This window comes from Rahnella sp. WP5 (genome assembly GCF_000745615.1).
Taxonomy (GTDB): Bacteria; Pseudomonadota; Gammaproteobacteria; order Enterobacterales; family Enterobacteriaceae; genus Rahnella; species Rahnella aceris.
In genome coordinates, this window is record NZ_KN050721.1 from 171274 (window position 1) to 401959 (window position 230686).

Sequence of the window (230686 nt, forward strand, 5' to 3'; positions counted from 1 at the left end):
GTGCCATCGTGAACCTGGTTTACGGCGGCAAACGCATTAAAAAGCTGTCTATCTGAGGAGTGCGTTGTGGCACAGCAACAACCATATACTGTTGAACAACTGAACTACGGCCGTAAAGTCATCGACTTTATGCGCTGGGACAACGTGGCCTTCTGTATTTCAGGCCTGTTGTTTATCGCATCCGTTGCGATTATGGGTGTTCGCGGGTTCAACTGGGGTCTGGATTTCACCGGCGGTACCGTCATTGAAATCAGCCTTAGCCAGCCCGCTAACCTGGACGTAATGCGTGCCGATCTGGAAAAAGCAGGATTCAAGGATCCTGTGGTTCAGAACTTCGGTAGCAGCCGTGATGTGATGGTTCGTCTTCCACCTGTATCGGGTAATGCCGGTCAGGAACTGGGAAATAAAGTCCTTAGTCTGGTGAACGCGGATATCGATAAAGACGCGACCGTGAAACGTGTCGAGTTTGTCGGCCCGAGCGTGGGGAGTGATCTGGCGCAGGCTGGTGGCATGGCCCTGCTGATGGCGTTGATCTGTATCCTGATTTACGTCGGTTTCCGTTTTGAATGGCGACTGGCGCTGGGGGCGGTAATCGCACTGGCGCACGACGTGATCATCACCATGGGCGTATTGTCACTGTTCAGGATCGAAATTGATCTGACCATCATCGCGTCCCTGATGTCAGTTATCGGCTACTCGCTGAATGACTCCATCGTGGTATCGGACCGTATTCGTGAAAACTTCCGCAAAATTCGTCGCGGGAACTCTTACGAAATCATGAACGTGTCCCTGACCCAGACGTTAAGCCGTACCATTATGACTTCAGCGACCACGCTGATGGTGGTACTGATGCTCTATATCTTTGGCGGTGCGTTGCTGGAAGGCTTCTCACTGACCATGCTGATTGGTGTGTCGATTGGTACGGTTTCGTCCATCTACGTGGCGTCCGCGCTGGCTCTGAAACTGGGCATGAAGCGTGAACACATGCTGCAGCAGAAAGTGGAAAAAGAGGGCGCTGATCAGCCTTCCATTCTTCCGTAAGTTGCCGATGGTTGTCCCGTTCGGAAAAGAAAACAAAAACCCCGCAATGCGGGGTTTTTTTTCATCTGCAACTCGTTGTCTTTATCTGGTAACGACGGGCTGTGCCTGCGGTGTCGCCACAATATTATGCAGGTGAACAAATCCCAGAGTTTCGACAGTGACCTGATTAAACTTCACATCGACCGTTTTCACCGGGCCTGGCAAGAGGTCTGGCTCGACGCTAATGGTCTGGGTTTGCATATCAACAGTCAGCGGTTTGCCCGTGACCGGGTCGAGCTGCCCCCAGCTCAGGGAAGCCGTAAACGGCGGCAATGGCTGGCCCGCATTGTTTTTGATTTCCAGCACGGCCTCTACGCCGCTGGCATCCGGGGCGACGCGGATCAACTGAACACTTAATTCACCAATATTACTTTTCAGCAAGGCGGCACTTTTGGCTGCAGGTAACAAATAGACACCATTATTTGACTGGCGGTTGAGCGTGGTTTGCTGCTCCAGCGCGATGGCCAGATCCGTCAGGCGTTGCAGTTTTTGATTGAGCTGACCGACTTCTGTTTTCAGCTCCGGGATTTGTGAATTTTGCGTCGCGCAACCCGTCAGGCTGAACAATGCGGCGCAGATCAGCAAAAGGCGTGGGTGTTTTGTCATATCAGAGACTTCCTTTCATCTGCCCGTTGAAACATTCCGTCCGGGCACCAATATTGATAGTTAAGTTTAACCCGATGTGGATGAAAGTAGCGACAGCCTTTGTTGTCGGCAAACTTCGGGTTAAACTAATGTCCAATTGAGTTCGCGATCAGGAAGTGCTATGCATTGCCCATTTTGTGCCGCTGTTGATACTAAAGTCATCGATTCCCGTCTGGTAGGCGATGGATCGCAGGTTCGCCGTCGCCGTCAGTGTCTGGTGTGCCATGAACGTTTCACCACGTTTGAAGTGGCGGAACTGGTGATGCCTCGCGTCATTAAAAGCAATGAAGTTCGTGAACCGTTCAACGAAGACAAACTTCGCAGTGGCTTTCTGAAAGCACTGGAAAAACGCCCGGTCAGTTCCGATGACGTCGAAACGGCCATCAGCCACATTAAGTCGCAGTTGCGTGCGACCGGTGAACGTGAAATTCCGGCCAAAATGATCGGCAATCTGGTAATGGACGCCCTGAAAGGGCTGGATAAAGTCGCCTATATCCGCTTTGCATCGGTGTATCGCAGTTTCGAAGATATTCGTGAATTTGGTGAAGAAATCGCCCGTCTTCAGGATTAAGGAAAGCTGATGTCGCCTGACCAACAAGTTGCCGAAAACCCTACCGATGAACACTACATGGCGCGGGCTTTCGAGCTGGCGCGTCGCGGGCGTTTCACCACGACACCTAATCCCAACGTCGGTTGTGTCATTGTCTTAAATGGCGAAATCGTCGGTGAGGGCTATCATTTGCGTGCCGGCGAACCACATGCTGAAGTCCACGCATTACGCATGGCAGGTGAGAAAGCGAAAGGGGCGACAGCCTATGTGACGCTGGAGCCGTGCAGTCATCATGGTCGCACGCCGCCGTGTGCCGATGCATTACTGGCAGCAGGTGTTGCCCGTGTTGTCGCCGCGATGCAGGATCCTAACCCGGAAGTCGCGGGGCGTGGTTTATACCGCCTCAAACAAAACGGCGTTGATGTCAGCCACGGGCTGATGCATCCGCAGGCTGAAGCCGTGAATCTGGGGTTCCTGAAACGAATGCGGACCGGTTTCCCTTATGTTCAGCTCAAAATGGGCGCGTCTTTAGATGGCAGAACTGCGATGGCCTCGGGCGAAAGCCAGTGGATCACCTCGGCTGCCGCCCGTGCTGATGTTCAGCGTTTTCGCGCTGAAAGCTCGGCGATTCTGAGCACCAGTGCCACTGTTCTCGCGGACAATCCTTCGCTGAATGTACGCTGGAGCGAACTGGGCAGTGAGGTGCAGGCGATTTATCCCGAGGAAAATCTGCGTCAACCGCTGCGGGTTATTCTCGACAGTCAGAATCGCGTGACGCCACAGCATCAGTTGGTGAATTTACCCGGTGAAGTCTGGCTGGCGCGGCTGGAAGCTGACACGCAAGTCTGGCCGGGATCCGTCGAGCAATGGCGTGTGGCCGGGCGCGACAACCGTATTGATCTGGTTCTGCTGATGATGCAACTGGCGAAACGGCAGATAAATTCCATCTGGGTGGAAGCCGGTGCACAACTGGCCGGTGCCTTATTACAAGCCGGTCTGGTTGATGAATTAATCGTTTATATGGCGCCTAAGTTATTGGGCGATAATGGCCGCGCACTGTGTGAACTGCCAGGATTGCAGCATTTGGCGGATGCCCCTGAATTTGTTTTCAATGATATCCGTCAGGTCGGCTCTGACTTACGTTTGCGCCTGAAACCGGTGTATTGAGAATTTTACTCCTCCCTGCGGAATGACGTTAAAAGCGCATGTCCAGACAGGGTAATTTTATGATAGAATCCGCCCCCCTGCGGCTGGGGTTGAGAAACTCCTGAACCCACTTTAAGGAAAACTATGAACGTTATCGAAGGTGTTGTAGCCACGCCTAACGCGCGCGTAGCGATCGCGATTGCTCGTTTTAACAATTTTATCAACGACAGCCTGCTCTCTGGCGCTGTTGATGCGTTGAAACGTATTGGTCAGGTCAGCGATGACAACATCACCGTAGTCTGGGTCCCGGGCGCATACGAATTGCCTCTGGCAACCCGCGCACTGGCTGAAAGCGGTAAGTATGATGCGGTTGTTGCACTTGGCACCGTGATCCGCGGGGGCACTGCCCACTTTGAATTTGTAGCGGGCGAATGCAGCTCTGGCCTGTCCAGCGTTGCCATGAACAGCGAAATCCCGGTGGCCTTTGGTGTGCTGACGACAGAAAGCATTGAACAAGCCATCGAACGCGCAGGGACAAAAGCCGGTAACAAGGGTGCAGAAGCTGCACTGACCGCGCTTGAAATGATTAATGTTATCAAGGCTATTAAGGCCTGAATCTAGTTAAGGGGAAATCCGTGAAACCTGCTGCTCGTCGCCGCGCCCGTGAATGTGCCGTTCAGGCGCTTTACTCCTGGCAGTTGTCGAAAAATGACATCGCCGATGTTGAATTAGAATTCCTGACCGAGCAGGATGTCAAAGACGTAGACATTGCCTATTTCCGCGAACTGCTGGCTGGTGTAGCAAACAGTGCTGAGAAACTCGATGCACTGATGGCGCCATACCTGTCCCGCCAGTTGGATGAACTGGGCCAGGTGGAAAGAGCTATTTTGCGTCTGGCTCTGTTTGAGCTGAGCAAACGCCAGGACGTTCCTTATAAAGTGGCGATCAACGAAGCTATCGAACTGGCCAAAACTTTTGGGGCTGAAGACAGTCATAAGTTCGTCAATGGTGTGCTGGATAAAGCAGGCCCACATATTCGTAAAAAGTGATCGTCAAAAAGGGTCAGCCTCGTTCACAAATGGCGACAGTCATTTTCGGTTGATTTCTGGCTCTGTTGATAATCTGGTGATGTCACTGCGTTTATCCTTTGTGTGACACCCTTCTTAAGGCCGGATTTCCGGCCTTAAGTCATTCTAACGATTTGGAAATGTACTATGGCATGCGGCGAATTTGATGTCATCACTCGCTACTTTAACCGGTTCAGAACTGCCCGGCAGGATGTGCATTTAGGCATTGGTGATGATTGTGCCTTACTGACGGTTGGCGAGAAGCAGCTATTAGCAGTCAGTACCGATACGCTGGTCGAAGGTATCCATTTTCTAAAAACTATTTCACCTTCCGACCTGGGCTATAAAGCGCTGGCGGTCAACCTGAGCGATCTGGCCGCGATGGGCGCCGATCCTGCCTGGGTTTCGCTGGCCCTGACGCTGCCGGAAGTGAACACCGACTGGTTGCAGGCATTCAGCGACAGTCTGTTTGAACAACTCAATTATTACGGCATGCAGTTGATTGGCGGTGACACTACGCGTGGCCCGCTGAGCATGACGTTAACCATTCAGGGGCTGGTGCCTGTGGGGCGTGCATTAACCCGTTCCGGTGCAGGCATTGGTGACTGGATCTTCGTCACCGGTACCCTCGGTGACAGTGCTGCGGGGCTCGCTATTCTGCTGGAACAGCTGAATGTTACTGATACCGATAACCGCGAATTTCTGCTCAAACGCCATCTGCGGCCTTCGCCACGCGTTCTGCAAGGGCAGGCGCTGCGCGATTTAGCAACATCTGCTATCGATCTTTCTGACGGGTTGATGTCGGATCTTAAACATATACTGACTGCCAGTGAATGTGGCGCGCGGCTCGATCTTGATGCGATCCCATTATCGGCTGCATTGAATAAAGTTGCCGATCCTGAGCAGGCGCTGAAATGGGCGCTGACCGGAGGCGAAGATTATGAACTTTGCTTCACTGTGCCGGAAATTAACCGCGGTGCGCTGGATGTGGCACTGAGCCATCTGGGTGTCAACTTTACCTGTGTTGGCCAGATTGCGCCGCTTTCAGAAGGTATTAAGTTTATGCGTTCTGGCGTACCGGTAGAACTTGAATGGCAAGGTTTTGACCACTTTGCCGGAGAGGAATTGTTGTGAATATTGGCCGTAAAAAACGCCCGGCGGGGTACAAGGGAAAAACCGGTGATCCGGTTCAGGACATGGCTGCGGCTAAAAAGCGTCTTGATCTGCGTAATCCGTGGCATTTACTGGCGACCGGTTTTGGCAGCGGTTTATTCCCTGTTGGTCCGGGCACTGCGGGCTCCATCGCTGCGATCCCGTTCTGGATTGTCATGACCTACCTGCCGTGGCAGGTGTATTCCATGATTGTCATGTTCAGTATTTGTATCGGGGTTTATCTTTGCCGACAGACCGCGCGCGACATGCGGGTTCATGACCACGGCAGTATTGTATGGGATGAATTTGTTGGCATGTGGATCACCCTGATGGCGATCCCGGTCAACGACTGGCGCTGGGTATTGATTGGCTTTATCGTTTTCCGCGTGCTGGATATCTGGAAGCCGTGGCCGATCCGCTGGTTTGACCGCAACGTGCAGGGCGGAATGGGTATCATGATCGATGATGTGGTCGCCGGTGTGCTTGGCGCGGCCATTATCTATCTGGTGGGGCATCACTGGCCGCTGGGCCTGTTTTGATCCGTTTCAGATAGTAATAAAAAAGCGTTGCCGGGTTTTCCCTGACAACGCTTTTTTTACGCGTTTATATTACTGAAAGCCGGTCGCCTGATGCGGCACATAAGCCATTTCCAGCTCGGCGATCTCTTCAATCGAAAGTTTCACCTCCAGCGCGGCAATGGCATCTTCCAGATGAGCGGGGCGCGAAGCGCCGATAATTGGCGCGGTCACGACGTGTTTACTCAGGATCCACGCCAGTGCGATCTGTGCGCGTGGCACGCCGTGATCTTCCGCTACTTTCCCGACACGTTCAGCAATTTTACCATCAGCTTCATCGGTGGCGTCATACAGCGTTTTGGCAAAATTATCGGAAACTGAACGTACGGTGGTTTCTCCCCACGGACGGGTCAGTTTGCCGCGCGCCAGCGGACTCCACGGCAATACTGCAATGTTCTTTTCCAGACACAGCGGGTACATCTCGTTTTCTTCTTCACGCTGGATCAGATTGTACTGATCCTGCATCGACACAAAACTCGCCCAGCCGTTTTGCGCAGAGACATCCAGCGCGTGTTTGAATTGATGCGCATGCATCGATGACGCGCCGATAAATCGCGCCTTACCGGCTTTGACGACGTCATTCAGTGCTTCAAGTGTTTCTTCAATGGGTGTTTCGTAATCCCAGCGATGGATTTGCAGCAGGTCGACATACTCCATGCCGAGACGGCGCAGGCTGTCATCGATGGATTGCATAATCGAGGCGCGTGAAAGCCCCGGTTTTAATCCGGTGACGGCGTTGTAAACTTTGGTCGCCACGACAATCTCATCGCGTCTGGCGAAATCCTTCAGGGCGCGGCCAACGATTTCCTCGCTGCTACCGTCGGAATAGCTGTTGGCGGTGTCAAAGAAGTTAATGCCGGCATCCAGGGCCTGCTGGATGATCGGGCGACTGCTCTCTTCCGGTAACGTCCACGCATGAGTGCCGCGATCTGGTTCGCCAAAAGTCATACAACCGAGACACAGTTTCGATACTTTTAGTCCGGTTTTTCCTAATGTGGTGTATTGCATGACATCTCCTGGTAATCATGAAGTGATAACAGAAAATCATTGAAAATGATTAGCACGCTATAACTGTAGCTTAAAGCAGGGGGAGCTCGTGTGACTGAAGGGGAAAATGGAGAGGGAAATCCCCTCTTTCAGGTAGAAAGAGGGGAGGGGAATCAGGCCAGCCAGTCGGTTATCTGACGGTCAATGCCTTCGGCATCCAGTCCTAAATCGTGACGAATTTCGTCCTGCGTGCCTTGTGGCACAAAACTGTCCGCCAGACCGATATTCAGCACCGGCACCAGAATACGTCTGGACATCAGCAGTTCATTCACGCCACTGCCCGCCCCCCCCATGATGGCGTTTTCTTCCAGTGTGACCAGCACTTCATGGCTTGACGCCAGTTCCTGAATCAGTGCTTCATCGAGTGGTTTCACAAAGCGCATATCCACGACGGTCGCGTTGCGTTTTTCCGCTGCGGCCAGCGCTTCAGGCAACAATGTGCCGAAGTTAAGAATCGCAACTTTCTCGCCTTCACGACGCACGACGCCTTTACCGATTGGCAGTGAAGCCAGCGGTTCACTGGTGGCGCCGGTACCATTACCACGTGGATAACGCACGGCAACCGGCCCGCTGTTATGGTGATAACCGGTGTGCAGCATCTGCCGACATTCGTTTTCGTCGCTCGGCGTCATGATGGTCATGTTTGGGATGCAGCGCAGGAAGGAGAGATCGAACGCGCCCTGATGTGTCTGACCATCCGCTCCGACGATACCACCGCGGTCGATAGCAAACAGTACCGGAAGATTCTGGATCGCCACATCGTGGATCACCTGATCATAGGCGCGTTGCAGAAACGTCGAGTAGATCGCCACAATCGGCTTGTATCCGCCAATCGCAAGGCCTGCCGCAAAGGTGACCGCATGCTGTTCGGCAATGGCCACGTCGAAATACTGCTGCGGGTATTCACGCGAGAAACGCACCATACCGGATCCTTCACGCATCGCTGGCGTGACAGCCATCAGCTTGCTGTCTTTGGCTGCGGTTTCGCACAACCAGTCGCCGAAAATCTTCGAATAGGTTGGCAGACCTTCTTTGCTTTTCGGCAACGTGCCGGAAGCCGGATCGAATTTAGGCACGGCATGGAAGCTGATCGGATCTTTTTCGGCTGGGGCGTAGCCTTTGCCTTTTTTCGTCATGATATGCAGTAGCTGCGGGCCTTTCAGGTCACGCATGTTTTTCAGCGTTTGCGCCAGCGCCACCACGTCGTGACCATCGACCGGCCCGATATAGTTAAAGCCCAGCTCTTCAAACAGCGTGCCCGGCACCATCATGCCTTTCAGATGTTCTTCGGTACGGCGCACCAGTTCTTTAATCGGTGGCAGGCCAGACAGGACTTTCTTGCCGCCTTCACGCAGACGCGAATACAGCTTGCCGGAGAGCAACTGTGCCAGATGATTATTCAGCGCGCCGACGTTTTCGGAAATCGACATCTCATTGTCGTTGAGGATAACCAGCATGTCAGGTTTGATGTCGCCTGCGTGGTTCATCGCTTCAAACGCCATACCTGCGGTGATCGCGCCATCGCCAATTACACAAACGGTACGACGACCTTTACCTTCACGTTCAGCAGCCACCGCCATGCCAAGGCCTGCGCTGATGGAGGTCGATGAGTGACCAACGGATAAGGTGTCGTATTCGCTTTCACCACGCCAGGGGAACGGGTGCAGACCGCCTTTCTGACGAATGGTGGAAATACGATCACGGCGACCGGTCAGAATTTTGTGCGGATAGGCCTGATGGCCGACATCCCAGACAACGTGGTCGAACGGCGTGTTATAGACATAATGCATCGCCACGGTCAGTTCAACCGTCCCCAGACCGGACGCAAAGTGTCCGCTGGACTGACTGACGCTGGCCAATAAATATTGGCGCAGCTCATCGCAGAGCTTAGGCAAGCTCTCTTTAGGAAGTGAACGGAGATCTTCAGGATTCTCCGCCAGCGCCAGTGTCGGGTATTTGGCTAATTCAAGGCTCATCAGTTGCTCATAGTAAGTTTAATTATCGCGTTCAATGATAAAGCTGGCTAACGCGAGAAGTGGCGCTGTGTTGTAAGAAAGTGCCGCCAACTGATCCAGTGCGGAAACGGCTTCCTGATACAGGTCCATGGCCTTAGCCTTTGCGCCGTCCAGCCCCAACAGGGCAGGATAGGTACTTTTTCCGAGTTGCTGGTCAGCGCCCTGGCGTTTGCCGAGCGTAGCGGTATCGCCAACCACGTCCAGGATATCGTCCTGAACCTGAAATGCTAAACCAATAGCCTGCGCGTAGTTATCCAGTATCGGTAAAACAGCACGTCCGGTTTCACCGGCAGCCAGCGCGCCCATGCGTACGGCGGCGCGGATCAGCGCACCGGTTTTATGGCGATGAATTTGTTCCAGTGCGTCGAGGTCAACCTGCTGACCTTCAGCGGCTAAATCCAGGGCCTGACCGCCACACATCCCGCTGGATCCGCTGGCGAGGGCCAGTTCGGAAATCATCGCCAGACGATCTTTTACCGCAACATCCGGCATTTCACTGTCAGCCAGAATCGAAAATGCCAGTGTTTGCAGAGCATCGCCCGCCAGAATCGCATTGGCTTCGCCAAATTTAATGTGGCAGGTCGGCTGACCACGGCGCAAATCGTCGTCGTCCATGGCCGGTAAATCATCGTGTATCAGCGAATACGCATGGATGCATTCCACGGCAGCCGCAGGCGCATCGAGATTTTTCAGATCCAGACTGAACAACTGGCCGCTGGCGTAAACCAGATACGGACGCAGACGTTTACCGCCCAGCAACGCACCGTAACGCATGGCTTCAACCAGCGGTAAGTCGGCCAGCGGCAGTGCGCTGATATAGGCTGTTAATACCTGATCGACACGCTGTTGCATTGCGCGCAGTTCATGCGTAAATCCGTCAGCGCTGGAAAGGGAGATCGCTTCAGACATGACAGTTACTCGGCTTCCGGGGTGAACGGGGTCAGCGGAGCGTCGTTGTCGCTGTCGAGCAGGATTTGAACGCGCTGTTCTGCCTGTTGCAGCTTTTGCTGCCCCTGACGCGCCAGCTGGACGCCTTGCTCAAATTCGTTGAGTGCGTCTTCTAAAGGCAACTCGCCTGATTCGAGGCGGGAAACGATCTGTTCCAGTTCGGCCAGAGCCGTTTCAAAATTGGCAGGTGGTGCAGATTTTTTTGGCATAATTCTCTTTTAATATCGTTGATCAGAATGGATGATCGAAGTACTGAGGCGGCAGAGTCAGCGCTCAGCCTCAAGAGACATTCCTGTCCAGCATGACATCTGCTGCAGGGTTTTGTGCACAGAGTACCCATTTTAAGTGATATACTCTGCGCCGCAGATATTATTGCTAAGCCCAATGTGACACAAAATGAACATTTGGCTTAGCAATAATAGGATCCTAGATCCTTATTCAGCGACTTACTACCCCGTTTTTTCACCTGCTAACAAAAGACTGCCATGAAGTTTATCATTAAATTGTTCCCTGAAATCACCATCAAGAGCCAATCTGTGCGTTTGCGCTTCATTAAGATCCTCTCTAGCAGCATTCGCAATATCGTGCGACCGCATGATGAGACGCTGGCGGTGGTCCGCCACTGGGATCATATCGAAGTTCGCAGTAAAGACGAAAGCAAACACGACCTGATTCAGGAATTGCTCTGCCGCATTCCAGGTATCCGTTATGTTGAAGAAGTTGAAGACCGTCCTTACACCGATGTCCACAACATCTTCGAGCAAGCGCTGGAAGCTTACCGTGATGAAGTGGCAGGCAAAACGTTCTGTGTGCGTGTTAAACGTCGTGGTAAACATGATTTTACGTCTACCGAGGTAGAACGCTATGTCGGCGGTGGCCTGAATCAGCACATTGAATCAGCGAAGGTCAGCCTGAAAGATCCGCAAGTCACGGTGAAACTGGAAATTAACGACGATAAGCTGGTGCTGGTGAAAAGCCGCCTTGAGGGTCAGGGCGGTTACCCGATTGGCACGCAGGAAGATGTGCTGTCACTGATTTCTGGTGGTTTCGACTCCGGTGTATCCAGTTATATGCTGATGCGTCGCGGCTGTCGTGTGCATTATTGCTTCTTTAATCTCGGCGGCGCAGCGCATGAAATCGGTGTGAAACAGGTGGCGCATTATCTGTGGAACCGTTTCGGCAGCTCGCACCGGGTGCGTTTTATCGCGGTTGATTTCGAACCGGTCGTCGGTGAAATCCTCGAAAAAGTTGAAGACGGTCAGATGGGCGTTGTCCTGAAACGTATGATGGTGCGTGCGGCGTCTTCCATTGCTGAGCGCTATGGCGTGCAGGCACTGGTCACCGGTGAAGCGCTGGGGCAGGTTTCCAGCCAGACGCTGACCAATTTGCGTTTAATCGACAATGTTTCTGACACGCTTATTTTGCGTCCGCTGATTTCTCACGATAAAGAGCACATCATCAAGATTGCCCGTGAAATCGGTACGGAAGATTTTGCGAAAACCATGCCGGAATACTGCGGTGTGATTTCGAAAAGCCCGACGGTGAAAGCGGTGAAAGCAAAAATCGAAGCCGAAGAAGCGATGTTCGATTTTGAGGTGCTGGATAAAGTGGTCAGCGAAGCGCGGAATGTCGATATTCGCGAAATTGCTACACAGGCGGCGGAAGTGGTACCGGAAGTGGAAACTGTGGCTGAGTTCGTGTCAACAGACGTCGTTCTGGATGTCCGGGCACCGGATGAAGTGGAAGCGCAGCCGCTGGCACTGGAAAACGTTGAAGTGAAGCCGCTGGCGTTCTACAAACTGGCCACTCAATTTGGCGATCTGGATCAGAACAAAACCTATCTGTTGTATTGCGACCGTGGCGTGATGAGCCGTTTACAGGCGCTGTATCTGAAAGAACAGGGCTTTAACAACGTGAAAGTCTATCGTCCGTAAACGATATTCCGGATGTAAAAAAGGGGTTCAGCATCGCTGAGCCCCTTTTTACTGGCGGTAATCGGATCACGACTCCCGGGCACCTTCATCGGTGTAGTTATAAATGCCCGGTGCCAGAACCAGTTGCGCGGCAATTTCCGCTGCTTTGGCTTTGCCCAGCAACAGATCGATAATTTTCAGGGCAAATTCCATTGACGTGCCCGGCCCCTGACTGGTCAGAAGATTAACGCGGGGATCGAAAATCACCCGACGATCGGACCATTTATTCGGGTCGATCTTATCCTTTAGGCCCGGAAAACCAGTCATATTCCCGACCGGGAATAAATCGTGATACTCCAGCACCAGCGCAGGTGCGGCGCAGATAGCCGCAACAATTTTACCGCTGACATGCATCTGGCGCACTTTCTCTACCAGCAGCGGGCTTTCGCTGAAACAGGTTGCGCCACCGAGGCCACCGGGCAGAACGATCACGTCATGCTCATCATCTGCAACATCTACCAGTGCGACATCGGCCAGAATACGCACGCCGCGCGAGCAGCGGATTTCCAGGTTGCCATCGCCTGCGACACTGGCTGTCGTGACGTTAATGCCCGCCCGTACCAGCAAGTCAATTGCGGTAACGGCTTCTATTTCTTCGCTACCAGGTGCCAGGCAGACCAGAACTGACGCGCTCATAATCGTTTTCCTTTCTCTTAATCTGTTCAAATAAGCGGTTATTAACCGGCAGGGTCAGGCCGAACTTACGCCCGCGGCGCAGGACATAGCCGGTGATATAATCAATTTCGGTATGACGTTGATTGCGAATATCCTGCAGCATCGACGAATGGTTAGCGGAGGTGGATTCAATCACCTGATAGACGAAGCTGAGCAAAGATTCTCTGTGAATTTCGACGCCTTCAATCGCCATCACCTGCGCGACCTCCTGACTGATTTGCTCAATCTGATCGGCATACGCCAGCAGGTCGCCGTTGGTGCAATCATACAAAGCTGTCAGCGGATTAATCACGCAGTTCACCGCCAGCTTATTCCACAGCGACGGCTTGATGTTGTCATGCCAGGCCACGTCCGGTAAGGCATTATGCAGCGTATCCGCCAGTGAACTCAGCGCCGCACCGCGCGGAGTCACCGGGCCGATATGCGTCGCTCCGGCAGCCACATGGACAATTGCGTTGCCTTCATGACGCGCCGCATGGGTCGTTGCGCCCTGCAAAATCGCCAGACGGTTAGGGGGTAATTCATCAACAGTGCCCATGCCATTATGCAGCAGTAATATCGCGCAATTATCATTAAGCATCGGCATCAGCGTGCTTATTGCGCCGGAAACCTGCCACGCTTTCAGCGTGACCAGCAGTAATTCACTTTGTGCCAGATGTTCCGGGTCGTTAGTAGGCATATTGCGATTAAAAGCAATGCCTTCCGGCGAAATAACGTTAACGGCACAAAATGGCTGCGCAATGCGGATCCAGCCCTGAACGTCGTGACCTTGCTGATAAAGGGCCGAAAGCCAAAGTTGTCCCAGCGCACCGCAACCCAATACTGTTATTTTCATTGTGCCTCCCGGGAATTGTGGCGAAACAGGGCCATGAAATAGTTTGTTGAAAGAATATTCTGCTGTCCGGTTATCTTATTAGTATAGACATTTGTGCTGTAGATCACATTTTCACCTGCACTTTTTGACCCTCTGAGCATTTTATGTCCGGTACTTTGCTGTCGTTTGGCATCGGGGGTTGAAGGCGGTATTATGCACGCCATATAACGTGCAACACAAAAACTACAGGGAGAAGCGATTATGCCGTCTTTTGACATTGTTTCCGAAATCGACATGCAGGAAGTGCGCAATGCCGTGGAAAATGCCAGCCGTGAACTGCAAACCCGCTGGGATTTCCGCAACATTCCTGCCAGCTTCGATCTCAATGAAAAAAACGAGAGTATCAAAGTGGCCAGCGAATCAGATTTTCAGGTAAATCAGCTGGTCGATATTCTGCGTGAGAAGTTAGCCAAACGTGGCATTGAAGGCGGGGCGCTGGAAATTCCTGAGCAGATGGAGCACAGCGGTAAAACCTACAGCGTTGATGCCAAACTGCATTCCGGCATTGAATCCGCGCTGGCGAAGAAAATCGTCAAGCTGATCAAAGACAGTAAAATTAAAGTGCAGGCACAGGTTCAGGGCGACGAAGTCCGTGTTACCGGCAAAGCGCGTGATGATTTGCAGGCCGTAATGGCATTGATCCGCAACGGTGATCTGGGACAGCCGTTCCAGTTTAAGAATTTCCGCGACTGATAGCCTTCGTACTACGGTTATTTTAAAGGGACGCATTGCGTCCCTTTTTTTATGGCGATTACTTCCGCTGGCACAGTCTTTTCACCAGTTCGAAGTCTTTAAAGTAAATCGGTTTGTCGTACTGCATCGAGAGATTTCCGGCAATTCCTGTCAGGATCGACATCGCGCCGGCGCGGTGATCGGCGGCGCGTTTTAACGGGTCGTCTTTGCGCTCGCCGAACAGGTCTTCCAGCATGGCATTATCACCGCCGCCATGGCCGCCTTCTCCCATCTGGAACTCCGCCTTCCAGGGTTCGGCAAATAACGGATAAACAGTAATTTCTGCTTTCTCAATGCTGCCTTCGTTTTCGCGTTTTCCGCCTGCGTTGACGTACGACATCTCGACGATTTTCATTTCAATGCGGCCTTTGGTGCCGTTGAACACCACGTTCAAACCCTCCCACGGCAGATACGCATTGAGCGAATAGGTTAGCTGTACTTTGTTTTGATATTTCACCAGCACCGACAACGTATCTTCAATGCTGATGCCGTCACTGAAGACACTCTGGTCACGGAAATAGTTATCTTCATGTTCCGCATCCAGATACAGCGCTTTGAGCTGGGTGTTATCGCCCATATGCAGTGCAAACGGATCATTCTGTGCCTGCGGATAGCCATGTGTACGCGGATAAAACTCTGTCACGCCACGCTTTTCTGCATTCTCTTTACCGTAAAAACGCAGGTCGCCCTGCGCATAAACTTTCTCCGGCGTGCTGTTGAGCCAGAAGTTCATCAGGTCAAAATGGTGGGTCGATTTGTGCACCAGCAGGCCGCCGGAATTGCGTTTTTCACGGTGCCAGCGACGAAAATAATCTGCCCCGTGTTCGGTATTCAGCAGCCATTCAAAGTGCACCGAAAGTACTTCGCCAATGGTTTCCTGCATCAGCAGTTCACGCATTTTGCTGTGATGTGGCGCGTAGCGGTAATTGAACGCCACACGCACCTGATAGCCAGTTGCATCGACGGCATCCAGAATGCGCAGCGCGCGTTGTTCATCAATGGTCATCGGCTTTTCAGTAATGACGTCACAACCGGCATGCAGGGCGCGGACGATATAATCGTCATGTGTGCGATCCATGCTGGTGACAATCACGATATCCGGTTTGGTTTCGTCGAGCATCGTATTGAAATCAGCAGATTTCCAGGTAGATACCCGTGCGATGCCGCTCTGCTCAAGCTGGCGGTTCGCATAATCCATTCGCGTCTGATTTGTATCACAGAAGGCCACAAATTTTGCGTTGTGGCGGTATTTACCGGTGATCGCTTCAATGTATAAACCTGAGCGTCCGCCGGTGCCAACGAGAGCATATGTTTTCATGAGATCCTCAAAAGGCCCGAGAGCCGTCATCACTGACAAAATTTTGTTAAGGAATTCTTGAGGATAACGATTGAGGGAATTTTTTAAGTGAAGGGTGTCACGCAGTGGGGATAAAAATGAAACGCTGTGCCAGTTTCCAGACACAGCTGATTACTTATGTCAGAAGGCGTCAGGCAGCGCTGACCAGTTGTTCGAGCGCTTTACGGTTGGTCTGTTTGGTGTCGACTTTTACGTAGGCGCTGAATTCTTCCGGAACGACAACGGCTTCGGCCACGCCCGGTTGTGCGAGGATCCGTGCCTGCAGGGCGGAATCTTTCACCGCCAGTTCAGACAGCGTAATACGCAGGCTGCTGACATACGGGGGTTCGGTCATGGTAGAACTGACCAGCAACCAGACGACGGCAATGGCCGCACAAACCAGGAATACGGCACCGGCCCCGACGTGTCCGTAAACATAACCGCCTAAGCTGCCGCCAATCGCCACACCGATGAACTGGCTGGTGGAATAAAGCCCCATCGCCGTGCCTTTGTAGCCCGCGGGTGATTCTTTACTGATAAGCGAAGGCAGAATCGCTTCCATCACGTTGAAAGCCAGGAAGAACAGTTGGATACCGGCGATGACCGCCCATAAATGTAGCCCCGCGGCCCACAGTACGATTTCAGCCAGCAGCAACACAACCACGCAACCCATGAACACCTGTTTCATGTGGCGTTTTTTCTCAGCGTAGACAATCACCGGAATGACAGCGACGAAAGACGTCAGCATGGTGATCAGATACACCCGCCAGTGTTCACTCGGCGGGAAGCCCGCATGTTCCATCACTTGCGGCAACACCACGAAGCTCGACATCAGTAACACGTGAAGACACAGAATACCGAAGTTCAGTTTCAGCAGTTTGGCGTTGCCCATCACTTTGCCGAAGCTGCCTTTTACCATGCTCGATTCGCGATTAAGAATGTGCGTAGCAGGGGAGGGCACCACGGCCACGGTAATGATGATGCCGAGAACGGTCAATACTGCGATCGCCCAGAACAGGGCGTGTAAACCCCAGGCGTGGGTGATGATCGGGCCGAGCACCATAGCAATTGCAAAGGTAATACCAAAACTGATGCCGATAAACGCCATCGCTTTAGTGCGGTTTTGCTCACGGGTCAGGTCAGACAGCAGGGCCATCACGGCGGCAGCAATCGCGCCAGAGCCTTGCAGGGCACGACCAATGATCACGCCCCAGATAGATTCGGTGGAAGCAGCCACAATGCTGCCGATGCAGAAGATGACCAGACCAAAGACGATCAGTGGCTTGCGGCCAACGCGGTCAGAAAGCAGTCCGAATGGGATCTGGAAAACAGCCTGTGCCAGGCCGTAAATGCCGATGGCGATGCCGATCAGTGTTTCGCTGGCGCCGGATAATTTCATGCCGTAGGTGGTCAGCACCGGCAGAACCATGAACATGCCGAGCATGCGCAAAGAAAATACTGTCCCTAGTCCCCATGTAGCCCGACTTTCCTGCGGGGTCATCTGGTTATCGTTCACATTACTACCTCAAAATAACAATCCGACATTTTAATGATTAAGCCGGCCTGGGTAAAACGATGGATCTTTAGCAGATATTACGGTGTTTGCCTGTCAGACTGAGAAAAAGAAAAGGCCAGTATTGCTACTGGCCTTTAGCTGTGATTTCAGCGGGTTACACTGAAGGTGCGTGTTACCAAACGTAGGTCAGCAAGGATGTCGGTGCAGAATTAAAATCCACGGACATCATGAAGCTCAGCGACATGATGGTGATGATGGAGAAACCAAACAGTTTTCTCGCCCACACCACGTCATTTTCCGTTTTATACCCCTTCAGTGCCATGCCCAGCCACCAGATACTGACAGCGGCGGCGACAATCAGGTATTTATAACCTGCATAACCGCTCAGGGTCAGCATCAGCGTCGCAATCATAAACGCCAGAATGTAGACGATAATATGATGCTTGGCGACGGAGATGCCTTTCACTACTGGCAGAACCGGGATACCTGCTGCCTGATAATCTTTGAAGCGGAAGATGGCAATCGCGTACGAATGCGGCATCTGCCACAGGCTGAAAATCAGAAGCAAGATCAGTGCACCGGTATCAAACTGGCCAGAAACGGCACAGTAACCGATAACCGGTGGCGCTGCGCCAGACAAGCTGCCGATCAGCGTGCCGTATACCGAGTTGCGTTTCATGTACAGGCTGTAAACGCCGACATAAACCACAAAGCCCATCACTGCCAGCCACATGGCCAGCGGATTTGCTCCGATATACAACAACGCAAAGCCCGCAATACCCAGAATGGTCGCGTAAACCAGGCTTGTTTTCGGCGGAATAAGCCCTTTCACCAGGACCCGGTTCTTCGTTCTTTCCATGATCCGGTCGATGTCGCGGTCGATAAAGTTGTTAAAGACACAACCCGATGCGACAACCAGCGAAACACCCACCAGTGTGGCGAGAAAGAGTGGGAAGTCGATGCTGCCTTTGGCAGCAAGGAGAAATCCCCCGATGACAGAAATTAAGTTGCCGAAAATAATTCCTGGTTTCGTTACTTGCAGGTATTGCTTAATCATCACGTGCAGCTCGGCTCTTTAACTGACCATCATATTGAGGTTGAGGTTATACATAATCCACAATGAGCCCACAACGACGATAAAGATAATCACAGCGGTGAACAGAAGTGCCACCAGGTTCCAGCGCTCTTCCGACGACGTATTCATGTGCAGGAAGAACACCAGATGGACAACAATCTGGATGATTGCAGAAGCAACCACGGTACCCAGAATCAGTGAATGTGACGCCGTGTCGGTCATGACCATGGCAAACGGGATCACCGTCAGGATAACCGACAAGATGAAGCCAATAGCGTATGACTTCAGGCTGCCGTGGCTTGCGCCACCATGGGAAGTAGCAGAATGACTCATTACATTGCTCCCATCAGATAAACAACGGTAAACACGCAGATCCACACCACGTCCAGGAAGTGCCAGAACAGGCTCAGACACATCAGACGGGTTTTGTTGACTTCAGTCAGACCGCGACGTGAAACCTGAACCATCATGGTCAGGATCCAAATCAGACCACAGGTCACGTGCAGACCGTGGGTGGCGACCAGCGCAAAGAAGCCAGACAGGAAACCACTGCGCTGCGGACCATAGCCTTCAGCAATCAGGTGATGGAATTCATAGAGTTCCATCCCGATGAAGCCTAAACCGAACAGGAAAGTCAGGAACAACCAGCCGTTAACCGCTGCTTTGTTACCTTTGTTCATGCCCAGCATCGCAAAGCCGTAAGTGATACTACTGAACAACAGGCAGAAGGTTTCTACCAGTACGAACGGCAGTTCAAAAATGTCTTTACCAGAGGGACCGCCAGCGGTCCCGTTTACCAGTACTGCATAAGTTGCGAACAGGCTCGCAAACAATATGCAGTCACTCATCAGGTAGATCCAGAAGCCGAAGACTTTGGTTGCACCTGCATCGTGGTGCCCATGCTCAGCATGGGCCTCATCGTGGTGAGTCAGAGTATCAGTTGCCATGTTTCACACCTGCTTTACGGATTTGTTCATAATGTTGGTTTTCAATACGTTCCACTTCTTCAACTGGCACGTAGTAATCAACATCTTCGTCGAAGCTTTTCGCAATCCAGGTCGCAGCCAGTGCAATGAAGCTCACCGCGGCCAGCCACCAGATATCCCAGATTAACGCGAAACCACAAACCAGACTCAGCATAGCGATGATGAAACCGGCGCCGCTGTTACGTGGCATATGAATCGGTTCATATTTAGCAGGCTGCTTGTAAGCGGTGCCTTTCTCTTTCATGTCCCAGAACTCATCACGGTCGTGAATTTGCGGCACGATAGCGAAGTTGTAGAACGGAGGAGGAGAAGAGGTTGACCACTCCAGAGTACGTGCGCCCCATGGATCACCGGTCAGATCACGGTTCTGGTCGCGGTCGCGAACGGAAACGAAGATCATGATCAGCTGGCAGAGGATACCGCAGGCAATCAGTGCAGCACCGCACGCTGCAACAACCAGCAGCGGGTGGAACTCAGGATCGATGTTCTGGCTGACACGACGGGTCATACCCATGAAGCCAAGGACGTACAGTGGCATGAACGCAACGAAGAAGCCGATGATCCAGAACCAGAATGAACGCACACCCCATTTTTCGTTCAGCGTGAAGCCGAAGGATTTAGGGAACCAGTAAGTCAGACCTGCGAAGCAACCGAAGACCACACCACCGATAATAACGTTATGGAAGTGGGCAATCAGGAACAGGCTGTTGTGCAGCACGAAGTCAGCACCCGGAACCGCCAGCAGAACACCGGTCATACCACCCACAGAGAAGGTGATGATGAAGCCAACAGTCCACAGCATCGCGGCGTTGAGCGTGATACGGCCCTGATACATGGTGAACAGCCAGTTGAAGATTTTTACCCCGGTCGGGATAGAAATGATCATCGTCATGATGCCGAAGAAGGCATTGACGTTGGCGCCAGAACCCATGGTGAAGAAGTGGTGCAACCAAACGATGAACGACAGCACCGTGATGGCGATGGTTGCCCATACCAGCGAGGTGTAACCGAACAGACGTTTTTTGGAGAAGGTTGCGGTAACTTCTGAGAACACACCGAATACTGGCAGAACCAAAATGTACACTTCCGGATGGCCCCAGGCCCAAATCAGGTTGATGTACATCATCATGTTGCCGCCCATATCATTCGTGAAGAAATGGGTGCCCAGATAACGGTCTAAAGTCAGCAGTGCAACAGTCACGGTCAGAATCGGGAAGGACACGATAATCAACACGTTGGTGCACAGTGCGGCCCAGGTAAATACCGGCATTTTCATCAGCGGCATACCGGGTGCGCGCATCTTCAGGATGGTCGCAAAGAAGTTAACACCGGTCAGCAAGGTCCCGACACCGGATATCTGGAGACTCCAGATCCAGTAATCTACCCCGACCCCCGGACTGTATTCCTTACCTGACAGTGGCGGATAAGCTAACCAGCCGGTCTGTGCGAACTCACCCACACCCAAAGAGATGTTGATCAGCACAACAGCCGCGGCGGTAAACCAGAAGCTCACGTTGTTCAGGAACGGGAACGCAACGTCGCGCGCACCGATTTGCAAAGGAACAACCACGTTCATCAGACCGATTACGAAAGGCATCGCCATGAAGAAGATCATGATCACGCCGTGCGCGGTAAAGATTTGGTCGTAGTGATGAGGAGGAAGGAAGCCCGGCTCGCCCGCAGAGGCAAGCACCTGCTGGCTACGCATCATGATGGCATCGGCAAAGCCACGCAGAAGCATGACGAAGGCCAGAATGATATACATGATACCTAATTTTTTGTGGTCGACGGAGGTCAGCCACTCGGTCCACAGATATTTCCACTTACCGAAATAGGTGATGCCGGCAACTACTGCCAGGCCACCGATAATAATCGCGGCAACTGTGACCATGATAATCGGTTCATGATACGGAACCGAATCAAGCGTTAATTTTCCGAACATCGTTTATTCCTCGGCTCCGGCTGCGTGAGACTGTCCACCCATATCCATGCCTTTCATGTCAGCGCCTGCCGGCATTGGCATGGTGTGACCTTCTGGCGCTGCCTTCATGTCATGCATGGAGTATTTGCCAATGATTTCTTTAAACAAACCAGGTTTTGCAACAGAGAAGTATTCGACCGGGTTGTCGATGCTCTGTGCAGCCAGTTTGTTGAAGTCATCAGTGGTAGCCAGCTGGTTCGGTGCACTTTTCACTTTTGCTACCCAGGTGTCGAAATCGGCACGGGTTGGAGTCGCAATTGTGTTGAACTTCATACCTGAGAAGCCGCGGCCGCTGAAGCTTGCTGAAATGCCTTTATACGTACCCGCTTCATTTGCAATCAAATGCAGCTGAGTTTGCATACCGGCCATCGCATAAATCTGCCCGCCTAACTGAGGAATGAAGAACGAGTTCATGACAGAGTCTGAAGTGACTTTGAACTGAACAGGTACATCTTTAGGAATAACCAGTTCGTTAACGGTCGCGATGCCTTGTTCTGGATAAATGAACAACCATTTCCAGTCCAGAGAAACGACTTCAACCGTCATCGGTTTTTGGTCAGTCACGATTGGCTTGAACGGATCAAGCGAGTGGGTGGTTTTCCAGGTAATCGTTGCCAGGATGGCAATGATAATAATTGGAACTGTCCAGACGACGGCTTCAATTTTGTTGGAGTGGGACCAATCAGGACTGTATTTTGCTTTTGTATTGGAAGCGCGATACTTCCAGGCAAAGGCAAACGCCATGATAATAACTGGTATAACAACGATCAGCATTAAACCGATAGCGGTTAAAATCAGCGTTCTCTGCTCAAGTCCAATTGCTCCCTTGGGATCCATCAATGCCGTATTGCAACCGCTCAACATTACCGCGGAGGCAAATAAGGACAACATCCCAATACTTTTATTGTATTTCTTAAGTCTCATCTAACGACCTCAATAACTAGGGCTCTATTGTCGCTTCAGGTGTGCGGGCATTTTACGGGAAGGTTGCAGGACTGTAAACACGCTTAAACAAGTGTCAAAGCGCTGTTGACACTTTATGTTAACGCAGTCACACATGTCACGGATCGTGACAATTTACAGTGGGCAACAATATGTTGCGTATGGATTTTTTTCTATAGTGATGAAAAACAAGGGGTGACAGATTTTGACATTATAATTGTCGTGCGATATCTCATCGATACGTTTAATTAATGTTAAATTAATGTATAAAGCAGGTGAAATAAAATGCATGAAAAGCCCGAAAGAAAAACTATCCCGGAAAATATTATTTTTTCTGAATTTAATTTATTGCGTCCTATTTATAGATCATTTGTTAAATGAAACGCGCCATTCATTTCGAATGAATGGCGGTAAATCAGGAACGTGCAGTACGGCGCAGAGATAAAAAATCGAGCAGACTGCCTAAAATAACGCCAGTCAGGCAAATAACTGCTCCCGTTTCTAACAAGGTTGTCGCCAGCCTTTGCCAGGATGCCCAGCCCATACTGTCGACAATCAGCGTGATCAGCCAGAGTATCAATAACAAGCTTCCCGTCAGCATGCAACGTAATGCCCAGCGATACGGGGCGGCAAAGTGAATGCGCGGCAGGAAACTGTCTGTATTTTGGGTGTATTCGAGGGTCTGCCGGCAAACTGCCAGCAGCAGTAAACCGGGCACCGCTGCCACAATCGAGAAAAGATAAAACCACGGCCAGCCATAAGCTTCAACGAACCATCCGGCAATTGGCCCGACATACACGCGGCCCACGGCAGACAATGCTGAAAGCAGCGCAAACTGGGTGGCAGAGAATGAGCGATTACACAGCGTCATCAGGAGTGCCACGAACGCTGCCGTCCCCATACCGCCACACAGGTTTTCAAAGAAAATCGCCGCGCCCATAGTGGTTAAATCTTTATCGGTGATGGCGAGGATCCAGTAACCGGCGTTAGAAACAGCCTGCAAAATCCCGAATAACATCAGGGCGCGGAACAAGCTCAGACGCTGCATTAACATTCCGCCAAACAATGCACCGATGATGGTTGCCATCAGCCCGAGCGTTTTATTTACCAGCCCGACCTCCCCCGCATCAAAACCGACGCCACGGATCAAAAATGTTGTACTCAGGCTTCCCGCAAACGCATCGCCCATCTTGTACATCACGATGAGCAGCAAAATCAGCCAGGCATTGTTGCGGCCAAAAAAGTCTTTCAGCGGTGCGACGACGGCCATCTCCATGGTACGCGGCGCTGGTTGGGTATTTTCAGGCTCCGGCGACAACAGGGTGGCGAGAACGCCGATGAGCATCATACCTGCCATCAGCCAGTACATATGCTGCCAGCCGAGATACCGATCAGCCAGCCATAATGCCAGTCCGCCGGAGACCAGCATTGCCAGGCGGTAACCCAGAACTGACACGGCGGCACCATTTCCGCGTTCTTCCGGTGGCAGTAAATCGGTTTTATACGCGTCGAAAACGATGTCCTGCGACGCCGAGGCGAATGCAATCAGTACGGCCAGCGCGGCGAGCCAGAATAAATCTTTTGAAGGGTCCATAAAACCCATCGCGAAAATCGCCACGACCAGCAACAACTGCGTCAGGATCAGCCATCCGCGTCTGCGCCCGAGAAAAGAAGGCGTGTAACGGTCCATCATCGGTGACCATAAGAACTTGAACACGTAGGCCTGACCTACCAGCGAAAAAATGCCGATGGTTTTCAGGTCAACATTTTCGACCGTCATCCACGCCTGCAACGTGCCGGACGTCAGCGCCAGGGGTAAACCGGAAGCGAAGCCCAGAAGCAGTAAAATGACCGTATTGCGTTGCGTGAAAATTTTAAAGTACTGACTGATCATGAAAATTGTGTTCCTGCGAACCGTTGAGAGAGTGGCGCATACGCATAATAAAGGAGGGGATGCATTTCAGGAAAGATAATCACTGGCCTTAAAAAGCATTCTGCCCGGACGAGCCGGGCAGAATTCATCACGCAAACTTCAGCTGAACTTAACGGGCATTCGCTTTGATGAAGTCACTGATGCTGGTGTCTGACGCCATGTCACTGATGACATCGCCCAGTGTGGTGTTAACTGCGTTGGTAATTTTTGCGTTAGTCGCAGACAGTGCACCCTGAACGTTATACGTCGAGCGGTAGTTTTTCACCTGCTTGCTGCCGTTCTTCGCCGTTGCGATGATGGAGATGTCGGCTTTAGTGGTGATGTTATAACGCAGGTTACCTTCCTGAACATCTGCATACAGGTTGTTCACTACAATTTGCAAATCAACCGCGCCGTCAGCCCCTACCATGTAACCTCTGGCGGTCATTTGTTTCTCCAGTGATTCCTGCAACAGGAAACGCAGATCGCGTGACGGTGTCAGGGAAATCAACTGCCCATCGCGGTTCACTTTTGCCAGTGCCTGATCCTGACGCTGGTCAGCACCGTTGATGCTGATAGTAATGCCCTGAAGCGTTGGATCTTGTGAAGGCAGAACAATTTTCGGTGAAACGTCCAGGGTGTTAGTGCTGGTGGCGCAACCGGCCAGCATGAACAGTGCCAGAACAGGGAAAATAATTTTCTTTAGCATGTGTATTTTCTCAATATTAATAAGGGAATAGTGCTCAAAAATTTGCCGACATCATAACATTGCCATTTGCCGGGGGAAGTCCCAACAATCCGGAAAAGCGTGTTTTTCGCGTTTTTTTTCAGCAAAGTCGCAGTAAAGCTGCGGGCTGCTGACGCCATCCGTAGCGAAGCGGCAGTTTCTTTGACAGACTGAGCGCCATTTTTATCAATCTGCAGCAGAAATTTATTGTTCTGGCGTGCATAGAATCTGGAAAGCCGCCTATCATTATAAAGAGATAGGTGTACCAGACAGGCGCAGTTCTCTGCTGATGCGGTGTAAGGAGATTGCTATGATTCGTGAGCAAATAGAAGCAAAATTAGTTGAAGCATTTGAACCTGCGTTTCTGGAAGTGACTGACGAAAGCTATCGTCATAATGTCCCGGCAGGCTCCGAGAGCCATTTTAAAGTGGTCATGGTGTCGGATAAGTTTATCGGGGAGCGTTTCCTGGCGCGTCATCGTGCCATCTATGGCAGATTAACGGAGGAGCTGGCAGGCAGCGTGCATGCGCTGGCTTTGCACACGTATACCCTGAAAGAATGGGAAGGCTTACAAGATACGGTGCCAGCTTCACCGCCGTGTCGCGGCGCGGGCACCATGGCCTGACAGTCGCGATCTGATTCACAAAAGGCATAAATATCGGCATTTGACGCGGTAACACTGGAACTTTCCTTGCCAGATGCGGTATTAGTAGATGCGAATTTCAAGAAACGGCCTGCGGGCCGTTTTTGTTTTTCTTCTGACGGACTGACGGCACGAGGTTTATACCTCTGAATGGCCGCATTTTTCGAAGGATCGAGTCCCGTGTGAGTTTCCTCCCGCGCAACAGAGACCGTCCTCGACTCAATGCGTATGCGCCGCTATAATGTCGCGTCTAATTTTTCCGGAATGGTTTCGGACGCTCTCGAATACAGGGCTACGTTCTGATACAGAACTGTCCCGGTTCTTAGAAGTCGTTTTCAAGGTAAGTTTGCGCTCATCTTGAGAACGACTTCTGGAGTTGACCGAGCACTGTGATTTTTTTTTGAGGTAACAAGATGCAAGTTTCTGTTGAAACCACTCAAGGCCTTGGGCGCCGCGTAACGATTACTGTTCCTGCTGAAAGCATTGAAAAAGCAGTGAGCAGTGAACTGATCAACGTCTCTAAAAAAGTACGTATTGACGGCTTCCGTAAAGGCAAAGTACCAAGCCACATCATTGAACAGCGTTACGGCGCGTCAGTACGTCAGGACGTACTGGGTGATCTGATGCAACGCAATTTCGTTGATGCGATCATCAAAGAAAAAATCAATCCAGCTGGCGCACCTAACTACATCCCGGGTGAGTACAAGCAGGGTGAAGACTTTAACTTCTCCGTAGAATTTGAAGTGTACCCGGAAGTTGAGCTGAAAGATCTGGAAAACATCGAAGTTGAAAAACCGGTTGTTGAAGTTAACGACGCTGATGTTGATACCATGCTGGAAACTCTGCGTAAGCAACAAGCGGACTGGAAAGAAACTGATGCTGCGGCCACTGCTGAAGACCGTGTGACTGTTGATTTCTCCGGTTCCATCGACGGTGAAGAATTCGAAGGCGGCAAAGCTTCTGATTTCGTACTGGCTATGGGCCAGGGCCGCATGATTCCAGGCTTCGAAGACGGTCTGGTGGGTCACAAAGCCGGTGAAGAATTCACAATCGACGTGAACTTCCCGGAAGATTACCATGCTGAAAACCTGAAAGGTAAAGCGGCTAAGTTCGCGATTACTTTGAAGAAAGTCGAAGAGCGTGAGTTGCCAGAACTGACCCCTGAATTCATCAAACGTTTCGGCGTGGCTGATGGTTCTGTTGAAGGTCTGCGTGCTGAAGTGCGTAAAAACATGGAACGCGAGCTGAAAGGTGCTGTTCGTAACCGCATCAAAACTCAGGCAATCGACGGTCTGGTCAGCGCTAACGAAATCGACGTGCCATCTGCACTGATCGACGGCGAAGTGGATGTTCTGCGTCGTCAGGCTGCACAACGTTTTGGCGGCAACGAAAAACAAGCGCTGGAACTGCCACGCGAATTGTTTGAAGAGCAAGCTAAACGTCGCGTCGTTGTTGGTTTGTTGCTGGGCGAGGTCATCAGCCAGCACGAACTGAAAGCTGATGAAGATCGCGTTAAAGCACTGATCGAAGAAATGGCTTCTGCGTACGAAGATCCACAGGAAGTTGTTGAGTTCTACAGCAAAAACAAAGAGCTGATGAACAACATGCGTAACGTCGCACTGGAAGAACAAGCGGTCGAAACTCTGTTGTCTAAAGCGAAAGTGACTGAAAAAGCCACTACCTTTACTGAACTGATGAACCAGACTCAACCTGCATAATTGTAATGCACGTTGCTGAACCTGTTTACAGGTTTGCTTCCAAAGCCCGCGGTTTTTACTGCGGGCTTTTTATTTCCTGAAAATCAGGTATTTTTGTTTTGGCTGTTGTTTTTGCACTATATTTATCAATATAAAGCACAGCCCACGTAGAAACTGTTGACTGACACCCTCAGGATGGCTTTTTACTGGCTCAGGGGGCACGCCAAAAAAGAAATATCACTGCAGGCTTGAAAAAGGGGGCAATTCCCCCAATTGATAAGAGCTAACCCAGGTAAATTTGTAGTTAAAATCTGACTGATAAACACCGTCAGGCGTGTAAATGGCGACTTGGCCGCTTGAGCATAGTCATGTGTGCCTATCTCAAGTAGAATCGATTTTAAATAGCGCCAAACAGAATCTATTAGGAGACGGTTATGTCATACAGTGGTGAAAGAGAGCAATTTGCACCAAACATGGCGTTGGTACCCATGGTGGTTGAGCAAACTTCACGGGGCGAGCGTTCATACGATATTTTCTCCCGTCTGCTTAAGGAACGTATCATCTTCCTGACCGGTCAGGTTGAAGACCATATGGCTAACCTGATTGTTGCCCAGATGCTGTTCCTGGAAGCAGAAAGTCCGGAAAAAGACATTTATTTGTATATCAACTCACCGGGCGGCGTGATCACTGCCGGTATGTCGATTTATGACACCATGCAGTTCATCAAACCGGATGTCAGCACGATTTGTATGGGACAAGCCTGTTCAATGGGCGCATTCCTGTTAACAGCCGGTGCCGAAGGCAAACGCTTCTGCCTGCCAAATTCCCGTGTGATGATCCACCAGCCACTGGGCGGTTTCCAGGGTCAGGCAACGGATATTGAGATCCACGCTAAAGAAATTCTGAAAGTGAAATCTCGTATGAATGAGCTGATGGCGAAACATACGGGCAAATCTCTTGAAGAAATAGAGCGTGACACTGAGCGTGACCGTTTCCTGTCCGCTGATGAGGCTGTACAGTACGGGTTAGTAGACTCCGTATTTACCCATCGCGCCTGACGGCTTATTTCTGCCGGGCTGATGGTCTATAGTTATACTCATACGGACGTCTCAAAGGCAGGACTTGAGTTACTGAAGTCCTGCAAGCAATGAGTCATAACAGGAATGAACAGACATCAGCCAATCATGCGGCTGTTGTGTAATATAGTCGTGTCGTGGTGTTATTGTTACGCTGCGGGACTGATACCAGAGAAGAGGTTTACTGATGACAGATAAGCGCAAAGACGGTTCAGGAAAGCTGCTGTACTGCTCTTTTTGCGGCAAAAGCCAGCATGAAGTTCGTAAGCTGATTGCCGGGCCGTCAGTGTATATCTGCGATGAATGTGTCGATTTATGTAATGACATTATTCGCGAAGAGATCAAAGAAGTCGCGCCACACCGTGAACGCAGTGCATTACCGACGCCGCATGAAATCCGTCAGCACCTTGACGATTATGTTATCGGCCAGGAACCTGCAAAAAAAGTGCTGGCAGTGGCGGTCTACAACCACTATAAGCGCCTGCGTAATGGCGATACCAGCAACGGTATCGAATTAGGCAAGAGTAACATCCTGCTGATCGGGCCGACCGGTAGCGGCAAAACGCTGCTGGCTGAAACCCTGGCGCGTTTCCTGGATGTGCCATTTACCATGGCCGATGCCACCACGCTGACCGAAGCCGGTTATGTGGGTGAGGACGTCGAAAATATCATTCAGAAACTGCTGCAAAAATGTGACTACGACGTACAGAAAGCGCAACGCGGCATTGTTTACATTGATGAAATTGACAAGATTTCCCGCAAGTCTGACAACCCATCGATCACGCGTGATGTGTCCGGTGAAGGTGTACAGCAGGCACTGCTGAAACTTATTGAAGGCACCGTGGCTGCTGTTCCACCGCAAGGCGGACGTAAGCATCCGCAGCAGGAATTTTTGCAGGTTGATACTTCGAAAATCCTGTTTATCTGTGGCGGTGCTTTTGCCGGCCTGGATAAAGTGATTGGACAGCGTATCAATACGAATACCGGTATCGGTTTCGGCGCTGAAGTGAAAGGCAAAGAGCAGAAAGCGACTGAAGGTCAGTTACTGGCTCAGGCTGAACCCGAAGATTTGATTAAATTTGGTCTGATCCCTGAGTTCATAGGTCGTCTGCCAGTGGTGGCGACTCTGAGTGAGCTCAATGAAGAAGCCCTGATTCAAATCCTGAAAGAGCCGAAAAATGCCCTGACTAAGCAATATCAGGCATTGTTTAATCTCGAAGGCGTTGAACTGGAATTCCGGGATGAAGCGCTGACGGCCATTGCCAAAAAAGCCATGATCCGTAAAACCGGTGCGCGTGGCCTGCGTTCCATTGTGGAAGCGGCATTGCTGGATACCATGTATGATCTGCCGTCTCTCGAAGATGTCGAGAAAGTGGTTATTGATGAATCCGTGATTGCGGGTCAGTCAGAGCCTCTGATGATTTATGGCAAGCCGGAAGCACAACAAGCATCTGGCGAATAATTAGCCAATCTATCCAGAGAGTTAGCCACGAAATGGGGGATTTTGTCCCCCATTTTTTTTTCGCACATTCTTATCGTTGAATGTCGGACATTCATCCCCATATACTCAGTTAACGACTTGCTGAAACCCGTCTGACTCGTGTTTCACGAGATTTCCTTAACCTGGCGGAAGCTAAACTAAGAGAGAGCTCTATGAACCCTGAGCGTTCTGAACGCATAGAAATCCCCGTATTGCCTCTGCGCGATGTGGTGGTTTATCCGCACATGGTGATCCCGTTGTTTGTTGGCAGGGAAAAATCGATTCGATGCCTCGAAGCTGCGATGGATCACGACAAAAAAATCATGCTGGTGGCGCAGAAAGAAGCCTCAACAGATGAGCCGGGCGTTAATGATCTCTTCTCCGTGGGTACGGTTGCCTCAATATTACAAATGCTGAAGCTCCCGGATGGCACGGTAAAAGTGCTGGTGGAAGGGTTACAACGCGCGCGTATTACGACACTTTCTGACAGTGGCGAGCATTTTGCTGCCCAGGCGGAGTACCTGGAATCTCCGGCCGTGGATGAACGCGAGCAGGAAGTTCTGGTGCGTACTGCGATTAATCAGTTTGAAGGCTACATCAAGCTGAACAAAAAGATCCCGCCGGAAGTGCTGACTTCGCTGAACAGCATTGAAGATGCTGCACGTCTGGCTGACACCATCGCGGCACATATGCCACTGAAACTCGCTGACAAACAATCTGTACTGGAAATGTTTGATATCACCGAGCGTCTGGAATATTTGATGGCGATGATGGAATCGGAAATTGACCTGTTGCAGGTTGAGAAACGCATTCGCAATCGTGTCAAAAAACAGATGGAGAAAAGCCAGCGCGAGTACTATCTGAATGAGCAAATGAAAGCGATTCAGAAAGAACTGGGCGAAATGGATGACACGCCTGACGAGCACGAGGCGCTGAAACGCAAAATCGAAGCGGCCAAAATGCCGAAAGATGCGCGTGAGAAAACCGAAGCTGAGCTGCAAAAACTGAAAATGATGTCGCCGATGTCCGCCGAAGCTACGGTTGTCCGTGGATATATCGACTGGATGCTTCAGGTGCCATGGAATGCCCGCAGCAAAGTGAAAAAAGACCTGATCAAAGCACAGGAAGTTCTGGATACTGACCATTATGGTCTGGAGCGTGTCAAAGACCGCATTCTGGAATACCTCGCCGTGCAGAGTCGCGTCAGCAAAATCAAAGGCCCAATCCTGTGTCTGGTCGGGCCTCCGGGTGTGGGTAAAACCTCACTGGGTCAGTCAATCGCACGCGCGACTGGCCGTCAGTATGTTCGTATGGCGTTGGGTGGCGTACGTGATGAAGCGGAAATCCGTGGTCACCGTCGTACCTATATCGGTTCCATGCCGGGCAAACTGATCCAGAAAATGGCGAAAGTGGGGGTTAAAAACCCGCTGTTCCTGCTTGATGAAATCGACAAGATGTCATCGGATATGCGTGGCGATCCGGCTTCTGCCTTGCTGGAAGTATTGGATCCGGAACAGAACGTGGCGTTCAACGATCACTATCTGGAAGTCGATTACGACCTGTCAGATGTGATGTTTGTGGCGACCTCGAACTCGATGAACATCCCGGCTCCGCTGCTGGACCGTATGGAAGTGATCCGTCTTTCCGGTTATACCGAAGACGAAAAACTGAACATCGCCAAACAGCACCTGTTGCCGAAACAGCTTGAACGTAATGCGCTTAAGAAGAACGAACTGACTGTGGATGACAGCGCAATAACTGGCATCATCCGTTTCTATACCCGTGAAGCGGGTGTACGTAGTCTGGAACGTGAGTTGTCGAAACTGTGCCGTAAAGCGGTTAAGCAATTGCTGATGGATAAAGACATCAAGCACATTGAAATTAACGGCGACAACCTGAAAGATTTCCTCGGCGTGCAGAAGGTCGATTATGGCCGTGCTGATACCGAAAACCGGGTAGGCCAGGTTACTGGTCTGGCGTGGACCGAAGTGGGCGGTGAATTGCTGACCATCGAAACGGCCTGCGTACCGGGCAAAGGTAAGCTGACTTACACCGGTTCTCTCGGGGAAGTCATGCAGGAATCCATTCAGGCTGCACTGACGGTTGTCCGTTCACGCGCAGACAAACTGGGTATCAACCCTGACTTCTACGAAAAACGTGATATTCACGTTCACGTACCCGAAGGGGCAACGCCGAAAGATGGCCCGAGTGCCGGTATTGCCATGTGTACCGCGCTGGTGTCTTGTCTGACGGGTAACCCGGTTCGTGCGGATGTTGCGATGACCGGTGAGATCACACTGCGTGGTCTGGTTCTGCCAATCGGTGGTCTGAAAGAAAAGCTGCTGGCGGCCCACCGTGGTGGCATCAAAGTGGTTCTGATCCCGGACGACAACAAACGTGATCTGGAAGAAATTCCGGCGAACGTGCTGGCAGATCTTGAGATCCATCCGGTAAAACGCATTGATGATGTTCTCAACATCGCACTGCAAAATCCGGCTTACGGTGCATTGCCGGTGGCAGCAAAATAGTGACCTCAGCTTACACAGTTGAATAAAACTCAGGCTGGCAGGTGAAATCTCACTTGCCAGCTTTTTTTTGTGCCGTTAACTTAGTGAACGGTCAAAGGGTTTCAGGCTGCTTTCAGTCGCTTGCATCACTCTGACAAGATTGATATAACAGCAGCGCGGTCACGTCTGCAGGGAAAATGCGCCGTGATGAACGAATTTTAAGAGGGGATGATAAGAGTGAATAAGTCACAATTGATCGACAAAATTGCTGCCGGTGCTGATATTTCTAAAGCCGCAGCGGGACGTGTTTTAGATGCTGTTCTTGCATCTGTCACTGACACCCTGAAAGCTGGGGATGAAGTAGCTCTGGTTGGTTTTGGTACTTTCTCCGTTCGCGAGCGTTCAGCACGTACTGGTCGTAACCCACAGACCGGTAAAGAAATCAGCATTGCAGCCGCTAAAGTGCCGGGCTTCCGTGCAGGTAAAGCGCTGAAAGATGCCGTTAACGGTTAATTACCCGCAGACTGACGTCGAAACTGTGTGAGGCGCATCACTGATGCTTTTCATTCAGGTCTGGTTGTTAAACAATAACCTGACGTCATCGGGCTGGTAAGGTAAGATACAAGGCGCATCGAAAACGGTGCGCTTTTTTTATTACAGCGGAGTGTTGCCACACTATGATGGACAATTTACGCGCGGCCGCCAATCACGTCGTGCTCAAAATCATTCTGGCCCTGATTATTCTGTCCTTTATTTTGACAGGGGTAGGCAACTACCTGATCGGCGGTTCAGGCGACTATGCAGCGAAAGTGAATGGTCAGGAAATAGGACGTGCTCAGCTGGAACAGGCAGTTCAAAACCAGCGTAGCCGCTTGCAACAGCAGCTTGGAGATCAATTCTCTGCGCTTGCGGGCAGCGACGGTTATATGCAGCAATTACGCCAGGAATCCCTGAGCAACCTGATTGACGTCACGTTGCTGGATCAGTATTCCAAAAAATTAGGCATTACCGTCAGCGATCAGCAAATCAAAGACGCGATTTTTGCGACTCCGCAATTCCAGACTGATGGCCGTTTCGACAATGCTAAATATCTGCAAAGCATCCAGGGTATGGGATACACCGCGGATAACTTTGCGCAGTTGATGAAACAACAGTTAATCAGTCAGCAACTTGAGCAAGCCTACGGTCAGTCCGATTTCGTTTTGCCAGTGGAAAGTAAATCTCTAGGTGGGTTGATTCTGCAAAGTCGTGATGTGCAGACTGCCACATTGGATACCGATGCGCTGGCAGCTAAACAGCAGGTCACTGACGCTGAATTGCAGGCATTCTACGACCAGAATAAAAACAGTTTCCTCTCGCCTGAACAGGTGAAAGTCAGCTACATCGAAATGGATGCAGCGGCCATGCAGGGGAAAACTAACGTGACGGATGCGGATATCAGCGCCTATTACGACCAGCATAAAAGCGAATTTGGTCAGCCTGAACGCCGTCGCTACAGTGTCATTGTTCTGAAATCTCAGGCCGATGCTGACGCAGTGGCTGCCGAGCTGAAAAAAGGCACCGATTTCGCGGAACTGGCTAAGACCAAATCGACCGATGCGCTGAGTGCCAGACAAGGTGGTGACCTCGGCTGGATGGAGCCTGAAACGACGTTGCCAGAATTTAAAAATGCCAATCTGACCACCAAAGGTCAGGTGTCTGGTGTGATTAAATCGGACAGCGGTTTCTTCATTTTGCGCCTTGATGACGTGACGCCTGAGCAGGTCAAACCGTTAGCTGACGTTCGCAACACGATTGCCGACAAGCTCAAACAAGAGAAATCATTGGATGCCTACTACGCGCTGCAACAGAAAGTCAGCGAAGCGGCAACCAATGACAACGAATCTCTGGCTTCTGCTGAAGATGTTGCCGGTACGAAAGCGGTTCATACAGATTGGTTCACTCAGAATCAAATCCCGGCAGGTATCAATTTCAAACCTGTCGTACAGGCGATTTTCGACGGCGGCCTGATTGGTCAGGACGGTTCTCCGGGCAGTAACTCAGACATTATTACCGTTGATGGTGACCGCGCCTTTGTAGTTCGCGTGGATGCACACAAAGCTGAAGGGGTTAAACCTTTCGCTGACGTGAAAGATCAGGTGACGACGCTGGTGAAACGGCAGAAAGCACAGGATCAGGCGCGTATGGAAGGTGAGAAACTGCTGACCGCGTTGAAAGAAGGCAAAGGCGATGACGCCATGAAAGCTGCCGGCCTGACATTTGGTGCCGTCCAGAAAGTACAGCGTAGCCAGCAGCCTTCTGCATTCGAAGAAAACGTTTACGCACTGCCTCATCCTCAGAAAGACCAACCGGTTTATGGGCTGACTCAGGACGATAAAGGCAACAGTGTACTGGTCAAACTGAATGCGGTGACGCCGGGTACCATTCCTGCCGCTGATACAGCACGTTTCAATCAGGAAATGCAACAGACGTCCTCGAATGTGGCCTTTGATTCGCTGCTGACCAACCTGCGTCAGGAAGCGAAAATCAAATACGGTTCTGCTGCACAAAACCAGTAAACGCCGCAAAGTTTTGCAACGCGTTGCAACAAACAAAAGGCCGCTTCCGCGGCCTTTTCCACATTTGAATGTTGCCCATTGTCCGCTTTCTCTGCCTGATGCATTCTCTCCGTGCTGTCAAACACATGGAGGATACAGCATGAAAAAATTAGGCATCACCTCACTTTCGTTAGCTCTCGCTCTGGGACTTTCCACACTACCGGTCATGTTGCAGGCCGCTCCCAATGCGGCCAGCAGCGTGGCGACCACGACGGCGGCGCCAGCGACGGCAGCCAGCAAAGTCACTGGCCCGCAAGTGAAAAAGGAACAAGTGGCAGTGACCGATGAAAGTACCGTAAGCATCAACACGGCGACTGCGGAAGAATTTGCCAATGTGATGAACGGAGTAGGGATGAAAAAAGCGCAAGCCATCGTCAGTTACCGCGAAGATCTTGGGCAATTTACGGATATCGAACAATTGCGTGAAGTTCCGGGAATTGGTGCTGCATTGTTTGAACGTAACAAGGACCGTCTGAAATTGTGACGGATGTCGCGGCGGTGATCCCTTAACGGTTGCCGCCGTTTTCTTCTGCTAATCTCTAGAGACATCTGACCAGTTTGGTTGTAAGCCTCAGACGACTATCAGGAGTTTCTTAACGATTATGCATACGTTCATTAAAGTTCGCGGTTTCCACATTGACGTTTATCAGCACGTAAACAACGCGCGTTATCTGGAATTTCTTGAAACAGCGCGCTGGGAATGGCTCGACAATCAGTCAGGTTTCCAGTGGATGAGCCAGAACAAGATTGCCTTCATCGTGGTGAATATCAACATCAATTACCGCAAGCCTGCGGTATTGGGGGATGTCTTGCGCATTGACAGCAGTTTGCAACAACTGAACGGGCGCAGTGGTGTTCTCGAGCAGGTTGTCACATGTGAAGGTGATGTGGTTGCGGATGCGACGCTGACGTTCGTGTGTATCGATTTGCGTACGCAAAAAGCGCTGCCGCTGGAAGGGGAATTGCTCGAGCGGTTACGTGAACTGGAACTGGAAAACGATTAATCGTTTCCCCTTACGCAAGATCACTTTCCCGTCAAAAGAATACGCCAACGGGCGGTTGAAAGCCGCCCGTTACCGGCAAAACATTAAAACTGAAAAATTAACGCAGTCCGGTTTTCTTCTTCAGGCTGGTCATCACGCCCGTTTTATCCTGCTGGTATTGCTGCAAACCATTAGCGCGTAAATGACAGGCTGCACATTCACCACAACCATCACCAGCAATGCCGTTGTAGCAGGTCAGCGTTTTATGGCGAACCAGATCCAACTGCTGGTAATAATCGGCCAGCGCCCAGGTTTCGGCTTTATTGAGCCACATCAGCGGTGTTTCGAAACGCACATCGCGCGCCAGACCCAGCGACACAGCCGTGTTCAGCGCCTTGACGAATTCATCACGGCAATCCGGATAACCGGAGAAGTCAGTTTCACACACGCCGGTGATGACGGCTTCTGCCTGGATCTGATAGGCATAAATGGCCGCCAGCGTCAGGAACAGAATATTACGACCGGGAACGAACGTACTCGGCAAGCCCCCGTTGTTTTCATCACCAAAATTAGGCACCGGAATGTTATCGCGGGTCAGGCTGCTGACAGCCAGTTCGTTTAATAACCCGACATCCAGCACTTTATGGGCACGTGCGCCCAGTTCCACAGACAGTTTTTGTGCAATCTCGATTTCTGCACGATGACGCTGACCATAATCGAAAGTAACGCAGTGGACTTCGTCATATTGCTTCAGAGCCTGAATCAGACAGGTTGTTGAATCTTGTCCGCCGCTAAAAACTACCACTGCTCTTTTCATTCTGATTACCTGTTGTTTGAAACCATTATCTGAAATTCACTGCGCATCGGGCAGTAAAAGTGCCCTAATGTTACTTTCCTTTACCCCGGGAGTGTAGTGAAACAGCTCCTTCAGGCACTTTCCGTTGGCAGCGGCGGCGGAACCCATGCCTGACAGAAATCGAACCAGCCCCATGCGGTGAGTTGCACACCGCTGATGCGTGGTGGTGCGCTGACCTGATACTGATAATTAAACAACGGTGTGACGATGGCCGACTTCATCCACTGAAATAAATGATCGCGCAGTTCGTCCGAGCGATGGTTCTCCAGCGGGATTTGCTGAATAGCGGCCAGGCGCTGTTGCTGGCAAACATAATCTTTTTCGCGCAGGATCCCCGGCCAGAGCGGATCTTGCTGTAACCAGTTCTCCAGTGAGGCATCGGGAGATTCGCCAATCAGACGATCACCGAGAAGCAGATCGGCCCAGCCCAGCAGTGCATCATCTTCCCAAAGTCGCCCGGCATGATATTTAACCTCCAGTGCACAATCTTCTTCCGCCAGCTTTTCCTTTAGTGCCTGCGCCACCAGCTCAAATTCAACCGGCGGGTGAAACAGCAATGTCAGCTTTTCAGGCAATGGAACATCAGCATCGTCATGCAAAGGTATTGGCCAGCCAGGCAGCATTTCTTTGCTGGCTTTCACCAGATCATGATCGATAGGCAAATTATCCAGCATGCCGCTGCGCTGGATCAGACGGACGATTTTACGCGCCTGAGCCTCATTCAATACGCCACGTTTCAGATTGGCGGCGATGTAGCAAAATCCCAGGCTGGTGCTGCGTCTGACCGGTTTCACGCGCGATAATTCATCCTGTTCACCCAAAATGATCCTGACCGGATGCTGGCAGCTGACATTGCTTTTTTGTGCAAAGAGTTGCGGTGTGATCCAAAATTCAATAGCCGCCAGATAAGGATGCTGTAAGGCGTACAACGTATGTTGTTCAAGCCTGATCAGTTCAGGTGAAAAGGTAGTCAGACGAAAAGGACCCGCGCCGATATGTGGATTATCGGGATGGGATAACAGGCAGTTAAGGTCGGCAAACCGGTGCGCCAGCCAGTAATCGGGTTTATCGAGATCAAACTGCAGACAAAGTGCGTGCGGCTGAGACAATCTGCTCACGCAAGCCAGATTATGTTTACTGCGCGGCGAGTTTTGCAGTTGTTCAAAGCGCGTCATTAATTGCGCGGTCTTCAGTGGTTCTCCGTTATGCCAGAACAACTGACTACGCAGGAAAAATTGCCAGGTTTTGCCGTTATTACTGATTTGCCAGTGATGGGCCAGATCGGGCTGGGGGGCTGAATTTCCCGGAATAAAACGCGTCAGTCCTGCATGAATAGTATGGGCAAGATGTTGCTCGGCACGGCCGGTCAACGTCAGCGGATCTAAAGGCTGGAGAGGGCGATAATAGGGTATACGCAGCGTGGGCGCATCTTCCTGCCATTGCCCGCCCAAATGCGGCGCCAGCAGTGCATTGAGATGGCTCGGATCCAGCTGGCTTAGCTGCAACGCGGCCGAATGTTCGCCATTTTTCAGCAACTCCTGCAAACAGGCTCCCCGCAATTCTTCGGAGGTTTTCAGGCAGCAAAGTGACGCACGCTTCCCGCGACCTGCTTGGGATTGCCAGTCAATCCAGCCCGCATCCTGAAAGTGTTTCAGCAACGTTCGGGTATGACGTTCACTGCAACAGAAAATCTCAGCCAGTTCGGCCACGGTAAACTGAACCGGAACTTGTCCGGTCTTCAGGTATAAACGCTGAAATTGATTAAGCCGGTTTTGCAGGCGCACGGTAAATACGGAACCTTATTTTTGCTGTGAATTAACCTGTTCATCATATCGTGCGTATGGCGCGCTGGCTTGCAGCGAAGAGCCAGAGTGTGAGCTAAAACCGGAACAGTATTCACAAACTGTTCACTATTAGTTCCGCAAATCGCAGTCCATACTTTGAGGGTGAAAATCATTCCTTTTCTGAGAGAAAATATGTTCCGTTTAGCTGCATTTGATATGGATGGCACTCTGCTTTTACCCGATCACACGCTGGGCGAAAAAACACTGGCAACATTGCGTCAGCTGGCTGAAAAGCCGGTAAAACTGACGTTTGCCACCGGCCGTCATTATCTCGAAATGAAAGATATTCTGGCGAACATCGGACTGGACGGTTTTCTGATCACCGGAAACGGCACGCGAATTCATGACTTGTCCGGGCACCGGTTGCATGCCAGTGACTTGTCCGAAGATTGTGCACACGAGCTTTTGCACACGCAATGGGATACACCTGCCAGCCAGCATGTATTCCGTGATGATGGCTGGTTTACGTCTCTGGACGATCCGGATTTGCTGATCCCGCATCAGTTCAGCGGCTTCCGCTATCAGTTACAGGATCTGGGTTTATTGCCTGATTCTGGTAACAGCAAAGTGTGTTTCTGCGCACCGCATGAAACCTTGCTGGCGCTGGTACCCCAACTGGAAGCGCATTTCGGCCCGCGTCTTGACCTGTGTTTTTCAGCGGCAGATTGTCTGGATGTGCAGCCCGCAGGCAGTAATAAAGGCAGTGCTCTGGCGCTTCTCACTGCAGGTCTGGGGATCGATATGTCTGAATGCATGGCATTCGGCGATGCCATGAACGACAAGGAAATGCTGGAAAGTGTCGGGATGGGGCTGATTATGGGCAACGCTTTGCCGGTGCTGAAAGAACAGGCCTCTCATTTACAAATCATCGGACATTGCCGTAATCAGGCTGTGTCTCACTTTTTGCAACACTGGCTGCACACTCCACACCTCACCTATTCCCCCGAATATTAAGGTATTGCAGCAAGCCGGGTTCACTTTAACTGTCCCGGCTTTTTTCCTCTTCATCCTTCGAACTGCAACTGCGTTAGCTGCATTCTTTCACCCGAATCACTTACTCTTGTAAGCTCATCGGGATTCATTCATTTGCTACCTTGTTGTAGTTCGAATGATTTCGAGGATATTCAGTTGAGACCTTCCAGTTGTGCAGCGTAAACGGAAATATCCCCGATATTCTTCGCTACCCAGTTGTCATCAAAGTAGGTATTCAGATAACGTTCACCGCTGTCGCAAAGCAGGGTAACGATCGAGCCGGTTTCACCTTTCTCGCGCATTTGTTTTGCCAGTTGCAATGCCCCCCACATATTGGTTCCCGTCGAGCCGCCGACTTTTCTCCCCAGTACCTGTTCAAGCCAGCGAACGGTAGCAATGCTTGCAGCGTCAGGTACTTGCATCATGCTGTCAATGACGTCGGGGATAAATGAGGGTTCGGCGCGCGGGCGGCCAATGCCTTCAATGCGGCTGCTGCATTGAGCGGTAACGCTGGCATCACGTTGCTGAAAGTAATCGTAAAATACAGAGTTTTCCGGATCCACCACGACCAGTTCGGTATCGTGCCCCTGATAGCGGATGTAGCGGCCTAGCGTTGCGGACGTTCCGCCGGTACCCGCACTCATCACCAGATAACGCGGCACCGGATACGGTTCGCGGGACATCTGACGGAAAATACTGTCTGCAATGTTGTTGTTTCCGCGCCAGTCGGTGGCCCGTTCTGCATAGGTGAACTGATCCATATAATGGCCGTTCAGCTCTTTAGCGAGCTGCTCTGAGGCAGCATAAATCTGACCTGAGTTTTCGACAAAGTGGCAGCGACCACCATAAAACTCAATTTGCTGAATTTTGCGCGGGGCTGTACAGGCAGGCATTACGGCAATAAAGGGCAGGCCCAGCAGACGCGCGAAATAGGCTTCGGAGACAGCGGTACTGCCCGAAGACGCCTCAATAATCGGCGTATTTTCGCGGATCCAGCCATTGCACAGGCCATATAAAAACAATGAGCGTGCCAGACGATGTTTCAGGCTTCCGGAAGGATGCGTGCTTTCATCTTTGAGGTACAACGAAATTCCAGGAAAGTCGTTCAGCGTGAGACGAATTAAATGTGTGTCGGCTGAACGTTGATAATCGGCGTCGATTTCTTTAATGGCGTGAGTGACCCAGGAATTGCGCATGTTGCAGGCTCATTTAAGTGTTTTGATGAGATAAAGAATAACGTAATCACCAGAGAAATAAGTTACTCTTTGACCCATAGATCATCTTATTTGGAGAAATGTTTTCTCCGGGAGTGCGATATGGTAGATAAAATTGACCTCACGCTTTTATCGCTGCTACAGCGGGATTGCACCCTTTCTCTGAACGAGCTGGCTGAGGCCGTCAACCTCACCACCACCCCCTGCTGGAAAAGAATAAAGCGCCTTGAAGATGACGGGATTATTTGCGGAAAAGTGGCGTTACTTGACGCTGAGAAACTGGGACTTAGCCTGACAGCATTTGTGCTGATTAAGACCCAGCATCACAACAGCGAGTGGTATCAGCGATTTGTTCAGCAAGTCGAAGCGTTTCCAGATGTGCTGGGTTTTTACCGGATGGCGGGCGAGTACGATTATTTGCTGCAAGTTCAGGTCTCCGATATGAAAAGCTACGATAACTTTTACAAGCGACTTGTGAATGGCATTCCGGGACTGAACGACGTGACCTCAAGTTTTGCGATGGAGCGCATAAAATCGACCACAGCATTGCCGATTTAATGCAAAAGTTGCAGTAAAAAGTTTCATCAGAAACCCCTGTTAACTCTGGTATCCTTGTCGGCCTGAAGAGTAAATTGGTCTTTCTGTCGCCGGTTTAACTCAATAAAATTATTATTATTTGTATGGAAAACACTGCGTGAGATTGTTTGCACAATTAGGCTGGTACTTCCGACGTGAATGGCGCCGGTATTTGGGTGCCGTCGCCTTACTGGTCATTATCGCCGTTCTGCAATTACTGCCGCCAAAACTGGTGGGCGTAATTATCGATGGTGTTACGTCAAAACAAATGTCTTACGGCGTGCTTTTTGCGTGGCTTGGCCTGATGCTCGGCACGGCTGTTGTGGTGTATCTGCTGCGTTATGTCTGGCGCGTGCTGCTGTTCGGCGCGTCTTATCAGCTTGCTGTTGAACTACGACAGGATTTTTTCCGTCAGCTGAGCCGTCAGCATCCCGCTTTTTATCTGCGCCATCGCACCGGTGATTTGATTGCCCGTGCGACTAATGACGTCGACCGGGTGGTGTTCGCTGCGGGAGAGGGCGTGCTGACGCTGGTCGATTCGCTGGTCATGGGGCTGGCGGTACTTATCGTTATGGCAACGCAGATCAGCTGGGAACTGACGTTATTGTCGCTGGTGCCGATGCCGGTAATGGCGATCATTATCAAGCGATATGGTGATCAACTTCATTCCCGTTTCAAAACCGCACAGGCGGCGTTTTCCTCGCTTAACGATCAGGCGCAGGAAAGCCTGACCAGTATCCGTATGATCAAAGCTTTTGGCCTGGAGAATCATCAGTCATCGCAGTTTGCTGATGTGGCTGCGGATACCGGTGCAAAAAATATGCGTGTCGCGCGTGTTGATGCCCGCTTTGATCCGACCATCTATGTCTCTATCGGCATGGCGAACCTGCTGGCCATCGGCGGCGGTAGCTGGATGGTAGTCAATGGCCACCTGACGCTGGGTGAGCTCACCAGCTTTGTGATGTACCTTGGCCTGATGATCTGGCCGATGCTCGCGCTCGCCTGGATGTTTAACATTGTCGAACGTGGCAGCGCGGCTTACAGCCGTATCCGTAGCCTGTTACAGGAAGCCCCGGCTGTTGTTGATGGCACAACACCGTTACCGGCAGGCCGCGCGACGCTTGAGGCTCACATCAACGATTTCCATTATCCGGAAAATAGCCACGCTGCTTTAACGACCGTTACTTTTTCCCTGCAACCAGGGCAAATGCTGGGGTTATGCGGTCCGACAGGTTCCGGCAAAAGTACGCTGCTTTCACTCCTTCAGCGCCAGTTCGATGTCACTGACGGTGACGTGTGCTATCACGGGTTATCCCTTAAAGAAATCCAGCTTGATGACTGGCGTGCCCGGCTGGCAGTTGTCAGTCAGACGCCTTTCTTGTTCTCAGACACTGTCGCGCAGAACATTGCGCTCGGAAGGCCTGATGCCACGCAGGAAGAGATTGAAGAAGCCGCGCGTCTCGCCAGCGTTCATGATGACATTCTGCGATTGCCTCAGGGATATGAAACTGAAGTCGGCGAGCGCGGCGTCATGTTATCGGGTGGTCAGAAGCAGCGTATTTCGATTGCGCGTGCATTGCTCCTCAAAGCCGAAATTCTGATCCTGGATGATGCTTTATCCGCCGTTGATGGCCGGACGGAGCACCAGATTCTGCACAATCTGCGTCAGTGGGGAAGTGACCGTACGGTGATCATCAGCGCACATCGTCTCTCTGCACTGACCGAAGCCAGTGAGATTCTGGTCTTCAGCCAGGGGAGTATTTCGCAGCGTGGCAATCATGACCAGCTTGCTGCCGAAGCCGGCTGGTACCGCGATATGTTCCGTTATCAGCAATTAGAAGCTGCGCTGGATGATGTGTCACAGGAAAAGGAGCCGGAACACCGTGGCTGAACCCAAAAAAATTAAAATTCAGAAGCTTTGGCCAACGCTAAAGCGCCTGTTGAAATACGGGAAACCTTACCGCAAGCCGTTGTCTTATGCGGTTCTGATGCTGTGGATTGCAGCGGCAGCGGAAGTGACCGGCCCTATATTAATCAGCTTCTTTATCGATCACTACGTGGCTAAAGGTGAAATGCCGTGGGGGAAAGTCAGTTTGCTCGCGCTGAGTTTTATCTTCCTGCAATTCCTGGCAGCAAGCCTGCACTATTTTCAGGCACTGTTGTTCAACCGTGCTGCGGTGGGGGTCGTTCAATGCCTGCGCACCGAAGTCATGGATGCGGCATTACGGCAACCGTTGAGCGCATTTGATACACAGCCTGTAGGTCAGCTGATTTCCCGCGTGACTAATGACACGGAAGTTATCCGTGATCTGTATGTGACCGTGGTGTCGACAGTCTTACGCAGCATCGCCCTGATTGGTGCGATGCTGGTGGCGATGTTCAGCCTCGACTGGCGACTGGCATCGGTGGCAATTTGTATCTTCCCGGCCGTATTTGTCGTGATGGGGCTGTACCAGATTTACAGTACGCCGGTGGTGCGCAAAGTACGCGCTTATCTGGCGGATATTAATGATGGCTTCAATGAAGTCATCAACGGTATGAATGTGATTCAGCAATTCCGTCAGCAGAAAAGGTTTGGCGAACGGCTTGCCCGCGCCAGCCAGTCGCACTACCTGGCCCGCATGCAAACGCTGCGACTGGAAGGATTTCTGTTGCGTCCTTTGCTCAGCTTATTCTCGTCGTTGATTTTATGCGGTCTGCTCATTCTCTTTGGATTCAGTGCCGAAGGTTCTGTGGGCGTTGGGGTTCTGTACGCCTTCATCAATTATCTCGGACGGCTCAACGAGCCTCTGATTGAACTGACCTCACAACAATCGATTATGCAGCAGGCAGTCGTTGCCGGTGAACGTATCTTTGATTTGATGGACAGGACGCAACAGCAATACGGGCCAGACGAAAAGTTGCTCACCAGCGGCGAGATTGACATCAAAGACGTCAGCTTTGCTTACCTCCCGGATAAATGGGTGCTGGAAAACATTTCCCTGCACGTGCCTTCGCGCGGTTTTGTGGCGTTGGTTGGACATACCGGCAGTGGTAAAAGTACGCTGGCAAATCTGCTGATGGGTTATTACCCGTTAAACAAAGGTGAGGTCAGGGTTGACGGACGTAACCTCGCCGACTTATCGCACACCAGCCTGCGCAAAGGTATTGCAATGGTTCAGCAGGATCCGGTGGTTCTGGCAGAATCCGTGTTCGCTAATGTCACGTTAGGCCGTGATATTGATGAAGCGCAGGTGTGGCACGCGCTGGACATTGTGCAGCTCTCACCGCTGGTACGCGAAATGCCCGAAGGTTTGAATACGCGTCTGGGAGAGCAGGGCAATAATCTTTCTGTCGGGCAGAAACAATTACTGGCGATGGCGCGCGTTTTGGTGCAGGCACCGGAAATTCTGATCCTTGACGAGGCAACGGCCAATATTGATTCCGGCACCGAGCAGGCTATTCAGCGTGCATTACGGGCTATCCGGCAGCAGACTACGCTTGTGGTTATCGCACATCGGCTTTCGACGATTGTGGATGCCGATAATATTTTGGTATTGCACCGTGGCCAGGCTGTTGAGCAGGGTAATCACTTGCAACTGCTGGCAGAAAAAGGCCGGTATTATCAGATGTATCAGTTGCAACTTGCCGGACAGCAATTGTCTTCTGCCGGACAGATTATGCCTGCAACAGAAAACGCATAATCTTTGCATCGGTGCCGTATCCCTGCGGCACCGGCTTTCTTCTTTCTCCGTTTTTCATTTCCTGTTTTTCTTTTCCCCGCACTGTATTCATGCAGGCAGAACCCTTTTTCAATTCGGGTGCACTAAAAAGCAGCGGTGAGCACTTAAATGGTGCGTGTGCTGCTGTGCTGCATATGGCATGACAACTGTGCGCCTGGTCACGATTATTCTGAAAATGCCGTATTACGCGGGAATTGCATGAATCTGCGCCCGATTTCAACTCTGGCACATCCTTTGCTTTATCCAATCCGTATCGGGCGCGAATCCTCTCGCGGCAAGCCCTTAATTCGAGGAGTGGCACAATGAAGCTGGTTACTGTGGTGATCAAACCTTTTAAGCTGGAAGACGTGCGTGAAGCGCTGTCTGCTGTTGGAATTCAGGGGCTGACCGTAACGGAAGTTAAAGGTTTTGGCCGTCAGAAAGGTCATGCCGAACTTTACCGTGGCGCGGAATACAGCGTGAACTTTCTGCCAAAAGTAAAAATCGACATTGCTATTGCAGACGATCAGCTTGATGAAGTGATCGATGTGATCAGCAAAGCGGCCTATACCGGTAAGATCGGTGATGGCAAAATTTTCGTTGCTGAATTGCAACGTGTTATCCGTATTCGTACTGGTGAAACCGACGAAGCAGCACTGTAATTTCAGGCTTTTATCTCTCATACCAATCGGTTTGAGATAAATCAGATTAGAAAAAACAGTTTTGAGAAACAGGGGTGGGTTAATAATGAAAAAACTTTTATCCATGATGGGGCTTGGTGCCGTGGCTTTGCTGCCTTCGCTTGCCATGGCAGCAGCGCCAGCAGCGGCAAACGGTGCTGATAACGCCTTTATGATGATTTGTACCGCGCTGGTATTGTTCATGACCGTACCGGGCGTGGCGTTGTTCTACGGTGGCTTACTGCGTTCTAAAAACGTTTTGTCCATGCTGACTCAGGTTATTGTCACCTTTGCTCTGGTCTGCGTGTTGTGGATCCTCTACGGCTACAGTCTGGCCTTCAGCGAAGGTAACGCGTTCTTCGGTGGTTTCAGTAACGTCATGATGAAAGGCATCGGCCTGGACTCCGTGACAGGCACCTTCTCCCAGATGATCCACGTTGCCTTCCAGTGCTCATTTGCCTGTATCACTGTGGCGCTGATCGTGGGCGGTATCGCTGAACGTGTACGTTTCTCAGCGGTTCTGATTTTCACTGTGATCTGGCTGACTTTCTCTTACATCCCGATGGCTCACATGGTGTGGGCAGGCGGTTTCCTGGCTGCTGATGGTGCGCTGGACTTTGCCGGTGGTACCGTTGTTCACATTAACGCCGCTATCGCTGGTCTGGTGGGTGCTTATCTGCTGGGTAAACGTGCCGGTTTCGGTAAAGAAGCTTTCAAACCACACAACCTGCCAATGGTCTTCACTGGTGCATCAATCCTGTATGTGGGTTGGTTCGGCTTCAACGCAGGTTCTGCAAGTGCAGCAAGCCCTGTTGCCGCGTTGGCTTTCCTGAACACGGTGATTGCAACGGCTGGTGCAATCCTGTCCTGGACACTGGTTGAATGGATGGTGCGCGGTAAACCTTCACTGCTGGGCGCAAGCTCCGGTGCTATCGCAGGTCTGGTCGCTATCACACCTGCATGTGGTACGGTCGGCGTGGGTGGTGCTCTCATCATCGGTCTCGTAGGCGGTATCACTGGCCTGTGGGGTGTGGTTACCCTGAAAAAATGGCTGCGTGTTGATGACACCTGTGACGTGTTCGGTGTTCATGGTGTGTGTGGTATCGTAGGTTGTCTGCTGACTGGCGTATTCACTTCCAGCTCACTCGGCGGCGTAGGTTATGCAGAAGGTGTGACCATGGGCCATCAGGTTTGGGTTCAGTTCTTCAGCGTGTGCGTGACATTGGTCTGGTCTGGTGTTGTTGCTTTCATCGGTTACAAAGTGGCGGACATGATCGTAGGTCTGCGTGTTCCTGAAGAACAAGAACGCGAAGGGCTGGATGTTAATAGCCACGGCGAAAACGCTTACAACCAATAATGAGATTTCAGAGAAAGTAGTGCGCTAACTCTCTCATTAATGAGTTAAAAATAATAAAATAATGATGATATGCAAAAGGGGCGATAATGATATCGCCCCTTTTTAATGCGCCATTTTTACAGGGCGCTCTTTAATGATGATTATTCAGGCTTTCGCTGACGAATAACCCCTTCCTGCACCGTGGAGGCGACCAGCACGCCATCGCGGGTATAAAACTGTCCACGCACAAAACCACGCGCACCGGATGCAGAGGTACTTTCGACGGCATACAGCAACCAGTCATCCATGCGGAACGGGCGGTGGAACCACATCGAATGGTCGATGGTCGCGACCTGCATTCCCGGTTCAAGGAAGCCAATGCCATGGGGTTGCAGCGCCGTAGGCAGGAAATTGAAGTCAGACGCATAGCCCAGTAAATACTGATGAATTCGCAAATCATCTGGCATTTCACCGTTGGCCCTGAACCACACTGCACGGTTAGGCTCTTCGACACTCCCTTTCAGCGGGTTATGAAACTTCCCCGGACGCATTTCAATAGGCTTATGACCAATAAATTTTTCGCGGAATTTTTCCGGTATCAGATGCGCCAGATTTTTAGCAATATCTGATTCTGATACCAGCGTTTCCGGCGGCGGCACATCCGGCATGGTGTTCTGATGCTCAAAACCACTTTCCTGGCTCTGGAACGACGCCGTCATATAGAAAATCGGCTTGCCATGCTGCACCGCTTTTACGCGGCGGGCGCTGAAACTGTTACCATCGCGCAGGATTTCCACGTCATAGATAATCGGCTTGCTGCTGTCACCCGGGCGCAAAAAGTAGCTGTGGAACGAATGGATACCACGTTCCGCCGGGACGGTCTGTTTGGCGGCATATAATGCCTGGCCTACGACCTGACCGCCAAAGACCTGACGTAAACCCAGATCTTCACTTTGACCACGAAACAGCCCTTCTTCAATTTTTTCCAGATCAAGCAGATCCAGCAGATTTTTTAATGCCTGACTCATAGTGGCCTCATGAAAGTTACCGGAGAAATCGACCTAAGTTGTTCGGGGTAATGCAGGCAGGAATTTTCTGAAATACGCCTTAACCGACAGGTCTAACCTGTTAATCATAGTGGATCTTACGTTTTGTCAGAAGATCTGTTTGGCCGCTGACAGGAAAACCTCAGACTTTTGTGCCATGATTAGTAGGTAAGCTGGTTAAAGTCACTAAATTCATCGTCGGCGTTTATTACAGCTTGTCGACAAGCGACTAATAAAAAAGGGAGTACGATCAATGAAACTTTGGCAGATAGTAGGTGGAACCGCGCTGTCTCTGACTCTTGCCGGGTGCGCACAGCATCATGAGGCACCAGCGCAGCAACCTCCTGTGAATACGGCGGCTAGCCCGGACACCGGACCTGCGATCACCGGCCCGAATGTATCGGGTAGCGTGTTTATCAATCAGCGTGTAGCCTTGCCACCGGATGCTGTCCTGACGGTGACATTGTCTGATGCTTCGGTGGCAGATGCGCCATCCCGCGTGATTTCGCAAAAAGTGGCGAGAACTCAGGGTAAACAGGCACCGTTTACCTTCATCCTGCCGTATAACCCGCAGGAAATTGCTCCTAACGCGCGTATTCTGCTGAGTGCGGCGGTAACCATCAATGGTCAGATGACCTTCATCACTGACTCCATTAAAGAAGTGATTAATCACGGTCAGGGTACACGTGCCGATCTGCAACTTGTCCCGGTTGTCGCCGTCCCTGTAGCGACCAAACCCAGTGCCCTGGGACCAATGACTAACCCGTCAAATCCAGGACTGGGCACTTCGCCTGCACCGGTTAGTATGGTACCTGCACAACCAACGACCTATTAATTCATCACTTATGATGGCTAAGCACCGCTCTCGCGGTGCTTTTTATGGGCTTTTTGAAGGCAGGCACTCACCATTTCCAGCCGTATTTCTCCAAATCGATTTTGCCTTTCTTAAACGTGATGCCCTCGGCCAGCAGTGCCTGACGCTGACGTTTAAAGTCTTCGCCCTGCAAAGAGATTTCACCGTGCCGGTTTATCACCCGGTGCCAGGGAAGAGTGCTGCCTTCCGGCAATTTCTTGAGTACGCCACCGACCTGACGTGCCGCGCGGGGTGAACCGGCCAGTTGCGCGACGTTACCGTAAGTTGTGACCTGCCCGACCGGGATGGCGGCGATAATCTGAAATACGCGCTGGCGAAAGTTATCGGGTTCCGACATGACATCCTCCTCAGTGATTTGCGCCAGTATGACGCAAAAATTAAGGTTTTGTAGGCTCTGATTCAGGCGTATTGTTTAAGAAAACAACGGTTGTCGGCAGTTAACTTGCTTTTGTTTCGGCCATCACAGATAATGCCCACCGCTTCGATTCTCTTAGCCGAGAAATGAAGCTGACAACGTCAATGGGGGCCCTGTTGGTTCTCCCGCAACGCTAACTTGTCAACTTGGTCAGGTCCGGAAGGAAGCAGCCATGGCAGGTGTCGTGTGTGCCGGGATGTAGCTGGCAGGGCCTCCACCATTTCTGCTAACTGCATGATATTCATCATGTAATCCCTATGTTTCGTGCATTGAAACGGCAGTGATACAACTTTTGTGTATCACTTAGGACGTTAATCAATGTCGCATCTTATGCTTTCCCGTCATGGAATCTGGTACTACCGGCGAGTCTACCTGACACCTCGGAAACGCCGTGAAATTCGTATTTCTCTTCGCACCCGTTCCAAGCGTGAAGCCTTGATCCGTGTGGAGAAATATCTCACTTCACAACCTTTCCCCTGCGTGCCGCAGGCCATCCCTTCACACACGACTCCTGCCATGGCTGCTTCCTTCCAACAAGCACAACAAAAAAAAACCTTCCAAAACCTGAAAATCGAGCTTGATAAGTACATCAGCGCTAAAGTTGGCTCAATTGGTGAACGTGAAATATTGACGATCAACAGATGTGTAAATGCTTATCTTGCTTCCACAAAAGATCCGTTCAGTAAACGCAGTGCCGCTGGATTTGTCGATAGCCTTGAAGGCTCCGCATCCACAAGAAACCGCTACATCAAAAAGAACTCGGCCTTCTTCAAGTGGCTCGCCACTCGGACAGATGAGGAGCTTCGCAACCCATTTGAGGGTATGGGGGTGAGGGAAACCACAGCACCGATGGATCGACGTCCTGCTTACACAGGGGATGACCTTAAGCGCTTACACAACGTATTGCAGGATGTGGAGGACTGGAGGCGCTGGATCATCCAAATCGGTCGTCATAGCGGTATGAGGCAAACCGAAGTTTGCCAGCTTTATCAAAATGATGTGATTCAGGTTGATGGAGTATGGTGTTTTCGTGTAGATAATCTGAATCCAAACCAGACGATAAAAACTGACAGTTCACGGCGATTTGTGCCGATCCATTCGCAGTTACTGGCGCTTGGTCTGCTGGATTTTGTCAGAGAAAGAAAAGGGCATTTGTTTCCTGAGCTAACAACGCATTTAGGAAGTTATGGTCACTATTTTAGCCGCTGGTTTACACGATTCAGGGGAAAGTATGGTTTGCCGGAATACCATTCATTACGACATTACGCGGCGACGGTCTTTAAGCAGCAAGGATTTCCAGAACAGTTCGCGTCCCAAGTGTTGGGGCATTCCAATGCAACGATAACGTACAATCGGTACGGTAAGGGAATCGATATCATCAGGCTTACGGGGTTGATTGAGTCGCTCTGAGCAGGCCTAAGTTATACTAATATTCAAATTTATTTTTTGAGTGATAGCAATATGGAAGAGGACAGTTTTGAACTTGAATATTTTAATTCATTAGTCGGCGAAGAAGTTGTTGATATGATTTTGAAGAAAGCTCCCACAAAAGTTAAATGGCGAGTGATTAAAGCAGCAGATCATGTTCGTAAAGCACACCGCATTAAAGATATCGATATGGAAATGTTTTCCATACGATTGATTGCTGCGGAGGAGGAATTAGTCGTAGCTATTTTTGAATGGCTAAAGTTGAACACTGATAAAATGCCGGAGCATAAGGACCTCGTCAGCAAGTTCAAGAATCATCAAGTAAAGCTGATGTTCAGCCCCGTGTTACTTCTGATGAAAAATGTACTGTTTGAGACTCTTGGAACTGGTCTAAACATTTCTGGTATTGATGTGAAAATGAAGCCTCGTTTTGAAAATGAGGTTGTCGAGCTATGCTTTTCAATTCCCTCATCAGATTTTATGATACCCCTAAATCCGCTGGCGATGTTCATCAATGTTGAAGATGAGAGTGAAGATGTTATTGAAAGTTTGTTTGAACGATTGAAGGATGAGGTTCAATCTAATCTCGGTATAACTCTAAAAGAATTTGTTTCAAAAAGATCCGATTTTAGGAACTTACTTTTATATTCAGATGATGGCGGGTTTGATAATTATATAATTGATTATAAAGAGTTTATGAGTGGGTTTGACATGTCTTTAGAAGCTCTACTGTGGTCGCTTGCTGCTTTGCTCACAAATAGTCCAATATCGCCAAATTTAGGCTTAGTTACTCAGTTTATTTCGATTTATCGGCGAGTGCTAATTGAAGTGAAGGTGTTAAGGTAACCCGCCTTCTCGTTCGTGTTCGTTGCTTTAACATTTAAGGGGCTTATTGGATTTTATTGTCTAAATTTTAGATTATGCTGGTTAAACTACACACAGTTCGGAGGTTTCAGTAATGGCAGGACGTTTCAGAATTTATTTTCTTGTTGATAATAAGGAACATGTGATTGACCAGTGGCTGAACACGGATGAGCCTACATCAAAAAGCCCTGAAGTTTTAGAGGCAGTAATGGCCGCGACGCCTCCGGGCAGGGGTTCCAGTATATTACGTATTGTTGATCTTGGATCTGATGGCAAGCCGATGCTTTATGATGAATTTCGAATCATTGATTCGAAAGGTATTGTTTACGGCCTCGTTTTTCAGAAAGTGGGCCATGATGGCTGGCATTATCTACACGACTACGCAGATTTTGGAAGACGACCAGGGAAGCATATAACTAATAATTCGTTTACGATTCATGGGGCCGCAGGCTATGCATTGACTAATAAACATGATTTTCCTGCCACTGCGACAATAAATTGGGACAGACTTAGCGTTCAGTGCAATGGCGATGAATTTTATTTAGTGCCGTGGTCTCCTTAATCGACATTCAGATAGCTTTCTCAGCAGTGAAAGGGGCCACCATTGGCCCCTTTGTGTTACCTCAACACCTCCAACCCCTCCCACCGGGAAAGCTCAGCAACAAGGGAGAGTGCTTTAGGCTGGCTGGTAAATATCCCGGCGGACTCGCAGCACGGTTAAGCCCCCCGACCCGCCTGAAAGGAAAGATGGATTAATATCCTAAAATATCAATGATTTACTCGGTATCCGCTTCTTTGGTTCCCGGTCGCATTATTGACCGCAGAGCATACCGTTCACCGACGCACCCAGCACGACGCCAGCACGTTACTCAATCCAACCCAGCACACTTACATGCACAAGGTTTGGGCTGCGAAGAAGCCCGGACAGGGACGCATGTAGACACACACCCGGACAGGCTTACAGACGCGCTCACGGGTAGGAGAAGATTGATTCTGGCTGCTCAAGAAACAGGCTGATTCACGGGGTTTTTAACATAATGAATCTTGTGTGTACTTGACTATTTTAGTCAGGTATTGCCTTTCAGGCGTCTGTGAGCGCAGTCGTACATCTGGGCTGTGTTTACAGTGATAACCACACATCAACAGGGCACGAAACCGTTCTGATTTCATGTTCAAAAAAGTTGAGTGACTATCACCGAGCATATCCGACTTTTAGCTTTTGCCGGGTTCGACGCTTCCACACATCAGGAAGTCCGTTTTAGTGAATTGGTGATCGGGCTGCGCGTTTGGACTGATCCCAAACTGGGTTGCACCTTCTTTGCCAGAAGTTTATCCCACACACTCGTAAACCGTCACGCCATATCTTCCCACGCTTCACCAGCAACCTTTAGCAGCGTTTTCCGCCGCGATCTGAATCCATGCAACCACAACCATAGCGCCTCTCTCAGAGGCTCCCAGAGGCCCAGAAATCGAGGGTAAAACGATGGTTTTTCGTTCTTTTGTCGAAGAAATTATTTTTTTGAAAAGTAGGGCGATAAGGGGGTGTTGTTGCTTGATCCACATCTAAAGGATCTGGCCCACGATACCGGCAGACAAATTTAACGAAGCCGCGCTGTGTCTGGCTTGCAGCCTGAATGTTATCTACTCCACACCATAACTAGGCCCGATACAGCGACCACCTCCACAGGTGGGTGATGCCCCAATCTGGCCCGAACTGGGTGAATTTGGGACATTTAACCGCATTTAATGGATATTATTGCGCAATTATTTCCCGCCAAAAATCCAACCGATGGCAGTACCAATTGCAGCACTCCGGGCTTCTCCTGCTACACCTTTGAGTACACTAATAATCGTCTCGCTTGAACTTGGGGCTTTGTGATTGAGAATGCTTGAGCCAAGCGGGGTTAATTTGGCGGTGTAGTCCATATCAGTTACCGAAATGACTTTGATGTACCCCATATCCTTAAGTGTATCGAGGGTATCAACAAGAAGGTCAACCTGACGGTTTGGTGTTCGCGGATTCCAACCGAAGTCGGAATATTCGAAAGTTGAGTAAGAGGGATAAGCTGCAAACAGTTTCACCAGAATTCCGGTTGCCATCTCGTTGAAACTGTCTTTGCCTTGAATTATTTCCATGTCGTTTCCTTTTATTGCTGATGGAACGAGATTACTCGGTTGTACAGACAACCACCATTCAGAAGTCATCGGTAATCAATACATATGAAAATCAGTTTTATCGGTAACGGTTACACATGAGTCATCGGTAATGGTTACGCACCAATAAGATCAATTTAAATAAGATCAATAAAAACAATAAGATCAGTAAAACCCTATGCGTTCTTCCCTGTCCGTGAAGAACTTACATAAGGTCAACATCCACACCTTTTAGATTTCGGTTGTGACCTTCATCTTTCCTTTTGGTCTTGTCCAGTCGCTTCGCGATATGCATCGCCCACGGTGTCCGGCTAATCTCTCCCTGACCGGGAGAGGCCTGCCACCTTTTGGGCAGCAAGGGCGACAGCCCGCGCAGTAATTTGGAAAACTGTCACGAGGAGTGTAACCCGCAGAGTCACGGGGGCGCGTGGGACTGGCATTTAGGCAAGACCCGTGCCAACTTTACAAAAAACCATCAAATTCTTAACGGGAGGTGCCTACGCGGCGCTGTAACACCTCGGGTAATACGAAGGTAGCGGATAGACATCATGGCGCAGTAGAGAGCGATACAAAGCGTTTTATCGTGCGTTGTTATGATGTGGATATAGCGTGGCACTTTTTGATATTGACTGTTGACAATGAATATAAATGCCTGTAAATTGAGATTTTACATTATCTATATTTTTATTTGTTAAATGAGAAAATACTTTGACAAATTATCTCATATACTGTAAACTGTATAACATGGACTGGGAGTTGTCCCTGCCGTGTTAACTGACAAATCAACCTTATAGGGGAATCAATGGCAAAACCTGCACTGCTGGACTTTACCAGCGCAACCGCAAACGAGATCGTCGAAGCAATCGACGCTGGAATCACAACCGCTCAAAATTTACACGCATTCCGATCCCGCATGGGCGGAGCTGCAAAAGCTGACAAACACTTCCCAGAGACCCGCAAGGCGCTGAACATCCTTAAACGCCTGAAATCCCAGAATCGCGGCGCTAAAACCATCAAGAAGATCCTCTCTCCGTACAACGCCGAACTGGCAAAAGGGTGCGATGTTCTGGACATCATCCAGCCAGTGCTCACCGCGTGGCGTCTGTTTTACGCGAAGCAGGGGATCGGGCTGATGAACGATCAGGTGTTAATCCTCAAAATGATCGAGGTGGCGGGCGAACTGGAGAAACTCACAGGCAAACCAGTCCCGGATATGACGACGACGGACTAACTTCCGCTTTTAGCATTACCCACCACAACACTGATCCAACCAAATAGCCGCACAACGGCAAACTAAAATAAATGCAAGGTCACAAGACCTTCAAACCTCTGATCGCAATGCGATATGCAGAGGCGAGACCTTTTACCTTTTGGGGGACCCATGCAATGAATCTGAAAATACAGCAGCACGTATATGCCTCACTGCTGGAAGAGGCGAAAATTCGTAAGACAAATGTACCAAACCTCGCTCGTGAGGTACTTGAAATCGCCGCATATCTTTTCGATAACGGCATAACTTTACCCGACTTGGGGAAACTTAATGGAGATGAATATGACAGAAAGAGCTTCGCAAAATAAACCAGAAATATGGCTCGAAGAAGATCGCCGCCTTTTCTACGCAGCATCAGTAACAAACATCACAACTGGTGAATCTTACGATATTGAGGAAAAACTTGAAAAGGTCCATACCTACATGATTGACCAGTACAACAGCTATCGGGAAAAGGGCAAGCAATTCTATGAAGACCAGCGCGATATTGCGACTAAATGCCGCTGCACACCAAAAACACTTGGTAAGTGGATAAAGGTTCTTGAAACGCTTGGTTTACTTGTCATTGATGAGAGTCAGAAGAGCCATTCATACGAAGTGCGCTCAGTAGTGAGCCAGGAAGAGAACCTTGTATTCAATTACCCGAAACTGTTAAACGGTGAACCGTCCTACGATCATGATAAGGCACTTAAGCGGCTGAGGGCATCTAAAGAAACTGGCGATAATGTTTTGCATATTGATTTCAAAAAGCAGGCTGAAATACCAGATCCGCAGTCAACCACGTGGGAAACCGGGCACAAAACACCAACAATCGACCGAAAATCTACAGGGCTGACAGCCGCGCAAATTGCCGCTTATAAAGCTGTATCGGCTAAAGCACTGCCTGACTACCTACCTTTTTAATGCTGAGGAAAAAATGACGAATGAGAAACGCAAGGCGCTGACCGCCACCCCAGAAGAAAACATCGAACAAAAATTACCAGACCTAAAAACCTTCTATCACTGCCGCCAGCGTGATGACTCCCTGATCAAAAAAGCGTGCACTCTACTGGTTCACGGCCATACCGTTGGCAAGGTGTCGCTATTGTTACGCCTGCCGGTGGAAAAAGTGCAGCAACTGCATGATGAAGGGTGGAACAGCAGATGCAGACGCGTGACCCGAACTAATGCATATGAAAACGCCCGTTTAGCACTGACATCATTTCACGAAAATGCGCTATTGGCTGACATATGTGCCGCATTAGACATGCCGTTGTACACGCTTGTGATGTCCCTCCGCCAGAACGGTGTGCCTGAGACTGCAATACAATCCCGGATGCCTGCACAGGATGATCCGCTTTACGTAGCCTACAAACTAGTGGTTGACCGTAAAAGTACCAGCAAATTTAAACCGGTGAAAATGTACAGCAACCGGAAATTGCATCCAAATACGATAGCCGCAGTGCAACAGACAGCCACTAAAGCCACCGCATGACCCAATCCCCGCAGGGGAAGCCTGACCCATCAGCATGACCTTATTACTTGAATATCTCTCTTACCTGCCGTTATCGGTTGGCGTTTTCCTATGCCTTCATGACGGCTTGTACCTTATACGGAAAAAAATAATGAAAAACTTACTGAAAACCGTTCGCGATTCCATCGCCGCAGCCATGACCGGGCGCACCATTGAACCGATGCTCGATGTCGAGCGCCAAAACGCAGTTAAAACCGCCGTGGATGATTTTCTCAAACTTCACCCCGCAGACTATTTGAAGCCAGCAGAGCCAAAGGTCACAACAACCTCACCCGTGACCAAAAAACGCGTAATTAAGTCGTTAGGTGGTGGGGCGGGTGGTTTTCAGGAACATGTGATCGACCCCGAATTATTGGCGCGAGCGCGTGAAGCTGCACGAGCATTTCAGGCGACTGACCCAGACCGATACGCTGAAATCATCACCGACAGCAAGGGGGCGTAATGAGCACGACTAACTACACAGTATCGACCCTCGTCAATAAAGTAGTTTGGGATGTAGACGAAACCAGCTATCAAAAGGCATTGAAGCGTATCAAATCGCTTAAGACGGCACAGGAGAAGCCCGCCAAAGCGCTGGAGCAGGCCCAGAAGCGAGCCACGCAGAGTGAAGGCAAGGCCCAGTTACAGGCCGCTAAAGCCCATACAAAACGCTTAAAACTTGCACAGCGCCTTGGTGCTGAACAGCACAAGCAAGCCCAGACAGCCGCGAAGTTCGCCCAGAACGAGCAAGCCCACGCTAAAAAGATGGGAGTGCTCAACGCTAAGAATGCGAATGCAGCAGCATCGTACGATTTGAATGCAGCGAAGATGCAATCTCGGCTGTTTGCCATCAATGAGAAAATGGCGAATCACCGGGCATCTCGTGCTGCACGTTATACGCCTTCCGGCCTCCAACATTTCGGCAAGCCGGGCGAGTCCTATAATCCTTCACTTGTAGATGCTCAGAATGCCGCAATGGCACGGGGACAGGCCCAACGTGCACAGGAAATAGCAGCCACCAAACAGGCGATAGCCGCAGAGGAGAAACGGGAATCGGCGATGAAACGGGAGGTTAATTATTATAATCAACTTCGCCGTAGTGCCCTGACGCTGAGTAACATCAACGGGGCCGATGTGGCAACCCGATATAAGGCCATCAGCGCCGCCAAGGAAGCACTGAAAGCCCAGAAAGAAGAAAGGTACACCATTGAAGAAACACGCTTCGAGATGGCCCGTATCACTCAGGAATTAAGGAATCAGGCCCGTCTGCAAAACCGCATTACCCGTGAACAGAAAGCAGCGGGGCGGCGTGCAGGGCGCGTTAATACTGAAAAACGCAACTCCAGCGGTTCGTGGTTGTTAGCTGGCGGCGCTGTGGGCGCTGCAACATTAGCGGGAACCATGGGCATTGCCCGCGCGGGCGGTGTCTTGAGTGAGAGCATGGAACGATCCCGCGATGTTAAAAAACTTGAACCGTACGGGTTTGGACAAATGCAGTTTGCTGCGATCCAAGATTTAGCCATGAGCAAGGCGGGCTATTCCCTCAGTGCTGATAAACTCGCGGATCTTTCTAAAGATACACGAGAAAAATCCGGTGAGTTGATTAACACCGGTTCCTTTAAAAAGAACAAGAAGACAGGCGCGGTTAATTTCAGCGGCGGTGGTGAGTTCGCAGATATCATCAATAACGTGCTGACATCCACCAACGGAAACCAGAAGGTTGCCCAGACGGTGATCGGTGAACTCCAGAAGGTCAAGAACTTCCCGGATTTCATCATCTACTTGAAACAATTACAGAAAAATTTCAAGTGGACTGACAACCAAGTGCGACATCTTGCCGAGGCTGTGAACGATGGCAGTGTTTTCCTTTCTGTCTTCGATGATCAGGGCGACGCCGTTATAGATCGTATGAAGCAGCTATCAAAAGAGGGCTGGGCGCTATCACAGGCACAACAAGCGAACCTTGATAAATTGTCCTCATTAGGTTCTGAATACGCCCGCGTGCAGGAGTCCTTAGGCGATCATTTCTCTGCGTCGTTCGTTGCTGGTCTGGGGCAGTACGCTACCAACACGGATACGCTACGCCAGAGCATGACGGGCCTTATCCCTATCGCTGATAATTTGGGCAAAAGCCTTGGTGAGCTGGCAACCAACGTATTAAGTTGGGCCGGGATGATCGGTGAAAAGCTGAAAGAAGGCCAGACCTTGCCTGATGCAGTTTATAACACAATCTCCGGGGATGGTGGGAATGCAGCCGCTGACTGGTTCCAGAGCAAGACAGGTTGGGATCCGCGCAGCGTGGGACGTACTATTGACGGCATCTTCTCCCATGAGACCGACCCGCGATTGCAGACCTATCAGGCCGGTTCTCAGGGTGGAAATGGTGGTTCTTCTATCTCTAACCTGATGTTTCCAGCTAATCCGGGGATGAGCTTTAACCAGATGCCAACATTCACCGTTCCAAATATGGGGGATGTTTACTCACGCACTCCGGCTACTGGACTAACGCCAGCACCTGTGGATGTGAATTCTCACGTTACCGTAACGGTTAACGATGGAACGGTTAAGGATTTGATCGATGCCCGTGTAGATGCTGAGACTCAAAAGCATCTGAACCTGCTAACAGGTGTGCCACAACAGTAAGCTGAAAAGCGGGGCAGAAATGCCCCGTATCAGTCGCCCCCGGTATTAATCATACCGTCAAAATTAACGACAAATTTGATTGCCTAAGTTATAGTTTCATGATAAGATTATATACAAGGTGATTAATGTCTCCAGTTAGACCGTACTACAGCCATGTTTACGTGATCACCTTCCCGGTGCTGGTTCCAAGATTAGCCTCTTTGTACCAGCGCCATCCTATTCTCCTGTCGTGGTATGCCTACCATGATGGGGTTTGCCAGCGGCGTAACAACCGCACTACGTCCCTCTCCTCAGTGGGCCATCTTGCCATGATGCAAACTGGCATTGAGCGCGTCACGTTTGGGACTCCTTGCCCTTCAATGGACGTGCCGCCGCTCCCTCTTTCTGTTCTCTCCGTCAGAAAACTCACGTTCACCCGTGTTTCCGTCACCGTGCCGGGGCTGTTTGCTAACTACCTCCGGTTGCGGTGCACCTTTTTCTGATGGTGTGAAACCTCCCAAGATAAAAGCATCTCTGCATTTCTCCTAAGCCCGACGGTTAGCGCCTCGGGCCTAAGTGCTGAAAGCCGCCCGGCAAACTACCGGACAGGCAATAACAGCGGCATATCAGCCGCGAAACACACAACTGACGGAGAAATAAAAATATGGCCTTCGAATACGAAAGCAAATCCCCACAGGATGTATTGGTTTATACCGATAGTCCGATTTTTCATAAACGCACGGTGATCCTTGATCTGGCTGCTGATGTCGCTTGCGGAGATGTGATCAACCCAACAACCGGCGCGGCCTATGTCGCTGCTGATGGTGATAATTGTGCTGTCGTTCTGGACAACGTTCTAAAGGGTGATGCCCGTAGTGTGGTTGTCAGTGACACCGGATGCATTTTCAACCCAGCAGGATTGGTTATTGCCGGTGCTACCACAGTAGCGACCGCTGCTTATGCAGCCTTAGCGAAGCAAGGTAACCGCATTGCTGCTGCAAACATCCCACAAACTTCAATCTAATCAAGGACGACAATAAAATGAAATTATCCGATTTTACAAACCTTTCCGGTCAATTCGTCAAGCCATATGGCGATGGATTTTTGCTGAGTTCACTCGGCATCTTCACTGCCCGCCCAAGCGATACCCAGATCATCAGTCTGGATACACTGGAAGATGTGCAACGTGAAGTGACTAAATCTCAGAATCGCTATGGTTCAGACATGAGTGCTATCAACTTCCCGAAAGCGGCTAACATCACTGTTCAAGCTCCTTTGCACGTTTACAGCTCAACAATTACCAGCCAAGACTGGCAGGGGAAACGTGCTCCGGGCGAGAATCGTCAATTGACTGCTGAGGACGTTGTTGCTACTCACGCCATGAAACATTACCTGCAAACCCGCCGGGATGTTGAATATCAAATGGCACAGAGCTTGCTGCACAATACTGTGGAAGCCACTCACCTTCGTGAAGGCCCAACAATCGTTTGGACAGACTTCTGGGGAATTGAGCAGCCGTCTATCACAGTGAAGACTGGCGTCAGTGCTAATGTGATCACTGAGATGCAGAACGCTGTGACCAAGCTCAAGAAAGCGCTCGGCGGCTGGAGTTCAAGCATCGCGCAGGTTTACTTGCTGGCTTCTCCATCTCTGTTTACTGCGATCCAAGGCAACCCAACGGCGTATCAGGCTGCACTGTTTGGAGCGACTTCTAACGATATCGTCTTCCCAACTGAACTGGGTGCATATGACCGCTTCAACCTTGGACGTGTAACCGTGATCCAGGTAGATGATCCTATGTACCAAATTGCTGATGGTGATGGCTACATGTTGGCGACCTTCTCCAACGTTGTTGAAGGTGATTTAAGTCCGTATATGACGTACATGACCCCGGCGAGCCGTCATGCAGAGGTTGCATCTGGGCCGGTCTATCCGAGTTATCATTACGTACTCCGTGACAAGTTTATGAATTATGAGACAGTCAGCGAACTCTCTCAGATTCAAATCCCGATGCGCCCGGACTTCGTTTTGAAAGTGACGATGGATAACGCGGCGTAAGCGCTAACGGTTTGGGGCGGTGATTGCCGCCCTCCGTCATTCTGGAGAGGTAAAAAATGAAACTCAATCTGTTGGGTGTGGGCAATGCGCCGATTTTGAGTGTCAAGGTCAAGACCCTTGACGATGCAGGCTTGCTGAACGTCAGCGCTTTGTGCCGCTTGCTGAAAGTTCACCGTAGTACATTCCTCAGTAAAATCGCCACTCTTGGAAGCCTTGAGGCTGCGATCCAGTACTACGTGACACAGCAAAAACTGAAAGAAGTAAGCTAAGGCCGGACGGGCGACGTCCGGCCTTTTTTATGGCTATGACAACTTACACATCATCGTCATTTTCAAATTCAATTTCTTCACCATCAAAGCGACCATCTCGAGATATGTAGATCGAAAATCTCTTAAACTTCTCGAAAAACTCGGCAACGCCGATTGGGACTGTTATACGTCGTAAACCTTCGCCTCCATCGCTAATGAAGGCATTAACGTGTGTAAAATTCTGCGCAGAATAAAAACTTATCCCGACAACAACTTCATGTTCTGCTAACTTACCAATTCCGCGAAGATAATCACTGAAATCATCGTTATCGGCATCATCAGCTGCGGCTGTTCCTTTCCAATCATTGTACTGTGCTGAAGCTCTAAAGTTTTCACGTTCCATAACACTCCCCCATGATTGATGTTACAAAAAGATACATTAGGCAAAATCATGAAATCAGCAAGATGTTTTTGTAAAAATAAATTCTTATGTAAAACCGCCCGGTTTTTTTTATGCATGGGGGTTATATCCTCAGTACCACCATTCCTCATTTATGATCCAAGTCATGTGCTTATTTAATGCCCTTTACGCCTAATTTTTGTGGGGGTATAACCGTAATGCAAGCATATGCTTGTGTTACTTGGGACAAGCCAAATGGTAGATAACTTACATCGCCGTCAACCTGAAGATAAACGCTTTATTAACCTGAACGAATCTTGGGAAGTGTCTTATTGGACTCAAGCATTAGGGGTTACTGAGGCGAAGCTGCGGCAAGCCGTGGCTGCGGTTGGTAGCGGTACGGCGAAAGTAAGAGCGCACTTAGGTAAATAAATAGTGCTAAAGAAAGCGCCGTATGGGCGCTTTCTTTTTACTCGTTATGGTGGTACATTTCTTATGTCTCACTGCCTTTTAGTGCATTGAAAATAAAGGGTTTTATTGTAAAAAAGTTAGCTGGCAGGGCCTCCACCATTTCAGGCCCCCGGAATTATCTCTTCTCTTTGATTTCCCCCTAAAAAATATCTTCAAAGCCAGGCTGCGCCCATAAAAAAGGGCACGTTTTCACGCGCCCTCTGTTAACCCGAAAGTTTCAGTGATGAACCAGCGTCGCAAAATAATACACCAGCGGGATTGCCAGAATATAAAGGCCTGCAGGCACTTCACGTGCTTTTCCTGCGACCACTTTAATGATGACGTAAAACAGCAGCCCGCCGGCGATACCGGTGCCGAAGCTGTTGGAAATCAGCGTAATCATTACCATCATCAGTACCGGCAGCGCGTCGGTAAAATTCGCTAAGTCCACTTTTCGCAAATTACTGAACATGTTCAGGCCAATCAGAATCAGTGCCGGTGCGGTCGCCTCTTTCGGGATCATCAGCGCAATCGGAGTAAATAACAGCATCAGCAGAAACATTATGGCCGCAGCCAGCGCCGTCAGGCCAGTTTTCCCGCCTGCTTCGGCAGCCGCGGAGGATTCTATCAGCGCAGTGGCGGCAGGGATACCGACGATCGGGCCCAGCGCTGCTGCAATGGAATCCACCATGAAAGGCCGGTTGATGTTTTTCATATTGCCGTGTTCATCGAGCAATCCAGCCTCACCACCGACAGCCAGTGTGGTGCCCATCGTAGAGAAGAACTCCGAGGCGAAGAAGATAAACAGGAATGGCAGAAAGGCGATGTTGATAGCACCGATAAGATCGACTTTGCCCAATAACGGAGCAACCGAGTGAGGCAGCGAGATCCATTGCTCAGGTAAATGCGTTACGCCAAACGGTATACCCGCCACCGTCGCCAGCAAAATGGCCCATAAAATGGCACCTGGTACTTTACGAGCCTGTAACCCCACGGCGACCAGCAGACCAAGAAGTGCAATTAACGCACCCGGCGCAGTAAAATCTCCCAGCGCCAGTGCATGTGTTTTGGTATTTGCCATTACCAGCCCGGCATTGCGGAAGCCGAGCAGGGCGACAAAAATGCCAATAGAAGCGGTCAGCCCAAGCTTGATCGACTGCGGAACAGAACGGGTGACTACTTCGCGTAAGCCAAACACTGTCATCACGAAAAATAAAATCCCCGACCAGCATGCAATCCCCAGCGCGACGGGCCAGGTAACTCCGTCGCCCGCCAGCGTAATACCGACCAGTACCGAGCCGCCAATGCCAGGCCCGACCATAAAGGGCAGGTTGGCGTAAAAAGCCATCAGGAGAGAGCCCAGTACAAACACCAGGATCACGCCGGTGGTGGCTGCGCCTTTATCTATACCACTGACGGCCAGTAAGCCCGGGATCACCACCAGTAAATACGCCGCCGCCAGAAACCCGGTGATGCCTGCCAGACATTCCGTTTTAATCTTGGTCTGGCGCTGGTGCAGATGGAAGCGGCGTTGTAACCAGCTTTCGTCTGCTGAGACGGTAACATTTTTCACAGAACTTTCGGACATGCTTAAATTCCTCTGAAAATAATTTTTATAATGTTGTGTTTGCTATCTTTTTACGTCTGGTGGTTTTGAGAATGCTTCAGATTTCTTCTGGCCAGATTTCCAGAACCGGGTTGACGATTTCCCGTGAACCGCCATCTGTCAGCCCTAAATCAGTCAGATGTGGGCCTGCATTACAGGCTAAGCACGTTCCTTCGATAGCTTTGAAAACGCGATAAGGCGGTTCCCAGTCTGCGACCTGTGCACTGAGGTCGCGCAGGTTTTTAAACTGCTTGGCCAGTTCCGTGGCCGGTAAATCAGACAGCATTCCGGCAATCGGCATATCGATATTGGCCAGCAATTTGCCATGCTGGCTCAACGCCATACCGCCGCCGCTGGCGATCAGCTGATTGGCCGCTATCATCATGTCGACAGGATCCCGGCCGATAATCACCAGATTATGGGCGTCGTGAGAGTAAGAGGTCGCGATGGCACCGCGCAATGCTCCCCAGCCTTCAAGTAATGCCATTTTCGGTGTGGCGTCGTGGCGGCCATGGCGGTGCTGAACCCAAATCAGGCTGAAGCCGTCGGGTATCTGTACGGCGCCATCCCGCACATTCACAGTTACTTCACTCCATTGTGTAAAGCGTGCACCTTTAATATTGCGCAGACGCGCTTTGCCGTTGTTCAGCCCCGGGATTTTTAGTCTGAAATCAGCGGCGTTCAGCGGCGTTAAGCGCATGGTGTCTCGTGGAGGAACCACTCCGCTCGCGGCGGCAGGGGTAAACAGCAGCTTGCCTTGTTGAGCTACACAGGTTCCGCCGACATATACTGCACGCGGAAGAAGATTTTCCAGCGAGTCAAACGCGATAAGATCAGCCGTGCGGCCTGCGGCAATCAGCCCTAAATCAGAACGTTGCATGCGAATAGCGGCATTCAACGTCGCCATGCGTAGTACATCTTCTGCACGTAATCCATAGGAAATCAGGAGCTTGATTAAGGCGATCAGCCCGCCTTTTTCCAGCAGATGATCGGGCGGTACGTCGTCAGTACACAATGTTATTTGTGATGAAAGATGGGGAAGTGCGAGCAAAGCGGCTGCGATATCGGGCAGAAGATAAGGATGTGAGCCGCGAATTTGCAGCGTCAGACCGGCACGCAGCTTTTCCAGGGCATCATCAGCCGAGGTCAGTTCGTGATCTGATGTCACACCTGCGGCAAGATACGCCTGCAATTGTTCATCTTTGAGGCCGCGTGCGTGGCCTTCAATCAGCTTTCCGCTGTTTAGTCCGGCTTCGAGGATTTCCAGCATTCGCCCGCTGCCATTGAGCACGCCATGCATATCCATCACTTCGGCGACACCTGCAATTTCCGGCCAGCTAAGCATTGTCTGCATTTCCTGGCCTGTGAAATCCGCACCGGACATCTCTAAGCCCGGTGTTGACGGCACGCTGGAAGGCGCAGCGCATATCACGCGTAATGGCAGATTACGGCTGGACTGGATGGCGTACTGCACCCCGGCAACGCCCAGCACATTCGCCAGTTCATGCGGATCCCAAAACACCGTTGTTGTGCCCTGAGCGACGACGATTTCGGCGTATTTTTCGGGTGGCAAATGCGAGCTTTCGATGTGAACGTGCGTGTCGATAAGGCCGGGAGAGAGGTAATTTCCTGATAAATCATCAACGTTTTCAGTCTGCGTGAATTTCCCGCGTGAATGAACGCTGGCAATCATATTGCCGGTGATGCCGACATCGGCTTCGCGAATTTCCCCTGTGACCATGTCGATAACACGGGCATTAATCAGCAGACGGTCGAAAGGGATGTTCCCCAGTGCTGCGTTTATAGCCCGCTGGCGCAGGGGCTGGGAGGTGATGCCGTCGGTCATATCAGTGTCCGGATTTAAACAATGGTGAGGCTAATGTAGGGAGCAGGGGGGGCTTTGCACAGATGAATTATTTTATCCGTTTATAAGATACGGTTATGCTGAGCAAACGTTTTCTATTTTTCGCGGAATAGCTGCTCATATGTCTGAACCCTGGCGCCGGTTACCTGCCCTTTCCCTCAAGCAAATTCAATACTTTGTGACGCTGGCACAACTGCGCAGTTTCACCGATACGGCGAATCGTCTGGCGATCAGTCAGCCCGCGCTGAGCAGCGCGCTTCGGCAAATTGAATCGGTATTAGGGGGCAAACTACTCAACCGGACGGCACAAGGTGTGAGTCTGACTGAACAGGGTGAGGCTGTTCTGCCATATGCAGAACGTTTATTGAATACCGCGCTTAGTGTTTTCGATGATATGCAGCAAATTATGCGTCAGGGCGGGGATGGCACATTACGCATTGGATTAGTACCTTCGGTGAGTACCTTATTATTTCCGGTCGTTCCACAATTACTGGCGGAATATTTCCCTGATATGCGTGTGGAATTTCATGACCTGACAAACGATGCATTATTACTGGAACTGGAGAACGGATCAGTGGATTTTGGTATCGGTGCGACAGACAGTACAGTGCCGGAATCCATAGCGGTTTATCCACTGCTGGAAGATCCTTTTGTGGCGGTTATCAGACGCGACGATCCGCTTTCTCAGGATCACAATATTCCCTGGCGACAACTGCTGAAAAGAGATATTGCCTTGTTCTCAAAGGGGAATGTTAGCAGGCTGGTGACATCACTGAGTGAGAGTCATCGTTTGAATTTACGGGTGAGTTATCGCGTAGATTTTCAGGAGACGTTATATGGACTGGTGCGTTCGCGTCTGGCATTAGCAATATTACCAGAGTTATATACTGCAACACTTAACGATAATGAATTAACAGTGATTCACTTGCAGCAGCCCACATTAAGCAGAACAGTGGCGATGATGCGCAAACCCGCACCATTGCGTTCACCGAAAACGGAACAATGTTTTCAGTTTCTGTTGCAAACATTTCATCGGCAGATCAAAGAGAAAGTAGAAAAACTTAACTCAAAGATATAGTTAAATAATATTAACGATAATATGGTCAAATATTAACCAGCCAGGCCGGGGGATATTCCGGCCTGGCTTTATAGATCAGCGTACAAATTTCCAGACTGATACCGGGATTTTATCGTACAACTTGTTCATCGTTAGCTCCGCTAAACGATGGTCAGCTGCCGAGTAAAACAATTCCAGCTCGTCGTCGGAAAGTTCGTACTTATTTTTTTCAATAACACGTTCAAGTGTATCGATAGTGGTGCATTTTCGTAAACGCATCAAATAGTCGATTTTGTTCATCTTAGCCTTTTGATTTTTATCTGATGACTGCATATAAATTATTACTCAAGTCTTCATTAGGGTACAGATGTAGTCCCCTGAGAACATTCTGAATAACCGCTTCTTGGTCTTTTGCCATTGGCGTAAATCAGAATCGTTAATTCCATAATTACTGAACAGCGTGTAGGTATCATCCAGATACTCTTCAACCAGATCACTTAAATGGTTATCGTCTGGATACTTAATTTTAAAACTCATCACAAAGGATGCAATGTGCTCAATCAGTTCATTGAGCTGCAAGTTAACAGCCGAAGTCGGATCGTTAACCCAACCATGATGACTGTCACCCAGTGTCGCAATCCCTTCATCATACAGCATTTCATTCAGGTAGCGTAACTGAGCGATATCGTGCCGCTTAGGCGAGTACTCATCCATATCATCCCCTCCGTAATGGTTTATTCGGTGTTGATAACACTCTGTGAGTAAACAACAAAACTTAATGGCTTACAGGAAACGGCTCTCACTAAAACGCTATGAACTGGCTTAAACATCAAAGACAATCACAATGAACAGTGTTCGGGATGAAGTTTAAAGGATTTAATATACAGCCGGTATTTTAAATATAATTCATTTTTAGAAAGCTGTGCAAACGTATTACTCAAACTTACAATTCTTCAGCCGTTGAGCCTTTGAAGGACTCAATAATATCAAACTCCAATCCGTCAGGTTTAACCCAGAATCTGACACTTTGCTTCGTTAACTCATCAGCATTAATGTCCAGACAACCATTGAAAATCGTCCATTTGAACTGGTAAGTCATTGAATAATAGTTTTTGCCAATTAGTGTTATTGACACGATCTGCAAAGAATTTGTTTCATAACGTGCATTTTCTGAAAAATAAGTTAAATCTCCAATTAAGGACTCTTCAATTTCAGACAAAGCAGGTTCAATAATCTGTTGTAACTCATCAACCGTAAGAATATTCCCATTAATATCACAATGGATCAATTTCTTCAAAGGCATTTACCTCTTAAGCACATATCCCTTCATTATCGCATATTTTCATCAGGATGTGTTTTGGGCAGAGAAAAAAATTTCCAAACCAAAATTCCATAACTTTTTGATTGTAGTGCAAATTACAACTCATTCATCAATTTTTACTCTTTTTTAACAGTTAAGATCCGTGTTCTCTCAAAAACGGCCTGCTATCCCTTCTGCCGTAAAAAACTGAAACAGTTCATGTATTGATACTCATACCTCATTGTGATGTTATATTATAACTTTTCGGAGGGGGTATGACAAAAACACTCTTTACACTTTCTTCGCCGGTACGCTGCGTCGCTGTACTGGCTGTGCTCGCTTTGTTATGGGCAGCTATTTACTGGGCAATTTCACTACCATGATTTTTGTTAATGACCTCGAAGTGGGGTATGACCGTCAGGCGGTGGCCATGCCCCTTAACGGACAGTTTTGTCCGGGCTCCCTGACGGCTGTCATTGGTGCCAACGGTGCCGGGAAATCCACCTTTCTCAAAACATTAGCCGGTTTGCAGCAGGCTGTGGCAGGGAATATAACTTTCACGGGCGGGAAACGCCCCCGACTGGCGTATTTGCCACAGCAGGCTGAGCTGGATCGCAGTTTCCCTATCAGCGTGTTTGATCTGGTCGCGATGGGATGCTGGCCGCAAAGCGGGTTATTCGGTGGCATAAACCAACAGTCTGCGATAGCCGTCGATAAGGCGCTGGAGACGGTGGGGATGACGGAAATGTCGCATCTGCCCGTAGGATCGCTTTCTGGCGGGCAATTGCAACGTACGCTGTTTGCCCGCTTACTGGTGCAACAGGCACCCCTCATTATGCTTGATGAACCGTTCACAGGTATCGACACTCAAACCATCGATTTACTGTTAAAAGTCATCGCGCAATGGCATCAGGAAGGAAAAACTGTCATCGCGGTTTTGCATGATATTTCGATGGTTGCACGACACTTTCCGCACGTGCTTTACCTCAGTGGACAGCAGAATTTATGGGGAAGCGCACAGGATGTCCTCGGGCATTTTCCTCATCAGGCGCATGCCTGCATTTCGACAGAACCTTTCTCCCTGACGACGGGAGTCGCAAATTCATGATGCTTTTTCATCTGCTTGCCGATCCTTTCATTGAATTCGGTTTCATGCGGCGCGCTTTGATTGCCTGCATCGCATTATCAATCAGCGCCACGCCATTGGGCGTTTTCCTGTTATTACGCCGGATGAGTCTGGTGGGTGATGCACTTTCGCATGCTGTTTTACCCGGCGCAGCGATTGGCTATCTGATCTCGGGGATGTCGCTGGTCGCCATGGGGATTGGTGGTTTTATCGCAGGCCTGGCTGTTGCGATGCTGTCCGGGCTGGTGAGTCGTCGTACACAATTGAAAGAAGACGCCAGTTTCGCCGGTTTCTATCTTGGCTCTCTGGCGCTTGGGGTCACGCTGGTTTCCCTGCGCGGTTCGAGCGTGGATCTTTTACATGTGCTGTTTGGCTCAATTCTTGCCATCGATTCCTCCGCCATGATTATGGTCGGTATTATCGCCAGTCTTTCTTTACTGGTCTTGGCATGCATTTACCGTGCACTGGTCATTGAGTCATTTGATTCGCTATTTCTGCGCGTCAGCGCCGGAAAATGGCTGGCAGCGATCCATGGAATGTTTCTGGCGCTGGTAGTGATCAATCTGGTGGCGGGTTTCCAGATCCTCGGCACTCTGATGTCTGTCGGGCTGATGATGTTGCCTGCCGCCAGTGCCCGTTTCTGGGCTCGCGACCTGCCTCATACCTTACTGAGTGCGATGATTATTGGTGTGATTGCCAGCGTTGTAGGACTCATCTGGTCTTATTATGCTTCGTTGCCCGCCGGGCCCGCGATAGTGCTGAGTGCGACAGTGATCTTCTTCATTTCGGTTTTATTCGGAAAGCGGGGCGGGATGTTAACCGCCTCGCGAAGTTAAGCAGCAATACGTTAATAAGCAGTACCACAATTAAGGGGACATGATGAAATTATTACCTGTATCACTCGCAGTAGCTGCCCTGCTGTCGAGTCCGCTGGCGATGGCTAAAACCGTCGATGCGGTAGCCAGCTTTTCAATTCTTGGAGATATCGTTCAGGAAGTGGGGGGGGAACATGTGAAAGTCACGACGTTAGTCGGACCGGACGGTGACCCGCATAGCTTCGAACCTTCACCTAAAGACAGCAAAGCCATCAATGCGTCTGATGTTGTCTTTGTCAGCGGTCTGGGCCTGGAAGGGTGGATCGATCGCCTGGTGACTGCATCGGGTTATAAAGGTCATCTGGTAACAGCATCGGAAGGCGTAAATTCCCACAAAATGGAAGAAGACGGTAAGCAAATCACCGATCCTCATGCATGGAACAGTATGGCGAATGGCGTGATTTATGCCACTAACGTGATGAATGCGCTGATCAAAGTGGATCCAGAAGATGCGGATTATTTCCGTCAGCGCGGCACTGCTTATATTGAACAATTGCAAAAGCTGGATGCGTGGGCAAAAACTGAATTTACCGGTATCCCACAGTCGAAACGTAAAGTGCTAACCAGCCATGATGCCTTCGGCTATTTTGGTCAGGAATATCACGTCAGCTTTATGGCGCCCGTTGGTTTTTCTACGGAAGCTGAAGCAAGTGCCAGCGGTGTGGCTTCTCTGATTAAGCAGATTAAAGCAGAGAAGGTGAAAACTTACTTCATCGAAAATCAGACCGACCCGCGTCTGGTTAAACAGATCGCAGCAGCCAGCGGTGCTGAGCCCGGGGGGGAGTTGTACCCTGAAGCATTGTCCGGCCCGAAAGGACCAGCGACAACTTACGTGAAAGCGTTTAAGCATAACGTTGAGACGATTGTCGCCAGCATGAAATAAGATCTTCGCTCCTCACGGCTATGCTGTGGGGAGCTTTACATCATGTCTTAGCATAAGAAAAAGCCCTGTCGGGCAAGCGACGGGGCTTTTGTTTTTAGTACAGAAGGAATGAGAAGACGAGGTGTTAACGCTTTTTCTTCTTACCTTGTACGGCTTTAAAACGTGGATTGCTTTTGCAAATCACATAAACCCTGCCTTTGCGGCGGACTACGCGGCAATCCGGATGACGATTTTTCGCTGAACGTAATGAACTCAGAACCTGCATAACGATTTCCCTGATGTCATTTATTTCTTACCGAGGAAGCTGCCGAAGCGTTGGTTAAAGCGCGCGGTACTGCCTTCTTTGGAATACTCTTTCTGCTTACCGGTGTAGTAAGGGTGAGAGGCTGAAGACACTTCAATGCTGATATACGGGTAGGTTGCCCCTTCCAGTTCAATGGTGCGGTCTGTCGAGATAGTCGAGCCAACTTTGAAGTATTCGTCGGCACTGGTGTCGTGAAAAACCACGGTGCGGTACGCAGGATGGATAGTGGGTTTCATAATGCCTCTAAATGTTATGTTATACTATAACATTAATTATGCACTCATCCTTTTTCAGGTTCAAGTCTCAGGCGAAAAAAAGGCCGCATAAGCGGCCTTTCGTTTAGGTGGGAGATCCGGTTACAGCGTCGGATGCTCTACTTTGTGCGTATGTTCGATATCCTCGTTCTTCTTACCAAAGCGGCGACGAACCACCACGAAGAAGACCGGAACAAAGAAGATCGCCAGCAGGGTCGCCGTGATCATCCCGCCCATTACGCCGGTACCTACAGCGTTCTGTGAGCCGGAACCTGCACCGGAACTGATAACCAGCGGCATAACACCAAGGATGAACGCCAGCGATGTCATCAGGATCGGGCGCAGACGCATACGAACCGCTTCAAGCGTTGATTCGATAAGACCTTTGCCTTCTTTATCCATCAGGTCTTTGGCGAACTCAACAATCAATATGGCGTTCTTCGCAGACAGCCCGATAGTGGTCAGCAGACCCACCTGGAAGTATACGTCGTTGCTCAAACCGCGCATCGTAGCTGCAATAAGTGCACCGACAACACCGAGCGGAACCACCAGCATAACCGAGAACGGTATTGACCAGCTTTCGTACAACGCTGCCAGACACAGGAAGACGACGATCAGGGAGATAGCGTACAAGGCCGGGGCCTGGTTACCTGACAAACGTTCCTGATAAGACAGGCCAGTCCAGTCATAGCCGATACCGTTTGGCAGTTTAGAAGCCAGAGACTCCATCATCGCCATGGCAGCACCCGAACTTTTGCCCGGAGCTGGCTGACCCAGAATTTCCATTGATGGCAGGCCGTTATAACGTTCCAGACGCGGTGAGCCGTATTCCCATTTCGCACTTGAGAACGCGGAGAACGGCACCATCTGGCCTGCGCTGCCACGGACATACAGATTGTTGATGTCTGATGGCAACATACGGTATTTATTTTCAGCCTGAACGTACACTTTCTTCACACGACCACGATCGATGAAGTCGTTGACGTAGCTACCACCAACCGAGGCACCCAATGTGGTGTTGATGTCGGAAATTGAAACGCCAAGTGCCGTTGCTTTTTCCTGATCAATCTCGATTTTGTACTGTGGTGTATCTTCCAGACCGTTCGGACGAACCTGAGTCAGCAAGTCAGGATGTTGAGCCACCATGCCCAGCAACTGGTTACGTGCTTGTGTCAGTTTGTCATGCCCAAGGTTAGCCTGGTCAATCAGCTGGAAGTCGAAGCCTGTCGCCGTACCCAACTCAACAATCGCGGGTAAGTTGAACGGGAACACCAGTGCATCTTTAATGGTACTGAACGCACCCATTGCACGGCCTGCAATCGTAGGAACCTTGTTTTCAGCGCCGCTACGCTCAGACCAGTCTTTCAGACTGACGAACGCGATACCGGTATTCTGACCACGACCTGCGAAGCCAAAGCCGTTAACCGTAAACACCGAGTTCACGTTAGCTTTTTCTTTGTTCAGATAGTAATCGGTAACTTCATCGAGCACTTTCTGCGTACGTTCCTGGGTTGCACCTGCTGGCAACTGCGCCATGGTCAGGAATACACCCTGGTCTTCTTCCGGCAGGAAGGAGGTTGGCAGGCGGATAAACAGGAATGCCATGCCGACAACGATCAACAGATAAATCACCAGATAACGACCGGTGCTGCGCAGAATGTTGCCTACGCTGTCGGTGTAGTGGTGCGTACTTTGCTCGAATTTCTTGTTAAACCAGCCGAAGAAACCTTTCTTCTCGTGATGCTCGCCTTTGGCAACCGGCTTAAGCATGGTCGCACAAAGCGCAGGCGTCAGGATCATCGCCACCAGAACCGACAGCACCATGGCAGAAACGATGGTGATGGAGAACTGACGGTAGATAACACCGGTTGAACCGCCGAAGAAGGCCATCGGGATGAATACTGCGGACAGCACCATCGCGATACCGACCAATGCACCCTGGATTTGCTCCATGGATTTTTTGGTGGCTTCTTTAGGCGGCAGCCCCTCTTCGACCATGACGCGTTCGACGTTCTCGACGACGACGATGGCGTCATCGACGAGCAAGCCTATCGCGAGCACCATCCCGAACATCGTCAGGGTGTTTATCGAATAACCGAATGCCGCCAGGATTGCAAAGGTGCCCAGCAAGACCACAGGAACCGCGATCGTTGGGATCAGGGTTGCGCGGAAGTTTTGCAGGAACAGGAACATCACCAAGAATACCAGGACGATGGCCTCGAACAGCGTTTTACCGACTTCTTTAATCGAGATTTTTACGAACGGCGTAGTGTCGTATGGGTAAACAACTTCTAAGCCAGCCGGGAAGAACGGTTCAAGTTTAGCCAGCGTGGCTTTTACAGACGCCGCGGTGTTCAGGGCGTTCGCACCCGTTGCCAGTTTGATACCCAAACCTGACGCAGGTTGTCCGTTAAAACGGGCAATAACGTCGTAGTTTTCACCACCAAGTTCGATTTTAGCCACATCTTTCAGGCGAACCTGAGAACCATCCTGATTCACTTTCAGAATGATTTTGCCGAATTCATCCGGTGACTTCAGACGGGTCTGGGCCACGATAGAGGAGTTCAACTGCTGACCCGGAACCGGTGGCGTACCACCCAACTGACCGGCTGCAATCTGGTTGTTCTGAACTTTGATGGCGTTAATCACGTCCACCGGCGTCAGCTGGAAGTTGTTCAGTTTGTTCGGATCCATCCAGATACGCATCGCATACTGAGCACCAAACAGCTGAACGTCACCCACACCGGCGGTACGGCTGATAGGATCCTTGACGTTGGAACCGACGTAGTCGGCGATGTCATCCTGAGTCATTGAACCATTGTTGGAAATAAAACCGGCCACCATCAGGAAGCTGCTGCTCGATTTCTCAACGGAGATACCCTGTTGCTGAACTTCCTGCGGCAGCAACGGCGTTGCGAGCTGCAGTTTGTTCTGAACCTGTACCTGTGCGATATCCGCGTCAGTACCTGAAGCAAAGGTCAGGGTAATCTGAACAGTACCGGATGAATCACTGGTCGACGACATGTACATCATGTTGTCGATACCGTTCATGTTCTGTTCAATAACCTGAGTAACGGTATCCTGTACCGTTTGCGCATCCGCGCCCGGATAGGTTGCGGTCAGCTGGATAGCCGGTGGCGCAACGGTTGGATACTGCGCAATTGGCAATTTAAGAATTGCCAATCCCCCCGCCAACATGATTATGATGGCGATCACCCATGCAAAGATGGGACGATCTATAAAAAACTTAGCCATGAATTACCGGCTCCTATTAAGACTTCGTCGCTGTAGCGGGCGCTGCTGCGTTTTGATCGACTTCCTGTGCAGTAACCTGTACGCCTGGCTTAATTTTTTGCAGTCCTGTCACGATAACTTTATCGCCACTTTTTAAACCGTCGGTAACAACCCATTTGTCCCCAATAGCTTGTGTTGTGGTCACAGTACGAAGTTCAACTTTATTGTCAGCGCCGATAACCATCGCTGTTGCATCACCACGTGGGTTACGGGTGATACCTTGCTGCGGAACCAGCAGTGCGTTGTTGTTAACACCTTCATCAAGACGTGCGCGCACAAACATACCCGGCAGCAGGGAATCATTTGGATTCGGGAAGATGGCTCGTAAAGTAATGGAACCGGTGGTTTCATCAACAGTCACATCAGAGAATTCTAATGTACCCGGCTGTGAATATTCTTTACCGTTATCCATCAGCAGTTTGACTTGCGCTTTACCGTCAGCCTGTTTCAGTGAACCGTCAGCCAGTTCCTGTTTCAGACGCAGGAAATCATTGCTGGACTGTGTTACGTCAACGTAGATAGGGTCGAGCTGTTGCACGGTTGCCAGCGCAGTGGCCTGGCCGTTAGACACCAGCGCACCTTCTGTCACAGACGATTTACCGATACGTCCGCTGATCGGGGAGGTCACTTTGGTGTAAGCCAGATTGATGCGTGCAGACTCAACGGCTGCTTTCGCACTGACTACTGCAGCATCAGCCTGTGCCGCAGTTGCGACAGCCGTATCGTAATCTTGCTTGCTGATGTAACTGGTACCGAGCAGAGGCTTGTAACGTGTCACGGTAAGACGGGAAATTTGTGCATTCGCCTGAGCTTTTACCAGATCGCCTTTAGCGCTGTCATACGCGGCCTGATAAGTGGCAGGATCAATTTGATATAAGGAGGTACCGGCTTTGATGTCGCTACCTTCAACGAAGTTACGTTTGAGAATGATACCGTTAACCTGCGGGCGCACTTCAGCAATGCGAAAAGCAGCAGTACGACCAGGAAGTTCGGTAGTCACATTTAGCGGTTCAGTTTTCAGGGTAACGACGCCAACCTGCGGAGCCTGTGGCGCACCTTGCTGAGCTTCTTTATCGTTACATCCTGTAAGTGCTAAGCTTCCGGATAGCATCAGAACTACCGCCAGAGGCGTTAACCCTCTGTTTTTGTTCATAAATAAACCTCAAGTGTCCGATTTCAAATTGTCCAATGGATCACAACATCCCAAATCCATTGCTGCGCTTTTAGTATGTGCGTGCTATGTTACATACATTCAAGAATGTATGTAAATCAAACTCCCCATAAAGATAAACCTATGGCACGAAAAACCAAATCACAGGCACTGGAAACCAGACAACAGATTCTGGATGCTGCTGTGCGTGAATTTTCTGCCCGTGGAGTATCGTCGACATCACTGACTGATATTGCAAATGCAGCCGGTGTGACGCGGGGCGCAATTTATTGGCATTTCAGGAACAAAGTGGAACTGTTTAACGCGATCTGGGAAGCTTATGAATCCCGGATAAAAGTGCTCGAAGTAGAGTATCAGACAAAGTTTCCGAATAATCCACTGCGTATTTTGCGCGAAATCCTTATTTACATACTGGTCGCCACCGTGACAGATAGCCAGCGTAAAGCATTGATGGAGATTATATTCCATAAATGTGAATTTGTTGGGGAGATGACATCGGTTCATGAAGCGCGCAAAGCGCTCTATATGGAAGGATACGGTAAAATTGAGCGTATTCTCGTACGCTGCATTGAAGAAAAGCAACTCCCGGCCAATCTCGATACCCGCCAGGCCGCAGTTATTTTACGCGCCTATCTCTCCGGTTTAATGGAAAACTGGTTATTTATTCCTGAAAGCTTTGATTTAGAAGGCAATGCCGGAAGGTTTGTGGATACGTATATAGATATGCTCCGCCACTCATCCTTTCTTACCATGATAAAATAACGTCTTACTGCTTTCCGCTGTATTAATAAGCCTGCAAATCTGTTCTCCATTTTGGCGACAAAATAAACACACTGATGTTGTATTCAGATACGCTTTTCTCCTTCCTTTCATCGTGAACGCTGCTATTGTCATCACCTATTATTCATTTGGTATGAGTTGACACCGACGTATGTTTATCTGGTTTCTGGCCGCCGCTTCTGACGTAATTTCTCTCCTGAAAAAAAAGGGAATGGCAGGTTTTTTTACGTTTGTGATATGCGTTGCATTGTTTCTTTTCTCCTTCCCCGGTCATGCTGCCAGTAATGATATTCCGGGCCGTAATGAAGTTCAAAACCAGCTTGATGCGTTAAATCGCCAAAAAAACCTGACGCCGGTCGATAAGCTATCGCAACAGGATTTGATCCACACGCTGGAATACCTTGATGCGCTTGATCGGGTGAAACAGGAAGTTAATCAGCTGCAAAAACAGGTCGCAGAAGCACCGCAGAAGTTACGGGTGGCGATGGATGGCCTCGAGCAAATCAAAAACAACCCCAAAGATGACGTCAACAAAGCGCAACTTGGCGCTTTATCGCTGCGTCAGCTGGAAAATCGTCTTAACGATACCCTCGATGATCTTCAGTCTTCTCAGGAAGATTTATCCACATTCAATACCCAGCTGATTTCCCTGCAAACCCAGCCGGAACGCGTGCAGAACGCGATGTACACCTATTCGCTGGCTATCCAGAAAATCCGCAATCAGCTCAATGGCATGTCGCCTGGTCAGCAAGATTTACGAACTACTCAGCAAAATATGCTCGTGACGCAGCAGGCTTTGCTGAGTGCGCAGATTGATCTGCAACGTAAGAGCCTCGAGGCCAACACTACGTTACAGGATTTACTGCAAAAACAACGCGATTACACCAATGCGCACATCAGCCAGCTGGAACATACCGCGCAGCTGTTGCAGGAAGTGGTCAACGGAAAGCGGCTGATTTTGTCTGAACGCACGGCAAAAGAAGCACAGACCCCGGACGACACCTCGGACATCCAAAATGATCCGCTTGTTGCGCAGGAACTGGGGATTAACCGCCAGCTCAGTGAACGCCTGATTGCCGCCACGGAAGAGGGCAACCAGCTGGTGCAGAAAAACATCACGGTGAAAAACTGGCTCGACCGTTCGGCGCAGGCTGAGCATGACCTCAAAGAGCAAATCACTGTACTGAAGGGCAGTTTATTGCTGTCGCGCATTTTATATCAGCAACAACAAAATACCATCCCGCCTTCCGGCCTGATAACGGACATGAGCACGCACATTGCCGATCTGCGTCTCGAACAGTTCAAGATCAATCAGCAGCGTGATGCCTTATTCCAGGGCGACAGCTACATTCAGGGCGTAGTGGCCAACAGCAAAGAGACGATTAACGGCGATATCAGTGATGCACTGGATCAGATTGTCGACATGCGACGTGAGCTACTTGATCAACTGAATAAACAGCTCGGTAATCAGCTGTCGCTGGCCATCAGTTTGCAGATTAACCAGCAACAATTGCTGAGCATCAACCAGTCGCTGACCGAAACGCTGACCCAGCAGATTTTTTGGGTGAGCAGCAATAAACCGATGAACTGGGAGTTCATCAAGTCATTGCCAGATGAAGTGAAAAATCAGCTGAGCAGCCTGCATGTCAGTATTCCGCCGGGTGAGCTGATGCTGGGTGCACTGCATTCCCTGCCGGTGACCATTCCGCTGTTAACCGTAATTTTGTTGCTGCTGTGGCGCAGGAAATATATTAACCAGCGGATTGAAATGTTGAGCAATGATGTCGGACAGCTCAAGCGGGACAGCCAACTGCATACGCCGCAGGCGCTGGCATTAATGGCGCTGAATGTTTTGCCCGGCGTCCTGCTGATGCTCGGTATCGGCTACTGGCTTTCAGTGTGTGATATCGAGCCGAGTGATTTCTTCTGGACACTGGCGCAACGGTTGGCGGTTTTCCAGCTGGTGATGGGCTTTTGTTATCGAATTCTCAAACCGGGCGGCATAAATGAACGGCACTTCAATACGCCGGCGGCCACTTGTGCACACTATCGTCGTTCTGTCATTCGTCTGAGTCTGGTGATGTTACCGCTGATTTTCTGGTCGGTACGCGGTGAGAAAGCGCCGCTCGGGCTGGTGGATGACATCATCGGACAGGTCGTGATTTTCCTGACGATGCTAGCCCTGACCGTTCTGGTTTTCCCGATTGCGCGGGATGGCTGGCGTGAAAAAGATTCGCACAGTATTCGTCTGGTGGTGGTGACGGCGATTGCCCTGGCACCGATTTTCTTCGTCGGATTGGTGGTCAGCGGGTATTTTTACACCACGTTGCGACTGGCAGGTCGCTGGATTGACAGCCTGTATCTGCTGATTTTCTGGAACATTGCCTATCTTGCGGCATTGCGCGGACTCAGTGTTGCCGCGCGGCGCCTGGCTTATCGCCGAGCGCTGGCGCGTCGCCAGACCATCGCAGCGAAAGATGGCGCGGAGGGCAACGAGCCAGTCGAAGAGCCGCAGATCGGGTTGGATCAGATCAACCAGCAGTCATTACGCCTGACCACGATGGGCCTGTTCTTTATCTTCGCGACAGTGTTTTACTGGATTTGGTCGGATTTGCTGACGGTGATTTCGTATCTGGACAGCATTACCTTGTGGCATTACTCCAGCACGGTGGCGGGTGCGGTCATTCAGCAAACGGTGACGCTGGGGAATTTCCTGCTCGGTTTCCTCGCGGTGATTGTGGCGTATGTATTAACGCGAAATTTGCCGGGATTGCTTGAGGTTGTCGTGTTGTCGCGGCTGCAATTGCGGCAGGGGACGTCCTACGCCATTACGACCATTCTGACCTATTCGATTACGGTGATTGGCGCAGTGACAGCGCTCGGATCGCTCGGCGTCTCGTGGGATAAATTGCAATGGTTGGTGGCCGCGCTGTCGGTGGGGCTGGGCTTTGGTTTGCAGGAGATCTTCGCGAACTTTGTTTCAGGGCTGATCATTCTCTTCGAACGCCCGGTGCGTATTGGCGATACCGTGACCATCGGGACATTCTCAGGCACCGTCAGCCGCATTCGTATCCGTGCGACTACGATTATCGATTTCGACCGCAAAGAAGTGATCATCCCGAATAAAGCGTTTGTGACCGAGCGGCTGATCAACTGGTCGTTGAGCGACACCGTCACCCGCGTGTTGATCAAACTCGGTGTGGCGTATGGTTCCGATCTCGACAAAGTGAAAGAGATCTTATTGCAAGCGGCGCATGAAAACGCCCGTGTGATGAGTGACCCCGCGCCATTGGTGTTCTTCCTGAATTTCGGGGCCAGCACGCTCGATCACGAACTGCGAGTGTATGTGCGTGAGCTGGGGGATCGCAGTTATACCGTGGATGAACTTAACCGCAGCATTGATAAGCTTTGCCGCGAAAACGGCATTAATATCGCGTTCAATCAGCTGGAGGTGTATCTGCATAATCAGGACGGCAGTGAAGTGCAGGAAGTGAAACGTGTAATGCGACAACCGGGCGATGAACCGGATGCATTGCCACAGAGCTGAGAAATTCGGTGCCATTCAGGGGAAATTGACGGGTTCCCCTGAAGCAGGCAGCCGGTCAGCTTAAAGGTAACTGATCGAAAGCGTACTCTTACTGTTTTTCAACTTTTCCTGATAATCGCGTTGTACGATTTCCAGCGCCGCAAGCGCGGTTTCAGGGGCAATTTCATTGCACTCAAGCAGGTAAATCAAATCGACAGCAAGCTGAAGTTCGGGGGGCGCATTTTCTACGGACATATAGGCCAACATTATGATTAGCAGGTTTTGGACTTACTATTATAGATAAGAAAAGGTCCGGCCTGAATGCCGGATTAAAAAAATGTGATAAAGATTCAAAAACCTTTTTCCTGCCGCTCGATTTGTCTCTCTATTTTGGCCAGCGCCTGACGACAACGCATTAAACGTCCTTCGAGCGCCGCCAGTTCTTTCTGCACCCGCTGCTGATCGCTGAATGTCGCCAGCTGACCCAGCGTGGTTTCCCGATCTTCAATCATCGCAATCAGACGTCGCTCGAACTGCTGAGTTTCCGCCAGTTTGGTGTAATTATCATGGCTTTTGCGTTCCGGTGTCTGGTGCGTTTTGCGCAGAGACTGGGTCGCCAGTTCGCGCTGCATGGCGGTAATTTGTGCCACCAGCCGTTCGGCGATAAACGCCACCTGCGCAGAGCGTTTTTCGAGTACTTCCTGATTCAGTTGCCGCAAATTGGTTTTAATTTCTGCCAGATAATCGCGCAACCGGGTGCCTTTGGTTGAGAAAAGTGCGACATCAAACCGTGCCTGTGAGGCGGAAACATGGCCGATCGGTTCAATTTCCCGAGCCAGTGTTTCGATCTGCTGATCGAGGACATGTAAAATTCGTTCTGTGCTCACGATAATCTCCCTTAAACTCTGGCGTAGCTTACCGGTATGACAGCCTCTGCGCACTTGTTTACACTGAGAAACCGTAAATCGGCTATGCAGCCTGTTTTAAGCTGAAGGAAATGCATGAAACGCGTACTACTGATTACCGTTGGCTGGTTGTGTGTGGTGCTGGCGACGCTCGGCGTGGTGTTACCGTTGTTGCCGACAACCCCCTTTTTACTGCTGGCGGCCTGGTGCTTTGCCCGGTCCTCTCCCCGTTTCCATCAGTGGTTATTGTACCGCTCATGGTTTGGCAGCTATCTGCGCCACTGGCAGACACATCGCGCGTTACCGAAAGGTGTAAAGCCGAAAGCGGTTGCGCTGATTGTGGTGACTTTCGCTATTTCGATATATTTTGTGCCGTTATTGTGGGTGCGTATTTTATTGGTTTGCATGATGTTTGCGTTGCTGATCATGATGTGGCGATTACCAGTGGTTGACCTTGAGCAATAAAACAGGCGATCATGTCCGGCTGCGGGTTGCTTTTTAAAGCAGCTTTGCATAGATTTGGGCATCTCGTACGTCGGTGCGCTCCCAATTTCCTTCCTTGAACGACATGCTTTATACAGGCATGGCGGGGGACATTTGACCGCCCGCGTTTAAGTATGAACAGCAGCTTTATCAGGCAATTACATTATGACCGCTACCGCACAGCAGCTACAGTTTATTAAAGACAGTATCAAAACCATCCCTGACTATCCTAAGCCAGGCATACTGTTCCGTGACGTCACCAGCTTGCTGGAAGACCCAAAAGCTTACGCTGCAAGCATTCAGTTACTGGCCGATCGTTACCGCGATGCCGGCGTCACCAAAGTGGTGGGCACTGAAGCACGAGGTTTCCTGTTTGGCGCACCGGTTGCGCTGGTTCTGGGCGTGGGCTTTGTTCCCGTGCGTAAACCGGGCAAATTACCGCGTGAAACCATCAGCGAAACCTACGATCTGGAATACGGCACTGACAGCCTTGAAATCCACGTTGATGCGATTCAACCTGGCGAAAAAATTCTGGTGATCGACGATTTGCTGGCAACAGGCGGCACGATTGAAGCCACCGCGAAACTGATCCGTCGTCTGGGGGGAGAAGTGACTGATGCTGCATTCATCATTAACCTGCCGGAACTGGGCGGTGAAAAACGCCTGAACGATTCAAATATCAACTGCTACAGTCTGGTCTGTTTCGACGGCCACTGATTCATGCGCGTTGATGTGAACTGGCCTCGCCGTTAACGCGAGGCCTTTTGCTTTCTGCGCCGTTATTTCCCTCTTTCTTCTGCCCAGACCACCATTATTTTATCGTCACCTTGCTGACGGCTGAAGGCATAATATTGCGTCGTCAGCTGCGATTTCTGCACGCCCGCGCCAACCGCCGGATGTTGTTCCCTGAAAGTTCCCAGTTTTTGCCAATGCTTCAGTAAAGCCTGTTTCGGACCGGTCAGCTCACTCCAGTTCATGTCAGAACGCGTTCCCTGTAAAGGATCTGAACCCGTCGCGCCAAACTGGCGGCCACTTTCATCGCCGTAATAAATCTGCACCGCGCCGGGTGCCAGTAGCAACAAATCTGCGGCGCGCTGCTGTAACGGTAGAGAACCTTTGGCATCGGCGGCGAAAAACAGCCGGGTATCATGTGATGACAAATAACTGAGGACATTGAAATCCTGCATTTTCTCCGCCATCTGCTGATAAGTTGCATCGATGCTGGCAAAACAACTCAGCGCTGCCGCGGCCTGATCCTGAAAATCAAAATTAATCATTGCGTCAAAACCATTGGCGTAATAATCGCTTTTCATCACACCGTGGCCCCATGCCTCGCCGGTCATCCAGAATGGTGCGTCATCCAGCGCCTTTGCAGGATTGGTCGTTTTCCATTGTTTCAGGGCTTCGGCTGAACGGTCTTTGAGTAATGCCAGTGTCGCTTTTTCGACGTGTTTGGCGGTATCCACACGGAATCCGTCTATGCCGTAATCCCGCACCCACTGACTGAGCCAGGTGACCAGATAATCACGCGGTGTTGCACCGGGAATTTCACGTGCGGCCGTATCGGGTTTGTTGCGATAGAAAACGGGCAGGCCGCTGGCTTGCATCAATTCCGTTTTAATATCCGGCAGGAAGGCCAATGACATCGTCAGATCGTCATAACCGGGCGAGTCATAGTCACCAATGTCGGTGCGGATCCATTTTTTCCCCCACCAGGTGCTCCAGCCGTCTTTGTCGCCGAAATTAATATAATCATTAAAACTGTGCCAGTTCTGGCCTGGACCGGGCTTCCAGTCAGTCCAGTTTTTGCCGAGTGTTTTTCCGATGTCATCACCTTTCAGATATAACGAGCCGAACTGGAAGGTTTGCATGTCTGCCAGCGTGGCATAGCCGGTGTGATTGACGACAACGTCAAATAAAATGCGGATCCCACGTTTGTGCGCTTCGCTGACCAGTTTCTGTAAATCTTCGCCGGTGCCCATATTGGCATCGAGTTTTGTCCAGTCGAGCGTGTAATAGCCGTGATAGGCATAATGCGGGAAGTCGCCTTTGGTGCCGCCGCCGACCCAACCGTGGATCTGCTCGAGCGGCGAACTGATCCAAAGTGCGTTAACGCCGAGCTGTTGCAGATAGTCGAGTTTGCTGGTCAGCCCGGCCAGATCACCGCCGTGGAAAGTGCCGATTTCCTGCATTCCGTCACTGTGACGGCCATAGCTGTGATCGTTATCCGGATTGCCGTTTTCAAAGCGATCGGTCAGTACGAAATACACCGTGGCGTTTTTCCAGCTAAACGCCGCGGGTGCTTTGCGCTCTGCTGTTTCCAGTAACAACAGGCCGCCGCTGGCCGGATCCGGCATCATTGTGATGTGGCCGCCGCTGACCTGTGTGCTCTGACCAGAATAAAAATCGCGAACAGTTTCACCCTCAGCAAAAGTGCCGGAGACATCGACGGTCAGCGGTTTTCCATCCCCGCGCGGACAGGTTTTCGCCACCGGGGCGACGGTTTCCTCCACCGTTTTCAAACTGAGCTGAAGCGTGGGTGTGCCGCTGCGGGTATCAATTCGAACCTGATAATCCCCCGCGCGGAACAGTTTCCAGTTAACCGGCACCTGGCTTTCACAAGGTTGCAGCGACAGCATTTCGTTAAGCTTTACAGCGCCCGTGGGTTGCCAGCACTGATTATCCTGATGTAATTCCAGTGTGCGTTGTCCCTTAGGTAACGTGGCGTGGCTGGTGAATATTCCGCTGACCGGTTCGGCGAAACCGGGGAAGCCTTGCAGCGTCCAGTCGGCCTGTGCGGCGGGAGAAATGAGCAGTAATAAAGGCAGTGTCAGGTGTTTCATGGCTCTCCTTACGAAAGGCAGGAAGCATTATCAGAACAGAGGTGAATTCAAGTGTAATGAGTGGGCAAAATTTGCCCTCATCCCGTGAGGCGAATTGTCAGGAGGAGGAGGAAGGTGGAGAAACTGCGGCGCGCTGCGCAAAAAGTAAAGTAATAGGAATGATGGCAACCCTGCTGGTACACTAAGAAGTGGCAGTCTGGCTCCGGCATCATTATGCTGAGTCTTCAGTCTCCGTTTCGCAGACCAGCGCAGAAAGACGGGTTAAACGATGTTTTTTCGTGTATCGTCAAATTATTCATTATAAATCAACGATGAAGTGTTAATGAGCTATCAGGTTCTTGCCCGTAAGTGGCGCCCCCAAACTTTTGCCGACGTCGTCGGACAGGAACATGTGCTGACCGCGCTGGCCAATGGCTTGTCGCTCGGGCGCATCCATCACGCCTACCTGTTTTCCGGTACCCGTGGCGTAGGGAAAACCACCATCGCCCGTCTGCTGGCGAAAGGCCTTAACTGCGAAACTGGCATTACCTCCACCCCTTGTGGCGTGTGTGATAACTGCCGCGAGATCGAGCAGGGCCGTTTTGTCGATCTGATTGAAATCGATGCCGCTTCCCGTACCAAAGTCGAAGACACCCGCGAGCTGCTGGATAACGTGCAATATGCACCGGCGCGGGGCCGCTTCAAAGTTTACCTGATTGACGAAGTGCACATGCTCTCGCGTCACAGCTTTAATGCGCTGTTGAAAACGCTGGAAGAGCCGCCCGCACACGTCAAATTCCTGCTGGCAACGACGGATCCGCAAAAACTGCCGGTCACCATTTTATCGCGTTGTTTGCAGTTCCATCTGAAAGCGCTGGACGCTGAACAGATCCGTAAACAGCTCGAACATGTATTAACCCAGGAAACCATCACCACGGAACCGCGCGCTTTACAGCTGCTTTCGCGCGCTGCCGACGGCAGTATGCGTGATGCGCTGAGCCTGACCGATCAGGCGATCGCGATGGGGCAGGGCGCGGTGACGACCGAAACCGTGGCACAAATGCTCGGTACACTGGATGACGAACAACCGCTGGCGATGCTGGAAGCGCTGGTCAGCGCCGATGGCGGGCAGATGATGGCGCAGGTCGAACAGGCCGCGTCCCGTGGCGTAGACTGGGAAAATTTGCTGGTGGAAACGCTGGCGTTGCTGCACCGCATTGCAATGGTTCAGTTGTTACCGTCGGTTCTCGATAATCATTACGCGGCGATTGAACAACGCCTGCGCGAACTGGCGCGTGTCATTCCGCCTGCAGACGTACAGCTTTATTATCAGACCTTACTGATTGGCCGCAAAGAGCTGGCCTATGCGCCGGACAAACGTATGGGCGTTGAAATGACGCTGCTGCGCGCGCTGGCCTTCCATCCGAAAGTGATTATTGCTGAACCGGCTCCCCAGCCAGTCGCAGCCCCAGCTTATGTGGCGCCGCAGGCTCCATCACAACCGGCGGCACCGCGTAACGCACCGCCGCAACAAAACGATAATGCGCCTGCGCCGCAGGGAAATGCAGAACCGGGGTCAATGCCGGATTCCACCGCGCAACTTTTACAGGCACGAACACAATTGCTCAGGCAGGGGAGTACCACCCCAAAAAAAGCTGAGCCGGCAGCGCCAGGAAAAGCGCGGCCGGCAACCTCAGCGCTGGAGCGTCTCGCTTCGGTGACTGAGCGTGCGCAGACATTGGCTGTGAAGAAAGAACCTGCCGCGCCGATAAAAGAAGAAGCGTATCGCTGGAAAGCGATGATGGAACCGGAAGTCGCACCGGAACCGGTGGCGACACCGAAAGCGCTGCGCACCGCGCTGGAGCATGAAAAATCGCCGGAACTGGCTTCCCGCCTGGCGGAAGAAGCGATTGAACGTGATGAATGGGCGGCTGAGATCAGCCGGATGACCATTCCGAAACTGGTGCAGCAACTGGCGCTGAATGCGTATCGTGAGCAGCCGGAACCAGGCAAAATCTGCCTGCACCTGCGTTCCTCGCAAAAGCACCTGAATTCGCCGTCCGCGCAGAAAGTGCTGACGGATGCTTTATCGGCATTGCATCAGACGCCGGTTGAACTGACCGTGCTGGAAGATGATAATCTGGCGGTGAAGACGCCGCTGGAATGGCGACAGGCCATTTATGAAGAAAAACTGGCGCAGGCGCGTCAGTCTATTATTGCGGATAACAACATTCAGACTTTGCGCCGTTTCTTCGACGCTGAGCTGGATGAAGAAAGTATTCGCCCAATTTAAACGCCGCGATTGTGACGCGGCCATTGCTGAGAGAGAAGACTATGTTTGGAAAAGGCGGCATTGGTAACCTGATGAAACAGGCCCAGCAGATGCAGGAAAAAATGCAACAGGCTCAGGCGGAAATCGCTCAGCTGGAAGTGACCGGTGAGTCAGGCGCTGGCCTGGTGAAAATCACCATCAACGGTGCGCACAACGTGCGTCGCGTTGAAATCGATCCAAGCCTGCTGGAAGACGATAAAGACATGCTGGAAGATCTGATCGCTGCGGCGTTCAACGATGCTGCACGTCGTATCGATGAAACTCAGAAAGAAAAAATGGCAGCCGTATCTGGCGGCATGCAATTGCCACCAGGCTTCAAGATGCCATTCTGATGCAAACCAGCCCTCTCCTTGAATCTTTAATGGAGGCGTTGCGTTGCCTGCCGGGCGTCGGCCCGAAGTCCGCGCAACGTATGGCATTCCAGTTGCTGCAACGTGATCGCAGCGGCGGAATGCGGCTGGCGCAGTCTTTAACGCGTGCCATGTCTGAGATCGGCCATTGTGCCGATTGCCGTACCTTCACCGAGCAGGAAATCTGTACGATTTGCGCCAATCCACGGCGTAAAGAAAACGGTCAGGTTTGTGTGGTGGAAAGCCCGGCGGACATTCATGCGATAGAACAAACCGGTCAGTTCTCTGGTCGCTATTTTGTGCTGATGGGACACCTGTCACCACTCGATGGCATCGGGCCGGACGACATCGGTTTAGGCCGTCTGGAAGAGCGTCTTGAAAGTGAAAATATTCAGGAAGTGATCCTGGCGACTAACCCGACGGTTGAAGGTGAAGCGACCGCCAACTACATCGCTGAAATGTGCGGCCAGTATGGCGTACTGGCGAGCCGCATTGCGCACGGTGTGCCGGTCGGAGGCGAACTGGATATGGTCGACGGCACCACGCTGTCGCATTCCCTTGCCGGACGTCATCCCTTTCGGTTCTGACTGTTATGCGGGCGCGGTTCTCTGCGCCCCGTTTTATTCAGCTATCCCTCTGCATTTCTTCTTAAAATTTTCTCCCTGTGCTTGAAAAGCCTGACACGTAACCCCACTTATTCCTCAACGTCTGATTTGGTCAATAACAGTATCTGGATTGAGGTAATTTGATGAGTATGAAAGGACAAGAGACACGCGGATTCCAGTCTGAAGTAAAACAACTGCTTCATCTGATGATCCATTCCCTGTATTCAAACAAAGAAATTTTCCTGCGCGAGCTGATTTCCAACGCCTCAGATGCCGCTGATAAACTGCGTTTCCGCGCACTGTCTGCGCCTGAACTTTATGAAGGTGATGGCGAGCTGCATGTCCGTCTGGCATTTGATAAAGAAAAACGCACCCTGACGCTGAGTGATAACGGTATCGGCATGAGTCGTGACGAAGTTATCGATAACCTCGGTACCATCGCCAAATCCGGCACCAAAGCGTTCCTGCAATCTGTCGGTTCTGAGCAGGCGAAAGACAGCCAGTTGATTGGTCAGTTTGGTGTGGGCTTCTACTCTGCCTTTATCGTGGCAGACAAAGTCACCGTGCGCACCCGCGCAGCCGGTGCCAGTGCTGACGAAGGCGTATTCTGGGAATCTGCCGGTGAAGGTGAATACACCCTGGCGGATATCGAGAAAGCCGATCGCGGGACTGAAATTACCCTGCATTTGCGCGAAGATCAGGACGAATTCCTGGATGACTGGCGCGTGCGCTCCATCATCAGTAAATATTCCGACCATATTGCGTTGCCGGTTGAAGTCGAAACCCGTAACGAAGAAGACGACACCGTCACCTGGGAACAAATCAACAAGGCACAGGCCCTGTGGACCCGCGGTAAAGCGGAAGTCACCGACGACGAATATAAAGAATTCTACAAACACATTTCCCATGATTTCAGCGATCCGCTGAGCTGGAGCCACAACCGCGTTGAAGGTAAGCAGGAATACACCAGCCTGCTGTACATCCCTTCACAGGCACCGTGGGATATGTGGAACCGCGACCATAAACACGGCCTGAAACTGTATGTGCAGCGCGTGTTTATCATGGACGAAGCCGAGCAGTTCATGCCGAACTACCTGCGTTTTGTTCGTGGTCTGATAGATTCCAACGATCTGCCGCTGAACGTGTCCCGTGAAATTCTGCAGGACAGCCGCATCACCCAGAACCTGCGCAGTGCACTGACCAAACGTGTTCTGCAAATGCTGGAAAAACTGGCGAAAGACGACAATGAAAAATACCTGCAATTCTGGAAACAGTTTGGTCTGGTATTGAAAGAAGGTCCGGCAGAAGACGGTGCGAACAAAGAAGCGATCGCCAAACTGCTGCGTTTCGCCAGCACCCGCAACGACAGCAGCGAGCAGACGTTGTCGCTGGAAGAGTATGTGGCGTCGATGGTCGAAGGCCAGGACAAAATTTATTACATCACTGCCGACAGCTATGCGGCCGCGAAGAGCAGCCCGCATCTGGAATTGTTCCGCAAAAAAGGCATTGAAGTCCTGTTGCTGTCTGATCGCATCGACGAATGGATGATGAGCTATCTGACTGAGTTTGATGGCAAAGTCTTCCAGTCCGTCAGCAAGGCAGATGACACACTGGACAAACTGGCTGACGAAAGCGAAGAGCAGAAAGAAGCTGAAAAAGCGCTGGAGCCGTTCGTTGAGCGCGTGAAAACGCTGCTGGGCGATCGTGTGAAAGAAGTGCGTCTGACGCACCGTCTGACCGATACGCCAGCCATCGTTACCACCGGTGCCGACGAAATGACCACGCAGATGGCAAAACTGTTTGCCGCTGCCGGTCAGGATGCGCCGGAAGTGAAATACATCTTTGAGCTGAACCCGGAACACGCGCTGGTGAAACGTGCTTCTGATGTGGCTGATGAAGATCAGTTCAGCGAGTGGATTGAGCTGCTGCTGGATCAGGCGCTGTTCGCAGAACGCGGCACGCTGGAAGATCCAAACCTGTTCATCCGTCGCATGAATACGCTGTTACAGGCGTAATCAGCTGGCGTAAAACGAAAAGGGTGTCGTGAAAGCGACACCCTTTTTTATTGCTTTGCTTCTTCCCGTATCCATTCCCTGAAAGCCTGTGAGTCAAGTTCAGCAATCATGCCGGTAGCGTGATGTTCTCGCTGGTCGTGGCCCCGCAAACTGGCGGGCAGAACGACGGATGGCGCAGGGTTAACCCCAATTTCAGCAGGGCTTGTTCCTTGAGCAAAAGTGCTCAGAATGGTATGGTTGACCGTTTTTCGAGATTCATAAAAATTACATGCAAGGGGATTTACGCAATGCGTATCATTCTGCTGGGCGCTCCGGGCGCAGGTAAGGGTACTCAGGCTCAATTCATCATGGAGAAATTTGGTATTCCGCAAATTTCTACCGGTGATATGTTGCGCGCCGCTGTGAAGGCCGGAAGTGAACTCGGCAAGAAAGCAAAAGAGATTATGGATGCCGGTAAACTGGTAACCGACGAACTGGTTATCGCACTGGTGAAAGAACGTATTCAGCAGGAAGATTGCCGCAACGGTTTCCTGTTAGACGGTTTCCCTCGTACCATTCCGCAGGCTGATGCCATGAAAGACGCGGGCATCAAAGTGGATTACGTGCTGGAATTCGACGTGCCTGACGAACTGATCGTCGATCGCATCGTAGGTCGTCGCGTACACCCTGGCTCTGGCCGCGTGTACCACATCCATTACAATCCACCTAAAGTGGAAGGTAAAGACGATGTCACCGGCGAAGAACTGATCACCCGTAAAGATGATCAGGAAGAAACCGTACGTAAACGTCTGGTGGAATACCATGAGCTGACTGAGCCGCTGGTGTCCTACTACAGCAAAGAAGCTGAAGCGGGCAATACCAGGTACGTCAAAATTGACGGCACACAACAGGTCTCTGCAGTGCGTGACGAACTGGCTGCTATTCTGAGCTGATCGTCTGTTCTGCGCACTATCACGGGGTGACTACGGTCGCCCCGTTTGTTTTTTTAGGGTCTCCATTTCCAATACCCAAAATAATTCGAGCGGCGGCAAGCGAGCGTGACGGGGATTAATAATAACAATTCGCATTGATAGTTTCTGCCGTTGTTCCCATCGTCTTTGTTTTCGTTACAATGACCTGCGCCTCTTTGCCGCATCACAAATAAACGGTGGCGCCCATAACTTTTCGCACTGGCTTCAGTGCCTTCAATTTAGGAAATTCAGCATGACGCAGACCAAATTCGGTGTTCTCCTGGTCAACCTCGGGACGCCGGAAGCTCCGACCCCGCAGGCCGTTAGAAAATATCTGGCTGAATTTTTGAGTGATATCCGTGTGGTTGATACCCCCCGCTGGCTGTGGTGGCCGATCCTGAATTTGGTGATCCTGCCGCTGCGTTCCCCGCGCGTGTCCAAACTGTATAAAGCCGTGTGGATGGAAGAGGGCTCACCGCTGATGGTGTACAGCCGTCGTCAGCAGAAAGCGCTGGCAGAACGCCTGCCGGGTACGCCGGTTGAACTGGCGATGAGTTACGGCAAGCCGGGCATGAAAGAACCGATTGAAAAACTGCTGGCGCAGGGCGTGACCAAAATGGTGGTGCTGCCGCTGTATCCGCAATACTCCTGCTCAACCAGCGCCGCAGTTTTTGACGGCGTGGCGCGTGTGCTGAAATCGCAGCGTCGCCTGCCTTCAATGAGCTTTATCCGTGATTACGCCACCCATCCGGCTTACATTTCCGCGCTTAAAGCCAGCATCGAACGTTCGTTCGCTCAGCATGGCGAACCGGACCGTCTGGTGTTGTCCTTCCACGGCATTCCAAAGCGTTTTGTCGCGCAGGGTGATGACTACGAACAGCGTTGCCGCGATACAGTGCAGGCGCTGACCGATGCGCTGCAACTGCCTGCGGGCAAAATTATGCTGACCTTCCAGTCCCGCTTTGGTCGCGAACCATGGCTGACGCCTTACACCGATGAAACGCTGAAAGGCCTTCCGGCTCAGGGAGTTAAGCATATTCAGATCCTCTGCCCGGGCTTTGCGGCAGACTGTCTGGAGACACTGGAGGAAATCAAAGGCGAGAACCGCGAGATTTTTATTCATGCAGGCGGCGAGCGCTTCGAATATATTGACGCCTTAAACGACCAGCCGGAACATATTGATTTGCTGCAACAGCTGGTCACTCAGCACTTCTGACTGAAGCCTGAGTTTTTTGAATCTCCCGAGAATAATGCATGAAATTTCCTGGTAAACGTAAGTCCAAACACTATTTTCCGGTCAGCGCACGCGACCCTTTATTGCGTGATTCTATGTTGCAGGCAATGCAGCCGGAGTCAGAAGCCGGTGCCTCGTACATCGCCGGCATTGACCAGACGATGGTCGATATCGAAGCGCGTGTTGATGAGAATTTTGTTGCCCGTTACGGGCTGACGCCCGGTGAATCCAATATTCTTGATGATGAGATGTCGGAAACGCTGTATCAGGAACTGATGAGCAACGCCCTGATCACGCACCAGTTTGCGGGCGGCACTGTCGGTAACACACTGCACAACTATTCCGTGCTGGCCGATGACCGTTCGGTGCTGCTCGGCGTGATGTGTAATAACGTTAAAATTGGCGATTATGCTTACCGTTATCTTTGCAACACCTCCAGCCGCGTAGATCTTAACTTCCTGCAGGGCGTGGATGGCGCGATAGGTCGTTGCTTTACGCTGATCAGCGATACCGGCGAGCGCACCTTTGCCATCAGTCCGGGCAAAATGAACGGTCTGCGTGCGGAAAATGTGCCGGAAGATGTGATAGCAGGAGCCTCCGCGCTGTTACTGACCTCGTATTTGCTGCGCAGCAAGCCGGGCGAACCGATGCCGGAAGCCACCATGCAGGCGATTGAGTACGCGAAGAAGTACCATGTGCCGGTGGTCTTGACATTGGGCACACAATACGTTATCGCCGAAGATCCGCAGGCATGGCGTGATTTCATCCGTGATAACGTGTCGATTCTGGCGATGAACGAAGATGAAGGTTTTGCGCTGACTGGCCTGAAAGATCCGCTGATGGCGGCGGATAAGGCGCTGGACTGGGTCGATCTGGTGTTGTGTACCGCCGGGCCGAACGGCCTGTTTATGGCGAGTTATACCGAAGACGAATTCAAACGCACCACCCAGCATCCGCTGCTGCCGGGGACGATTGCCGAATTCAATCAGTACGAATTCAGCCGCGCGATGCGTCGTGACTGTTGTCAGCAACCGTTGAAGATTTATTCCCACATCGCGCCGTATATGGGCGGGCCGGAGAAAATCATGAACACCAACGGAGCAGGTGACGGTGCATTATCGGCGCTGCTGCATGATATCGCCGCCAACGGTTTCCACCGGACTTCTGTGCCGAATTCCAGCAAACATTCCCGCGAGTATCTGACCTATTCCTCGCTGGCGCAGGTGTGTAAATACGCCAACCGCGTCAGCTATCAGGTGCTGAACCAGCATTCTCCGCGTCTGACGCGTGGCCTGCCGGAACGTGAAGACAGCCTGGAAGAGAGTTACTGGGAGCGCTAGGGAGTCAGGCGGCTGTCAACATTTTGATGAAAATCAGAAGGGCGTTGAGATAGAAGCCATTTTTTATAAAGCCACTTAAGCGGGCGCAGTGATGAACTGCGCCCTTATTTTTTAATCACTAACAGATGATCAGATCGGGCAAAACGGCCGCTTTTCGTCTTCGGTCATAATATCGATTTGCAGCATACCCAGCATGCTGTTGGCGATTTCCCGCTCGCCCATCACCACGCGATCCGCACCGCGCTCCAGGATATAGGTGACTTCATCGTCATAATGCGCACGGGCGATAATTTCAATATTTGGCCGCTTGACGCGGGCTGATGCGACGATTTCACCGGCTTCATAACCGTTGGGAATGGTCACCAGCAGCCAGCGGGCGCAGTCGAGACGCGCCAGATCCATCACTTCCTGATTGGCGGCATTGCCCAGCACCGTGCTGATGCCCTGGTCACGCAGCGCCTCGACACGCGGACGCGAATTTTCAATCACCACCAGCGGGATCCCCGCAGCCTGAAGTTTCTCGCCGAGCAGGCTGCCGACGCGTCCGTAACCCACCAGCAGTGCGTGATTGCACAAATCGAACGGGATTTGCTTCTCGTCTTCAACCGCTTCTTCAACGCTCTGGTCTTCGATGGTTTCCGTTTTCGCCAGATATTTTTCCAGCAGCGTGAACAGCAGCGGGTTAAACATAATCGACAGAATTGCCCCTGCCAGCACCAGATTACGGCCATGTTCAGACAGCAGTCCCAGCGAAATCCCCAGACCGGCGAGAATAAAGGCGAATTCGCCGATCTGCGCCAGACTGACGGAAATCGTCAGCGCGGTGCGTTTGGAATGCCCGAACATCTTCACCAGCAGGAACGCGGCAATGGATTTACCGAACACGATGATCGCCAGTGTGGCGATCACGGTCAGCGGTTCACGCACCAGAATCATCGGGTCGAATAGCATGCCAACCGAGACGAAGAACAGCACCGCGAAGGCATCGCGCAGCGGTAACGTGTCGTGCGCCGCACGCTGGCTGAGTTCGGATTCATTGAGCACCATACCGGCGAAGAACGCGCCCAGCGCGAACGACACATCAAAGAATTCCACGGCGCCGTAAGCGATGCCCAGCGCCAGTGCCAGAACTGACAGCGTAAACAGTTCACGTGAACCGGTGCTGGCGGTTTTGGCGAGGATCCACGGCACTACACGGCGGCCCACCACCATCATCAGCACCATAAACGCGATCACTTTACCAATCGTCACGGCAAGCCCGGTGAGCAGTTCTACCGGGCTGGAGTGATGGCTTTCCAGCATGCCGCTGAACGCAGGCAGCAGAACCAGCGTCAGCACCATCACCAGGTCTTCAACAATCAGCCAGCCGATGGCGATTTGGCCGCGCTGGCTTTCAATCAGTTGCCGTTCTTCCAGCGCCCGCAGCAACACCACGGTACTGGCGGTGGACAGACACAGCCCGAACACCAGTCCGGTGGCCAGATCCCAGCCCATCAGGCTTGATAATCCCATTCCAAGCAGTGTTGCAACCGCGATTTGCGCTACAGCGCCGGGAATGGCTATCGACTTTACGGCGAGTAAATCTTTCAGAGAAAAATGCAAACCTACGCCAAACATCAGCAGGATGACGCCGATTTCTGCCAGCTCCGGTGCCAGTGAAGTGTCTGCAACGAAGCCCGGTGTAAACGGACCGGCCAGCACGCCAGCAGCGAGATAGCCAACCAGAGGAGAAATTCGCAGGCGGTTGGCGAGCATTCCTAACAGGAACGCTAAGACCAGACCGCCAACGATGGTAGTGATGAGAGGCGTAGAATGATGCATTCAGACTCCTTCTGGTTATGCATAAAGCAAATATGTTGCTGATTGTTTCTAAGTTTATGGTAAAAATCGTTTTTACGTTGGGGAATTTTGGCCTTTTTTATTTAAAATCATCAGCAGACGATAAAAAAAATTCCAACGCGGGATTTAAATGGGTTTTATCAGGCAGATATCAAGGGAATAAGGGTTCAGACGCTGCCGATATTTAACTATCGGCAGCCGGGAAGGAAAGGTTAATGGCTATTTGCGTTCTATATTTGGCAGGAATGCTGTCAGGATCCCGAGCAACGGCAGGAAGGCACAAATCTGATACACCAGTTCGATACTGGTTTTATCGGCCACATAGCCGAGCACCGCGGCGCCCAGCCCGCCCATACCAAAGGCCAGCCCAAAGAACAGGCCCGATACCATGCCGACTTTCCCTGGCATCAGTTCCTGCGCAAACACCAGAATCGCCGAAAATGCCGAGGCGAGGATCACGCCGATAATCACGCTCAGTACGCTGGTCCACATCAGACTGGCGTGCGGCAAAAGTAGTGTAAATGGCGCGACGCCGAGAATTGAAGCCCAAATGACGTATTTGCGCCCAATCTTATCACCCACCGGCCCGCCGATAATGGTGCCCGCAGCTACTGCAAACAGAAAAACAAACAGATGGATTTGTGCGCTTTGCACCGATACACCAAATTTATGGATCAGGTAAAAGGTGTAATAGCTGCTCAGGCTGGTCAGGTAGAAGTACTTGGAAAATATCAGGATCAGCAAAATACCCAGTGACATCGCCACCGTTTTACGTGGCAACAGGGTCACATGACTTTTCACCGGCCCGCGCGTTTTGGCGATCAGGTTTTGCTGGCGATACCATTTACTGATTTGCAGTAACACCACAATGCCGAGCAGCGCCGCCAGTGAGAACCACGCAACATTGCCTTTACCGTAAGGCGCAATAATCAGTGCAGCCAGCAGCGGGCCGAGGGAAGCGCCGAAATTACCGCCCACCTGGAACAGCGATTGCGCCAGCCCGTGACGACCGCCGGAAGCCATGCGCGCCACGCGCGAAGACTCAGGGTGGAAAACCGAAGAACCCGTCCCGACCAGCGCCGCCGCCAGCAGCACGACAGGGAAACTCTGCGCCACAGCCAGCAGCAGCAGCCCGGAGAGCGTAAAGCCCATGCCGACCGGCAAAGAATAGGGTTGCGGATGTTTGTCGGTGTAATAGCCGATCAGCGGCTGCAACAGTGATGCGGTGATCTGATACGTCAGCGTGATCAGCCCGATCTGTGTGAAGCTCAGAGAGAACTCGTTTTGCAGCAACGGATAAATCGCCAGTATCAGCGACTGGATCATGTCATTAAGCAGGTGAGAAACGCTGATCGCCGCCAGAATAGAAAACGCAGTCTTTTTGACTGCGTCTTTCTGCGGGCTGGCTGGCGTTGACGTCGTGTCTGTCATAGCAGAGGAAGCCTTCTTATTGTAGAGGTGCAGAGTACCGGCCTGTCAGCTGATTTTCGCGATCTCAGCAAACTGACCTTTCAGTAAGCGACAAAGATCGCCTGCCGCCAGTTCAATATCAAGGCCGCGTTTACCGCCTGAAACATAAATGGTATTGAACGTCTGCGCCGGGCTGTCGATCACCGTGGGCAGCAGCTTTTTCTGTCCGAGCGGGCTGATGCCACCGACCAGATAACCGGTAACGCGTTGTGCAATCATAGGATCCGCCATATCGGCTTTTTTCGCCCCCAGCGCTTTCGCGACTTTTTTTAAGTCCAGCTGGGATGCCACCGGCGTGACCGCCACGGCCAGATTTTTAGCATCGCCATTCAACGAAACCAGCAGGGTTTTATAAACCTGACGGGCGTCCAGACCGAGTTTTTTTACGGCTTCATCGCCAAAATTGGTTTCATCGCTGCTGTGTTCATACGGATGAAGAGTGAAGCTGACTTTATTCTTTTCCAGGAGTAATACGGCAGGGGTCATAGCCTGTCTCCTCTGTTTTATTTTATGTTGTTGTTCGAAATTTCATCACCTGTTCAATCTGATGAAATTAAACAATAAAGTGCACTTAATAAGCGAAGGAGAAATAGTAGAGCAATGAATGGTTATTGCCAAGACCCAACACAGATTGCTACCCTGTGCCAGCCGGTGTTGCGCCTGTAAAGGCTGACACTGAAGCTATAACTAATAAAATGAAATTCCTCTTTGACTGGCCGATAGAAATATCGGCCATTTTTTTAATCTCCGTCATCCTTCAGGCTATCTCTTCTCTGCGAGTAATTCCGGCAAATTCCCTTCGCCATACAAATGCAGCGCACCTACTGCGACCACATAGTTTCCCGCCGGGAGATCCAGCAACAGCTGTTTCCAGCGAATGTTTCGCTGATTCATCAGGATATCGTACAAATCGCTGCTGAAAGTGTTAGGCAGTTGCTCGGTCGCCAGCCCCGGTTTGGTATCCAGCCACCAGCTGATCATGGTTTGCAGCAAGCGGGCATTGGTGTGCCAGTGCGTCAGGGTATCTTCCAGCAGCGTGAGTCCGCCATCTGGCAACTGCTGCAATAATTCGAACTGTTCCTGCGGACCTTCCAGCTCAATGATTTTCGTCTCCTGCTTTTTGGCGGTCTGCAACAGCTGATAATCAATGCCGTAATTTCCGCGCAACCCGAGGCGCTGCGCCTGCGTGGCCTGCAACATCAGAGCCACCTGCCACGAGGGCAGCGGATTGAGCGTCCACATGGATACGCCCAGTTCTTCGCATAAACGTTCGACGTGCAGATACTGGGATTCGGGCAGACGTTCGGCCAGTGGCGGAAATTCGCCGGTCATGCTGAAGGGAGATTCCGTGCCGCTGATATCGGCTTCGACAATCAGTGCATCGGCTTTTTGCAGGCGGCGCAACAGGGGCGCGGGCAGGGGGTGCATGTCCTGCGTGCCCATATGAATGCTGCCGACCAGATGCAGGGAGCGGCTGCCGGGAAGCTGAATATCAATGGCGGGATAAGAATACTCGACGGGAAACAACTTGCGGAACCCGCTTAATACCCGGTTGAAAAAATGCGCCATAGTGCATGGTCTCCCGAAAAATGAGAGACCATGCTAACGCGTCATCGTTTTAGCGAACAGGGGAAACGTCTTGTTTTTTCGGCTTAAAGTGCAACAGGCGATTTGCGTTAGCGACGACGGTAATGGATGACAGAGCCATCGCCGCACCCGCCACGACCGGGCTGAGCAAGGTACCGGTCAGCGGATAAAGCACACCGGCCGCAACGGGAATGCCAATCACGTTATAGATAAAAGCGCCCAGCAGGTTTTGCTTCATGTTACGCAGCGTCGCCTGAGACATCGCCAGCGCATCGGCGACACCGTGCAGACTCGGACGCATCAGGGTAATGGCCGCTGTTTCGATCGCCACATCGCTGCCTCCGCCCATCGCAATCCCGACATCGGCCTGCGCCAGTGCCGGGGCATCATTAATGCCGTCGCCGATCATGGCGACCTGCTGGCCTTTGTCCTGCAACGCTTTAATGGCATCGGCTTTGCCTTCGGGACGCACACCGGCAATCACTTTATCGATTCCTGCTTGTGCGGCAATTGCCTGAGCGGTACGCGGATTGTCGCCGGTCAGCATCACCAGCTGATACCCAAGCTGATGCAGACGTTGTAAGGCGCTGACGCTGTCTTCACGTAATGGGTCACGCAGCGCGAACAGCGCCGCCAGTTGTCCGTTTTCCGCCAGCAATACCGGCGTCGCGCCTTCGCCTGCCATGCTTTCCAGCAGAGTGTTGGCATCAACGGTATCCACGCCATTTTCCTGCATCAGCGCCTGATTACCCAGTAATAACGCCGTACCGTCAACATCGCCGCGTAAACCCAGACCGCCAAGGGTGCGGAAATTCAGCACGTCAGGAATGTTCAGCCCGCCAGCTTTTTCAACAATCGCCTGCGCCAGCGGGTGGTGCGAGCCTTTTTCCAGCGCGGCGGCAAAGCGCAGCGCCTGCTGTTCACGGATACCGCCAAAGGTGTGGATATCCGTCACTTTCGGCTGGCCTTCCGTCAGCGTCCCGGTTTTATCAAATACCAGCGTGGTGAGGGTACTGGCTTTTTGCAGCGCATCGGCATCACGCACCAGTACGCCGAATTCCGCCGCACGGCCGACGCCCGCGGTAACCGACATCGGCGTCGCTAATCCCAGCGCACAAGGACAGGCGATAATCAGCACGGTAGTGACGATCACCAGCGTGTACATCAGTTGTGGCTGCGGACCGAAGAAGTACCAGATTGCGCCACTGAACAAAGCAATCAGCACCACGGCGGGCACGAAGACAGAAGATATTTTATCTGCCAGCTTACCGATTTCAGGCTTGCTGCTCTGGGCTTCGCGCACCAGTTTGATGATCCGCGAAAGGGTCGTCTGGCTGCCGATAGCGTCAGCGCGGAACAGCACGCTGCCGTCTTTGACCAGCGTCCCTGCATGCACTTTTTCACCCTGGGATTTCTGCTGTGGGATGGGTTCGCCGGTCAGCATGGCTTCATCCATCCAGGCTTCGCCGCTTTGAATTTCACCGTCAACCGGCACACGGTCACCGGTGGTCAGCCGCAGCGTCATGCCTTGCTGTATTTCAGCCAGCGGCAGGGTTTTTTCGCCTTCTGCGGTGACAACGCGTGCGGTCGGCGGGGTCAGATCCAGCAAGCGTTCGAGTGCTTTTGATGAACGCTGACGTCCGCGTTGTTCCAGCGCGTGACCCAGATTAATCAGGCCAATAATCATCACGCTGGCTTCATAGTAAAGATGGCGCGCCTGCATCGGGAACGCATCCGGCCAAAGGCTGACAGCGAAGGAGAAAATCCACGCTGCGCCGGTACCGAGTGACACCAGCGTGTCCATATTCGCGCTGCCGTGCATCAGGTTTTTCCATGCACTGCGGTAAAAATGCCCGCCAGCGACAATCATAATCAGCAATGTCAGCAGGCCGATAATCAGCCAGCCGGTCTGATTACCGGGGGTGACCATCATTTCGCCGCCGAACAATCCCCATAACATCATCGGGATACCGGCAGCCAGGCCGAGCGCTGCCTGCCAGCTAAAGCGGATCATGCTTTTGCGTGAGGTTTGTTGCTGGCGCTCACGGCGTTCGGTTTCGTCGATAATAATTTCAGCGCCATAACCGGCACGTTCAACGGCGGCAATCAGTGCGTTTTGATCAGCATTGCCGCTGACCAGCGCACTGCGTTCCGCCAGATTGACCCGTGCCCGTTGGACACCATTCACGCCTTCCAGCGCCCGCTGCACTTTACTGACACAACTGGCGCAGCTCATGCCGCTGAGCAATAATTGCACGCTGTCATCAGCGGCTTGCGGGGCGTGAGTCTCAGCCGGAACAGGTGACGCAGCCGCTGACAGGGGTTCCGGCAAAACACTCGCCTTATCGGTCAGCGGCTCAGATTTTGGGGATGTATCTCCTGCAACCTGCGCGTCGTAACCGGCGTTCACTACGGCGTCGATCAGGCTCTGGCTGCTGGCATCGCCTTTGACGATGGCTTTATCCAGAGAGACTTCTACAGAGGTGGTGCCTTCAACCGCTTCCAGCGCTTTACGCGTTGAAGCGACACAGTGCCCGCAGGACAAGCCTTGCAGGGATAATACGGTAGTCGTCATGATGAATTTCCTTTTTGCCTTGACCTGATTGTCAAATTTCACTAGTTATAGAGCATAAACCTTCCAGCAAGGGTAAGGTCAAGGAGGCAAAATGAACATCAGTGATGTGGCGAAAAAAACCGGGCTGACCAGCAAAGCGATTCGTTTTTATGAAGAGAAAGGGCTGGTCACCGCACCGGCTCGCAGTGAAAACGGCTACCGCAGCTATGCACAAAAACATATCGAAGAACTGACGTTGTTGCGCCAGGCGCGGCAGGTTGGATTTACGCTGGAAGAGTGTCAGGAGCTGGTGGCATTATTCCACAATCCTGACAGGCACAGCGCTGACGTAAAAGCGCGGACATTAGAAAAGGCCGCCGAAATTGCGCGGCACATTGAAGAACTGAAAGTGATGCGTGAGCGCTTACTGACGCTGGCGGAATCCTGCCCCGGCGACGAGGGTGCGGATTGCCCGATCATCGATAATCTCAGCGGCTGCTGTCATAACAAACATTAACGCGCATCGGGTTCTACGCGCAGCGTCGCCCCTTCCACGCCGGTGATAACGACTTTGTCCCCGACGTTCAGAGGGGAGCTGCAGATCGCACGCCAGCTGCTGTCACCGATTTGTACCCGTGTGAACTGGTTAGTTACCGGTTCCAGCACCGTAGCGTAAGTGCCCACTAATTGCTGGCCTCGCTGATTGAGTGCGGCATTGCCGGAAGATTTATCCACCCGCTGGTTCAGCCACTTCCACCACAGCCACGCCGCCAGAATGGTCAGCAGGGCAAATGCCGTGCCCTGCCATGCCCACGGCAGCGGCAGGATCCACGTGACAGCACCCACCAGGGCCGCCGCCACGCCGCTCCACAGCAAGTAACCACTCGCACCCACCAGCTCAGCTGCCAGTAACAGGCCACCCAGAGACAGCCAGAATACGTGCGGATTTGCCATGAAATCATGCAGCATTATTTGCCGCCTTTGGTTTCTTTCAGCAACTCAGCAATTCCGCCAATGGAGCCCATCAGGCTGGTGGCATCCAGCGGCATCATGATAATTTTGCTGTTATTGGCAGAACCGATTTTCGTCAGGGCATCGGTATATTTTTGTGCCACGAAGTAGTTAATCGCCCGCACATCACCGGCCGCAATCGCCTCGGACACCATTTTGGTGGCCTGGGCTTCCGCTTCCGCCGCACGTTCACGCGCTTCTGCCTGCAGGAATGCTGACTGACGCTCACCTTCGGCTTTCAGAATTTGCGACTGTTTTTCACCTTCAGCACGTAAAATGGCGGACTGACGTACACCTTCGGCTTCCAGAATGTCAGCACGTTTTGTACGTTCGGCTTTCATCTGTGCGTTCATCGCAGAGATCAGTTCAGCCGGTGGGCGCACATCACGGATCTCGATACGGGTGATTTTCACGCCCCACGGATTGGTGGCTTCATCGACGATATGCAGCAAACGTGCGTTGATATTGTCGCGTTGTGACAACATTTCGTCCAGTTCCATCGAGCCGAGAACGGTACGGAAGTTGGTCATCGTCAGGTTAACGATCGCCTGCTCCAGATTGCTGACTTCATAGGCGGCGCGCGCCGGGTCAATCACCTGAATGAAACACACAGCATCGATGGCAACATTGGCGTTATCGCGGGAAATCACTTCCTGAGAAGGAATATCCAGCACCTGTTCCATCATATTGATTTTGCGACCGATGCGGTCGACAAACGGCACCACCAGGTTCAGCCCCGGCATCAGGGTTTTGGTATAGCGGCCAAAACGTTCGACGGTCCACTGGTAGCCCTGGGGCACGATCTTGATCCCGGCGTACACCATCAGCAGCGCCAGTACGATCAGAATAAGGATAGGGATGGGAATAAGGTCAAACATAGTATGAAACTCCTGTAAAACTGTGTTCTGACTATTCACGGGGGAATAATCGAATAAAAACATGTCCCTGGCGCACTCACCGACCGGTCAGGCGCGTGTTCAATTGTCGCACAAATCGTTAAGTCATCGTATTAATAAAAGGATAGTTCAGAGGATAAAAGACGGGAGAAATGCTAAAAAAAACGCACGTCCGGAGAAGTGACGTGCGCAGGGCGTTTTACGGTGAAACCGGATGAATCAATAGAGCAGGGAATATAACTGGCGGCGGTATTTGGCGGCCAGCGCATCGCCGGTGCCGAGTGCTGCCATAATATCCATCAGCGTTTTACGTGCTGCACCGTTCGCCGCCCCTAAGTCTTTCTTCAGCGGAGCCATCAGCAGTTCCAGCGCTTCTTCATTACGCCCGACCTGATGAAGTTGCAGGCTGAGTTTGACCACCAGCTCGGCATTCTCAGGATCCTGCGACAACGCCTGCTGAAGTTGCTGAATTTCCGGCGTATCGGCGGCCTGTTTCAGCAACTCGATCTGCGCAATCAGCCCCTGATAACGGGAATCTTTATCCTGTAACGGAATGGTCGCCAGCACGGCTCCGGCATCGTCAGTACGGTTCAGATTAATTTGTGTTTCCGCCAGCAACAAACCGATGTCACTGCGCTGATTGCTCAACTGCCATGCTTCTTTCAGCAACGGCAGGGCACCATTCACATCGCCCGCTTGCAACATTTCCTGCGCCTGAGCCAGTTTCAGCTCTTCTTCTTTCGGCAACACTTTCTGCAGCAGTTCGCGGATCACTTCTTCCGGCTGCGGACCCTGGAAACCATCGACCGGCTGACCGTCTTTGAACAGATAAACGGCAGGGATCGAGCGCAGACCAAACTGCTGGGCGATCATCTGCTCGGCATCGCAGTCCACTTTTGCCAGGATTAGCTGACCGGCGTATTCGACGGCCAGTTTGTCGAGAACCGGACCCAGTTGCAGGCAATGCTGGCTGCGTTCAGACCAGAAATAGAACATCACCGGCACAGACATGGATTGTTCCAACGTCTGGTGCAGGTTGGTTTCGTTGATATCGATTACTGTAGGTTGTGCAAGCATGAATTCTGTCTCTCCGCTACCCGTCATACTTCGAGCTGCTGATGCGTTGGCTGCGCTCATTCAGCCCGGTCACTTAGTTATCTAAGCTCCCGGGTCTTCGTGAGCTTGCCGCCTTCCCGCAACTCGAATTATTTAGGGTATAGAAAATTAAAGTATTTAAGAACAAATGGGGGCGACTCTTGCCGCTTCAACCCCGTATCGCTTTTACTTAGCTGTTTCCGCGTAATATTTTGTCCAGCATGCGCGCGGGCAACAGGCGTTTCAGCACCGTCAGTGCATGGGCGACCAGTGTGACCGGATAACGCAGGCGCGCGCGCGGATGTTCTAAAGCATGGTGCAGTTTGGGCAAAACCGCCTCCGGCTTGAGTGTAAAACGACGGGCAATACCCGGATTTTCGACCGGCTGGTCGGTCTGCGACTGACTCACATTGGCGGTGAAATTACTGCTCAGCGGGCCGGGTTCAATCAGGCTGACCTGAATACCGGTGCCGTGCAGCTCCATGCGCAGTGTGTCGGACCAGGCCTCCAGTGCAAATTTACTGGCAGCATACACGCCCCGGCGCGGCGTAGTGATCAGCCCCATCACCGAGCTGGTCTGGATAATACGGCCTTCGCCGTGTGGCAACATGGCGGGTAACAGAAGCTGCGTCAGCTGATGTGTACCAAATAAATTGGTGGAAAATTGTTGTTCGAATTGCTCACGGCTGATGCTGCTGAGCGGGCCATAAACGCCGTAACCCGCATTATTAAACAAGCCATACAGACGGTTGCCTGTCAGCGCAATGACCTCGGCGGCCGCAAGTTCGACGCTCTGTTTATCATCAAGATCACACTGAATAGTTTCAAACCCCATCTGCTGCAGCGTGTCGATATCCTGCGTTTTCCGACATGCCGCCAGTACCCGATAACCGCGTGCGCGCAAATCCTGTGCGGCAACCAGCCCGATACCGCTGGAACAACCGGTGATTAATACTGCTTTTTGCATAACTTTACCTGTGAGGTGTCCCTATTTTTGATGACTGTGATTTACTAGGGAGTCGGGTGAAAAAGGTAACGTCTTGGTTTTACTCACGTCCCGTTATTATTTTTATTCGTCGTATTTTAACCCTAATGCGTCAGCAGCGGCGTGAGTTTTTCTGACATCCATCCGGCAATAAACGATTGTGCTGCCAGCGCAGGATGTAAACCGTCGTCCTGCATCCATTCAGGTTTCACGGCGACCTGCTCCATAAAGAACGGCACCAGCGGGATGTTTTCCTGCTTTGCCAGCGCCGGATAAATGGCATAGAACGCGTCGCCGTAGCGGCGGCCATAATTGGGTGGCAGACGGATTTGCATCAGCAACGGTTGGGCATTGCTCTGTTTTACCTGTTCAATCACCTGTTGCAGCGTCCGGGAAAGGGTTTGTGGCGGGAAACCCCGCAATCCGTCGTTGGCGCCCAGTTCAATCAGCACCCAGCGGGGGTGATGTTGTTGCAGCAAGGATGGCAGGCGTGCCAGCCCTTGTTCAGCGGTATCGCCGCTGATACTGGCGTTGATTATGGTGGGCTTGCCACCTTCTTTTTGCCATGTGTTATTCAGTAATGTCGGCCAGGATTCGGCTACCGGAAGGCGATAGACTGCACTCAAACTGTCGCCAATAATCAGCAAGTTATCAGCAGCAACGGCGCGAAAACTCAATAATCCTAACAACATAAGGAAGGGGAGATGCCAGCGGAAAATGTTCTTGAAGTTCATCATCTAAGTAAGCACGTCGGTCAGGGTGAAGGTCAGCTCACCATCCTGTCCGGTGTGGAGCTGGTTGTCAAACCTGCCCAGACAATTGCCCTGATTGGCGAATCCGGTTCCGGTAAATCCACCTTGCTGGGCATTCTTGCCGGGCTGGATGATGGCACCCGGGGTGATGTGAAATTGCTGGGTAAATCCCTCAGCGAACTCAATGAGGAAGGGCGCGCAGCGCTGCGGGCAAAAAATGTCGGTTTCGTGTTCCAGTCTTTCATGCTGGTGCCGACACTCAACGCACTGGAAAACGTCCAGCTTCCTGCGTTGTTGCGCGGTGAAAGCGACAGCAGCAGTCGTCAGCAGGCCGTGCAGTTACTGGAAAGTCTCGGGCTGGGCGGGCGTCTGCATCATCTTCCGGCGCAGCTTTCCGGCGGCGAACAACAGCGTGTGGCGCTGGCGCGGGCATTCATCGGCAAGCCGAAATTATTGTTTGCCGATGAGCCGACCGGCAATCTGGATCGCGTGACCGGCGAGCGTATTGTCGATTTGCTGTTTTCACTGAACCGCGATGCGGCGACGACGCTGATTCTGGTCACCCATGACGAACAGCTGGCGGCGCGCTGTCAGCGGCGGTTGCGTCTGCGTGACGGGAAATTATGGGAGGAAGCATGATCTGGCGCTGGTTCTGGCGGGAATGGCGTTCGCCTTCGCTGCTGATCGTCTGGCTGGCGCTGACCCTGGCAGTGGCCTGTGTGCTGGCGCTTGGCAGTATCAGCGACCGCATGGACAAAGGGCTGAGTCAGCAAAGCCGTGAGTTTATCGCCGGGGATCGCGTCCTGCGTTCCGCGCATCCGATTACGGAAGCCTGGTTGCAGGATGCACAGTCGCAGGGGCTGAAAGTCAGCCGTCAGCTCTCTTTTATGACCATGACGTTTGCCGGCGAAACGCCGCAACTGGCGGCGGTGAAAGCCACCAATCTGGCATATCCGCTGTATGGCGCGTTACAAACCGAACCGGCAGGACTGAAACCTGAACCGGGAACGGTGCTGGTCGCGCCGCGCCTGCTGGCACTGCTGAACGTAAAAGTCGGCGACAATCTGGATGTCGGAGATACCACGCTGAAAATTGCCGGTGTGATTGTTCAGGAGCCGGATTCGGGCTTTAACCCGTTCCAGACTGCGCCCCGGGTGATCATGAATCTGGAAGACGTGCCGAAAACCGGGGCTGTTCAGCCGGGCAGTCGTCTGACCTATCGCTATATGTTTGCCGGTTCGCCGCAAGCGATTCAAAGTTACGGCGAAGCGATAAAAGGGCTGCTTAAGCCTGATCAGCGCTGGAGCGGGATGGAGGATTCCGACGGGGCGCTGGGCAAATCATTACAGCGCTCTCAGCAATTCCTCACGCTGTCGGCACTGCTGACCCTGATGCTGTCAATCGCCGCGATTGCCGTGTCGATGGGGCATTACTGCCGCAGCCGTTATGATCTGGTTGCGGTACTGAAAACGCTGGGTGCCGGTAAAAAGGCGCTGCAAAAACTGATTATCGGTCAGTGGCTGGCGGTGCTGGCGCTGGCGGGGTTGTGCGGCAGCGTGGTTGGTCTGGCATTTGAAGCCATCCTGATGAAAGTGCTGGCGCCGGTTTTGCCTGCAGAATTACCGCCTGCCGGTGGCTGGCCGTGGGTGTGGTCGATGGGCGCGATGGTGGTGATCTCACTGTTGATCGGCATTCGTCCGTATCGCCAGTTGCTTGCGACCCAGCCACTGCGGGTGCTGCGCCATGATGTGGTGGCAAATGTCTGGCCGCTGCGTTATTTCCTGCCGGTGATGGTTGTGGTAGTGGTGGGTTTGCTGGCGGCGCTGATGGGCGGCAGTTCGCTGCTCTGGTCATTGCTGGCGGGCGTACTGGTACTTTCGCTGCTGCTTGGTCTGATTGGCTGGGGGGCGCTGCTGCTGTTACGCAAGCTGACATTCCGTCAGTTACCGCTGCGTCTGGCGGTCAACCGTCTGCTGCGTCAGCCGTGGGTGACGCTCAGCCAACTGGCGGCATTCTCGATGTCATTTATGTTGCTGGCGTTGCTGCTGGTGATGCGCGGGGATTTACTGGATCGCTGGGAGCAACAACTGCCGCCGGACAGCCCGAATTACTTCCTGCTTAATATCACCAAAGACCAAATCCCGCAGGTGACGGATTTCCTGCATCAGCATAACGCGCAACCGGAAACCTTCTACCCGATTGTGCGGGTACGTCTGACGAAGATTAACGACAAAGTTGCCACTGATATCATCAAACCGGATGACGCAGGGGGAGAGGCGGTCAACCGTGAACTGAATCTGACCTGGATGCAGGGACTGCCGGATCACAATCCGCTGGTGGCAGGCAACGGACCGCCGAAAGCCGGTGAAGTGTCGGTAGATGAAGGGCTGGCGGGGCGTCTGGAGCTGAAGCTGGGCGATACCGTCACATTCAGCGGTGATACGCAGGAATTCAGCGCCAAAATCACCAGCCTGCGTAAAGTGGACTGGGACAGCCTGAAGCCGAATTTCTACTTCATCTTCCCGCCGGGTGCGCTGGATGCACAACCGCAAAGCTGGCTGACGAGCTTCCGTTATCACGGTGATGTCAGCACCATCACGCAGCTTAACCGTCAGTTCCCGACGCTGAGTTTGCTGGATATCGGCTCGATCCTGCGTCAGGTCGGCCAGGTATTACAGCAGGTGAGCAGGGCGCTGGAAGTGATGGTGATCCTGGTGATGCTGTGCGGCGGATTGCTGCTGCTGGCGCAGATTCAGGTCGGCATGCGTCAGCGCCGTCAGGAGCTGATTGTTTACCGTACGCTGGGTGCCAGCAAAAAAATGCTGCACCGGACATTGTGGTGTGAATTTGCCGTGCTCGGGCTGGTGGCGGGGATCGCCGCCGCCATCGGCGCGGAAGCTGCATTGTGGCTACTGCAACGCCAGGTTTTCGATTTCCCATGGGAACCGAATTATCTGATGTGGATTGCGGTACCGGTGGTCAGCGCGGTGCTGCTGTCGGTTTGCGGCGGTTGGCTGGGGGTGCGGTTGCTGCGGGGGCGGGCGTTGTTCCGGCAATACGACTCGTAACCGTCATACTTCGAGCCACAGGTGCGTTGGCTGCGTTCAGTCACCCGAATCACTTACCTGAGTAAGCTCATCGGGATTCCTTGACTTGCCGCCTTCCTGTAACTCGAATTATTTAGGTTACCGGAGCATCTCCTTTTAATAAGGAGGTGCTCAAATCAAAGCTTTTCAATCGCCCATTCAATCCCGCTGGCGTATTCTTCCGGCAGCATCGGGACCAGTGCGTTGAGATTGTCTTTCAGCAGGCGGGCGCTGGCGTCGTTGAGATTCAGGTGTCCGACTTTACGACCCGGACGCACGTCTTTCTCGTACCAGTGCAGATTGACCAGCGGCAGGCTCAGCCATTTTTCTGACACATCCGTGCCAATCAGATTCACCATCACTGACGGTGTGCTCACCACCGGTTTCGGCAGCGGCAGACCAAGGATGGCGCGCAGATGCATTTCAAACTGACTGTAAGAGGCGCCGTTCTGTGTCCAGTGCCCGCTGTTGTGAACGCGCGGAGCCAGCTCATTGATCAGCAAACCTTCGCTGACCACGAAACACTCCATTGCCATCACGCCGACATAATTCAGTTCGTTCATGATCGCCGACAGCATGTTTTCTGCCTGCTGTTGCAGGGTGGCATCCGGCTGCGGCAGCACAACACTGGTGCGCAGAATGCCGTCCTGATGCAGGTTGTGGGTCAGCGGATAAAACACGGTTTTACCATCGTGACCGCGCGCGCCCACCAGCGAAACTTCACCGGAGAAGTTGATACCCTGCTCAACGATGCATTCGCCATAGCAATCCTGCGGCAGCGTATTTTCTTCACCAGAACGCAGACGCCACTGACCCCGGCCGTCGTACCCGCCGACGCGACGTTTCACAATCGCCAGTTCGCCAAGCCGGGAGAATACCTGCGGCCATTCGGCGGCATCGGACAGCAATTGCCACGGCGCAGTCGCCAGACCGAGCTGGTCGAGCAACTGTTTTTGCGTCAGGCGATCGGCCAGACGCGGGAAAATGTCGCGGTTAACGAACGCATTGTGCGTCGCCAGTTCGCGGGTCAGTGCCGTTTCCGGCCAGCGTTCGATTTCAGCGGTGATCACGCTTTGCTGATACGGCACGGCTTCCGGTTCAGCATCAAGGCCGACAGGATAGACGGCGATGCCCAGCGGTTCACCGGCCTGACGCAGCATTCGGCCTAACTGGCCGTTTCCGAGTACGCAAACCGGTTTCATGCTTCCTCCCGCGGGTCGGGGTTATTCAGCACTTCGTCAGTTTGTGCGGTGCGCCACGCGGCCAGGTTTTTAGCAATCTCAGCATCGTGCAGCGCCAGAATCTGTGCCGCCAGCAATGCGGCGTTTGCGGCACCGGCTTTACCAATCGCCAGCGTACCGACCGGAATACCACGCGGCATTTGCACGATGGAATAGAGACTGTCGATGCCACTGAGTGCAGCACTTTGCACCGGCACGCCCAGCACCGGCACCAGCGTTTTCGCCGCCAGCATGCCCGGTAAATGCGCTGCGCCACCGGCACCCGCGATGATCACATCAAAACCGTTAGCGGAAGCCTGCTCAGCGAAAGTAAACAATTTGTCCGGCGTACGGTGAGCGGAGACGATATCGACATGGAAAGGAATATTCAGCGTTGTGAGGACGTCGGCGGCGAACTGCATGGTCGCCCAGTCACTTTTAGACCCCATAACGATGGCGATTTTTGCCGGGGTAACGTTGGATGACATGTCTGTAAAGCTCCTGTGATTCGGAAATAGAAACTGCGAGGGCGCAAATGATAGCACGCTCCGTGAGGGAGGAAAACGGTTGCGTCGCCGGAAAACGGCGCATTTTTGATGAGAAGTTGGCGGCAGATTTGTATAATCCAAACCAATATATTAATGAAAAACTTCATTGGAAACTGATTTATGACGCAGGCTTTACTGGCACCGATTTATGATTTTCTTCACTGTGAAACACCCGCTCTGTGGGTGGATGTGGCGCTGGAAAATCAGACGGTGATGCTGATCGACCACGCTAACTGTGAAAAGAAAGCGGCGGCCACGGCGATGAGCCTGATGACCAAATATCTGGATCGCACCGAGCTGCTGTTTTGTGCGGCGCGTCTGGCGCGTGAAGAGCTTCATCACTTCGAACAAGTGGTGGAAATCATGCAAAAGCGCAATATTACTTATACCCAGCTTTCCCCCTCGCGCTACGCCAGCGGCATGATCAAACATACCCGTCATCACGATGATCTGAATATTCTGGTCGACCGGCTGATTATCGGGGCGTACATCGAAGCGCGATCCTGTGAGCGTTTTGCCAAAATTGCGCCGCATCTCGACGAAACCTTGTCGCGTTTTTACACCTCATTGCTGCGTTCAGAATCACGGCATTTTGCCGATTATCTGGCGCTGGCGGAGCAATATGCCGGAACGGATATCAGTGAGCGGGTAGAGGAGTTTGGCAGAATTGAAGCGGAACTGATCCTCACGCCGGACGAACAATTCCGCTTCCATTCAGGCGTACCCGTTACCCTTCATACTTCGGGCTGCTGATGCGTTGACTGCGCTCATTCACCCCGGTCACTTAGTCAGCTAAGCTCCCAGGGATTCATGAGCTTGTCGCCTTCCAGCAACTCAAATTATTTTGGGTAACTTTGAGGTGACTCAAAACGGGAAGCTGATCAGCTCCACGTTATCGGCGGTGACTTTCACCATCGAGCCTTCTTCGTGCCATGCGCCGAGTACCACGCGGTGGCCGGTTTTATTCCCCAGTGGCACATCGTGAATTGCCGGACGATGGGTGTGACCGTGGATCATCCACTCCACGCCGGCCATCTGCATTTCGCTGACCACCGCCTGCGGGTTCACATCCATAATTTCCAGTGATTTGCCCTGGTTTGACGCCTTGCTGTTGGCGCGCATTCTGGCAGCAATGCCCAGTCGCCATTTCAGCGGCAGCATCAGGAAAAGTTTCTGGATCAGCGGATTGTGGACTTTTTTGCGGAAGTTCTGATACGCGACATCGTCGGTGCACAGTGTATCGCCGTGCAGGATCAGGACGCGGCGTCCGTACAGCTCGAGCACTTTTTTCTCCGGCAGCAACGTCATCAGGCTGTCGCGGGCGAAACGTCTGCCGAGCAGAAAATCGCGGTTGCCGTGAATGAAGAAGCAGGGCACACCTTGCTGGTGTAACTGATTCAGTGCCGCCGAGATTTCAGCGTGAAGCGGCTGCGGATCATCGTCGCCAATCCAGGCTTCGAACAGGTCACCGAGAATGTACAGGGCGTCGGCCTGCGGCGCATCTTCACGTAGAAAACGCAGAAAACCGGCAGTGATTGCCGGTTCCTGTGCGCAAAGATGGATATCTGCGATAAAAAACGTGGTCATCCCGACGTTGATTATTCGCTGACTGTCACGCTTTTGATCACAACATCTTCTTTTGGAACGTCCTGGTGCATACCGCTGCGGCCGGTTTTGACGGCTTTGATCGCGTCAACCACGTCCTGACCTTCAACCACTTCTGCGAATACGCAGTAGCCCCAACCCTGTGCGTTTTTGCCGCTGTGGTTCAGGAAGTCGTTGTCAGTTACGTTGATGAAGAACTGTGCCGTGGCGGAATGCGGATCGTTGGTACGCGCCATCGCCAGCGTGCCTTTGGTGTTTTTCAGGCCGTTGTCTGCTTCGTTATTGATAGGCGCATCGGTGTTTTTCTGGTTCATGCCTGGCTCAAAACCGCCGCCCTGGATCATGAAACCGTTAATCACACGGTGGAAAATTGTGTTGTCGTAGAAGCCTTTACGGCAATAGTTCAGGAAGTTTTCAACCGTGGCTGGCGCTTTGTCAGCGAAAGTTTTAATGACGATGTCGCCGTGGTTGGTGTGGAAAGTGACCATAATTATCATCCTGCTAATGTTGATGTGTGCTCTTAGTAAGAGCGGCTACTATAGCCTTTTCTTATACCATAACTCAAAAGTTGCCGTCAGCAGCGGCTTTGTGACGACTAAAGCCCGTCCGGCGGCCTTATGCCGTTTCGGTGAAATCATTTTCGTTATATTATACGCGTTAGTGTCGCTTAAACGCGCCAACGTCATTTTCTACGCCCAACACACGGAATAGCCTGATGCTGAAGATTTTTAATACCCTGAGTCGCCAAAAAGAGGAATTCAAGCCAATTCATGCCGGTAAAGTCGGGATGTACGTGTGTGGGATCACTGTTTACGACCTGTGTCATATCGGCCACGGTCGCACCTTTGTGTCTTTCGACGTGGTGTCGCGTTACCTGCGTTACCTCGGTTATGACCTGAAATACGTGCGCAATATCACCGATATCGACGATAAAATCATTAAACGTGCCGCTGAAAATGGCGAAACGTTTATGGCGCTGACCGACCGTATGATTGCCGAGATGCATGCTGATTTTGCTTCACTGAACATTCTGCCGCCGGACTCTGAACCGCGCGCCACGCAGCACATTCACGAAATTATCGATATCGTGCAGAAGCTGATTGACCGTGACCACGCCTATGTCGCGTCGAACGGTGATGTGATGTTCTGGGTGGAAAGTGATCCGGATTACGGTCTGTTGTCCCGTCAGGATCTGGATCAGTTACAGGCGGGTGCGCGCGTCGAAGTCGAAGCCAACGTGAAACGCAATCCGATGGATTTCGTACTGTGGAAAATGTCCAAGCCGGGCGAACCGAGCTGGACATCTCCGTGGGGCGAAGGTCGCCCGGGCTGGCATATCGAATGTTCTGCGATGAACTGCAAACAGCTCGGTGCGCATTTTGACATTCACGGCGGCGGTTCAGACCTGATGTTCCCGCACCACGAGAACGAAATTGCGCAGTCAAGCTGTGCCCATGACGGCCCGTATGTGAATACCTGGATGCACTCCGGCATGGTGATGATCGACCGCGAAAAGATGTCCAAATCACTGGATAACTTCTTCACCGTGCGCGATGTGCTGAAATATTATGACGCTGAAAGCGTGCGTTACTTCCTGATGTCGGGTCACTATCGCAGCCAGCTAAACTACAGCGAAGAGAACCTGAAACTGGCGCGTACCTCGATGGAGCGTCTTTACACCGCACTGCGCGGCACTGACGCCGCTGCAACGCCAGCCGGTGGTGAGGCTTTCGTTACGCGCTTCCGTGCGGCTATGGACGATGATTTCAACACACCGGAAGCTTATTCCGTGTTGTTCGATATGGCACGTGACATTAACCGCCTGAAAACGGAAGACCTGTCTGCGGCCAACGGTCTGGCAGCGGAACTGCGGCAACTGGCAGGTGTACTTGGCCTGCTGGAGCAGGATCCGGAGCAGTTCCTGAAATCCGGTGCTCAGGCGGATAACGATGACGAAGTGGCTGAAATCGAAGCGTTGATTAAACAGCGTAACGATGCCCGCGCCAGCAAAGACTGGGGCATGGCGGATAAAGCGCGCGATCGTCTCAATGAAATGGGTATCGTGTTAGAAGACGGCGCGGCAGGGACCACCTGGCGTAGAAAATAGTCTATTCTTTTGTTCTTAATGCTGAATTATGGCTCCCAACCGGGGGCCATTTTTATAAGGATCATGCTGTGACAACCCTGTTTCTGACCTATCAGCCTCCGTATGACTGGCAATGGATGACGGCATTTCTCGGCGCGCGTGCATTGCAGGGTGTTGAACAGCAGGATGGCGAATATTACCAGCGTACGCTGGCGGTGATGCACCACGGCGAATGGCTGACCGGCTGGTTGCGGTTGCGTCCGTTGCCTGAGCGAAATGGCGTTGAACTGGAAGTGTCGGCGTCGCTTTCGCCGGTCACGGAGAACATAGCTGCACAGGTGCGGCGGTTGTTGGATCTGGACGCGCAACCCACGCTTATCGCCGAGGGTCTGGGGGGACTGGCTGACAATGCGCCGGGATTACGCCTGCCGGGCTGCGTCAACCGTTTTGAACTGACGGTGCGCGCAATCCTCGGGCAACTGGTGAGCGTGAAAATGGCGGCGACACTGGCGACGCGGCTGACTGAAAAATGGGGCGAACCGGTGCGTACGCCGTTTGCCGCGCTGACGCATTTGTTTCCGTCTGCGGCGGCCATCGGGCAGTTAACGGTAGACGATTTACGGGGTATTGGTGTGCAGGCCAAACGTGCAGCGTGTCTGATTAATATTGCGCAGGCAGTGGATGACGGGCGTTTGCCGCTGGATGACATCACCGATGTGCAGGACGGAATAAAACAGCTGCAGGCGATGCCGGGGATTGGCAACTGGACTGCCAGTTATGTGGCAATGCGCGCCTGGTCAGCGCCTGATGTTTTTCTCGGCGGTGACTATCTGATTAAACAGCGTTTTCCGGGCATGACGCCCGCGAAGATAGCCCGCTATGCCGAAGTCTGGAAACCTTGGCGCACCTACGCCACGCTGCATTTGTGGTTCAATAATGAGTGGCAGCCGGACACGCCGTAGGCGGGGATTAACGTGACACTTCTGTGCCAGACTGATGTTCTTCAGGGGGGGATGGCACCGCTGGTATGTGCAGTGGCCGTTTTTTGCGCCGGTTCATATTTATAAACCCGCCCGCGTCCGTTGTGTTTGGCGATGTAGCAGGCCATATCCGCCTGTGCCATGTATTCGCTGCCGGTGATGTTCGCATCATTTATTTGCGTCATTCCTGCGCTGGCTCCGATCCGGTAGGCATTTCCTTCCCAGATAAATTTGAAATCGTTGATTTTGTCCACCAGATGCTGCAGCGTTGCCAGCCCTTCTTCCTGAGGACAATCAAATAAGATCAGCGCAAATTCATCGCCGCCCAGCCTTGCCAGCCGGTCGCTGTTGCGGATGTTCTCCTGCATCAGTGCGCTGATCTGGCGCAGCAGTTCATCTCCTGCGGCATGTCCTGCGGTGTCGTTAATCGCTTTAAAATGATCCAGATCGATAAACGCCAGGCCGTGAGGCTGACGTTGTGTTGCAGTCAGATTCAGCGCTTTTTTCAGGCTCGATTCGAAACTGCCACGATTCGACAACCCGGTGAGTAAATCGTGAGAGGCGCTGTAACTGAGTTTTCGCATCAGTTCGCGGGATTTACTGACGTCCTGTAGCACCAGCACAATGCCAATCGGTTCGTCTTTCAGGGTGCGCAGCGGTGACACTGCCAGCTGAACATCAAACAAAGCCGTGTGATGGCCGTGCAGAACCAGCGAACGCTCAACGGAAGAGTGCAGATTTTCATTGATATCAAACTGCAAAAGATCGTCGATAAGCGGTCCTCCCGCTCCTTTGCTAATGCGCACGATGCGGCCTACCGGTTGCCCCTGCGCCTGCTGTTCTTTCCAGCCAGTCATTTTCTCTGCGACCGGATTCATGAAAGTGATATTCATATTCCGGTCGGTGGAGATCACCGCTTCATTGATCGAATTCAGCGTGATATGCAGCAGCTCTTTTTCTTCATGCAGCGCTTCCGAAAGGCGTTTGTTAGTCATTTCGGTGTGTTTAAGCTCGTTGATATCTTCAATCTGAGAAATGAAATACATCGGATTATGGTGTTCATCACGCACCAGAGATACGGCGAGGAATGCCCAGATAACTTCTCCGCTGCGGCGCAGATAACGCTTCTCCAGGGTGTAACTCTGGATGTCATCGTTCAGTAATTGCTGCAACAGCGCCAGGTCTTTGCCCAGATCTTCATGATAGGTAATTTCCTGGAACGTCAGGGTGGTCAGATATTCCGCCTCATAACCCAGCAGATGACACAGGGCTTTGTTCACCTGCAGCAGCTTGCCTTCCGGTGATACCAGCGTCATGCCAATTGCGGAATACTCCATGGCGTTTCGGAAGCGATTTTCACTTTGCGTGATGTGAGATTTTTCAGTACGCAACGCATGCATTGCCATCGCCATGGCATTCGCAGGCATCAGAATCAATAGCAGCGGCAGGAAAATCAATCCCTGAGGGAGCTGATCCGCCAGGTGCGGCTGAACGGAAATAATGCCGCTGGTATGCAGTAACGCAATCATCAGCGTCATCGAGAGGAAAATGATGAACGATTCCATACGGGGTAAACGGATGGCGGCCGATAACAGCGGAATGGTGATAAAGGCGAAAGTGTAAGGCAGCCATTTCAGGGCCAGAAAACCGGCCGCCAGCGTCAGGATCAACGTCAGAAGCAGTCCGAAAAGACGCGGCGAGGTGATCAGTTTAACCAGATAGCCGCGCTGGTAGATAAGCCCCAGCGGCGTGAGTGCGAGGATCGCCACGGCTTCTGACATAAACCAGGTGGTAAAGCGGCTTTGTAATTCTGCCGGAGAATGAACATGCAGAATAAACAACAGCATGATTAACGCGCTGACCAGCGGGCAGAAGATCACCGCGACGAAAAGGAATTTCATCCAGGAACTCAGCCCCGAAAGCGGATCCTGTGCCGGCAATATTCTGCGCAATAAATCCGCACACAGAGAAGCCTCAATAAGGTTGTTGAGCAGATAAGGCAGATAGCGAAAGAAGGGCGTACCGAGGATCGTATGTGATGCCGCGATGCCCAGTGCGGCGGCGCACAGCAGCGGGATCCAGTCGCGATAGCGATGGTGGAATAAAACAGGGATCAGCAATGCTGTCGGTAGCCACAATCCGGCGAGGCTGGACGACTTCTGGATGATACTCAAACAGGCAAAGGCCAGCAGGCAGGTTGAGATGCCTAAAAGTAAGCAGGATGTCCAGTTTGCCCGATTAGCCCCAGTTGAGGGCGGCTTGCTATTTTCCACGGTGAAAACCTTTTTCTGGCTGACGGAGCGTTGCAGGCAGTCGCAGTGATACTTATTGATTAATGTTATCAATGCACTACCGCAGGGCGAACTGCGGCAGGGGTTAATGAGTACCGGAAAATCAGCGCTAATGATTAATATAAATTCTACATTACGCTGTAATAGATAACGAATTTTCCGGCCAGAAAGCCGGAATTCATTTTGTTAAAGCAGGAAAATGGTGGCAAGGCCGAGGAAAATGAAGAATCCGCCAGTGTCAGTCAGCGCGGTAATCATCACACTGGATCCGACCGCAGGGTCGCGGCCCAGGCGTACCATGGTGAGGGGGATGACGACACCCATCAGCGCGGCCAGCAGTAAATTTAGCACCATCGCCAGCGTCATCACCGCGCCCATCTCCCAGTTGCCATAGAGCAGCCAGGTGACAATCCCCATTAATCCGCCCCAGACGAGGCCGTTGATCAGTGCCACGCCCAGCTCCCTGAACATCAGGAATTTCAGATTGCCGAGCTGAACATGGTGCAGCGCCAGCCCGCGGACAATCATGGTGATGGTCTGATTGCCGGTATTTCCGCCGATACCGGCGACAATAGGCATCAGCGCGGCCAGCGCAACGAGCTGCGAAATCGTGTGTTCAAACAGGCCGATCACGCGGGAAGCCACAAACGCCGTACACAGATTGATGGCCAGCCACGCCCAGCGGTTACGCACGGCTTTGGTTACCGGCGAGAAAACATCTTCTTCAGGGCTTAAGCCACCCATGCGGCGTAAGTTACTGTCGGTGTCGTTATTGACGAAATCGACGATTTCTTCCACCGTCAGGCGGCCCATCAGTTTGCCTTTTTTATCCACGACGGCAGCGGTGATCAGGTCATAACGTTCGAACGCGCTGGCGGCGTCTTCGGCTTTGTCCTCCGGTTCAAAACTGGTGAGATCGGTGATCATCACGTCGGAAACCAGCGTATGCGGCGCGTTCAATAAAATCGTGGTCAGCGGCAATTCGCCAAGCAGCGTATTTTTCCGGTCAGTAATAAAGACTTTATCGGTTGCCTGCGGGATTGACTTACGTGAGCGGAGAAAGCGCTGAACGGTGCCCAGTGAGACATCCGGACGAACGGTCAGCAACTCGAAATCCATGATACGGCCAACGCATTCTTTGCTGAATTTCATCACTTCGCGAACTTTCTCTCGCTGGCGGGGATCCAGTGAGGTCAGTACGCGGCCAATCAGGTCGCGGGGCAGATACTCCGCCAGATAAACCTGATCGTCCACATCCAGCAGTGACATGGTTTTGAGCAAATCCTTATCGCTCATTTCTTCGATCAGACTGTCCCAGACGGTTTCTGAGACTTCCACCAGCGCTTTACCGCGTGCTGCGGGTTCGACCAGCCGCCACAGCGCCAGACGTTCACGGATCGGCAGTGCTTCCAGTACGTCCGCAACGTCCGCCGCGTGAAGACTTTGTACCCGCGAGGTCAGCTCGGCGGTGTTGTCCATCAGTTGTGCGCGGGTGGCGTCATCAACATCAGGTTCCTCGCCCAGAATACTGTCGGCGAGGTCATCAGTGTTCAGAAGGAGATCGAGGATCCTGCTGCGGCTTTCAGCCAGTTTCTGGCCGTAATTCTTTGGTTTTCCACCAGACATTTGTGATCCTTAGTCCTTTGAGTAACGACAGGTTTTCAGCGTGCCGGTACAGGTTTTTGCCGGAGTCTGTTCCTGTAACTCCACAGTTTGCGTATCGGGCCGGGTTTGTTTTTGATTCTGATGATGTGAATACGCACCGATAGCGGAGTAGACCAGACGCCCGAACAAAATAATGAAGCTTATCGCTAAAACGATTTTCGTCATTCTGATGTTGGTTTTTCGAGACATAATTTAATCGCTTAAGTAAATCGTTGCTCCGGTGAAGGAATGAAGGTCTGCAAATGATAACGTTTACAATATATAACACATCTAAACAGGCAGCCAGATAATCGGATTAAGGGCAAACGCGCGGTTTAAAGGGGTATAAATCCATCAAACTTAAGACTTTTCGTTCTCCTTAAGAAGGATCGCATGAAATTGCCAAAAAAATTTTATTTCATGCATCACGCGATGAATTTGTCTGAGATGAATTTTTGTCAAATCACAAAGATTGTGTTTATTGATATGCATCAAGGGATTTAAGATAAGTCACATTAGAATCCAGCCATATTTTAAAATTTATATCCCGGCCTCCGCTGTATTCTTTTTTCTTCTGCGTTTTTTCTGTGAGATGACGTTTTTACAACGATAATTGAGGACGGAACCTGTGGCCATCGTCATCGGACTGTCTGTCTGATGTCTATTACACCCTGAACCCTTCACTGCAGCATGAAGTTCATGCGCAAAACTTAGATGGACTTGATGCGTAAAAAATTTTCCTGGCAAGACATGCGCCATAAATGGTGGGGCCTTCCTGCGATTTTTGCTCTGGTGCTGATCCCGGTGACCTCGTGGCTTTCTCCGATGATTTCCCTGCCGGATGGCCGTACTTATCTCATTTATATGCCGATGGCGACCTGCGTCGCGTTGCTGATGGTATTTGACTGGGCCGCATTGCCGGGCATCGTCCTGACGCTTTTCCTGCGCTATTACCTGCGGATTGGCTTCGAGATGGGGATGCTGATGACGGTGATTTATTTCGCCGCGCTGTCTCTGGCCTGGCTGGGCTATCGCTGGCAGGCGGGAAGTCGCTGGTCCGCACCGCTCGGTCTGATGAATCTGGCGAAAGCCCGGGTAGGCTGGTTGCTGATTTTCCTGACATTATTCTTAGTCATCGTGCTGCAAGTTGTGATTGAAAGCGGATTGCTGCCCGATTATCTCGGCATGGCGACGCGGGACTTTTTCACGCTCAGGACCCTGGTCAATTTACAGGGGATGGTCCTTGGTATTCTGCTTAACTCGCATGTGATTTATCTGGTGATACGCATTATCCGCAAGCCGCATTATTTACGTGTGGTCTGCACGAGGTTGCGTCAGGAAATGGCACCAGGCGTGAAGTTTGCTGAGATTGTGCTGTGGTTTGTGGTTCTGGGGGTCATGGTCACGTTGTTGTGCCTGCCGGGGCTGAGTGAACCGTTCATGAAGATTTTACTCAGCGATTACACGCTGACGCTACTGTTTCCGGTATTGCTGTTTGGAGCCTGGCGCTACGGTTATTACTTTATCAGTATCGTCTGGACCGTCACCCTGACTGTGTTATTTGAATTCTATCAGGGGTTTATCTCCGAACACGGCTTTGTTCATAATCTGGTGTTCGTGTCCGCCCTGATGTTGGTCTATACGATGACGTTGTTGCTGATGGCGGCCATCGCCTCACGTCAGCGTCTGCTGATGAAAAAATCCAGCGCCGCCGCATTGCAGGATCCGGTGTTTGGTCTGCCAAACCTGCGTGCCTTCAACCGCGATCTGGCGAGCTATCCGCGTTCCATGCTGTGTTTTATCCGTGTTTCCGACATGGACGTGCTGAGCCGTAACTACGGCATGCAGTTGCGTATCCAGTTTAAACAGCAACTGGCGCACGGGCTGAAGCCTTATCTGCAACCGGGTGAGCGGGTTTATCATTTACCGGGTTATGATCTGGTCTTGCGGCTTAACTGCGAAGATTCGGATAAAAAATTGCAGAATTTGCATGACTATCTGGAAGATTTTCGCCTGATCTGGAACGGCTTGCCGCTGCATCCCAATATTGGCTTATCGTACTGTACCGTGTTTTCGCCAGTGGAACATCTGCCGGTTTTGCTGGGCGAACTGAGCGGTATTGCTGAAGTTTCCCTGACCACCGGGCAGCCGGAATCGAATAAAAACGACCACAGTCAGGTACAACTGGAGATCAAAGAAAAAGTCGACATGCTGCATAAAATTCAGCGGGCACTGGATGACGATCGCTTTGTGCTGATGGCGCAACCCATCTTCGGGGTGCGTGGCGACAGTTATCATGAAATCCTGCTGCGTCTGTCTGACAGCGCAGAAGGAACGCTGATCACACCGGATAAATTCCTGCCGGTGGTGCATGAGTTCGGTTTGTCGTATCAGCTGGATATGTGGGGGCTGAAACATACACTGATGTTTATTAATCAGAACCGTGTTCATTTGCCGAGTCTGCGCTTTGCGGTGAATTTCACGCCCTCGACGCTGTGCCGCCCGACATTTAGCCGCGATTTTAAAACGCTGATGCTGGAATATGAGGTAGAACCGTTCCAGATCGTGCTGGAAGTGACCGAATCCCATCTGCTGCAGAACATGAAATATGCCGACCTGGCGATGCGGGAATTGCGTTCCTACGGTTGCCGCATTGCGATTGATGACTTCGGTACGGGCTACGCCAGTTACGGTCGTCTGAAGGCTATTCAGGCCGATATCCTGAAAATTGACGGCAGCTTCGTGCGCAATATGCTCACTGATTCGCTGGACGCCTACATTGTGCAGTCAATCTGTCAGGTGGCGCGCATGAAGCATCTGTCGATTGTGGCGGAGTATGTGGAAACTGAAGAACAGAAAATCGCGCTGCACGAGCTGGGTGTGGATTACATGCAGGGTTATCTGGTAGGTAAACCGCAACCGTTAAACAAACTACTGGAATTCCCGATCGTCTGACATTGAGCGATGTCCGGAAAGAAAAAGCCCTCTGCGCATCAGATGCCAGAGGGCTCTTTTATTGCAACGAAACGGTTAGTTTTTCACAATACCGTCTTCTTCCTCGAGCATCAGTTTCCAGCCCGTCACGTCATCCCAGTAACTCTGTTCTCTTTCGAAATCCAGCTGAACCAGGTTGTTCTGAGCCAGATATCCGGCCGGGAAACGCAGTGTCCAGTGATTATCATCGGTAGATAACCGCAGGGATTCAGGCGTGGTCGTTGACTGACGCTGATTGTTGAGCAGCGCCCCTAAACGCAGAAGCTGGATCAGCGGAATGTAGTGTTTCTTCTTGAACAGATTCAGGCGCGGCAGTTCTTCCAGCTTGATGGCTTTTCGGTGGAAACGGACCAGTGTGGCCAGCAGCGTTTGCTGTTCCTGATTGAAACCCGGCAAGTTGGTATTTTGCAGGATATACGAGGAATGGCGGTGCATGCCGGTGTGGTTAATGCTCAGACCGACTTCATGCAACATGGCGCTGAATTTCAACAGTGATTCCAGCTGCGGCTGCACCAGTTTGGTATTTTGCGCCAGCCACTGGGCATACAATTGCTCAGTGGTATCCAGCACACGGCGCGCCTGTTCACGGTCAATGTTGTAATGCTCAGCCAGACTTTTGGCGGTACGGGTACGGATATCCTGATGACGGAAACGGCCTTCCATTTCATACAGCACACCTTCACGCAGTGCGCCGTCAGAAAGACGCAGCTCTTTGATCGCCAGCGCATCGAACACGCCGCGCAGAATGGCAAGCCCCGGCACGAACACCGATTGCCTGTCTTCCGATAAGCCTGGTAAATCCAGGGCACTGAAATGTTTAAAGTTCAGTACCGCTTCGGACAGCATTTCCAGCCGTTCAGGGGTAATTAAGCCGTCTTTTTCGCCCATCGCGACCAGCACTTCGTGTGCCGCTTTAATACTGCCGGAGGCACCCAAAGCATACTGCCAGCCCTGCAGGCGGTACTGCCACGCCAGGGTTTCCAGCTTTTGCGCAGCAGCGAGCTGGGCACGTTTGAAGTTACTGCGGCTGATTTCGCCATTGGGGAAGAACATCTGCGCAAAACTGACACAGCCCATACGGCGGCTTTCGGCCAGCAACGGCTCGAAGTCCTCTCCGATGACCAGTTCTGTTGAACCGCCACCGATATCGACCACCAGCTTGCGGCCTTTTTCAGGCTGCGTATGTTCAACACCCATAAAAATAAGTCGTGCTTCTTCCTGCCCGGAAATAATTTCAATCGGGTAGGGAATGACTTCTTTGGCACGCTTGAGAAATGCCTCGGCGTTCACTGCCTGACGCAGCGTATGTGTACCGACGATAGTGACGTTATTTTCCGGAAAACCCTGCAGGCGTTCGGCGAATAAAGCCAGGCAATCCAGCCCGCGTTGAATGGCTTCTTCACTGAGCACATTTTTACTGTCGAGACCATCGGCCAGATGGACGCGCTGTTTCAGGCGTCCCAGGACCTGCAGCGCGCCGTTAACGACGCGTGCAATGACCATATGGAAACTGTTCGACCCGAGATCAATCGCCGCAATTTCCTGTGGCTTGGCATTCAGTGGGCTGCTTTTAAGGGGCATAGTTGTGTAACGCTCCAGGGGTTCAGGCTTGCTGACTTTGTTGTTCCAGCTCTTTCAGATATTCATAAATCGCCAGTTGCGCACGGACTTTGCGGCGATTTCCGCGTGGAACATACCGGTTGCTCAGTTCTTTATCAATCACTCTGGCTTTTACTGTGTCACTAAACAGCAGCTCAAGGATATCCAGAACGCGCTGTTTCAAACGCGGATCGAGCAGGGCGACGGCCACTTCAATACGATAATCAATATTACGCGTCATCCAGTCGGCAGAAGACAGGAAGACTTTAGAATCGCCGCCATTTTCAAAGACATACACGCGATCGTGCTCCAGATAGCGGTCAATGATGCTGGTAACCTGAATGTTTTCGCTAAAGCCGGGTAAATTCGGCACCAGAGAACACATCCCGCGGATCAGCAGACGGATTTTCACCCCGACGTTAGACGCGACGTAGAGGCGGTCGATCAACCCTTTATCCACCAGATTATTGATTTTTAGCGTAATTCCGCCTGTTCCACCCGCCTGAACGTTAGCAATTTCACGGTCGATCAAACGGTAAAGCATGTCGCGCGAGTTTTGCGGTGACACCATCAGATGCTCGAACGACACCGGGCGGTAAGGGTTTTCAATAAAGTTGAAGACGCGGCGGACCTCGTTGGTGATCCTCGCATCGGCGGTGAGCAGCGAATAGTCGGTATAAAGGCGCGCCGTTTTCTCGTTAAAGTTACCGGTCCCGATATGAGCATAGCGGACAATTTCGTCGCCTTCGCGTCGGGAAATAAGAAAGAGTTTTGCGTGTATTTTCAGGCCCGGCGCAGAGAAAATAACGTGCACACCGGCTTCAGTCAGACGTTTCGCCCAGTGAATATTGGCTTCTTCATCGAAGCGCGCCTGCAGTTCGACGACAACAGTGACTTTCTTACCGTTGTGCGCGGCGTGGATCATCGATTCGATAATGCGGGAATCTTTCGCCACGCGGTAAATATTGATTTTTATCGACAGCACGTTCGGATCGAACGATGCCTGACGCAACAGTTCCAGTACGTGCTCAAACGTGTGGTACGGATAATACAGCAGCACGTCTTGCTCGCGGATCGCTGCAAAGCCGTTGCGGAATTTATCGAACCACAAATGGCGCAGACGTGGCAGCGGACGGTTGACCAGATTGGCTTTGCCGACGTTCGGGAAGCCGATGAAATCTTTAAAATTGTGATAACGGCCACCGGCAATCACCGAATCATAATTGGAGATGCCAAGTTTACCGCGCAGCAGTTCGACCATTTCATCCGGCATATCACGCTGATAAACGAAACGTACCGGTTCGGCGGTCAGACGCTGTTTCAGGCTTGATGACATCAGCTCAAGCAGGCTCGATTCCATTTCCGTGACCAGATCATATTCGGCGTCGCGGGTCATTTTCATGGAGTACGCGTTCAGTGCATCGTAATCGAAGAAGCCTTTGAAAATATCATCCAGACAATAACGCAGGATGTTATCCAGCAGGATCATCGGTTTACGACGGCGTGGTGCTTCCGGCGGCAGGTTAACGAAACGCGGCACTTTATCGGACGGGATTTCCAGCAGCGCGTAATGGATCTCTTCGCCACGGATAATTTCTACTGCCAGATAGGTGTAATCGTCTTTGAGGAATTGCACCAGATTGGTATCGTGGTTAATCAGAATCGGTGTGATGTACTGGCGCAGCTGATGTTTGAAGTACTGACGCAGCCAGGCTTGCTGGTTTTCAGAAACCTGGCGTTCGTTAATCAGGAAGATCTGATTACGCGCCATTTCCAGAAGCAAATCGTTGTAAAGACTGTCGAATTCCTGATCAATGCGCAGCACCTTCGCCTGAATTTTTTTCAGCAAATGACGGGACGCGCCCAGAAAACCTTGTTCTTCACTGATGAGGATCCGTCGTTTTAAATCGGCAAAACGGACTTTATAAAACTCATCCAGGTTATTGGAGTAGATCCCTAAAAAACGCATCCGTTCGATCAGGGGATTGCTTTTGTCAGCCGCTTCCTGCAACACGCGCTCATTGAAGGACAGCCAGCTTAGTTCTTTCTCGATATAAAGCTTTTCCTGACCCATTTTCACTCCGTTCATTTAGCTTGCAACCTGGCCCATACAGGCAAATTTGCCTGAAAACACCGCAATGTAGCTCAACATATTCTTCGTGTTGCCCGCCTTTTAAGCGGCCAGCGCAGCAGGAAGTCATCTGTGAGAGGGGCCTAGTGTCTACTATCAATATTGCGAAAGATTGACAGGAAAGTCCAACATAACAAGGGATGATTTCAGGAGAGTCTTTAACGGGGAGTCAAAAGAGAGAAAAGTGTTACCGATGAAAGACATTTGCATCCTTCACCGGTCATTATTTCACCGATTTATGTCGCGGTGGAATTAAACCGCGCTGGCGCCAATCAGGGATTCCGGTTTGACCTGAACAGGCTTGGTTTTGTATTTCGCCAGAAACTGCGGCTGGAAAATACACATGCGGATGGCGCTGCGATATTCGCCGTTCACAAAGAATTCCTGTTTCAGTTCACCTTCAAGCTCGAAGCCTAATTTGCTGTAAATGTGGATCGCCTTTTTATTTTCTTTATCCACGATTAAATACAGTTTGTAGAGGTTAAGAACGGAGAAGGCATAATCCATCGCCAGACGGACAGCGTCACCGGCAAAGCCTTTGCCCTGATGCTGCGGATCGATGATGATCTGAAATTCCGCGCGGCGGTGAATATGATTAATTTCCACCAGCTCGACCAGGCCGACCGGTCCGCTTTCGTATTCAATAATAAAGCGGCGTTCGCTTTGGTCATGGATATGCTTGTGATACAAGTCGGTCAGTTCGACGAAAGCCTCGTAAGGTTCTTCAAACCAGTAACGCATGATGCTGGCGTTATTATCAAGACGATGAACAAACGACAGGTCGTCCTTTTCCAGTGGACGTAATCTGACGCTGTTATGGCTAAACATGGGGTGTTCCTCAACTATAAAAGCCGTTTTATGAGGGTAACCTTCGTAAATATGAAATCGGAAACAACCGTGTTCCCGATGAAGGTCGGCGCACAAACGACGTTTAAACGTGCGCCGGGATGTGCATTATATCGGACGAAATGTAAACAAATGTCAAATGACGGAAAATAAAAAACCGGCGCATGGCCGGTTTATAGTGAAATCATGATGCAGTGGTAGATTAATCTTCTGCATATCCGCGTTCAGAAAGCGGATTGTTATCCAGCAGCGCCTGACCCTTTTGCAGCGACAAACGTCCGTCAACAAACCAGCTGACCACCAGCGGATAAATGCTGTGTTCCTGCGTTTGTATGCGGGCAATCAGCTCTTCTTCTGTATCGTCAGCAAACACCGGGACTTTTGCCTGTAAAATCACCGGACCGCCATCGAGTTCTTCAGTCACAAAATGCACGGACGTGCCGTGTTCCGCATCCTGATTTTCAATGGCCTGACGGTGGGTGTGCAGACCCGGATATTTTGGCAGCAGGGAAGGGTGGATGTTGATCATGCGTCCGGCAAAGCGCTGGACGAATTCAGCGGTCAGAATACGCATATAACCGGCAAGTACCACCAGATCAGGCTGGAAAGTGTCAATGGCATCCGCCAGTGCAACGTCAAATTCCGCCCGGTCCCGGTAAGCCTTAACATCCAGTGCATGCGCGGGAATACCGGCTAAACGGGCTCTTTCAAGCCCGTATGCAGCTGCTTTATTGCTGAAGACCGCACTGAGTGTTGCGTTGATTCGTCCCTGCTGGCAGGCATCAATCAGGGCCTGTAAATTGCTCCCCTCGCCCGATACCAGAACCACAATCCTTTTCATTTTGCTACCCGTCTTCAGTCAGTTGATTTACTGGTTTTATTCAATAACCACGCGTTCAGCGGAGTCAGAGGCTTTAATGTAGCCAATTTTCCACGCTTTTTCGCCATTATCGTTCAGTAATGCAATCGCCTGATCGGCCAGTTCTGCCGGAAGTGCCACCAGCATACCCACACCACAGTTAAAGGTGCGGTACATTTCGTGACGGCTGACATTACCGGCGGTTTGCAGCCAGGTGAAGACATCCGGCCACTGCCAGCTTGATTCGTCGATAATCACCTGCGTGTTGTCCGGCAATACACGTGGGATATTTTCCCAGAAGCCGCCACCGGTCAGATGGACGATGCCGTGAACATCCACGTTTTCGATCAGGTTCAGAATCGATTTCACGTAAATTTTGGTCGGTGCGAGCAGGTGATCGGCCAGCGGTTTGCCTGCCAGATCGGTGGTTTCCGGGTCAGTCTTACTGACTTCCAGAATTTTGCGCACCAGAGAATAACCGTTGGAATGCGGGCCACTGGCGGCCAGGCCGATCAGCACATCCCCGTCAGCCACTTTGCTGCCGTCGATGATTTCTGATTTTTCCACCACACCCACGCAGAAGCCTGCCACGTCGTAATCTTCGCCGTGATACATGCCCGGCATTTCAGCGGTTTCACCGCCGACTAACGCACAGCCAGACTGTTTACAGCCTTCTGCGATACCGGTGATCACGCTGGCGGCAGTATCGACGTCCAGTTTGCCGGTGGCGTAATAGTCGAGGAAGAACAGCGGTTCAGCGCCCTGAACGATTAAATCGTTGACGCACATCGCGACCAGATCGATACCGATAGTATCATGGCGTTTCAAATCCATCGCCAGACGCAGCTTGGTGCCAACGCCGTCGGTACCCGAAACCAGTACGGGTTCACGATATTTTTGCGGCAGCGCGCAGAGGGCACCAAAACCGCCCAGTCCACCCATCACTTCAGGGCGGCGAGTCTGTTTTACTACACCTTTAATGCGGTCTACCAATGCGTTACCGGCATCGATATCTACGCCTGCGTCTTTATAGCTGAGAGAGGTTTTGTCGGTCACTGCGAAGTCCCCACGGCGGTTTGGGTTGGTGGTTGAAGAATAAAGCGGGGCAATTCTAACAGTGGAAGCAAACGTTTGCGAGCGCCTTATTCGATGATGAGTTTTAGGCTGTCTATACTCTAACCGGGTTACTGATGATCCAGATCAGGCTATTTGGTATGGCGTTCAAAAAAAATGGCGTTATAATCTCGCGATTTTTTTTTGCAGCTCAACCACCTTAGGAGAATAAATAATGAAGATCGTCGAGGTGAAACACCCGCTGGTGAAACACAAGCTGGGCCTGATGCGTGAAAACGACATCAGCACGAAACGTTTTCGCGAACTGGCTTCTGAGGTGGGAAGTCTGCTGACGTATGAAGCGACTGCTGATTTAGAAACTGAAAAAGTGACGATCGAAGGCTGGAATGGCCCGGTCGAAATTGATCAGATTAAAGGCAAGAAAATTACCGTAGTGCCTATCCTGCGTGCCGGTCTGGGCATGATGGAAGGCGTACTGGAACACGTTCCGAGCGCGCGTATCAGTGTGGTCGGCGTGTACCGTGATGAAGAAACCCTCAAGCCTGTGCCGTATTTCCAGAAACTGGTTTCTAACATTGAAGAACGTCTGGCACTGGTGGTTGATCCGATGCTGGCCACCGGTGGTTCTATGATTGCCACCATCGACCTGCTGAAAAAAGCCGGCTGCCAGAGCATTAAAGTGCTGGTGCTGGTTGCCGCGCCTGAAGGGATCGCTGCTCTCGAAGCTGCACACCCGGACGTTGAGTTGTACACCGCCTCGGTGGATCAGGGACTCAACGATAAAGGCTACATCATCCCGGGGCTCGGCGATGCGGGCGACAAGATATTTGGTACGAAATAAGCAGCAAGCAATAAGCCGACTAAGCAGTCGGCTTTTTTTTGAGATTTTTTTACCCGCCATTTTTTACAGAGGATCACATTCATGACCCGTCGTGTCATCGGGGTAAGCGAACGTCCGCCATTGCTGCAGACGATTCCCCTGAGTTTCCAGCATCTGTTTGCCATGTTTGGTGCCACCGTCCTGGTGCCCATTCTGTTTAAGATCAACCCGGCAACGGTGCTGCTGTTCAATGGCATAGGGACTTTGCTGTATTTATTTGTCTGTAAAGGGAAGATACCGGCGTACCTTGGCTCGAGCTTCGCGTTTATTTCCCCGGTGCTGTTGTTGTTACCGATGGGGTATGAGGTGGCGCTCGGTGGTTTTATTGCCTGCGGGCTGTTGTTCTGCCTGGTGGCGCTGATTGTTAAGAAAGCCGGGATTGGCTGGATTAACGTGATATTCCCGCCTGCGGCGATGGGCGCAATCGTTGCCGTCATCGGACTGGAACTCGCGGGCGTGGCGGCGAATATGGCCGGTCTGTTACCTGCCGAGGGCGCGGCGGTGGATTCCACCACCATTACCATTTCGCTGGTGACACTGTCCGTGACCATTCTGGGGTCCGTGTTGTTCCGTGGTTTCCTGGCGATTATCCCGATCCTGATCGGCGTGCTGGTGGGTTATGCACTGTCGTTCTTTATGGGGGTGGTGGATGTCTCAACGATCGAGAATGCGCACTGGTTCGCGCTGCCAACCTTCTATACGCCACGTTTTGAATGGGTCGCCATCCTCACGATCCTGCCTGCGGCGCTGGTGGTTATTGCCGAACACGTCGGGCATCTGGTTGTGACGGCAAACATTGTGAAGAAAGATTTACTGCGTGATCCGGGCCTGCACCGTTCGATGCTGGCAAACGGTTTGTCGACCGTATTGTCCGGTTTCTTCGGCTCAACGCCAAATACCACGTACGGTGAAAACATCGGCGTCATGGCCATCACCAAGGTATACAGCACCTGGGTTATTGGCGGCGCGGCCATTCTGGCTATTCTGCTTTCCTGTATCGGCAAACTGGCGGCAGCCATCCAGGCTGTGCCGGTACCGGTGATGGGTGGCGTTTCATTGCTGCTTTATGGCGTGATTGGTGCATCCGGTATCCGCGTGCTGATTGAATCGAAAGTGGATTACAACAAAGCACAAAACCTGATCCTGACCGCAGTGATCCTGATCATCGGTGTCAGCGGCGCGAAAATCCACATTGGTGCAGCGGAGCTGAAGGGCATGGCGCTGGCAACGATCGTGGGCATTTTCCTGAGTCTGCTGTTCAAAGTTATCGAGATTTTCCGTGGCGAAGAACAGATCATTGATGTTGAAGATGAGCGGGAAAATCCGCCGGTCTGATCTGCGCGTTTTTAAGTGAATCCCTGACCGGCGGGTGTATTGCCAGCCGGTCAGGTGCTCGGATCGCAAGCGGTTGCACCGGGCACAGTTCATTTCACAACGGATCCTTGCTAGAATTCGGCAGTTCCTTTTATTGACGTGACAACATCTGCGGTCATTATACCGCTTTGGTTGAGGTGCTTCTGAATACGCCGGCACAGCTTTCTTTGCCACTTTATCTTCCCGATGATGAAACCTTTGCCAGTTTTTATCCGGGGGAAAACCCCTCTCTGCTTTCTGCCATTCAGAGCGCATTGCATCAGGAACACGGCACTTATATTTATTTCTGGTCACGCGAGGGCGGCGGCCGAAGCCACTTGCTGCATGCAGCCTGCGCCGAATTATCACAGCGCGGTGAAGCCGTCGGTTATGTGCCATTAGATAAACGCGCGTATTTCGTGCCTGAAGTGCTGGACGGTATGGAGCACCTGGCGCTGGTGTGCATCGATAATATCGAAGGCATTGCCGGTGATGATGAATGGGAAGCGGCTGTTTTCCATCTCTATAACCGCATTCTTGAAACCGGCCGTACGCGCCTGTTTATTACCGGCGATCGACCTCCGCGTCAGCTCAATCTCAGCCTGCCGGATCTGGCTTCCCGTCTCGACTGGGGGCAAATCTACAAACTTCAGCCGCTTTCCGATGAAGAAAAACTTCAGGCATTACAGCTACGCGCTAAGCTGCGTGGGTTTGAACTGCCGGAAGACGTGGGCCGTTTCCTGCTCAAACGTCTGGATCGGGAAATGCGTACGTTGTTTATGACCCTGGATCAGCTCGATCGCGCTTCGATTACGGCGCAGCGGAAACTGACGATCCCGTTCGTGAAAGAAATTCTCGGGTTGTGACAGGAAGGGATGTCCGGGTTCGTTAGCACTGAACCCGAACTGAAAGCGCGGGGTTATAAAATCTCTTTGACCTGTTCCGGCGGACGCCCTAAACGCGCTTTGCCGTTGGCCACCACAATCGGACGTTCAATCAGCCGCGGATGATCGGCCATCGCCTGTAACAGCGCGTCCTCGCTCAGACTGGTATCCTTCAGATTCATGTCTTTATAAATCTGCTCACCCTTACGCATCAGTTCACGTGCTGAACTGAAACCCAGCAGGCTGATCAATTCTTTCAGCTTATCCACTGACGGCTGCGTTTCCAGATACAAAATCACTTGCGGTTCAATGCCTTCTGCTTCCAGCAATTTCAGGGTTTCACGGCTCTTCGAACATGCCGGATTATGATAGATTGCGACGTCGTGTTGCATAAAATTTCCTCCATTCTGGCACTGAAATCAGCCTTTCTGATACTGACGGAATCGTTGCTGCAACTGACGAAGCTGGTCGATTCGTGCGTCATAACGGGCCTGTTCCAGACTGCCTAATTTTTGTAATGCGCTGGCATTACTCAGCATTTCAATTGCCTGATCCAGACGTCCGACTAATGCCACGCTTTCCGCACGGGCAGCCAGTTCCTGCGCACGTAAACCCTGGGCGGCAGCGGCCTGAGACAACAAATCCCAACCATTCGGGTCACCCGGATAATTGAAAGTATAGCGGTTGAGGATTTTCATGGCATTGGCCGGTTTCGCGCCTTCGAGATAAGCATTGGCCAGATTGAGTTGCAGCACGGCGTTGGCACTGCTGGCCGCACCGGCCTGCTCCAGACGCGCTATCGCCTGCGGCGCACGTTTGCTGTCGATATCATTATCGGTGGCTAAATCGAGTAACCATTCGTTGCCCGGATTCTGAGCCAGCAGCGGTTCAAGGATCGTCCGCGCCTGATCGTATTTTTTGGCTTTATAAAATTGCAGTGCATGACCGTATTTTGCCGCCAGTTGTTCGCGGATATTGCCATTGCTCAGTTTTAGCAGATAGTCGTCACTCAGCGGGAAGCTCTCTGAACCGTACATCCCCAATATGCGTACTTTCGCCAGGGTGTAATCTTGTGAAGATTGCACAATCGGGTGCGGCATCTGGTTGGCGCGGTTACGGATATCGGCCAGACGGCTGTCGGGCAACGGGTGCGTCAGCAACATTTCCGGCGGACGGGTCGAGTAGCTCGCCTGATCTGCCAGTTTTTGCAGGAAGGCGGGCATCGCCTGCGGATCAAACCCCGAACGCTGTAAGACCTGAATGCCGATACGGTCGGCTTCCTGCTCATTGCCCTGCGTGAAGCTGATCATGCCTTGCTGCGTGCCTGCTAGTGTACCGGTCAGCGCCGCCATGCCCATTTGCGGACTGGCCATCGCCAGTAGAATTGACCCCAGCGCACCCACCCAGGTGAGCGGCGCGTTACGTTGCTGGTCTTCCATTGCACGCGCCAGATGGCGCTGAGTCACGTGGGAAATTTCGTGCGCCATGACGGACGCCAGCTGGCTTTCGTTATCGGTATAACGGAACAGTGATGAGTGAAGCACCACATTGCCGCCAAAGAAGGCAAAGGCGTTCAGCTCATCGTTATTGACGATGAAAAAATGGAACGGCGTGCGGACGGAATAGGCATGCGCCACCAGCCGTTGCCCCAGTTCGTTGATGTACTGATTGAGCAGCGGATCGTTAATCAGCGGCGTGCTGGCGCGCATCTGACGGACATAAAAATCGCCCATCTGTAATTCCTGATTAATACTGAGTGTACCGCCTGCAGTCGTGCCGATGTCCGGTAATTGGTCGCTCACCGGCGGGGCTAACGGCGAGTTAGGGCTTTTTACGGGGCTCACGGGGGTTGACCAGAATGAACTGTCATCCGCACCGGCGGGCGGTATGGAACCTGCCAGCAGGCTGCCCAGACACAGGGCAATCACCCTTTTTTTCAACCGCATGACCATAAACATTTGCTTCCCAATAAGTTAACCGCGATACCGATGAGCTTTGCGAGCCTTTCTTCTGCGGACAGTCAGTCAGACCATTATTTTCTTGCGCTTTTCTCTGCGCTGGTCTCTATAGTAGCTATCCGCGTGAGAGTTTAAAACACTCCGAAGCTACAGTCGTGTGACAACGAATTTTTTAAATAGTTACTTGTGTCTGAGCGCGCAGGGAACGAACAGCGCGTAGATGCCAGACCCGAAATTACAGGAGCGTTTTCTTAATGTTGGATATGTTATTACAGTGGTATCGCCGTCGCTTTACCGACCCGCAGGCTATCGCGCTGCTGGCGATTCTGGTCGCAGGATTCTGCATCCTCTATTTTCTCAATGGTATCCTTGCGCCGCTTCTGGTGGCGATCGTACTCGCCTATTTGCTGGAATGGCCGACGGTGCGTCTGCAACATGTCGGGCTTTCCCGCACGCTGTCGGTCAGCGTGGTGCTGATTATTTTTGCCGGTATTTTGCTGCTCGGTATGTTTGTCATTGCCCCGGTGACCTGGCAGCAGGGGGTGAACCTGATGACCGATTTACCGAGCATGCTGAACCGCTTTTATGATTTCGCCGCAACATTGCCGAAGCGTTATCCGGCGCTGGTGGATGCGGGCATCATCGATATGATGGCGGAAAACATGCGCAGCAAATTATCCGGGCTGGGTGAGTCAGTAGTGAAATATTCACTGGCCTCGCTGGTCGGTTTACTGACGCTGGCAATTTACCTGATTCTGGTGCCGATGATGGTGTTCTTCCTGCTCAAAGATAAAGAGCAGATGCTGAGTGCCGTGCGTCGCGTTCTGCCACGCGATCGCGGGCTGGCCGGACAGGTTTGGGTGGAGATGAATCAGCAGGTCACCAACTATATTCGCGGCAAAGTGCTCGAAATGATTATCGTCGGAGTGGCCACGTATCTGGTGTTCTGGGTGATGGATTTGCATTATTCGCTGCTGCTGGCGGTGCTGGTCGGCGTATCCGTTCTGATCCCGTATATCGGCGCGATGCTGGTGACCATTCCGGTGGTGATTGTCGCGATGTTCCAGTGGGGGCTGGGCGCGGATTTCTGGACGCTTTTCGTCGCCTATCTGGTGGTGCAGGGGCTGGACGGTAATGTGATCGTGCCGCTGTTGTTCTCTGAAGCCGTTAACCTGCATCCGCTGGTGATTATTCTTTCTGTCGTGGTGTTTGGCGGTCTGTGGGGATTCTGGGGGGTGTTCTTTGCCATACCGCTGGCGACGCTGGTCAAAGCCGTGGTTCACGTCTGGCCGGATGAATCACTCAACGAAACGGTCTGATTTTTTCTGCTTACCGCACCCAATAAAAAAAGCGCGTCTGCGCTTTTTTTGTCTCCACAATCTGACCGTGTCGGCTATTTACCGTTGAGGTAGGCCATGACGATGTCATGGTGATTGGTGGTTTTGAAATCGTCGAACACTTTCTCGACTTTGCCATTGCCGTCGAGCAGGAAGCTGATGCGATGGATGCCGTCGTAGGTTTTCCCCATAAAGGATTTTTCACCCCAGACGCCAAACTGCTCACAGACCTGATGATCTTCATCGGACAACAAGGTGAAGTTCAGCAACTCTTTCTCAGCAAAACGCGACAGTTTTTCCGGTTTATCGGTGCTGATCCCCAGCACTTCTACTCCGGCATTTTTTAACTGATCCATGTTATCGCGCAGTCCGCAGGCTTGTACGGTACAACCCGGCGTCATGGCTTTAGGATAGAAATAGACCAGGACTTTCTGTCCCTGGAAGTCGGCCAGATTAATTTGTTCACCGTCTTGGTCGGGCAAACTAAATTGCGGCGCAGGGTCACCGGCTTTCAGTGGGCTCATTGTCTTTCTCCATATCTCTTAGCGATTACTGCAGTTTATCTTCATTCTCAGAATAACTAACCACGTTAATACTGCCTTGCGCTTTCAGTTCTGTACATAGCTGATGAAACGCCTGCTCAATAATTGCCGCATCGGTATTGGCTGCGCTGTGCGCCGTTATTTGAATCGATAACTGCGCCGGCGTGGCGGCATCTGCCGGGCGCGTTTTTGAGGCAAGTTCGGCGATATTCATCTGATGCGTATCGAATAAATCGGTAAAACGTTCGATCAGATGCGGAGAGTCTTTCACCTCCACTTTCACCCAGACCGTAGCAGGCATTGGCTGGCGTTCATGTGCGCTGGTTCGCTTCATCACGATCAATAATTCCAGCTCTGCGCCTTTTTGCGGCAGAGTGGATTCGATCAGTGTAATCGCGTTCCAGCTTCCGGAAAGCAGCATGATAAACGTAAACTCATCACCGAGCATCGCCAGACGGCTGTCTTCAATATTACAGCCGCAGCTGCTGACCTGACGGGTAATGGTGTTGACGATACCCGGACGATCAGCGCCTAAGGCGGTGATCACGAGATAATGTTGTTGTGGCTGCGGCAAAATAGGTCTTCCTGTCGTGCTTGGGAGTATTCCCAAGGTAAACATAAAAAAAACCGCCGGACAAGCGGTTACCGCTCGTTGATTGCTTGCTTTTGCAGTGGTGTCAAAAGTACCATGAGTGACCTGTTTGTGGAGGGGAAGGTCAATGTTTACGGGAAGTATTGTTGCACTGGTTACGCCGATGGACACCAAAGGTGCTGTCGATCGCGCGAGTCTGAAAAAACTGATTGATTATCATGTGTCCAGTGGTACTGCGGCGATCGTTTCCGTTGGCACGACCGGCGAGTCGGCCACGTTGAGCCATGAAGAGCACGGTGACGTGGTCTTACAGACGCTGGAACTGGCTGATGGACGCATCCCTGTTATCGCAGGCACTGGCGCAAACGCGACTGCTGAAGCGATTTCTCTTACGCAACGTTTTGAAAAAAGTGGCGTTGTTGGTTGCCTGACAGTCACCCCTTATTACAACCGTCCGACGCAGGAAGGTCTGTATCAGCACTTCAAAGCCATCGCTGAAAATACCTCTTTGCCGCAAATTCTCTACAACGTGCCTTCACGTACCGGCTGCGATATGTTGCCGCAGACTATCGCGCGTTTAGCAAAATTGAAGAATATTGTTGCTGTTAAAGAAGCAACAGGGAACTTAAGTCGGGTTAGTCAGATCCAAGTGCTGGTTGATGATGAAGATTTCATTTTGCTGAGCGGCGATGACGCCAGCGGTCTGGACTTTATGCAACTCGGTGGTAAGGGCGTTATTTCCGTCACGGCTAACGTAGCTGCCCGTGAAATGGCCCAACTTTGTGAGCTGGCAGCGCTTGGCAACTTTGCCGAAGCGCGTCGCCTGAATCAGCGCCTGATGCCTTTGCATCAGAATTTGTTTGTAGAAGCAAACCCAATCCCGGTGAAATGGGCCTGTAAGGCACTGGGTTTGATGGCAACCGATACGATGCGTCTGCCTATGACGCCGTTAACAGATGCTGCCCGTCCGGTCGTGGAAGAAGCATTAAAAAGCGCCGGTTTGCTGTAACTCTTAGGAAGATTTGATGGCCTCTTTATTTGACAAGAACAGTTTCCAGATGACCCGATTGCAGAAAACGGCCGTAGCGAAAGTGGTCGGGGTTTCCCTGATCATGCTGCTGGCCGCCTGTTCAAGCGATCAACGTTACAAACGCCAGGTAAGTGGCGATGAAGCCTACCTGGATGCGTCAGGTCTGCATGAGCTGAAAGCGCCGGTCGGGATGATTCTTCCCGTGCAGAACGGAACGTATGAAGTTCAGGCAGGATCAATGCAGGGCGCCGTGGGCAAACAGCTCGACATCCGTCCACCATCCCAGCCACTGGCGCTGCTGAGCGGTTCCCAGACGCAATTCTCTGGCAACAGCAGCACCGTGTTGCTGGAAAATACCGCGCAGAACCGTGATCTGTGGAATAACGTCGTGAAAGCGGTTGAGCAAAATAATTTCAAAATTGCCAACCGTGATGATGCTAACCAGACACTGACCACCGATTTCGTTGACTGGAATCGTGCGGATGAAGACTTCCAGTATCAGGGGCGTTATCAGATCAGCGTGAAACAGCAGAGTTACCAGTTAGCGCTGACGGTGAAAACGCTTGAGCTGAAACAACAGGATAAACCTGTGACCTCTTCTGCTGAAATCCAGCGTTACAACAGCCAGATGATGAACGCCATCACGGCGAACCTGGATAAAGTGCAGCAGGATACTCAGGCACGTCTCGACAACCGTCGTGTTGGTGAGATTGATGTTCAGAGCGGTGCAGATGATACCGGCCTGCCGGTGCTGATTGTTCGTGAGAGCTACGGCGTTGTGTGGGATCGCCTGCCAAATGCCCTGGCAAAAGTCGGCATGAAAGTAACCGACAGCAGCCGTCCGCAAGGCACATTGTCTGTGACCTACAAACCGCTGAATGACGATGCGTGGCAGACACTGGGTGCGAAAGATCCGGGACTGACTTCCGGTGATTACAAACTTCAGGTTGGCGACCTCGACAACCGTAGTAGTTTGCAGTTCCTTGATCCGAAAGGACATGCTCTCAGCCAGTCGCAGAACGATGCGATGGTGGCGGTCATGCAGGCCGCGTTTAGCCAGAGTAGCGCAAAATAATACCAAGGGGCTCCGGCCCCTTTTTACATCTGTTTTTTCCACTGGAGTAAGTAAAGATGCAAAAGTTAGCTGAGTTGTATCGCGGCAAGGCGAAAACCGTCTACACCACCGAAAACCCGGACCTTCTGGTACTGGAGTTCCGTAACGATACGTCAGCACTGGATGGTCAGCGTATTGAGCAGTTCGACCGTAAAGGCATGGTTAACAATAAATTTAACCATTTCATCATGGCTAAGCTGGAAGAAGCCGGTATTCCTACTCAAATGGAACGCCTGCTGTCTGACACCGAAGTGCTGGTGAAAAAACTGGATATGGTCCCGGTTGAATGCGTGATCCGTAACCGTGCTGCTGGTTCGCTGGTAAAACGTCTGGGCATTGAAGAAGGTCTGGAACTGAACCCACCGTTGTTCGATTTGTTCCTCAAAAATGACGCCATGCACGACCCGATGATCAACGAATCGTATTGCAAGACCTTTGGCTGGGTGAACGAAGAAAACCTCGCGCGCATGAAAGAGCTGAGCTACAAAGCCAACGACGTGCTGAGCAAACTGTTTGATGATGCCGGTCTGATCCTGGTCGACTTCAAACTGGAATTCGGTCTGTTCAACGGGGAAGTGGTGCTCGGTGATGAGTTCTCTCCTGACGGCAGCCGCCTGTGGGATAAAGAAACCCTGAACAAAATGGACAAAGACCGTTACCGCCAGAGCCTGGGTGGTCTGATCGAAGCTTACGAAGAAGTCGCTCACCGTATCGGTGTGAAACTGGACTAAGCTGCACGTTATTTTTTTAGCCAGACTACGCAATCGTTTACGCGGTATGCACTAAACGGGTGATGGCCTCCGTCACCCGTTCTCTTTACTGCATTTAATTTTCCTGTTTTAACACTGATTCCTTTCATTTAATTCCTCCGCCACTAAACTTACGTCCTTTCGCAGATGGTATTAACTGCGTGTGCTGGCTAGTCTTAAAAAAACAGGTTGGAGGTATCTATGCGTTGGCAAGGGCGTCGTGAAAGCGACAATGTAGAAGACAGACGCGGACAGGGATCTAACGGCGGCGGTTTAGGCGGCGGAGGAATGCGCCTGCCGATCCGTGGGAAAAGCGGTATCGTGATCATCATCGTGGTGCTGGTTGCCGGGTATTACGGTATCGACCTCACTCCGCTGATTGACGGCGGTCAGTCCGGCGGCATGCAGCAGCAAACACAGTCACAATCCATCAGCCCGAAAGATGACGAGCAGGCAAAATTCACCTCGGTGACCCTCGCTTCGACGGAAGACACCTGGAAAGAGATTTTCCAGCGGCAGGGCATGACTTATCGTGAACCCAAACTGGTGATGTATCGCGGCGCGACCCGCACCGGTTGTGGCACCGGCCAGTCAGTGATGGGGCCGTTCTATTGTCCGGCGGACAGCACGGTGTATATCGATCTGTCGTTCTATCAGGAATTGCAGAACAAACTCGGCGCGGGCGGTGATTTTGCGCAGGGCTATGTGGTGGCGCACGAAGTCGGCCACCATGTGCAGAATTTGCTGGGCACCGAACGCAAAGTTCGCGAGATGCAGCAGGGCGCGTCGCAGACTGTGGTAAATCAGTTGTCGGTGAAAATGGAATTACAGGCTGACTGTTACGCCGGTGTCTGGGGACACGCGATGCAGCAGCAAAATGTTCTCGAAGAGGGCGATCTGAAAGAAGCGCTGGATGCCGCGCAGGCCATCGGCGATGACCGGTTGCAACAGCAAGGTCAGGGGCGCGTGGTGCCGGACAGCTTCACTCACGGTACTTCCCAGCAGCGTTATACCTGGTTCAAACGCGGCTTTGATACCGGTAATCCGGACCAGTGTAATACCTTTGCCAGCCGCTGATTAAGTGGCAGGAAGCGCTGGTCTGCTGCTAAAAACTGTTCAATAATCAATGACCGATCCAGAGAGGCTCCCCGGGCCTCTCTTTCATTTTCATGTTGAACCGCTGGGAATGCCATGGCTTTTCTCGATCCAACCCTATTGATCTTACTTGTTTTCGCCGGTCTGGGCATTATCAGCCACAACAGCGCCGTCACCATCGCAATGTTCTTCCTCCTCACGGTGCGTATTACGCCACTGAACAGTTTTTTTCCGTGGATAGAAAAATACGGCCTGACTATCGGCATTATTATTCTGACCATTGGCGTGATGGCGCCGATTGCCAGCGGAAAAATCAGCGCCAGCACCATGGTGCATTCTTTCCTCCACTGGAAATCTATTGTCGCCATTCTGGTGGGTGTGCTGGTGTCGTGGCTTGGCGGACGTGGCCTGACGCTGATGGGTACGCAGCCGCATCTGGTGGCTGGCCTGTTAGTCGGCACCGTGCTGGGCGTGGCGTTGTTTAAAGGCGTACCGGTCGGGCCGCTGATTGCTGCCGGTCTGTTATCGATGATTGTCGGGAAAACCTGACATGTCTGCGACGTTGCTACAGCAGCAGATGCAGCGGCGGGGTGTCCGGCGTTTGCTGGTATTCAGTGGCGGGACGCAGTGGTGTGAACAACAGGCTGTCCTGTTCTCTGCCCAAAGTGCCGGTGACTGGCTGTGGCTGAGTGATTCACCGCCTGATGGCGTCACATCCTGCCCGCCTTCAGTTGCGCAGACGCTGCTCGGACAGGACATTTTTCACGGTGTGTTTGATGCGCGTTATGGCCTCAATACCGAGGCGCTGGCGGTATTTTCCGGCACATTGAAAGCCGGAAGCTGGCTGATTCTGCTAATACCGGAATGGAACGCCTGGCCTGGCACGCCGGACGCGGACAGTCTGCGCTGGAGCGAACAACCGCAGGCGATCCCGACGCCGCGTTTCATCCGCCGTTTCCGATCTTTGCTCGAACAAGATCGCAACATTACGGTTTGCCGGCAGGATCAGCCGTTTGATATCCCCCCGCTGCCAGCAGCACCCGACTGGCTGCCACCCGACGGCCAGCCCACCGCTGAACAATCGCAGATTTTACAACAACTGATGCAGGCTCAGTCCGGCGTATGGGTGCTGACGGCTGCCCGTGGCCGTGGCAAATCGACGCTGGCGGGAATGCTTGCCAGACAGTGGCCGGGTACTTGCTGGGTGACCGCACCGGCTAAAACATCGGCCTGCCAGATTCTCAATCATCAAACAGAGTCTGCCCGCTTTATCGCGCCGGATGCGTTGCTTTCATTATGCCGCGAAGGCGCGGTAACGGACATTGACTGGCTGATTATCGACGAAGCGGCGGCAATTCCGACGCCGATGCTTTCGGAAATTATCGCGGCTTTTCCGCGTGTGTTACTGACCACTACGGTTCAGGGATACGAAGGCACCGGACGCGGGTTCTTACTTAAATTCTGTGCGTCCCTGCCGCGGTGGCATGACCTGCGTCTGAATTCCCCGATCCGCTGGTCATCATCCGACACGCTTGAGCCGTTTATCAGTCAGTTATTGTTGTTTGACGAGCATTTGCCTGTAGCAGAACAGACGGGCGGCACATCAGAAATTTTCTCCATTGATGCCGACGACTGGCTGAGTGAACCGGCGTTGTTAGAGGATTTCTACGGCCTGCTGACCAGCGCGCACTACCGCACGTCGCCGCTGGATCTGCGGCGTTTGCTGGATGCGCCGGGCATGACATTCAGCGCGTCACGACAGAAAAACACCCTGACCGGCGCGTTATGGCTGGTGGATGAAGGCGGGCTGAGTGCTCAACTGGCGCAGGAAGTCTGGGCGGGCAGGCGACGTCCGCGCGGCAATCTGGTGGCGCAGTCTCTCGCCGCGCACGCGGGTTTCCCCGAGGCTGCCGTTATGCGTTCACGGCGTGTCAGCCGGATTGCGGTACATCCCGCGTTTCGTCGTCGGGGTATCGCCCGTGATTTGTTAGCAGCGCAAAAACAGCAGGCGCGGCAGGCGGGGCTGGATTTCCTGTCGGTGAGTTTTGGCTACACGTCAGATCTGGCGTCATTATGGCAACAGGCCGGATTCCGGCTGGTGCGCGTCAGTATGCAGAAAGAAGCCAGCAGCGGCTGTTATGCCGCAATGGCGATATTACCGCTGAGCGCGGCGGGGCAGGCACTGGCGGACAGAGCCGTGCATCAGCTTGACCGTGACTGGCGCTGGCTGGCGCCTCAGATGGATTTAACCCTGCCGCTCGATACCACTGCGGATACGCAACCCGATGATGCCGACTGGCGCGAGCTGAACGGATTTGCGTTCGCCCATCGTCCGCTGGAAAGCAGTTTACCGGCGCTCAGTCGCCTTCTTTTACACAGTGCTTTGCCGCTGACCGCGTTGCGTGCGCATCTGCAACAGGGGCAAAGTGTCGCGCAAGTCGTCATGTCGCTGAAGCTTTCCGGCCGTAAAGCGCTGGTTTCGCGCTGGCGTGAGGAGACACGACAGGCGCTGAAAGCCGCGGGAATGGCTGAATAAATCAGCGGTTTCATTGCAAAAAATGGAAAGACTCGTTCAATAAAACCCGATTTCACTGACGGGCGGGCGGCGTATAGTGAACTCATTAAATGACAACGGGAGAGAGCAATGAGCTCAGAACAAATTATCGTCCAGCAGCCGGAAGAAATCGCTAACCAGCTGATTTTATTATTTCATGGCGTGGGGGATAACCCGATTTCTATGGGCGAAATCGGTAAGTTTTTCGCTGTTTCATTCCCGCAGGCGCAGGTGATAAGCGTCGGCAGCCCGGATATTTGTGATTTTGGCCGGGGCTTCCAGTGGTTTTCCGTGCAGGGCGTGACCGAACAAAACCGTCAGCCGCGAGTGGATGCCGCAATGCCAGCTTTTGTGCAGATTGTCCGTGACTGGCAGCAAAAAACCGGCGTTACGCCGGAACACACCACATTAGTCGGCTTTTCGCAGGGCACCATCATGGCGCTGGAATCGACGAAAGTGGAAGAGCATCTGGCGTCGCGCATTATCGCGTTCAGCGGGCGTTTTTCAACGCTTCCGGAAAAACCGATTGCCGCCGGTACGGTGGTGCATTTCATTCATGGCGAACAGGATCCGGTGATTAATCCGTTCCAGTCGAAAAGTGCGGCAGAACGTCTGAAATCATTGGGTTGTGAATGTACGCTCAATCTTCAGCCAGGTATGGGACACGGGCTGGATTCGCACATGATTAATACGGCGATAGCGCATTTGCAAAATTACGAACCGAAGTCGCATCAGCACTGATTTCATTGCCACTTTTATTGAAAAACGCCCCCGGCTGCATCACAACCGGGGGCGTTTTTTTAATGTCTGACTGAGGCGATTATTTGCGGTTTTTACGCATAAAATCATCCATGAAGTTCGTCAGTTTCTCTGCCGCTGGCAGTGACAGGGCGTTGTAGATAGAGGCACGGATGCCGCCAATCGCACGGTGCCCTGCCAGACCTGAGAAGCCAGCTTCCTGGCTTTCGGCCAGGAATTTCTTCTCCAGATCCGCATCCGGCAACTTAAACGCAACGTTCATGTGTGAACGGTCGGCTTTGCTGCTCCAGCCATTGTAGAAACCGTCGCTGTTGTCGAGCATTGCATACAGCAGTTCTGCTTTATGGCGGTTGGTTTGTTCCATATTTTCCAGACCGCCGACGTCGTTAAGCAGCCAGCGGGTGACCAGCAGCACCACATAAATCGCAAATACCGGCGGCGTATTGAGGTTGGAATGAGATTCCACCTGGCGGCGGTAATTCAGGAATGATGGCAATTCGTCAGACGACGCTTTCACCACGGTATCGTGCACCAGCACGATGGTGACGCCCGCCGGGCCGATGTTTTTCTGCGCATGAGCGTAGATGACTGAAAACTTATTGGCATCGCACGGTTTGGACAGGAAATCGGAAGACATGTCGCAGACGCGGGGTACGTCGTCGCGGCCCAAAACGCGCTGAAACTGTAACCCTTCCACTGTTTCGTTCGAGACATAATGCAGATAGGGCGCATCAGGCGAGAATGCCAGTTCTTCGTCAGAGGGCAGACGGTTGAATCCGCACGATTCGCCGCTCCACAGCACTTTGACCGGCCCTTCGCGACGCGCTTCGGTCACGACTTTACTGCTCCAGTAACCGGTATCCAGATATTCTGCCGCATGCTTCTGACCGCGCAACAGCGTCATCGGCACCATCGAAAACTGCTGCGTTGCGCCACCCTGCAGGAACAGGATATGGAAATCTTTCGACAAGCCGAGCAGGGTGCGGATGTTGTTTTCGGTTTCCTGCACAATGGCGGCAAACCAGTCTGAACGGTGGCTGATACCGAGGATCGACAGGCCAACTTCCGGCACTTCTTTTATCGCGGCTTCAACCTGAGTGAGAACGGTTTCCGGCAATGCGCCAGGGCCACCGGAGAAGTTCAGGGCGTTACGTGAAATCATGTTTATTCTTGTCCTTTAAACGCATCAGCAGAGGTGTCGGTGTGCGCAAAGGCACGGGATAACAGCAACTCGCGGCATGCTGTTTTAACTTTATTCATGTGGATTTTTTTGTGCGGGAACATCACTTCCAGATCCATTGCGTGCACCACCATCGCCGGATCAATTTCAAACACCAGCAATTCGCCGTCTGGCGTTTCGCTGCAATCGATGCCGAGATAGTCGAGCTGCGTGGTGTCATAAATCGCTTTCAGCGCCTGCTGGTGGCGGGTGGCAAATTCGTGGAAGTTGTTCAGGAATGCGGCTTCTTCTTCACGCTTTTGGATATCTTCATACATGAAGGCGTTAACGTAATGCACCATCCAGTGGGATGAAATCGCCATATGACAGGCATACGGCACGCCGTCGATCAACGAAATGCGGTACTTACGGAACTGACCGTCTTCATTGCTGTAATCAATAAACTGCGACAGGAAATAATCTTCAACCTGCACGCGGGTCAGATAATCAGCCAGTTCTTCCTGACCGGTGATTTTTTCCAGACCATGACCGCCGTGCGAACCCGCAGGGCGCAGGATCACCGGATAACTGCTGTCAGGCAGCGCAGCGTGCAGCGTGGTTTCTCCGGCAGCGACGGCAGATAACGCCGCAAACGTCATCGCATGCGCCTGGGCAATGGCTAAACCCGGTTGGTTTTGCAACAGGCGGCTGGCGGTTTGGCGTTCAGAACTCGGGATATGCTGTGGCGCATTGATCACCGGCACCGGCCAATGTTCCGTGACATTTTCCAGTTGCTGCAACAGGAACAGATTTTCGGTAGTGGCGCTGATGCCGACCATCAGTAAATCGTGTTCAGGGATCGGGGCTTCAAAAGGGGCTTCGGGCGTGATGTAGTAATAAATCAGCTCGATATCGCTGTTTTCCAGCAGGCAATCCAGCGGCACATTCGCGGAAAGCGTGCCGGGCACCATGAGCATCAGTAAGCGTAACTTCGCCGGTTGTAGCGCGGGGCAAAGGGTATAGACCTGTTGCATCGCCAGTGCCTGATTCTGAATCGTCAAACCCAGTTCAGTGCGTTGCAGGCACAGCATGACAGTGGAAAGGTTCATCCACAATACGGCGTCATCCGGGGTCTGTTGCGCACGGGTGATCAGTATCTGCGCGATGTCAGACCATTCCTCGCCCGCGATGCTCATACGTAGAAACGGAGCCAGACCCAGAAATTTCGACGCGTCAAAGCGTTCAGGCACTGCCTGATCCGCCCGGGTAATAGGTAATGTTTGCAAAGACTTGTTCTCTCCGTGCATCAGTTTCATGTTGAATGATAACGGCAGGAGGTAAAGTCAATCGGCGGAGAATCGCTAGATTATCCGCCGACTAATATTGATTAAAAGTGAGATGCTACCGGGGTGGGATTACTTTTTCTTTGGCCAGTCGTCATCTTTATCCCACTCGGCATTGTTGTCGCGATGCGGCGGGATCTCAGGTTTATCTTTCAGGAACTTTTTCACATCAACGCGGTTCAGCTCTTTGATGCCGCTGATAAACATGCCGACCAGAATGATCAGAACGATCCACCAGTAATCTTTAATCCACTCCATGGTGTACTCCTTAAAAGGGTGAGAGGGCGATAAATCGCGGGAAAAGAGTGTCCATTTGCCCGGCTAACCAGTCTGCAGCAGCGACGTCTTTTCCGGTCCAGGAACTGATCAACACCTGCGGCGTAAGCTGTTTTTCACATTCCGCCGCCAGCGGGCGGTAACTCAGATGCCAGGGTTCGACAGCCACACCGCCGCGATCTTCCGCATATGGCCGGTAAAAACCATATTCTGTCATATGCGCTGACATCCATTGGTTCAGCGGATAAAAATACCCGCCTTCTTCATATTCCCACGGCTCCAGTTGCAGCGTCTTACCCGCCGGTAACAATGAAGGATCGTACACATCCAGGTCACTGCCCCAATGATGACGGCTTGCGCCCGGCAGCGCAGACCAGCGCAAAATCAGCTCGCAACGTTCTGCTGTCGTCAGCGCGCTGACATCCACCGGCTGACTGTTCTTATCTAATACTGGTCGCTCGCCGCGAAATTTGCCATTCCAGATAGCCAGTTGCCGATCGAAATCACGAAAGGTGCTGGCCGGTTGCAAGTCAAAACCGGCTTCACGGGCTGCCAGACGCATTTTTTCGAATGCCTGCGCCGCTTCCTTCTGCAAACGATGCGGCCCGTCGCCGATAATCACCAGATGTGCAGCGGAGCGCCCGGTCAGCATCTCGTGAGTGATCATGCGACTAATTGTTCCATGATGCGCTGATACATGCGGCTGAGCACCTGCAGATCGGCGGCATGTACGCATTCATTGATTTTGTGGATAGTCGCGTTGACCGGCCCGAGTTCAACCACCTGCGCCCCCATCAGCGCGATAAAACGCCCGTCAGAGGTACCACCGGTAGTTTGCAGTTCCGGCGTGATTTCACTGTAATGGCGCACCGCATTGACTACGGCATCCACCAGCTCACCGCGTGATGTCAGGAATGGCTGGCCGGAAACCACCCAGTTCAGGGTGTATTGCAGGTTATGGCGATCCAGTAATTCGGCGACACGCTGTTTGATGATGGCATCAGTCAGCTCGGTGCTGAAACGGAAGTTGAACTGCACATAAAGTTCGCCCGGAATGACGTTGTTGCTGCCGGTGCCCGCGTTGATATTGGCAATTTGCATGCTGGTTGGCGGGAAGAATTCGTTACCATTATCCCACACGGTGGCGACCAGCTCATTCAGCGCGGGCATGGCGCGGTGTACCGGATTATCCGCCAGATGCGGATACGCCACATGCCCCTGAACGCCATGCACATGCAGGTTGGCGGTCATGGAGCCGCGACGGCCATTTTTCACAATATCGCCGACGCGCGTGGTGCTGGAAGGCTCGCCGACCAGACAGTAATCAAGGCGCTCATTGCGTGCCATCAGCGCGTTGACCACTTTGACGGTGCCGTTGACGGCGCTGGCTTCTTCATCAGAAGTGATGAGAAAAGCCAGACGACCCTGATGATGGGGATTGGCGGCGACAAACCGCTCTGCTGCTACTACCATCGCCGCCAGTGAGCCTTTCATGTCTGCCGCGCCGCGACCATACAACATGCCGTCGCGCAGCGTTGGCTCAAACGGGCCGGTAACCCACAGCTTGTGATCGCCGGTAGGGACCACATCGGTATGCCCGGCAAAGGCCAGAGTTTTGCCTTCACCACGTGTCGCCCAGAAATTCAGGGTATCGCCAAAATGCATCGGCTCAACGTGGAAACCAATGGCCTCAAGGCGGGCAATCATAATCTCCTGGCAACCCGCATCGTCCGGGCTGAGGGAAGGGCGGCGGATTAACTGTTGCGCTAAATCGAGAACCGGACAACTCATGTTACTTCACCTGTGCAAGGAATTGCTGATAGCTTTCTGGTTTGAATCCCAGCAGAGACTGGCCGTCTGGCGCCAGTAAAAACGGACGTTTGATGACAGCCGGATGTTCGAGCATCAGCGCTTTGGCGCTGGCTTCGTTATCACAGGCTGCGCGCGTGGCCTCATCGAGCTTGCGCCAGGTAGTGCCACGGGTATTGAGCATCGCTTCCCAGCCTTGTTTATCTAACAAATCCTGCAGCAACGCGGCATCCAGCCCTTCGACCCGATAATCATGAAACTGGCATTCAACACCGTTTTCTTCCAGCCAGCGGCGGGCTTTCTTAACGGTGTCGCAATTTTTTATGCCGTAGAGAATAAATGAGTTTTGAGCTGAAGTTGTTGCCATAGAAAAACGTAACCTGTCAGTAAAATAAGCGCTTTTTAGCTGCGCTGATAAGTGGCGTCAGAGAAGGACACATAATGAGGCAAAACGCCGGCAGGATCCAGACGGGGCGGGATTGTGATCGCGCTTAAAAATTAGTCACGGAGTTTTTGCATGGTCAAAAAATAAACGTATACTGCCAGCGTCCAATCAAGGGGAGTAAAATGTTAGAGCAAGAATTAGGTCACTGGAAAGACTTTATCGACCGTATGTTGAAAGCGTAATTGCCCACATCGTTACCGACAAAGCAAAGAAAAGATTTATTCTCAGTGCAGCACGTCATTATAAAAAACGTTTGTTCAGGAAGACCATTACGTTGCATTTAGCGACGATTCTCACAGCCAGTAAATCATGAATAAAAAAGGCGTTAATGTGAATTAACGCCTTTTTTGTTGCCTGCGATCCGGCGTTTTTACCGGTGTTCGGCGGGGGCCGTTTCCACGATATCAGCAATTACCGGTGCAGTGTGTTTGCCCGGAAAACGACGGCGGATCAACACAAAGAACAGCGGTACGAAGAAAATCGCCAGCACCGTGGCGGAAATCATCCCGCCGATCACACCGGTACCGACGGCGTGCTGGCTGCCTGAACCGGCCCCCATGCTGGTCGCCATCGGCAGAACGCCGAAAACAAATGCCAGCGAGGTCATCAGAATCGGACGCAGACGCATTCTGGCGGCTTCGAGCGTGGCCTCCAGCAGTTCCTTCCCGCGAACATTCAGGTCATTGGCAAATTCGACAATCAGAATGGCGTTCTTCGCTGACAAACCGATGATGGTCAGCATACCGACCTGGAAATACACATCGTTTTCCAGCCCGCGCAGCCAGGTGGCAATCACCGCGCCGAGCACGCCGAGCGGCACCACCAGCATGACGGAGAACGGAATGGACCAGCTCTCGTACAACGCCGCCAGACACAGGAACACCACCAGCAGGGAAATCGCATACAGCGCCGGTGCCTGAGAACCTGACAGTCTTTCCTGATACGACAGACCGGTCCATTCCAGACCAATACCCACCGGCAACTTCGCGACCAGTTTTTCCATGTCATCCATCGCAGTACCGCTGCTGATGCCCGTTGCCGGTTCACCGACAATTTCCAGCGCGGAATAGCCGTTGTAACGCTCAAGACGCGGCGAACCTGTCAGCCATTTCGACGTGGCGAAAGCGGAGAAGGGCACCATGGTTCCGGCGGAGTTTCGCACATACCAGCGGTCAATATCGTCCGGCAGCATGCGGTATTGTGCCGCGGCCTGCACGTAGACTTTCTTCACACGGCCACGGTCAACAAAGTCATTGACGTAGGTCGAGCCCCACGCGGTACTCAGCGTGCTGTTGATATCAGAGATAGCCACGCCCAGCGCCTGCGCTTTCACCTGATCGATATCGATCTGCAACTGCGGGCTGTCATCCAGACCGTTGTGACGCACGCGGGTCAGGTTGCTGTCTTTGGATGTCATGGCCAGCAACTGATCGCGCGCCGCCATCAGCGCATCATGACCAAGCCCGGCGTGGTCCTGTAATTCCATATCAAAGCCGGTGGCGCTGCCCAGACCGTTGATGGCGGGCGGGCTGCTGGCGATCACGCGCGCTTCGGTTATCTTGTTAAACGCTTTGGTCGCCCGCTCAATCAGTGCAAAGGAAGAATCACCGGCGCCGGTGCGTGCATCCCACGGTGTCAGGCGCACGAACATACGCGCAACGTTTTGCCCGTTACCGCCGGGGCCAGCACCGATGGTTGAGAACACCGAAAGCACGTCTTTCTTATCTTCAGTCAGGAAATACTTTTCGACCTTTTCCACCACTTTTTGTGTCTGCTGCAGCGTTGAACCCGGCGGCAACTGAACCTGAACAGTGAACACGCCACGGTCTTCCATCGGCAGGAAAGAGGTGGGCAGTTTGATAAACATCACTGCCAGCAAGGCGACCAGTGCGGCATATCCCAGCATATAACGCAGGCTGTTACGCAGAACCCGCGCCACGCCGTTTTCGTAGCGACGCGCGTTGCGGTCAAACATGCGGTTAAACCAGCCGAAGAAACCGCGTTTACCGTGATGATGTCCCTGCGCGACAGGTTTGAGAATGGTCGAGCACAGCGCTGGTGTCAGCGTCAGCGCGACGAACACTGACAGCACCATCGCCGAGACAATGGTGATGGAGAACTGACGGTAAATCGCGCCGGTGGTGCCGCCGAAGAATGCCATCGGCACGAACACCGCCGACAGCACCATGGTGATACCGACCAGCGCACTCTGAATTTGTCCCATCGATTTTCGCGTGGCCTCTCTGGGGCTGAGGCCTTCTTCACTCATCACGCGCTCGACGTTTTCCACCACCACGATGGCATCATCCACCAGCAGGCCGATGGCGAGCACCATCGCGAACATCGTCAGAGTATTGATGCTGTAACCGAACTGATGCAGCACGGCGAACGTCCCCAGCAAGACCACCGGCACGGCAATCGTCGGGATCAGCGTAGCGCGGAAGTTTTGCAGGAACAGATACATCACCAGGAACACCAGCACGATCGCTTCAAACAGCGTTTTCACCACGTCGGTGATCGCCGCTTTAACGAACGGCGTGGTCTCGTAAGCGATTTCGGCTTTCAGACCGTGCGGATAATAGTGAGAAAGCTCATCAAGGCGCGCACGGACGGCTTTGTCGGTTTGCAGTTCGTTGGCACCGGATGCCAGTTTAACGCCCATCCCTGACGCAGCCTGTCCGTTATAACGGCTGAGCAGGGCGTAGTTTTCCGCGCCGAGACCGATGGTGGAGACATCGCCGAGTTTGACCTGCGAACCGTCCTGATTCACCTTCAGGGTGATCTGGCGGAACTGTTCAGGCGTCTGTAACTGTGCCTGGGCATTAATGGTGGCATTCAGGGCCTGAAAATCCACCGAAGGTGCGCCGCCGAGCTGACCGACAGCAACCTGACTGTTTTGCGCTTTGATGGCGGTGACCACATCGGCGGTGGTCAGCTGGTAATTATTGAGCTTGTCCGGATCCAGCCAGATGCGCATCGCGTACTGTGAACCGTAAGCATCAATGCTGCCGACGCCGGGCACGCGGCTCAGCGGATCCTGAATGTTGGACGCCACATAGTCGGCGATATCCTGCTTATCCATGCTGCCGTCAGTGGAGACAAACGCCACCATCATCAGGTTAGTGTCACCGGTTTTTGACACCGTCACACCCTGCGTCTGCACGTCCTGCGGCAGGCGTTTCAGCGCCTGCTGCAACTGGTTTTGCACCTGTTGCAGCGCTTCGTTGGGATCGGTACCGGCGGTAAAGCTCAGGGTTATCTGCGACTTACCGTCGTTACTGCTTTGCGATGACATGTACATCAGATTATCGAGGCCGGTCATGTTCTGTTCGATAATCTGGGTAACGGTATTTTCTAATGTTTGTGCTGATGCGCCGGGATAGGTTGCAGAAATCCTGACGTTTGGCGGAGCCAGATCAGGATACTGTTCAACCGGCAGAAAATAGATCGCGAGTGCGCCGGACAAGGAAATGATGATCGCTAAAACCCAGGCAAAGATTGGGCGATCGATAAAAAAGTTAGCCATGCTTCAGGAACCTCGTTGTCACTCTGGCGTGAGTAACTAACATCAGCAAACAAACAGAACGTCAGTAATCTGACAAAAAAATCCCCTGAGCGCTATTTTCTCATAGGCAGTCTCAGAGGCGGAACCGTCCCGACGGGACTGAGCAAGTGTTAGAGTGGAGTTCTACGTCAATGCACTTTACCTTCTCATGTCGCATAAAACGTGGAGAAATAAAGGAGATAATGTAAAAAAAACCTCCCTGTACACAGGGTTATGCCGCAGACAGATTTGCTGATACCGTCTACGCTTTGACAGCCTGCTTTTTTATGACACGCATTCGTATGTCCACACTGGAGCCGTTCAGATGAGTTTGATGTTAAATTCGGTTTTCGCCCGTCGTCTCTACCTTTGCTGGTTGCTGGACTCTGAACAAAAACCGAACGTACCAAAACTGATGGAAATCACCGGCTGGCCGCGCCGCACCTTGCAGGACGTACTGAAAGCGCTACCGGGTATGGGTGTCGAACTGGAATTTGTGCAGCAGGGTGTGCGCAATAATGACGGTTATTATCAGCTTTCAGGCTGGGGGCCGCTGGATGCGAAGTGGATTGAACGCCATCGGGAACAACTGCTTAATGCAATTGAGCACGGCTGAATCTGGCGTGCTCGATGTAATGCCGCTATGATGTCTGGCTTCTCTCACCCTCTGAGCGGAGGCACGCTTTATGTCATCTGATGGCAAGTCATCCCGGATCGAAAACGTTCAAAACCAGTTACTCTCTGATAACTGGTATGTTCTTCGCAAATACACCTACGATTTAATCAAACGTAATGGCGAACGCCAGCCGCAATCCCGTGAAGTATATGACCGGGGGAACGGCGCGACTATTCTGCTTTATAACCGTCCTAAAAAAACCGTTCTGCTGATCAGACAGTTCCGTATGCCGACCTACGTCAATGGCAACCCGACCGGTATGTTGCTGGAAACCTGCGCCGGTTTGCTCGACAACGATTCGCCGGAAGATTGCATCCGTAAAGAAGCCATTGAAGAAACCGGTTTTGCAGTGGGCAAGGTAGATAAACTGTTTGAAGCCTATATGTCGCCGGGCAGCGTGACCGAAATCGTGCATTTTTTCGCGGCAGAATACGATGAGTCGCAGCGTCAGAACGCCGGTGGCGGCGTGGAAGACGAGGACATTGATGTGTTGGAGGTGCCGTTTACCGAGGCGCTGGCGATGATCAAAGATGGCCGCATCAGAGATGGCAAAACCATTATGTTGCTGCAATATGCGCAGATTCAGGGCTGGCTGGCGTAAAGATGACCGGCGAAAATGCATCTGAGGCAAAGGCACCCGCGGGTGCCTTTGTTATTTCAGTGTTCCAGGTTTATTGCGGTGCTGCCCGCGTGGCCTTTCATGGCAGACCATGGCAGAACGGACCATTCCGGGCCTTCGCATGAACGCATGACACGGGCAAACGTCGGATCAAAATACAGCCCTTTTTGCGTGAAATACCAGGCCGGGAATTGCCATACAGACGGGTCTGAATAATCACAATCGTCTTCGCTTTCTTCCGTCGGCTTTTTCATCTGTTGCGGATAAGCCGCGGTCAGTTGTTTCACCAGCCACGGCGCCCATTTCTTATCGCGGTACTGCGCGAAGGTATCGAAATCCACATCGTTTTTACCCGTAAGGGCGCGCTCTTCAGCATTCAGATAGTGGAACGGTGCGCCATCGCCCACCCAAATCACATCTTCCAGCGTCAGCGTTTCTGCGGTTTTGGCGTTCAGGTTGATCGGCGCTTCGCCGAAATCAGGATGCGCACCGCCGCAGTCATAAGAGGTAAATACGCTGATGCTGACCACATCGGGACTCATGAACTTCGGCGTCACCGTTTGCTGATATTCCCCCTGACCAAAACGGCTTGCCCCGAGCATACAGGCATGCCAGCCGCTGACTTCCTGCCATAAACGGGCGCGCAGCTTCTGGTTAATGGCCGGTAAACTAGCTTCCGGATAACCGGAGACAATCTCAAAGAAACTGATTTTTGATTGCGGTTCCGTCCACCATTGCAGCTGATAGCCCATGAAGTTTTCGTTTTTGCCCGCTTTCAGTTGCAGCGCGGATAAACGCAAATACTCGTACGGATCGGTGTGGATCAGCGAACTGAGATAGCCGTCGTCCGTGGCGGCTGCCGGTAACTGCGCGGGTTGCAGCTTAACCGGCAGTGTTTTGCCCTGCGGGTTGGTCCAGTTGCCTTGCCAGTCACCGTTTTCATCTTTGGTCAGCGTCAGTTCAGGGCGTGGTGTATCGTCGAAATCATCCAGACCTTCCTGTAATTTCAGTTCCTGACCATCCAGCGCTCCGTTGAGCGGCAGATCCAGACGGTATTTTTGGTAGAAATACCGTCCGGTCACTTCGTCAGGTTTATTTAAATCGAGTTCGACGACAATGCTGGTTTTACCCAGTGTGCCGGCGTACACCACCGGAGGCTCTTCAGCCAGCGCCGGCAGTGATAACAGCGTTATCATCAAAATCAATAACTTCATCCGTATCTCCCAGAGAAATGATCTTCATCCTTTTCGCCATTATTGTTTGTTTTTGGCTCAGCCAGTGTACTGAAAGTTTCCCTGCGTCACCATTGCGGCTTCTCGTATGTCATGAAAAATTATTGTCTGCCGCAAACCTTGCGGGTGGAGTATCCCTTTATAATTTCGGGTAAAAAATGCTGCATTGAAGGCAGTCTCCTGGCGAGGGTTACGCTATTATCAGAAAGATAATTTCGAACAGAGCTGAAACTTATAATGTGCAGATGGATAACCGCCCCTTTATGCCTGCTGGCCACCATGCTGGCTTTTAGCGCCCAGGCTGAGCCGTTGCAGGCTATTTATAACGACTGGCAGGTCAGCTGTGACAACCTGAATCACTGCGTCGCGCGTAATTCGCAGGACGGGCAGGAACTGGTGATGAAAATCACCCGCGAAGCCGGGCCGGAAGGGAAATCCTCCGTCAGCATTGATTACCAGCGTAACAGTGATGAGCAGACGACGGATGCGCCGGTTGCCAGCCGCTTGCAGATGAACGGTAAGACACTGAGTTTTAATCACCGTGAATGGGATGTCAGTAAAAAACATCTTTCCACCACTAACCGTCTGGTGGTGAATGATTTTATTGCCGCGATCCGCGAAGGCAGCAGTATTCAGCTGGCAGTGAAAGCTGACCCGGCGCAGCCCGTTAAACCGGAAGTTTCACTGAAAGGGATCAAAGCCGCGTTGCTGGCCATTGATGCGCAGCAGGGGCGCGTTGGCACCAAAACGGCCTGGATTAATCGTGGTGCGAAACCGGCGAATACCGTGCCGCCTATTCCGGCCACGCCGGTTCTGCCGCGTTTCAGTGAACCGCATGCATTATCCGAAACTGAGATTTCGGCCATCACGCAGAACGCCGCCGCCACCATTGAGAATAATGATTGCAGCCTCGACCCTTCCGAACGGGAAGTGCATATTTTCGCGCTGAGCAACGATAAAGCCCTGATGACTGTCAACTGCGACATGGGCGCGTATAACCTGTATGCGCTGGGCTTCCTGGTTTCGCGTCAGGCGCCTTATAAAATGGACAATCTGGCGCTGAATATGCCGTTCAAACTGGGCGAAGATGATGATTCGCCGGAACTGATCAACGCTGATTTCGACCCGAAAACCGGTATGCTCTCGACTTACGATAAAGGGCGCGGCATCGGTGATTGTGGCGTGTCTTCACGCTGGGTGTTTGATGGTAAACAGTTCCGGCTGGCGGCATTTGCCTCTGAACCCAGTTGTGACGGTTACAGCAGCGGTGGCGAATGGCCGGTGTTATGGGTGACGCAGCAGTAATTTGCCTTCGGCCTGTCACTCTGCCGATAAATAAAAAAATGCCCTGTGAGCTTTCGCTTGCAGGGCATTTTCTTTTGTCGTGCAACGCTACCGGAAAGATTATTCGGACGCTTTCACCACGACTTTGTTGCTGGCGAACTCGACGTTCATATCAGCAACGATTTTGCAGCGCTTACGGGTTTCGACTTTACCGTTGACCTTAACCTGGCCTTCGGCAATCACTGCTTTCGCAGTACCGCCGCTGTCACACCAGCCCATAAATTTGAGCAGATCGCACAGTTCAACGTGCGGGTGTTTTTCGAGAAAGAAAGTTTCCATGTATTCCTGACTTTTTGTGTAGTGCAAATGGTTTAAGACTTACTGGCGCTGACGTCATGATATTCCTCGCACGCCTGCAAGGTATTCTGAATCAGCGTCGCGACCGTCATCGGGCCAACACCGCCCGGCACCGGTGTGATAAAGGAAGCACGCTCGGCGGCGGCATCATATTCCACATCGCCGACAACTTTACCACTTTCCAGACGGTTAATACCGACATCAATGACAATCGCGCCCGGTTTAATCCATTCGCCGGGAATAAAGCCCGGTTTACCCACAGCGACAACCACCAGATCGGCATTCTCAACATGATGGCGCAGATTTTTGGTGAAACGGTGGGTGACGGTGGTGGTGCAACCGGCCAGCAGTAATTCCATGCTCATCGGACGGCCCACAATGTTGGATGCGCCAATCACCACGGCGTTCAGGCCGAAGGTTTCAATACCGTAACGTTCTAACAGCGTCACAATGCCACGCGGCGTACAAGGGCGCAGCGTCGGCGCGCGCTGGCACAGACGGCCGACGTTATAAGGATGGAAGCCATCGACGTCTTTATCCGGATGAATACGTTCCAGCACTTTGATGTTATCGATACCGGCTGGCAGCGGAAGCTGAACCAGGATGCCGTCGATTTCGCTGTCGTTATTCAGTTTTTCGATCAGGTCCAGCAACTCACCTTCAGTGGTGGTGGCTGGCAGATCGTAAGAGCGGGAGATGAACCCGACTTCTTCACAAGAACGGCGTTTGCTGGCGACATAAATCTGTGACGCCGGATTTTCACCGACCAGCACCACGGCCAGACCGGGCGCACGCTTTCCTTCAGCCAGTCGTTGTTGAACACGCGCTGCAACTTCGCTTCTGACTTGCTGCGCAATCGTTTTACCGTCAATAATCTTTGCTGCCATCAGGGAATAAATCCATTAATTAATAAATGCAGGGGGATGCGCCTATTTTGTCAGAAGCCGCGGGCGCTGTCAGGCGTTGAATGCGAATAACTTGTTATCTGTGGATGAGAATTTAACCTGCGACAGTGGCGAAAAAAGTGTCTATTTTAGGTATGGCTCTTTTTAAATCATAAGGAAAGAAACAAATGACACGCAAAGTGGGGATCATCGGTGCCGGTCATGTGGGCGCTGACGTTGCATTCTCTCTGGTCACGCAGGGGCTGTGTGACGTGATTGTCTTGCTGGATGAAAACGAACCTAAAGCGGCCAGTCAGGCGCTGGAGTTGCGGGATATGGCGTCGCTGACGACCTCACGCGTGCAGGTTATCGCCAACGACTACAGCGAACTGCATGATGCCGATGTGCTGGTCATCGCCGTCGGCCCGAAAACCTTGCTGCGTGAAGATCGTCTGGAAGAACTCGCTGAGACCCGTGCCGCCGTGCGTGAAGTGATCCCGCGCGTGATTGCCAGCGGCTTTGGCGGCGTGATCGTCAATATCACCAATCCGTGTGATGTCATTACTCAGATTATTCAGCAGACCAGTGGATTCCCTGACGCACAGGTGTTCGGCACCGGCACCTCGCTCGATACCGCGCGCATGAAACGCGTGGTCGGCGAGTTCTTCGGTTTCGATCCGAAAAGCGTCACCGGCTACGTGATGGGCGAACACGGCGAATCACAGTTTGTGGCCTGGAGCACCGTGACACTTGGCGGCTGTCCGGTGGCAGAACTGGCAGGCGACCGTGACGTCGACTGGGCAACAATGAACGACGCTGTGCGTGGCGGTGGCTGGAAAATCCTGCAAGGCAAGGGCTGGACCAGTTTCGGCATCGCTACTGCAACAGCGCGGCTGGTGGATGCCATTTTGTCCGACGCCCGCAGTGTCTGGCCGGTGTCTGCCCTCGATGAACAACTGGGCGTCTATATCGGCCAGCCAGCGGTGATTGGTAAAAAAGGTATCGTACAAACATTACGACCGGAACTGACGGCTTACGAAGGTGTAGCCTATCACGCGTCTGCCCGCGTGATTGCTGCCGCGCTGAAATCCGAAAAATAGCCGATACTGATCACATAACGTTGCAAGACAGTCCGGGAATATCTGCAAATTGTTCAGGCATTAAGCAGTGAGTTCGAAAGCCATTGACTCATCCCGGTCTGCCCGTATAATCCGAACCCGCAACGCTCCCGAAAGGGACAAGCAATGCGCCCTTAGCTCAGTTGGATAGAGCAACGGCCTTCTAAGCCGTAGGTCACAGGTTCGAGCCCTGTAGGGCGTACCATTTCAAATCAATGAGTTACGGAAACTCTTTCACTAAAAACCACACATCCAAAAAGTTTATGTAACGGCTGGTGTAAGTAAAATTTCTCCACGCAAATCAACGTTATCTTGAACTAGCCAGCATCCCCGGATAGTGCTTTGCCACAATATCATTCATCTTTTCTGTCAGGTCGATCCGTTTAAAAGTGATGTGCGCTGTGCCTTTCTGAAAGTAGCGTATCGAAAAATACTCATCGTCGAAGATCTCTGATGCGCTTTTATGGTTAATGTGCTCACTCAGTCTGACCGTCACATCGTTACGATTTTCCGGAATAGGTTTTCCATCCAGCAGAAACAACATGCGTTCCAGATCAGTCAGTTGATCCCTTCGCCATCCCCAGTTGAGCTTAAAGCCCCAGCGGTAGTGATCCACCAGGTTATTTACAATAATCTTTTTGCCGAACTGGCAAGGCGAGTTCGTTTTGTAATCCCATGATAATCCCTTAAACACGTTGATAATCCCCCGCTCAAACACATCCGCTTTACTGTGATGCAATTGCTCAAAGGTACTGAGGATATTGGCTTCGCTGATCTCAGGAATATCGTCACCCTCAAGGTTTTTGTCCCACTGGTCACGTGCCTGAGCGTCCATCAGGGCCAGCATTCCTGATTTTTGCATCAGGTCACGCCAGATGCTGCGATCAAGATTACGGGTTATCGTACTCATCGCGGTTTTCACATTTTCCATGAGCCAGCAGCCGCAGCGGAAGTCCTGACGCATTGCCCAGTCACGGGCGCTTTTGCCTCCAATACTGCTGGTTAGTATTGAAATCGAATCAAGTTGCTGGATGAGTTCTTCAATCTGTAACAGTGCCGCATTGCGGCCTGTCACGATATGTTCAATGCTGGTGGAGCTGATGATTTCGGTATGACCAGTTATTACGTCGGGGTCGTTATTGGCTTGTATCTCAGACATGGATTATTTCCTTTATATCAATACAAAACGCCAGCCGAATGAGGGCTGGCGCTTATGCAGGTTATGTGTTTTGAGTGAAGATATCGTTGCTCGCGTTGTCGATTTCCGCCTGCAAGAAGACAGCTGTATCTGGACGAGTCTGGATTTTCCGTCAGGTTAAGAATGAGCGCGAACTACCAGTCGAAGGTGGTAAAGCCGGGGAGAATGTCACTAACTACTTTATAACCACGACGCTTCATCAGACCGGTGGCTTGCCTGGCGCGGAGAATATCGATTGGGGTGATAAACGGTGACTGCTCCATTATGGTAAAACCAGGCTGGTCAGTGCGCACCAGTTCATACTTCTCCACCAGAAAGTTCACCGCATCGCTGAGGGAGATCCCAGCGTCGATATGCTCGCGAATGGTGGTTTCATTGCTGAATGGAGTATCACTGAGCGTCAGACCATAGTGTTGTTCGAGCAGATGCGTCAGCAGTTTTTCCCATATTTCAACAGGTGACAGGCAGGACGAAGCCGCCCGTTGCGGGGTTAAAGGTAAAGTTTGCATAAGCTGGATTCTCTTCAGATTAACGGTGTTGTGCAGTAAGTACGACGAAGAAGATCACACAGGTGATTCCGGGCTTGCCGGGTAAATAGTGATATAGACATACCCGTGAGAGCCGAGGGTGTCGGCTTCGCAGGTCAGGCCATTGTGGTTCAACGTAACGCACTGCTGACGGCGAGGATTGAGCTCACCTGAGCGCAGCCTGAGTTCAAGCTCTTTGAGCATCAGCGGAAATGCCTGGTCGAGCCGCAGCGCGTCATCCTCACTGAATGTACCGTTAAAGCCCGCACGGTCAGCCAGAAAATGCAGGCGATTGCCTTCCTGCACCAGACGCGCACCAAAGCCGGGCGTAACTTTGCGATTCAATCCCCATTGCAGGCACGGATTTTCCTCCGGTGGTATACCGGCTGAGGCGACAGATTTCATTGAAGTATTCCTTTATAACGAAGAGGGAGTGTTAATTGAGCGTGACGCTACGCAGAATGACATACGGGCCGTTGCGGTCCTGACGGCACTCAGCAAATATCGCCAGCACACCAGTAATGTCCTGTACTTCGCGACCAGCGTAATGGCAGATGCTTCCGCTCCATTTATATTTACTGGTGCAAAAGCGAAAGAGTCGGGAACCCGAATGCTGGCGGTAGATCGTCATAGCCTGGCGCTTACTGATGATTTTCATGGCGTTTCCTCACAACCATCCTCGTTCGGCAAATGACACCACATCGCTGCCTCCTGTCACGAGATGGTCGAGCAACCGCACTTCCACCAGGGCCAGCGCCTCCGCTATTCGCTTTGTTACAGCCCGGTCGGCCTGACTGATGTCGGTGGTCCCGGACGGATGGTTATGGGCAATAATGACAGCCGCCGCGTTGTGACGCAGAGCCGACTTTACCACCTCGCGGGCGTGGACTTCGGTGTGGCTCAGCGTACCGGTAAACAACGTTTCCCGTTCAATCAGGCAGTGCTGGTTATCAAGATACATCACGATAAACACCTCCCGTTCAAGGTTCGCCATCTGCAGCTGCAACCAGGTTTTGGTAAAGATCGTGGAGGTGAATGCTTCCCCCGGCTGGCGCTGGTATTTCTCCAGCAAACGCAGGGCGCGGCGGATGATACGTTGCCCGTTAAGCGGAAAGCACGGAGATAAGGCGAGATCAGACATACATACTCCTCAGTCGATTATCGACATAATGGCGCGGCACTCACTGTGCTGCAGAGCATAATCCCGCAGGCGATAATAATGCTCTGTCATCGCATCGCATCGCACTCCGTGCGACAGGCATGGTGGCTGTATTCCAGCAGACAAGCGGCGATACCGGCAGCTTGCGCACTGAGTTCAGCGCCGTTACCGTTCATCTGGTTATACAACGCCCATTTTTCACCATCATCATCTTCAGGTGCCATAAATGCGCCGCCGTTGCTGAGGGTATAAAACTGCCAGATGCCGCCGCCGTAATCGACACACAGGCGGTCAAGCCCGGCAAAGATACGCGGCTCCAGCAAAATCCACTGTGGGATAGCGCCGAAGTGCTGCGGCCAGAAACGGAGGCGTTGTTCATCGGGTACAACAGTGGCAGCCAGCGCTACAGGGTTGTTATCAGTCGCCAGAGTGAAAACATCGGATGAGCGGTCGGTTTCGGTATTCATAATGGTTATCTCCGGATAATAAAAAGCCAGCCGGTAAGGGCTGGCGGGAAAGTGAATGTCTGAGTGAAACCGGTTATGGCTTACAGATACCGTAACGGGCGATATAGTGGTTATCTTCGCTGAAGACACTCGGCACATAGTGCGCCAGTTCTTCACGGGTGAGTGTCCGGTCACGGCGAATGAGATTGACCGCCCCAAAGCGGCTGGCTAAACGAGTCATAGGTGATCCCTTATTGGACGATTAAAAACAAAAAGGCCATGCTTCCCGAAGGAGGCATGGCCTGATGTATGGCAGAGGAATTGTGTTAAAGCGGATGTAAGGCCGACCGGTTTACGATGCTTTATTCCCGACAACCGAAACCGACAGTGGCTGGTAATACTGAGAGTCAAAAACAGACAGCGGCAGGTCAGACTGATAGCCGTTGCGTTCTTCAGTCGCCTTTATGATTTCAACGGCACTGACGTTTTCAACGCATTCATGCTCCAGAAAAGCCTCCTGAGTACGGGTTGCATCACTGTTGCCGAACGGGGCAACGTCCATAGTACCTGTCGCCAGCGTGTTACCCGCTTTGTCTTTCAGTCGCAGCGAAACAGCCAATCGGCCAAAACCCACACCACTACCGCCGTTATCCAGGCGGAACTGATACACACAGATGTTACCGGGAGTCCACACCGTATCGGTGTTGCGGATGCTGATATAGCGCTGTTCATCTGCGTAAGCGGATGACGGGTGGCACAGCATTAAACCGGCAATGGCAGGTAAGGTTTTAACAAATCGGCTGACGAGTGGCATGATTTTGCTGTAAGTAGGTTTTGCCCATCCCCTTGCCATCGTGAGAATAAACAACGTACTTTTCACCGGTATAACTGTCGGTTTCTTCGCGAAAGCTCAGGGGGATATTGCTCGCAAGACACAGGGATGCCATCAGCGGCTGAACCGTCTTTTCCCGCATATCGACCAGATAGTAATAATTCCCTGCTTTGCATCCTTCCGGCGATTTGCGGGTTTTAATAACCTTGTATTGTTCCGCCCCGAAAGCGTCTTTCTTCACCCACTGATTAGCAATATCTTTCTGGGTTGACACCATGTCGCTAAAGCGGGGAGCCGTCAGGTCTTTAAACCCGCTGATGGCATTTACTTCGGCATCATCTTTGTTGTCGCAGCCTGAGAGCAGCGCAGACAGCCCCAGAATCAATGCCGCTGTAACCTTCTGATAATCCTTGCTCATATTGAACTCCTTCATTCCAAAGAACGTCGTCTCAACAGTTACCGGTGCGGCGACATAATTCTGCCAGGCTCTGCTGTGCCACCCATTGCTGGAGTTTTTGGTCTTCTTCCGAGCGTTTAGCAGCCAAAACGGCCTGCTGCTGTTTATTCACACAGTTATCCGGCATGACCATAACTACCTGTGGGCTGAATTGCTGCCTGATTTTAGCCAGCTCGTTTTCCACATTATCGACGCGAGGATAGCCATAGAGAACATTCTGCTCGGCCTCGTCTCTTGCCCAGAATTTGTTATCAATAATGGCGAAATAACATCCATTTCCGTTATTCTCTCCTTGGTAGACCGTTTCAATATCGTTGTAATTACCGCTAAGTGGATTCAGTTTTAGTTGGCGAATGGTGTGGGTTTTCTTGTCGGCCAGGAAAATGGCACCGCCGCCACGGACACGTAGCAGAAACTGTTTCGTCCACGGGTAGTTATCAATCACGCTGGCTTGATAGAGCATGTTGTGCAGCTTATTGTCATCTATACCATCGGCGGATTTCCAGCCGTCAGCCTGCATGTATTGCCAGGCTTTGACTGTGCCGACAGTGTTTCCAGCGTCAGCCGGAAACACAACACCAAAGCAAAAACTGGCGGCCAGCACTGTAGTGGTAAGCAATTTCATTGTGATTATTCCTTCTGAGGTATAAGCCCGCCGTCAGTTGCGACAAGCAATGAATGGAAAAAGCGAAAGTGGGGTAAAGCCTGAAGAAAATCCGGGTGAGAGAGGATGTCGCGCATCGCTATATCTGGAACGAAGCTGCCGTTGTGGAGCGTGACCGCCCGAATATCAGTCAGGGTAAAAACGGCAATCCGGGCCTGATGCTCACCCGTCAGATACCATTCTCCCTCACGCAGAACCAAGCGATAGGGAGCAAGGTCTGTGCAACGACAGCCGCTTCCCAGTAGCGTCACCTTCCGGTGTTCCGATACCGCGCTCACCAGTCGTGTGAACACGCCCAAGTCTGGGAATGACACTTGGGCCACTCCCTGCCAGATAAGGCAGGGAGACTCACCAGGACCGCTCAACAGTGAAGCGACCAGATGGTTATCCATACCAGGAAACAGTGCTTCAACGCCCGACTGGCGGGCAAATGTCATCACAGCCAGCTCTCTCTGGCGGCCGCCGGACAACAAGCGACACTGACCCTTGCGATACTCTAGATCCAGATACATCAGCCGTTCCCGAAAGTCCCGGCGCAGGGTACGAACCGACACGCCAAATTCAGTTGCCAACGTTCGTTCGCAAATCTAGCGTTTCGCCCGCCACCAGACGGCTGATAATTAACGACAGCCTGACGGCAAGCCGGTCATGACGGCGTTCAGCCTGAGTCATGAGACAGGTTCTCCAGTGAGATAATTAGCTGAAAATAAAACAGTTATTTTAACGAGGGGCAGGGACAGGGAATGGACACAAGAAGACGTATTTTTTACTGTTGCCGAAATCAACTGTGGCGGGGCTTAGAGAGAAAACATACCAAATTCGATAGCTTATAAAACGTCATAACGGACAGGGTATGTCCCGAAGATAACGGCAGGTGCCCCAGCTCAGAAGAAAATCCAGTCCCAAACGGCACGGGCAACGGATACCACGGCCTCGCGGACGGTACGAATGACCGCTTTTAGTGGCGCGGGAATAAATGATGCCGCTTCAGCAGAATCAAACACCTCTCCCACCGCATCGCCAAAGCCCTCACGCGCCTGCTTTTTTACCGGTTCACTGCATAACCTCCCGTGCAATTGTGTCGCCAATGGGCTGGTGGCACGGTCAGGCAGGCAATGCATCATGGTTTCGACCATTGACGGTAGATTCCATTCTGTTCTCGCTGAGACAGCGCACACCGGATGGTGTGGTGAAAATAACTGACGAATGGAGTTCAGCCTTGCTTCAATATTTACCACCTGGTGCGGTGATGGTGCATTGCTGGTGGCGTTCCATTCATGACATGGCTCGATTTTGTCAGCCTGGGTAACGACAAACAGCACCCGTTGTTGGTAGTCAGTCATCACACGCCGGTAGAAACGTTCATCGATGGAGAAAGCACGATCATCGGCTTTGATAACCCACAGGATTAAATCGAGCTCAGGGAGGATACGGCGATACAGAGATTCATATTCGCTGTCCCGCTGTTCACTCTCACCTACACCGGGTAGGTCAACCAATATCAGGCTATGCTCACCACTGCTCAGCTGCAATCGCAGTACGTCACGGGTGCAGGCTTGGACATCACTGACGGGCGTGACATCACCCTGGAAAAGCGCATTGCAGAGCGACGATTTTCCTACACCGGTTTTGCCCATAATGCCGATGACCGGTTCGTAGTGAGTGAGCTTTTGAATATGCTCAAGAATATGTTTGCCAATGGCATGGGGAAGCGACGCCAGCGTCTTTTCGATGGCCTGCAGACCTTGTGATTTTTTCATGAAACGACCTCAGACAGAAAAACAAATCCCCCGAACCATGAAGGCTTCGGGGGTGATTCACTGAGATAATATCTATCTGAGATTATTTTAATTAGAAGTGTTTTGGCCGATTTATAAAATGTAACTTCAATATGATTGATACAGAATCACATTTTGAGCCGGACATGGCTATTAGATTGGATCTAAATCATTTTTGTTTGGCAATAGTGAAAAAATGATGTCTCTGGCACATTGCCATAAGGAAGGTGTTGATACTATTGTAATTGTGGAGTAATTAATCAGTAATTATCGCTTCGCTTCATTCTAACAAATTCGTCGAATTCTGCGTATCCGGTACAAACTAAACAGTTAATGGCCGTTAACCATTGGTTGGACAGGACTATCGATATATTAAAGTATTTTGGATGCAGCCCTCCACGAGGACTTATCAGGGTAAATTATATGATTTTGTAATATAAGGATATTTATGTATTTAGGTAAGCTAAAAATTTTGCGGTTTCGGTCTTGTGATGATGTGACTGTTAGTCTCCGCCCAGATTTAACTGTATTGGTTGGTGAAAATAATGGTGGAAAATCCAATGTCGTAGACGCAATCAGATTGCTTACTCTGCCGTTGAGTGGACGCCGCGAACGATATCCAGAGGATGAGGATGTACGACGCTATTCGACCGTCCCAAGTTTTCAAATCGAAGGGGCTTTCCAAGGTCTAAGCGATACCCTCAAAGGTCTATTGATATCTGCAGTTCCCGATCCTACCAAGAGCGAGGCTACCTTCGGCTATCGATATGAATCGCGTTCTGAACATGCTCCCCGTGGTAAGACTACCGTGTGGGCTGGACGTTTCGACACTAATGGACCAGAGCTTGGTTCTTCTGAGTTGATTCGACACGTTTATCTCCCTCCTTTGAGGGACGCACATCAGGTGCTTGGTACTAGCAGTGGCGCTCGAGTGATGGCATTGCTGCGTAATTTCTTGCCAAAAGAGCAGGAACAGGATTTCCTCGCTGGTGTCAGGCGTGCGGATAATCGGCCTGAGATCTTAACTACAATCAATACGGATATCAGTACTGCTCTCGGACTACTCACTAATGGAGTACGTCCGCAGATAGCGGCATTGGATTTTGGTAGCGAAACCTTACTCGATGTAGCTCGTGATTTGAGATTTCGTATGGCCGATACAGGTTTGATACCCGAAGATATTCGGTCCTCTGGTCTGGGGTACTCAAATCTACTCTACATGGCCACTGTTGTTGTAGAGCTGACTAAGGCTAAAGAGGCAGACCTCACGATTTTCCTTGTTGAAGAACCTGAAGCGCATTTGCATCCGCAATTACAGGTACTTGTGCTTGAGTTCCTCTTGGATCAAGCGCGCCAATCAGCATCACGTATCGTAGAGCCAGGAAAGCCTGAAGGCCGCATCCAAATTGTTGTGACAACCCATTCCCCCAACCTGACCGCATGGGTTTCTCCACGTCACCTAGTGGTCATGCGTTCGCGGCATCGTGAACAAGATGGAATAGCCATCTCAGAATCAGTGAGTGTGCCCATTGCCGAAATAGGGCTAAAGCCAAAGACATTAGATAAAATTAGCCGATATCTTGACGTGACTCGTTCCGCTTTGCTGTTTGGTAACAGAGCTATATTGGTGGAAGGAATCGCGGAAGCACTATTGTTGCCCGTGCTAGCACAAAAGCTTGTGCTAGCCGATGATTTAGATGGGTGGCTTAGGTTCAAGGGGGCTGTAATTGTGCCTATTGAAGGTGTGGACTTCCGTCCATATGTAGAGGTGCTGCTACGGCCATATGGTGATGCACGCATTGCTGATAGGCTGATAGTGATCACTGATGCGGACCCAACCGTGTTGGGAAATAGGAAAGTTGATCTGGAAAATCTGGCTGCAACGCATGGAGCTCCAGATGCTCTGATCGTGCTGACCAATCAGCACACATTGGAGCACGAAATTTTTGGCGCTGGAAATGAAAGTTTCCTGAAAAGCGTGTTTCTTCGTTTGCATCGTAATTCACGTAGAGACTGGGAAACTCAGATAGAGGGCATTCCAGAACAAGATCGTCCCAATGCATTTCTTAAATTAATTGAGGCGAAAAAAACTCGTAAAGGCGATTTGGCACAAGCGATGGCTTCGCGCATTGAGGCGGGTGAACCATTTATTGTTCCGCCTTATCTCATTGATGCAATTCGTGGAGCTTCACGTATATGACTGGCATCCACAATCTAACCCCAGAGCAAGAGACATTTGCTTCTCACATTGGCGGAGCCTTCGTTAATGCTTGTCCTGGAGCCGGAAAAACGCGCACTATCATTGCTCGGCTAGCGAGGATCGCCGCTAAGTTGCCTTCTCGTCAGGGCATAGCGATACTTTCATTCACAAACTCCGCAGTAGACGAGTTCCGCGAACGATGCCTGGCTGCTGGGCTCGATACGCTTTTGAAGTATCCTAGTTTCATGGGAACACTTGATGCTTTCGTCAGGCATTTCGCTGTACTGCCAAGTTGCGCGGTATCGAGCCAAACTCGGCCAATTATTCTAGATAGTTGGGATACGCTTGGTGTAGAAATTCGTTTATCAGGTCAATTTGCCTTTCGAGGTGAACCGGTAAGCCTGGATTTGTTTGATCCAGAAACCAATATTATTGATCCTGATAGGATCGGACATGCGGGTTTGCAAAATCATGTACGTCAACATCAGATTCGATATCAACAAGCTGCAGCAAATCGGCGACGATCTTTGTTACAAGCTGGCTATATGAGTGCAGGGGACGCACGTGCTCAAACATTGCGGTTGATTAGAGATAATGTAATTGGTGAGTCACTTGCTCGCGCATTGGCGGCACGTTTTCAAGAAGTTATGGTTGATGAAGGGCAAGATTGCAATCCACTCGATCTGCAAATACTGACATGGCTCAGAGCACATGGGGTAAATATTACGTTCGTTTGTGATCCTGACCAAGCAATCTACGAATTTCGTAATGGCAATCCTCAAGGGATACAGATATTTAAGGATACATACCCTATTGCATCGCATAAGGGGTTGACGGGGAATTTTCGTAGTAGTCCCGCAATTTGCCAGTTAGCAGCCACTCTAAGGCGAGATGGTCAGGTTGATCGGTCGCTTGGTGAAAGTGCGAATGTTGACTATCCAATTTTACTTCTAACCTACGGTGGCCGGGGCCCAACGGAAATTATTGGTCAGGCATTCCTTGGACGGATTACGGAACTGGGACTGGACTCAACCAATGCGATTATTTTGGCTCATTCAAGCAAAGTTGCGTTGCGGGCATCTGGCGTCACTTCCAGCAATTCAACCGGAAACTCGCGAATTGAGTCGCTGGCTCGTAAAGTGTCAGAGTTCTGGTCACCTGCCGCAACCCCAAGAACGAAGGAGAATGTAGTCCAGTCAGTCGAAATATTGTTGCTGGATTTAATGGGGGGGCGCCAACCAAATGAGCATCTGATTAAAGCCATCGAACGTCTTGGAATGGACCGGCGTGCCCATCGGAGATGCGCCCTAAGTTTTCTCATTAACCTTCCAAAAACGTGCAGAGATTCCGATGAAGAGCGGCTTGCCTGGATAGCCTATGTTCATGCGGAAATGGAGAAGCTGCATCTGCCACTCCCTGCTGGCGTAAGCGTACGTCGTTTCTTCCGACAGCCTACGAATGCGCAATGGTCAAAGCATCTTCAAGTGCCCACTGCTCTCGGTTTCGCATGTGGCAACATACATGAAGTGAAAGGTCGTGAGTATGATGCAGTATGCGTGGTAGTCCCGCCGAATCGAGCCCCTGAAAACAGAATTGAAGCACTCTTCGAGTCATGGGAAGCGCGAGTGGATGCTGAGGCAAAGCGCGTACTCTACGTTGGCCTCACCCGTGCTCGTACTTTTGTTGCTCTTGCGATACCAAACGCCTTTGCTGGGCGCTGCGTTGATCTGCTGGCCACAGGCCAAGTGCCCTACACAAGAGTGGATTTGTGAACCAGAAACCAACAGTTTTCATATCCTATTGATATAAATAAATTTTAAATGGATTTTTCACTATGTGGCATGATAACGAGACAACTGTCGATTATTTGAATTTTGGTGTTGTTGCTGATGCATGTGCAAGCCTGCTGAAGCAGGCTAATGGGGAACCTATTTCTATAGGAGTCTCAGGTGGCTGGGGAGCAGGTAAATCGTCTCTGGTGAAAATGATTGCATCACGCCTAGAGAGCTCTTCAGTTGAAGAGTCGTTGGTGGAAGAGAGAAATCAAGAAAAGCATTCCTTTGTCGTACTCACTTTCAATCCATGGCTATACCAAGATTTTGAGTCCGCCAGAAGTGCATTGTTACAAATAGTGGGGGACGAGATTGTTCGGCTTACAGATGAAAATAAGACTATCACCGACAAAGTATCTGAACTGTGGCGAAGGATAAATCTTCTCCGGGTCGCTCAATTAAGTGGCGAAGCTGCATTGACTTTAACTACTGGCATTCCTATCGGTTCTCTTGGAAAAACCGTTTGTAAATTGGCTGGTTGGTTTACGTCGGATGACAAATCGAGCAATGAATCATCAGATACAGATAGTCTCGAGCTAAGCACTAGCGGTCTTCTAAAACCGAGTGAGCCATTCTCGATGCCAGCCCATATTCAGGCATTCAGGGATACTTTAGAGAGTATTCTCGAAGAGTTGAAAATTACGTTAGTAATATTTGTGGATGATTTAGACAGATGTTTGCCACAAACAGCAATTTCAACACTTGAATCAATTCGTTTATTACTATTTATTCGCCGTAGCGCTTTCGTTATTGCTGCAGATAATGATTTCATAAAAGCTGCAGTGAAGGTTCACTTTGATGGCGCGGGAATTACGGGAGATGTTGCAACTAACTATTTCGATAAATTAATACAGGTTCCACTCCATGTTCCTCGCCTTGGTTTGAATGAGGCGAAAGCGTATCTGGTGCTTTTGCTGCTTGAGCGAGAGACCAACGCAGGCCATTTCAGTAAGGAAAGATTCAATCATGCTCTTAGCGTTATCCCTGAGAAGCTGCGTAATAGTTGGAAAGGTGAAACGATCAATCAAGAGTTTTTATATGAACTGGTAGAGCATGTTAATGCACTCAAAAGTTTAATGGATTTAGCCCAGGGTCTTGCGGCTCTTCTTCATAGTTCTTTAGCAGTAAACGCCAATCCCCGGCTAATGAAAAGATTTTTAAATACTGTTTATTTACGTGATGCTCTTTCTGCGCCTCAGGGAATAACGTTAGATATAGCCGCACTGGCAAAATGGCATCTCCTTGAAAGGTGCGACGAAAGCCTTGCTGAGGAACTTGCTAGTCGTGTTCATTCGGATAATGACGGTAGGGTACAAGTTTTGGCGGATGCTGAAGCTGCTGCAGCGGGTCAGAGTAGTTTACCTGAGCCTTTCAAGAATACGCCATTTACTCAGCAATGGCTCCAACTCCTGCCAGCTTTGGGAACCGAGGATCTACGCCCGCTTCTCCACCTCAGTCGTGACTCTGGAACTCGTGACTTCGGTGATGACAATATGACTCCTGATTCTAGAAAATTGAGAGACGCACTGAAAGTTGCAACTAATGGTCATGAATCCTTAGTTGAACTTATGAGTAAAATAGGACCTTCACAGACAGAGTTGGCGATGACTAAGGCCTGGCAGAGTAATAGTGCCTCACGTACCTGGAAGAGTAGCAAAGAAATTGTAATGCTGATTGAGTGCTGCAAGGTTTACACGGAAATTGGAAATAAAGCAGTCAGCTTGTTGGATCAGGCCCCTCTGAAACTTATTGGCCCGGGTTTAATCCCAACTCTGGGTGCTCAGCCATGGGCACAGCAACTTTTAGAACGATGGAAAGATCTTAACGAATTACCAAAAACGACTAGGAATGCAATTGTGAACCTTGGGAGGAGGCGCTAATGGGAACATCAACTTCTAGTGGGGGAGGCCGCGCAGGTTCACCGTTTGATCCTGAATGGTTAAAACCTGAAAGTGACTCTACAACAGGTGGAGGAGATACGCCTGATTCACCATCGGAGGAGAACGGTGGAAATGTAATTCCTGATGGTGCAATAGCACCAGAACGACGGTTTGGACCTGCTCGTTCGCTACTTGGGGGATATCTGCAAAATGGCAGCCACGATAATTTACGTGGTGCGACAAAAAGCATGGTCTCCAAAGGAATGGGGGGCGCGCGACGAGCTGCTGCTACTATGCGAGGTGTTGCCAGTGGTGTCGGTAGTCTTGGTGAGTTCCTGACGTCTGTTAGGGATGGAAACGACCAGCGAGTGATTGATTGGCTTACTCACGTTCGTCAAGAGAATCTTTCGGCAACAGATCTTACTCTTGAAATTTTGAAAGAGGTTATTCCTGGGACAGGAAGCGTTGATGACGAATCGCTCCGTAATGCTGGCGCGGAGGCTATGGCGCAACTCTATGAACTTTATCCGGACGTGGACATATTTAATCTCACGGATGCGCAAATAGCTGAAGTCATGGGATTGACCATTGCGAATGAGATTTGTAATCGAATAGATCTCCAGCTTGGACAGACTTACGAAAAATTAAAATATGATCCTTTATTAATTCAGGAACGGCGTTCTGATATTCGCGAGTGGGTCGGTGCTGAGGTTAGAGTGGTATTGGAAAAACAAACTACAAAAAATACAGAACCGAAAAGCTTGGCTCAGTCTATTCTCTTCTCTGCCTTAGAGGTATTTTCAGAATGATTAAAGTTATGTGTGCTAAAGCAGAACTGATTCCAGCGCAGGTTCCTGCTGATGAGCGAGTATTCTCCTATTTTAAAGGCGCTAAGCGTGCAGGTGTTGGTACAATTGCGAATCGATGGCATGGTGCATTAAAACGGGGTGGGTTTCGACCTTCAATAGATATTTGGGATTTTGTACAGTTTTGCCTCGCGGTATGTAGCGCGGATCTATCAAGCCCTAGAAGAACAAGTGCAGATGGCTGGACCCGGAATATTCAGCTTACGGTTGGATTGTGCAATCCAGATAAGTGGCTACCGCTAAAATTCGATCTTGAAGATATGCTAAAAGTTCTAACTGGTGATTATTGGTTATTAAATTTCAGTAATGCAGGCATGGAACCTCCTCAAGGAGATGGCGCTTTTCTCACTAATGATTGCGTATCTTTATTATCCGGAGGGCTGGATAGTCTAATAGGTGGAATTGATTTGGTGGTTAAGGGTCGAAAACCACTATTTGTTTCTCAACTCGCACATAAAGATTCTGAGCGACAGAGGGCATACGCATCCATGCTGATGGGAAATGGTTCACATTATCAATGGAGTCATGGCATCAGTTTCAAAGGGTCGCGCGAGCCTTCGACACGTGGTCGCTCATTAGCTTTTTATGCATTTGCATTACTTGCCTCAACGAAAATAAACTTACCAAAACCAACAATATTTATTCCCGAAAATGGGGTGATCTCCATAAACCCTCCTTTGGTTCCGGGGCGCGTATCCAGTTTGAGTACTCGTACAACTCACCCAATGTTTATCGATATGTTGCAAAGAGTTCTGGATAATTTGGGCATCCATGTGCAGCTTGAGTTACCGTACCGTTTCAAAACTAAGGGCGAAATGATGCGGGAATGCCTTGACCAAGATCTTTTGCAAAAATGGGCTGCTGATTCTACGAGTTGTGGCCGTTTTCGAACCTATAACCGTCAGCACTGTGGACGTTGTGTTCCTTGCTTGATCCGTCGGGCAGCATTCCTTGCATGGAAACCTGAGGGGGATACTACGTCTTACCGCTTTGAATCTGTTGTAGGCAGTGACAAGTCTAGTGCGCCAGATGATCCTATGGCTGTAGCACTTGCCATCCTTGATGTAAGGAAGAGAGGGCTTGACAGATTTCTTGGTGGTTCGTTGGTTTTTTCACCGATTAAAGAGCGACCGATGTATCGTAGAGTTTTGCTGCAAGGTATAAAAGAGCTAGAAACTGTACTCGTTCAGGATAAATTGCTTTGATTGATTTTCACTGTCACGTTGATTTGTATCCCGAGGCTAGAAATGTTTATGCCGGTGCGATTAAGCGTAATATTTTCACTTGGTTAGTTACTACGAGCCCAAAGGCTTTTCAGGCTACAAGTCATGTTTTAGAAAAGCATGAATCTGTAATGATCAGTCCTGGACTTCATCCTGAAATTGTCGCTGATCGTTTCCAGGAATTGGAAATGCTTCTCGAGTTGATTCAAAACGTAGCGGCTGTAGGTGAGGTTGGGTTGGATGGTTCAAAACGATACACCACCAGTTACGCGATGCAGCTTCGAGTGTTTTCCGAGGTGGTTAGGAAGTGCCACGATGTTGGGGGACGAGCAATGAGCATCCACTCAAGACAGGCCGTTCCGGATGTGCTAGCAACGCTAAAAGCGTTCCCCTCTCACGGAGTTCCTATTTTACATTGGTTCACTGGAACTATTACGGAATTGAGGAATGCTTCAGCACAAGGATGCTGGTTCAGTATTGGTCCCGCAGCTTTCAACTCTGCCGCAGGGAAAGCTCTTGCTACTAAGCTTCCTAAAGACAGGGTTGTGCCAGAGAGCGACGGGCCATTTGCTCAATTTAACAATCGAACTGTGATGCCATGGGATTTCAATATTACAGTTCGATTGCTGGGCGAGGCGTGGTCAATGCCTGAAAATGATGTAAAGCTACAATTGTTAAACAATACGAAAACGTTGCTTGGACAGATGGGGAACGAGCGAATAGCTCTCAACTTTTAAACGAGATGGTATTCAATTGCCACAGGTTTAACAGATATTTCCGAATCGGATGGTGGAACTCTCGATTCGTATGCCGTTTGTTGACATAGCAAGTAACCGCAACGTACTTAAGCAAAGGAACCTCATAACCTTTAGGGGGAATTGGCAGCGAGAGTTATCACTGACGAGTGATATGGAGCATCATCTTTGTGCGCATTTGACTGCTAAAACTAGGTATGCTGGATTTTTATTCTACAAAAGGAAAGTGTGATGGAATCTGCACGTGATAAACGTACTCGTGAGATTGTAGAGGCAGAGGATCTGTGGTTGCTTGATAACGTTGATACTGAAGGCTACGTGTGCTGGGGATGTGGTATAACCATGCATCCTGCTGCATGGGAAAAAGATAAAAAAGTCAGAGCCTATTTTAAAAAGAAACGCCATATTCAACATCATCATGAATGTGATGCTGATGCTGAAAGCACAGTCATACGCCAGGGCCAGAAGGAGAGTGTCCGCAACATACTGGACAGTGCTCCAGGTTTAATGCCCTCGGGATTAAAGTTGATTGAACAACGCCCGGTTGTTGAACCAGGTATCGCAGGTGATGAAAGTAAGTCCAGTTCGACGCGTTCAGCATCCTCAGCATCTGGTGAAGGTAATTCACCCGAACGACAATCCCGGCGTCAAGTGAATGCTATCCGCAATATTTGCCGTGCCTTCATCCGCTTCCCATATGATCGAGGAATGTCGCTAAACGTTCCTGGTATCAAGGGGCAAACTTACTCAGAGGTGTTTAAAAAGCTCCAAAGTAAAATCCAGTCCTATCCGGAGCCAAAGATCTTTTATGCTGAACTACTCTGGAATAAATTTGTTCAAGATGATGAAAAACTCATCATCCCGTTGTCTGGCGAGTGGGCGGAGGACGAATCCGGAAAGTGTAAACCTTCACGAAGTTACCAGATACACATAAAATGGGCTGGGTGGTCAAAAGCCAAGCGGACAGTGGTACGCAAAGAGTTGGAAGCTGCTCGGACAGAGGCACAGGAAGCTAAAACAAAAAGATTAAAAGATAAGGCTTGGGTCTTCTTTATTGGTGAGCAAAGCGCTGATAGCCCGGAAATCTTCTACGTCACTGATTACCGATTAATTTGTGCGATCGTGGGGCATATCACTTACACCTGACGTAAAAAGGCCTTCCCCTACTGAGAAGGCCTTCTCAGTAGGCTATTTCCGGCTACAACCGAAATTCCTTTCACCCTTTTCGTAAATTTTGCTGTCAAGCTTGGTCAGGTAATCCAGGCGTACAAACAGCATGCCATAGTTATAGAGATAATCAGGTGAATGTTTGTCCAGAATATATTTGTGTAAGTATCCCACCAAAACGGCCCATTCATTTTTAGAGATCTTCCGACATACTGATTATGTCCCCTGAGGAGATTGTAAGTATCTCTGCTTTAGTTCCACGCGCTTTTTGAGATTTCCGGTTTCTCAGCCATAAGCCGATATTCTTCCCGCGTCCAGGGTTGTTTGCCTGTGATTTGCGTAGCGATATGTTCGAGAAGCTGCTGTGTGGGTGCTTTCTTGCCAAAGCTCATCAGTGACAGAGGGAGAATAAGCAGAATAGCTAATGGAGTGAATGTGAAATAGCGCATGTTGCGGTCGTGTTGTGTATATAAAAAGATTACGCTGCAAAGACTGCCGAGAATAAATCCTGAGATCACTTCGCTGACGGAATGAGCATGCAGTGCGAGCCGGCTGATACCCACCATAATGGCAATGAAATACCCAGCAGTAATCATCAGCCTGCGTCCGTCAGGTTGAAAACGTTGGCCTATCAGCCAGAACATGACCGGCCATAAAGTGGCTGACATCGTGGTATGCCCGCTGAAGCCTGTAAAATTAAATGTACTGCTGCCAATGCCCCAGGCGAGAAACAACAGCTTTGAGATGCTCACCGCGAGGCCAGAAATACCCAGTATAATCAGCCAGATTAATGCTGTGACTGGGTTGTCAGCCTTCCATAACATAAATAAAGCGAGGGTTATTCCGGTTGGCAAAATGAGCATGCTGTCGCCAAAATAGGTCAGGATATTCCAAAGCAAAACGTAGCCCTCGACGATAAATAGTAAATTTTTAAAAAGAATCAATCGGTAAGTGTATCAGCAGGGTTTTTTTACCAAAAGGGATTAGCTTCTCTCATTTCATTTTCAGACTGCAACCCGATTTATTTCTGTAGGGTGAACTCACGCTTGGAGTATCAGCCGCATATTCTGGCGCTGCGATAAAAGCATTAAAGAAACGCAATGAAGACCAGGCAGAACTTATCGCTACTTTGTCTGAACGTTTGAAAGCGATCGAAACAACGCTTGTCATCTTTTTGCATGTTGGGACGTGTGAGCGGGGCTATATGCGGTAAGCTAATGATTTATTGCACGGTTCTTAGAGATTCTAAGCCGCAGGTCACAGGCTCGGGCCCTGTAGGGTTCAGGTCAATAGACGTCAAGTGACGTCTATTTTTATGCATTAAATTCAGTGAGTTATCAGGTTTTAGCGCTTCATGGTTCAAGCTGATTTTACCTATGTCAACCGACATCAAGTACTATCTGTTGGTACATGTGTTGGCATCGTAAACATCCCCTCAAAACGTACGACTAGCCTGTGCCCACACCCGGGGCGTGCGATCCGTGTCGCTTTGTGCATCGGCATTACCCAGTTTCCATGCCGCGACCGCCATCAGATGCCAGTTGCCAGCAGACAATGTCGAGCCCACACCCGTAGCAGAAAGGCTGCGGTGATTTTCGCCGTCAGCCCAGGTGTCTTTGTTCAGCCGTACTTCGCCATGATCGACGAAGGTGAACAACTGCACCATCTCGGTCAGTGCGTATCGCAGTTCGGCGCTGGTCACATACCCCTGGTCACCCTGTGCTTCGCCTTCCGGATAAGCCCGTACGCCATACGCGCCGCCGAGGCTGATTTTTTCAGAGGAATCAAGGTTGCCGTCAGTCCATTGGCCCTGGAACTGACCATAAAGACTGATCCGATCCGTCAGGCGCTGCAGGCGCACGATGCCAGGATTGATCTTCTGAAAGGTGCCGCGAGTCCTGGCTGTGAGATCATCCAGCACTTTGTCTTGCGGGTTATCCAGCGTCAGGTTGCCCTGGCTCCAGGCCAGCGAGAATGCATTCGAACCGCCACCCAAAAAATTGTCGCGGGAGTTGCCGTTGAGACTGGCAGTCACGACATGTGACTGTTTGTGACTTTTATAGTCGTAAAGATCGATGTCATCTCTTAAGCGTTTGTCATCGAATTGCAGTTGCGCAGTCAGGCTGAAATCCCGGAGGCGAATCAGTGGCTGCTGCACAAACACGCTGGCAATCTTCGCGTTACCCGAGGCATCAAGATTGTCAAAGTTCCTGGCTAACTGATAATTCATGTACGAGTAAGCGACACCGACTTGCGTCGCCCACGGACCGATCGGCAACTGATACGCGGCCCGGAAGTAATGCTGATCTTCATCAGAACCCATGATCCGCATGCTGGCCTGATCACCCATGCCTGACGGGCTGGCGAGGTTCAGCGTACTGCCCAGACGGTATTCACCGGTGAAGCGGTTGCCATAGTTGTCCAGATCCACCTGACCCGAAACCATCGGCGCCGAGCGGGCATCGACCACCAGGTCGCTGGCACCCACGGCGGTGCCGGGTTTCAGCGTGGACCGGACCTCAACGCCGGGGATTTCCTGAAGCAGCAGCAGACTGCGTTCCAGAGGGCCGGCGCGCACCGCTTCACCGTTTTTCAGCGCGCGGAGCGGCGCAGCCAACGTGCCGTCGCTGATGCGCGAAGCGTTATTAAGCTTCACTTCGCCAAAATGACCTTCGAGGACGGCAATGGTGACGACGCCATTCTCCACGTCCTGAGCCGGCAAATAAGCCCGTGCCAGCGGGTAATGTTTCTGTCGATAAAAGAGGGTGATACGCCCGGCCGCAGCCTGCAACTCCCCAAAGCTGACCGTGCGATTTTGCAGGTCAGCCAGCAATGGCAGCAGATCGGCGCTGCTGATCGCCTGATTGCCTGTCAACCTGAATTGCGCAACCTGCATCGTTGGCCCGCGGGCAGTCGGATGAGTGTCCGGCGTGTCGGGAAGGTTCAGTTCCAGCGTCTGGCGCGGCGGTAAAACCGGCGGTTTAGTTTGGATCTCACGGATCGACTGACCCGCGTCCGGCACAATTTCAGCCCGGGCCGTACTGGCAGTTAACGTCAGGAGAGCCAGGGCAATGGGAGTAAGACGGATACGCATAAATCAAAGTCCTTCCGGAAGGCGCAAGCCTTGCTCAATTACGCTATAGAGGCTGTTGGACGGCAACTGCACCGCCAGAGACGTGGTGGGGGTCGGTAATTTACGCAGAGGTTGGGTGGTCACCGCCGCTACGTTTTCGGGGGCACTGAGCAAACTGAGCAATTGGTTTAGCGGCGTTACACCGATGCTGAACGTACCGTCAGTGAAAGCGATGGCGTAATTGCTGTTGTTTAGCGAGCCTTGTTCAATCCTGTACTGACCGACTGTTTCGCCAGCACTGCGCGTCAGATTGCCATTGAGGTGGTCACCGTTAACCAGATTTCCATTGGTGAACCAGGTCAGTGCCGGGTCGCTGGTGTTGACGATTTTGCCAAGGTTGTTAGCAATAACGGCCAGGGCGCGGGGAGCGACGATCCATTGGCCATCGGATGTTTGAGTCACGCTGTAGTTGCCATTGGTCAGGACGCCCTCCACGCGCACCACATGGGTGCCGACGTTGGTGGTGCCGCTAATGCCTGTGCTGCTCAAACCGCTCAGTACCGACACATCCTGGCCGTTGACCAGGCCGATGGCGCTCAGGGCTGGCTGGACAGGGGTCGCGCCGTACGTTGAGCTGCCACTGCTGGCCGCCACGGTGATGTTTCTGGCATTGACAGTTAAGTTTCCGTGGCTCGCAAGTGCGACCAGGTAACCCTGCAAACCGCTTAAAGTCCCCTGGCTTGCCAGGATGGCGTAACTGCCTGCACCCGCAGTAGCCGCTGTTCCCGTTGAAGCTATCGCTAAAGTGCCCGCCACCACGTTAGCCAGGGTATCGGCTGCAAATGCTCCTGCAACCCCGGCACTCACTCCAGAGGTTGTATACGCAGAGCTGACATCTGCCGTATCACCATAGGTCTTGCTGACATTTGCCGGGGTGTAGGTGACCGTCGGTTGATAGCGGAACACGTACCGGTTACCGGTTACGGAGCTCGCCGGAAGGGTATTAATGCTGGCGTTCCAGATAGCAGTATTGTTGCTGTTCAGTCCGGCAAAAGTACCGGTGGCGGGGGTATTGGAATAAATCACCCAGTGGTGTCCGCCGACAGTTGAGGCGGTAACGGCATGACTGCCCGCGTTGTTAATAAAGGCACCCGTGGTGGATAACACCACATCAGACCCGCTGACATGCTCGCCCAATGCGATGGTCAAATCCCCTGCGACGCTCACGATGCTGCTGCCGACAGCGCTCTGGGATTGGTCAAAAATGAAACTCCCGGCCCGGGTGAATTGCACATTACCGGAGGCGTTCAGACCACTGGCATCGAGGGTAAACAGCTTGTGGGCGCTGTCTGCGTTGCCGCTGGCCGCGTTCAAATCTGTCAGCAGCGAGGACAGAGAGTTTTCATTGCCCGTCAGTACCAGCGTGTCAGCCGTCAGATTGATGTTACTGGTCGTCCCCGTCACACCCTGCGTGAAGGTATTAGCCAGATTGCCGCCGCTTTGCGCGTAGGTGAACACATCAGTGTTCGCCAGGGTGCCGGGCGCGAGCAGACTGTAGTAGTAACCTCCGGCGCCGATGGAGGAGGTACCGACCACCAGGCCGTTAATCACGGTGGAGACCTGGCCAGCCGCATCGCTGTTTTGCGCGAAGCCGGAAATGGCTTGCGGTGTGCCGTTCGGATATTGGGATTTCAAGTAGGGGTAAAGACCGCTGGCTGTGCCCCAAACGGTATTATCGAAATAAGAAGGTAATACGCCCTGTAACTGTGCGAGGGTTAAACCGGTGACCCCGGAAGTGACGCCGCCGCCAATCCCGACAGTGTTGCCACTGGTGACGCTATTCCAGTAAACGTTTGTCACCGTGCTATTGGCTTGATTGTAGCCAATAGCACCGCCAGCGTTACTACCCGTCGCTCCCCGCACCTGACCGGTGGAATAACTGGAGAAAATAGCACTGTCGTTATAGCCTGCGACCCCGCCCACATTATAGTCAGCCTGGACATTGCCGAAATTGTAGCTATTGGCGAGGGAGCTGGCAGTATCGTTAAGGCCAACAACACCGCCAACAAAACTGTTGCCCGATATGTTGCCCGTATTGTAGCTGTCAGAAATCGACCCCCGGTAGCTGTTGCCTGCTACCCCGCCAACACGTGTATTGCCCGACACGTTGCCGGTGCTATAGCTGTTAGTGATAGTGGCGCTTTCGTTAGCGCCCACGACCCCGCCAACGTAGTCACCATTACCGCCATTTACGTTGCTGGAGCTGTGACTGTTTGTCACCAGAGCACTGCCGTTATAGCCCGTTATTCCTCCTGTCCAGCGGGTGCCCGTTACCGTGCCCATGCTATAGCTGTTTGCAATCGTCGAGTTATTTCCATTAAAGCCGGCGATCCCCCCGACCATTATGCCGGAGGATGACGTTGACACCGTGCCGCTGAAATAGCTGTTTAATACAGAGGAGGAACTCTGGTTCATAGAGACGATACCGCCGACGTAAGATCCGCCGCTGATAGCGCCATTAACTACACCCAGATCCCGAACCGTTGCCCCCTGATTGTCGCCAAACAGCCCCGTGTAGTTTGCGTCCGGAGCCGTGATGGTCAGATTCGATAGGGTATGACCCAGGCCTTCAAAGGTACCGGAGAAGGGCGAATCATAATCATAATTGCTCCCCACGAGTGCGTTCGTATATATGACGCCACTGGCATCCTGATTACGGGCCAGGGCGTAATGCCCTGCCAGTCCGCCTGCCGCTGTCTGGTCTGTAATTGCGCCAGACGAAGCCGGATCCCCGTCGATTCCGTCGATGTCGGCCATGCTGTAAACCAGCGTGTAAGCCGAACCGTTGATGTTCAAACGCTGCCCGCTGCCTTCCGGTGCCGTGAAACTGGCCGAGACGCCTTTGGCAAACGTGAGATCACCGCTGCCACTGCTGGTACCGTTGCTGTTGTTATTCGTCACCAGCACCAGACCACCGGCACCGGTGACGGAGACATTGGCATTGATCGCAATAGAGTGGAATGAGTCCAGCGTCAGGGTGTTTGGTGAACTCCAGTTCAGGGCTGAATTAACGGAAATATCACCGAGGCCTGTTGCCGTGGAGGTGAGGGTGCCGGTGGTTTGGAGGGTGACGTCGGTGTTCAGGAGAGCGGCGTTGATCGTGGCCGCTGAAGCGTCATCAACGTTCAGGTCTTCAGGATCCACCCGCCAGTTACCCGTTTTGCCTTGGGGCGCCGAGGTGTTCACCTGGATGCCAGTGAAGTCAACGTGATGGCCGGAGGTTTCTACGGATCCTCCGTCACCGCTTTGCGTGCCGCCCCTGGCCGAGAAATTGCCCTTGGCCACGGTCGTTCCGTTGGACCAGACGACTATGTTGCCGCCTTTTCCCGTGGTTCCGGCGTCAGCCTTGAGGCTGCTGCCCGCATCCACGCTGACACCTTGTGCGTTAACCAGGGGGCCTTTGCCTTGAGCGTCGCCGCCGACCTTGATACTGCCGCCACCGCGGGCACCTGAGACATTCAGAGTGGCGGATGTGAGCGCAATGTTCTGGCCGGTGATTTGAATCGCGCCGCCCGTGCCGTGGGGTGAAGAGGCATCCAGGGTACCGGCGACGCGCACCAGACCGCTGTCACTGCCACCGAGGGAGATCTTACCGTTCTTGTTCTGCAAGCCTCGCGCTTCAATCACACCGGTGTTGTTGACCACCGTCCTGAGCAGCGCATTGCTGGCCGCCGCGGTCATAATGACCTGGCCACCGTCGGCCTGAATCAACTGGCGGTTTTCCACCAAGGCATTCCTGGTCGCTTCATCGACCTGGACGTTAAGCAAGCCATCACCTGCGAAGTCCAGCGTCACCGCATTGCCGGCGGCCAATGCGACGGAACCCTGTTTCGCAACAATCACGCCCTGGTTGCTGACGGTGCCGCCGAGTAACACCACGGCTCCCCCGTCGGCAGCGTTAATCGTGCCCTGGTTGATGACGCTGGCGTTGCTGCCATCCCCCCTGAACCTGTACTTGCCGTTAGCAAAATCCTGGTTCGAGATATTGAGTGTCGAAGCCACCAACCCGCCGACACTGACGGAGGCGCCCTGACCAAACAGCACGCCATTGGGGTTGATTAAGAACACCCGGCCATTGGCGTTGAGTTGGCCCATGATCTTCGAGCCGTCAGCACCGATCACCCGGTTGAGGGCAACCGAATCAGCGCCGGGCTGAACAAAGGTCACTTTGTTGTCTTTGCCAATATTAAAACTCTGCCAGTCAATTGCCATTTTTTGGCCGGACTGGTTGATCGTCAGTTGATGATCGGCCGCCGCGCCAATCTGGCCGCTGCCGAGAACGACATTACCGCCAGTGGGCAAATCTGCGGCCATGCTGATAACAGGCATGAATGAAACAATGAATGAGATAAGGGCAATGGCAAACGGTGGCGGCGTGATCGCGCCGTTGACTGGGGTTGAATGATCATCGACCTGAATCGCACGGACGTCACTGCGTTTTCCACGGCGAGTGGTCAGCTCACTGACGACCACAAAAGCATTACGGCTGTGGTTCCAGATCACGCTGAAGATGCAATTCATATGTACGCCTTTCATAAGGGGGGGAGGAAAGCATGTTGACTAAGCTGTATTAGCGGCAGGGGCCGTGCTATCGCTGGCGCACATTGGAATGAGAGGCGGTGCTTCCGCCTGTATCAGAAATATCGGCAGGGATGAGGAGAATCTTTATCAATAGAAATGTTTAATATGATATTTGCGAGTTGCGTCAAAGGGAGAGACATCAGGCGGCTAAACCCCTTGCAAACTTACCCCAATGGGGATTCATGGCGATAATGTGATCACTATTTTTCATTTCCCAGCTATTAATGACTTGGTTAAAGTAGAAGCGACTATTTTCCCCCTGAATAATTCATGAGAATTAATGATGCAAGAACTCGATACGATCGTAAATTTCGCGGCGAATCCGATATTGGATACGAATTTTCTTTCCCAGTGTAAACAGACGCTGAATGAAAAGGGCGTTCTGGTCTTGCATGACTTTCTTAATCCTGCTGCGCTGAAAGCGATTAAGCGTGAGGGGGATGAAAATCGCCATCTGGCCTATTACACCAGCAATAATCATAATGTTTATCTATTGAAACCTGATGCCGGGCTGCCTGATTCGCATCCAAGAAATCGGCAGATTGTCTCCTCAAAGGGCTGTATTACCGATGAAGAGATCCCGCAGGATTCGGCACTGCGCGCAATGTATAACGCGCCAGTGTTTCGTGCGTTTCTTTGCGCGGTGCTGGGTGAGGCGCAACTGTATCCTTACGCTGATAAACTCTCTTCAATCAACCTGCATTACGCCAGCGAAGGCCAGGAGCTGGGCTGGCATTTCGATAACTCCTCTTTTGCCATCACCCTGCTGATTCAAAAACCTCAGGCTGGCGGTGTGTTTGAATACGTTGAGAACTTACGCGATGCTGATGCTGGCGACATGAATTTTGATGGCGTGGAAAAATTACTGGATAAGCAAACTGAGCCGAAAAAACTCGGCATTGAGGCAGGCGATTTGGTGCTGTTCCGCGGCCGGAATGCGATTCATCGTGTGACTCCAACGGAGGGGGAGACCACGCGCATGCTGGTGGTTTTGGCTTACAATTCTCAGCCTGATATTTCGTTGTCTGAGTCTGCCAGAATGACCTTCTACGGGCGGATTTAACGGCCTGCGATTCTGATTCAACACAAAGCGAATCAGCAATATGTTTATCATCGGCTAACGTGTTCGCGACTGAACGTTGCCGCGTGCGAAGCTGAACAAGTTGCAGCCATCGATTGAACTCACCCTGTCAGGGGGATTTTCGTCAGTGCAAAATAATGCCTGGGTCTGGCAGACGATCTGTTGTCAGCTAAAACCGTTTTGATGCGCATTCAGAGATGATTGTTAATTTTTCTAATGGAAAAATTTTTTCTGAAATCTTCAGCTACTCTACGGGGGTTTTTTTAGTCCGTTTGGAGGTTTTATGGAGATTTTGAATCCCGTTTTTGAAGAAGCGTGCAGGATGGTAGGTGAATGTTGCTTTATGCTTGCTCAGAATGGGGAAGAGATAAGTCGCTCTAGAATTGCCAGTCGTTTAGAGCGTGTTCAACAATCAGCTGTGACAATAACAGGTAAGCCTAATGATGCATTGTGTCAGGCGATAGAAGGTCTTAGAGAGTAGTGGGTTACACGCACCAAAGCCCGGTCCGCTAGCCGGGTTGAAATGAGCAGAACATCACAGCCCTGAGCGCAACAGTACACATGCTGTCAGGGGAAAGGGATTTAGCAAACCGGCCAGCGCATTCAACCACGAGGCCTCTGGCCGGTTGCTGTCATGACAGTGAAAATATAATTTTGGCTGTTTCAGGTGTCAAGAATGCTTCGCACTTCACCGGGCAGGGTAAACCTGTCGTCTTATCTGCTTCAGAAATCCAGCTCAAGTGCAAAACACAGATAGGACATCAACGGCGCGCAATGTCTGAACTGCTCTGCGCAAAAATCAATAACATCTGGCTTGCACAGATCCTCAAAGGCGATGTTTTTAATCGCGATAAAATCTTTGCGTTTTAATTCAGCTAACAGCGGGTGGTTTTTGTCGTAGCCTCTTGGCGGACGACTCAGACTGTCGCCGTCCATCACAAACCCGTTATCGTGCAATGTCTTGAGCGCTTTCTGATAGGCATTCGGGTTCTCATCAATACAGGCGCGAATCGCGTTTAACGCCTTTGATTCCGGGTGCCAGATCCCTGCCGCAATAAAACAACCGTCTTCGGCGATGTGCAGATAGAGGCCGGGCGCGTGTACATCTTTGCCCTGGAAATGACGAAACTGAATGCCGACATTGGTTTTATACGGCGTTTTATCTTTGCTGAACCGGCTGTCGCGCTGCGGGCGCATCAGGCTGCCCCCCACTTTTTTCGCGACGGCAGTCAGTCTCGGGGAAATGGCAATAATCTCTGGCTGCATTTGCTCGATAAAGCGCAGCGCGGGCGTTCTCAGCGTATTCTCGTATTCGTCCTGATTAGCCTTAAACCAGTCCCGGGTGTTGTTTTGCGCGAGTTTATTCAGAAATTGCAGACCGGCTGCGCTAAAAATTGTCCCAGCCGCAACCGGCGTTTTAGGTGTCTGAGTCGTCATCATCGATAAGCCTTTATCACTGCCAATGGGGAATCAGGGTAAATCCTGACGCCAGACACGACTCAGTGCAAACTGAAAAGTAAAAAATTTTCCGGATTAAAGGATGTGGGGAGAGTGGGCGCTTTAAAGCCCGCCAGAACAGTCCGGCGGGCCTTTTCATGTCTGATACCTGTCAGTTAATCGCGACAGGACTCACTTTTCCCGCTTTCCCTAAGCCGTCATTCGCCCGTTCACTCAGCTCAAACAATACGGGTAATAAATGCGCGGTCGCCTTGAGATAGGCGCTGACCTGCGGGATACCTTCCGGCGGTAATATCTCACCATTCTCCAGCCCTTCGCTCAGGCACAGCAGGCCGTGGCACAATCCTTCGGCAGAGTCCGACGCCAGCGCGCTGAGATCGTAAAGCTGAGCATCTTTGAAGCGGCTGAAATCCAGCTCGGCGATCAGTGAGCGGAAGACGGTGATTGAGTTTTCAGAGAAAGCAGTTTCGGTGTTCGTCATTTTAAAACCTCCTAGATGATTAAATGACTGCAACACAAGACGCTAAACTTGGGTGGCAGCTCAGACGGGGTTAGCGTACCGGACACACTAGGAAAACCGGTGCTTCTTTCGAAGCCCCCACCTGAGCCACCATTATTTAGGGTGAATCAAAGTGCGCGGCATTATTACACAATGTCGCCTAGTTATGTCTTTCGGAACGCTAATTCCGGCTGCGGATTTTGCCGCAGCGGGGAGACTTTATTCCTGCTGCCGAAGCAAAGAAACAGGCTGGATGCATTTACAGGGAGTTGTATTCAGATTTGGAAGATATCTCGCAAGGATCGGTTCTGCCTGACTTTTATTCCCCTGCACCATATCGCCGCCATCTTCTCCCCAGTGATCCCGATCACAGAAAGTCCGGTGCAGCACGATTGTGTATATATGTGCCTTTCCTGCTCTCACCCCACAGGGCACTTGTGCTTATCGTAATGGCTGAATGATTTTTTTCTGATGTCCGTTGCTGTATTCCCCCTTTCCGGAGAAAAAAATGTCGTCATCTGATGTGGTTAAACTGACTGAAAGTTCGCTCAAAAACACCAAAGTGATGAACCTGTTTGTGTCTTTTGCGGCGGCGATGGCGGGGCTGTTATTCGGTCTCGATATTGGTGTGATTTCTGGTGCGCTTCCCTTTATTACTGAGCATTTTGTGCTGAGCAGCCGCCAGCAGGAATGGGTTGTCAGCATCATGATGCTCGGCGCAGCGTTCGGTGCGCTGGCCAATGGCTGGCTCTCTTTCCGGCTGGGACGCAAATACAGCCTGATGGCGGCAGCGCTGTTGTTTATTCTCGGTTCTCTCGGCTCCGCCTTCGCTTCCAGCATTGAAATCCTGATGGTGTCGCGCCTGATCCTCGGTTTTGCTGTCGGCATTGCGTCCTACACCGCACCGCTGTATCTGTCTGAAATGGCGTCAGAAACCATTCGCGGCAAGATGATTGCCATGTATCAGCTGATGGTGACGATCGGCATTTTGCTGGCTTTCCTTTCTGATACCGCATTCAGCAGCAGCGGTGACTGGCGCGCAATGCTGGGCGTGCTGGCGATTCCGGCGTTTGTGCTGATGATTGCGGTGTGTTTTTTACCAAACAGCCCGCGCTGGCTGGCCGCCAAAGGGCAGCATATTGAGGCCGAGCGTGTGCTGAGAATGCTGCGCGATACCTCGGAAAAGGCCCGCCAGGAACTGAATGAAATCCGTGAAAGCCTGAAACTGAAACAGGGCGGATGGGAATTATTTAAAGCCAACAGTAATGTGCGCCGGGCCGTCGGCTTAGGCATGTTGTTGCAGGCGATGCAGCAGTTTACCGGCATGAATATCATCATGTATTACGCGCCGAAGATTTTTAATCTGGCGGGATTTACCAGTACACGCCAGCAGATGATCGCCACGATTATTGTCGGTCTGACGTTTGTGCTCGCGACGTTTATTGCCATCGGCATGGTTGATAAAGCGGGACGCAAACCGGCACTGAAAATTGGCTTTAGCGTGATTGCGCTCGGCACGCTGGTGCTGGGATATTGTCTTCAGCAATTCAATCAGGGCACGGCCGGTGCCGCACTTTCCTGGCTGTCGGTCGGTATGACCATGATGTGTATTGCCGGTTACGCCATGAGTGCGGCGCCGGTGGTATGGATCCTGTGTTCTGAAATTCAGCCGCTGAAAAGCCGTGACTTTGGTATCACCTGTTCGACCACCACCAACTGGATTTCGAACATGATTATCGGCGCTACTTTCCTGACGCTGATGGACAATATCGGTGCAGCAGGGACATTCTGGCTGTACACCGCGCTGAACGTGATGTTCGTGGTGATCACTTTCATCCTGATACCGGAAACGAAAAACGTCACGCTGGAGCAAATAGAAAGAAACCTTATGTCCGGAAAAAAACTGCGCGATATCGGGCAGTAAACTCGCCGGTGATTCATTGTGGATGTGAACAATATCAGGGAACAGTTAATGCGCGACTTACTCAAAATGACCAGCGGGCTGGATTACCATATTAATGATAACGAATTACGTGAAATTCGTTATCAGACCCGCGATAAAGTGGATGGATTTAATGCGCTGAGCGCCCGTCAGACGGCGGAGAAAGATGCCCTGATCAGGGAAATATTTGGGGAAGTGGGCAGCAATGTCCATTTTGAAAAAGGCATGCGCATTGATTACGGCATAAATACCCGAATCGGCAATAATGTTTTCATCAATTTTAATTTTGTGTTACTTGATTGCGCGCCGGTCACAATAGGGAATAACGTTTTTATCGGTCCTGATGTGCAAATTTATACCGCACAGCATCCGCTGGATATTGATTTACGTCGTGAACATATTGGCAGCGCCCGGCCAGTCACTATTGGCAACGATGTCTGGATTGGCGGTGGATGCGTGATTTTGCCCGGCGTGACCCTTGGCGATGGTTGCACGATTGGCGCCGGAAGCGTGGTCACGCGACCGGTGCCAGCGGGCGTGGTTGCCTGTGGAAACCCCTGCAAGGTGGTGCGGAAACTGACGTAATGTTTACCTGACCGTCTCTCCGACATAAAAAAGCCCGCTCTGAGGCGGGCTGCAAATGCAAAAAATACAATATTTCTTAAAGTGCGAACAGAATGAGACAAAATTTAAATAAAATCAATTAATTATCTTCCTGAAATAAGTGTCCGTTTTTTAGAGATGATTGTGATCAAATCGTGATCTTTATTGTTATTTTTATATCGCTGTCCTGTCGCGCGTGCTGACTTATGAATTTATCTCATAGCTCCTTTCATATTTTGCCCTCTGGTCGTCATAAACGAACGGCGCTATTGTTTATGACATGACGAACTTTCCAGCAGCAGTCCCTCAGGCGGAGAATGAAATGACTGATAAAATGAAAATTACCAAAAGTGGTTCTGTTCCTTCACAAAACGGCCCGGAAAATTACTTCACCGGCAAGGTGCGTATCGACTCGCCGTTCAGCGGCACTGCATCTGCCCGTGTCGGTGGCGCGATCGTGGCCTTTGAACCGGGTGCGCGTACCGCCTGGCACACACATCCGCTGGGTCAGACGTTGATCATCACACAAGGCCGTGGCTGGTTGCAGGAGGAGGGCGGCGAAATTCGCGAAATGAATGTGGGCGATATCGTGTGGATCCCGGAAGGGGTGAAACACTGGCACGGCGCGACCCCGGAGAATGCCATGACGCACATCGCGATTGCCGAGTCCCTGAACGGCAGTCCGGTTGAGTGGATGGAAAAGGTGACGGACGCACAGTACAGTAAGTAATCACCTGTCCCGGTGGAATTTATATAACCTTTGCTCAAAAGGGCGGCGTAAAAGCCGCCTTTTTTGTGGCAATATATTGTGACTGCATAAAATCGATACAGTTATTTCTGTATTTCCGAATTTTTATCCTAAATTCTCTGGTTAACCATTAACCTGTCTTATTTAACGCTAAAAACCCCCGTTGTTCGGCGCATTAAAATTATCGCTTTCAGTAGCTCTGAGATAAGTAACTCGACTAATATAAATAGAAATCAACTCAAGAGCCGTTTCCCGTATGCCATATTATTCTCCAGGTGAAAGTCTCGTCCGTGAGCGCTCAGAGCGCTTCTTACGGCGAATGTACTTAATGCGGATACTTGGTACTTTTCTCTGCTTTTTTCCTGTATTTTCTGTCCTTCTTGAACGCAATGCTTCCTGGATCGCCATCAGCCTGCTGGCGCTGAATGCCTTTGTCTGGCCGCATGTCGCTATGCTGATTTCACAACGCTCAAATCACCCTAATCAGGCGGAATTCCGAAATCTGGCATTTGATGCCATCGCGGGGGGAGCCTGGGTTGCGCTGATGGGCGTTTGTCCGCTGCCGTCGGCCATTATTACGGCTATTCTCATCGCTGACCGTTTTTCTGCCGGTGGCTGGCAGTTGCTGCGCCGCGCTGCGCTGTTTTATTGCGCCGGTTTTATTGTCTGCTGGCTGTTGTCGGGAATGACGTTTTATTTCACCGTCACTGACCGGACGTTGTGGCTGACGTTGCCGCTTTCCACGATTTATATTATTGCTTTCAGTGCAGCGAATTATTCCATTTCCAGAAAGCTGCGGGATAAACAACACGAGCTGGAAAAAGCCGCCCTGATGGATCCTTTTCTCGGTTTGCCTAACAGGCGGTTACTCGACCGGCGTCTGATGCTGGAGTTTGAACGCGCAAAACATGATTTATCCTGCCTGATGGTGCTGGGCGTTGATGACCTGAAAATGGTGAATGATTTGTTCGGGCGCGAAGCGGGGGATTATGTGTTGCGCTCGGTGTCAGCGATTTTACGGCAGGAAACCGGGCAAAATGATTTCCCGGCTATTCTGGGGGGCGATGAATTTGTGGTGATCCTGCCGGGGGTTTCCGAAGAAGAAGCGTATGCCGTGGGTTACCGGTTATTACTGAAAACCTCAGAAATCCGCTTATCGCAGGATTCCGGTTTCCAGTGTTCGCTGAGTATCGGCGTGGCGACATCCCGCAATCATGAAGATTATAACCAGTGGCTGGCGGCTGCCGAACGGGCATTGGTGAATGTGAAACAAAATGGCAAAAACAGTATTGGCAGCGTGAGCAGGACAGATACTTCTGCTCAGCTACACTGAATAACGTTAACGTTTTCCGGGATGAGTAATGAAAAATATCACCATAATGTGGGTCGCTGCGGCCGTCGCCGCAGGTTTGCTGGCAGGCTGTTCATCTATCGATAAACCGGTTGGCGATGCGACTTATCGCCCGGCCAATTTTGACCCGTCGTTTACGCAGGGCGAAGCAAGTTATACGACATCCGTGTTTTCAATCCTTGAGCGGCAGCGTCGCGCGGATACCTACAAAAAGATCTTCGATTTTTGTAGCGGCAAATTCCAGACGCTGGGTGAAAGCAACGACGGCGAGAAGGTACACATAAGATTTGCCTGTCTGCCTAAAAATATTGCGCAGACGCAAAGTCCGTACTCAATACAGCAGAAGTCGCCTTCGCTGTACTAAAATTGACTATCGGCAATGTTATCCGGAGATTTTATGAGCAAGGAAAGACCTGATTTTATCCGACACTGGACCGAGCTGGAAGGTCCAGACGACGGCAATTATCCCGGTGATGATGAACTGATGTCGATTGGCGCACCGCTCGGCAGAGCGCTGGGCCTGACGAAAATTGGTATTCATCACGAACGTTTATTACCGGGGCGTCGTACCTGTTACGCCCACGCGGAAAGTGCGGAAGATGAATTTGTGTACGTGCTGGAAGGGTATCCTGACGCGTGGATTAACGGCCATCTGCATCCGCTGAAACCGGGCGATGCCGTGGCCTTTCCGCACGGCACCGGTATCTGTCACACCTTCATTAATAACAGCGATGAGGAAGTGCGGCTGCTGGTGGTGGGGGAGGCAAATAAGCCGGAAAACCGGATTTATTACCCTCTGAATCAGGAATATGAAGCGACGCGCAAAGACCGCTGGGTGGATGTACCTGAGCAACAATTTGGTGATCACGACGGCATTTCGGACCAGCGACGTGAACAAAAGAAAAAGCCGGTCAGTTGAATGCCGGCTTTTCTATGGCTGACGTGCGTGTAAACCCATTTATTGAATGGAAAGCGACTGCCAGCGTTGCTGACAATACGGCATCATTCGGTGAATTTTCAGGCTCTGTGCCTGATGACGATTCAGTGAATAGCCCTCCGGCGTAATCTCTAAGGTGTCGCCGGTTTGCAGCTTAAAATCATTGTCTACGGACAAAATCAGCTTCAGGTTTTTAAAAGCCTGGATACAGATATATTTCAGTCCGGTCTGCGGGATATTCAGGATGTCGATGATCTTCCATTCCATACATTCACTCCTTTTCTGTGGCTGCCTGATTTTCGTTTCCCTTTTCTACCTCAAATCCCTGTCATTTTTTGTCATGACAAAGTAATGATTTCTTTATAGGCGTTCCTGTTATTTCATTGCTTGAAGTGACTCACAAAAAAGGATTGCCGAAACCATGCAGATCGCAGAATGGATTATTTAAGGACAATCTTGCATTTTTCGGAAGGTTATTCAGAACGTAAAAGGAAACTAAAAGACTTGAAATCACCGCCATAAAACGGGTATTTCTGGATGCTTTCTACTTTTCTTTTATTTTTCAGGGGCAGGATGAGATGAATTATTGGGTAAAGGGTTTTCTGGGCACCTTATTCGCGTTGAGCACATTTTCTGTGCTGGCAGAAAACTGTATCGAAACCCGCGGGGCAATTGATATGGGATCCGGTACCACCAAAATTCAGGTGGCGCAGGTTGATATTTGCCGACATCTGCCGGGAAAAGTGCTGTATGAAGACCAAAAGCCGCTGGGCTTTAATGAGGATTTGGGCAAATCCGGCAACAACCAGATCAGCGAGGCCATGCAACAACAGGGCGTGACGGCGCTGAAACAGATGGTCGATAAAGCCCGCAGCTTTCATCCGCAGCGCATTACCGGCGTTGCCACCGCAGTGTTTCGTTCAGCGGCTAACGGTCAGCAGGTCATTGACCGTTTCAACCAGCAGACACAAATCCAGCTTCGTGTGATTTCTCAGGAGCAGGAGGCGGAGCTGGGTTTCCTGTCGGCGAAGGCGGCGCTGCATGACAACACCATCAACAATCAGGATCTGCTGGTCTGGGATATCGGCGGCGGCTCAATGCAAATGACCGCCATCCGCGAACAAAACGGTCAGCCCGTGACGGATATATATCAGGGCAAACTGGCATCGGTAACCCTGAAAGAATTCATTATCAGCGTGCTTAAAAATCAGGAACTGGATAAAGCCGCCTCGCCGAACCCGATTGGATCGCTGCGCAATACGGTGCTGCGTTACGTGAATTTCTACGCGAGGACGCACGTCAGTCCTCAAATCAAACAGGATGCGCAAACCCGCCGGGTGATTGGTATCGGCGGCGTTCATGGTTTTTCGCTGAAAGACCAGATCCATCCGGCGAACAATACTTACAGTCTGGCTGATGTAGAACGCGTGTCGAAAAATCAGGTGTGGAAAGGGGACAGTGAACTTACCGGCGAATACCGCGCGACCGATGTCAGCAATTTACTGCTGGTGGAGGGCTTTATGCAGGCGCTGAATATCTCACAGGTGACGATTGTCAAAGCCAGCCTGATCCAGGGCATCCTGGTGCAATAAATTCCTGAAGCGATACTCTTTATCTTTGAGAGTAAAAGCGTTGATGTAAAAGCATTCAAAATGGCTGTATTGACTGAAGGAGCAGAATGACATGACAACTGACTCAGGCACTCCCCCGCAGGATGATTTCATCTGGCTCGAAGGTTTACGCAACGAAAAAGCCCTGGAATGGGCGCGTGAGCAAAATGCCATCACGCTGGCAGCGTTTACGCAGGGTAACGATTTCGAGCCGCTGCGGGAGAAAGTGCTGGAAGGCCTGAATTCGCCGGATCAAATCCCCGGTGTGTGGAAATGTGGCAACGACTGGTACAACTTCTGGCAGGACGCGAAGAACCCGAAAGGCATTTTACGCAAGACCACGCTTGATGAATTCCGTAAAGCCGAACCGCAATGGCACACCGTACTGGATATCGATGCGCTGGGTAAAGCCGAAGGGAAGGAGTGGGTGTTTCACGGTTTCTGGAATTTAAAACCGGATTTCGGGCGTGCGTTGTTAGTGCTGTCGCCAGACGGCGGTGATGCCTCTGAAGTGCGTGAGTTTGATTTAATCACTCAGGATTTTGTGCCGGACGGTTTTTATTTGCCGGTCGCGAAAAGCCGCATCAGCTGGATTGACCGCGACCATTTGTTTGTCGCCACTGATTTTGGTGAAGGCTCAATGACCGGTTCCGGTTATCCGCGCATCGTCAAAATCTGGCAGCGTGGTACACCGCTGTGCGAAGCGGTCACGGTGTTCAGCGCAGAAAAGACAGACATGATGGCGGCGGGTTATAGCGATGCCACCAAAGGGTTTGAGCGCAATTATGTGGTGCGTGTCACCGACTTCTATCACCGTGAAGTGTTCCTGCTTGATGACGACAAAAACTTAATCAAAATCGATCTGCCGGCGGATGCCAAATTCAGTAGCTGGCGCGAGTGGATCCTGATCCAGCCTTCAAGTGAATGGCAGGTGAACGGCGAAAGCTGGCCGTCCGGTTCGTTGCTGACCATGAATTTTGACGCTTTTATGGCAGGCGATCGCACGCTGAAACCTCTGTTTATGCCGGGTGCGCATTCTTCTCTCAGCGGCGTGACGGCAACCCGTGACCAGCTCAACGGCTATTCCTACACCCGTGATCATATCATCCTCAGCATCACGCGTGATGTCGTCAACCGGCTTGAAGTGCTGACGCCAAAAGACGGCGACTGGCAGCGTGAGCCGTTCGGTAAAGTGCCGGAACTGAGCAAAATCAATGCGTGGGGCGTGGATGATGAGACCAATGAATATTTCATGAGTGTCAGCGGTTTCCTGCAACCGGCCAGTTTGTCGCTCGGAAATCTGGATAGTGGCGCGGACGTGGAAGCCGAACTGCTGAAACAAGATCCGTCGCATTTTGATGCCACCCGTTATCAGGTCAGCCAGCATTTCGCGGTGTCCGACGACGGTACCCGCGTGCCGTATTTTGTCATCTCGCGCAAGGATGTGGCGTATGACGGCAGGAACCCGACGCTGCTTTATGGCTACGGTGGTTTCGAAGTCTCCCTTGAGCCGTATTATCTCGGGGTCAGCGGTGTGTCGTGGCTGGATCGCGGCGGCGTGTTTGTGGTGGCAAATATTCGTGGCGGTGGCGAATACGGGCCGGAATGGCATAAAGCGGCGCTGAAAGGAAAACGTCTGCGCGCTTACGAAGATTTCGCGTCCGTGGCGAAGGCGCTGATTGCCAGCAAGATCACCTCACCGGCCCATCTGGCGGCGCAAGGTGGCAGCAACGGCGGTTTACTGGTCGGCAATATGCTGACACGCTACCCGGAATTATTCGGGGCCATCGTGTGTGAAGTGGCGCTGCTGGATATGTACCGGTACACGCAAATCTCGGCTGGCGCTTCGTGGATTGCTGAATACGGCGACCCGCAGAAACCGGAAGAATGGGCGTTTATCCGCGAATTTTCGCCGTATCACAATATCGATCCGGCAAAAAAATATCCGCCGGTATTGTTCTCAACGGCGACCAGCGATGACCGCGTCGGGCCTGACCATGCACGTAAAATGGCCGCGAAAATGCAGGCGCTGGGTATCCCGCAGGTCTATTTTTACGAGAATACTGACGGCGGCCACAGCGCCGCGGCTGACAAAAAACAGTCCGCGTTTAAACGGGTGATGGTGAGCGAATTTCTGCTGCACTTTATTGGCCGTGACAAAGCCAGCGGCTGATATTGCCCGCGAGAGTCTGATGAAAAACGGGATGCCTCTGTGGTATCCCGTTAATATTTCGACATGTTTTAACTCCCTCTGTCCGCTTTAAAAACGTTGCCCCCTTCACCTTTCCTTGTTTATTATTTCGGCTTGTGTTGATAACAATTATCAAAATCATTTTTCATTCATTCTCATTTTCGGGTAATCGCATGTTAAAGAATACTGCTCGCGTGCTGTCTGTTGCCGGTCTGATGGCGGCCTCCTTTGCCAGTTTTGCTACCACGTATCCGCTGACGGTCACGGACATAGCCGGTCAGAAAGTCACTATCGATAAAGCGCCGCAACGGGTCATTTTGCAGGACGGGCGCGATCTTCTGGCGCTGGCGGTGCTGGATAAAGCCAATCCTTTTCAGCATGTGGTGGCCTGGAATAACCTGCTGAAGAAAACTGACAGCGGCACCTGGGAGATGCTGAAAAGCAAATGGCCTGAATCGGCGAAAATCCTCGATATGGGATTCAGCGACAAAGGGCAGGTTGATCTGGAAACGGTGATCGCTAAAAAACCGGATCTGATGATTGCGCAGATGCGGGCGAAAGATTCACTGGCGCAGGCCGGGGTGCTGGATAAACTCGCCGCGCTGCACATCCCTGTACTGTTTGTCGATTACGAGCTGGATCCGGCAAAAAACACCGCGCCAAGTATTGATCTGCTCGGCAAAGTGATGAATCAGGAGGATAACGCCCGCGCCTACACCACGTTCTATAACCAGCATTTCCAGGCTATTCAGAAAGCCGCAGAGGCGATTAAAACCAGGCCGAATGTGTTTATCGAGCCAATTGCCGGTCGCGACGACTCCTGCTGTTTCACACACGGTAATGCGGGATGGGGAAAACTGATCCAGGCGGTAGATGCCAATAACATCGGTTCCAGCCTCCTGCCGGGCGCATCAGGCACCGTTTCTCTGGAACAGGTGATCAGCATGAAGCCGGACGTTTACATCATGACCGGTTCGGCACGTCCGAAAAGTGGCTCTGTGACGCATATTCTGCCGTTTGGCTACGGTGCGGATGAAGCGGATGTGGATAAAGAAGCCAAAGTGTTGCTTTCACGCACCGGCGTGGCGCAAATCCCTGCGGTGAATGCGGGCCACGTTTACGGTATTTATCACCAGTTCTATAACCATCCGTATAACATTGTCGGGATGGAATATCTGGCGAAGTTTATTTATCCGCAACAGTTTAAAGATCTGGACCCGGCGAAGACTTACCACGACATCGTGCGTAACTATACCAACCTGCCGGATCAGGATTTCATCCTTGGCTGGACACCGAAAAAGTAAGTGCTGATATTTCCCCCGCCTGTGGCCCCGCAGGCGGTTTTTCAATCCCTCTGCGCGCTTTCTGCACTAACTTTACCTCCGTCACATTTGTTGACACTCCGTTAATTTATACAAAAAACTAACTGTATTACTGTATCTGAATAACGCCGACCGGCGTCGCTCCTCTGACGCAGTACGACATATCAACAAGGTGAATTTATGCAATCTGAAGAACAGCGTTTAATTGACGGGCTTTTTAGTCGCTTACAACAGGCTGAGTCCAACACGGCACCGCGTGATGCGGAAGCTGAACGTGTGATTCAGGCCCATATTCGTCAGCAGCCATCTGCCCCGTATTACATGGCGCAGGCAATGATTATTCAGGAAGCGGCGCTGACCAAACTGAATGCGCAGGTACAAGAATTGCAACAGCAGGTTCAGCAGTTGCAACAACAGGCGCAGACGGCCAAACCGCAAAGCACCGGTTTTCTGGCTGGCTTGTTTGGCGGTGGCACGTCTCAGCCTGAACCGCAACGCCAGGCGTCGCAGGGCAGCCAGCCCATTCCCGGTACACAAGGCTGGGGAAGTCAGCCTCAGCAACAGCAATATGCCCAACAGCCGCAACAGCAGGCACCGGCACAAGCTGCACCCCAGCAGCCGGGTTTTCTGGGCAGTGCATTGCGCACGGCGGCGGGCGTCGCGGGTGGGGTGGTGCTGGCGGATATGCTGACCGGCATGTTCCATCACAGCCAGCCGCAGGAAATCGTCAATATCATCGAAGAACCGCCAGTGCAGGATCTCAATCCTGCTGACAGCAGCTTCCTCGATAACAGTCAGGGTTTCGACAGCAATCAGCCGTCATGGGAAGATGCGTCGCTGCGTAATGACAATTCGGATTTGGGTTTCGGAAATGATGATTTCAACACTGATGATTTCAACAATGATGATGACTCATTCTTCTAACCGGTTGATGTCATAAGGCTATTAAGGGGCTTTTTGGCAGCAGAAAAAAGCAGCAGAAGGTGAAGAGTGAGAGGTTTATCGCTTATTGCCATCAGAATTCTGGACAAAAGCCAAATCTGTTGCTGTACTGTGTTTGACACACATTTTGTGTCCAACATTCACGTAAAGGTAAGTTTGATGTCTAAGATTAAAGGTAGCGTTAAGTGGTTCAATGAATCTAAAGGTTTTGGTTTCATTACCCCTGAAGATGGCAGCAAAGATGTTTTCGTTCATTTCTCTGCTATTTCCAGCAACGGTTTCAAAACCCTTGCTGAAGGCCAACGCGTAGAGTTCGAAATCACCAATGGTGCCAAAGGCCCGTCGGCTGCTAACGTTATCGCTATCTGACTTTAGCCGATTTATTGAAAAACCCGCCGAAGCGGGTTTTTTTTTGCCTGTCGTTCGCCAGAACCTTATGCCGGTTTACGCACCAGCGTCACGAACATCAGGATAGCAATCGCGTAGCAGCCGAGAATAGTCAGCCCCATCGACAACGCCGGATGGCTGCCGAAACCCGTTACCGGTACGGCAACCGCCCCGAGCGCAAACATACACACGCCCAGCAGGGCAGACGCGCTGCCTGCATTTTTCCCCTGACTTTGCATCGCCAGCGAGCCAGCATTCGGGCTGATAATCCCGATCACCATCACCGAGAAGAACAGCGGCACCAGTAACATCACGAGTGGCGCATTCAGGCTGGCGGAAATCACCAGCGCCACCGAGGCCACTGCGGCGATGCACAAACCGGCCTTGACCAGCGCCATTTCGCCGAAGCGGCGGCTCAGACGGGTAGACACCTGTGCGGAAATCACCAGGCCGATGCCGTTAATCGCAAAGCACAGGCTGAACATCTGCGGGCTGAGATGGTAAATCTGTTGCAGCACAAAAGGTGACGCGCCGATATACGCGAACATCCCGGCCATAATAAAGCCCTGTGTCAGGCACAGCCCCATAAACGGACGATGTTTCAGCAGGCTGAATACCGAGCCCAGCATGCTGAAAATACCGCCCCCTGAACGGCGTTCGGGCGTTAAGGTTTCATGCAGTTTTAGCGAGGAGAAGCTGAACAGTAAGATGGCAATAAACGCCAGTACGCCGAATATTCCCCGCCAGTTAACCCAGTGCAGCATTGCGCCGCCCAGTACCGGGGCGATGATCGGTGCCAGCCCGTTCACCAGCATCAGCAACGCAAAAAACCGTGTCAGTTCGTGCCCGTTATACAAATCCCTTGCCACCGCGCGTGACAATACCGCGCCACCGGCACCGGCGATCCCTTGCAACAGACGGGCGACAATCAACTGACTGATGTCCTGTGCCACCGCACACCAGACCGAGGCAGCCAGCAATAACGCCAGTGACCATAACAGCGGGCGCATACGGCCATAGCGGTCGCTCAGCGGGCCGAACAGTAACTGGCCGAAACCGAGGCCGAGTAAACCGGCGGTCAGGCTTAACTGCGCGCTGGCGGTGGACGTATTCAGGTCGCCAGCCATCTCCGGCAATGCCGGTAAATATAAATCCGTACATAACGGCCCGAGTGCGGCAAGCGAGCCGAGAACAAGGGCGTAACCGAGGCGTTTTTCGTGCAGGTGAGCGCTCATGGTAAAAGTTTATTCCAGTTTGCTGGTGGTTAAATCCGTTTCGAAGAGGCTCCGGAAGTAGCGATGGTATAAGGCTTCCAGAATCTCAGCGTCGGCGTGAACAGTCGTCATGCGACGAAAAGCCGTGCCTTCGCAAATCACCGCTAATGATTCGACTTTTGCGGTCATTTCAGCATCGGAAAATTGCGGGAAGGTGGCACTGAGGAGCGTTTTTGCTTCGTTAAAAAGCTGTTTTTCGGAGTCACGCCAGATTTTTTCCACGATCGGATTACGGGTCGCTTCTGCGGCGACTTCCAGCATCAGCGCGTGGTCAATTTCGGCCTGCTCTTTTTGTTCGATGCACTGATCTTCTTTATACGGCGCGCTTAAATTGCCAATCCGACGGTGCGCCAGATTATGAGCCACCTGCTGCAAATTATGCGCGTTGCCGGTCATCAGCCTGATTTTTTTCATCACTATTCGCCGCACGATATCTTCGATGATCGCATCTTTATTGGCGAAGTAGCGGTATATCTGCCCCACACTGAGCTGTGAAGTTTTAGCGATTTCAGCCATACCAGCACCGTGGAAACCATGCTTGCGAAAACACAGGCGGGCGGCGGCAATAATCTGGTCGCGTCGGGCGCTGATGCGCGCATCTTTACTGCATTGTTGTGGGTGAAGCATGAGATACCCGGTAATGTGACTGATGTAGGTTGCGAACGATCATTCTCAAGTATAGGCAATAAGGACGAACAGGTAAATATTTGTATTATGAATGAAATAAAAAGTGGCGTTTCGTTTCAGCGCAATTAAGCGTGATGCACAAAGGCAAACGGCGCAATCCAGAGGAATGCGCCGTTTACGGGAAAGGGGGGCTGCGGGTCAGGCGGGGCTGTTAAGCAAAGTATGCCTGTAAAAAAGCCACAACTGTCAGAACACAGAGGGCAACAATCAGGAATTCAGAAGACGTTTTTGGCACAGAAAACATGTCATACCTCAAAGATAAACCAGAGTGAACTGACGCTATTATCTGCAGATAAGATGAAGGAAACATTAAGATACGGCGGGAGGAGGTGAACCTGCGTCACAGATTTATCACAGCGATGCCTTTTGTCATTAAAAAGGCATCGCCGGAGGATAGGATCAGTGTGCGCTGAACCAGCTGACCAGCATAAACGCCAGTAATGTCATGGCCAGTGAGCCGGCCAGATTCAGCGCCATGTTTAGCAGGGCGGCGCCAAAGCGACCATCCTGTAGCATGTAAACCACCTCCAGAGAGAAGGTGGAGAAGGTTGTCAGGCCACCGCAGAAGCCGGTGGTGATCAGCAGCTTCCATACCGGGTCGATATGGGTCAGGCGGGTGAAAATCGCGATGCCCAGGCCAATGATAAAGGCGCCGACCAGATTCACGGTCAGGGTGCCGGCGGGCAGTAGCGGACTCATTCCGTTCATTTTGAGACTGACATACCAGCGCACAACGCTGCCAATACCACCGCCAATAAAGACTGCAAGTAAGGTGCTAAACATAGTGATACCTTAAAAAATAGATGAAATTCAGAAAGGCCCGGGCATGACGCTACGAACCTCTCGCGAGATTGCGCAGACATCATCAGCCGGTAAAGGCGGTTTGGGAGGAATGTCATCTCCACAGTGCAAAGTAATGCAGGCGCTCAGTTTACATTGTGTGATGGCGCTTGTGTAGACGCGTTTCGGAAACAGTTTGTGAAAAGGAAAAGGCGATGTTAATCAGAGAAGGTACCGTGCAGGATGCGCCAGTTCTGGCGCAATTGCTGGGGGATTTGGATTATCCCAACAGGTCTGAAGCGATAGCAGAACGTGTGGCAAAAATGGCCGTGAACCCGGACAGCCGCCTGTTAGTGGCCGAAACAGAAGGTCAGGCTGTCGGGTTTATTTCGTTGCATTTCATTCCGCAAATTGCGCTGGCTGGCGAATTTTGCCGTATCAGTTATTTGTGCGTCAGCGATCACGCGCGTGGCAGCGGTATTGGCCAGAAATTGCTGGATGAGGCCGAACGTCTGGCAGCGGACCGGGGGTGTGACCGGATGGAAGTTCACAGCCATACCCGCCGTGTACGCGCCCACACTTTTTATGCGCGTGCGCAGTACGAGGAATCGCCAAAGTATCTGCTGAAAAAACTCTGAATGATCAGACATCCAGCGCCAGCACGATAGCGTCGGCGATCAGATCAACCTGCTCCGGTTTCATCTGACTGGTGCTGATACGGATAAATTGCCCCGGCCCGATGCGGCTGCGCTCGCCGGGCAGAACCGCAATACCGCGCGCGGCCATCGTTACCAGCGCGAACTGTTCCGATGGCACGGGGATCCACATCGCCAGTCCGTCGCGGTCGGGGATATTCACGCCGCGAATGCGCAACGCATCGGACATGGCTTTGCGTCGCTCCGCATACACTTTTTTAGCCTGCGTAATCCCTTGCTGCGTTTTCGGATCGTTAATCAGCCACGCCAGCGCTTCCTGCAAAATACGGCTCGACCAGCCGGCACCAAAGTTACGGAATGATTTGATTTGTTTGATTAAATCCACCGATCCCGAAATCACCGCCAGCCGCAAATCCGGGCCGTACGCTTTGGAATAAGAACGGACATGCACCGTGCGGTCCGGCAGTTTGCTGCCCATACTCAGCGGCGCGTAACGTGACAACTGTCCGATCCCGTCATCTTCAATAATCAGTGTGTTACTTTGGCTGAGAATGTTGGCCAGCGCAGCATAACGTTCTGCGTTAATCGCATGGCCACAATGCGAATGGGTACGTGGCTGAAAAATAAAGGCTGAAGGATTTTTCAGCAGTGCCTGACTGAGTGATTCCGGCGTGGGGCCGAATTCGTCGCACTTCACCGGAATGACCTGCGCACCGAGATTGTCCAGCATATCCAGCAGGCGTGTGGCAGTCGGGTCTTCAATTGCCACCACCGAACCCTGCATCAGCAGGGTTTGCAGCGTCAGGTTCATGCCGTCAAATCCACCATCCGCCGCCATAAAAGCGGGGGCGTCATAAGGCCAGTCCTGGCGTGCGGCCTCAAGCAGCGACGGCGCGATAGCCTCACGCTGATAACTGTTCAGATTGTCTGCGCCAACACCGCGCTGCATGGCTTCGTGCAAGTCAGGCAACAGTGCCGGATCCGGCGATGACAGCGCCAGATCCGCAATAATATGCTCACCAAAATTGCCGATTTTCTCGAAGCGTGCAGGTCGTGGAGACAGCATGTCGCCGCACACCCAGACACCGTTTCGCCCCCGTCCGGCGATCACTTTCTGACGTCGCAACTGACCCCAGGCGGCTGAAACCGTGGCCGGACTGACGCCCAGCGCCTGCGCGAGTTCACGCACGGCGGGAAGATGCGTACCAATCTCGATCACACCGGATCGGATCATCGCTGCGGTTTCAATCGCAATGCCCCGCATGGAACGATCCTGTAATTGCGTCGCTAACCATTCTGCATCCAGCGTTTTTTCGAGAGAGTTTTCTGTCATTTTTTTGCCTTTTGTTCAGTAACAAAGATTCTATTGTACATATTAATTTATGCCATTAGTATCAAACTTAGCCAACGCAGGCGATAAAATAATCATCTTGCCGTGAAGATGATGGCCTTAGTAAAAGAATTTGGTGTGTTTTCGGGCAGGTTTGTAAACGCACAGTTGTTTTTCTGCATATTAACCATGCTGACACTTAAGGGGAAAGATGTGACGATTACCATCAGGCTGGCGGTTCGTGACTGGGATTATTTTACGCCGCTGGCATTAGGCGATCTTAAACCGGAAGGGTTTAATCTTGAGATAGACCGCGTGGGCACTTTGGTTGATAACCTGGGGACCAGCGATAAATACGATGCGGGTGAAGTGTCTTTCAGCCGTTATGCACAAGGGCGTGCGCGGGGCGAATCTGATTTACTGGCGATACCGCATTTTCTGATGCGCGGCTTCCGTCAGCGCTGCATCATCACCCGTGAAGACAGCCCGCTGACCGAACTTTATCAACTGGCCGGTAAACGTATTGGCCTGACCGGCTGGCAGGATTCCGGCAATACCTGGACCCGCACGTTGCTGGCACTTGAAGGTGTGGGCATTGAAGATGCGAACTGGTATGTCGGCCGCCTGACCGAAGCGCACCCGATTGTTGACCGTCTGGCCGGTTTTGGCCGCGAAGGGCGCATCGAAGCCGTGCCGGAAGAACGTCCTATGATGGAGTTGTTACAGGAAGGCTGGCTGGATGCGGTATTTACACCCTTTATGCCTGAGGGATTCTTCAAACCTGATTCCGGTTTCCGTCAGTTCCAGCCGGATTTTCGTGCCGCCGAACTGGCCTATTTCAACCGCGTCGGGTACATCCCGGGCATCCACCTGCTGGCAATCAAACCTGCGCTGGCCGAGGAGCATCCGTGGTTACCGCAGGCGCTGAGCGAAATCATCGATCGCTCTTATGAAGTCTGGATGGATAAGCGCGCGAAATATGCCGATACCACGCCTTGGTTGCTGGATGATTTACGTCGCACTGTGGTCGATTTACCTGCGGACTGGAATGCAACCGGTTACGCCGCCAATGAAAAGATGATCGACGATTTTGCGCAGGAATTACATGCCCAGGGGCTGACTGCCAGGCGCCTGACGCCGGGAGATTTGTTCCCGAACTTTGCTCAGTAACACTTAACCGATCGCTTTCACAAATAAGCGACGGGGGGAGTCAAAAATGAAAGTTGCATTAGGTCAGTTTGCGGTTTCCCGTGAATGGGAAGCTAACGTCGAAACCTGTCTTTCGCTGATGACGAAATCTGTCGAAGCGGGCGTGGATTTGCTGGTGCTGCCGGAAGGCATTCTGGCGCGTGACATTACCGATCCGGATTTGGTTTTAAAAGCAGCACAACCTCTGGATGGTCCGTTTGTCAGTCAGTTGCTTGCGGCCAGCCGTGGCAATCAGATGACCACCATGATGAGCGTGCATACGCCTGCACCGGATGGTCGTGCATATAACGTGCTGATTTCAATCCGTAATGGCGAGATTATTTCTGAATATCAAAAGTTGCATCTTTATGATGCGTTCTCCTCTCAGGAATCAAAAAATGTCACGGCGGGTGACGAAGTACCGCCGCTGGTGAATGTCGCCGGGTTTAACGTCGGCCTGATGACCTGTTATGACGTGCGGTTCCCGGAACTGGCGCGGCGTCTGGTGCTCGACGGTGCCGATGTACTGGTGCTGCCTGCCGCGTGGGTGAAAGGCCCGCTGAAAGAAATGCATTGGGAAGTGCTGGTCACGGCACGCGCACTGGAAAACACCACCTATATGGTGGCCGTCGGTGAATGTGGCGAGCGCAATATCGGCAACAGTATGGTGGTCGATCCGCTGGGTGTGGCTATCGCCCGCGCAGCCGAGGCCCCGGCACTGGTGTTTGCCGAGCTGGATAAAGATCGTCTGGCGCATGCAAGAAAAGTGTTACCGGTGCTGGCAAACCGTCGTTTTGGTTTACCGCAACTGCGTAACGACTGAGTCTGTGCGCGGCCGGTCCTCAACGGCTGCCTCAGCGCTCATGCAGTACCGCGCCCTCACCAGGGGATGCGTTTGTTTTTTCTATAGATAAACAGCCATAAAAAGAAAAACCCGGAAAGTTGCCACGGAAGGTAATCACTATAAAACCACAACATTCATAAACTCACAGACCGACTTTTTACACAGAGGAAACAAGAGAATGATGGCAAAACAACTTCGTCAGATTGCTGTACTGACCGCTGCATTACTTTCCGTATCTTCCATAAATGCCTTTGCTGCTGAAAACGTGACAATCCCGACTCAGACGATGGATCCGGCGATCCATGCAAAATTACCTGCGGATATTCAGAAGTCAGGTGTGATGACCTCTGTGAATAACGGCTCTTTCCCTCCGTATGAAATCGTGACCAGCGCCAACGGTCTGGATGGCGCGAGTGCGGATCTGGCGCACGCGCTGGCACAAGTCATGGGTGTAAAAATAGAGCATGCTTCCGTGAGCGGCTTATCCGGCATCCTCAGCGGCATGGCCGCAGGGCGCTACCAGATGGGCATCGGCCCGATCGGCGATTATCCCGATCGTCAGGCGAAAAATGATTTCATCGATTTCGTCAAAGAATATGTCGTCTTCGGGGTGCGCAAAGGTAACCCGGAAAACATCAATTCCCTTGATGATACCTGCGGTAAACGCATTGCCGTGATGGCGGGGGGATCGGCTGAACAGGTTATCCGTAAGCAGTCTGATGTGTGTGTCAAAGACGGCAAACCGGCCGTGACTGTACAGTCATTTGCCGATCAGCCTACGTCGATTCTGGCGGTTCGTTCTAACCGTTCCGACGCGTTCTTCTCTTCTCAGGCACCGCTGACCTATTTTGTGGAAAAAGCCAACGGTCAGCTTGAACTGACCGGCACCGGCAAATCCAACGGCTTTGGCGATATCTTCCAGGGGACGGTCGTCGCCAAAGACTCACCGGTTCGTGACGCGATCCTCGCCGGTTATCAGAAACTGTTCGACAACGGCACGTACGCCATCATCATGAAAAAATGGGGGCTGGAAGGCAATATGATTTCAGCACCGGGCATTAACCTGGCAAAGGCGCAGTCTAAATGACGGATAAATCGTATAGTTCAACGCCGGCAGTCAAGGACGACTATACGCAGGATCCGCGACGTAACGTTGAGTTTTCCCACGCACCGCGTAACTACGGCCGCTGGATTGCCTGGATAGTGGTGTTGCTGATTGCCGCTGATGTGGTTTGGGCCGTTTCGCACAACCCGAACTTCGAATGGCATGTGGTGGCGCAGTGGTTCACGGAAGGGTCGGTGATCAAAGGTCTGGGCGTCACGCTCGGCCTTACCGTGGTATCGATGCTGCTCGGTGTGTTCATCGGGCTGATGCTGGCGATTGCCCGTTTGTCTGACAGCCTGTTGCTGAGAAGATTAGCAGGGCTGTATATCTGGTTCTTCCGCGGTACGCCGCTGCTGGTACAGTTATTGTTCTGGTACAACATGTCGACGCTGTTCCCGCGCGTGGTACTCGGCGTCCCGTTTGGCCCGGAGTACATGAGCTGGAATACCAATGATCTGATCACGCCGTTGACCGCGGCCATTGCCGGTCTGGCGCTGAATGAAGCGGCATATATGGCAGAAATCATTCGGGCAGGCTTGCTGTCAGTCGATAACGGCCAGGCGGAAACCGCGCAGGCATTTGGCATGAGTCGTGGCCGCGCGCTGCGCCGGATCATCATTCCGCAGGCCATGCGTTCGATTATTCCGCCGACCGGTAACCAGCTGATCAGCATGATTAAAGCGACGTCGCTGGTCAGCGTTATCGCGATGGGCGATTTGCTGTACTCCGTGCAAACGGTCTACAACCGGACCTTTGAAGTGGTGCCTATGCTGATGGTGGCGGTGATCTGGTATCTGTTTATCACGTCATTGCTCAATCTCGGACAGTCTGCGATTGAACGCTATTATTCCCGCGGTACACGCCGGACGTTGCCAAATGCCAAACGGCGTCAGAGCAATGCGGAAGAAAAAACCGCGCCGATCATCAATTCACCGGGCATGGCCCAAAAGGAGGACTTATGAGTCAATTGCCCGCTGACGTACAGTCATCCGGACAAGCATCACTGGTGGTCGCCCGTAATGTGCATAAAAGTTATGGCGATAACGAAGTGCTGAAGGGGATTGATCTTGATGTGAAACCCAGCGAAGTGGTGGTGATCCTCGGGCCGTCGGGTTCAGGTAAATCGACATTCTTGCGCTGTATAAATCATCTGGAAGATATTGATCGCGGTTCCATTATGGTCGGTGGCGAGCAAATCGGTTATGAACTGCGCGGTGACCGTCTGCATAAACTGCCCGAACGGGCGATTGCGCGACAGCGCCGGGATATCGGCATGGTATTCCAGCAATTCAATCTTTATCCGCATATGACCGTATTGCAAAATATCATTGAAGCACCGGTTGGTGTGCATAAAGAAAGCCGTCATGAAGCGGAGAAATATGCGCGCGAGTTGCTGCAAAAAGTCGGCCTGAGTGATAAAGCGAATGCCTACCCGCGTCATCTTTCCGGTGGTCAGCAACAGCGCGTTGCTATCGCCCGTGCGCTGGCGGTGAAACCTAAACTGATGCTGTTCGATGAGCCAACGTCCGCCCTCGACCCTGAACTGGTGGGCGAAGTGCTGGCTACCATGCGGGATCTGGCAAAGCAGGGACTGACGATGATTGTGGTGACGCATGAAATCGGTTTTGCGAAAGAGGCTGCAGATCGCGTGGTGTTTATGGATCGCGGCGTTGTCGTTGAGCAGGGGGCAGCGGATGATGTTCTGGTCAATCCGAAACATCAGCGGACACAGGCGTTCCTGAGCCGCTTTATCTGATCCGAAATCAAGTTTGCAGGTGGTTTGCTGTAAATAAAGACAGAAGTCCTTTATGGGCGTGCTGTTCACGCTCATAATAACTCACTCTGGTCACAATGCGCACAGTTCCGGATCCGTTCTGTTACATTTTCGGGTTGTATTAACGTCGCGAATGGCCGTTAATAACGGCAAATTGTCACTGCTGTTTTCCAGCACTCAGTGTAAAGAAGGTATGTATGGAAGGTTTAAGTATTACTAAATTGTTGGTGGTCGGCGTGCTGATCGTTCTGTTGTTCGGTACCAGCAAACTGCGTTCTCTGGGCGGTGACCTGGGCGCGGCACTGCGTGGCTTTAAGAAAGCCATGAACGATGATCCGGCTCCCGCTTCTGCTGAAAAAACCGCAGAAGAAAAGCCAGCTCAACGTGTTGAGCACAAAGACTGAGTTTTCGGAACGCCAGTCTCCGGCCTCTTAGCAAACGAAAAAGGTTGTTCTTGCGAACAACCTTTTTGTCTTTCTTAAGCGAAAAAGTAACGAGATATTACTTAACTTCTAACCCTTTGGCTTGCAGGTCGGCGTGATAAGAAGAACGCACGAACGGACCGCAGGCTGCATGGGTGAAGCCCATTTCCATCGCTGCTTCTTTCATCTGATCAAACTCTTCAGGGCTCACATAACGCTGCACCGGAAGATGGTGACGGCTTGGCTGTAAATACTGGCCGAGTGTCAGCATCGTTACGCCATGACGACGCAGATCGCGCATCACTTCGATGATTTCTTCGTTTGTTTCGCCCAGACCCACCATCAGACCTGATTTGGTTGGAATTTCCGGATGCGCTTCTTTAAAACGTTGCAGCAGCGTCAGCGACCACTCGTAGTTAGCACCCGGACGAACCTGGCGGTAAACACGCGGCACGTTTTCCAGATTGTGGTTAAACACGTCCGGCGGGCTGGCGTTAAGAATTTCCAGCGCACGATCCATACGTCCACGGAAATCTGGTACCAGCGTTTCGATTTTGATGGTCGGGTTTTTTGCACGGATAGCCGTAATACAATCCGCAAAATGCTGAGCACCGCCGTCGCGCAAGTCATCCCGGTCAACGGAGGTGATCACGACATAACGCAGACCCATATCAGAAATAGTCTGTGCCAGTTTTTCCGGCTCGTTGGTATCAGGTGCGGTTGGACGACCATGTGCCACATCGCAGAACGGGCAGCGACGGGTACAAATGGCGCCGAGGATCATGAACGTTGCGGTACCGTGGTTGAAGCACTCGGAAAGGTTAGGGCAGGCCGCCTCTTCACAAACGGAATGCAGGCCATTCTTACGCAGTGCTGATTTAATGCCCTGAATTTTTGTTGAGTCGGCAGGCAGTTTGATTTTCATCCATGCCGGCTTACGTAACATTTCCTGCCGGTCACTGACCACGGTTTTCACCGGAATTAACGCCATCTTATCTGCATCGCGGTATTTGACGCCGCGTTCCATCTGAATCGGTTTACTCATAATCTTGCAGCTTCCAGGTTTGTCACTCGTTATCCGAGTTTTTTCAGGACATTCAATGAACTGGCTGATTCATCAAAAAAAGTAGAAATAATGCGGAAATTATATCATTGAAGCATCCCTTCGTTCAGCCCTTCGTCATGACCGGAAGTGCTAAATGCTGCAATTTTTTAACCTTAAACAGGAAGGGTTATCAAAAAATGAGTCATTAATTGAATGTAATATTTTGAAAATACTGATTATTTTAGCGGTTCACTGAGGGATCTGATGGGGTGTTAATGGTGTGTAAATATTTTCTCGCGCTCCCGATAAATGACAAAAACACGAGGTACGCGAGAAAAGATCAATACAGCCGTATCAACTCTGCCCAAAAATCACGGCGGAGAAGGGGCGTAATGTTCTATCTGCCAGGGCAGATAATCAACCTGCTGATAATCAAGGCGATGGTTGAAGGATTTCACCAGAACAGGCATGACCTGATCGACTGTTAATCCCGGCTTTTCCAGACTGGCCTGCGTCATTTCAAGGCCAGCATAACCACAGGGGTTGATGCGGTGGAAAGGCTCCAGATCCATATCAATATTTAATGCCAGGCCGTGTAACGAACAACCTTTGCGGATGCGCAAACCAAGCGAACAAATCTTTTTGCCATCGACATACACGCCCGGCGCGTCGGCACGCGGATAAGCGTCGATAGAGAAGTGTGCCAGCGTATCCACCACCGTTTGCTCAATGGCCGTCACCAGTTGACGGACACCGAGCTTTTTTCGTTTTAAATCCACCATCACGTACATTACCTGCTGACCGGGACCGTGATACGTCACCTGACCACCGCGATCGCTCTGGATAACCGGAATATCACCGGGCATCAGAACATGTTCAGCTTTGCCTGCCTGACCCTGCGTAAAGACACGGTGATGCTGAACCAGCCAGATTTCATCAAGCGAGTCGGCATTTCGGTGCTCAGTAAAATGGTGCATGGCCAGAGAAACCGGTTCATAGGGCTGAAGACCAAGCTGGCGCAGTACGATACGTTCTTGCGGATTTTGTGATTGCACGGCAGTTATCGTCATTGAAGAGGGGGAAAACGCGCGACAGTGTTGTGGCTCCCGCGCGGATCGGTCAGAAAGGGCTTACAGCACCATGCGGACAATTTCGATATTGCCCAGTTCATCGTACAGGGTTTCGACCTGGTCGATGTGAGTCGCAGTGATCGTAATCGAAACGGAGTGGTAATTCCCTTTACTGCTCGGTTTTACCTGAGGATTGTAATCGCCAGGCGCATGGCGTTGCACGACTTCCACAACCTGGTCTACCAGCTCGGGTTGTGCCAGGCCCATTACTTTGTAGGTAAAGGGACAAGGGAATTCGAGCAGTTCGTTCAGTTTGGTTTTCATGTGCACTCCAGCGTGTTGTACAGCGTATTAAGTGTTGTCTCTGAAAGTATAACTCCCGCCGTAGCGGGAGCTATAATCTATACCGGTTATATGGGGATTGTTGCAAACTTTTTCAAGCGGGCAACTTAGCCAAACCAGTGGTGGAACATCAGTTTGATGTAATCCACGATGCGACCGAAGAAGCCGCCTTCTTTCACTTCGTTCATGACCACCAGAGGGCGCTCATCAATGGTTTTGCCATCAAGCTGGAAGTTGATCGACCCAACCACCTGATTTTTCTGCAAGGGCGCATGCAGTTCCGGTGTGTTCAGCACGTAGCTGGCTTTCAGATCTTTCATACGACCACGCGGGATCGTCAGGTAAGCATCTTTCTCAACGCCCAGTGCGACGCGGTCGGTATCACCGAACCAGACAGGTTCTGACGCGAACTCTTTACCGGCTTTCAGCGGAGAAACGGTTTCGAAGAAACGGAAGCCCCAGGTCAGCAACTTTTTACTTTCAACTTCACGGCCTTTATACGTATGACCGCCCATCACTGCGGAGATCAGACGCATCTGGCCTTCTGTCGCAGAAGCTACCAGGTTATAGCCCGCTGAATCAGTATGACCGGTTTTAATGCCGTCAACATTCAGGCTGTTATCCCACAACAAACCGTTACGGTTCATCTGGCGGATATTGTTGAAGGTGAATTCTTTCTCTTTGTAGGTGGCATATTCTTCCGGTACATCACGGATCAGCGCCTGACCAATCAGCGCCATATCGCGGGCTGAGCTGTACTGACCAGCGGCATCAAGACCATGAACGGTGCCGAAATGGGTATTTTTCAGACCCAGCGAGTTCACGTAATTGTTCATGATGGCAACGAAAGCATCCTGACTTCCGGCCACATGGTCGGCCATTGCCACACAGGCGTCGTTACCGGATTGCAGAATGATCCCGCGGTTGAGTTCAGAAACCGGTACACGGTCGCCGGGTTTGAGGAACATCAGGGAAGAGCCCTTGAACACCGGATTGCCGGTTGCCCAGGCGTCCGGACCCACGGTAACGATGTCGGTCGGAGAGATTTTGCCGGCTTTGATGGACTGACCGATAACATAACTGGTCATCATTTTAGTCAGGCTGGCTGGGTCGCGGCGCGCATCGGCATTCATTTCTGCCAGAACTTTGCCGGAGTTGTAGTCGATCAGGATATAGGCTTCAGCATCAATCTGCGGAACGCCAGGGATCATTGTTTTTAAATTAACATCGTCGGCATAGGCGGACGCTGCACTCAGAGTGATTACGGTGCCAAATGCGAGGCTTTTGACTAAACGTGAAGTATTTACAAGTTTCATGATCGGGACAACAACATCCGTGGGAGTAAGTGATAAACGTGCGCCACTATAGCAGAAGAGTCATAAGTCAGACATCTTCGATTACCGGCGCTTACTGACTTTTACTTATAAGACAGAGTCCTTATAAGACAGAGTCCTTATAAGACAGAGCACTTATAAAAACGGGGCCGCAGCCCCGTATTTATAAATTACATGCTGGCAGTGACGAAAGACTGCTGCTGAGCTTCGCTGGCCAGTCGCTGTTTCAGCTGTTCGGCCTGCTGGCGGGTGCTGAACGGACCAAGCTGCACGCGATAGGTGCTGCCATTCGCCTGTACTTTACCGGGTACAGAGAAGCGCTGGCTGAGGCTTTTTTGCCACAGTTGCGCGTTCTGAGGATTACTCAGTGCGCCAACCTGTACCATAAATCCCGAGGAAGGAATGGCAGTGGTATGCGCAGGCGCTGCGGAGGCCGCAGCAGCTGCTACCGGCGCGGCACTGGCGACAGCAACCGGTGCTATTACCGGTTCGCTGCCTTCTAACACACCCTGACGCAGAGGTGTTGGCGCGCTCAGAAACCCGCCGCCGCCGCTGTTACCGGACATCGTGGTCGCTGCTGGCGCAGAGGCTACGGTGCCGTTGTTATCTTCGTCATTCGTTAATGGCGCAGCATTAGGATTACTCAGGGTGCTGTTACTGATCGGGCGTACATCTGACGTATTCGTCGGCTCTGCTGTCAGCGTCGGCGTCCCCATGTTGCTGGCGCCTAAACTTGGACGAGACGGTAATGCATAAGATTGTTTGGCGACGGTCGTACCAATAGTCCCCGGGCCGGAGAGCGTGCCGTCAGGCGCAACGTTGATAAAATCAATGCGTACTTTGGTGCTGTTGGTCAGGTTCAGACGGTCTGCCGCAGCCTGAGACAAATCGATAATTTTGCCCGGCACATAAGGGCCACGATCGTTAACACGCACGACCAGCATGCGTCCTGTCGCCATGTTGGTGACGCGGACATAGCTTGGGATCGGCAATGTCGGATGCGCAGCGGTCATGGCTGTCGGGTCGAATTCTTCACCGAGCGCGGTAGTGTTGCCTCCATTCTCCTGACTGTACCAGGCCGCTTGCCCCACCTGCGAAAAGTTGGACGGGTCTTTGATGATCTTATAGGTTTTACCGTTAACGGTATAATCCTGCATCGTGCCCTGATTATAAGGTTCGTAACGCGGATCAGCCCCGCCGATTTCTACCACAGGGCCATTGTAGGCTTGCTGCGGTGCCGGTTGTTGTTGCTGTGTATCTTCAGTGGCACAACCACTTAACAGCAAACCGATAATGACAGCTCCAAGCCACTCCTTACGCATTGCTCACCTCTATAAGTTTTTCGACAACATTTTTCGATGAGTATGTATCGACATAACGATACCAAACCCTGCCATTAGCACGATGAGTGCTGACCCGCCATAGCTGACCAGAGGCAAAGGTACCCCAACTACCGGGACAATACCACTGACCATGCCGATGTTAACAAACACATAAACGAACAGAATCAGCATCAGTCCGCCGGACATCACGCGGCCAAAAGTAGTCTGTGCATGGGCGGCGATCACCAGACCGCGCATGATCAGGCATAAGTACAGCCCAAGCAGCACCAGAACACCAATCAACCCCAGTTCTTCGGCGAGTACAGCGAAGATAAAGTCGGTATGTCGCTCGGGCAGGAATTCCAGCTGAGACTGCGTGCCATGCAACCAGCCTTTGCCGGAAAAACCGCCAGAGCCGATGGCAATTTTAGACTGAATAATATGATAGCCCGCACCCAGCGGATCGCTTTCAGGATCAAGCAACATCATGACGCGGTCGCGCTGATAGTCGTGCATCAGGAAGAACCACAGGATCGGGATAAATGCGGCAACCAGCAGGGCGGCGACGGCAATCAGTTTCCAGCTCATGCCCGAAAGGAACAGCACGAATAAACCGGATGCGGCAATCAGAATCGAGGTGCCCAGATCGGGCTGTGCCGCGACCAGCAGGGTAGGGATGAAGATTAATGCCAGGGCAATCGCGGTATTTTTAAGTGAAGGCGGGCAAACGTCGCGATTGATAAAGCGCGCGACCATCAGGGGCACGGCGATTTTCGCCAGTTCTGACGGCTGGAATTTAATGATCCCCAGATCCAGCCAGCGCTGTGCACCTTTACTGATACTGCCGAAGGCATCCACCAGCACCAGCAGGAAAACGCAGAAGATGTAGAGATAAGGTGCCCAGCTTTCGTAAACGCGCGGCGGGATTTGTGCCATGACCAGCATAATCACCAGACCCATCAGGATCTGGCCGATTTTACGTTCCATCATGCCCATGTCCTGACCACTGGCGCTCCACATCACGAACGCACTGTAGGTCAGCAGCGCGAGCACGATCAGCAACATCGTCAGGTCGATATGCATTTTCGACCACAATGATCTTTTTTGTTGGTTCTCAGTCATTGACGGTTAATCACCTTCGGTTCCCGGTGGCGCTGGCGCGTCAGCCGGTAATTGTGTCGTGTTGTCGCCCAGTAAAATGTGGTCGAGTATCTGGCGTGAAATTGTCCCCACTGCCGGACCCGCACCGCCATTCTCCAGAACCACGGCCACGGCCACGGTCGGTTTGTCATAGGGTGCAAAAGAGGTCATCAGCTTGTGGTCACGCAGATGCTCAGCGATTTTATGCGCATTATAGATTTCATTGGCTTTCAAACCGTAAACTTGTGCAGTCCCGGATTTTGCGGCGGCTTTATAAGGCGCGTCAGCAAAGTACTTGCGGGCCGTACCGTTCGGACGGTTTGCTACGCCATACATACCGTCTTTAGCAATTTCCCAATAGCCGGAATGAATATCGCCAATCTGGGTCGTTTCCTGTTGTTTGTACGGCACCTGCTGGCCGTCAACTTTGGTGCTCAGCAACAAATGTGGCGTTTTGACATTGCCGTCATTAATCAGCGTGGTCATGGCTTTCATGATTTGGATTGGAGTTGCGGTCCAGTAGCCCTGACCGATACCCACCGGAATGGTGTCGCCCTGATACCAGGGTTTTTTGAAGCGTTTAAATTTCCAGTCGCGGTTTGGCATATTCCCGCTACGTTCTTCTGATAAATCGATACCGCTGTACTGGCCGTAACCAAATTTGCCCATCCACTCGGAAAGACGGTCAATCCCCATATCATAAGCCACCTGATAGAAGAAGGTATCAGCCGATTCCTCAAGGGCTTTCGTCACATTCAGGCGACCATGCCCCCAGTGTTTCCAGTCGCGGTAACGCTTGTCTGAACCCGGTAACTGCCACCAGCCCGGATCAAACAGGGAGGTGTTTTTATTGATAACACCCGTTGTCAGCGCAGAAACTGAAATATACGGTTTCACAGTAGACGCTGGCGGATAAACCCCCTGCGTTGTCCGGTTGATCAGCGGCTTATTGGGGTCGTTAAGCAGCGTGTTGTAATCTTTACTGGAGATGCCATCCACAAACAGGTTCGGGTCATAACTCGGGTTAGACACCAGCGCACGGATGGCGCCATCGCGCGGATCGGTAACCACCACAGCGGCGCGGCTGCCGGTCAGCAAGACTTCAATATATTGCTGTAATGGCAAGTCGATCGTCAGGTAAATATCTTTGCCCGCCTGCGGCGGTTCTTCGTGTAGCTGGCGGATAACGCGGCCACGGTTGTTCACTTCAACTTCTTCATAGCCGGTTTTACCGTGAAGCGTGTCTTCGTAATAGCGCTCAATGCCGAGCTTACCAATGTCGTGCGTGGCGGCATAGTTGGCCAGAATGCCATCTTTATCGAGGCGTTCAACGTCACGGTCATTGATTTTCGATACATAGCCGATAACGTGCGTCAGCGCTGAACCATACGGATAGTAGCGACGCTGATAGCCTTTGACTTCAACGCCGGGGAAGTGGAACTGGTTCACGGAGAAACGCGCAACCTGAACTTCAGTCAGAGCCGTTTTGACGGCAATAGACGTAAAGCGTCGCGAACGCTGGCGCTCTTTTTTGAAGTTATCGATATCTTCCTGCGTGAGGTCAACTATCGGTTTGAGGCCTTCAAGCGTGGCCTGCAAATCGTCCACTTTTTCCGGCACCAGTTCAAGCTGATAGATCGTGCGGTTCAGCGCCAGCGGCGTACCGTTGCGGTCATAGATAATGCCGCGGCTGGGCGCGATCGGCACCAGCTTGATACGGTTATCGTTAGAACGGGTTTGGTAATCCTGAAAACGGACAATTTGCAGATTATAAAGATTAAAAGCTAAAACGCCGCTAAGTAGCAGAATGCCGATAAACGCCACCAGTGCACGGCGCACAAAGAGGGCTGATTCAGCCGTATAGTCGCGAAAAGGGTTACGATCTATTTTCATCCCACTACTTAATTCATGTTGCTGACATTCACCACCCGTTATTCGCGGTGATATGGATGATTAGTGGTAATACTCCAGGCGCGATAAAGACTTTCCGCGACCAGAACCCGCACCAGCGGGTGAGGAAGCGTCAACGGAGAGAGCGACCAGCTCTGTTCCGCTGCGGCTTTACAGGCCGGTGCCAGCCCTTCCGGACCGCCGATCAACAGGCTGACATTGCGTCCGTCCTGCTTCCAGCGTTCCAGTTGTTGTGCCAGTTGCGGGGTTTCCCATGGTGTCCCTGGAATATCCAGCGTCACGATGCGATTCCCTTTACCGACAGCGGCCAGCATCTGCTCGCCTTCTTTTTCAAGAATGCGCTTGATGTCTGCGTTCTTCCCACGTTTCCCGGCCGGAACCTCTGTCAGTTCAAACGGCATATCTTTAGGGAAACGGTGCAGATAATCGTTAAAACCGGTTTGCACCCAGTCAGGCATTTTGGTGCCGACGGCGACAAGTTGCAGCTTCACGCATCAGCCCCAGAGTTTCTCAAGCTCATACAACTGACGGCTTTCTTCCTGCATAACGTGCACGATCACTTCGCCCAGATCGACAACCACCCAGTCAGCTTCATTAATGCCTTTCACACCCATGGCATCAAGGCCAACGGCTTTAATTTCTTCAACCAGATGCCCGGCGATGGACATGACATGGCGGCTTGACGTGCCGGTACAGATAATCATGCAGTCAGTAATACTGGATTTACCTTTAACATCAATGGCGATGATGTCTTGTGCTTTCAGGTCATCGACTTTATCGACAACAAAATCTTGGAGCGCTTTACCTTGCAAAGGTTCCCCCTGGGGATGTTTGAAACAATTGACCTCACGAGATGTCCGCCGGTGTGGCACCGAAGCAATGATCAATCTCATGAAGGATAAACATAGCGGTTGTCTGGAAAACAGCTTAAAACGTTTAACAATCAATACATTGTATCGGTTGATTACGCAGCGTTATCGAGAGCCGAAATTAAGCGGCGCAGTATAGCACGCGTTAGCTACTCGCGGTACAAGCCCTGTGATTCTATATAACGCTCAACGGCGGAAGGCAGTAAATCTGAGCAATCAAGACCCGCATGACGGCGTTCACGGATTTCAGTCGCTGAAATATCCAGCAATGGGGTATTGGCCTGATAAATGAATCCGGCCGGTTTTTGCTTAAGCGCATTGGCATCATTCACCCGATGGGCGTCATACCATTTCTGCAGTTCCGGTGTATCAAGTTGTTCCTGATAACCCGGACGTGCCATCACCACGATATGACAGAAATCCAGTAACGATTCCCAGCGGTGCCACTTATGCAGCGTCAGTAACGAATCCTGGCCAATGATAAACGCCAGCGGGCATTTGTCGCCATGTTCTTTACGTAACGTTGCAAGTGTCTCAATCGTGTAGGAGGGCGTATCAACAGCCAGCTCGCGGGGGTCGACTGAAAACAGCGCGTTATCCGCCACAGCCAGCTTCGCCATATGCAGACGTTGCTGCGGCGTGGCTTCGGGTTGTGGCCGGTGGGGAGGAACGTTGTTGGGCAGCAGGATCACCTGATCAAACCCTGCCTGTGCTGCCAGCGCCGCAACGGGTTTCAGATGACCATAATGGATCGGGTCAAACGTACCGCCAAAAAAAGCCAGCAGCTTTTCAGCGGTTGCAGAAGAATGTGCGGCGCGGCGCGGCATAACGGTGTCCTGCTTCAATACGAACCCAACTCCGTCAATCCGGTGGGTAAGGATTTCCCACAGAGTAGCATAGACAGGCTTTCAAGCTCGGCCCAGACTGACTGACCGTAATCCTGTTTGAGCGTGATTTCCATCTGGGTCAGTAAGCGAACGGCCTGAGACAGCTGGGCAAGAGACAGGCGTTGCAGTGCCTGAGTCACCAGCGCCCGGCGGTTTTGCCAGACTTTTTGCTGATCAAACAGGGTCCTGATCGGCGTCGTGTCCATTTTCCGTTTCAGATTGAGCAGCATCAGCAGCTCACGCTGTACGGTTCGCAATAAAATAACCGGCTCGCTGTCTTCCTGTTGCAACTGACGCAAAATATGCCAGGCTCGCTTACTTTTCCCGGCCAGTAACGCATCCAGCCAGTGATAAGGTGTGAAATGTGCCGCATCGTTGACGGCCTCTTCGACGCGCGGTAGCGTGAGTTTGCCATCGGGATAGAGCAGGGAAAGGCGCTCCAGCGACTGCGCCAGCGCCAGCAAATTTCCTTCGTAGCAGTAGCACAAAAGCTGATTAGCTGGTTCATCGAGTTCAAGTGAAAGTTCTTTGGCGCGACGGGTCACCCAGCGGGGAAGTTGTGCCTGTTCGGGCGTCTGACAACTGACGAAAACACCTTTGTCACTTAACGCTTTAAACCAGGCGCTGTTTTCCTGCGCTTTGGTCAGTTTTGTACCGCGCAACAGCAGAAGAATATCGTCGTGGAGCAAGGTGGTCAGTTTGAGTAATTGTTCTGCCATCGGCGCCGTCGGGCCATTTTCGGGCAGAATAAGCATCAGGGTCTGCCGGCTGGCAAACAGGCTCAGGGCCTGACAGATGCTGAAGATGGACTCCCATTCGGTATGGGCGTCAAGAATATACGTGTAGTGCTCCTGGAAGTCAGCCTGCTGGGCAGCGTGACGTATGCTGTCCTGGCTTTCCTGCAAAAGCAAAGGGTCGTTTCCACATAACACATAACAAGCGCGCAGCCCCTCACGGAGCTGCGCGGCAAGTTGTTCCGGATAAACTCGGATCATTGTGCGGAAGGGGTGGCCGGTGCCGTGGAAGATGCCGCAGAGGCATCAGACGACGTCGTGGCTGATGAACCGGTAGAAATGACTTCTACCTGACGCCCGCCGACATCCTCTGCTTTCTGCAATTCTGAAGCATGGACGGTCAGCAACTTACGGATCAGTTGCTGCGCAGCCTGCTGGCGCATTTCCTCGATAATGATGTCCTGTTCGTTATCTTTGGCCAGCGCCGTTAACGGGTTGTCAAAGAAGGAACGGAACACTTTTACATGGATAGGATACAAATCCTTGCCAGGCATCAGAACTGTCGCATTAATGTTCATTTCCATCTGATATTCCGCAGTCTTACCGTCCTGGAAGATTGATGCGGTAGTCTGACCCACTGACTCAGCCCCAATGCGCAGCGACGGAATATCCTTACGCTGTTCTTTGGTCGGATCATCAACAATGGTCACATTACTTAGACGCAGCTGAGTCCTGATATTACGAGTCAACGGACCATACGGATCCCCACTGTCCAAAACGATTGTTTTCAGTTCGTCAGGAACATTGGTTTTTCCACGTAAATGGAATCCACAACCTGCTGTAACCAGCACTGCTGCGGTGAGCAGCAGTGTCATTATGGGATGTCGCACAGATCCTCCTTGACTCAACCTACAACCAGGTTAAGCAGTTTGCCCGGGACGTAGATTACTTTGCGAACCGTAACCCCATCCAGATATTTTGCGACCAAATGTTCTTCTGCCGCACGATCGCGCACTTGTTGCTCGGTAGCATCAGCGGCTACGGTGATTTTAGCACGCACTTTACCGTTCACCTGTACAACGACCAGCTTGGAATCTTCAACCATTGCCTGCTCATCAGCTTGTGGCCATGGCGCGGTATCCACGTCACCTTCTCCTTGCAGCGACTGCCAGAGGCTGAAGCAGACGTGCGGAGTGAATGGATAAAGCATACGGACAACTGCCAGCAAGGATTCCTGCAGCAGCGCACGATCCTGTTCGGTATCCTGAGGTGCACGGCCCAGCTTGTTCATCAGTTCCATGACTGCCGCGATAGCGGTGTTGAAGGTCTGACGACGACCGATATCATCGGTCACTTTGGCGATGGTTTTATGCAAGTCACGACGCAGATCTTTCTGTGCTTCATTGAGAGAAGCCACATCCAGAGCGGCAACAGGACCTTTTTCTGTGTGCTCGAAGGCCAGTTTCCAGACACGTTTCAGGAAGCGGTTTGCCCCTTCAACGCCGGACTCTTGCCATTCCAACGTCATTTCTGCCGGAGAAGCGAACATCATAAACAGACGCACGGTATCTGCACCGTATTTATCGACCATCACCTGCGGGTCGATGCCGTTGTTTTTAGACTTGGACATCTTGCTCATGCCCGCGTAAACCAGTTCGTGGCCTTGCGGGTCAGTGGCTTTGGTGATGCGACCTTTTTCATCACGTTCAACAATGGCATCCGCCGGGGAAACCCAGATACGTTCGCCGCTGTTACCGGTGTAGTAGAAAGCGTCAGCCAGAACCATACCCTGACACAACAGGCGCTTGGCCGGTTCGTCAGAATCCACCAAACCTGCATCACGCATCAGTTTGTGGAAGAAGCGGAAATACATCAGGTGCATGATGGCGTGTTCAATACCACCGACATACTGATCGACTGGCAACCAGTAGTTGGCGGCCGCAGGATCCAGCATACCTTCGTCATATTGCGGGCAGGTGTAACGCGCGTAATACCAGGAAGATTCCATGAAGGTGTCAAAGGTGTCGGTTTCACGCAGACCCGGCATACCATTGACGGTAGTTTTCGCCCACTCAGGATCGGCTTTGATCGGGCTGGTGATGCCATCCATTACGACGTCTTCGGGCAGAATAACCGGCAGTTGATCTTCAGGCGCAGGAATAACGGTGCCGTCTTCCAGCGTGATCATCGGAATTGGTGCGCCCCAGTAACGTTGACGGGAAACCCCCCAGTCGCGCAGGCGATAGTTCACTTTGCGCTGACCGACACCCTGAGCAACCAGTTTATCGGCAATGGCATTGAAACCGTCTTCGTGGTTCAGACCATCGAATTCACCTGAGTTGAACAGCGTGCCTTTTTCCGTCATCGCTTCTGCGCTGACGTCAGGATGGCTGCCGTCCAGATTCAGGATAACCGGTTTGATCTGCAGATCGTATTTGGTGGCGAATTCCCAGTCGCGCTGATCGTGGCCAGGCACGGCCATCACTGCGCCGGTACCGTATTCCATCAGCACGAAGTTGGCTGCCCAGATTGGCAGCTTCTCACCAGACAGCGGATGAATGGCAAACAGACCGGTTGCCATGCCTTTCTTTTCCATCGTCGCCATTTCTGCTTCGGCAACTTTGGTGTTACGGCATTCGTCGATGAAATCGTTCAGCGCAGGATTACTCTGTGCGCCCAACTGTGCCAGAGGATGACCGGCAGCCACAGCGACGTAGGTCGCGCCCATAAACGTATCAGGACGGGTGGTGTACACCGTGACTTTTTCATCGCTGTCAGCCACATCAAAGGTGATTTCCACGCCTTCTGAACGCCCGATCCAGTTGCGCTGCATGGTTTTCACCTGCTCTGGCCAGCTTTCCAGCGTGTCCAGATCGTTAAGCAGCTGATCGGCGTAATCGGTGATTTTGATAAACCACTGAGGAATTTCTTTACGTTCTACTTTGGTATCGCAACGCCAGCAGCAGCCGTCGATAACCTGTTCATTCGCCAGAACGGTCAGGTCATGCGGACACCAGTTCACTGCGGAGGTCTTCTTATAAACCAGACCTTTTTCGTACAGCTTGGTGAAGAACCATTGTTCCCAGCGATAATAATCAGGCTTACAGGTCGCGATTTCACGATCCCAGTCATAGCCGAAGCCCAGCAATTTAAGCTGGTTCTTCATGTATTCGATGTTTTCGTAAGTCCACGGCGCAGGTGCGGTGTTGTTTTTAACCGCTGCACCTTCCGCTGGCAGGCCAAACGCATCCCAGCCAATCGGCTGCAGAACGTTTTTACCGAGCATGCGCTGGTAACGGGAAATCACGTCACCGATGGTGTAGTTGCGCACGTGTCCCATGTGGAGACGGCCTGATGGATAAGGCAACATGGAGAGGCAGTAATATTTCTCCTTGCCAGGCTGTTCGGTAACTTTGAAGGTTTGCTTCTCTTGCCAGTGAAGCTGAACGTGTGACTCGATGTCTTCTGGACGGTATTGCTCTTGCATGGCGGCCGGTGGTCCTGTGAGTGAAAACAGCTACGCCTGTAGCTCAAAAAGTTTTAATCAAAAGATCCGCATAGCATAGCTGATAAGCGGTTGGAGCAACAACACCCAGCGAAGGCTAAAGGGAATTTCTGTCCGCTTCTGGCGCAATATTCATAATCTGCGAGTCAGCGCGAGATAATCTGCGCAACGGATCAGGGATTTACGACTAAAATAAAGGCAGTGCGTTCCCGCCGTGAAAATGGTTATGACAGTTCAAGGAGAGGAAATATGAGCAATATTACGCAATCTTACCGGCAGTTGGTGACATCACTGACCGAGCGGTTAAAACACGGTGAACGTGATATCAGCGCGCTGGTACAGGACGCCCGCGTCAGACTGCAGGAAGAGGGCAAGCTGACGGAAATCCAGATTGAACAGTTAACGTCGGCGGTACGCCGCGATTTGCACGAATTTGCCCGTAACTATGAAGAAAACCAGCAAGCCGTGGCAGAAGAAGATGACGGCACGGACAGTGTGTTCATGCGGGTCATTAAAGAAAGCTTGTGGAAAGAGTTGGCCGATATGACCGATAAAACCCAGCTGGAATGGAAAGAGGTTTTTAAAGATGTCAGCCATCACGGGATTTATCACAGCGGAGAAGTCGTCGGTCTGGGCAATCTGGTGTGTGAAAACTGTCATTTTCACTTAGCGGTGTATACGCCGGAAATTCTGAGTAAATGCCCGAAATGCGGTAACACTGAGTTTACGCGTCGTCCGTTTGAACCTTAAGCGTCAGACACCTGCCCCGGAGAAGCGGGGCAGGTGTGCTTTCTTTTCTTCAGTACCGGTCAGTGCAGGATCTTCGCCAGGAAATCCCGGGCGCGATCGGATTCCGGATTATTGAAGAAATCGTCTTTATTGCGATCTTCTACAATCTTGCCTTCATCCATGAAAATCACGCGGTTGGCCACTTTACGGGCGAAGCCCATTTCGTGCGTCACCACCATCATGGTCATACCTTCGTTTGCCAGCTCAACCATAACGTCGAGCACTTCGTTGATCATTTCCGGATCAAGAGCGGACGTCGGTTCGTCAAACAACATCGCGATCGGATCCATACACAATGCACGGGCAATCGCCACACGCTGTTGCTGACCACCGGAAAGCTGGCCGGGGAATTTATTGGCGTGCGCGGACAAACCGACACGATCCAGTAATTTCAGGCCTTTGTCTTTCGCTGCCGCTTTATCACGTTTTAAAACTTTGACTTGCGCCAGTGTCAGGTTATCGATGATGGAAAGGTGCGGGAACAGTTCGAAATGCTGGAAAACCATGCCCACTTTTGCACGCAGTTGCGCCAGATTGGTCTTCTTGTCATTGACCGGCGTCCCGTTGACCAGGATCTCACCTTTCTGAACAGGTTCGAGTCCGTTAACGGTTTTGATCAGCGTAGATTTCCCTGAGCCTGAAGGCCCGCAAACCACCACAACTTCACCTTTTTTAACTTCGGTGCTGCAATCGGTAAGCACCTGAAAGTGCCCGTACCATTTAGAAACATTCTTCAGTGAAATCATGAAACGGTCCTTTTCTTCAAATAACGCACCAGCAAGGAAGCACAAAGGCTGATAACAAAGTAAATAAGTCCTGCAAACAGCACCATCTCAACCAGCGTACCGTCACGGTCACCAATATTAGATGCGCTGCGGAAGAAGTCTGCGAGGCCCAGAACATACACCAGCGAAGTATCCTGGAATAAAACGATCGCCTGCGTCAGCAGTAACGGCACCATCGCGCGGAAAGCCTGCGGCAGGATAACCAGCTTCATGGATTGCCATTGCGTCATACCCAGCGCCAGCGCTGCAGAAGACTGACCGCGTGCGATGCTGATAATCCCTGCGCGGATAATCTCCGAGTAATACGCCGCTTCAAATAACGCAAACGCGACCATCGCAGAAATCAGGCGGATATCGGTTTTAGGTGACAGTCCGAGCACTTTTTGCAGAAAGCCCGGCACAATCAGATAGAACCACAACAGCACCATGACCAGCGGAACCGCGCGGAAAAGGTTGACGTAAGCCGAGGCAAACCAGCTGATCGGTTTGAACGTTGACAGGCGCATGACCGCCAGCAGGGTTCCCCACAAAATACCGACCACAATCGCCAGCGACGTAATCTTCAGCGTAATGACCATGCCTTGCCACAGATAGGGCAGGCCGGGACCAATAGAACTCCAGTCGAATTCATGCATGCTTATTTCCCTCCCATGTTGCCCGGCAGGCGGACTTTACGTTCTACGAAATGCATCAGCAGCATGATGACGGCATTGATAAGGACATAAGCAACGGTGATTGCAGTGAATGATTCATACGCATGCGCGGAGTAATCCAGCAGCTTACCGGCTTGTGCAGCCATATCCACCAGACCAATGGTCGAGGCAATGGCGGAGTTTTTCACCAGGTTAACCATCTCAGAGGTCATTGGCGGCACGATCACGCGGTAAGCATTGGGCAACAGCACATAGCGGTAAGTTTGCGGCAGCGTAAGGCCCATCGCCAGTCCGGCATTGCGTTGTCCGCTTGGCAGGGACTGGATGGCTGCACGCACCTGTTCGCATACACGGGCGGCGGTGAACAACCCGAGGCAAATTACCGAGGAAGTGAAGAACTGTACGTCAGGCGCCAGTTCGGATTTAAACCACATGCCGATATTTTCAGGCAGCAGTTCAGGGACCACCAGATACCAGATGAAGAATTGCACGATTAATGGCACGTTACGGAATAATTCGACGTAACAGGTACCAATACCCGAAAGGATGCGGTTGGGGACGGTACGCAAAATACCGAACAGAGAACCGATGAGGAAGGCGATTATCCATGCGCAAATTGACAGTGCGACAGTGACCTGAAATCCATTCCAAATCCAGCCCAGATAAGTGGTGTTACCGAAGGGGGCTTGTTGCAGAAAAATGCCCCAGTTCCAATCTATTGACATAAAAACTCCGTAAAGCGGGTAAAGGCTTACCCATCTGAGTGATGACGCAATTCGCCTAAAGTGAATGGGAAAGAATGCGGGGTGGGGAACGACCACCCCGCATCTGTATCATCACAGGTTGGTGGTCCAACCTTGTATTTTAGTCACTTTTCACTCTTCTCTTGGTTATACCCGTCCATTTGGTATGACTTACAGCGCCTTATCGTTTGGCGCTTTGAACAGAGCTTTCATGTCATCGGACAGCTCAAAGTTCATATTCAGGTTTTTCGGAGGAATTGGTTTTTTGAACCAGGTTTCAAACCATTTGCCTGCTTCACCGGAGGTTTGTGCCTGCACGATGGTGTCATCAACCAGTTTTTTAAACTCAGCATCGTCTTTACGCATCATGCAGCCATAAGCTTCTTTGGATTGCGGCGTACCGACAATTTCCCAGTTGTCTGGTTTCTTGGCTTTCGCACGTTCACCGGCCAGCAAGGCGTCATCCATCATGAAGGCCACTGCGCGGCCAGTTTCCAGCGTACGGAAGGAGTCACCGTGGTCTTTGGCACTGATGATGCGCAGATCCAGTTTTTTCTCTTCGTTCAGCTTGTTCAGCAGAACTTCGGAAGTCGTACCGGAGGTTACAACAACAGTTTTGCCTTTAAGGTCAGTGAAATCTTTAATCTCTGAACCTTTTTTCACCAGCAGACGTGTGCCGATCACAAAGATGGTGTCAGAGAAGGCCGCTTGTTGCTGACGTTCCAGGTTGTTGGTGGTTGAACCACATTCGAAATCGTAGGTGCCGTTTTGCAGCAGCGGGATACGGTTCTGCGAAGTGATTGGCATCATTTTGACCTGCAGGTCAGGCAGGTTCAGTTTTTTCTTCACTGCGTCAACGATAGCGTCAGAATAGTCCTGTGAATAACCCACAACTTTTTGTTCGTTGTTGTAGTAAGAGAATGGCACTGAGGATTCACGGTGACCCACCACGATAACGCCATTGTCTTTAATTTTTTTCAGGGTGCCGGTCAGTTCTTCTGCGTGAGCAAAGCTGCTCACGGTAACGCTTGCCAACAGTACTGATAACGCCAATTTGCGCAATTGCATGTCCAACTCCTTGCTGTCATTAGGGATCCAAACTCAGGGATCAGAAAGTACTAATGCCTCGTCATATGAAGCTAGAAAATAGCTGAATGTGAATATTATGAAACCACATTGTTTCTTTTTTGAGACGAGACACGCACCAAATCAAAGCAATCAAACGGCTATGCACCCGGAAAGTGCATGAGGAGCAGCCTGTTTGTACCAAAATGATGCATCCCGTCATAAAAAGTAACTAATCAGATATCTTTCAATCAGATGTAGCAAGAGTCGTGCCAAATGGCCTGATTTAACTTCATAAGCGGGCAAATCGGCAGCGCTTAATGCCGCAGTCGAAACAATCGGCAGCAGGTAAAAGGGGAGGGGTATTGAGATTAAAAAGGGGTGCTACAAAAAAGAACAGACACCCGGAGGTGCCTGTTTTAGAAACAAAACGCTTGTGTTCAGGATTTACGGCGACCCAACCACAGCGCAACTGCCGCCATGACTGCCGTAGCAAACCACACCGGCCACCAGCCAGCCCGGGCATAAGGTGTCATACCCGTTGTCGGTGTGACCTTCACGTTCAGCACCTGACGGGTAAACTGCGGAATTTCGTGGGTCACATCGCCCTGAGCATCAACGACGGCGGTAATGCCATTATTGGTGCTGCGCAGCAACGGACGCCCCAGTTCCAGCGAACGCATTCGCGCCATCTGGAAGTGTTGCCATGGGCCAATCGAATGACCAAACCAGGCATCGTTTGAAATTGTCAGCAGGAAATTAGTATCCGGTTGCAGATTGTCGCGCACCTGTTCGCCGAAGACGACTTCGTAACAAATCGCCGTGGTCAGATTCAGACCACTGACAAACAACGGTTTCTGCACGTAATCACCACTGGTCAGCCCGGACATCGGCAAATCGAAGAAAGGTGCCAGCGGGCGAAGAATGGCTTCCAGCGGCACGAACTCACCAAAAGGCACCAGATGATGTTTGTTGAAGCGGTTTTCGTCAGGGTAGTGATAGGGCTTTTCACCGCCGAGCACGATGGCGCTGTTATACACTTTCATGCCTTCTTCATTGCGACGGGCATCGATAATGCCGGTGATTAACTGGGTGCCGTGTGAGCGGTAGATATTATCCACCATGCTCAGGAAGCCCTGCTGATCGGATTCAATGTCTGAAATTGCTGATTCCGGCCAGATGATCATGCTGGATTTACCCACGTACGGGCGGCTGAGATCCAGATAGGTCTGCAGCGCACTTTCCAGCGCTTTCGGATCCCATTTCATGGACTGTGGAATGTTGCCCTGAACCAGTGCCACATCGACCGTTTTATCTGGCTGTTCCTGATACCAGTGGATATAACGCAGCGGCCACGGCAGCAACAGCATAGCAACAGCGATAATTCCCGGTGTGACGCGACGCTGATGTACCGCGTACACAATCAGTCCGCTCAGCGAGGTGAGTAAAATCGTGATGCCGTCGACGCCGGTAATCGGCGCGAGGCCTTTCAGCGGACCGTCGATCTGGCTGTAGCCGAACTGTAACCACGGGAAACCGGTCAGCACCCAGCCGCGCAGGAATTCAGTAATTTGCCACAAGGCGGGCGCGCCAAGTGCCAGTTTCCACCAGGTGGTTTTCGGCCACAGTTTGCTGAACAAGCCGGCAAACAACATCGTGTACAGCGATAAATACGCTGCCAGCAAGACCACCAGGAAAAGGTTGATCGCTTCCGGCATGCCGCCAAACGTGGCGATGCTGACATACACCCAGTTTACGCCGCTGCCAAAAAGACCCATTCCCCAGAAAAAGCCGATGAGCGCGGCCTGAGCCGGACGACGATCGAGCGTTAATGCCAGCAGACCGCACAGCGAAATGATCGCCGCAGGCCAGAAGTCATAAGGGGAAAATGACAGCGTGCCACAGGCACCGAAAAAGAGCGCCAGCAGGGCGCGAACCCGCTGGCGTTGATATAAAGAGGCAATTGCCATGAAGTAATTATTCTTCCAGTATCGGTTGCGGCGCGTCGTCCGGTATTTTTACATGAACCTGAATGATACGACGGCTGTCAGCCATCGCAACCTTGAACAGGTAACCGTCAATTTCAATGCTTTCACCACGCGCCGGTAAATGGCCGAATGACTGCATGACCAGACCGCCAATCGTATCGACTTCGTCGTCACTGTAATGGGTCCGGAACACTTCATTAAAATCTTCGATCGGTGCCAGTGCGCGGACGGTGTAGGTATGGCGACTGAGCTGGCGGATATCCAGATCTTCTGCTTCATCGTACTCATCATCGATTTCGCCGACGATCAGTTCGAGAATATCTTCGATGGTTACCAGACCTGAAACGCCGCCGAATTCATCAACGACAATCGCCATGTGGTAACGCTGTGAGCGGAATTCCTTCAGCATGCGGTCTACGCGTTTGCTTTCAGGGACAACGACCGCGGTTCTCAGCACTTTATCTATGCTGAATGGCTCAGACTCTGTGCGCATAAACGGCAGCAGGTCTTTGGCCATCAGGATGCCTTCAATGTGATCCTTATCTTCGCTGATCACCGGGAAGCGTGAGTGTGCAGATTCGATAATGACATCGAGGCACTCTTCCAGCGGCTGGTTGCGTTTTAGCGTGATCATTTGTGAACGTGGGATCATGATGTCCCGGACGCGCTGCTCGGCGATATCCATCACGCCTTCCAGCATGTCACGGGTATCGGGGTCGATCAGATCGTTTTGTTCTGAATCACGGATCAGCTCAACCAAATCGCCACGGTTTTTAGGTTCACCGTGAAAAAGCTGGCTAAGGATAAGGGAAAAGAAGCCCTTCTTGGGACTGGGGCTGTCACTATTTTGTGAATGGTCATCGCTCATGGCGTTTGGTTTTTTTTACTCGTAGTTAGTGAAAATTATGCGAAACGCCTGCGGATGAACACGTTATCAGGCAGGCATTACGCGAGTTTACTGTGAAGCTTAGTTATCTTCTTTCTCTGAAATATACGGATCCGGATACCCCAGACCCTGCATGATTTCAGTTTCAATCGATTCCATTTCTTCGGCTTCTTCGTCAACGATATGGTCATAGCCCAGCAAATGCAAACTGCCGTGAATGACCATATGCGCCCAGTGAGCCAGAAGTTCTTTGTCCTGCTCTTTTGCTTCTTTCTCCACAACCTGGCGACAAATAATCAGGTCGCCAAGAAGCGGCATCTCCATACCAGGAGGTGCTTCGAACGGAAAGGATAACACGTTGGTCGGTTTATCCATCCCACGATAAGTCATATTAAGTTCATGACTTTCAGGGATATCGACCAGACGGATTGTGACTTCTGATTCTTCCTGAAACTGAGGAAGAACCGCTTCAAGCCAGGTCTGAAAATCATTTTCTGACGGTAAACCTGCTGCATCTTCGCAGGCAATTTGTAAATCGAGGATTACCGTGTTCATTGACTGGCCTGTTGTGTTGAGCTGTTCTGATGTTCATGTTTACGCTCTGCGGCAATCGCATCGCGGCGTTTTTGATCTTCTTCTTCCCAGGCTTCGTACGCGACAACAATGCGCGCAACGACCGGATGACGTACCACGTCTTCACTGTGGAAGAAATTAAAGCTGAGTTCTTCGACTGACGACAGCACTTCAATCGCATGACGAAGCCCTGATTTCTGATGACGCGGCAAGTCGATTTGCGTCACGTCACCGGTGATCACCGCTTTGGAGTTAAAACCAATACGGGTCAGGAACATCTTCATTTGTTCGATAGACGTGTTCTGGCTTTCATCAAGGATAATAAAAGCGTCGTTCAATGTACGTCCACGCATGTAAGCCAGCGGGGCGACTTCAATAACGTTGCGCTCAATCAGTTTTTCAACTTTCTCAAAACCGAGCATTTCGAACAATGCGTCATACAGCGGGCGCAGATATGGGTCAACTTTCTGACTGAGATCCCCCGGCAGGAAGCCCAGTTTTTCACCGGCTTCAACGGCAGGGCGGGTCAGCAGAATGCGGCGCACTTCCTGACGCTCCAGCGCATCCACCGCAGCAGCCACGGCCAGATACGTTTTACCGGTACCTGCAGGACCGATCCCGAAGGTAATGTCGTGGTCGAGGATGTTGGCGATATACTGCGCCTGATTGGGCGTGCGCGGCTTCACCATGCCACGCTTGGTTTTGATGATGACCGCTTTGCCGAAGTCGGGCACACTTTCTGCTGTTTGTTCCAGTACCCGGCTTTCTTTGATCGCCAGATGAATTTTTTCAGGATCGATATCCTGGATCTCACCGCGCAGCGGCGCAGTGTCAACGTATAAATCACGCAGGATGTCGGCGGCTGCCGCAACCGGCAGGCTCTTTCCGACCAATTTAAACGCGTTATCACGACGGTTGATTTCAACGCCCAACCGGCGCTCCAGTTGTTTGATATTGT

General features: G+C 51.7%; 215 protein-coding genes, 1 tRNA gene, 1 other RNA gene, 4 pseudogenes, 1 riboswitch and 1 other annotated feature (2 of these 223 running past the window's edge). Of the genes and pseudogenes, 106 read left to right on the top strand and 115 right to left on the bottom strand.

Annotated elements, in window-relative coordinates; all coding sequences use genetic code 11:
- Both secD and secF read left to right on the top strand, forming a co-directional pair.
- Positions 1–56, top strand: partial view of a protein translocase subunit SecD gene (gene secD / locus EX31_RS22105; RefSeq protein WP_015690312.1) — the final stretch only. 1792 nt of this gene lie to the left of the window's left edge; only the last 56 of its 1848 coding nucleotides appear in the window; its start codon lies off the left edge, out of view; it ends in the stop codon at positions 54–56.
- 73 nt (positions 57–129) lie between these two features.
- Positions 130–1041 (top strand): protein translocase subunit SecF, encoded by a 912-nt coding sequence (secF, locus tag EX31_RS22110; protein WP_049804364.1) that lies wholly within the window; start codon positions 130–132, stop codon positions 1039–1041.
- An 81-nt stretch (positions 1042–1122) separates the two neighbouring features.
- Here secF and EX31_RS22115 read toward each other — a convergent pair whose 3' ends face one another.
- A complete protein-coding gene (locus EX31_RS22115) occupies positions 1123–1686 on the bottom strand; it encodes a DUF3251 domain-containing protein (RefSeq protein WP_037036802.1) in 564 nt (187 codons plus the stop codon).
- A gap of 160 nt (positions 1687–1846) precedes the next feature.
- On the opposite strand from EX31_RS22115, the gene nrdR reads away from it, so the two are divergent.
- The 6 genes from nrdR to pgpA all read left to right on the top strand — a co-directional run bounded on the left by nrdR (position 1847) and on the right by pgpA (position 6179).
- On the top strand, positions 1847–2296 hold the full coding sequence (gene nrdR, locus EX31_RS22120) for a transcriptional regulator NrdR (RefSeq protein ID WP_013576666.1): 450 nt from the start codon (positions 1847–1849) through the stop codon (positions 2294–2296).
- Positions 2297–2305: 9 nt separating this feature from the next.
- Positions 2306–3442, top strand: coding sequence for a bifunctional diaminohydroxyphosphoribosylaminopyrimidine deaminase/5-amino-6-(5-phosphoribosylamino)uracil reductase RibD (gene ribD, locus EX31_RS22125; RefSeq protein ID WP_037036803.1), 1137 nt, complete (start codon positions 2306–2308; stop codon positions 3440–3442).
- Positions 3443–3565: 123 nt separating this feature from the next.
- A complete protein-coding gene (ribE, locus tag EX31_RS22130) occupies positions 3566–4036 on the top strand; it encodes a 6,7-dimethyl-8-ribityllumazine synthase (RefSeq protein WP_013576664.1) in 471 nt (156 codons plus the stop codon).
- 20 nt (positions 4037–4056) lie between these two features.
- A complete protein-coding gene (gene nusB / locus EX31_RS22135; protein ID WP_013576663.1) occupies positions 4057–4470 on the top strand; it encodes a transcription antitermination factor NusB in 414 nt (137 codons plus the stop codon).
- 165 nt (positions 4471–4635) lie between these two features.
- Positions 4636–5622, top strand: a complete 987-nt coding sequence (gene thiL / locus EX31_RS22140; RefSeq protein ID WP_037036804.1) for a thiamine-phosphate kinase — start codon at positions 4636–4638, stop codon at positions 5620–5622.
- 62 nt (positions 5623–5684) lie between these two features.
- Complete coding sequence (gene pgpA / locus EX31_RS22145) at positions 5685–6179, top strand: phosphatidylglycerophosphatase A (RefSeq protein ID WP_015690311.1); 495 nt, start codon at positions 5685–5687, stop codon at positions 6177–6179.
- A gap of 69 nt (positions 6180–6248) precedes the next feature.
- Here the strand turns inward: pgpA and EX31_RS22150 are convergent, their stop codons facing one another.
- From EX31_RS22150 to xseB, 4 genes are all read right to left on the bottom strand, one after another.
- Positions 6249–7223, bottom strand: coding sequence for an aldo/keto reductase (locus tag EX31_RS22150; RefSeq protein ID WP_037036805.1), 975 nt, complete (start codon positions 7221–7223; stop codon positions 6249–6251).
- Between the two features lie 152 nt (positions 7224–7375).
- Positions 7376–9238, bottom strand: coding sequence for a 1-deoxy-D-xylulose-5-phosphate synthase (gene dxs / locus EX31_RS22155; RefSeq protein ID WP_013576659.1), 1863 nt, complete (start codon positions 9236–9238; stop codon positions 7376–7378).
- 18 nt (positions 9239–9256) lie between these two features.
- The gene (gene ispA / locus EX31_RS22160; protein WP_037036807.1) at positions 9257–10186 is read right to left on the bottom strand and encodes a (2E,6E)-farnesyl diphosphate synthase; all 930 of its coding nucleotides are present in this window, start codon (positions 10184–10186) and stop codon (positions 9257–9259) included.
- Positions 10187–10191: 5 nt separating this feature from the next.
- Positions 10192–10434, bottom strand: a complete 243-nt coding sequence (xseB, locus tag EX31_RS22165) for an exodeoxyribonuclease VII small subunit (protein ID WP_013576657.1) — start codon at positions 10432–10434, stop codon at positions 10192–10194.
- Positions 10435–10710: 276 nt separating this feature from the next.
- Here xseB and thiI point away from each other — a divergent pair, with 276 nt between their 5' ends.
- Positions 10711–12159: a tRNA uracil 4-sulfurtransferase ThiI gene (thiI, locus tag EX31_RS22170; protein WP_037036809.1), complete on the top strand. Its 1449-nt coding sequence runs from the start codon at positions 10711–10713 to the stop codon at positions 12157–12159.
- A gap of 66 nt (positions 12160–12225) precedes the next feature.
- On the opposite strand, the gene yajL is transcribed toward thiI, so the two are convergent.
- Complete coding sequence (gene yajL / locus EX31_RS22175) at positions 12226–12834, bottom strand: protein deglycase YajL (protein WP_013576655.1); 609 nt, start codon at positions 12832–12834, stop codon at positions 12226–12228.
- Positions 12797–13708 (bottom strand): 2-dehydropantoate 2-reductase, encoded by a 912-nt coding sequence (gene panE / locus EX31_RS22180; protein WP_037036811.1) that lies wholly within the window; start codon positions 13706–13708, stop codon positions 12797–12799. Before panE ends, yajL begins: the two co-directional genes overlap by 38 nt.
- Positions 13709–13948: 240 nt before the next feature.
- Here panE and EX31_RS22185 point away from each other — a divergent pair, with 240 nt between their 5' ends.
- Complete coding sequence (locus EX31_RS22185; RefSeq protein ID WP_013576652.1) at positions 13949–14440, top strand: YajQ family cyclic di-GMP-binding protein; 492 nt, start codon at positions 13949–13951, stop codon at positions 14438–14440.
- A 58-nt stretch (positions 14441–14498) separates the two neighbouring features.
- Here the strand turns inward: EX31_RS22185 and EX31_RS22190 are convergent, their stop codons facing one another.
- The 9 genes from EX31_RS22190 to EX31_RS22230 all read right to left on the bottom strand — a co-directional run bounded on the left by EX31_RS22190 (position 14499) and on the right by EX31_RS22230 (position 24936).
- Complete coding sequence (locus EX31_RS22190; RefSeq protein ID WP_037036812.1) at positions 14499–15797, bottom strand: Gfo/Idh/MocA family protein; 1299 nt, start codon at positions 15795–15797, stop codon at positions 14499–14501.
- Positions 15798–15966: 169 nt separating this feature from the next.
- On the bottom strand, positions 15967–17331 hold the full coding sequence (locus EX31_RS22195) for an MFS transporter (RefSeq protein WP_013576650.1): 1365 nt from the start codon (positions 17329–17331) through the stop codon (positions 15967–15969).
- A 172-nt stretch (positions 17332–17503) separates the two neighbouring features.
- Positions 17504–18388, bottom strand: a complete 885-nt coding sequence (cyoE, locus tag EX31_RS22200) for a heme o synthase (protein WP_013576649.1) — start codon at positions 18386–18388, stop codon at positions 17504–17506.
- A gap of 18 nt (positions 18389–18406) precedes the next feature.
- Positions 18407–18739: a cytochrome o ubiquinol oxidase subunit IV gene (locus EX31_RS22205; protein ID WP_013576648.1), complete on the bottom strand. Its 333-nt coding sequence runs from the start codon at positions 18737–18739 to the stop codon at positions 18407–18409.
- Positions 18739–19353, bottom strand: coding sequence for a cytochrome o ubiquinol oxidase subunit III (locus EX31_RS22210; protein WP_013576647.1), 615 nt, complete (start codon positions 19351–19353; stop codon positions 18739–18741). Before EX31_RS22210 ends, EX31_RS22205 begins: the two co-directional genes overlap by 1 nt.
- Positions 19343–21334 (bottom strand): cytochrome o ubiquinol oxidase subunit I, encoded by a 1992-nt coding sequence (gene cyoB / locus EX31_RS22215; protein WP_013576646.1) that lies wholly within the window; start codon positions 21332–21334, stop codon positions 19343–19345. The genes EX31_RS22210 and cyoB overlap by 11 nt, the downstream gene beginning before the upstream one ends.
- 3 nt (positions 21335–21337) lie before the next feature.
- A complete protein-coding gene (cyoA, locus tag EX31_RS22220; RefSeq protein ID WP_013576645.1) occupies positions 21338–22297 on the bottom strand; it encodes a cytochrome o ubiquinol oxidase subunit II in 960 nt (319 codons plus the stop codon).
- A gap of 433 nt (positions 22298–22730) precedes the next feature.
- Entirely contained in the window at positions 22731–24209 is a 1479-nt protein-coding gene (gene ampG, locus EX31_RS22225; protein ID WP_037036815.1) for a muropeptide MFS transporter AmpG, read from the bottom strand.
- Positions 24210–24357: 148 nt separating this feature from the next.
- Entirely contained in the window at positions 24358–24936 is a 579-nt protein-coding gene (locus EX31_RS22230; protein WP_013576643.1) for a lipoprotein, read from the bottom strand.
- 328 nt (positions 24937–25264) lie between these two features.
- Here EX31_RS22230 and bolA point away from each other — a divergent pair, with 328 nt between their 5' ends.
- The 9 genes from bolA (at position 25265) to EX31_RS22275 (ending at position 35958) form a co-directional block, all read left to right on the top strand.
- Positions 25265–25579 (top strand): transcriptional regulator BolA, encoded by a 315-nt coding sequence (bolA, locus tag EX31_RS22235; RefSeq protein ID WP_013576642.1) that lies wholly within the window; start codon positions 25265–25267, stop codon positions 25577–25579.
- A gap of 431 nt (positions 25580–26010) precedes the next feature.
- Positions 26011–27315 carry a trigger factor gene (gene tig / locus EX31_RS22240; protein WP_013576641.1) on the top strand — a complete coding sequence of 435 codons (1305 nt, stop codon included), beginning with the start codon at positions 26011–26013 and terminating at the stop codon, positions 27313–27315.
- A 413-nt stretch (positions 27316–27728) separates the two neighbouring features.
- Positions 27729–28352 carry an ATP-dependent Clp endopeptidase proteolytic subunit ClpP gene (gene clpP, locus EX31_RS22245; RefSeq protein ID WP_013576640.1) on the top strand — a complete coding sequence of 208 codons (624 nt, stop codon included), beginning with the start codon at positions 27729–27731 and terminating at the stop codon, positions 28350–28352.
- A gap of 205 nt (positions 28353–28557) precedes the next feature.
- Complete coding sequence (gene clpX, locus EX31_RS22250; RefSeq protein WP_013576639.1) at positions 28558–29832, top strand: ATP-dependent protease ATP-binding subunit ClpX; 1275 nt, start codon at positions 28558–28560, stop codon at positions 29830–29832.
- Positions 29833–30023: 191 nt separating this feature from the next.
- Positions 30024–32378 carry an endopeptidase La gene (gene lon / locus EX31_RS22255; RefSeq protein ID WP_013576638.1) on the top strand — a complete coding sequence of 785 codons (2355 nt, stop codon included), beginning with the start codon at positions 30024–30026 and terminating at the stop codon, positions 32376–32378.
- A 216-nt stretch (positions 32379–32594) separates the two neighbouring features.
- Entirely contained in the window at positions 32595–32870 is a 276-nt protein-coding gene (hupB, locus tag EX31_RS22260) for a nucleoid-associated protein HU-beta (RefSeq protein ID WP_013576637.1), read from the top strand.
- Between the two features lie 164 nt (positions 32871–33034).
- Positions 33035–34915, top strand: coding sequence for a peptidylprolyl isomerase (gene ppiD / locus EX31_RS22265; RefSeq protein WP_013576636.1), 1881 nt, complete (start codon positions 33035–33037; stop codon positions 34913–34915).
- 139 nt (positions 34916–35054) lie between these two features.
- Positions 35055–35438: a ComEA family DNA-binding protein gene (locus EX31_RS22270; RefSeq protein ID WP_013576635.1), complete on the top strand. Its 384-nt coding sequence runs from the start codon at positions 35055–35057 to the stop codon at positions 35436–35438.
- Positions 35439–35556: 118 nt separating this feature from the next.
- Positions 35557–35958, top strand: a complete 402-nt coding sequence (locus EX31_RS22275) for a YbgC/FadM family acyl-CoA thioesterase (protein ID WP_013576634.1) — start codon at positions 35557–35559, stop codon at positions 35956–35958.
- A gap of 97 nt (positions 35959–36055) precedes the next feature.
- Here EX31_RS22275 and queC read toward each other — a convergent pair whose 3' ends face one another.
- Both queC and EX31_RS22285 read right to left on the bottom strand, forming a co-directional pair.
- A complete protein-coding gene (gene queC, locus EX31_RS22280) occupies positions 36056–36754 on the bottom strand; it encodes a 7-cyano-7-deazaguanine synthase QueC (RefSeq protein ID WP_015690307.1) in 699 nt (232 codons plus the stop codon).
- A gap of 110 nt (positions 36755–36864) precedes the next feature.
- Positions 36865–38577: an SgrR family transcriptional regulator gene (locus EX31_RS22285; protein ID WP_037036818.1), complete on the bottom strand. Its 1713-nt coding sequence runs from the start codon at positions 38575–38577 to the stop codon at positions 36865–36867.
- A 192-nt stretch (positions 38578–38769) separates the two neighbouring features.
- Here EX31_RS22285 and cof point away from each other — a divergent pair, with 192 nt between their 5' ends.
- Positions 38770–39591 carry an HMP-PP phosphatase gene (gene cof, locus EX31_RS22290; protein ID WP_037036819.1) on the top strand — a complete coding sequence of 274 codons (822 nt, stop codon included), beginning with the start codon at positions 38770–38772 and terminating at the stop codon, positions 39589–39591.
- Positions 39592–39761: 170 nt separating this feature from the next.
- On the opposite strand, the gene EX31_RS22295 is transcribed toward cof, so the two are convergent.
- Positions 39762–40805, bottom strand: a complete 1044-nt coding sequence (locus EX31_RS22295; RefSeq protein WP_013576630.1) for a PLP-dependent cysteine synthase family protein — start codon at positions 40803–40805, stop codon at positions 39762–39764.
- 120 nt (positions 40806–40925) lie between these two features.
- Between EX31_RS22295 and EX31_RS22300 the strand changes: the two genes are divergently transcribed.
- The 5 genes from EX31_RS22300 (at position 40926) to amtB (ending at position 47137) form a co-directional block, all read left to right on the top strand.
- Positions 40926–41381, top strand: coding sequence for an Lrp/AsnC family transcriptional regulator (locus EX31_RS22300; protein ID WP_037036820.1), 456 nt, complete (start codon positions 40926–40928; stop codon positions 41379–41381).
- A 136-nt stretch (positions 41382–41517) separates the two neighbouring features.
- Positions 41518–43290 (top strand): SmdA family multidrug ABC transporter permease/ATP-binding protein, encoded by a 1773-nt coding sequence (locus EX31_RS22305; RefSeq protein WP_037036821.1) that lies wholly within the window; start codon positions 41518–41520, stop codon positions 43288–43290.
- Complete coding sequence (locus EX31_RS22310; RefSeq protein ID WP_369794819.1) at positions 43250–45082, top strand: SmdB family multidrug efflux ABC transporter permease/ATP-binding protein; 1833 nt, start codon at positions 43250–43252, stop codon at positions 45080–45082. Before EX31_RS22305 ends, EX31_RS22310 begins: the two co-directional genes overlap by 41 nt.
- Before the next feature lie 341 nt (positions 45083–45423).
- Positions 45424–45762 carry a P-II family nitrogen regulator gene (gene glnK, locus EX31_RS22315; protein ID WP_009639071.1) on the top strand — a complete coding sequence of 113 codons (339 nt, stop codon included), beginning with the start codon at positions 45424–45426 and terminating at the stop codon, positions 45760–45762.
- Positions 45763–45847: 85 nt separating this feature from the next.
- Positions 45848–47137, top strand: a complete 1290-nt coding sequence (gene amtB, locus EX31_RS22320; RefSeq protein WP_013576624.1) for an ammonium transporter AmtB — start codon at positions 45848–45850, stop codon at positions 47135–47137.
- 140 nt (positions 47138–47277) lie between these two features.
- Here the strand turns inward: amtB and tesB are convergent, their stop codons facing one another.
- Positions 47278–48144 carry an acyl-CoA thioesterase II gene (tesB, locus tag EX31_RS22325; protein WP_037036823.1) on the bottom strand — a complete coding sequence of 289 codons (867 nt, stop codon included), beginning with the start codon at positions 48142–48144 and terminating at the stop codon, positions 47278–47280.
- 271 nt (positions 48145–48415) lie between these two features.
- Between tesB and EX31_RS22330 the strand changes: the two genes are divergently transcribed.
- Positions 48416–48997, top strand: a complete 582-nt coding sequence (locus tag EX31_RS22330) for a YbaY family lipoprotein (RefSeq protein WP_037036825.1) — start codon at positions 48416–48418, stop codon at positions 48995–48997.
- 67 nt (positions 48998–49064) lie between these two features.
- On the opposite strand, the gene EX31_RS22335 is transcribed toward EX31_RS22330, so the two are convergent.
- Positions 49065–49373 carry an MGMT family protein gene (locus EX31_RS22335; RefSeq protein ID WP_037036827.1) on the bottom strand — a complete coding sequence of 103 codons (309 nt, stop codon included), beginning with the start codon at positions 49371–49373 and terminating at the stop codon, positions 49065–49067.
- A gap of 192 nt (positions 49374–49565) precedes the next feature.
- Here EX31_RS22335 and ffs point away from each other — a divergent pair.
- From ffs to EX31_RS22350, 4 genes are all read left to right on the top strand, one after another.
- Positions 49566–49662, top strand: an RNA gene (gene ffs, locus EX31_RS25625) — signal recognition particle sRNA small type.
- A gap of 107 nt (positions 49663–49769) precedes the next feature.
- On the top strand, positions 49770–50861 hold the full coding sequence (locus EX31_RS22340; RefSeq protein WP_037036829.1) for a site-specific integrase: 1092 nt from the start codon (positions 49770–49772) through the stop codon (positions 50859–50861).
- Between the two features lie 51 nt (positions 50862–50912).
- Positions 50913–51725, top strand: coding sequence for a hypothetical protein (locus EX31_RS22345; protein WP_037036831.1), 813 nt, complete (start codon positions 50913–50915; stop codon positions 51723–51725).
- A 112-nt stretch (positions 51726–51837) separates the two neighbouring features.
- Positions 51838–52305 (top strand): hypothetical protein, encoded by a 468-nt coding sequence (locus tag EX31_RS22350; RefSeq protein ID WP_037036834.1) that lies wholly within the window; start codon positions 51838–51840, stop codon positions 52303–52305.
- Between the two features lie 1202 nt (positions 52306–53507).
- Here EX31_RS22350 and EX31_RS22360 read toward each other — a convergent pair.
- Positions 53508–53879, bottom strand: a complete 372-nt coding sequence (locus tag EX31_RS22360) for a hypothetical protein (RefSeq protein WP_037036838.1) — start codon at positions 53877–53879, stop codon at positions 53508–53510.
- An 820-nt stretch (positions 53880–54699) separates the two neighbouring features.
- Here EX31_RS22360 and EX31_RS22365 point away from each other — a divergent pair.
- From EX31_RS22365 to EX31_RS22405, 10 genes are all read left to right on the top strand, one after another.
- On the top strand, positions 54700–55128 hold the full coding sequence (locus EX31_RS22365) for a hypothetical protein (RefSeq protein WP_037036842.1): 429 nt from the start codon (positions 54700–54702) through the stop codon (positions 55126–55128).
- A 155-nt stretch (positions 55129–55283) separates the two neighbouring features.
- Positions 55284–55475 carry a hypothetical protein gene (locus tag EX31_RS22370; protein WP_156106992.1) on the top strand — a complete coding sequence of 64 codons (192 nt, stop codon included), beginning with the start codon at positions 55284–55286 and terminating at the stop codon, positions 55473–55475.
- Entirely contained in the window at positions 55450–56070 is a 621-nt protein-coding gene (locus tag EX31_RS22375) for a DUF6945 domain-containing protein (RefSeq protein ID WP_037036846.1), read from the top strand. The genes EX31_RS22370 and EX31_RS22375 overlap by 26 nt, the downstream gene beginning before the upstream one ends.
- Positions 56071–56083: 13 nt before the next feature.
- The gene (locus tag EX31_RS22380) at positions 56084–56641 is read left to right on the top strand and encodes a hypothetical protein (RefSeq protein ID WP_037036849.1); all 558 of its coding nucleotides are present in this window, start codon (positions 56084–56086) and stop codon (positions 56639–56641) included.
- A gap of 130 nt (positions 56642–56771) precedes the next feature.
- Positions 56772–57122 carry a hypothetical protein gene (locus EX31_RS22385; RefSeq protein ID WP_037036852.1) on the top strand — a complete coding sequence of 117 codons (351 nt, stop codon included), beginning with the start codon at positions 56772–56774 and terminating at the stop codon, positions 57120–57122.
- Entirely contained in the window at positions 57122–59302 is a 2181-nt protein-coding gene (locus tag EX31_RS22390; protein WP_037036855.1) for a coiled-coil domain-containing protein, read from the top strand. The genes EX31_RS22385 and EX31_RS22390 overlap by 1 nt, the downstream gene beginning before the upstream one ends.
- A gap of 125 nt (positions 59303–59427) precedes the next feature.
- Positions 59428–59784: a hypothetical protein gene (locus tag EX31_RS26105; protein ID WP_156106993.1), complete on the top strand. Its 357-nt coding sequence runs from the start codon at positions 59428–59430 to the stop codon at positions 59782–59784.
- A gap of 161 nt (positions 59785–59945) precedes the next feature.
- Positions 59946–60305 carry a hypothetical protein gene (locus tag EX31_RS22395; protein WP_037036859.1) on the top strand — a complete coding sequence of 120 codons (360 nt, stop codon included), beginning with the start codon at positions 59946–59948 and terminating at the stop codon, positions 60303–60305.
- Between the two features lie 17 nt (positions 60306–60322).
- Positions 60323–61339, top strand: coding sequence for a major capsid protein (locus EX31_RS22400; protein WP_037036862.1), 1017 nt, complete (start codon positions 60323–60325; stop codon positions 61337–61339).
- A 56-nt stretch (positions 61340–61395) separates the two neighbouring features.
- Positions 61396–61608, top strand: a complete 213-nt coding sequence (locus EX31_RS22405; RefSeq protein WP_037036864.1) for a hypothetical protein — start codon at positions 61396–61398, stop codon at positions 61606–61608.
- 43 nt (positions 61609–61651) lie between these two features.
- Here the strand turns inward: EX31_RS22405 and EX31_RS22410 are convergent, their stop codons facing one another.
- Entirely contained in the window at positions 61652–61990 is a 339-nt protein-coding gene (locus EX31_RS22410) for a hypothetical protein (RefSeq protein ID WP_037036867.1), read from the bottom strand.
- Between the two features lie 252 nt (positions 61991–62242).
- Between EX31_RS22410 and EX31_RS25630 the strand changes: the two genes are divergently transcribed.
- Positions 62243–62419: a DUF3606 domain-containing protein gene (locus EX31_RS25630; protein ID WP_072012306.1), complete on the top strand. Its 177-nt coding sequence runs from the start codon at positions 62243–62245 to the stop codon at positions 62417–62419.
- A gap of 256 nt (positions 62420–62675) precedes the next feature.
- Here the strand turns inward: EX31_RS25630 and EX31_RS22415 are convergent, their stop codons facing one another.
- Both EX31_RS22415 and EX31_RS22420 read right to left on the bottom strand, forming a co-directional pair.
- Positions 62676–64025 (bottom strand): NCS2 family permease, encoded by a 1350-nt coding sequence (locus tag EX31_RS22415; RefSeq protein ID WP_037036870.1) that lies wholly within the window; start codon positions 64023–64025, stop codon positions 62676–62678.
- Positions 64026–64101: 76 nt separating this feature from the next.
- A complete protein-coding gene (locus tag EX31_RS22420) occupies positions 64102–65889 on the bottom strand; it encodes an adenine deaminase (protein WP_037036873.1) in 1788 nt (595 codons plus the stop codon).
- 139 nt (positions 65890–66028) lie between these two features.
- On the opposite strand from EX31_RS22420, the gene EX31_RS22425 reads away from it, so the two are divergent.
- On the top strand, positions 66029–66985 hold the full coding sequence (locus EX31_RS22425; protein WP_013576618.1) for a LysR family transcriptional regulator: 957 nt from the start codon (positions 66029–66031) through the stop codon (positions 66983–66985).
- Between the two features lie 75 nt (positions 66986–67060).
- On the opposite strand, the gene EX31_RS22430 is transcribed toward EX31_RS22425, so the two are convergent.
- The 3 genes from EX31_RS22430 to EX31_RS22440 all read right to left on the bottom strand — a co-directional run bounded on the left by EX31_RS22430 (position 67061) and on the right by EX31_RS22440 (position 68267).
- Entirely contained in the window at positions 67061–67264 is a 204-nt protein-coding gene (locus EX31_RS22430; RefSeq protein ID WP_013576617.1) for an HHA domain-containing protein, read from the bottom strand.
- 45 nt (positions 67265–67309) lie between these two features.
- On the bottom strand, positions 67310–67678 hold the full coding sequence (tomB, locus tag EX31_RS22435) for an Hha toxicity modulator TomB (RefSeq protein ID WP_013576616.1): 369 nt from the start codon (positions 67676–67678) through the stop codon (positions 67310–67312).
- A 229-nt stretch (positions 67679–67907) separates the two neighbouring features.
- On the bottom strand, positions 67908–68267 hold the full coding sequence (locus EX31_RS22440) for a hypothetical protein (protein ID WP_231576100.1): 360 nt from the start codon (positions 68265–68267) through the stop codon (positions 67908–67910).
- Positions 68268–68643: 376 nt separating this feature from the next.
- Here EX31_RS22440 and EX31_RS22445 point away from each other — a divergent pair, with 376 nt between their 5' ends.
- From EX31_RS22445 to EX31_RS22455, 3 genes are read left to right on the top strand one after another with little or no spacing between them, the layout of a single operon-like run.
- Positions 68644–69372: a metal ABC transporter ATP-binding protein gene (locus EX31_RS22445; protein ID WP_173362112.1), complete on the top strand. Its 729-nt coding sequence runs from the start codon at positions 68644–68646 to the stop codon at positions 69370–69372.
- Positions 69369–70226: a metal ABC transporter permease gene (locus tag EX31_RS22450; RefSeq protein ID WP_013576613.1), complete on the top strand. Its 858-nt coding sequence runs from the start codon at positions 69369–69371 to the stop codon at positions 70224–70226. The genes EX31_RS22445 and EX31_RS22450 overlap by 4 nt, the downstream gene beginning before the upstream one ends.
- 43 nt (positions 70227–70269) lie before the next feature.
- Positions 70270–71148, top strand: coding sequence for a metal ABC transporter substrate-binding protein (locus EX31_RS22455; protein WP_037036875.1), 879 nt, complete (start codon positions 70270–70272; stop codon positions 71146–71148).
- Between the two features lie 124 nt (positions 71149–71272).
- Here the strand turns inward: EX31_RS22455 and ykgO are convergent, their stop codons facing one another.
- The 4 genes from ykgO to EX31_RS22475 form a co-directional block, all read right to left on the bottom strand.
- Positions 71273–71413 (bottom strand): type B 50S ribosomal protein L36, encoded by a 141-nt coding sequence (gene ykgO, locus EX31_RS22460; protein ID WP_013576611.1) that lies wholly within the window; start codon positions 71411–71413, stop codon positions 71273–71275.
- A gap of 20 nt (positions 71414–71433) precedes the next feature.
- Complete coding sequence (locus tag EX31_RS22465) at positions 71434–71688, bottom strand: type B 50S ribosomal protein L31 (protein ID WP_013576610.1); 255 nt, start codon at positions 71686–71688, stop codon at positions 71434–71436.
- Between the two features lie 120 nt (positions 71689–71808).
- Positions 71809–74961 (bottom strand): multidrug efflux RND transporter permease subunit AcrB, encoded by a 3153-nt coding sequence (acrB, locus tag EX31_RS22470; RefSeq protein WP_037036876.1) that lies wholly within the window; start codon positions 74959–74961, stop codon positions 71809–71811.
- Positions 74962–74977: 16 nt separating this feature from the next.
- On the bottom strand, positions 74978–76153 hold the full coding sequence (locus EX31_RS22475) for an efflux RND transporter periplasmic adaptor subunit (protein WP_013576608.1): 1176 nt from the start codon (positions 76151–76153) through the stop codon (positions 74978–74980).
- Between the two features lie 141 nt (positions 76154–76294).
- On the opposite strand from EX31_RS22475, the gene acrR reads away from it, so the two are divergent.
- Positions 76295–76933: a multidrug efflux transporter transcriptional repressor AcrR gene (gene acrR / locus EX31_RS22480; protein WP_013576607.1), complete on the top strand. Its 639-nt coding sequence runs from the start codon at positions 76295–76297 to the stop codon at positions 76931–76933.
- A gap of 169 nt (positions 76934–77102) precedes the next feature.
- On the top strand, positions 77103–80498 hold the full coding sequence (mscK, locus tag EX31_RS22485; RefSeq protein ID WP_037036878.1) for a mechanosensitive channel MscK: 3396 nt from the start codon (positions 77103–77105) through the stop codon (positions 80496–80498).
- Positions 80499–80558: 60 nt separating this feature from the next.
- Here the strand turns inward: mscK and rsmS are convergent, their stop codons facing one another.
- Positions 80559–80732: a pleiotropic regulatory protein RsmS gene (gene rsmS / locus EX31_RS22490; protein ID WP_015690305.1), complete on the bottom strand. Its 174-nt coding sequence runs from the start codon at positions 80730–80732 to the stop codon at positions 80559–80561.
- A gap of 95 nt (positions 80733–80827) precedes the next feature.
- Positions 80828–81364: a primosomal replication protein PriC gene (gene priC, locus EX31_RS22495; RefSeq protein WP_013576604.1), complete on the bottom strand. Its 537-nt coding sequence runs from the start codon at positions 81362–81364 to the stop codon at positions 80828–80830.
- A 114-nt stretch (positions 81365–81478) separates the two neighbouring features.
- Between priC and EX31_RS22500 the strand changes: the two genes are divergently transcribed.
- Together EX31_RS22500 and apt are read left to right on the top strand one after the other, a co-directional pair.
- Complete coding sequence (locus tag EX31_RS22500) at positions 81479–81847, top strand: DUF454 family protein (RefSeq protein ID WP_013576603.1); 369 nt, start codon at positions 81479–81481, stop codon at positions 81845–81847.
- Positions 81848–82030: 183 nt separating this feature from the next.
- Positions 82031–82582, top strand: coding sequence for an adenine phosphoribosyltransferase (gene apt, locus EX31_RS22505; RefSeq protein WP_013576602.1), 552 nt, complete (start codon positions 82031–82033; stop codon positions 82580–82582).
- A gap of 62 nt (positions 82583–82644) precedes the next feature.
- Here apt and EX31_RS22510 read toward each other — a convergent pair whose 3' ends face one another.
- The gene (locus tag EX31_RS22510; protein WP_037036879.1) at positions 82645–84708 is read right to left on the bottom strand and encodes an alpha-amylase; all 2064 of its coding nucleotides are present in this window, start codon (positions 84706–84708) and stop codon (positions 82645–82647) included.
- Positions 84709–85030: 322 nt separating this feature from the next.
- On the opposite strand from EX31_RS22510, the gene dnaX reads away from it, so the two are divergent.
- From dnaX to EX31_RS22545, 7 genes are all read left to right on the top strand, one after another.
- A complete protein-coding gene (dnaX, locus tag EX31_RS22515) occupies positions 85031–86980 on the top strand; it encodes a DNA polymerase III subunit gamma/tau (RefSeq protein ID WP_037036880.1) in 1950 nt (649 codons plus the stop codon).
- Positions 86316–86380 (top strand) — a sequence feature (DnaX frameshifting element). It overlaps the preceding gene by 65 nt.
- A gap of 41 nt (positions 86981–87021) precedes the next feature.
- Positions 87022–87351: a YbaB/EbfC family nucleoid-associated protein gene (locus EX31_RS22520; protein WP_013576599.1), complete on the top strand. Its 330-nt coding sequence runs from the start codon at positions 87022–87024 to the stop codon at positions 87349–87351.
- Positions 87351–87956 (top strand): recombination mediator RecR, encoded by a 606-nt coding sequence (recR, locus tag EX31_RS22525; protein WP_013576598.1) that lies wholly within the window; start codon positions 87351–87353, stop codon positions 87954–87956. The genes EX31_RS22520 and recR overlap by 1 nt, the downstream gene beginning before the upstream one ends.
- 167 nt (positions 87957–88123) lie before the next feature.
- Positions 88124–89989, top strand: a complete 1866-nt coding sequence (htpG, locus tag EX31_RS22530; protein ID WP_037037477.1) for a molecular chaperone HtpG — start codon at positions 88124–88126, stop codon at positions 89987–89989.
- A gap of 287 nt (positions 89990–90276) precedes the next feature.
- Positions 90277–90921, top strand: coding sequence for an adenylate kinase (adk, locus tag EX31_RS22535; RefSeq protein ID WP_013576596.1), 645 nt, complete (start codon positions 90277–90279; stop codon positions 90919–90921).
- Between the two features lie 271 nt (positions 90922–91192).
- Positions 91193–92155, top strand: a complete 963-nt coding sequence (hemH, locus tag EX31_RS22540) for a ferrochelatase (protein WP_037036882.1) — start codon at positions 91193–91195, stop codon at positions 92153–92155.
- Positions 92156–92193: 38 nt separating this feature from the next.
- The gene (locus EX31_RS22545; protein ID WP_037036883.1) at positions 92194–93513 is read left to right on the top strand and encodes an inosine/guanosine kinase; all 1320 of its coding nucleotides are present in this window, start codon (positions 92194–92196) and stop codon (positions 93511–93513) included.
- 129 nt (positions 93514–93642) lie between these two features.
- Here EX31_RS22545 and ybaL read toward each other — a convergent pair whose 3' ends face one another.
- From ybaL to copA, 5 genes are all read right to left on the bottom strand, one after another.
- Positions 93643–95334, bottom strand: coding sequence for a YbaL family putative K(+) efflux transporter (gene ybaL / locus EX31_RS22550; RefSeq protein ID WP_037036885.1), 1692 nt, complete (start codon positions 95332–95334; stop codon positions 93643–93645).
- A gap of 237 nt (positions 95335–95571) precedes the next feature.
- Entirely contained in the window at positions 95572–96783 is a 1212-nt protein-coding gene (locus EX31_RS22560) for an MFS transporter (RefSeq protein WP_037036886.1), read from the bottom strand.
- A gap of 45 nt (positions 96784–96828) precedes the next feature.
- Positions 96829–97308, bottom strand: a complete 480-nt coding sequence (gene ybaK, locus EX31_RS22565; RefSeq protein WP_013576591.1) for a Cys-tRNA(Pro)/Cys-tRNA(Cys) deacylase YbaK — start codon at positions 97306–97308, stop codon at positions 96829–96831.
- A gap of 276 nt (positions 97309–97584) precedes the next feature.
- Positions 97585–98391 carry a TraB/GumN family protein gene (locus tag EX31_RS22570; RefSeq protein ID WP_037036888.1) on the bottom strand — a complete coding sequence of 269 codons (807 nt, stop codon included), beginning with the start codon at positions 98389–98391 and terminating at the stop codon, positions 97585–97587.
- Between the two features lie 49 nt (positions 98392–98440).
- Positions 98441–100984, bottom strand: coding sequence for a copper-exporting P-type ATPase CopA (gene copA, locus EX31_RS22575; protein WP_037036890.1), 2544 nt, complete (start codon positions 100982–100984; stop codon positions 98441–98443).
- Between the two features lie 91 nt (positions 100985–101075).
- Between copA and cueR the strand changes: the two genes are divergently transcribed.
- Entirely contained in the window at positions 101076–101480 is a 405-nt protein-coding gene (cueR, locus tag EX31_RS22580; protein ID WP_013576588.1) for a Cu(I)-responsive transcriptional regulator, read from the top strand.
- On the opposite strand, the gene EX31_RS22585 is transcribed toward cueR, so the two are convergent.
- From EX31_RS22585 to tesA, 5 genes are all read right to left on the bottom strand, one after another.
- Positions 101477–101932 carry an NfeD family protein gene (locus EX31_RS22585; protein WP_013576587.1) on the bottom strand — a complete coding sequence of 152 codons (456 nt, stop codon included), beginning with the start codon at positions 101930–101932 and terminating at the stop codon, positions 101477–101479. The two genes, cueR and EX31_RS22585, sit on opposite strands and share 4 nt — an antisense overlap.
- Complete coding sequence (locus EX31_RS22590; protein WP_037036893.1) at positions 101932–102852, bottom strand: SPFH domain-containing protein; 921 nt, start codon at positions 102850–102852, stop codon at positions 101932–101934. Before EX31_RS22590 ends, EX31_RS22585 begins: the two co-directional genes overlap by 1 nt.
- A gap of 237 nt (positions 102853–103089) precedes the next feature.
- The gene (locus EX31_RS22595; RefSeq protein ID WP_037036895.1) at positions 103090–103947 is read right to left on the bottom strand and encodes a co-chaperone YbbN; all 858 of its coding nucleotides are present in this window, start codon (positions 103945–103947) and stop codon (positions 103090–103092) included.
- Between the two features lie 208 nt (positions 103948–104155).
- Complete coding sequence (locus EX31_RS22600) at positions 104156–104932, bottom strand: SDR family oxidoreductase (protein WP_037036898.1); 777 nt, start codon at positions 104930–104932, stop codon at positions 104156–104158.
- Between the two features lie 122 nt (positions 104933–105054).
- Positions 105055–105684 carry a multifunctional acyl-CoA thioesterase I/protease I/lysophospholipase L1 gene (tesA, locus tag EX31_RS22605; RefSeq protein ID WP_015690300.1) on the bottom strand — a complete coding sequence of 210 codons (630 nt, stop codon included), beginning with the start codon at positions 105682–105684 and terminating at the stop codon, positions 105055–105057.
- Between tesA and ybbA the strand changes: the two genes are divergently transcribed.
- Both ybbA and ybbP read left to right on the top strand, forming a co-directional pair.
- Positions 105655–106341, top strand: a complete 687-nt coding sequence (gene ybbA / locus EX31_RS22610) for a putative ABC transporter ATP-binding protein YbbA (RefSeq protein ID WP_015690299.1) — start codon at positions 105655–105657, stop codon at positions 106339–106341. The two genes, tesA and ybbA, sit on opposite strands and share 30 nt — an antisense overlap.
- On the top strand, positions 106338–108770 hold the full coding sequence (gene ybbP, locus EX31_RS22615) for a putative ABC transporter permease subunit YbbP (protein WP_037036902.1): 2433 nt from the start codon (positions 106338–106340) through the stop codon (positions 108768–108770). The genes ybbA and ybbP overlap by 4 nt, the downstream gene beginning before the upstream one ends.
- A 155-nt stretch (positions 108771–108925) precedes the next feature.
- Here the strand turns inward: ybbP and purK are convergent, their stop codons facing one another.
- Both purK and purE read right to left on the bottom strand, forming a co-directional pair.
- The gene (purK, locus tag EX31_RS22620) at positions 108926–109990 is read right to left on the bottom strand and encodes a 5-(carboxyamino)imidazole ribonucleotide synthase (RefSeq protein ID WP_037036905.1); all 1065 of its coding nucleotides are present in this window, start codon (positions 109988–109990) and stop codon (positions 108926–108928) included.
- The gene (gene purE / locus EX31_RS22625) at positions 109987–110496 is read right to left on the bottom strand and encodes a 5-(carboxyamino)imidazole ribonucleotide mutase (RefSeq protein ID WP_013576579.1); all 510 of its coding nucleotides are present in this window, start codon (positions 110494–110496) and stop codon (positions 109987–109989) included. Before purE ends, purK begins: the two co-directional genes overlap by 4 nt.
- Before the next feature lie 180 nt (positions 110497–110676).
- Between purE and EX31_RS22630 the strand changes: the two genes are divergently transcribed.
- Entirely contained in the window at positions 110677–111309 is a 633-nt protein-coding gene (locus tag EX31_RS22630) for a MiaE family protein (protein ID WP_013576577.1), read from the top strand.
- 111 nt (positions 111310–111420) lie between these two features.
- On the opposite strand, the gene lpxH is transcribed toward EX31_RS22630, so the two are convergent.
- Both lpxH and ppiB read right to left on the bottom strand, forming a co-directional pair.
- On the bottom strand, positions 111421–112143 hold the full coding sequence (gene lpxH / locus EX31_RS22635) for a UDP-2,3-diacylglucosamine diphosphatase (protein WP_015690296.1): 723 nt from the start codon (positions 112141–112143) through the stop codon (positions 111421–111423).
- A gap of 11 nt (positions 112144–112154) precedes the next feature.
- Entirely contained in the window at positions 112155–112649 is a 495-nt protein-coding gene (gene ppiB / locus EX31_RS22640) for a peptidylprolyl isomerase B (RefSeq protein WP_013576575.1), read from the bottom strand.
- Between the two features lie 227 nt (positions 112650–112876).
- On the opposite strand from ppiB, the gene cysS reads away from it, so the two are divergent.
- Together cysS and alkA are read left to right on the top strand one after the other, a co-directional pair.
- Positions 112877–114268 carry a cysteine--tRNA ligase gene (cysS, locus tag EX31_RS22645; RefSeq protein ID WP_013576574.1) on the top strand — a complete coding sequence of 464 codons (1392 nt, stop codon included), beginning with the start codon at positions 112877–112879 and terminating at the stop codon, positions 114266–114268.
- Between the two features lie 68 nt (positions 114269–114336).
- Positions 114337–115209, top strand: a complete 873-nt coding sequence (gene alkA, locus EX31_RS22650) for a DNA-3-methyladenine glycosylase 2 (protein ID WP_037036908.1) — start codon at positions 114337–114339, stop codon at positions 115207–115209.
- A 41-nt stretch (positions 115210–115250) separates the two neighbouring features.
- Here the strand turns inward: alkA and EX31_RS22655 are convergent, their stop codons facing one another.
- The 3 genes from EX31_RS22655 to EX31_RS22665 all read right to left on the bottom strand — a co-directional run bounded on the left by EX31_RS22655 (position 115251) and on the right by EX31_RS22665 (position 119372).
- On the bottom strand, positions 115251–117401 hold the full coding sequence (locus tag EX31_RS22655; RefSeq protein ID WP_231576101.1) for a diguanylate cyclase domain-containing protein: 2151 nt from the start codon (positions 117399–117401) through the stop codon (positions 115251–115253).
- Between the two features lie 303 nt (positions 117402–117704).
- The gene (gene mgtE, locus EX31_RS22660) at positions 117705–119144 is read right to left on the bottom strand and encodes a magnesium transporter (RefSeq protein ID WP_037036915.1); all 1440 of its coding nucleotides are present in this window, start codon (positions 119142–119144) and stop codon (positions 117705–117707) included.
- 9 nt (positions 119145–119153) lie between these two features.
- A complete protein-coding gene (locus EX31_RS22665; protein ID WP_037036918.1) occupies positions 119154–119372 on the bottom strand; it encodes a YfgG family protein in 219 nt (72 codons plus the stop codon).
- Positions 119373–119885: 513 nt separating this feature from the next.
- Here EX31_RS22665 and EX31_RS22670 point away from each other — a divergent pair.
- Positions 119886–122117, top strand: coding sequence for a sensor domain-containing phosphodiesterase (locus EX31_RS22670; RefSeq protein WP_231576102.1), 2232 nt, complete (start codon positions 119886–119888; stop codon positions 122115–122117).
- A 75-nt stretch (positions 122118–122192) separates the two neighbouring features.
- Here the strand turns inward: EX31_RS22670 and ppx are convergent, their stop codons facing one another.
- The 5 genes from ppx to purM form a co-directional block, all read right to left on the bottom strand.
- Entirely contained in the window at positions 122193–123737 is a 1545-nt protein-coding gene (gene ppx, locus EX31_RS22675; protein ID WP_037036923.1) for an exopolyphosphatase, read from the bottom strand.
- Positions 123738–123759: 22 nt separating this feature from the next.
- The gene (ppk1, locus tag EX31_RS22680) at positions 123760–125829 is read right to left on the bottom strand and encodes a polyphosphate kinase 1 (protein WP_013576566.1); all 2070 of its coding nucleotides are present in this window, start codon (positions 125827–125829) and stop codon (positions 123760–123762) included.
- A 309-nt stretch (positions 125830–126138) separates the two neighbouring features.
- On the bottom strand, positions 126139–126714 hold the full coding sequence (speG, locus tag EX31_RS22685) for a spermidine N1-acetyltransferase (RefSeq protein WP_013576564.1): 576 nt from the start codon (positions 126712–126714) through the stop codon (positions 126139–126141).
- Between the two features lie 220 nt (positions 126715–126934).
- Entirely contained in the window at positions 126935–127573 is a 639-nt protein-coding gene (purN, locus tag EX31_RS22690) for a phosphoribosylglycinamide formyltransferase (protein WP_013576563.1), read from the bottom strand.
- 36 nt (positions 127574–127609) lie between these two features.
- On the bottom strand, positions 127610–128647 hold the full coding sequence (gene purM / locus EX31_RS22695; RefSeq protein WP_015690292.1) for a phosphoribosylformylglycinamidine cyclo-ligase: 1038 nt from the start codon (positions 128645–128647) through the stop codon (positions 127610–127612).
- A 232-nt stretch (positions 128648–128879) separates the two neighbouring features.
- On the opposite strand from purM, the gene upp reads away from it, so the two are divergent.
- The 3 genes from upp to hda all read left to right on the top strand — a co-directional run bounded on the left by upp (position 128880) and on the right by hda (position 131764).
- The gene (gene upp / locus EX31_RS22700; protein WP_013576561.1) at positions 128880–129506 is read left to right on the top strand and encodes a uracil phosphoribosyltransferase; all 627 of its coding nucleotides are present in this window, start codon (positions 128880–128882) and stop codon (positions 129504–129506) included.
- An 81-nt stretch (positions 129507–129587) separates the two neighbouring features.
- Entirely contained in the window at positions 129588–130880 is a 1293-nt protein-coding gene (gene uraA / locus EX31_RS22705; RefSeq protein ID WP_013576560.1) for a uracil permease, read from the top strand.
- A 176-nt stretch (positions 130881–131056) separates the two neighbouring features.
- Complete coding sequence (gene hda, locus EX31_RS22710) at positions 131057–131764, top strand: DnaA inactivator Hda (RefSeq protein WP_013576559.1); 708 nt, start codon at positions 131057–131059, stop codon at positions 131762–131764.
- 53 nt (positions 131765–131817) lie between these two features.
- Here the strand turns inward: hda and arsC are convergent, their stop codons facing one another.
- Positions 131818–132174 (bottom strand): arsenate reductase (glutaredoxin), encoded by a 357-nt coding sequence (arsC, locus tag EX31_RS22715; protein WP_037036926.1) that lies wholly within the window; start codon positions 132172–132174, stop codon positions 131818–131820.
- Positions 132175–132201: 27 nt separating this feature from the next.
- Positions 132202–133578 (bottom strand): annotated as a pseudogene (locus tag EX31_RS22720) (M48 family metalloprotease); the annotation flags it as partial.
- A 416-nt stretch (positions 133579–133994) separates the two neighbouring features.
- On the opposite strand from EX31_RS22720, the gene EX31_RS22725 reads away from it, so the two are divergent.
- Positions 133995–135059: an AI-2E family transporter gene (locus EX31_RS22725; RefSeq protein ID WP_013576556.1), complete on the top strand. Its 1065-nt coding sequence runs from the start codon at positions 133995–133997 to the stop codon at positions 135057–135059.
- A 74-nt stretch (positions 135060–135133) separates the two neighbouring features.
- Here EX31_RS22725 and bcp read toward each other — a convergent pair whose 3' ends face one another.
- A complete protein-coding gene (gene bcp, locus EX31_RS22730) occupies positions 135134–135601 on the bottom strand; it encodes a thioredoxin-dependent thiol peroxidase (protein WP_013576555.1) in 468 nt (155 codons plus the stop codon).
- A gap of 25 nt (positions 135602–135626) precedes the next feature.
- Positions 135627–136193, bottom strand: coding sequence for a glycine cleavage system transcriptional repressor (locus EX31_RS22735; protein ID WP_013576554.1), 567 nt, complete (start codon positions 136191–136193; stop codon positions 135627–135629).
- Between the two features lie 145 nt (positions 136194–136338).
- Between EX31_RS22735 and dapA the strand changes: the two genes are divergently transcribed.
- From dapA to ypfH, 7 genes are all read left to right on the top strand, one after another.
- Positions 136339–137220, top strand: a complete 882-nt coding sequence (gene dapA, locus EX31_RS22740) for a 4-hydroxy-tetrahydrodipicolinate synthase (protein WP_013576553.1) — start codon at positions 136339–136341, stop codon at positions 137218–137220.
- Between the two features lie 16 nt (positions 137221–137236).
- Positions 137237–138316, top strand: a complete 1080-nt coding sequence (gene bamC, locus EX31_RS22745) for an outer membrane protein assembly factor BamC (protein ID WP_051931134.1) — start codon at positions 137237–137239, stop codon at positions 138314–138316.
- 56 nt (positions 138317–138372) lie between these two features.
- Positions 138373–139086 carry a phosphoribosylaminoimidazolesuccinocarboxamide synthase gene (gene purC, locus EX31_RS22750; protein WP_013576551.1) on the top strand — a complete coding sequence of 238 codons (714 nt, stop codon included), beginning with the start codon at positions 138373–138375 and terminating at the stop codon, positions 139084–139086.
- A gap of 219 nt (positions 139087–139305) precedes the next feature.
- On the top strand, positions 139306–140181 hold the full coding sequence (locus EX31_RS22755; protein WP_037036928.1) for a KPN_02809 family neutral zinc metallopeptidase: 876 nt from the start codon (positions 139306–139308) through the stop codon (positions 140179–140181).
- Between the two features lie 114 nt (positions 140182–140295).
- Positions 140296–140748 (top strand): DUF441 domain-containing protein, encoded by a 453-nt coding sequence (locus tag EX31_RS22760; protein WP_013576549.1) that lies wholly within the window; start codon positions 140296–140298, stop codon positions 140746–140748.
- 1 nt (position 140749) lies between these two features.
- A complete protein-coding gene (locus EX31_RS22765; RefSeq protein ID WP_037036931.1) occupies positions 140750–142735 on the top strand; it encodes a tRNA(Met) cytidine acetyltransferase TmcA in 1986 nt (661 codons plus the stop codon).
- A gap of 108 nt (positions 142736–142843) precedes the next feature.
- Positions 142844–143494, top strand: a complete 651-nt coding sequence (ypfH, locus tag EX31_RS22770; RefSeq protein ID WP_015690286.1) for an esterase — start codon at positions 142844–142846, stop codon at positions 143492–143494.
- Between the two features lie 79 nt (positions 143495–143573).
- On the opposite strand, the gene EX31_RS22775 is transcribed toward ypfH, so the two are convergent.
- From EX31_RS22775 to acrD, 7 genes are all read right to left on the bottom strand, one after another.
- Positions 143574–144674, bottom strand: coding sequence for a phosphoserine transaminase (locus EX31_RS22775; protein WP_013576546.1), 1101 nt, complete (start codon positions 144672–144674; stop codon positions 143574–143576).
- A 2-nt stretch (positions 144675–144676) separates the two neighbouring features.
- Positions 144677–145957 (bottom strand): ATP-grasp domain-containing protein, encoded by a 1281-nt coding sequence (locus EX31_RS22780; RefSeq protein ID WP_231576103.1) that lies wholly within the window; start codon positions 145955–145957, stop codon positions 144677–144679.
- Positions 145958–146086: 129 nt separating this feature from the next.
- Positions 146087–146272: a YpfN family protein gene (locus tag EX31_RS22785; protein ID WP_013576544.1), complete on the bottom strand. Its 186-nt coding sequence runs from the start codon at positions 146270–146272 to the stop codon at positions 146087–146089.
- 10 nt (positions 146273–146282) lie between these two features.
- Positions 146283–146957: a M15 family metallopeptidase gene (locus tag EX31_RS22790; protein WP_037036933.1), complete on the bottom strand. Its 675-nt coding sequence runs from the start codon at positions 146955–146957 to the stop codon at positions 146283–146285.
- Positions 146954–148081: a succinyl-diaminopimelate desuccinylase gene (gene dapE / locus EX31_RS22795; RefSeq protein WP_037036936.1), complete on the bottom strand. Its 1128-nt coding sequence runs from the start codon at positions 148079–148081 to the stop codon at positions 146954–146956. Before dapE ends, EX31_RS22790 begins: the two co-directional genes overlap by 4 nt.
- A gap of 1 nt (position 148082) precedes the next feature.
- The gene (locus EX31_RS22800; RefSeq protein WP_015690283.1) at positions 148083–148466 is read right to left on the bottom strand and encodes an ArsC family reductase; all 384 of its coding nucleotides are present in this window, start codon (positions 148464–148466) and stop codon (positions 148083–148085) included.
- Positions 148467–148914: 448 nt separating this feature from the next.
- On the bottom strand, positions 148915–152070 hold the full coding sequence (acrD, locus tag EX31_RS22805) for a multidrug efflux RND transporter permease AcrD (protein ID WP_037036939.1): 3156 nt from the start codon (positions 152068–152070) through the stop codon (positions 148915–148917).
- A gap of 343 nt (positions 152071–152413) precedes the next feature.
- Between acrD and EX31_RS22810 the strand changes: the two genes are divergently transcribed.
- Both EX31_RS22810 and nudK read left to right on the top strand, forming a co-directional pair.
- A complete protein-coding gene (locus EX31_RS22810) occupies positions 152414–152704 on the top strand; it encodes a winged helix-turn-helix domain-containing protein (protein ID WP_013576539.1) in 291 nt (96 codons plus the stop codon).
- A gap of 70 nt (positions 152705–152774) precedes the next feature.
- Positions 152775–153365: a GDP-mannose pyrophosphatase NudK gene (nudK, locus tag EX31_RS22815; protein WP_037036943.1), complete on the top strand. Its 591-nt coding sequence runs from the start codon at positions 152775–152777 to the stop codon at positions 153363–153365.
- A gap of 56 nt (positions 153366–153421) precedes the next feature.
- Here nudK and EX31_RS22820 read toward each other — a convergent pair whose 3' ends face one another.
- Complete coding sequence (locus EX31_RS22820) at positions 153422–154597, bottom strand: hypothetical protein (protein ID WP_037036945.1); 1176 nt, start codon at positions 154595–154597, stop codon at positions 153422–153424.
- A 255-nt stretch (positions 154598–154852) separates the two neighbouring features.
- Here EX31_RS22820 and EX31_RS22825 point away from each other — a divergent pair, with 255 nt between their 5' ends.
- Positions 154853–155920 (top strand): DUF1176 domain-containing protein, encoded by a 1068-nt coding sequence (locus EX31_RS22825; protein ID WP_037036947.1) that lies wholly within the window; start codon positions 154853–154855, stop codon positions 155918–155920.
- Positions 155921–156019: 99 nt separating this feature from the next.
- Here EX31_RS22825 and ybcJ read toward each other — a convergent pair whose 3' ends face one another.
- Together ybcJ and folD are read right to left on the bottom strand one after the other, a co-directional pair.
- Positions 156020–156238 carry a ribosome-associated protein YbcJ gene (gene ybcJ / locus EX31_RS22830; protein ID WP_013576535.1) on the bottom strand — a complete coding sequence of 73 codons (219 nt, stop codon included), beginning with the start codon at positions 156236–156238 and terminating at the stop codon, positions 156020–156022.
- A gap of 32 nt (positions 156239–156270) precedes the next feature.
- Positions 156271–157143, bottom strand: coding sequence for a bifunctional methylenetetrahydrofolate dehydrogenase/methenyltetrahydrofolate cyclohydrolase FolD (folD, locus tag EX31_RS22835; RefSeq protein ID WP_013576534.1), 873 nt, complete (start codon positions 157141–157143; stop codon positions 156271–156273).
- Positions 157144–157328: 185 nt separating this feature from the next.
- Here folD and EX31_RS22840 point away from each other — a divergent pair, with 185 nt between their 5' ends.
- Positions 157329–158240 (top strand): L-lactate dehydrogenase, encoded by a 912-nt coding sequence (locus EX31_RS22840; protein WP_037036949.1) that lies wholly within the window; start codon positions 157329–157331, stop codon positions 158238–158240.
- A 146-nt stretch (positions 158241–158386) separates the two neighbouring features.
- Positions 158387–158463, top strand: a tRNA-Arg gene (locus EX31_RS22845).
- A gap of 102 nt (positions 158464–158565) precedes the next feature.
- On the opposite strand, the gene EX31_RS22850 is transcribed toward EX31_RS22845, so the two are convergent.
- From EX31_RS22850 to EX31_RS22905, 12 genes and pseudogenes are all read right to left on the bottom strand, one after another.
- Complete coding sequence (locus EX31_RS22850; RefSeq protein ID WP_037036951.1) at positions 158566–159417, bottom strand: DUF4942 domain-containing protein; 852 nt, start codon at positions 159415–159417, stop codon at positions 158566–158568.
- Between the two features lie 173 nt (positions 159418–159590).
- Positions 159591–159965 (bottom strand): TA system toxin CbtA family protein, encoded by a 375-nt coding sequence (locus EX31_RS22855; protein ID WP_037036953.1) that lies wholly within the window; start codon positions 159963–159965, stop codon positions 159591–159593.
- Between the two features lie 54 nt (positions 159966–160019).
- On the bottom strand, positions 160020–160388 hold the full coding sequence (locus EX31_RS22860) for a type IV toxin-antitoxin system YeeU family antitoxin (RefSeq protein ID WP_037036955.1): 369 nt from the start codon (positions 160386–160388) through the stop codon (positions 160020–160022).
- Between the two features lie 31 nt (positions 160389–160419).
- Positions 160420–160641 carry a DUF987 domain-containing protein gene (locus EX31_RS22865; RefSeq protein WP_037036957.1) on the bottom strand — a complete coding sequence of 74 codons (222 nt, stop codon included), beginning with the start codon at positions 160639–160641 and terminating at the stop codon, positions 160420–160422.
- Between the two features lie 9 nt (positions 160642–160650).
- Entirely contained in the window at positions 160651–161124 is a 474-nt protein-coding gene (gene radC / locus EX31_RS22870) for a RadC family protein (protein ID WP_037036959.1), read from the bottom strand.
- Positions 161125–161133: 9 nt separating this feature from the next.
- Positions 161134–161609 (bottom strand): annotated as a pseudogene (locus EX31_RS22875) (antirestriction protein).
- Positions 161610–161715: 106 nt separating this feature from the next.
- Positions 161716–161829, bottom strand: a pseudogene (locus tag EX31_RS22880) (DUF945 domain-containing protein); the annotation flags it as partial.
- Positions 161830–161940: 111 nt separating this feature from the next.
- Entirely contained in the window at positions 161941–162351 is a 411-nt protein-coding gene (locus EX31_RS22885) for an IrmA family protein (RefSeq protein WP_156106995.1), read from the bottom strand.
- 25 nt (positions 162352–162376) lie between these two features.
- Positions 162377–162838, bottom strand: a complete 462-nt coding sequence (locus EX31_RS22890; RefSeq protein ID WP_037036964.1) for a YfjS/YafY family lipoprotein — start codon at positions 162836–162838, stop codon at positions 162377–162379.
- A 31-nt stretch (positions 162839–162869) separates the two neighbouring features.
- Positions 162870–163502, bottom strand: coding sequence for a hypothetical protein (locus EX31_RS22895; RefSeq protein ID WP_037036967.1), 633 nt, complete (start codon positions 163500–163502; stop codon positions 162870–162872).
- Between the two features lie 5 nt (positions 163503–163507).
- Positions 163508–164213: pseudogene (locus tag EX31_RS22900) on the bottom strand (WYL domain-containing protein).
- Positions 164214–164425: 212 nt separating this feature from the next.
- Complete coding sequence (locus EX31_RS22905) at positions 164426–165301, bottom strand: GTPase family protein (RefSeq protein WP_037036968.1); 876 nt, start codon at positions 165299–165301, stop codon at positions 164426–164428.
- Positions 165302–165767: 466 nt separating this feature from the next.
- On the opposite strand from EX31_RS22905, the gene EX31_RS22910 reads away from it, so the two are divergent.
- The 7 genes from EX31_RS22910 to EX31_RS22940 all read left to right on the top strand — a co-directional run bounded on the left by EX31_RS22910 (position 165768) and on the right by EX31_RS22940 (position 175221).
- Positions 165768–167519, top strand: coding sequence for an ATP-dependent nuclease (locus EX31_RS22910; protein ID WP_037036971.1), 1752 nt, complete (start codon positions 165768–165770; stop codon positions 167517–167519).
- Positions 167516–169291: an ATP-dependent helicase gene (locus EX31_RS22915; protein ID WP_037036972.1), complete on the top strand. Its 1776-nt coding sequence runs from the start codon at positions 167516–167518 to the stop codon at positions 169289–169291. The genes EX31_RS22910 and EX31_RS22915 overlap by 4 nt, the downstream gene beginning before the upstream one ends.
- A 62-nt stretch (positions 169292–169353) precedes the next feature.
- A complete protein-coding gene (locus EX31_RS22920; RefSeq protein ID WP_037036976.1) occupies positions 169354–171231 on the top strand; it encodes a KAP family P-loop NTPase fold protein in 1878 nt (625 codons plus the stop codon).
- A complete protein-coding gene (locus EX31_RS26485; protein WP_037036978.1) occupies positions 171231–172040 on the top strand; it encodes a hypothetical protein in 810 nt (269 codons plus the stop codon). The genes EX31_RS22920 and EX31_RS26485 overlap by 1 nt, the downstream gene beginning before the upstream one ends.
- Positions 172037–173302, top strand: a complete 1266-nt coding sequence (qatC, locus tag EX31_RS22930; protein ID WP_037036980.1) for a Qat anti-phage system QueC-like protein QatC — start codon at positions 172037–172039, stop codon at positions 173300–173302. Before EX31_RS26485 ends, qatC begins: the two co-directional genes overlap by 4 nt.
- Positions 173299–174057, top strand: a complete 759-nt coding sequence (gene qatD, locus EX31_RS22935; protein ID WP_037036983.1) for a Qat anti-phage system TatD family nuclease QatD — start codon at positions 173299–173301, stop codon at positions 174055–174057. Before qatC ends, qatD begins: the two co-directional genes overlap by 4 nt.
- A gap of 249 nt (positions 174058–174306) precedes the next feature.
- On the top strand, positions 174307–175221 hold the full coding sequence (locus tag EX31_RS22940; RefSeq protein ID WP_037036985.1) for a hypothetical protein: 915 nt from the start codon (positions 174307–174309) through the stop codon (positions 175219–175221).
- 42 nt (positions 175222–175263) lie between these two features.
- Here EX31_RS22940 and EX31_RS25635 read toward each other — a convergent pair whose 3' ends face one another.
- The 4 genes from EX31_RS25635 to EX31_RS22955 form a co-directional block, all read right to left on the bottom strand.
- Positions 175264–175443, bottom strand: a complete 180-nt coding sequence (locus EX31_RS25635) for a YagK/YfjJ domain-containing protein (protein WP_081925247.1) — start codon at positions 175441–175443, stop codon at positions 175264–175266.
- 50 nt (positions 175444–175493) lie between these two features.
- A complete protein-coding gene (locus EX31_RS22945; RefSeq protein ID WP_037036989.1) occupies positions 175494–176141 on the bottom strand; it encodes a phosphatase PAP2 family protein in 648 nt (215 codons plus the stop codon).
- A 536-nt stretch (positions 176142–176677) separates the two neighbouring features.
- Positions 176678–178336 (bottom strand): ShlB/FhaC/HecB family hemolysin secretion/activation protein, encoded by a 1659-nt coding sequence (locus tag EX31_RS22950; RefSeq protein ID WP_037036992.1) that lies wholly within the window; start codon positions 178334–178336, stop codon positions 176678–176680.
- A gap of 3 nt (positions 178337–178339) precedes the next feature.
- Positions 178340–182896, bottom strand: a complete 4557-nt coding sequence (locus EX31_RS22955) for a two-partner secretion domain-containing protein (RefSeq protein ID WP_037036995.1) — start codon at positions 182894–182896, stop codon at positions 178340–178342.
- A gap of 343 nt (positions 182897–183239) precedes the next feature.
- On the opposite strand from EX31_RS22955, the gene EX31_RS22960 reads away from it, so the two are divergent.
- On the top strand, positions 183240–184019 hold the full coding sequence (locus tag EX31_RS22960) for a HalD/BesD family halogenase (RefSeq protein WP_037037486.1): 780 nt from the start codon (positions 183240–183242) through the stop codon (positions 184017–184019).
- Between the two features lie 741 nt (positions 184020–184760).
- On the opposite strand, the gene EX31_RS22965 is transcribed toward EX31_RS22960, so the two are convergent.
- Both EX31_RS22965 and EX31_RS22970 read right to left on the bottom strand, forming a co-directional pair.
- Positions 184761–185477 carry a DUF2461 domain-containing protein gene (locus EX31_RS22965; RefSeq protein WP_231576105.1) on the bottom strand — a complete coding sequence of 239 codons (717 nt, stop codon included), beginning with the start codon at positions 185475–185477 and terminating at the stop codon, positions 184761–184763.
- Positions 185478–185646: 169 nt separating this feature from the next.
- The gene (locus EX31_RS22970) at positions 185647–185976 is read right to left on the bottom strand and encodes a hypothetical protein (protein WP_037036998.1); all 330 of its coding nucleotides are present in this window, start codon (positions 185974–185976) and stop codon (positions 185647–185649) included.
- Positions 185977–186475: 499 nt separating this feature from the next.
- Here EX31_RS22970 and EX31_RS22975 point away from each other — a divergent pair, with 499 nt between their 5' ends.
- From EX31_RS22975 to EX31_RS23000, 6 genes are all read left to right on the top strand, one after another.
- Positions 186476–187918: a sugar porter family MFS transporter gene (locus tag EX31_RS22975; RefSeq protein ID WP_255347879.1), complete on the top strand. Its 1443-nt coding sequence runs from the start codon at positions 186476–186478 to the stop codon at positions 187916–187918.
- Between the two features lie 48 nt (positions 187919–187966).
- Entirely contained in the window at positions 187967–188521 is a 555-nt protein-coding gene (locus EX31_RS22980) for a sugar O-acetyltransferase (RefSeq protein WP_037037002.1), read from the top strand.
- Between the two features lie 352 nt (positions 188522–188873).
- On the top strand, positions 188874–189269 hold the full coding sequence (locus EX31_RS22985) for a (R)-mandelonitrile lyase (RefSeq protein ID WP_037037489.1): 396 nt from the start codon (positions 188874–188876) through the stop codon (positions 189267–189269).
- Between the two features lie 346 nt (positions 189270–189615).
- Complete coding sequence (locus tag EX31_RS22990; RefSeq protein ID WP_223509239.1) at positions 189616–190620, top strand: diguanylate cyclase; 1005 nt, start codon at positions 189616–189618, stop codon at positions 190618–190620.
- Positions 190621–190648: 28 nt separating this feature from the next.
- Positions 190649–191002, top strand: coding sequence for a hypothetical protein (locus tag EX31_RS22995; RefSeq protein ID WP_037037007.1), 354 nt, complete (start codon positions 190649–190651; stop codon positions 191000–191002).
- A 33-nt stretch (positions 191003–191035) separates the two neighbouring features.
- Complete coding sequence (locus tag EX31_RS23000) at positions 191036–191557, top strand: cupin domain-containing protein (protein WP_013576520.1); 522 nt, start codon at positions 191036–191038, stop codon at positions 191555–191557.
- Positions 191558–191596: 39 nt separating this feature from the next.
- Here EX31_RS23000 and EX31_RS23005 read toward each other — a convergent pair whose 3' ends face one another.
- Entirely contained in the window at positions 191597–191842 is a 246-nt protein-coding gene (locus EX31_RS23005; protein WP_013576519.1) for a hypothetical protein, read from the bottom strand.
- A gap of 311 nt (positions 191843–192153) precedes the next feature.
- On the opposite strand from EX31_RS23005, the gene EX31_RS23010 reads away from it, so the two are divergent.
- The 5 genes from EX31_RS23010 (at position 192154) to cspE (ending at position 198009) form a co-directional block, all read left to right on the top strand.
- Positions 192154–193167 carry a Ppx/GppA phosphatase family protein gene (locus EX31_RS23010; protein WP_013576518.1) on the top strand — a complete coding sequence of 338 codons (1014 nt, stop codon included), beginning with the start codon at positions 192154–192156 and terminating at the stop codon, positions 193165–193167.
- Positions 193168–193258: 91 nt separating this feature from the next.
- Entirely contained in the window at positions 193259–195358 is a 2100-nt protein-coding gene (locus EX31_RS23015) for a prolyl oligopeptidase family serine peptidase (RefSeq protein WP_037037009.1), read from the top strand.
- Positions 195359–195549: 191 nt separating this feature from the next.
- Positions 195550–196680, top strand: coding sequence for an ABC transporter substrate-binding protein (locus EX31_RS23020; RefSeq protein WP_037037011.1), 1131 nt, complete (start codon positions 195550–195552; stop codon positions 196678–196680).
- A 198-nt stretch (positions 196681–196878) separates the two neighbouring features.
- The gene (locus EX31_RS23025) at positions 196879–197622 is read left to right on the top strand and encodes a DUF2076 domain-containing protein (RefSeq protein ID WP_013576515.1); all 744 of its coding nucleotides are present in this window, start codon (positions 196879–196881) and stop codon (positions 197620–197622) included.
- 177 nt (positions 197623–197799) lie between these two features.
- Positions 197800–198009: a transcription antiterminator/RNA stability regulator CspE gene (cspE, locus tag EX31_RS23030; protein WP_009636912.1), complete on the top strand. Its 210-nt coding sequence runs from the start codon at positions 197800–197802 to the stop codon at positions 198007–198009.
- A gap of 65 nt (positions 198010–198074) precedes the next feature.
- Here the strand turns inward: cspE and EX31_RS23035 are convergent, their stop codons facing one another.
- The 3 genes from EX31_RS23035 to crcB all read right to left on the bottom strand — a co-directional run bounded on the left by EX31_RS23035 (position 198075) and on the right by crcB (position 200771).
- Positions 198075–199262 carry a multidrug effflux MFS transporter gene (locus EX31_RS23035; protein WP_037037013.1) on the bottom strand — a complete coding sequence of 396 codons (1188 nt, stop codon included), beginning with the start codon at positions 199260–199262 and terminating at the stop codon, positions 198075–198077.
- Positions 199263–199271: 9 nt separating this feature from the next.
- Positions 199272–199928 carry a TetR family transcriptional regulator gene (locus tag EX31_RS23040; protein ID WP_037037015.1) on the bottom strand — a complete coding sequence of 219 codons (657 nt, stop codon included), beginning with the start codon at positions 199926–199928 and terminating at the stop codon, positions 199272–199274.
- A gap of 459 nt (positions 199929–200387) precedes the next feature.
- Positions 200388–200771, bottom strand: coding sequence for a fluoride efflux transporter CrcB (gene crcB / locus EX31_RS23045; RefSeq protein WP_037037017.1), 384 nt, complete (start codon positions 200769–200771; stop codon positions 200388–200390).
- 66 nt (positions 200772–200837) lie between these two features.
- A riboswitch (Fluoride riboswitch) is annotated at positions 200838–200900 on the bottom strand.
- An 83-nt stretch (positions 200901–200983) separates the two neighbouring features.
- Between crcB and EX31_RS23050 the strand changes: the two genes are divergently transcribed.
- Complete coding sequence (locus EX31_RS23050) at positions 200984–201406, top strand: GNAT family N-acetyltransferase (RefSeq protein WP_037037019.1); 423 nt, start codon at positions 200984–200986, stop codon at positions 201404–201406.
- A gap of 4 nt (positions 201407–201410) precedes the next feature.
- On the opposite strand, the gene EX31_RS23055 is transcribed toward EX31_RS23050, so the two are convergent.
- On the bottom strand, positions 201411–202757 hold the full coding sequence (locus tag EX31_RS23055) for an aminotransferase class I/II-fold pyridoxal phosphate-dependent enzyme (RefSeq protein ID WP_037037021.1): 1347 nt from the start codon (positions 202755–202757) through the stop codon (positions 201411–201413).
- Positions 202758–202967: 210 nt separating this feature from the next.
- Here EX31_RS23055 and EX31_RS23060 point away from each other — a divergent pair, with 210 nt between their 5' ends.
- The 6 genes from EX31_RS23060 to tatE all read left to right on the top strand — a co-directional run bounded on the left by EX31_RS23060 (position 202968) and on the right by tatE (position 208069).
- A complete protein-coding gene (locus EX31_RS23060; RefSeq protein WP_037037492.1) occupies positions 202968–203924 on the top strand; it encodes a substrate-binding domain-containing protein in 957 nt (318 codons plus the stop codon).
- Between the two features lie 46 nt (positions 203925–203970).
- Complete coding sequence (locus EX31_RS23065; protein WP_037037023.1) at positions 203971–204765, top strand: deaminated glutathione amidase; 795 nt, start codon at positions 203971–203973, stop codon at positions 204763–204765.
- Between the two features lie 199 nt (positions 204766–204964).
- Positions 204965–205873: an ABC transporter substrate-binding protein gene (locus tag EX31_RS23070; protein WP_013576507.1), complete on the top strand. Its 909-nt coding sequence runs from the start codon at positions 204965–204967 to the stop codon at positions 205871–205873.
- Positions 205870–206853: an amino acid ABC transporter permease gene (locus EX31_RS23075; RefSeq protein ID WP_013576506.1), complete on the top strand. Its 984-nt coding sequence runs from the start codon at positions 205870–205872 to the stop codon at positions 206851–206853. The genes EX31_RS23070 and EX31_RS23075 overlap by 4 nt, the downstream gene beginning before the upstream one ends.
- On the top strand, positions 206850–207647 hold the full coding sequence (locus EX31_RS23080; protein WP_013576505.1) for an amino acid ABC transporter ATP-binding protein: 798 nt from the start codon (positions 206850–206852) through the stop codon (positions 207645–207647). Before EX31_RS23075 ends, EX31_RS23080 begins: the two co-directional genes overlap by 4 nt.
- A 215-nt stretch (positions 207648–207862) precedes the next feature.
- A complete protein-coding gene (gene tatE, locus EX31_RS23085) occupies positions 207863–208069 on the top strand; it encodes a twin-arginine translocase subunit TatE (RefSeq protein ID WP_013576504.1) in 207 nt (68 codons plus the stop codon).
- A gap of 97 nt (positions 208070–208166) precedes the next feature.
- Here the strand turns inward: tatE and lipA are convergent, their stop codons facing one another.
- From lipA to leuS, 13 genes are all read right to left on the bottom strand, one after another.
- Entirely contained in the window at positions 208167–209132 is a 966-nt protein-coding gene (gene lipA, locus EX31_RS23090; RefSeq protein WP_013576503.1) for a lipoyl synthase, read from the bottom strand.
- Positions 209133–209503: 371 nt separating this feature from the next.
- Positions 209504–210202: a lipoyl(octanoyl) transferase LipB gene (gene lipB / locus EX31_RS23095; RefSeq protein WP_037037026.1), complete on the bottom strand. Its 699-nt coding sequence runs from the start codon at positions 210200–210202 to the stop codon at positions 209504–209506.
- Between the two features lie 60 nt (positions 210203–210262).
- A complete protein-coding gene (ybeD, locus tag EX31_RS23100) occupies positions 210263–210526 on the bottom strand; it encodes a DUF493 family protein YbeD (RefSeq protein ID WP_013576500.1) in 264 nt (87 codons plus the stop codon).
- A 125-nt stretch (positions 210527–210651) separates the two neighbouring features.
- Positions 210652–211860: a D-alanyl-D-alanine carboxypeptidase DacA gene (dacA, locus tag EX31_RS23105; RefSeq protein WP_013576499.1), complete on the bottom strand. Its 1209-nt coding sequence runs from the start codon at positions 211858–211860 to the stop codon at positions 210652–210654.
- Between the two features lie 188 nt (positions 211861–212048).
- Positions 212049–213200 carry an endolytic peptidoglycan transglycosylase RlpA gene (gene rlpA / locus EX31_RS23110; RefSeq protein ID WP_037037030.1) on the bottom strand — a complete coding sequence of 384 codons (1152 nt, stop codon included), beginning with the start codon at positions 213198–213200 and terminating at the stop codon, positions 212049–212051.
- A gap of 9 nt (positions 213201–213209) precedes the next feature.
- Entirely contained in the window at positions 213210–214322 is a 1113-nt protein-coding gene (gene mrdB, locus EX31_RS23115; RefSeq protein WP_013576497.1) for a peptidoglycan glycosyltransferase MrdB, read from the bottom strand.
- A gap of 6 nt (positions 214323–214328) precedes the next feature.
- Positions 214329–216233 (bottom strand): peptidoglycan DD-transpeptidase MrdA, encoded by a 1905-nt coding sequence (gene mrdA, locus EX31_RS23120; RefSeq protein WP_013576496.1) that lies wholly within the window; start codon positions 216231–216233, stop codon positions 214329–214331.
- Between the two features lie 38 nt (positions 216234–216271).
- Positions 216272–216742, bottom strand: coding sequence for a 23S rRNA (pseudouridine(1915)-N(3))-methyltransferase RlmH (gene rlmH / locus EX31_RS23125; protein ID WP_013576495.1), 471 nt, complete (start codon positions 216740–216742; stop codon positions 216272–216274).
- 3 nt (positions 216743–216745) lie between these two features.
- Positions 216746–217063 carry a ribosome silencing factor gene (gene rsfS, locus EX31_RS23130; protein WP_015698163.1) on the bottom strand — a complete coding sequence of 106 codons (318 nt, stop codon included), beginning with the start codon at positions 217061–217063 and terminating at the stop codon, positions 216746–216748.
- A gap of 206 nt (positions 217064–217269) precedes the next feature.
- The gene (gene nadD, locus EX31_RS23135) at positions 217270–217947 is read right to left on the bottom strand and encodes a nicotinate-nucleotide adenylyltransferase (protein WP_013576493.1); all 678 of its coding nucleotides are present in this window, start codon (positions 217945–217947) and stop codon (positions 217270–217272) included.
- A gap of 14 nt (positions 217948–217961) precedes the next feature.
- Positions 217962–219002, bottom strand: a complete 1041-nt coding sequence (gene holA, locus EX31_RS23140) for a DNA polymerase III subunit delta (RefSeq protein ID WP_013576492.1) — start codon at positions 219000–219002, stop codon at positions 217962–217964.
- On the bottom strand, positions 218999–219631 hold the full coding sequence (gene lptE / locus EX31_RS23145) for an LPS assembly lipoprotein LptE (protein WP_037037035.1): 633 nt from the start codon (positions 219629–219631) through the stop codon (positions 218999–219001). The genes holA and lptE overlap by 4 nt, the downstream gene beginning before the upstream one ends.
- A 14-nt stretch (positions 219632–219645) precedes the next feature.
- Positions 219646–222228: a leucine--tRNA ligase gene (leuS, locus tag EX31_RS23150; RefSeq protein WP_037037037.1), complete on the bottom strand. Its 2583-nt coding sequence runs from the start codon at positions 222226–222228 to the stop codon at positions 219646–219648.
- 267 nt (positions 222229–222495) lie between these two features.
- Between leuS and EX31_RS23155 the strand changes: the two genes are divergently transcribed.
- Positions 222496–222996 carry a zinc ribbon-containing protein gene (locus tag EX31_RS23155; protein WP_013576489.1) on the top strand — a complete coding sequence of 167 codons (501 nt, stop codon included), beginning with the start codon at positions 222496–222498 and terminating at the stop codon, positions 222994–222996.
- 59 nt (positions 222997–223055) lie between these two features.
- Here EX31_RS23155 and EX31_RS23160 read toward each other — a convergent pair whose 3' ends face one another.
- From EX31_RS23160 to EX31_RS23195, 8 genes are all read right to left on the bottom strand, one after another.
- Positions 223056–223781 (bottom strand): amino acid ABC transporter ATP-binding protein, encoded by a 726-nt coding sequence (locus EX31_RS23160; RefSeq protein ID WP_013576488.1) that lies wholly within the window; start codon positions 223779–223781, stop codon positions 223056–223058.
- A complete protein-coding gene (gene gltK / locus EX31_RS23165) occupies positions 223778–224455 on the bottom strand; it encodes a glutamate/aspartate ABC transporter permease GltK (protein WP_013576487.1) in 678 nt (225 codons plus the stop codon). Before gltK ends, EX31_RS23160 begins: the two co-directional genes overlap by 4 nt.
- A 2-nt stretch (positions 224456–224457) precedes the next feature.
- Entirely contained in the window at positions 224458–225198 is a 741-nt protein-coding gene (locus EX31_RS23170) for an amino acid ABC transporter permease (RefSeq protein WP_013576486.1), read from the bottom strand.
- Between the two features lie 189 nt (positions 225199–225387).
- Positions 225388–226284, bottom strand: a complete 897-nt coding sequence (locus EX31_RS23175; RefSeq protein WP_013576485.1) for an amino acid ABC transporter substrate-binding protein — start codon at positions 226282–226284, stop codon at positions 225388–225390.
- A gap of 437 nt (positions 226285–226721) precedes the next feature.
- The gene (gene lnt / locus EX31_RS23180) at positions 226722–228251 is read right to left on the bottom strand and encodes an apolipoprotein N-acyltransferase (protein WP_037037040.1); all 1530 of its coding nucleotides are present in this window, start codon (positions 228249–228251) and stop codon (positions 226722–226724) included.
- A gap of 7 nt (positions 228252–228258) precedes the next feature.
- Positions 228259–229137 (bottom strand): CNNM family magnesium/cobalt transport protein CorC, encoded by an 879-nt coding sequence (corC, locus tag EX31_RS23185; protein WP_013576483.1) that lies wholly within the window; start codon positions 229135–229137, stop codon positions 228259–228261.
- Between the two features lie 99 nt (positions 229138–229236).
- On the bottom strand, positions 229237–229710 hold the full coding sequence (ybeY, locus tag EX31_RS23190) for an rRNA maturation RNase YbeY (RefSeq protein WP_013576482.1): 474 nt from the start codon (positions 229708–229710) through the stop codon (positions 229237–229239).
- Positions 229707–230686 carry the 3' portion of a PhoH family protein gene (locus tag EX31_RS23195; protein WP_112151683.1) on the bottom strand. The gene runs 97 nt beyond the window's last position, so only the last 980 of its 1077 coding nucleotides appear in the window; its start codon lies beyond the right edge, outside the window; it ends in the stop codon at positions 229707–229709. The genes ybeY and EX31_RS23195 overlap by 4 nt, the downstream gene beginning before the upstream one ends.

Bases quoted from the DNA above. Each gene is read 5' to 3' on its own strand.
- secF (WP_049804364.1), top strand. From the start codon at position 130: ATGCGCTGGGACAACGTGGCCTTCTGTATTTCAGGCCTGTTGTTTATC.
- EX31_RS22115 (WP_037036802.1), bottom strand. From the start codon at position 1,686: ATGACAAAACACCCACGCCTTTTGCTGATCTGCGCCGCATTGTTCAGC.
- nrdR (WP_013576666.1), top strand. From the start codon at position 1,847: ATGCATTGCCCATTTTGTGCCGCTGTTGATACTAAAGTCATCGATTCC.
- ribD (WP_037036803.1), top strand. From the start codon at position 2,306: ATGTCGCCTGACCAACAAGTTGCCGAAAACCCTACCGATGAACACTAC.
- ribE (WP_013576664.1), top strand. From the start codon at position 3,566: ATGAACGTTATCGAAGGTGTTGTAGCCACGCCTAACGCGCGCGTAGCG.
- thiL (WP_037036804.1), top strand. From the start codon at position 4,636: ATGGCATGCGGCGAATTTGATGTCATCACTCGCTACTTTAACCGGTTC.
- pgpA (WP_015690311.1), top strand. From the start codon at position 5,685: ATGGCTGCGGCTAAAAAGCGTCTTGATCTGCGTAATCCGTGGCATTTA.
- EX31_RS22150 (WP_037036805.1), bottom strand. From the start codon at position 7,223: ATGCAATACACCACATTAGGAAAAACCGGACTAAAAGTATCGAAACTG.
- dxs (WP_013576659.1), bottom strand. From the start codon at position 9,238: ATGAGCCTTGAATTAGCCAAATACCCGACACTGGCGCTGGCGGAGAAT.
- ispA (WP_037036807.1), bottom strand. From the start codon at position 10,186: ATGTCTGAAGCGATCTCCCTTTCCAGCGCTGACGGATTTACGCATGAA.
- xseB (WP_013576657.1), bottom strand. From the start codon at position 10,434: ATGCCAAAAAAATCTGCACCACCTGCCAATTTTGAAACGGCTCTGGCC.
- thiI (WP_037036809.1), top strand. From the start codon at position 10,711: ATGAAGTTTATCATTAAATTGTTCCCTGAAATCACCATCAAGAGCCAA.
- yajL (WP_013576655.1), bottom strand. From the start codon at position 12,834: ATGAGCGCGTCAGTTCTGGTCTGCCTGGCACCTGGTAGCGAAGAAATA.
- panE (WP_037036811.1), bottom strand. From the start codon at position 13,708: ATGAAAATAACAGTATTGGGTTGCGGTGCGCTGGGACAACTTTGGCTT.
- EX31_RS22185 (WP_013576652.1), top strand. From the start codon at position 13,949: ATGCCGTCTTTTGACATTGTTTCCGAAATCGACATGCAGGAAGTGCGC.
- EX31_RS22190 (WP_037036812.1), bottom strand. From the start codon at position 15,797: ATGAAAACATATGCTCTCGTTGGCACCGGCGGACGCTCAGGTTTATAC.
- cyoE (WP_013576649.1), bottom strand. From the start codon at position 18,388: ATGATTAAGCAATACCTGCAAGTAACGAAACCAGGAATTATTTTCGGC.
- EX31_RS22205 (WP_013576648.1), bottom strand. From the start codon at position 18,739: ATGAGTCATTCTGCTACTTCCCATGGTGGCGCAAGCCACGGCAGCCTG.
- EX31_RS22210 (WP_013576647.1), bottom strand. From the start codon at position 19,353: ATGGCAACTGATACTCTGACTCACCACGATGAGGCCCATGCTGAGCAT.
- cyoB (WP_013576646.1), bottom strand. From the start codon at position 21,334: ATGTTCGGAAAATTAACGCTTGATTCGGTTCCGTATCATGAACCGATT.
- cyoA (WP_013576645.1), bottom strand. From the start codon at position 22,297: ATGAGACTTAAGAAATACAATAAAAGTATTGGGATGTTGTCCTTATTT.
- ampG (WP_037036815.1), bottom strand. From the start codon at position 24,209: ATGATCAGTCAGTACTTTAAAATTTTCACGCAACGCAATACGGTCATT.
- EX31_RS22230 (WP_013576643.1), bottom strand. From the start codon at position 24,936: ATGCTAAAGAAAATTATTTTCCCTGTTCTGGCACTGTTCATGCTGGCC.
- bolA (WP_013576642.1), top strand. From the start codon at position 25,265: ATGATTCGTGAGCAAATAGAAGCAAAATTAGTTGAAGCATTTGAACCT.
- tig (WP_013576641.1), top strand. From the start codon at position 26,011: ATGCAAGTTTCTGTTGAAACCACTCAAGGCCTTGGGCGCCGCGTAACG.
- clpP (WP_013576640.1), top strand. From the start codon at position 27,729: ATGTCATACAGTGGTGAAAGAGAGCAATTTGCACCAAACATGGCGTTG.
- clpX (WP_013576639.1), top strand. From the start codon at position 28,558: ATGACAGATAAGCGCAAAGACGGTTCAGGAAAGCTGCTGTACTGCTCT.
- lon (WP_013576638.1), top strand. From the start codon at position 30,024: ATGAACCCTGAGCGTTCTGAACGCATAGAAATCCCCGTATTGCCTCTG.
- ppiD (WP_013576636.1), top strand. From the start codon at position 33,035: ATGATGGACAATTTACGCGCGGCCGCCAATCACGTCGTGCTCAAAATC.
- EX31_RS22270 (WP_013576635.1), top strand. From the start codon at position 35,055: ATGAAAAAATTAGGCATCACCTCACTTTCGTTAGCTCTCGCTCTGGGA.
- EX31_RS22275 (WP_013576634.1), top strand. From the start codon at position 35,557: ATGCATACGTTCATTAAAGTTCGCGGTTTCCACATTGACGTTTATCAG.
- queC (WP_015690307.1), bottom strand. From the start codon at position 36,754: ATGAAAAGAGCAGTGGTAGTTTTTAGCGGCGGACAAGATTCAACAACC.
- cof (WP_037036819.1), top strand. From the start codon at position 38,770: ATGTTCCGTTTAGCTGCATTTGATATGGATGGCACTCTGCTTTTACCC.
- EX31_RS22295 (WP_013576630.1), bottom strand. From the start codon at position 40,805: ATGCGCAATTCCTGGGTCACTCACGCCATTAAAGAAATCGACGCCGAT.
- EX31_RS22300 (WP_037036820.1), top strand. From the start codon at position 40,926: ATGGTAGATAAAATTGACCTCACGCTTTTATCGCTGCTACAGCGGGAT.
- EX31_RS22310 (WP_369794819.1), top strand. From the start codon at position 43,250: ATGATGTGTCACAGGAAAAGGAGCCGGAACACCGTGGCTGAACCCAAA.
- glnK (WP_009639071.1), top strand. From the start codon at position 45,424: ATGAAGCTGGTTACTGTGGTGATCAAACCTTTTAAGCTGGAAGACGTG.
- amtB (WP_013576624.1), top strand. From the start codon at position 45,848: ATGAAAAAACTTTTATCCATGATGGGGCTTGGTGCCGTGGCTTTGCTG.
- tesB (WP_037036823.1), bottom strand. From the start codon at position 48,144: ATGAGTCAGGCATTAAAAAATCTGCTGGATCTGCTTGATCTGGAAAAA.
- EX31_RS22330 (WP_037036825.1), top strand. From the start codon at position 48,416: ATGAAACTTTGGCAGATAGTAGGTGGAACCGCGCTGTCTCTGACTCTT.
- EX31_RS22335 (WP_037036827.1), bottom strand. From the start codon at position 49,373: ATGTCGGAACCCGATAACTTTCGCCAGCGCGTATTTCAGATTATCGCC.
- EX31_RS22340 (WP_037036829.1), top strand. From the start codon at position 49,770: ATGTCGCATCTTATGCTTTCCCGTCATGGAATCTGGTACTACCGGCGA.
- EX31_RS22345 (WP_037036831.1), top strand. From the start codon at position 50,913: ATGGAAGAGGACAGTTTTGAACTTGAATATTTTAATTCATTAGTCGGC.
- EX31_RS22350 (WP_037036834.1), top strand. From the start codon at position 51,838: ATGGCAGGACGTTTCAGAATTTATTTTCTTGTTGATAATAAGGAACAT.
- EX31_RS22360 (WP_037036838.1), bottom strand. From the start codon at position 53,879: ATGGAAATAATTCAAGGCAAAGACAGTTTCAACGAGATGGCAACCGGA.
- EX31_RS22365 (WP_037036842.1), top strand. From the start codon at position 54,700: ATGGCAAAACCTGCACTGCTGGACTTTACCAGCGCAACCGCAAACGAG.
- EX31_RS22370 (WP_156106992.1), top strand. From the start codon at position 55,284: ATGAATCTGAAAATACAGCAGCACGTATATGCCTCACTGCTGGAAGAG.
- EX31_RS22375 (WP_037036846.1), top strand. From the start codon at position 55,450: ATGACAGAAAGAGCTTCGCAAAATAAACCAGAAATATGGCTCGAAGAA.
- EX31_RS22380 (WP_037036849.1), top strand. From the start codon at position 56,084: ATGACGAATGAGAAACGCAAGGCGCTGACCGCCACCCCAGAAGAAAAC.
- EX31_RS22385 (WP_037036852.1), top strand. From the start codon at position 56,772: ATGAAAAACTTACTGAAAACCGTTCGCGATTCCATCGCCGCAGCCATG.
- EX31_RS22390 (WP_037036855.1), top strand. From the start codon at position 57,122: ATGAGCACGACTAACTACACAGTATCGACCCTCGTCAATAAAGTAGTT.
- EX31_RS26105 (WP_156106993.1), top strand. From the start codon at position 59,428: ATGTCTCCAGTTAGACCGTACTACAGCCATGTTTACGTGATCACCTTC.
- EX31_RS22395 (WP_037036859.1), top strand. From the start codon at position 59,946: ATGGCCTTCGAATACGAAAGCAAATCCCCACAGGATGTATTGGTTTAT.
- EX31_RS22400 (WP_037036862.1), top strand. From the start codon at position 60,323: ATGAAATTATCCGATTTTACAAACCTTTCCGGTCAATTCGTCAAGCCA.
- EX31_RS22405 (WP_037036864.1), top strand. From the start codon at position 61,396: ATGAAACTCAATCTGTTGGGTGTGGGCAATGCGCCGATTTTGAGTGTC.
- EX31_RS22410 (WP_037036867.1), bottom strand. From the start codon at position 61,990: ATGGAACGTGAAAACTTTAGAGCTTCAGCACAGTACAATGATTGGAAA.
- EX31_RS25630 (WP_072012306.1), top strand. From the start codon at position 62,243: ATGGTAGATAACTTACATCGCCGTCAACCTGAAGATAAACGCTTTATT.
- EX31_RS22415 (WP_037036870.1), bottom strand. From the start codon at position 64,025: ATGTCCGAAAGTTCTGTGAAAAATGTTACCGTCTCAGCAGACGAAAGC.
- EX31_RS22420 (WP_037036873.1), bottom strand. From the start codon at position 65,889: ATGACCGACGGCATCACCTCCCAGCCCCTGCGCCAGCGGGCTATAAAC.
- EX31_RS22425 (WP_013576618.1), top strand. From the start codon at position 66,029: ATGTCTGAACCCTGGCGCCGGTTACCTGCCCTTTCCCTCAAGCAAATT.
- EX31_RS22430 (WP_013576617.1), bottom strand. From the start codon at position 67,264: ATGAACAAAATCGACTATTTGATGCGTTTACGAAAATGCACCACTATC.
- tomB (WP_013576616.1), bottom strand. From the start codon at position 67,678: ATGGATGAGTACTCGCCTAAGCGGCACGATATCGCTCAGTTACGCTAC.
- EX31_RS22440 (WP_231576100.1), bottom strand. From the start codon at position 68,267: ATGCCTTTGAAGAAATTGATCCATTGTGATATTAATGGGAATATTCTT.
- EX31_RS22445 (WP_173362112.1), top strand. From the start codon at position 68,644: ATGATTTTTGTTAATGACCTCGAAGTGGGGTATGACCGTCAGGCGGTG.
- EX31_RS22450 (WP_013576613.1), top strand. From the start codon at position 69,369: ATGATGCTTTTTCATCTGCTTGCCGATCCTTTCATTGAATTCGGTTTC.
- EX31_RS22455 (WP_037036875.1), top strand. From the start codon at position 70,270: ATGAAATTATTACCTGTATCACTCGCAGTAGCTGCCCTGCTGTCGAGT.
- ykgO (WP_013576611.1), bottom strand. From the start codon at position 71,413: ATGCAGGTTCTGAGTTCATTACGTTCAGCGAAAAATCGTCATCCGGAT.
- EX31_RS22465 (WP_013576610.1), bottom strand. From the start codon at position 71,688: ATGAAACCCACTATCCATCCTGCGTACCGCACCGTGGTTTTTCACGAC.
- acrB (WP_037036876.1), bottom strand. From the start codon at position 74,961: ATGGCTAAGTTTTTTATAGATCGTCCCATCTTTGCATGGGTGATCGCC.
- EX31_RS22475 (WP_013576608.1), bottom strand. From the start codon at position 76,153: ATGAACAAAAACAGAGGGTTAACGCCTCTGGCGGTAGTTCTGATGCTA.
- acrR (WP_013576607.1), top strand. From the start codon at position 76,295: ATGGCACGAAAAACCAAATCACAGGCACTGGAAACCAGACAACAGATT.
- mscK (WP_037036878.1), top strand. From the start codon at position 77,103: ATGTTTATCTGGTTTCTGGCCGCCGCTTCTGACGTAATTTCTCTCCTG.
- rsmS (WP_015690305.1), bottom strand. From the start codon at position 80,732: ATGTCCGTAGAAAATGCGCCCCCCGAACTTCAGCTTGCTGTCGATTTG.
- EX31_RS22500 (WP_013576603.1), top strand. From the start codon at position 81,479: ATGAAACGCGTACTACTGATTACCGTTGGCTGGTTGTGTGTGGTGCTG.
- apt (WP_013576602.1), top strand. From the start codon at position 82,031: ATGACCGCTACCGCACAGCAGCTACAGTTTATTAAAGACAGTATCAAA.
- EX31_RS22510 (WP_037036879.1), bottom strand. From the start codon at position 84,708: ATGAAACACCTGACACTGCCTTTATTACTGCTCATTTCTCCCGCCGCA.
- dnaX (WP_037036880.1), top strand. From the start codon at position 85,031: ATGAGCTATCAGGTTCTTGCCCGTAAGTGGCGCCCCCAAACTTTTGCC.
- EX31_RS22520 (WP_013576599.1), top strand. From the start codon at position 87,022: ATGTTTGGAAAAGGCGGCATTGGTAACCTGATGAAACAGGCCCAGCAG.
- recR (WP_013576598.1), top strand. From the start codon at position 87,351: ATGCAAACCAGCCCTCTCCTTGAATCTTTAATGGAGGCGTTGCGTTGC.
- htpG (WP_037037477.1), top strand. From the start codon at position 88,124: ATGAAAGGACAAGAGACACGCGGATTCCAGTCTGAAGTAAAACAACTG.
- adk (WP_013576596.1), top strand. From the start codon at position 90,277: ATGCGTATCATTCTGCTGGGCGCTCCGGGCGCAGGTAAGGGTACTCAG.
- hemH (WP_037036882.1), top strand. From the start codon at position 91,193: ATGACGCAGACCAAATTCGGTGTTCTCCTGGTCAACCTCGGGACGCCG.
- EX31_RS22545 (WP_037036883.1), top strand. From the start codon at position 92,194: ATGAAATTTCCTGGTAAACGTAAGTCCAAACACTATTTTCCGGTCAGC.
- ybaL (WP_037036885.1), bottom strand. From the start codon at position 95,334: ATGCATCATTCTACGCCTCTCATCACTACCATCGTTGGCGGTCTGGTC.
- EX31_RS22560 (WP_037036886.1), bottom strand. From the start codon at position 96,783: ATGACAGACACGACGTCAACGCCAGCCAGCCCGCAGAAAGACGCAGTC.
- ybaK (WP_013576591.1), bottom strand. From the start codon at position 97,308: ATGACCCCTGCCGTATTACTCCTGGAAAAGAATAAAGTCAGCTTCACT.
- EX31_RS22570 (WP_037036888.1), bottom strand. From the start codon at position 98,391: ATGGCGCATTTTTTCAACCGGGTATTAAGCGGGTTCCGCAAGTTGTTT.
- copA (WP_037036890.1), bottom strand. From the start codon at position 100,984: ATGACGACTACCGTATTATCCCTGCAAGGCTTGTCCTGCGGGCACTGT.
- cueR (WP_013576588.1), top strand. From the start codon at position 101,076: ATGAACATCAGTGATGTGGCGAAAAAAACCGGGCTGACCAGCAAAGCG.
- EX31_RS22585 (WP_013576587.1), bottom strand. From the start codon at position 101,932: ATGCTGCATGATTTCATGGCAAATCCGCACGTATTCTGGCTGTCTCTG.
- EX31_RS22590 (WP_037036893.1), bottom strand. From the start codon at position 102,852: ATGTTTGACCTTATTCCCATCCCTATCCTTATTCTGATCGTACTGGCG.
- EX31_RS22595 (WP_037036895.1), bottom strand. From the start codon at position 103,947: ATGCTTGCACAACCTACAGTAATCGATATCAACGAAACCAACCTGCAC.
- EX31_RS22600 (WP_037036898.1), bottom strand. From the start codon at position 104,932: ATGCAAAAAGCAGTATTAATCACCGGTTGTTCCAGCGGTATCGGGCTG.
- ybbA (WP_015690299.1), top strand. From the start codon at position 105,655: ATGCCAGCGGAAAATGTTCTTGAAGTTCATCATCTAAGTAAGCACGTC.
- tesA (WP_015690300.1), bottom strand. From the start codon at position 105,684: ATGAACTTCAAGAACATTTTCCGCTGGCATCTCCCCTTCCTTATGTTG.
- ybbP (WP_037036902.1), top strand. From the start codon at position 106,338: ATGATCTGGCGCTGGTTCTGGCGGGAATGGCGTTCGCCTTCGCTGCTG.
- purK (WP_037036905.1), bottom strand. From the start codon at position 109,990: ATGAAACCGGTTTGCGTACTCGGAAACGGCCAGTTAGGCCGAATGCTG.
- purE (WP_013576579.1), bottom strand. From the start codon at position 110,496: ATGTCATCCAACGTTACCCCGGCAAAAATCGCCATCGTTATGGGGTCT.
- EX31_RS22630 (WP_013576577.1), top strand. From the start codon at position 110,677: ATGACGCAGGCTTTACTGGCACCGATTTATGATTTTCTTCACTGTGAA.
- lpxH (WP_015690296.1), bottom strand. From the start codon at position 112,143: ATGACCACGTTTTTTATCGCAGATATCCATCTTTGCGCACAGGAACCG.
- ppiB (WP_013576575.1), bottom strand. From the start codon at position 112,649: ATGGTCACTTTCCACACCAACCACGGCGACATCGTCATTAAAACTTTC.
- cysS (WP_013576574.1), top strand. From the start codon at position 112,877: ATGCTGAAGATTTTTAATACCCTGAGTCGCCAAAAAGAGGAATTCAAG.
- mgtE (WP_037036915.1), bottom strand. From the start codon at position 119,144: ATGTCTGGTGGAAAACCAAAGAATTACGGCCAGAAACTGGCTGAAAGC.
- EX31_RS22665 (WP_037036918.1), bottom strand. From the start codon at position 119,372: ATGTCTCGAAAAACCAACATCAGAATGACGAAAATCGTTTTAGCGATA.
- EX31_RS22670 (WP_231576102.1), top strand. From the start codon at position 119,886: ATGCGTAAAAAATTTTCCTGGCAAGACATGCGCCATAAATGGTGGGGC.
- ppx (WP_037036923.1), bottom strand. From the start codon at position 123,737: ATGCCCCTTAAAAGCAGCCCACTGAATGCCAAGCCACAGGAAATTGCG.
- ppk1 (WP_013576566.1), bottom strand. From the start codon at position 125,829: ATGGGTCAGGAAAAGCTTTATATCGAGAAAGAACTAAGCTGGCTGTCC.
- speG (WP_013576564.1), bottom strand. From the start codon at position 126,714: ATGTTTAGCCATAACAGCGTCAGATTACGTCCACTGGAAAAGGACGAC.
- purN (WP_013576563.1), bottom strand. From the start codon at position 127,573: ATGAAAAGGATTGTGGTTCTGGTATCGGGCGAGGGGAGCAATTTACAG.
- upp (WP_013576561.1), top strand. From the start codon at position 128,880: ATGAAGATCGTCGAGGTGAAACACCCGCTGGTGAAACACAAGCTGGGC.
- uraA (WP_013576560.1), top strand. From the start codon at position 129,588: ATGACCCGTCGTGTCATCGGGGTAAGCGAACGTCCGCCATTGCTGCAG.
- arsC (WP_037036926.1), bottom strand. From the start codon at position 132,174: ATGCAACACGACGTCGCAATCTATCATAATCCGGCATGTTCGAAGAGC.
- EX31_RS22725 (WP_013576556.1), top strand. From the start codon at position 133,995: ATGTTGGATATGTTATTACAGTGGTATCGCCGTCGCTTTACCGACCCG.
- bcp (WP_013576555.1), bottom strand. From the start codon at position 135,601: ATGAGCCCACTGAAAGCCGGTGACCCTGCGCCGCAATTTAGTTTGCCC.
- dapA (WP_013576553.1), top strand. From the start codon at position 136,339: ATGTTTACGGGAAGTATTGTTGCACTGGTTACGCCGATGGACACCAAA.
- bamC (WP_051931134.1), top strand. From the start codon at position 137,237: ATGGCCTCTTTATTTGACAAGAACAGTTTCCAGATGACCCGATTGCAG.
- purC (WP_013576551.1), top strand. From the start codon at position 138,373: ATGCAAAAGTTAGCTGAGTTGTATCGCGGCAAGGCGAAAACCGTCTAC.
- EX31_RS22755 (WP_037036928.1), top strand. From the start codon at position 139,306: ATGCGTTGGCAAGGGCGTCGTGAAAGCGACAATGTAGAAGACAGACGC.
- EX31_RS22760 (WP_013576549.1), top strand. From the start codon at position 140,296: ATGGCTTTTCTCGATCCAACCCTATTGATCTTACTTGTTTTCGCCGGT.
- EX31_RS22765 (WP_037036931.1), top strand. From the start codon at position 140,750: ATGTCTGCGACGTTGCTACAGCAGCAGATGCAGCGGCGGGGTGTCCGG.
- ypfH (WP_015690286.1), top strand. From the start codon at position 142,844: ATGAGCTCAGAACAAATTATCGTCCAGCAGCCGGAAGAAATCGCTAAC.
- EX31_RS22775 (WP_013576546.1), bottom strand. From the start codon at position 144,674: ATGATTTCACGTAACGCCCTGAACTTCTCCGGTGGCCCTGGCGCATTG.
- EX31_RS22785 (WP_013576544.1), bottom strand. From the start codon at position 146,272: ATGGAGTGGATTAAAGATTACTGGTGGATCGTTCTGATCATTCTGGTC.
- EX31_RS22790 (WP_037036933.1), bottom strand. From the start codon at position 146,957: ATGATCACTCACGAGATGCTGACCGGGCGCTCCGCTGCACATCTGGTG.
- dapE (WP_037036936.1), bottom strand. From the start codon at position 148,081: ATGAGTTGTCCGGTTCTCGATTTAGCGCAACAGTTAATCCGCCGCCCT.
- EX31_RS22800 (WP_015690283.1), bottom strand. From the start codon at position 148,466: ATGGCAACAACTTCAGCTCAAAACTCATTTATTCTCTACGGCATAAAA.
- acrD (WP_037036939.1), bottom strand. From the start codon at position 152,070: ATGGCTAACTTTTTTATCGATCGCCCAATCTTTGCCTGGGTTTTAGCG.
- EX31_RS22810 (WP_013576539.1), top strand. From the start codon at position 152,414: ATGAGTTTGATGTTAAATTCGGTTTTCGCCCGTCGTCTCTACCTTTGC.
- nudK (WP_037036943.1), top strand. From the start codon at position 152,775: ATGTCATCTGATGGCAAGTCATCCCGGATCGAAAACGTTCAAAACCAG.
- EX31_RS22820 (WP_037036945.1), bottom strand. From the start codon at position 154,597: ATGAAGTTATTGATTTTGATGATAACGCTGTTATCACTGCCGGCGCTG.
- EX31_RS22825 (WP_037036947.1), top strand. From the start codon at position 154,853: ATGTGCAGATGGATAACCGCCCCTTTATGCCTGCTGGCCACCATGCTG.
- ybcJ (WP_013576535.1), bottom strand. From the start codon at position 156,238: ATGGAAACTTTCTTTCTCGAAAAACACCCGCACGTTGAACTGTGCGAT.
- folD (WP_013576534.1), bottom strand. From the start codon at position 157,143: ATGGCAGCAAAGATTATTGACGGTAAAACGATTGCGCAGCAAGTCAGA.
- EX31_RS22840 (WP_037036949.1), top strand. From the start codon at position 157,329: ATGACACGCAAAGTGGGGATCATCGGTGCCGGTCATGTGGGCGCTGAC.
- EX31_RS22850 (WP_037036951.1), bottom strand. From the start codon at position 159,417: ATGTCTGAGATACAAGCCAATAACGACCCCGACGTAATAACTGGTCAT.
- EX31_RS22855 (WP_037036953.1), bottom strand. From the start codon at position 159,965: ATGCAAACTTTACCTTTAACCCCGCAACGGGCGGCTTCGTCCTGCCTG.
- EX31_RS22860 (WP_037036955.1), bottom strand. From the start codon at position 160,388: ATGAAATCTGTCGCCTCAGCCGGTATACCACCGGAGGAAAATCCGTGC.
- EX31_RS22865 (WP_037036957.1), bottom strand. From the start codon at position 160,641: ATGAAAATCATCAGTAAGCGCCAGGCTATGACGATCTACCGCCAGCAT.
- radC (WP_037036959.1), bottom strand. From the start codon at position 161,124: ATGTCTGATCTCGCCTTATCTCCGTGCTTTCCGCTTAACGGGCAACGT.
- EX31_RS22885 (WP_156106995.1), bottom strand. From the start codon at position 162,351: ATGCTGTGCCACCCGTCATCCGCTTACGCAGATGAACAGCGCTATATC.
- EX31_RS22890 (WP_037036964.1), bottom strand. From the start codon at position 162,838: ATGAGCAAGGATTATCAGAAGGTTACAGCGGCATTGATTCTGGGGCTG.
- EX31_RS22895 (WP_037036967.1), bottom strand. From the start codon at position 163,502: ATGAAATTGCTTACCACTACAGTGCTGGCCGCCAGTTTTTGCTTTGGT.
- EX31_RS22905 (WP_037036968.1), bottom strand. From the start codon at position 165,301: ATGAAAAAATCACAAGGTCTGCAGGCCATCGAAAAGACGCTGGCGTCG.
- EX31_RS22910 (WP_037036971.1), top strand. From the start codon at position 165,768: ATGTATTTAGGTAAGCTAAAAATTTTGCGGTTTCGGTCTTGTGATGAT.
- EX31_RS22915 (WP_037036972.1), top strand. From the start codon at position 167,516: ATGACTGGCATCCACAATCTAACCCCAGAGCAAGAGACATTTGCTTCT.
- EX31_RS22920 (WP_037036976.1), top strand. From the start codon at position 169,354: ATGTGGCATGATAACGAGACAACTGTCGATTATTTGAATTTTGGTGTT.
- EX31_RS26485 (WP_037036978.1), top strand. From the start codon at position 171,231: ATGGGAACATCAACTTCTAGTGGGGGAGGCCGCGCAGGTTCACCGTTT.
- qatC (WP_037036980.1), top strand. From the start codon at position 172,037: ATGATTAAAGTTATGTGTGCTAAAGCAGAACTGATTCCAGCGCAGGTT.
- EX31_RS22940 (WP_037036985.1), top strand. From the start codon at position 174,307: ATGGAATCTGCACGTGATAAACGTACTCGTGAGATTGTAGAGGCAGAG.
- EX31_RS22950 (WP_037036992.1), bottom strand. From the start codon at position 178,336: ATGCGTATCCGTCTTACTCCCATTGCCCTGGCTCTCCTGACGTTAACT.
- EX31_RS22955 (WP_037036995.1), bottom strand. From the start codon at position 182,896: ATGAATTGCATCTTCAGCGTGATCTGGAACCACAGCCGTAATGCTTTT.
- EX31_RS22960 (WP_037037486.1), top strand. From the start codon at position 183,240: ATGCAAGAACTCGATACGATCGTAAATTTCGCGGCGAATCCGATATTG.
- EX31_RS22965 (WP_231576105.1), bottom strand. From the start codon at position 185,477: ATGATGACGACTCAGACACCTAAAACGCCGGTTGCGGCTGGGACAATT.
- EX31_RS22970 (WP_037036998.1), bottom strand. From the start codon at position 185,976: ATGACGAACACCGAAACTGCTTTCTCTGAAAACTCAATCACCGTCTTC.
- EX31_RS22980 (WP_037037002.1), top strand. From the start codon at position 187,967: ATGCGCGACTTACTCAAAATGACCAGCGGGCTGGATTACCATATTAAT.
- EX31_RS22985 (WP_037037489.1), top strand. From the start codon at position 188,874: ATGAAAATTACCAAAAGTGGTTCTGTTCCTTCACAAAACGGCCCGGAA.
- EX31_RS22990 (WP_223509239.1), top strand. From the start codon at position 189,616: ATGCGGATACTTGGTACTTTTCTCTGCTTTTTTCCTGTATTTTCTGTC.
- EX31_RS22995 (WP_037037007.1), top strand. From the start codon at position 190,649: ATGAAAAATATCACCATAATGTGGGTCGCTGCGGCCGTCGCCGCAGGT.
- EX31_RS23000 (WP_013576520.1), top strand. From the start codon at position 191,036: ATGAGCAAGGAAAGACCTGATTTTATCCGACACTGGACCGAGCTGGAA.
- EX31_RS23005 (WP_013576519.1), bottom strand. From the start codon at position 191,842: ATGGAATGGAAGATCATCGACATCCTGAATATCCCGCAGACCGGACTG.
- EX31_RS23010 (WP_013576518.1), top strand. From the start codon at position 192,154: ATGAATTATTGGGTAAAGGGTTTTCTGGGCACCTTATTCGCGTTGAGC.
- EX31_RS23015 (WP_037037009.1), top strand. From the start codon at position 193,259: ATGACAACTGACTCAGGCACTCCCCCGCAGGATGATTTCATCTGGCTC.
- EX31_RS23020 (WP_037037011.1), top strand. From the start codon at position 195,550: ATGTTAAAGAATACTGCTCGCGTGCTGTCTGTTGCCGGTCTGATGGCG.
- EX31_RS23025 (WP_013576515.1), top strand. From the start codon at position 196,879: ATGCAATCTGAAGAACAGCGTTTAATTGACGGGCTTTTTAGTCGCTTA.
- cspE (WP_009636912.1), top strand. From the start codon at position 197,800: ATGTCTAAGATTAAAGGTAGCGTTAAGTGGTTCAATGAATCTAAAGGT.
- EX31_RS23035 (WP_037037013.1), bottom strand. From the start codon at position 199,262: ATGAGCGCTCACCTGCACGAAAAACGCCTCGGTTACGCCCTTGTTCTC.
- EX31_RS23040 (WP_037037015.1), bottom strand. From the start codon at position 199,928: ATGCTTCACCCACAACAATGCAGTAAAGATGCGCGCATCAGCGCCCGA.
- crcB (WP_037037017.1), bottom strand. From the start codon at position 200,771: ATGTTTAGCACCTTACTTGCAGTCTTTATTGGCGGTGGTATTGGCAGC.
- EX31_RS23050 (WP_037037019.1), top strand. From the start codon at position 200,984: ATGTTAATCAGAGAAGGTACCGTGCAGGATGCGCCAGTTCTGGCGCAA.
- EX31_RS23055 (WP_037037021.1), bottom strand. From the start codon at position 202,757: ATGACAGAAAACTCTCTCGAAAAAACGCTGGATGCAGAATGGTTAGCG.
- EX31_RS23065 (WP_037037023.1), top strand. From the start codon at position 203,971: ATGAAAGTTGCATTAGGTCAGTTTGCGGTTTCCCGTGAATGGGAAGCT.
- EX31_RS23070 (WP_013576507.1), top strand. From the start codon at position 204,965: ATGATGGCAAAACAACTTCGTCAGATTGCTGTACTGACCGCTGCATTA.
- EX31_RS23075 (WP_013576506.1), top strand. From the start codon at position 205,870: ATGACGGATAAATCGTATAGTTCAACGCCGGCAGTCAAGGACGACTAT.
- EX31_RS23080 (WP_013576505.1), top strand. From the start codon at position 206,850: ATGAGTCAATTGCCCGCTGACGTACAGTCATCCGGACAAGCATCACTG.
- tatE (WP_013576504.1), top strand. From the start codon at position 207,863: ATGGAAGGTTTAAGTATTACTAAATTGTTGGTGGTCGGCGTGCTGATC.
- lipA (WP_013576503.1), bottom strand. From the start codon at position 209,132: ATGAGTAAACCGATTCAGATGGAACGCGGCGTCAAATACCGCGATGCA.
- lipB (WP_037037026.1), bottom strand. From the start codon at position 210,202: ATGACGATAACTGCCGTGCAATCACAAAATCCGCAAGAACGTATCGTA.
- ybeD (WP_013576500.1), bottom strand. From the start codon at position 210,526: ATGAAAACCAAACTGAACGAACTGCTCGAATTCCCTTGTCCCTTTACC.
- dacA (WP_013576499.1), bottom strand. From the start codon at position 211,860: ATGAAACTTGTAAATACTTCACGTTTAGTCAAAAGCCTCGCATTTGGC.
- rlpA (WP_037037030.1), bottom strand. From the start codon at position 213,200: ATGCGTAAGGAGTGGCTTGGAGCTGTCATTATCGGTTTGCTGTTAAGT.
- mrdB (WP_013576497.1), bottom strand. From the start codon at position 214,322: ATGACTGAGAACCAACAAAAAAGATCATTGTGGTCGAAAATGCATATC.
- mrdA (WP_013576496.1), bottom strand. From the start codon at position 216,233: ATGAAAATAGATCGTAACCCTTTTCGCGACTATACGGCTGAATCAGCC.
- nadD (WP_013576493.1), bottom strand. From the start codon at position 217,947: ATGCCGCGCCGCGCCGCACATTCTTCTGCAACCGCTGAAAAGCTGCTG.
- holA (WP_013576492.1), bottom strand. From the start codon at position 219,002: ATGATCCGAGTTTATCCGGAACAACTTGCCGCGCAGCTCCGTGAGGGG.
- leuS (WP_037037037.1), bottom strand. From the start codon at position 222,228: ATGCAAGAGCAATACCGTCCAGAAGACATCGAGTCACACGTTCAGCTT.
- EX31_RS23155 (WP_013576489.1), top strand. From the start codon at position 222,496: ATGAGCAATATTACGCAATCTTACCGGCAGTTGGTGACATCACTGACC.
- EX31_RS23160 (WP_013576488.1), bottom strand. From the start codon at position 223,781: ATGATTTCACTGAAGAATGTTTCTAAATGGTACGGGCACTTTCAGGTG.
- gltK (WP_013576487.1), bottom strand. From the start codon at position 224,455: ATGCATGAATTCGACTGGAGTTCTATTGGTCCCGGCCTGCCCTATCTG.
- EX31_RS23170 (WP_013576486.1), bottom strand. From the start codon at position 225,198: ATGTCAATAGATTGGAACTGGGGCATTTTTCTGCAACAAGCCCCCTTC.
- EX31_RS23175 (WP_013576485.1), bottom strand. From the start codon at position 226,284: ATGCAATTGCGCAAATTGGCGTTATCAGTACTGTTGGCAAGCGTTACC.
- lnt (WP_037037040.1), bottom strand. From the start codon at position 228,251: ATGGCAATTGCCTCTTTATATCAACGCCAGCGGGTTCGCGCCCTGCTG.
- corC (WP_013576483.1), bottom strand. From the start codon at position 229,137: ATGAGCGATGACCATTCACAAAATAGTGACAGCCCCAGTCCCAAGAAG.
- ybeY (WP_013576482.1), bottom strand. From the start codon at position 229,710: ATGAACACGGTAATCCTCGATTTACAAATTGCCTGCGAAGATGCAGCA.